This is a genomic window from Kribbella sp. NPDC058693 (assembly GCF_042715335.1).
In the GTDB taxonomy this organism is placed as follows: domain Bacteria; phylum Actinomycetota; class Actinomycetes; order Propionibacteriales; family Kribbellaceae; genus Kribbella; species Kribbella jiaozuonensis.
On the sequence record NZ_JBHXSQ010000004.1, the window covers coordinates 363,250 to 588,740 of the forward strand.

The following is a 225,491-nucleotide window of genomic DNA, read 5'->3' on the forward strand; positions in this document are numbered from 1 at the left end:
CTCCGACTTGTTAGCGTCACTCCCTCACACCAGAAGTCCCACACCCCGCGATTGGTAACCAACCTGCTCCTGCGGTCGTTCACAACTGTGGACAACCGTGTGGACAGTGCGGCCGCCGAAGTGCGGAGACAGCTACCGCGCTGAGCCGAGCACGAGGACTCGCCGGCCGCACGGTGTCGGGTCGAATGGTCGCGCACCCCGGGTCCGCCCGGAACGCGCCGGCCACCGCAGCGATGAATCGGGGAGCAACGCGTGGTCGAGGACCATTCCGCCAGTGCGGAAGTCACACCGGTGGAATACACAGCAGCCGAGTACCGGGCGGAGTACTCCGGCGACGGCCGCCAGGACCTACGCCCCGAACCAGACGCAGGCCTCCGCCCCGAACCAGAGGCGAACTTCCGGACCGAGGTCCCGCCCGCACCCGAGCCGCTGCCCCGGGCCGAGACACCGGCCCCCCGGGTCGAGGCCGACCAGACGCCTCCGGCCGAGACGCCGCAGCCCGCCCCGACGCCGCGGATGGATCCGGGCGACTACCTCAGCCCGTCCCTTCCGATCCCGATGCCGGAGCAGCCGATGCCCGGTTACCGGCCCGCGCCGCCACCAGGTCCGTACGGTTACCGCTCCGAGCTCGAGCGCGCGGCGACCGATCTCCCGGCCGGCCCGCTCCAGCCGCCGGCGCTCCAGCCACCGGTAGGTACTGCGTACTTCGGTGCGGCTCCGACCATCGGCAATGTTCGCTACCCGGGTGAGAACACCACCTGGGGCAGCGCTCCCGAATGGGGTACAGGCAGCGCAGACAGCGCGAGCTCGGCAGCGAACGAGGGTGATGGACGTGCGGACAACGCAACCACCAACCAATGGTCACCTCAACAGAACACCGACCCGACCGCCGGGCGGCCGGCAGAACCCCAGACCCCGGAACAGCAGCACGCTCCGCAGCAGCCGGCGCCGCAGCAGCAGATCCCTCAGCAGCTCGCGCCTCAGCAGCACGCACCTCTGCAGCACGCACCCCAGCAGCACGCACCTCAGCCTGCGCCTCAGCCGGTGCACCAGCCTGCGCCCCAGCAGGAGGTGGCAGCACCGGTGACGGATCTTGGTGATGCCTGGACCCGCGTCCTCGCCGGCCTCCCGCCGAACCAGCGCGCCTGGCTGACCAACTCACGTCCGGTGACGCTGCACGAGAGCACCGCGATCGTCGCAGTACCCGACGACTTCACCCGCGGTCAGCTCGAGACCCGGCTCCGTCCCGACCTCGAGCGGATCCTGACCGAGAGCTTCGGCCGGGACATCCGGATCGCCGTCACCGTCGACCCGTCGCTCGACCCCGAGCTCCGCGAGCAGCAGGCCGCGCAACAGGCCGCCGCGCAGCAGCCCCCGCAGTACGCACAGCAGCCGCCACCGCAACAGCACGCGCAACAGCACCCGCAGCCGCCCGCCGTGCGCGAGCCGATGCACACCGACGGCGCGTACCAGCCGACCATCCAGTCCGCGCTGACCGATCCCGACAACGGCCCGCAGTACAACCAGCCGCGTCCGGATGCAGCGCCGCAGCACTTCCAGCAGCCGGCACCGCAGCAGCAGTTCGGTCAGCCGATGGGCTCGGTCGCCCCGCCGCCGAACGGTTCGCCGACCCAGTCCGCCACCGAGGCGCAGGGCGAGGCCCGGCTCAACCCGAAGTACACCTTCGAGACCTTCGTCATCGGCAGCTCGAACCGGTTCGCCCATGCGGCCGCGGTCGCGGTCGCCGAGGCGCCGGGCAAGGCGTACAACCCGCAGCTGATCTACGGCGACTCCGGTCTGGGCAAGACCCACCTGCTGCACGCGATCGGGCACTACGTCCGCAGCCTCTACACCGGGGCCCGCGTCCGGTACGTCTCCAGCGAAGAGTTCACCAACGACTTCATCAACGCGATCCGCGACGACAAGGCGTCCCAGTTCCAGCGCCGGTACCGCGATGTCGACGTACTGCTGATCGACGACATCCAGTTCCTGGAAGGCAAGATCCAGACCCAGGAAGAGTTCTTCCACACCTTCAACACGCTGCACAACGCGAACAAGCAGATCGTGATCAGCTCCGACCGCGCGCCGAAACGCCTGGAGGCGTTGGAGGATCGGCTCCGGAACCGGTTCGAGTGGGGCCTGATCACCGACATCCAGCCGCCGGACCTCGAGACCCGGATCGCGATCCTGCGGAAGAAGGCCGCGACCGAGCGGCTGACCGCGCCGCCGGAGGTGCTGGAGTTCATCGCGTCGAAGGTGCAGACGAACATCCGTGAGCTCGAGGGCGCACTGATCCGTGTCACCGCGTTCGCCAGCCTGAACCGGCAGCCGGTCGATCTGAGCCTGGCCGAGATCGTGCTCAAGGACCTGATCCCCGAAGGCAGCAAGCCCGAAGTCACCGCCAGCATGATCATGGGCCAGACGGCGTCGTACTTCGGTCTGTCGATCGACGACCTGTGCGGGTCCAGCCGGAGCCGCGTCCTCGTGACCGCACGACAGATCGCCATGTATCTGTGTCGCGAGCTGACCGATCTGTCGCTACCGAAGATCGGCCAGCAGTTCGGCGGCCGCGACCACACCACAGTGATGCACGCGGAACGCAAGATCCGCCAGCTGATGTCCGAACGGCGCAGTGTTTTCAACCAGGTCACCGAGCTGACGAACCGGATCAAACACCAGGCGAAGCAGCAGTAGAAGAACCGCACAGGCTGGGGACACAGCTGTGGAAAACTGTGGGTATTGCCGTGGATACACCGCTCTGTCGTGTGGACGCCCTGTGGGGACAGAATCCGTCATCCGCAGCCGTCCCCAGCACGACCGAGAGTCGTCCACACGCCGTCCCCACCCAGAAATGCGGTCTGACCTGCGAAGTCGTCGCTTTTCCACAGTATCCACCGGTGCGAAGAACACTATGGAATCTGTAGAGAGGTCCCAGTCCACAAAACGAACGGCCGGCCCGATCTGGGGAAAACCCCGATCTCGCGCTGATTGGACCGACCTGTCAGGCTGTCTCCGTAAGCACCTGCAGCAACCTCAGTACGACGCCGACGCGACCCGCCCGAAGCGCCACGTCAGGCCCGATGGGCGCACAGCACCTTTGTCCGTGGCAGGATCTGCCTGGCACACAGCCGAATCAGGAGGCACCCAGCGGTGAAGTTTCGCGTCGAGCGCGACGTACTGGCCGAGTCGGTGGCCTGGGCCGCGCGCAGTTTGCCCAGTCGTCCCAGCGTTCCGATCCTTGCCGGCCTTCTGGTCGAGGCCGAGGACGGGCAGATCACCCTGTCCGGCTTCGACTACGAGACCTCGGTCCGCGTCACCGTGCCCGCGCAGGTGGCGGACTCCGGCAAGTGCCTGATCTCCGGCCGGCTCGTTGCCGACATCTCCAAGAGTCTTCCGAACCAGCCCGTGGACTTCGCCGTGGACGGAGCGAAGGCTCAGGTCACCTGTGGCAGTTCGCGGTTCACGCTCCAGACGCTTCCCACAGAGGAATATCCGGCTCTGCCGGAGCTTCCGGCCGCCAGCGGGACGGTCAAGGCCGACGTCTTCGCCCAGGCCGTCTCCCAGGTGGTGACCGCGGCCGGGCGTGAGGACACGCTGCCGGTGCTGACCGGTGTCCGGGTCGAGATCGAGGGCTCCACGATCTCGCTGCTCGCCACCGACCGCTACCGGCTCGCGATCCGTGAGCTCGAGTGGAACCCGCAGTCCCCCGACGCGTCCGCGGCCGCGCTGGTGCCGGCCCGGGTGCTGTCCGAGACCGCGAAGGCGATGACCGGCTCCGACGTGATCGTGTCGCTGGCCGCCCCTGGCAGCGGCGACGGCATCGTCGGCTTCGAGGGTGAGGTGTCCGGTGGCAACCGGCGTGCCACCACCCGGCTGCTCGACGGCGAGTTCCCGAAGGTCCGCGGCATCATCCCGACCGACGCCGCGATCGCGACCCGGGTGCGGATCGACACCGCGACCCTGGTCGAGGCGGTCAAGCGGGTCGCGCTGGTCGCCGAGCGGAACGCCCCCGTCCGGCTGACGTTCGAGGAAGACACCGTGACGCTCGACGCCGGCAGCGGCGACGAGGCGCAGGCGTCGGAGTCGCTCGAGGCCCGGGTCGTCGGCGAGCCGGTGACCGTAGGCTTCAATCCGACGTACCTGCTCGACGGCCTCGGCGCGATCGGTACCCCGGTCGCGCACCTGGCCTTCACGCAGGCGACGAAGCCGGCCGAACTGACCGGTGTGCGGGACTTCGACGGCGAACCGATCAGTGAGTTCCGGTACGTGCTGATGCCGGTCCGCCTGAACAGCTGAGAAAGCCAATAGAACAAGGGGATTCAGATGGAGCTCGGCCTTGTCGGTCTCGGCAAGATGGGCGGCAACATGCGCCAGCGGATCCGCAACGCGGGCCACACCGTGGTCGGGTTCGACCACAACCAGAACATCTCCGATGCCAAGGACCTGGCCGACATGGTCGGCAAGCTCACCGACAGCGGCCAGCCGAAGGTCGTCTGGGTGATGGTGCCGGTCCAGGCGATCGATCCGGTCGTCACCGAACTGGCCGAGCTGCTCTCCCCCGGCGACATCGTCATCGACGGCGGCAACAGCCGCTGGACCGACGACACCCGTCGTGCCGCGCAGCTCGCCGAGAAGAACATCCGCTTCGTCGACTGTGGTGTCTCCGGCGGCGTCTGGGGCCTGGAGAACGGCTACGCGCTGATGTGCGGCGGCGACAAGGACACCGTCGACGTCGTGATGCCGATCTTCGAGGCGCTGAAGCCCGAGGGCGAGTTCGGATTCGTGCACGCGGGCAAGGTCGGCGCGGGCCACTTCTCGAAGATGGTCCACAACGGCATCGAGTACGGCATCATGCAGGCGTACGCCGAGGGGTACGAGCTGCTCGAGGCGTCGGACATCGTCGAGAACGTGCCGGAGGCGTTCCAGTCCTGGCGCGAGGGCACCGTGATCCGCTCCTGGCTGCTCGACCTGCTGGTGAACGCGCTGGAGGACGACAACCACCTGGAGAAGATCCGCGGGTACGCCGATGACTCCGGCGAGGGCCGCTGGACCGTCGAGGCCGCGATCGACCTCGCCGTACCGGTGCCGGCCATCGCGGCTGCGCTGTTCGCGCGGTTCTCGTCGCGGCAGGACGACTCGCCGGCGATGAAGGCGATCGCCGCGATGCGGAACCAGTTCGGCGGTCACGCGGTGAAGGGCGCCGAGTCCGCGGATCCGTCGTACGCGACGCCCCCGATCAAGCACTGAGGTGTACGTCACCGCCCTGGGTCTGCTCGACTTCCGGTCCTACCAGCAGGCGGAGGTCGAGCTCACCCCGGGCGTGACGGCCTTCGTCGGGCCGAACGGCCACGGCAAGACCAACCTGGTCGAGGCGATCCACTACACCGCGACCCTCGGCTCGCACCGGGTGGCGAACGACGCACCGCTCGTACGGGCCGGCGCCACCCGCGCGATCGTGCGGACCGAGATCCGCAGCCAGTACGACCGGGACGTGGTCGTCGAGCTTGAAATCAATCCTGGGAAGGCAAATCGGGCCCGGATCAACCGGTCGCCCGTCCCCCGACCGCGGGAAGTGCTCGGACTGCTGCGGACGGTGCTCTTCGCGCCGGAGGATCTCGCGCTGGTGAAAGGCGATCCGTCCGAGCGGCGCCGGTTCCTGGACGAGTTGCTGACGCTGCGCTCGCCGCGGATGGCCGGCGTACGGCAGGACTACGACCGGGTGCTGAAGCAGCGGAACTCACTGCTGCGGAGCGCCTCGCAGGCCCGCCGGCAGAACCGGACGAGTGCCGCCGAAGGACAGCTGCGCACGCTCGAGGTGTGGGATTCGAACCTGGCCCGCGTCGGGTCCGAGCTGCTCGCGACGCGGTTGGAGCTGCTGGAATCCCTGCGCCCGTTGGTGTCCAGCGCGTACGACGCTGTTGCCCGAGGCAAGGGTGATGCGCGGTTGGAGTACAAGTCGTCGGTGCTGCTCGAGCCGGGTGTGACGTCGCGCGAGCAGTTGGCCGACGTACTGCTGGCGGCCGTGCAGGAGAAGCGGCGGGACGAGCTCGAGCGCGGGGTCTCGTTGGTGGGTCCGCATCGGGACGACGTCGTACTCGGGCTCGGGGACTTGCCTGCGAAGGGGTATGCGAGTCACGGTGAGTCGTGGTCGTTCGCGCTCGCGCTGCGGCTGGCGTCGTACGAACTGCTTCGCGCGGACGGGGGTGAACCGGTGCTGATCCTCGATGATGTGTTCGCCGAGCTGGACACCCAGCGCCGGGATCGGCTGGCCGAGTTGGTCGCGCCGGCCGAGCAGGTGCTGGTGACTGCTGCTGTCGGCGCTGACGTGCCCGCCGAGCTCAGTGGCGCGCGCTTCGAGGTTGGTGGCGGGGTCGTTCAGCGTGTCTGAACCCCCGGATTCCTCTGAGAGCGGCTCTGAGAGCGGTCCCGAGAGCGAGGAAGAGCACGACAAGCAGGGCCTCGAGCTGGCGAAGTCGCTGGCGGGACGGCTCAAGCAGCAGGCGGCCAAGGGCGGCATCATGCCGGTCAAGCGCCGCCGGCGACCGCGGATCGACGGCGCCCAGATCAGCAGCGCCCGTCCCGACGACCGCGACCCGCAGAAGCTGACCAACACCCTCGGCCGCCTGATGCGCGATCAGGGCTGGGAGGTCGACGTCGCCGTCCACGGCGTGATGGCCCGCTGGCCGTCCATCGTCGGCCCCGAGATGGCCGAACACTGCAAGCCCGAGTCGTACGAGGACACCGTTCTCACCGTCCGTACGTCGTCCACCGCGTGGGCAACCCAGCTCAAACTCCTCGCCCCGGACCTGGTCCGCCGCCTCAACACCGAACTGGGCGAAGGCACCGTCACCCGCGTCAACGTCCAAGGCCCGCACACTCCCTCCTGGCGAAAAGGCCCCCGAACCATCCGCGGCGGCCGAGGCCCCCGCGACACCTACGGCTGACGAGACTGGTTGTACCCGCGACCCGGCCAGCCCCTAGGATCGGGCGCGATGCGCACGCTCGTTGACGGCTTTCGCGAGATGGTCCACCTGATCGGAGACACCTTCCGGCTCTGGTGGAAGAACTTGCTGCCCATGACCACCTGGTGGGTGGCCGGCTTCGTCGGCTTCACGGTCTGTGTACAAGGCGCGATCTGGCTGGCCCAGCATGCGCACTCGAGTCTCGGGACAGGTCTGTTCGCCGTCGGCGTGCTGCTCCAGATCACCGCGGCCGTCGGCATGATCCGCACCTGCGCGATGTCGCTGTACCGCTGGCGCGACGCGGCGAGCAGCGACACCGAGGAGACCTCGGACCCGACCCAACGCGGTCTGCTGGAACTGCTGGCGATCACGCTGCTGCCCCTGGTCGCGGTGTGGTCGGCCTGGGGCTTCTTCGACGAACAGGTCAACTCGCTCAGCGCGACGTACCTGGTGCAGAACGGGACGCAGCCCGGCTCGGGGTTCTTCAAGCTCGGCATCCACACCTGGCACGGGTACCTGCCGGCACTGGTGATTCTGCTGGTGCTGCGTCGGCTGCTTCAGGCGGTCGACGACCGCTGGCCCAGCCGTCCGGTGAAGTTCGCCCAGGTCTGGGCCGAGGCCTTCTTCGTGCTGCTCACGTTCGTGATCACGCCGTTCGCGATCGCCGAGGGCAAGCTGTGGTTCCAGCGGCGAACCTTCTGGTACTGGTCGGTGGACTGGTGGGACGGCGTGAAGGACTTCTTCGCCGGCATCCACATCCCGTTGCCGGCAGGTATCGAGTTCCTGTGGGGCTTCTTCTGGGAGAGCCTCTGGCCGCTGTTCAAACTCGGCGTCGGTGAGCCGCTGACCTGGCTGGCGATCACGACGGTCGTCTTCGGTCACCGGGTTCTCTCCAGCGGCGGAGTCTTCCGTGGCACCCGGCTGGAGCGCCGGCTCGGCGGTAGGGCAGAGCAGGAAGGACCGCAGCGCGGCCGACTGGTCGAACTGACCTACAAGGCGCCGGATCTGGTGCTCGGTGGTCTGCGTGAGAAGTTCTACCCGACGATCAACGCGTTCCGTTTGCTGGTCCGGGTCGGCCCGGTGTTCCTCGGCGTGGTCTGCATGGTCTACACGCTCTGGGTGCTCGCCGACGACTGGGCCTTCGTCCTGATCCAGCGGACGATCGGCATCCACGGCGGCTATTGGGGCCTGATGAACCAGGAGATCTCGAGCATGATCGAGCGGCTCATCTTCGAGCCGCTGCGGATCGCGCTGCTGGCGGCGGCGTTCGACCTGTGCATCTCGGTCGGCATCCAGCGTCGCAACGAGGCCGCCGCGGCTGCGCAGCCCAAGGAGTCGGAAGCCAAAGAGCCGGCGCCCGTCACGGTCTGACCGCCGTCAGGGTGTGATCAGGACCCGACGGTGGTCGGTGAAGTCTTCGACGGTCACACCGGTGAGGTTCGGTACGGCGGACTTCGGCACCACGTAGACCTTCGCGATCTGTTGCGGCTTGTCCATGGTGAACGGGTGGTCGTCGTCGCCGCAGTACGTCGCCAGTGGGTAGTCGAACGGCTGCTCGGTGTCCCACGTGTTGCCGTGAGTGTCCCTCAGGGTCGCGTCGCAGGTGAAGCCCTTGTCCTTGAGGAACACCCCCTCGCGCGGAGTCACTGTCAGCGTGGCCACGACGATCGTGGATCCGGCCGGCCCGGCGAGGTCGATCGCTTCGCCGTCCTTGTCGAGAATCGAGGTGTAGGCCTTCAGCGAGTCGAGCTTCCATTCGACATGCGCGACCGTCACCGGCCCCTGGTCGATGACCTGGTCGATCCGGCCTTCTTCGTAGATCCGTTCCGTGTCGGTCAGATAGGGCCGCAGCAGGATGATCGTCGCGGCAGCCAGCAGGGCCACCAGCAGAGCGATCTGTACTGTCAGCCGGGACATCCGGCTCGCGAGCTTCACGACGCCACCCGGGTGACCGCGGTGCCGACGATGTACTGCGGTGCCGCGGTGTCGACCATCTGCTGGGCGATGGCATCGGTCGGGACCCCGAGATCGACCTCGATGTCGGAGTTGTAGTAATTGAAGATCATGGTCGGCTTCAGCCTCAGGGTGAGGTTGGTGATGTCTGCCGGGTTGAGCTCGAACACGACGGTGCCGGTCTTCGCGAAGCCGGCGTCGGGGAAGTCGATCCCGCTGTTGGACAGTCCTTCGACCGGCTCGTACACGCTGCCGCCGTCGGCCAGCAGAGTGGCGTTGATGTTGTCCGGCTTCTTCGCGCCGCGGACCGCGTCCCACTCGATCGCGAGGTAGATGCCGTTGGTCTCCAGCGCCTTCTTGTCGTCACTCTCGGAGCTGTCGATGACCGAGCGGGCGAACTTGATCCGGGTGACCTTCATCGTCGATCCGCTACCGGTGTAGTCGAGTGCCTGCCCGATCGTGCCGTGGATGACCTTGATGTTCTGCTCGTCGTACACCTGGTCGGGCGCCGCCAGCCGGGTCACCCCGCCGAGCAGCACGAAGAGAACGCCGACGAGGATCGTGGCGGGGCGGTAGAGCTTCACTTGCTGCCCCCGTTGTCGACGACCACTGTCGGGTCCAGCCGGACGACCCCGACCGGGGCCTCGTTCTGCCAGAACTCGTTGTCGTTGGCGCCGAACACGCCGCTGACGGCTTCGTACGACTCGCCGAGCACACCGATCTCTATGGTCTTCGCGGCGAAGTCGGGGTCCACCTTGAAGGTCGTGAAGCAGCTCTCCGGTGGAAGTCCGTAGACGAGCACCCAGCTGATCTCGCCGCGGCACGAGATGCCGTCGCTGTCGATGGTGTCGGCGCCGCCACCGGGAACCAGCACGAGCAGGCTGCCGCCAGGAGTCACGCTCTGGTGTTCCTCGCTGTCGATGTTCTTGGCGTCGAAGTAGATCTTGACCTTCGACGCGGCCTCGTCGTACTCCGTCTTCGGCGTCCGGACGATCTCGGCCTTCGTGAAGCTGAACTCGAACCGGCCTGCCGTCACTGTCGCCGGGGCGGTCAGGGTGGGGACGGTGCGGCCCTTCTTCTCCTTCCAGCCGCCGGTGGCGAGGATGATCAGGGCGGCCACTACGACGAGGGCGATCACCAGCAGCCAGATTCGCCGGTGCCGGTGAATCACCCGGTCGGCGATCATCGCATCGATGACCTCGTCGAGACTTTCCACGGCAGCGATCCTAAGGGGCGGTGGGTGCGCGCCGGGCACCGCTTGCCAACCCGACGCCAGGCCTCTGTCCGGAGCGGGTCAAGCGGTCTGGACCGGTCGGTGCCGGATCGGTCAGTCGCGAAACACCCGGAGGCCACTGAGCGGCCGTGAGCGCTTTTCTGACCCCCACCCGCGAGAGGGGACATGGAGATGAGGGAGAAAAGACGCCCTGATGCGAGTTTCGGGCGGCTGATGGCAGGTTCTGCTTCGGTCGACAGGTAGAATGGACGACGTAGGGCGAGCCGCGCCTCTACTACCACCGTAGAGGGCGGCTCTACTGTGCCGCGATGCCTCGCGAACGCGGGGTCCGAGGAGGACAACCACCGGTGACCGACGAGCCGATCGAGATCGACGCCAACCAGTCCGCCGACCCCATCGGCAACCCCGCACCCAGCGAGGCGCTCCCGGAGATGCTCGACCAGATCCCGTCGAACGTCGTCGAGCGTGAGTACGACGCGAGTGCGATCCAGGTCCTGGAGGGACTGGACGCGGTCCGCAAGCGCCCGGGTATGTACATCGGGTCCACCGGTGAGCGCGGCCTGCACCACCTCGTCACCGAGGTGGTCGACAACGCGGTCGATGAAGCGATGGCCGGGTTCGGCGACCGCATCGTCGTGACGCTGCTGGCCGACGGCGGTGTCCGCGTCGAGGACAACGGCCGCGGTATCCCCGTCGACATCGTCGAGTCCGAGGGCAAGCCGGCCGTCACCGTAGTACTGACCGTTCTGCACGCCGGTGGCAAGTTCGGCGGCGGCGGTTACAAGGTGTCCGGCGGTCTGCACGGCGTCGGCGTCTCCGTGGTCAACGCGCTGTCCACCAAGCTCCAGGTCGATGTGAAGCTGAAGGGCAAGCTGTACACCCAGACCTTCACCAACGGCGTCCCGGACGCCGACCTGGCCGAGATCGGTACGTCGACCTCGAACGGTACGACGATCACGTTCTGGGCGAGCGAGGACGTCTTCGAGACCACGACGTACTCCTACGAGACACTGGCCACCCGCTTCCGCGAGTACGCCTTCCTGAACAAGGGCCTCGAGTTGGTGATCCGGGACGAGCGTCCGGACCACTTCGACGAGGACGGCAAGCCGCTCGAGCAGTCCTTCCGGTACGAGGACGGCCTGGTCGACTACGTCAAGTACCTGACCGGGATCCGCGAGACCGTGCACCGCGACGTCATCTCGTTCGAGGCGGCCACCGCCGACGACACGATGAGCCTCGAGGTCGCGCTGCAGTGGAGCGGCTCGTTCCAGGAGTCGGTGCACACGTTCGCGAACGCGATCAACACCCACGAGGGCGGCACGCACGAGGAAGGCTTCCGGGCCGCGCTGACCTCGCTGGTCAACTCGTTCGGCGAGGACCAGGGCATGATCAAGAAGAAGGAGGACAGGCTCACCGGTGACGACATCCGGGAGGGCCTGACCGCCATCATCTCGGTCAAGCTCGCCGAGCCGCAGTTCGAGGGCCAGACCAAGACCAAGCTCGGTAACACCGAGGTGAAGGGCTTCGTCCAGCGCGTCGTCAACGACAAGCTCGGCGCGTGGTTCGAGCAGAACCCGGCGGAGGGTCGCGAGATCATCCGCAAGGCGTCCGCCGCGGCGAGCGCCCGGATCGCGGCCCGCAAGGCGCGCGACCTGGCCCGTAACCGCAAGGGTCTGCTCGGCGGTGGCGGTCTGCCGGGCAAGCTGGCCGACTGCCAGTCGACGAACCCGGAGGAGTGCGAGGTCTACATCGTCGAGGGTGACTCGGCGGGTGGCTCCGCGAAGGGCGGCCGCGACCCGAAGTTCCAGGCCATCCTGCCGATCCGCGGCAAGATCCTGAACGTCGAGAAGGCCCGGATCGACAAGGTCCTGCAGAACAACGAGGTCCAGGCGATCATCTCCGCGCTGGGCACCGGTATCCACGAGGACTTCGACGAAGAGAAGCTCCGGTACCACAAGATCGTGATCATGGCCGACGCCGACGTCGACGGCCAGCACATCCGGACCCTGCTGCTCACGCTGCTGTTCCGGTTCATGCGGCCGCTGATCGAGCGCGGTCACGTGTACGCCGCGCAGCCGCCGCTGTACAAGATCCGCTGGAGCAACCAGCCGGACGAGCTCGCCTACACCGACCGCGAGCGCGACGGCCTGCTCGAGGCCGGCTACGAGGCCGGCAAGAAGCTGCCCAAGGAGAACCCGATCCAGCGCTACAAGGGTCTGGGCGAGATGAACGCGAACGAGCTGTGGGACACCACGATGGACCCGGCCAACCGGGTGCTGCTGCAGATCACCCTCGACGACGCGATCCGCGCCGACGAGACGTTCCAGACGCTGATGGGCGACGACATCGAGGCGCGGCGCAGTTTCATCCAGCGCAACGCCAAGGACGTTCGCTTCCTCGATATCTGATCTCGCTGCTGCTTACCGACGTACTGATCTGAACGGGACTTTTTCATGACCGAGACCCCCACCTCGCCGGGCCACGACCGGGTCGAGCCGCTCGACCTGCAGACCGAGATGCAGCAGTCGTACCTCGACTACGCGATGGCCGTCATCGTCGGCCGCGCGCTGCCCGAGGTCCGCGACGGCCTCAAGCCGGTGCACCGCCGCATCCTCTACGCGATGTACGACGGCGGCTACCGGCCGGACCGCGGCTTCAACAAGTGCTCCCGCGTCGTCGGTGATGTCATGGGTCAGTACCACCCGCACGGCGACTCGGCGATCTACGACACCCTGGTCCGGCTCGCGCAGCCGTGGGTGATGCGCGCGCCGCTGATCCAGGGCCAGGGCAACTTCGGTTCCCCGGGCAACGACCCGGCGGCCGCGATGCGGTACACCGAGTGCCGGATGGCGCCGCTGGCGATGGAGATGGTCCGCGACATCGACCAGGACACGGTCGACTTCCGGCCGAACTACGACGGCAAGTCGCAGGAGCCGGTGATCCTGCCGGCCCGCTTCCCGAACCTGCTCGTCAACGGCTCGTCCGGGATCGCGGTCGGGATGGCGACCAACATCCCGCCGCACAACCTGCGTGAGGTCGCGGCCGCGGTCGACTGGGCGCTCGAGCACCCGGACGCGACCCGCGAGGAGCTGCTCGACGCCTGCCTGCAGAACATCAAGGGCCCCGACTTCCCGAACGGTGCGCTGATCGTCGGCTACAAGGGCATCGACGACGCGTACCGCACCGGCCGTGGTTCGGTCACGATGCGCGCGGTCGTGGACATCGAGGAAGACGCCAAGGGCCGGACCAGCCTGGTCGTCACCGAGCTGCCGTACATGGTGAACCCGGACAACCTGGCGCTGAAGATCGCCGAGCTGGTCAACACCGGCAAGATGAACGGCATCGCCGACATCCGCGACGACAGCTCGTCGCGGACCGGGCAGCGGCTGGTCGTCGTACTGAAGCGTGACGCGCAGCCGCGCGTCGTACTGAACAACCTCTACAAGCACACGCAGTTGCAGGACACCTTCGGCTGCAACATGCTCGCGCTCGTCGACGGCGTACCGCGGACGCTGAGTGTGGACCTGTTCATCAAGCACTGGATCGACCACCAGATCGAGGTCATCCAGCGGCGGACCCGCTTCCGTCTGCGCGAGGCCGAGAAGAACGCGCACATCTACCGCGGGTACGTGAAGGCGCTCGACGCCCTCGACGAGGTGATCGCGCTGATCCGGCGCAGCCCCGACGTCGAAGAGGCACGCACCGGCCTGATCCAGCTGCTCGACATCGACGAGATCCAGGCGCAGGCCATCCTCGACATGCAGCTGCGCCGGCTGGCCGCCCTGGAGCGGCAGAAGATCATCGAGCGGTTGCAGGAGCTCGAGGCGATCATCGCCGACCTCGAGGACATCCTGGCCAGCCCGGAGCGGCAGCGCACGATCGTCAAGGACGAGCTCAGCGAGATCGTCGAGCGGTACGGCGACGAGCGGCGTACCGAGATCATCGCGGCCGACGGCGACCTGTCCGTGCAGGACCTGGTGCCGGACGAGGACGTGGTCGTCACGATCACCCGCGGCGGGTACGCGAAGCGGACCAAGACCGACCTGTACCGGACGCAGAACCGCGGCGGCAAGGGTGTCCGGGGCGCGCAACTGCGGGCCGAGGACGAGATCAGCCACTTCTTCGCCACCACCAACCACCACTGGATGCTGTTCTTCACCACCAAGGGCCGGGTCTACCGGGCCAAGGTGTGGCAGCTGCCCGAGTCCGCCCGGGACGCGAAGGGCTCGCACGTCGCCGGCCTGCTCTCGTTCCAGCCGGACGAGGAGATCGCGCAGGTTCTGACGCTGCGCGACTACGACCAGTCGGAGTACCTGGTGCTCGCGACCAAGCGGGGTCTGGTCAAGAAGACCGCGCTGCGCGACTACGACTCGGCCCGGCAGAGCGGCATCATCGCGGTCAACTTCCGCGAGGAGGACGACGAGCTGATCGGCGCCGACCTGGCCACCGCCGAGGACGACCTGCTGCTCGTGTCCCGCAAGGGCCAGTCGATCCGCTTCACCGCGAACGACGAGCAGCTGCGGCCGATGGGCCGGGCGACCTCCGGTGTGACCGGCATGAAGTTCCGTTCCGGCGACGAGCTGCTGTCGATGTCGGTGATCCGGGCCGGTTCGGAGGAGGACACGCAGTTCGTCTTCACCGTGACCGACGCCGGGTACGCCAAGCGGTCGCGGGTTTCGGAGTACCGCCAGCAGGGTCGCGGCGGGCTCGGGATCAAGGCCGTGAAGCTGAACGACGAGCGCGGTTCGCTGGTCGGCGCGATCATCGTCGTCGACGAGGACCAGGTGCTGGCGATCAAGGCCAGCGGCCAGGTCGTCCGCAGCCGGGTCGACAGCGTGCCGGTCAAGGGCCGCGACACGATGGGCGTGCGGTTCGCCGGGGTCGGCGAGTCCGACGCGGTGGTCGCGATCGCCCGGAACACCGACCTGAGCCTGGCCCTGGAGGAGTCGGAGGGCGTCGAAGAGGGTACTGAGGCAATTGGTGCCCAGAATGTGGACGTTCCGACAACCGAATCCACCTCTGAGAGCGTCCAGAATGATGACGAACGTTCGACGGACGTGGACGGCGCGGCTACCGTCGAAGACGACGAAGCCGGCCAGGAGGGTGACTGATGACCAACCGCGCGAGGCCGACATGGCCTGAAGGTGCGGCCGACAGCTCCAAGTCCCAGCGCCCCGCGCCGGGTGGGAAGCCGTCTGCTGCCCCGGCCAACCCGGCCTCCAACGGTCGTTCCAATGGTGTGCCGGGCGGCCAGCCGAGGCCTGCGAACGGTCAGCGGCCGTCCTCGGAGTACCGGCCGCAGCCTCGGCCGGCTGCTCCCGGCTCAGGTGCACCGGTCCGTCCCCAGCCTTCTCCCAGCACACCGGGCCGGCCGGAGCCTTGGTCTCCCCCGGGTACGACGCCCCCCGCGGCGAGCTCGCCGTACGAAAGCCCGGTCGCGAAGACCGAGTCGTTCGGTGACCGGGTGAGCGCGGCGCGTCAGGCGGTGCTCGACAAGGCGGCTGCCGTGACCGCGGCGAAGCCGGACAAGACCGACCGGGAAGAGGCCAGGCAGGCGCGGCTCGCCGAGAAGGACGCCAAGACCTCGAGCCGGCCGCAGACCCGCAAGGCGCGGCTCCGGATGTCCCGGATCGATCCGTGGTCGGTGATGAAGACGGCGTTCCTGCTGTCGATCGCCTTCGGGATCGTGACCTGGGTCGCGGTCTTCATCATCTGGTCCGCGATCGGTGCGGCGGGTGTTTTCGACAACATCAACAGCACCGTGCAAGAGGTGCTGGGTACGCCGACGGCCGAGCCGTTCCGGGTCGAGAACTACATCAACACCGGCAAGGTGATGGGCTTCACGACGCTGCTGGCCTGCGCCGACGTACTCATCATCACGGCGCTCGCCACGCTCGGATCCTTCCTCTACAACATCGCCGCCACGCTGCTCGGCGGCCTCGAAGTCACGCTGGCGTCGGAGGACTGATTCTCGTGCCGGGCCCTGGTCGGGCCCGGCCGGAACCGGTTTGGGAGTAGGGCCCTTGGTGCGGTAATCTCTCCCGGGTTCGACACCGCAGTACGCGGGCCTATAGCTCAGACGGTTAGAGCGCTGCCCTGATAAGGCAGAGGTCACTGGTTCAAGTCCAGTTAGGCCCACCCTCACATTTGTGAAGCCCCCGATTCCGAGGAGTCCCAGTGCTGAAGAAGCTCCTGCTGGTGCTGCTGGCCGGCATCGGTGGATACTTCGCCTACAAGAAGACCCAGCAGTCCCGCGCCGACAAGGACCTCTGGGCCGAGGCCGTCGACTCGGTAACCCCGGGTCGCTGACCACCCTCACGGGGGCGTAGCTCAACTGGCAGAGCACTGCCTTTGCAAGGCAGGGGTTAGGGGTTCAAGTCCCCTCGTCTCCACCAGAGCCGGTTGCTGAAAAGCAACCGGCTTCTTGCGTACTGCGGCCAACCCCCGCACGCTACGCGGCCGCTTTCCTCGTCGCTCCGCTCCTCGGCGCAGCCGCTTCGCGCGCTCCCACCCACCCCCCGGCTTATCGCCGGTGCATCCCTTCCGGCTACCGCCGGACGTGGCGGGCTACCGCCCGCGGTTGCGCGCTTATCGCGCGGTGACTGCTAGGCCGGCGTGTTCGTACGGGCGGACCGTGCCGTCCTGGGCCGTGCTCAGCCCCCGCGTGCTGCGCGGCCGACGCCGGCGAATGAGTCCGCCGCGGTGGAGCCCGACGCCTGCACCCTGATCGGTGATCAACCCATCGACGTACAGGCCGCCCGCGCTTTCGGCGCCGCCAGCATCGGCTACGCCAACGCCGGCCCGTTCCCGACACAAGCCCGGCAAGGCTGACGACCTGACCGTCGCTGGAGCCGATGCCGTCATCGCCCACATCGACGAACTCACCGAGGCGATCCGCGCCAACTAGGCGGTCGCCGCCAGCTCGCCGCGGGCTGTGATCCACCGGTAGATCAGGCCAATGCACGGATCTGCCGATGTGCGGACGCTCTGGTCCCGACCCGGGGCGGGTCGCTTCGCCCGGAATGATGCTGCTGGTCGGAGCTCGTCCAGGTCACGCAGGCGACGTGGGAGGGTCAGGACGATGTGCGCCCTGGCCGGCGCCAGGCGACGGCTTGAGGACAGGGGTTCATTGCTCCGACGGCCAGGGCCAATCGTCGAGGCGCCCGACGAAGTCGTGGAACGGTGTCCCCTCGTAGCCGTCTTGGAGTGGCTCGACCTGGGCTTCATGTAAGACGACCAGTGTCTCGTGAACGCCACCGACGAACTCCTGCGCCAGCATCTGTGCGAGCACCTCTCGCTCGGCCGACGTCAGTCTCCGCAACAGTTGGTTTACGGCCGACGGTCCGGCAAGTCGGTGTTGGCGTTCCACAGCCCGGAGCGGACACGCTTGGCACTAATCTGCCCCTGCCCGGCCCTGCAGGCCAGAACAAGTCGGTCGATAAGTGCCCTGTAGTCAGTCCGGTCATCGGTCACGCCACGAATGATGCCCCAGCGCGCGACTTGGCCACAGCCGACGTCCCGGCCAACACGCGGCGAACGCACGCACATGCCGCAGACAATTAAGTCGCGTCACGCCGAGACTCCGGCCGCTGGCATCATGGGAGCATGAGGCTCGGTTTCAGGCTGGGCGCCGAGGTGGTCCTCGTCGCCGGTGCGGTCGGCGCGACATGGTTCCTGCTCGACGAGGGACTTGACCGGGCGCAGAAGTGGGTCTGCCAGGTCCTCGTACGCGCCGGTCGTGACTGTGCGGTCGAGGCGGTGTGAGCCGCCGGGACGTCAGGCTTGATCGCAACATAGCCGCACTGTTGGCTGCCTGGGCGTTCACCGAGATTCGTTATCTCGCCGGGGATGTCCGGCGCACCTCGGAGGACAGCTCTCCTGATGAGGATCTGGAGCGCATACGGTTTCTGGCCGATCTGTGCCACAACCTGCCGGGGATCACCCGGCCGCGTCGCTGGCAGCCGTCGCGCAGAGGCGCTTCCCTCAGTAGCTTTCAGCAGGCGATGGCGAAGCGGCCGATGAGTTGGGTTTGGCACACCGCCGGCGCGGAGGGGCGTGCATGGATGCTGCGCACCATCGAGCAGGACGGGATTCGGTGGACCCCACCGCCGCCGCTGCCGGTCCACGGCAAGAGTCCGTCGCCGATGACGCTGCGGCAGCGGGTGGGAGTCCTGCTGGGTCTGTGGCCGGTGAAGGCCCCGGCCGGACGTCGGTCGTTGCCTGCGGAAGCAACCGTTCTGAAGGCTCTCGACACCGCCGCGGTCTGTGCCCTGTACGAAGAGGCCGGACGGCTCCGGCTCGGCCTCGGTAAAGGCGGACCATGGCTGCAGGCCCACCTGGACCCCGGCGGCGTTCACTACCTAGTTCCGGATCCGGCGGACTACTACTGGCCCGGCAGCCCAGACGGTCAGGGCGGCACGATCCGCTGGTGGCAGTGCACCGCACTCCTGCGGATGTGCGACGGTGAGCAGGTCAGCGGCATGGTCGCCGTACTCCCAGAAACCTTCACAGCGTTGCCCTCGACCAGGCCCCGAAGGAAACAGGTGCGACTCGTTCACCTCGCTCGTGCCACAGAGCGAGACACCTACCTCTGGGGACGAGACCACGAGGCCGAATGCGACCCACAGCGCTGCGGCTACATCCCCGAAGCCGCGGACCCCCCTCCGTCGGACTGATCGACGAGAGCGGCACGCTTTGGCGGCTGCGAGGCGGCGAGTTGCGGTGGAGCCGCTTAGAGCGCTCGGCAGTGCCTGTGCTGCACGTCTACCTCGACGAGGTCAAGGAGGTAGCGACCGCAGAGCGGGAGAACCTCTTGGCGACGATCCAGCCCTACCTGAAGCCCTCGGGCGATGCACGCGCGCCTGAGGATCACACCGACTTCGTGGCCGCCGAGTTCAAAGCCGTCGACCACCGGTCAATGCTCGTTGTCGAGGAATACTGCTAGCGCGTGCCCTCCGCGTGCCCCAACGAGAACATGCCAGTGGGCTCGACCGGTCACTCAAGGGGCGGAACCGGTCGAGCCGAGACTCAGCGATCCCACGCCCAAGTCACCGGGACCGCCACAACCGCCTTTGCAAGGCAGGGGTTAGGGGTTCAAGTCCCCTCGTCTCCACCACAACCCGGTTGCCGGCTTCGTGCTGTACTGCGGCCAACCCCGCGCCGTGCGTACTGCGGTCAACCCCCGCGCGCTACGCGGACGCTTTCCTCGTCGCGCTGCTCCTCGGCGCGGCCGCCTCGCGCGCCCACCCGGCACGGATCTGCCGATGAGCAGTCGTCCGCCGCCCGCACCCTTGACATATATCCATATGGAGATATTTTCGAAGAGTGGCTCGAGCCTCGACAACGTCGGATGTCTTCAACGCTCTCGGCGACGTTCACCGCCGCGCAATCCTCGATGTGCTGCTCACGGGCGAGAAGGCGGTTGGGGCGATTGTCGGCGCCGTCTCGATGTCTCAGCCCCAGGTCTCGAGGCACCTGCGGGTGCTCGGTGAGGTGGGGCTCGTCAAGTGCCGCGCCGAGGGCCGGCGCCGGCTCTACCGCCTGGCACCGGAGCAGCTTCAGCCCGTGCAGGACTGGGTGGCCAAGTACGAGCGGGCGATCAACGACCGACTGGATCGGATCGAGGACTACCTCGAAGAGCTGCAACGACAAGGGGACGACAATGACACCTGATCGGCATGGTTCTGCAGTCATCACATTCCCGAACGAACTCGAGGTTGTCATCACTCGAGAGTTCGACGCTCCGATCGCTCTCGTCTTCGACGTGTTGACGAAGCCCGAGCACGTGAGCAAGTGGGGCGCGACGCCCCCGGACCGGATGACGGAGTGCTCGATCGACCTGCGGGTCGGCGGGAACTACCACTCGTCCTTCGTGACCGGAGACGGAACCGTCTTCTCGTTCAGCGGGACCTACCTGGAGGTCGAGCCGCCGGTCCGAACTGTGGAGACGTGGCGTTTCAACTGCTGGCCGGATGTCGAGGCAGTCGAAACGATGGAGCTGCAGGAACGTGACGGAGTGACGACGTTCACGTGGAGACTGGCGTTCCGCGACAAGGCAGGACGCGACCACATGACCGGCTTCGACGGCCGGCAAGACAGCCTCGACGAGATGGAAGCCATCCTCCGGTCACTCCTCAACCCCAGCCGAACCTAGCGAAGGAAACGCACGCTCAAGCCCCGATCCGCGCGCTGGACTGTCGCAGATATGAGTTGGCGGGTCACATCGGCTATCTGGTTGCGATCTGGATGGCGCTCAGGATGCTTGGCAGGGCTACCGGTTGGGCCAGCTTCAGATCCGCGAGGTCGCTGGGTCGGAACCAGCGGAGGTCGTCGTGCTCCTCGGGTTCGGCGTTGGTGGGTTCGCCGTCCCAGCGGGTGACGAGGAATGCGTGCATTTCGAGCGTCGGGTCACTGATCTTGATCGGGAAGGGCACGGGGTCGTGAACCCGCACCCCGAGTTCTTCGAGGCACTCCCGAACGACGGCCTGCTGAGGCAACTCTCCCGCCTCGACATGTCCGCCGACGAGGTCCCAACAGTCCGGATACCACCGACGCGACGGATGCCGATGCGCCAGCAGCACCAGCCCGTCCCGCACAAGCGCAGCAACTGCAATCGGAATCGGGGCAACCATGGCGGCACTCTAAGCCGAACGCGCTCTCATGACGCGATCAGCGACCGACCTGGGTTACAAGGTCGCGGAGGAAGGACCACGCCCTGGGGCTGAGCCTGAGCAGTCCTCCAGTCTCCGCGAACGCCCGGTACTCCGACTCCGTGAGTGGCACGTCGAAGTCGTACACGTTCTGGGCCAGGTTCTCGAAAGCAATTGCAGCTTCGCCGTGCGCCGCCAGATCGAGACAGTCCGCGACCCGCACGTCGAAGGAGGCACCCATAGCGGCCTCGCTGCCTTGAGCGGCCCGCCCAGACAGCGAGTCCACCAGCACCCCTAGCCGCTGCAGTGTGTCGCCATCCATGGTCGGAGGCTATCGCGGTCGCGTCCAACCTCCGGCTGGAATCGTGTGGATGGGGAAGCGGGGACTCTTCACAACCGCCGCACTGACTGTGGTGGCAGATTCCAGGAGGACTCAGGTGGTGGGGTCCCATTCGAAGTAGTCGGGGGCTGGGTCGGTTTTGAAGCGGACGGCGTTGATTGTTGGTTGGCCGTTGATCCAGGCCTTGGAGATTCTGTGGCCGCCGTCCATTAGGCGGCCGTCGGTGGAGAGGATTACTGGGTAGGTGAGGTCGGCTTTTGGATGAGGGCGGCGTGGTGGCGACCATTCGGCAGGTGACGGGGGCGCCGCCGAACCAGCAATCTTCGTCGAATGCCTTGATGGAGTCGATTGGTACCGACTCGACGGGGAGGCCGGCCGACAGCTCCCAGAGGCGTTCGGTCAGGTAGAACGCCCGGCCGCCAGGTACTGGGCGTGAGTGTTTTTCAGGCATCGCAGCATCATCACCTGATGAGTCTCTCGAGGCGCGCCCTTTTCTGCCCGGCGGCGGCCAGGGCGGCGGTGATTGCGGCGTGCTGGTGGTGGGTGATGCGGATGACGATTGAGTGGGCTTCGTCGGCGAGGGAGACGATGGCGTCGCCGGTGGAGTTCCAGACGGTTGCGTCGTACGCCCAAGCTGCGAACTCGACGAAGGCCGACCAAACCTCGTTGCTGGGGTTTTTGATGATTCCGGTTTGTGCGTAGTCGGCGCGGCTCTTCCGACGTGCAGCACCGCGGAGGACTTCGGCGGCGGAGGCGACGGTTGGGGGCCAGTCGGCGGAAGGTGCCGGGATGTCGGTCTCGAAGCTGGCGACGTTGTCTTGGAGCGCTCGCAGGATCAGGCGGGATGCGGTCGCTGCGTCGGCGTGCGGCCAACTGTTGGCGAGTGTGTAGGTCTCGAGGGGCTGCACTAGTGGACTACGCGGTAGTCGACGAGGAGGTGGCCGGCGGGGGTGGGGGTGGAGCGGATGGTTTCTAGGTGGGTGAGTGGGAGGTTGGTGAGGAGGCGTTGGCCGGTGGTGACGATGGTGGGGGCGATGACGAGGCGGAGTTCGTCGATGAGGTTGGCGGCTAGGAGGGATTGGGTGATTGAGATGCTGCCGTGGATGCCGATGTCGCCGCCGGGTTGGGATTTCAGGGTGCGGACGAAGTCGGCCAGGTCGCCTTCGATTGCGTGGGAGTTGGACCAGTCGGCGTCGAGTGGTTTCGAGGTGGCGACGTACTTGGGGGTGGTGTTGATGAAGGACGCGAAGGGCTCGATCTCGCTGGTGGGCCAGAAGCCGGACCATTCGTCGTACGTGCGGCGGCCGAGGATGACGACGTCCTGGGTCTCGATGAGCCTGGCGCCGCTGGCGTCGGTCTCGTCGTCCCAGCCGGTGAGGAACTTGTCCGGAGCCTCGGCTACTCCGTCCAGCGACAAGAAGTAGCCTGCGACAACCTTTCGCGGATCAGCCATGGTGATTCTCCTTCGTGGGATGCCTGAACTGTTTGATCACCACTAGGTCGAACGAGGCACTCGCGAATCGACACCGCTACGGGCAGAGGGATGCGAGGGCAGCGTCTATCGGGAACAGGTCGGGCAGAGGCTCGCCCGGGTTCCACCAGGTGGCGGCGGACATCTCTTTGTTCGGCGTGAAAGGTTGTGGAGCGGCGAGCTGACCGCGGTACGTCGCCAGGTACTCGAGGTGGTTGTCGGGTGCGATCCGGATCTTGGCCACGCCGGCGAAGTCGAGGGAGTCCGCGCGTTGGTCGCTCTCCTCTGCGAGTTCGCGTACTGCGGCTTCGCGCGGGGACTCACCTGGATCGATCATGCCGCCGGGCAGCTCCCAGGCGTTCCGGATCCGGTTGAAGACCATCAGGCACTCGTCACCGCACCAGAGCACCACGAGGGAAGCAGTCAACGGCACCGAGGGATCCAGACTGCCGAACTCGTCCTCGCGGATCCGCTCGAAGCTGAGCAGCACCGACCCGTCGGCGTTCTCTACCGGAAGCTCATACACGACCAGCAACTATTCCACGTCTCGCCGAGCCGTCCGCGATTCGTCGAGGCCGGCTGGGGTGAGTTCCTACGGCAAGGGCTTGTCCGGTGCGGATTCGACCTTGAATGAGCAGTTCGCGATCTGTTCGATGCGGTCGAGGACGCCTGGGGCCAGTTCGGCGGGGTCGTGGTCCGGGACTTCGATGACGGGGCCCGGGCCGCGGTGGATGGTGCAGCGAGTGGCGGGGATGAACTCGAGCAGGTGGTACCGGATCTTCAGTGCTTGGGAGTCGGTGAGAGTGAGGTCGTCGGCGGTCAGGCGGATCACGTGCTCAACCTATTCGCCGGTGGTGCCGTCGAGGGATTCTCGGAGGAGGTCGGCGTGGCCTGTGTGGCGGGCGTATTCCTCTATTACGTGGGTGAGGATGAAGTGGGGGTCGGTGTTGCCGAATTCGGGGTTGGGGATGGGGCGGGTCAGGTCGCGCGGTGGGAAGAGGGCTCTGGAGTCGGCGCAGGCGGATAGGTAGTCGGCGTACACGGCGGCCGCGGGGGTGGGGTCTGACTCGTCGAACCAGTCGGTGTTGGGGTTGGTTCGGTAAGTGGGGTACTGCGGGGTTGCGTCGGCGAGGCGGTACTGGAGCCAGTAGCGTTCGACGCCCTGTAGGTGGCGCATGAGGGAGAGCAGGGTCAGGTCTGTGGAGGGGATGGGGCGGTGGCGGAGTTGGGCGTCCGTCAGGCCCTCGCATTTCCACAGGAAGGTGGCTCGGTGGTAGTCGAGGTTCGAGGCGATCACTTCGAGCCAGGTGCCGAACAGGGTGCGCTCAGGGCGGATGATCTTCTCGATCACGATGTCGTTCATATCTGACCGATGCCTGACGTGGGCACAGATCGACAGGCGATCAGGGGCGGATGACGTCCGTGGTGGCGGATGGTTGGACGTGGCCGGTTGAGGGCTGGGACTGAGCGAGGGTGATGCCGGTGTCTACGAGGGCGGCGCGGGGCAAGCTCGCGACGGTGGTCAGCGGCGTCCAGACGGATTCGGCGGTTTCGCCGTTGGGTTCGGGGCGGGTGGTGCCGGCGGTGATGCGGACGGCGTAGAAGATGCCGATGTTCTGGTGGTCCTCGGGGCCGGGGCGGTGGCGTTCGGCGGCCGGGATGATGCGGGAGTCGACGCCGAGCAGACGTTCGACGACAGACGAGTAGCCGGTCTCCTCGGCGACCTCGCGGGTGACTGCGTCGAACGGGTCCTCGCACGGTTCGACGCCGCCACCGGGCAGCGTCCACCAGGTGCCCTCGCCGTACGGCGAGACGTAGCGCGCCAGCAGCACCCGTCCGTCCTCGATGCACACCGCGTACGCCGCCAGTCGTCTGCTCACCCACGGGACTCTAAATGCAGAAGGGATGACCGGCCGGATCCGCAAAGACGTGGTGATGCGGGCCCGTCTGCAGAGGCTCAGCGCCGACGGTCAGAGCGTGAGCACGGGCAGCCGGTACGTCGGTGGTCGACAGGTCGAGGTGCACTTGTTGCGGGTACGCCGGGTCCGGCCAGCGTGGCGCCGGCGACGTACTGCGCTGGAAGGCGAGCTCCGGCTCGCCGGCAAGTACCACGCGGGACGCGAGCGGCCGGTCGAGCAGCGCGCTGTAGAACAAGGCGAGCGCCTCCGGGTCGGGGCAGTCGATGACGATGCGGCGGATGTACGCGCGGTCCGACGGCACCAGGCAGAACGGATGCCCGATCGGATCGGCGTACACCTGCCACTCGCCATTGTCCTGCAGCAGTTGGGCTCCAAGCGTTGAAGGTGCGGCGATGTCGAGATGCATCTGCTGCCCGCCGCCGGGCCACCCAGGCGGCTGGTAGTCGATCGGCCCGTCACCGAAGGCAAGGCGCACCCCCGACTCGTTGCCGACGACGAGCCAGTCCTCCCGGAGGATCTCCATCCCGAGCAGCTCGGCGTAGAAGTTCGCGACCGGCCGCGCCCCGCGGTCGTAGCTCTCCGGTGTGTTCCCCGGGCAGGCGAACACGACGTTCTGGATCGTCAGGCTCACCTCACCACTTCACCCGACAAGGTCGCCGGGCGCAATCGGTGGGGCCTGGGGGTCAGGTCAGATCGGGGACGGAGTGGGCGCCGACGTAGTCGCGGAAGAGTTTGATCTTGCCGTCCTGGATCCGGAAGACCTGGATGCAGGTGGCTTGGAACGGTACGTCGGTGGTCGTGTGCCGCGCCTCGGTGACGAGTTCGAGGATCACGACCTCGGGGTCGATGGTCCGGTGCAGCTGGACCGTGCGGAGGTCTGTGATCTCGACGGCACGGGTGCCGGCCCGGAGCGAGAACTCGCGGATCGCCGCGCGGCCGACGAGGCGGTCGGGCACGCCTTGGAGGGCGAACGGCATCTCGATGACGCCGTCCTCCGCGAAGAGATCGGCGAACGACTCGAAGTCACGATCGATCAGGTACTGGCGGCGCAGTTCAAGTACTTCCTCAGGAGTCATTCAACGACCGTAGAACGAAATCGCGAGACATTCAACACCTGTAGAATGAATTTGGTGAACGAGACCACCCGCGACCGTCAGCGCATCGAGACGCAGCAGCGGATCCTGACCGAGGCACGCCGGCTGTTCGCCGAGACCGGGTACGACCGGACCACGATCCGCGCCGTGGCCGCCGCCGCGCAGGTCGATCCGGGCCTGGTGATGCACTACTTCGGCAACAAACAGCTGTTGTTCGCCCGCGCGGCCGAGACCGAGAGCCGGCCGATCGTCGAGGGCACCCCCGATCAGGTCGCCGAGCAGTTGCTGGAGCGGCTCCGGGAGTCGTTGATCGAGGAGCCGGTCGCCTCCCTCGCTGTACTTCGCTCGATGCTGACCCATCCCGAGGCCGCCGACGAGGTCCGCGGGAACGCACACGTCCGCGGCAGCAACATCAGCAAGGCGATCCACGGCACCGACGGCGAGCTCCGCGCCGACGTGCTGAGCGCCGTACTGATCGGGGTCGTGCTCGGTCGCCATCTGCTCAAGCTGGACCATCTGGCCGAGGCCGACCCGGACAAGATCGTCGAGCTGCTCGGGCCCGCGGTCCATTCGCTGACCAAGGAATAGGGTCGTCCGGGCCGGGGTTGGCCCGAGGTATGAGCCTTGAGATCGGAGTCATCCTTCCGACGTCGACGCCGGATCCCGAGCGCCCGATTCTCGGCGACGTTCGGGAGAGCGCGCGGTACGCCGAGAGCGTCGGGCTGGACTCGGTGTGGTCGACGGATCATCTGGTGGCGAGTGCGCCGCTGCTCGACAGCTCCGTCGTACTCGCGACTGCGGCCGCGGTGACCGAGCGGATCACGGTCGGGTACAACGTGATGCTGCTGGCGTTGCGGCCGGCGGCCTGGGCGGCCAAGCAGATCAACACGCTGCAGCTCGTGTCGAACAACCGGCTCGTCCTCGGTGTCGGTACGGGGAACCCGGCGCATGGTGACGTCGGCTGGCGGGCGGCCGGCGTGGAGTACTCCGAGCGCGGGCGGCTGACCGACGAGGCTCTCGCCGTACTGCGAGACCTGATCGCAGGGAAGCCCGCGACGGTCGGAGATCTCGAGGTCACCCTCTCCCCCGGCTCGCCCGTGCCGCCGATCTTTGTCGCAGGCAACGGTCCGCGCGCACATCGCCGTGCGGCCAAGTACGGCGACGGCTGGGCGACGATCGCCGCAACCCCGGACGAGGTCCGCACCAACCTCGACCGCATCAACGAACTTGCCGACGGCAAGCAACTGAAGGCGACCGTGGTCGCTCCCCAACTCGACGGCAACCCGGCCGAACAACTCGCCGCCTACGAGGCCGCGGGCGTCGAGCGCATCATCCTCCCGCCGACCGGCGACTGGCGCCGCGACTACGACCAGGCAGCCGAGCTCCGTTCAGCTGTTTAGCTCGAGCGCCGCATCCAGCAGACTCTGCGTGTACTGGTGCTGCGGTGAGCTCAGTACGTCGGTAGCCGCGCCCTCCTCGACGAGTACGCCGCGACGCATCACGGCGATCCGATCCGCGATCTGATGCACCACCCCGAGGTCGTGAGAGATGAACAACATCGACAGGTTGTGCCGCTGCCGAAGATCGTCGAGCAGGCGAAGAATCTGCGCCTGGACCGAGACGTCCAGCGCAGAAACCGCTTCATCGCAGACCAGCAACCGCGGCTTCACAGCCAGAGCACGGGCCAGGCTCACGCGCTGACACTGGCCGCCCGAGAGCTGACTCGCTCGCTGCCCAGCCACCGACGAATCAAGGCCGACGTCCGCGAGCAACTGGTCAAGATCCAGCGCCGCCGACGGATGGGTACGCCACGCCTCACCGATGATCGAGGCAACGGTCATCCGCGGATTGAGTGACGAGCGCGGATCCTGGAACACCATCTGGATCGCCCGCTGCAGTTCGGCCGGCCGCCGAGTGCCAGCCGGCACCACCCGTCCGTCGTACATGATCGAGCCGGATGACGGCCGGACCAGACCGACGATCGACCGCGCGACCGTGGTCTTGCCCGACCCGGACTCCCCCACCAGACCGACGGTCTCGTTGGCGCCGACGGTCAGGCTGACCCCGTCCACCGCGACGAACGGCTTCCGGCGCGGCCCGAACGTGACCCGCAGATCGCGGACCTCAAGCATCAAGCACCTCCTCAGCGAAGTGGCACGCGGTCCAACGCCCCGGTGCAACCTCACGCAGCGATGGCTGCTCACTCCGGCACCGCTCCCGCGCCAGCGGACACCGCGGATGGAACGCACACCCAGCCGGCCGATTCGCCGGTGTCGCAGGAGTACCCGGCAACGGATGCGCCAGAGCAGTCTTCGTCCGTACGGCGGGAACACTGTCGACCAGTGCCCGCGTATAAGGATGCGCGGGTCGGCGCAGTACGTCGGAGGTCGCGCCGCGCTCGGCCACGCGCCCGGCGTACATGACGACGACCTGGTGGGCGACGTGTGCCATCACTCGCAGATCGTGGCTGACCAGCAGCATCGACAGACCCGCGTCCTCCTGGATCGAGCGGAGCAGGCGCAGGATGCGCGCCTGTACCGTCACGTCCAGCGCAGTCGTCGGCTCGTCGGCGAGCAGAAGCGACGGGCTGCCGGCGAGCGCCATCGCGATGACGGCGCGCTGCCGCATCCCGCCGGAGAACTCGTGCGGAAAGCTGCCAAGCTTTTCGGCCGGCGAAGGGATCCCTGCGCGGTCGAGCAACTCGATCACGCGCTCGCGGACCGCCGACCGGGACTGGCCGGACCGGCGCAGGATCTCGCCGACCTGACGGCCGATGGTCTGGGTCGGGTTGAGCGCGGCCAGCGGGTCCTGGAAGATCATTGCGATCTCGTGTCCGCGCAGCTCCCGGCGCCGGGAAGAAGTTGCCGTCAGCAACTCCTCACCGCGCCAGGCGAGCGAGCCGGAGACGGTGGCGCCGTCGGGCAGCAGACCGATGAGAGCGTTCGCGGTCATGGTCTTACCCGAGCCGGACTCGCCGATCAGCCCGACGGTGGTCGCAGACGGGATGTCGAAGGAGACCTCGTCGACGACCCTCACCATGCCTGCCCGCCCCGGCAGATCGACGGCGAGCTTCGACGTCCGCAGCAGAGGCTGCGACGCCACAGCCTCGCTCCCCACCCTCCCCCGCAAGGGGGCCTTGGCCGGGCTCAAGAGTTGACCTGGAGTTTCGAGAAGTCGGGGAGCCCGTTGGGGTCGGGGGTGAAGCCGCTGAGGCGCTTGTTCCACGCATAGGCGTACTTGACCGCCATCGGGAACATGCCGACCGCGTCGTCCCAGATGATCTTCTCGGCCTCGCCGTACAGCTTGACCCGCTCCTGCTCGTCGGTGCTGGCCGCGGCCTGGTTGATCAGCTTGTCCAGCGCCGGGTTGCAGTAGCCGTTGCGCTTGGCCGCGCACGGGTAGAGCCGGCCGACGGTGTTCGCGGCGTCGAGCATCGGGTTCGACAGTTGCTGGAAGTTGATGTCCCAGTTCAGCGACAGCAGGTCCTTGGTGAAGACCGCCTGCTCCTTCTGCAGCAGGTCGACCTGGACGCCGATCTTCTGCAGATCCGAAACGACGGCCTGGTTGAACTGCTGGAACTCCGCGTTCGCGAACTGCAGCCGCAGCTTCGTGCCGAAGTCGAAGCCGGCCGCGGTCAGCGCGGCCTTCGCCGCCACCGGGTCGTACTTGACCGGGGTCTGCGCGACGTACCCAAGCGTCTGCTTCGACACCACCGAGTCCGACAGCGATCCGGTCTGCGGGTACAGCTTCTTGATGATCGTCGGGAAGTCGACCGCCTCCCACAAGGCCCGCCGGACGGCAGCGTCCTTCAAAGCCGGCGTCGACGAGTTGAACCACATCGTGTAGACGGCCGAGCTCTGCACGATCTCGACGTTCAGCGTCGAGTCCTTCTGCACCTCGGACAGCTGATCGTCCGGGATCCCCCAGACGACGTCCGCCTCGCCGGTGCGCAGTGCGGTCAGCCGGGCGGCGAGCTCAGGCATCTTCTTGATCGTCACCTTGGTGACCTTCGGCGCGCCACCGTAGTACTGCGCGTTCGGCACCAGGACGATCTCGTTCGGGCTGAACTTGTCCAGCTTGAACGGCCCGGTCCCGACCGGCTTGTCGAAGAACGCGGTGTCGTTCGCGCCGACACCCGAAGGCAGCACGAAGAACACCGCGAGCTTGCGCGGGATCGCGGCATCCGGCTTGGAGGCCGTGAGTACGACGGTGTCGTCGGACGGCGCCGTCATCGTGTAGCCGGGGAAGTTCGCCGCGTTCGTCCCCTTGAGGTCGGTGAACCGCTTGAAGGAGTCGACCACATCCGCAGCCTTCAACGCCGACCCGTCGCTGAACTTCACGCTCTTCCGCAAGGTAAAAGTCCAGGTGCGAGCGGTGGCGTCGGACTTCCAGGAGGTCGCCAGGTCCCCCTCGACCGAGCCGTCCGTCTTGGTCCGGACCAGCCGGCTGAAGATCTGCTGCTCGACCATCTGCGGTCCGGTGCCGCCGCCCTGCGGGCCGCCCGGGTCGATGCTGTCGACCGGATAGGTACCGGCGATCACGACCTCACCGCCGCCGGAGCTCGAACTGCCGCCGGTGGTGGCGCTGGAGCACGCCGTGAGGGCCATGGTGGCGGCGACCCCGAGTGTCAAAGCCGCCCGTCGTGTCAGAGGGATCATGAGGTTTCTCCTGCCTTCCGACGCGTCATCAGTTGAGATGTCCGCGTCCGTAACGGGCGGTGAGCTGGTCACCGAGGATGCCGATGTTGACGATCAGCAGCGACAGGGCGATCCCCGGCAGGGCCGAGATCCACCACGCGCTGTCGAGGTACTGCTTGCCGTTGGCAATGGTTTGTCCCCAGGACACCGCCGACGGCGGCAGCCCGATGCCGAGGAAGCTCAGTCCGGCCTCGGCGAGCACCACGAGCGCGAACTCGAGCGTGGCCAGTGCGACCACCGGACCGATCGTGAACGGTACGACGTGCCGCAGCAGGATCGACGTACGGCGGACGCCGAGCACGCGGGCCGCATCGACCCACGCCCGCTCCCGCAGCGAGAGCGAGACGCTGCGGGTCACCCGGGCGAACGAGATCCAGGCCGTCGCGGCCAGCGCGATCACGACCACCGGCACGCTCCGCTCGAACGCGCCGGCGATCACGATCGTGAGCAGGATCGCCGGGAACGCCAGCAGGATGTCAATGCCCCGGGCAAGGAACGTGTCGAGCCAGCCGCGGAAGTACCCGGCGACCGTGCCGATCGTGACGCCGACGACGCAGGACACCACGACGGTCGCGATACCGATCAGGATCGACGTGCGGGCGCCGTACACGACCTGGGCGAGGACGTCGCGACCGAGACCGTCCGTGCCGAGCCAGGCGGTGCCGCCGGTGGACAGGTGCGATCCGGGCTTGAGTAGCCGGTCGTCGAGCGAGGTGCGGATCGGGTTGTAGTCGATCACCAGCGGGCCGATCGCGGCGACCAGTGCGTAGATCGCGAGTACGACGTACGGGATCTTGCCGAGCCAGCCGCCGACCCGGCGTACGGCGAGCGGGCGGGTCACCGCGAGCGTGGCCATCAGCTGCCCTCCAAGCGGATGCGCGGATCGAGCTGGGAGTAGACGAGGTCGGCGGCCAGGTTGAACAGCATCACGATGCCGGCGATCACGAACGTCGCCGCCTGCACCACCTCGTAGTCGCGGTTCGTGACCGAGTCGACGACGAGCGAACCGAGGCCCGGCCAGGAGAAGACGTTCTCGACGATCACCGCGCCGCCCATCAGACCGCCCATGTGCAGCCCGACGATCGTGACGACCGGCAGCAGCGAGTTGCGCAGGGCGTGCCCGAGCAGCACCTGGCGATCGGTGAGGCCCTTGGACTTCGCGGTCTGGATGTAGGGCTCGCGCAGCGTCTCGGCCACGCTGGTCCGGGTCAGTCGCGCGACGATCGCCGTGAACGGAAGCGCCATCGTGATCGCCGGGAGGATCAGGTGCTGCGGAGTACCCGAGCCAGAACTCGGAAACAGCCGCAGCGCCAGCGCGAAGACCAGGATCAACATGATCCCGATCCAGAACGTCGGGAACGACTGCAGCGCGATCGCCGCCGCAGAGACCACTCGGTCGACCACGCTGCCCGGTCGACCACCCGCCAACAGTCCCAGCGTCAGACCGAGCACCACTGCGATCAGAGTGGACGCGAGCATCAGCTCCGCTGTGGCAGGCAGCCGCTCGAGTACTTCGGACATCGCGGGGTGCCCGAGCCGGTACGAGTCGCCGAAGTCGAGCCGTACGGCGTGACCGAGGTAATCGACGTACTGCACGGCCAGCGGGCGATGCAGACCGAGTGAGGCGCTCAGCTCGGTGATCTGGTCCTGTGTCGCGTCCGGGCCGAGCAGGATCGAGACGGGGTCGCCCGGTGCGACCCGGACGATGAGAAAGATCAGCGACGCCGCGCCCCACATCACCAGGACGCCGATCAGCAGCCGCTTGACCACAACGCGAATCATGGAAGCTCCTTGGGAGGTCCGACCGTCGCACCGGGCGCGAACCCGCACTGGACGCTTTCGCTGAGCGCACCGGAGTCAGGTGCCTCCAGCAACTGCACCAGCAAGCCCATCGCCTGACGGCCCATCTGCTCGCGTGGCACGATCAGTCCGGTCCACGGAGTGCCGTCGTGCCGCGCACCGGTCGAATCACCCAGCTCGACGACACTCAGGTCATCGGGGATGGCCAGACCGCGCCGAGTCGCACACACCAGCAGCTCTTCAGCCAGCAACTGCTGCTCCGCGAGTACGGCGGTGATGCCGCCGCGCTGGAGCTCCTCGACCAGACCGTCCACCTCCGCGACGGAGTCGAGCGTCCACACCGGTCCGGCGAGGTGCTGGGACGGCGTCGCCTGGCGGAACCCGACTTCGCGATCACGACTCGGCTGGGCGCCGCCGTTGCCGATCCGCGCGTACGCGACGCGCTGGTGACCGAGCTCGAAGAGCCGCTCGGTGAGCTGCTGGGTCGCACCGGCGTAGTCGGCCGCGACGTACGACACCGGGGGGCCGGAGACCTCGCGGTGGCCGACATACACGAACGGGTAGCCGGAGTCGCGCAGCCGCTCGATCTCCTCGACGTTGGGATCGCGGCCGAGCAGCAGCGCGCCGTCCGCGTGCCAGAGCCGGGTCGATCCGTCGCGGAAGATCTGCCGCTCGCCGCCGGCGCTGGTGAACAGCAGCAGGTCGTAGCCGAGGTCGGCCGCCTCCTGCTCCATGCCGAGCAGGAACGGGAAGTAGAAGTCCACGCCGCTGGTCGGGAACACCGGCTCGAACGTGTAGACGCCGATGATCTTGTTCCGGCCGCCGGCCAGGGAGCGGGCCGACGCGTTCGCGACGTACCCCCACTCGCGCATCACGGTCAGCACCCGCTCGCGGGTCGCCGGGCTGATCCGGATACTCGCGTCGCGCTCGTTGAGCACCAGCGAGACCGTCGCCTGGCTGACCCCGGCGAGCCGGGCGATATCGGCCTGCGTGGGTCTCTTCGCCGGTGTGCGGCTCAACTCGGTTGCCTTCCTGCTAATACGCCCTACCACTGCGGTTCCGGAAGTTTCGCCAGCGTTTCGAGCAGGTGTCAAGAGGTGGCATTGATTAGCTGGGTATTAGCAGCTAATCCCCATTAGCATCTGGTGTCCGGGCTCGGCGCGCGGTTAGCGTCCCGGCATGCAGCCATCCCCTGCGGTACCGACCGCGGCCGCGGTCGTGACGTTGCGCCCGGTGTCCGAGGCACAGGTGACGGCCGGCTTCTGGGCTGATCGGATGGCGGCCAACCGTGCCGCGATCCCGTTGGGTCGCGAGCGGCTCGAGGCGGCCGGGAACCTCGGCAACCTGCGGATCGCAGCCGGCGAGGCGAGCGGTGATGCGCAGGGTGCCAGCTTCCGCGACTCCGACGTCTACAAGTGGCTGGAGGCCGTGGCCTGGGACGGCTCGCAACCGTTGGCTGACGTGATCGGGACGATCAGCGCCGCCCAGCGGGACGACGGCTACCTGAACTCGGCCATCCAGGTCCGCGGCGAGGAGCCTTACACCCACCTGTGGAACAGCCACGAGCTCTACTGCGCCGGCCACCTCTTCCAAGCCGCTGTCGCAGCAACCCGAGCCACCGGTGACACCACACTCCTGCAGGTAGCCATGAAGTTTGCCGATCACCTCGCAGACACCTTCGGGCCGTCCGGACAGACCGAGCTCGAAGGCCATCCGGTCATCGAATCCGCACTGGTCGAGCTCTACCGCGAAACCGGCAACCGCCGGTACCTGGACCTGGCGAAGTACTTCGTCGACGCCCGCGGCCAGGGCAAGGCAACCAAGCCAGGCTTTGACCCCTCCCACTACGGCGACCCGGCGCACTACTCCGACCGCGTCCCTGTCCGCGACGCCGACACGCTGGAGGGCCACGCCGTACGCGCGGTGTACTTCGCCACCGGTGCGACCGACGTGGCGACCGAGACGAACGACGTCGAACTGTTGGACGCAGTACGCCGGTTGTACGACAACATGCGGCATCGCAAGCAGCACGTGACAGGTGCAGTCGGGTCGCGCTGGGACGGTGAAGCGTTCGGCGACGACTACGAGCTCCCACCGGACCGTGCGTACGCCGAGACGTGCGCCGCGATCGGCGTACTGCAGTGGGCCTGGCGACTGCTGCTGGCAACCGGTGACTCGTCGTACGCCGATCAGATCGAACTGCTGCTCTACAACGCGATCCTGCCGGCGGTGTCGCTCGAGGACGCGGACTACTTCTACGTGAACACGCTGCACCGACGGACCGGCGCGCGTGGCGACGTGCAGCGCGCACCGGCGTACGGGCGACGGCCCTGGTTCAACTGTGCGTGCTGTCCGCCCAATGTGATGCGCACCTTCGCCAGCCTCCCGGCGTACCTCGCCACTGGTACTGCGGACGCCCTGCAGATCCACCAGTACGCCGGGAGCACGCTCCGGGCCGGATCGTTCGCGGTCGACGTCGAGACCGACTACCCGTGGGACGGACGCGTCACGGTGACTGTCAGGGAAGCGCCGGCCGGTGAGGTCGAGTTGGCGCTGCGCATCCCCGAGTGGGCAGCCGATGCGACTGTCGACGACAAGCCAGTTGCTGCAAGCGACTACGCCCGCGTACGTCGGGTCTTCCAGCCTGGCGACCAGGTGGTCCTCCAGCTACCGATGCCGCCACGGTTGCTCATCTCTGACGAACGAGTCGACTCCACCCGCGGCTGCGTCGCCATAGCGCGCGGTCCGCTCGTCTACGCGCTCGAGCAACCGGACCAGCAGCCCGACGTTGTGCTGGAGGACCTGCGCCTGGACCCGACTGCAGAGATCACCGCGAAGCACACCGACCTACTCGGTGGCATCACATCGCTCCACTCAGCCGACCTGACTCTCATTCCGTACTACGCCTGGGCCAACCGAGGACTCCACCCCATGCGCGTCTGGATCCCGGCCGGCTAAGACGGTCCGCAGCACGGTGGCCTCGCGGATCTCGTCGACCGGACAGGTCAGGATGTCCCGATCCAGTACGACGAAGTCGGCGAGCTTCCCCGGCTCGATCGAACCGAGCCGATCTCCCACGCCCAGCACAATCGCCGCGTCCGCGGTCCAGCCACGGATCGCCTCCGCACGAGAGATCGTCTTCGCCGGAGTCAGCAGACTGCGCCTGCTGCGACCATCGGTGCGGGTCAACGCAGCCCACAGATGGAACAGCGGCGGATGGGCACCGTCGCTCGCCAGTGCAGTCGGTACGCCGGCGTCGAGCCACCACCGCACCGGCGTGACGTGCTCCCACTGATCGCTCGGAAGCCGGTTCACGTACGTCTCGCCGCGGCCGTAGTCCACGCCCGCACAGACTTGCGCGACAACGCCCATCGCCGCGAGCCGGGCGATCTGGTCCTGCGTCACATGGTGAAAGTGCTGCACAACCCAAGCCCGCGAAGTCAGCGGCGTCTCCCGATGCACGGTCTCCAGCGCGCTGACCGCGATCTCACACGCCGCGTCGCCCGTGGCCAGGACGTTCAACCGCAGGTCGTTCCGTACGGCGAGCCGCGCGAGCTCGGCCAACTCCGCTGTGGACAACACCGACGAACCGTTACCCAGCTCGCCGTGCGGATCTAGGAACGGCTCACTCATCATCGCGCCGCCGAAGTGCATCGGCGCGTCGAGGGAGACCGTGACGCCGCGGATCCGCAGGTGATCGTCGCCGGTGCCCTCACCGGCCGCATCGCCGACCGTCGTCAGCCAGTCCGTGACGTTGACCCGGCCGACCGGAACCTCGTAGGTGCCGACGACCCGGCAGGCCGGTCGGTCCGAGGCTTCGAGAACGGACGGGTTGTTGCCGTGACCCTCGTAGATCGTGGTGAGACCGTTGGCCAGGTTCCGCTCCAGCGCGGCCGCGATCGCGTCTCGCCGGTCTTCACGACTCGTTGCTGGAAGCAACGAGAACAGCCGCTGGACGAGCGGATTGCGGGCGTTGTAAAAGATCAGGCCGTGGATCACGCCCGTCGGTTCGCCGGACTCATCGCGTTCGATCCGAAGATCCGGCTGATCCGGGGTATCGCGGGTGACGCCGAGGAGCTCGAGGGCGCGGGTGTTCAGGATCGCCGGGTGCGGCCAGAACGGCGGCGTCGGGATGTGCACCGGATTGTCGGGCGCGACCGCGTCCAGGTCCGCGCGGGTCGGCCAACGTCCCTCGGCGAGTCCTTCCGGTAGTCCGAAGTAGTCCGGTGGCTCACCGATCGACGACGTGACGATCCAGGCTCCAGGCTCGGCGGCGGCCGCCACCGCACCGATCCGTTCGGTGATCGCGGCGACCGAGGTCAGGCCGGCCAGGTTCGGGTCGGCCAGGCCGTCCAGCGCGAGGTGCACGGTGTGCGCGTGTGCATCGATGAAGCCCGGGAGCACGGTCCGCCCGCCGAGATCCACGACCGGGCCGTCCAGCTGGGCGACCTCCTCGTTGGTGCCGACGGCAACGAAACGTCCGTCGGAAACCGCGAAGGCTTCGGCGATCGAGAAGTCGCCGTCGACGGTGACGACGTTCGCGTTGAGGTAGACGGTCATGGCAGGTCCAGAACGTGCAGGTCGGACGCCGGCCAGCCCGGATTCCCGTCGCGGACGAAGGCGATCCACGCCGTCTGCACGACGTCGACCATCGCGGTCAGCTCATCGTCACCGGCGCCAGTCAGCATCGCCGCGTCCCGGCAGGCGTCGAGATTGCCGAACACGAACGGCAGTTCGAGGTTGTGGCACGCCCCGAGCGGGTTGACCGGTGCGCTCCAGTCGAAGCGATAGACCCACGCCGATTCCAGTTGCTCGGCGTACGACGTGATCGGCGTACTGAACAACGACTCGGTCACCTCAGGCCCCGCGCCGTACGCCTTGGCCTCGTCGCGGCACCAACCGATGAGGACGTCCACGTCCGGCAAGACGGTGAGTTCGTCTCCGACGAGGTGGAACGGCGGGATCGGGCCCGGGTGCCGTACGGCGAGCTCGAGTTGGGCGGCGAGGATGTCGTCGACGGCCGCTGTGTACGGGTCCGATCCGAGGATCTCGACGAACTCCGCGGCCATCGCATCTGCCACGTCCTGAGTCTGCGGACGCAATCCGAGCGGCGGGCTCTCCAGGATCGCGCGCTGGAACAGCCCGTCAGGTTTGCGCATGGCGACGATCGAGAGCGCGCCGCCGGACTGGCCGGCGACTGTGACCGCGGCCGGGTCGCCACCGAAGGCAGCGATGTTCTCCTGCACCCAGCGCAGCGCCTGGAGCTGGTCGAGCAGGCCGAGGTTGTCGTGTTCCAGCCGGAGGTACCCGAGGGCGCCGAGGCGGTAGTTGATCGTGACCACGACGAAGTCACCGCGTCGCGCCAGCCGCGCACCGTCGTACCAGGCGAGGCCGCCGGAGCCGGTGCTGAAACCGCCGCCGTGCAGGAAGACGAGGACCGGGCGTGGCGTGCCGGCCGGCTCGCTCGGGGTCCAGACGTTGAGGTTGAGGCAGTCCTCGGACTGCTCGAGCGATCGGTCGCCGATCACGTCGGCGAGCCGGGATCTTGGTTGCGGTGCGGCCGGTCCGACCTGGGTCACGTCCCGAACGCCGGTCCACGGTGCCGCTGGTTGTGGTGGCTCCAACCTGTTCGCGGTCGCGTACGGGATCCCGAGGTACGCATCGATCCCGTCGATCCGGCGGCCGTGGAGTTGTCCTTGGCTGATGGTTGTGTTCACGCTCCGACAGTCGCAAGCGCAAGCTGCTGCGTCAGAAGGATCGCCAGATCTGGCGGATTCCGACATGATGATGAGGATCATGGTGGATTTCGATCAGCTGGACGAGCAGCTCGTGCACGCGTTGCAGGTGGACGGGCGGGCGTCGTTCAGCCGGATCGCGGCGGTGCTCGGCGTCTCCGACCGGACGATCGCGCGCCGCTATCACCGGCTGCGTGAGACGGGCGCGGTGCGCGTGGTCGCCGTACCGTCGAGTCCGCGGCTCGGTTGGGTCGACTGGCTGGTCCGGATCCAGTGCGCGCCCGACTCTGCGGTCGCGGTTGCCGCGGCGATGGCTCGCCGGGACGACACCTCGTGGGTGTACCTCACGTCCGGAGGCCTTGAGGTCACCTGCATCACGCACACCCAGAGCCAGCGCGCCCCGCTGTTGCAGAAGCTTCCGCGTGGCCCGCGGATCACCTCGGTCACCGCGCAGTGCATGCTCCGCGCGGTCGCCGGTACCGCAGGCTGGTCGGGACGTACGGCGGCCCTCACGGAGGAGCAGGTCGACCGGCTGCGGACGCCGGCCCTGGAGTACGACGTACCGCTCGAGCTGACTGCCCAGGATCAGCGGCTGATGGCCGAGCTGGCCAAGGACGCGCGCGCGGCGTACCCCGCGCTCGCCGCCGCGACCGGGATGCCCGAGTCGACCGTACGGCGTCGCCTGGGCGAGCTGCTCCGCGCCGGCGCGATGTACCTCGACGTCGAGGCCGACCCGATGCTGTTCGGCTACGCGACCGAGGCGATCCTGTGGATGTCGGTCGCGCCGTCGGCACTCACCACCGTCGCGGACGCGCTGACCCAGCATCCGGAGATCGCGTACGCCGCAGCCGTGACCGGGGCGACCAACCTGTTCGGATTTGTCGTCTGCGCGGATCCTGATGCGCTGTACGACTACCTCTCGGAGCGGATCGGCACGCTTCCCGGCATCACGCACATCGAGACCGTGCCGCTGACCACCACCGTGAAACGGGCGGGCACCCTCCTGCCACGTCGGTGACGCGTCACCTTTATCCTCGGTCGTATGGCTGGAGTCGTGGTGGTGGGGGTCGGACCCGGGATCGGTCTCGCGGTAGCGCGCCGGTTCGTGCGGGAGGGGATGAGTGCCGGGCTGGTCGCGCGGTCGGAGGCGACGGTGAAGGCGGCCGCGGAGCAGCTCGGGAGTGCCGACGTACTGCCGGTGACCGCTGACGTGACCGACGAGGTCGGCCTGCGGTCCGCTCTGGATCGGGTCATCGAGGCATACGGCGTACCTGAGGTCGTCGTCTACAACGCAGCGCTGATCCAGGCTGACCGGGTCGGCGACCTGACCGCGGAGCAGCATCGTCAGGCGTGGGCGGTGAATGTGGTCGGGGCGATCACCACTGCCGCGCACCTCGCGCCCGCGATGGCCGAGCGGGGTAGTGGGTCGTTCCTGATCACCGGCGGGATGCCGCTGTCGAAGCCTGACTACGCGAGCCTGTCGCTGGGCAAGGCGGGTATCCGCACGCTCGTCGCACTCCTGCACCAGCAGTACGGCGCAGCCGGCGTTCATGCGGCAAGCGTCACGGTCAGCGGCGGTGTCGGACCGGGCACGGGCTGGGATCCCGACGAGTCGCACAGCACTACTGGCGTCTCCACCAGCAGGCGCCGGCTGATTGGATCGATGAGATCGTCATCTGACGAGGCCTGATTGGCCCTGTCGTTCGGCCGGGGCGGTCGGGAGACTTGTGCTGTGTATGTTCCCAAGCACTTTGCCCCGGACGACGACGCAGTACAGGAACTGCTGGCCAACCACGGCGCCGCCGATCTGATCACGATGACGCCGGACGGCCTGGTCGCGACGATGCTGCCGTTCATCTACGACCGCTCGCGCAACCGGCTGCTCGGACACGTTGCCCGTAACAACGATCATTGGCAGCGCGAGACGATCGGTGACGCGCTGGTGATCATGCGCGGCCCGAACGCGTACGTCTCGCCGGCCTGGTACGCGTCGAAGCAGGAGCACGGTCGCGTCGTACCGACGTGGAACTACGTCACCGCACACGTGTACGGCGAGTTGACCGTCCACGACGACGCGGCGTGGGTCGAGAATGTCGTACGGCGGCTGTCGGATCGGCACGAGCTCGGTCGGGCCGAACCGTGGTCGGTCGACGATGCGCCGGAGAAGTACGTGCAGGGGCAACTGCGGGCGATCGTCGGCGTCGAGGTCGCCATCCACCGGATCGAGGCGAAGTTCAAACTCAGCCAGAACCGCCCGGCCGCGGACATCGACGGAGTGGTCGACGGCCTGCGCGCGAACGGAAACGACCTCAGCGCCGACGCGGTCGTCCGGTACCGGCCCTAGCTGTTCAGCAAGCCGCGTCGGAACGCCTCGGCAACAGCAGACGCCCGGTCCGGTACGCCGAGCTTGGCGTAGATGTTCAGCAGATGCGTCTTGACTGTCGCCTCGCTGATGAACAGGTGGGCAGCGATCTCGCGGTTCGTGTTGCCGGCGGCCACCAGCTCGATGACCTCGAGCTCACGCGGGCTGACGATGTCGGGCGTCGGCGGCGTACGGACGTGGTTCATCAACGTGTTCGCTACCGACGGCGCGAGCACGGACGTCCCGTCGGCCGCCGCACGCACCGCTCGCAACAATTCATCCCGCGGCGCGTCCTTCAACAAGTACCCGGTAGCCCCCGCCTCGATCGCGGGTACGACGTACCCGTCGGTGTCGTACGTCGTCAGCACGAGCACCCGCGCCGTCACCCCGCGCTCGGTGAGCTCGCTGATCGCCGCCAAACCGTTCACGCCGGGCATCTGCAGGTCCATCAGGATCACGTCCGGCCGCAGCGTCTCGGCCAGCTCGATCGCCTCCGCGCCGTCGCCTGCCTGACCGACCACCTCGAACCCGGGCTCGGCCGCGAACATCCCGCTCAGCCCGTCCCGCACCACCGGGTGGTCGTCCGCGATCAGCAGCCGGATCATGCCGACGCCCCCGGAACCGTCGCGGAGATCGCCGTACCCAGGCCCGGCTCCGACTCGACCGACAACGTCCCGTTCAACGCCTCGACCCGCTGCCTCATCGCCACCAACCCGAACCCACTGGTCTCGGACGGAGTACTACGGGCCGGATCGAACCCGACTCCGTCGTCGCGCACATCCAGCGCGACCTCCTTCTCCATGTACGACAGCGTCACCCCCACCCGGGTCGCCTGCGCGTACTTCGCCACGTTCACGAGGGCCTCCTGGGTCGCGCGGAGCAACGTCGACTCCGCCTCCGGTGTCATCACCCGAGGCGTGCCGGTGGTGGTCAGCTGTACGTCGATGCCGTGCAGCGCCGACCACCGCCGTACGACGTCCGCGATCGCCTCGCTCAGCGTCGCCGACTGCAGCGGCTGCGGACGCAGTGCGTGCACCGAACGCCGTGCCTCGGTCAGACTCTCGCGGGCCAGCCCGACCGCGCTCGTCACATGCCGCCGCCAGTCGTCGGAGTGCTCGGCCGCCTGGAGCTGGGTGACGATTCCGGTCAGCCCCTGCGCGAGCGTGTCATGAATCTCGCGGGCCATCCGCTGCCGCTCGTCGATGATCCCGGCCTCGCGGGCCTGGGTCAGGAGCTGCTCGTGCAGGTCCGCGTTCTCGGCGAGCGTGGCCTCGAGCCGGCGGTTGGTCTCGGTCAGCGCGTCGACCGCGTCCTGCCGCTGCTGGCTCAGTACTTCGCCGCGCCGGCCGAGCCACGCCGCGAAACACATCCCGGCCACGTTCACCCCGATGACAGCAGCGCAGCCGAGCAGGCCGAGCACGTCGGTCTTGGGGATGTCGTACGACTGCGCCCACCCCGCGATGACCGCGACGGCTCCGATCCCGATCAGCTCAACGGGCCACGACAGCAGGATGAAGGTGTAGAAGTACCCGGCCGGCGTGAGGAACCCGAACCACGGATCGCGGACCACGAGTACGGCGAGCAGCAGGATGAACCCGGCGATGAAGATCGCCATCGGACGGGTCCTGGTCCGCCAGGCCGGGCGGAGCGTGAACATCAACAGCGTCCACAGCCCGATCAGCGCGCACAGCACCAGGTCGACGGTCAGCGACCCGGGCTGTTCGCGCTTGATCAGGATGGTGACGGCGGTCATGCACGCGAGAAGCACGTACGGCACCACCGTCAACCGCACCGGCCAGGCTTGCTCGCTCATGTCAGTTAGTGAACACCGAGCGGAGGTGCTTGCCGTTCACCAGCAGCGCGACGCCGAGCAGCAGCAGTCCGCAGACGGCCTGCTCGCCCTTCATCCAGAGCGGGAAGACGCCCGGCAGCGAGATGATCACGACGATCGCGACCAGCATCACCGCCGACACGATCCGCAGCCGGAGGTATCCGCGCCGGGAGCCCCGCGCCGCGCTGCGGGCGAACAGGAAGGTCAGTACGGCGCTGGCGACCACGATCGTGCCGCGGGTCCAGACCGCGTCGTTCACCATCGACGTGTGGTTGCGCAGGGCAATGATGGCGATCAGCGTCAGCACGCTGACCGCGAGATAGGTCGCCACCAGCAGTTGCACGCTCCGCAACGCGGCCGCGCTCCGCGGGTGTTCGACGTTCACCGGGGTGGTCATCTTCGGTCTCCGTTTCGGGGGTCGATCTCGATACCCCGACTCTCCCGTTCCGGCCCCGGTGCACACATCGCCCAGCCGGCCCCAACCGACTCCACCGATCGGTTGATCAGGCTTCGCGGTTCCGCCAGCGGAAGTCACACACGACGGCCCGGTGGTCGGACGGGAACGTACCGTCCACGGCATCCCCCGCGATCACGGCCGACTCGACGTTCACGAGCTGGTCCTCGTGGCCCGGGCGGTAGAAGATGTGGTCGATCCGCTGATCGACCAGCTCCGGCCCGGCCTCGAGAGGCGCCGACGGATGGGTCGAAGGCAGCGTCACCGTGTCCGCCGCACCGCCGCCCGCCACCCAGGCGTCGATCAGGACCTCGCGGAGTGGACGCAGATGTTCCAGGTCATCGCGCGGAGCTGTGGGTCGGCCACGGCTGCTCGTTCCGGCTCGGGTGCGATCCCCAGGTACCCAGCCGGCCCCGGCAGGCACACGATCGTTGCCCCGAGCACCTTTCTTCCGTGACAGTTTGTGCACGGACTGTCACGGGTAGTTTGCGGCTGCGTGCAGATGTCCGGACACCTCTGGCGGCGGTGTGACCGGTCGGCAGATTGTCGAGTCAGGCAACGACATCGACGAGGAGAAGGTTCGAGGCAGGCCGTCGACCACGGGAGGGTCCGGACGCGTGCTCGAGACTTATCGCGGTATCCCGCACTTGTTGGACACCTGGCTCGTGCTCACCGGCATGACCCTGCCGATCGCCCTTTCCGCCTTGCGGCGTCCGGGCGACCTGCTGCCCAGGCTGGCCGCGTTCTGCATGCCGGCCGCGTTCGCGCTGATCATCGCGGCGACGCTCAGCCCGACTCCGCATCGCCTCAGCCAGATCGGCGAGTGCGGCACGCACCTGACCACCACCGGCGGACTGACCTCGCTCCAGGGGCTGCTGAACATCCTGCTGTTCGTCCCCGCCGCGGGCATGCTCACGCTGGCCAGCGGGCGCCCGGGCGACGGCATCGCCGCCGGGGTCGGAATGTCGGCCGCGGTCGAGGCGGTGCAGGCGCTGATCCCCCAGCTCGGCCGCTCGTGCCAGCTGCACGACCTGATCGCGAACTCGATCGGCGCCGTCTGCGGCGTCAGCCTCGCCGCGGGTCTGCGGAGCCTGACCCGGAGCCGCTACCTGGTCGTCACCCCGCCGTACGTCGTCGAGCACGCGGCGCTGCTCGTCGTACGACGACCTCGGCGGCCGGCGCGGCATCGGCGCGGGACCCTCGTCCCGGCGAACCGGCCGGGGGCGCCGGTCAGATATCACAGAACGAATACACAGTTATCCGGATAGTTATCCACAGGTTGTGGATAGGACGGGGGATGACCGCGTGATTACCTGGGGATATCCACAGGTCACGGCCGCACGTCCAACCCCAGGGAGGCGGCGACGACCATCGCCTGGGTCATGTCGATCCGCGCGTCCCGCAGCGTCACGGTCAGTGGATCGAGCGTCGACAGATCGGATCCGCGCAGGTCGGCTCCGGTCAGGTCGGCCCGCTGCAACGAAGCGCCGGACAGGTCGAGGTCCCGCAGCGACGCCTTCGCGGCCCGGATCCCGGTCAGCTCCGCCTCGCGGAACTTCGCCCCGGTGAACTCGGTCCCCTTCAGGTCCGCACCCGGCAGCGCGGTGAACGACCAGTCCCCGCCGTTCACCTTCAGCAGGTTGTACGTGCAGTCGTCGAAGAAGCTGCCGACCATCTTGCAGCGGGTGAACGTCGTGTCGAACAGCGAGCACCGGACGAACGTGCAGTTCACGAACGCGGCGTCGGTGTGCGTCGAGGCGTTGAACCGGACCCCGCGGAACGTGCACTCCTCGAACACCCCGCCGTGGTTGTCCACCTCGGTCAGGTCGGAGTCGATGAACAGCACCCGCTGGTAGGTCTGCCCGGACGGGTCCGCGTCGTCCCAGTCCCGGATCGTCGACTCGGTCGGCACACCCCGGCGTCGGTCAGCCATGACTCTCCCTCGCTCGATCAAGGCCCCAGCCTGTCACGCCGTACCGACACTGTGATGCTGACGACGGAGAACGGAGGGCGGACCGACAACTACGGACCGCACGATGGAGGAGTGACCGGAACAGAGCGGGTGATGGTGTTCGGCGCCGGGGGCTTCCTCGGTGCCAGGATCTGCGCGCTGCTCGATGACCGCGGAGTCGAGTACCGCGGCCTCAGTCGGACCCGGAGCGAGCCGTACCGGCGGTGCGACCTGACCTCGATGCATCCGTACGCGCTGGACACCCAGATCGGGATGTACAAGCCGACCGTGATCATCAACGCCGTCGGCGCGACCCTGGGCGAGCCGGCCGAGCTGGTCCGGGCGAACGTGATCGCGGTCGAGGCGCTTCTCGCCTCGGTCCGGGACCACGCCGGCCACGCCCGGTTCGTCCAGCTCGGCTCCGCGGCGGAGTACGGCGGTGCGCCGCACGGCACGAGCGTCGACGAGCAGACCCCGCCCCAGCCGCTCGGTCCGTACGGGCTGACCAAGCTGGCCGGCTCGGAGCTCGTCATGCGAGCCCAGCGCGGCGGCGCGGATGCCGTCGTACTGCGGATCTTCGACGTGATCGGTCCGGGAGCGCCGGAGAGCACGCTCACCGGCCGGGTGATCGAGGACCTCCGCTCACGGCACCTGATCGAGGTCGGGTCGCTCGACGTGTGGCGCGACTTCGTCGACGTACGGGATGTGGCCGAGGCGGTGCTGGCGGTCGCGCTCGCCGATGCGACCCTGCCGCCGGTGCTGAACGTCGGGACCGGCCGGGCGACGCTGGCCCGCGACGTTGCCGGACAGCTGTTCGAGCTGAGCGGCCAGCCGGCGACCATCGTCGACGACGCCGACCAGGAGACTGCGCTCGGCGCGCCGTGGCAGCAGGCCGACACCACGCTTATCGGCGAGCAGCTCGGGTGGTCGCCGAAGATCGCCCTGGACCAGTCCCTCGCGGACAGTTGGGCGTCTGGACAATAGGTCCGTGGAGATCCGCTCGATCAGTGAGGCCGCGCCGGATCGGCGACCACCTGCGGTCAACGAGGATCTCGTCCTCACCGGACCCGATTTCGCGGTCGTCCTCGACGGCGCCACCGCTCCGCGGGTGTACGTCGATTCCGGCTGCCGGCACACGGTCGCCTGGCTGGTCATGCAGCTGGCGACCCAGCTCGCGACTCCGCTCCTCACCCACTCAGCTGCGCCGCTCGCGGACCTCCTCGCCGACGCGATCACCGCGGTCCGTGCCTCACACGCAGACACCTGCGACGTCAGCAATCCCGACAGCCCGTCGTCCACAGTCGCGATGGTCCGGTTCGACGCCGACCGCATCGAGCATCTGGTCCTGGCCGACTCGCCCATCGTCACGCGATCACCCGAAGGCCGGATCACCGTCCACAGCGACGACCGCATCGACCTTCTCCCCGACCGGACCCTCGAGACGGTACGGCGGCTGCGGAACCAGCCCGGCGGCTTCTGGGTCGCGAGCACCGAGCCCAAAGCGGCGTACGAGGCGGTCACCGGGATCACGGATCGATCCGCCGTCGAGGCGATCGCGCTGCTGACCGACGGGGCGTCGCGCTACACCGAGCGGTACGGGCACTCGTGGGACGAGCTGCTCGACGTACTCATCGCCGAAGGGCCGCGGCGGTTGATCGAGCGGGTGCGGCAGCACGACAGCACATCCATGGCGAGCGGCAAGCGGTACGACGATGCGAGCGTCGTACTGCTTCAGGGGCCGTAGGTCGGGAAGTTCGGGCCCGGCCGGTGGTACCGCGGGGCGTACTGCGGAGGCTCGATCGGGCGTGGCAGATCCTGGATCGGGGGCGGTGTGACGCGGGTGTGCTGCCAGTCGGTGACCTGCAGCATCAGGAGTGACGCGGCGACGGCGGCGACGATCAGCAGGACGGTCGCGATCGTGAAGCCGATGTCGACGCCCAGTGCGACCCGGACCATGAAGTCCTGCATGTCGTAGATGTCGACGTACGGACTGCTCGCGTCGCTGCTCTCCGACACCTGGACCAGGCGGATGAACCAGACGATGAACCCGATCATCGCGACCAGGCCGCCGCCGACGAGGATCACCCAGAACGCCGTCCACGTCGCCCACCAGCTGTACAGCAACGTGCGCACCCGGCCGGACCGCGGCGCTTCCGGGGGTTCGCTGGCCCGGGTGATGTCCTGCACGATCTGGAACGGGTACCAGAACTGCACGATCGGGCAGAACCAGGCACCGACGACCCAGCCGCTCGCCCGCCGGTGCGGACCGCGCATCGGATCAGCGGGGATCGCAGGGCGTGGTGCGAACGGTGAGTGCAGGAAGTCGGTGTTCTCGCGCGCCTGCCACAGCCAGATCAGGAACGCTATCCCTGTCCCCATCAGCAGGTAGCTGACCAGGTTCAGCAGCGGGCCGGTGCCGGAGATCGACTCGACGCCGCGGTCGATCTCCTCCTCGGAGAGCAGCCCGTACACGAGACGCTTGACCTCGTCGTACGAACGCCAGAGCACGACCGACTGGATCACCGCAGCGAGCGAGGTCAGCCCCATCAGCACGATGCTGACGATCGCGACCTTCCGCAACGGCCGGTACCGCGGCGGCATGATCGGCGGCGGCTGGTAGGGCAGCGGCTGGTACGGGACCGGATACGGCCACGGTCCCTGCTGCGGCCCTGGATTCGGCTGTGTCACCCCTTGCACCTCCCCGCAGCCAAGTTAACCCACACCCGACTCAGACCGCGGCGAAAGTCTCCCGTACTGCGGGCAACGCCACCTCCCGGTCCGCGGCCGACAACCCGATCCGCGTCCGCCGGTCGAGTACGTCGTCCTCGGTCAGCGCACCCTCGTGCCGGACGGCGAACCGCAGCTCGGCGTACGTCGTCCGCAGCCCCGGCGCGATCGGCTGCTGGAACTCCGGCGGGCCGGCGATCACCTGCGGCGCCTCGACGCCGTACCGCTGGACGAACCGCGCCGGCGCCTTGACCGCGGCCAGACGCACCCGGTCGGCGGCACCTACCAGCGGGATCCGGTGCGTCTCGCAGGGCCGTCGTACGTCGAGTGACGACTGCTCGATCGCCTTGTCGAGGACGTCCTGCGCCATCCGGCGGTACGTCGTCAGCTTGCCGCCGACGATCGTGACCACACCGTCCGGGCTGGTGATCACCGCATGCCGGCGGGAGATGTCGGCGGTCTTTTCCTCGCCCTTGTGGTGGCCCGTGTCGAGCAGCGGGCGCAGTCCGGCGTACGTGCCGAGGAGGTCCGCTCGGGTCACCGGCTGCTGCACGGCGGAGCTGATCGTGTTCAGAAGGAAGTCGATCTCGGCCTCGGTCGCGTGGGGTACGTCGTTCACCGGGCCGGGCGCGTCCTCGTCGGTCAGGCCGACGTACACCCGGTCGTCGGGTGCGGGGATCGCCATCACCACGCGGCGGAGCTCGCCCGGGACGGGCACGGTGAGGACAGCGGACAGACCGCCGAAGACCGACTGCGGCAGCACCAGATGGGTCCCGCGGCTCGGTCGGAGTTTGATGCCGGAGGCAACTTGATCCGCCCAGATCCCGGCGGCGTTGATCACCATCCGGGCATCCACGGTCAGTTTCTCGCCGGTCAGCTGGTCGACCAGGACGGCGCCGCGCCCGGTGACCTCGGTGGCGGCGACCCTGGTCAGGATGCGAGCGCCGTACTGCGCTGCGGTCCGCGCGATCGCGACGACCAGCCGGGCGTCGTCGTACAGCTGGCCGTCCCAGGTCAGGAAGCCGCCGCGCATGCCCTCGGGTTTGAGCGTCGGCGCGTAGCGGAGGATCTCGGCCGAGCTGACCCGGCGGGAGTGCGGCAGGTAGTCGTCGCTGGTGCGCGCGAACGTACGGAGTACGTCGCCGCCGAGGAACGCCGACCGGAGCAGCGCGGCCTGGGCGAACTTTGCCTGCGGCAACCATGGCGCGATCTGCGGGATCGGGTGGACCAGGTGCGGCGCGGTCGTCTTCATCAGGATGCCGCGCTCGACGGCGCTCTCGTACGCGATGCCGACATGGCCGGACGCGAGGTACCGAAGGCCGCCGTGGACGAGCTTCGAGCTCCACCGGCTGGTGCCGAAGGCCAGGTCGTGCTTCTCCACCAGGGCAACGGTGAGACCGCGGGCGGCGGCGTCCAGTGCGACGCCGGCGCCGGTGACGCCGCCGCCGATGACGAGGACATCCACGGACTTCAGCGAAGCGAGCTCACGCGCACGGCGGACGCCGTTCAGACTCGCGTTGCCCACGGTGATCATGGCTGCAAATACCTGGTGAGCATCGCGCGCAGCTCCTCGTCGAGCTTCGTGTACTCGTCCTTCTCCGCCATCACCGGCCCGGACACCGCCGACGCGAGCGAGACGAGGATGATCTGCCGCGCCAGCCAGACCGGGTCGCCCTCGCGGATCGAGCCGTCGGCCTGACCCTGGCGGATGCCCTCCTCGACCAGCGCGAGATGCGCGACCGTGCTGCTGCCGCGCCGCTCCAGCAGGTACGGCGTGAGGAACTCGGGGTCGAGCTCGATGATCTTGCGCATCAACGGGTGGACCCGGGTCTTCGCGACCACCTCGACGACGCCCTCGACCAGGCGCGCGCGGCCGTCGGCGGCGTCGGGCTGGAACGCGGAGACGAGCGCGATGGTCCACTCGCGCGTCATCAGGGCGGCGACCACGGCCTGCACGTTCGGCCAGCGGCGGTAGAGGGTCGCGCGGGAGACCTCCGCGTGCCGGGCGATGTCGGCCATCGTCATCCGGCGCATCCCGATCGCCAGCAGCAACTCGTACGCCGCGTCCAGGATCCGCTCCTCGCCGATCGCGTTCGCGGGCGTGGGACGGGCGCTGGTCTCCTGCTCTGGTTCGCTGCTACGCTGAGACATCACATGTCAGAGTGTATCAGCGACTCGGGCATCCCGGAACTGTCCAGGGGAGGTGGGAGCCAGGGGGTTCCACCTCCCCTGGACGCTACCTCGCAAGACGGCGGAAAGGCAGCCACCGATGACCGAATCAGACCTCCCGGTGGCACAACTCACGCCCGGCCGCTGGGGCGACCCGGCGTACCGCGTGGAGGTCCCCGCCGCAGCCCTGGAGGCGCTGAAGCACCTAGGCGTCCACCGTCCCACGCCGCCGGCGTCGGACGGTGGTGGTGCGGAAGGTGAGCTGGCCACCGGGGGTGCGCCCGCCGGGGCGGCGGCCCGGCCTGAGCTGACCGGTGGGCAGCTCGCGTTCCTCGGCTCGGTGGTAGGAGCTGAGCACGTCGCCACCGACTTGGACACTCGGTGGGCACACACCAGGGGCTACTCGACGACGGACCTGCTGCGATTCCGCGCGGGCGACACCTCCGACATGCCGGACGCCGTCGTCTACCCGGCGTCCCACGACGAGGTGGCGGCCTTGCTCGCGGGCTGCGCCGAGCATGACTTGGCCGTCGTCCCGTACTCCGGCGGCACCTCCGTCGTCGGCGGCCTCGCCCCAACCCGCCGCTTCGTCACCGTCGACCTCCGCCGCCTCGACCAGCTACTCGACCTCGACGAGGTATCAAGGACAGCCACGCTGCAAGCCGGCGTACGCGGTCCCGCCGCCGAGCGCCTGCTCGCCGACCGCGGCTACACCCTCGGCCATTTCCCCCAGTCCTACGAGGGCGCCTCGATCGGCGGCTACGCAGCCGCCCGCTCCAGCGGCCAGTCCTCCGCCGGCTACGGCCGCTTCGACCAGATGGTCGTCGGCCTCACCCTCGCCACCCCCCGCGGCACCATCGAGCTCGGCCGGGCACCCATGTCCGCCGCAGGCCCGGACCTCCGTCAACTGATCCTCGGCTCCGAAGGCGCCTTCGGCATCATCACCTCGGTCGTCGTCCGCATCCGCCCGCGACCGACCGAGCGCCACTTCGAAGGCTGGCGGTTCGAGAGCTTCGACGCCGGCCTCACCGCCGTACGACGTCTCGCCCAGGACGGCCCGCTCCCGACAGTCCTCCGCTTGTCAGACGAGATAGAAACCGCGGTGAACCTCGCCGACCCCGACGTGCTCGGCGGCGGATCCGGCGGAGTGCTCGCGATCATCGGCTTCGACGGCCCGTACAACCAGACGACCGCAGACGTCCTGACCGCAGCCGGCGGCGAGAACCTCGGCGAGGGCCCCGGCGAGACCTGGCGAACCGGCCGCTACCGCGCGCCGTACCTCCGCGACCCACTCCTCGACGAAGGCGCCCTCGTAGAAACCCTCGAGACCGCCGCGTTCTGGTCCCGCATCCCCGCCCTGAAGGCCGCAGTCACCGAAGCTCTCGTCAGTGCGTTGAGCGCAACCCCGCCGCTCGTCCTCTGCCACATCTCCCACGTGTACGAGACCGGCGCCTCCCTCTACTTCACCGTCGTCTGCGCCCAGTCCGACGACGCAGTGGAGCAGTGGCGCACCGCGAAGTACGCCGCCAACCAGGCGATCGGCGACGCCGGCGCCACGATCTCCCACCATCACGGCGTCGGCACCGATCACCGGACGGCGTACCACGCGGAGATCGGATCGCTCGCGGTCGAAGCCCTGCGGGCCGTCAAGCACACGCTCGACCCGGACGGCGTCCTCAACCCGGGCATCCTCATCTGACACCACCCTTGACTTCAAGCTTCCTTGAGGTATGACGGTGTCGGCATGACTCCTGAATCCTCGAACCGTCCTGTCGCGCTGATCACCGGGGCATCCGCCGGGCTCGGGCTCGCGCTCGCACATGGGCTTGCCGACCGCGGCTGGACGCTGGTCATCGACGCCCGCGGCGCAGGTCCGCTGAAGGACGCGGCCGATGCCCTCGCCGACCGCACCGACGTCGTACCGCTGGCCGGCGACGTCACCGACCCCGAGCACCGCTTCGACCTGGTCGACGTGGCGAACCAGCTCGGCCGGCTGGACCTCCTCATCAACAACGCCAGCTACCTCGGCCCCAGCCCGCTGCAGGCAATCGCGGCAGCCGACCTCGACGAACTGCGTCGCGTGTACGAGGTCGACGTACTCGCACCGATCGCGCTGACACAGGCATTGCTGCCCGCACTCACCGCAGCGTCCGGAGTGCTGATCAACATCAGCTCCGACGCCGCAGTGGAGGCCTACGAGACCTGGGGCGGCTATGGCTCGGCCAAGGCCGCACTGGACCACGCGACGCGAGTACTGGCGGCCGAGCACCCCACGCTGTCCGTGTACGCCGTCGATCCGGGCGATCTGCGTACTGCGATGCACCAGGCCGCGTTCCCGGGTGAGGACATCTCAGATCGGCCGGAGCCGGCGACGGTCGTACCGGCGTTCCTGAAGCTGCTGGACACCCGGCCGGAGAGCGGGCGGTACCGAGCGGCTGAGTTCGCGCCGGCGGTGACGCCGTGAAAGTGCACCCACACACCAGGTTCGTCCTACCTGACGCGCTGAACGCCGGCGAACCACCGGAGGCCCGCGGCCTGCGGCGGGACCAGGTGAAGCTGCTGGTCGCGGCGGGGTCGACCATCACGCACACCCGCTTCGACCGGATCGGCGAGCACCTCCGGCCCGGGGACCTGTTGCTGGTCAACACTTCCGGCACGCTGCCCGCGGCCGTCGACGGTACGTCGGTCACCGTGCACTTCTCCACCGCGCTCGACGACGGCACCTGGGTGGTCGAGCTGCGCGACGGAGGCTCGCCCAAGTTCGACGGTGCTGCTGGACAGCGGGTGGAGTTGCCGGAGGGCGTGCTGACGCTGCTGGCGCCGTACCAGTCGGAGAGCAATCGGCTGTGGATCGCTCGGCCGCCGGTGCCCGACGTACTCGGCTATCTGCAACGGCGCGGGCGTCCGATCACCTATGACTACGTCGGCAAGCGGTGGCCGTTGGCGGCGTACCAGACTGTCTTCGCGCGCGAGCCGGGCAGTGCGGAGATGCCTAGCGCGGCCAGGCCGTTCAGCTTCGAGCTGGTGAGCCATCTGGCGTCGCAGGGCGTACTGATCGCGCCGATCCTCTTGCACTGCGGCGTTTCCTCGCTGGAGAGCCACGAACCGCCACAGCCCGAGCGGTACGACGTACCCGCGCACACGGCCCGTTTGGTGAACTGGGTCAAGGCGAACGGCGGACGGGTCATCGCCGTGGGCACAACTGCCGTCAGAGCGATCGAGTCGGCGGCGGATGGGGCAGTAGACGCGTCGCAGGGGTGGACCGACCTGGTCCTCAGCCCGGACCGGCCGCCGCGCGTCGTCGACGGGCTGATTACGGGCTGGCATGCGCCTGAGGCGTCGCATCTGCTTCTGCTGGAGTCAGTTGTCGGCACTGAGCTGGTGCAGCGCGCGTACGACGCCGCCGTACAGGAGAACTATCTGTGGCATGAGTTCGGCGACAGCTGTCTGTTGCTGAGGGGCTAGGCCTTCGTTCCGATGATCAGGCGCTCGCGATCGAAGAGGGCCGAGGCGGCGCGCCAGCCGACGCGGTTCAACACGATCAGAACTGCTGCGGCGATGACGGCTGTCAGCAGGGATACCTCGATGACGTTGAGCGCGATCAGGACCGCTACCGCTACGGACGGCAGGCTGGCGACGGTGGAGAGCTGCTGAGCCACGCGGATGTCGTTCGAGCGGGTCGAGATCACTATGGCGACCCAGATCGACCACCCGGCCAGCAGTGGTGTGAAGACCACTTGGGCGACCACGTCGGACGGATGGATCAGCGCCGCAGCTACACCGGGCTGAGCGAAGAGTTCGACGCAGATCAGGAACAGGGCGAAGACGGCGTACGCGACGATGCCCGCGGGGACGAACGTGGCGAGGGCCTTGCCGAGCAGCAGCTCCTCGCGGCGGATCGGGGTGGTGAGGAGGGGTTCGAGCGTGCCTTGCTCGCGCTCGCCGACCACGGAGTACGAGGCGACCAGGGATGGCACGAGGGCCGGGATGCCGAGCATGTAGAGCAGGACGTGTTCGTGGCGTATTGGTTCCGAGGCCGACGACGTCAGTGTGAAGACGGCGACCAGGGGCTGGATCGAGAAGACGATCGGAATGATGGCCATCCCAACGACCATGGATCGGTTCCGCCGGAACTCGCGGAGTTCCTTGGTGACGATCGCGCGGACCAGCCTCGTGTTGACGCTCATGCTGGTACGTCGTTCGCGACGAGCTCGAGGTAGACGTCTTCGAGCGAGTGGTGCGAGGGGCTGATCGACAGCACGTCCGCGTCGGCCTTGACCAGCGCGCGGGTGACGGCCGGCGCCGCCAGTTCCGGATCCGCCACGGTCAGCACGTACGTCGAGGGCGTGTCCTCGTGCCAGTTGGTGACGCCGGCGATGTCGAGGAAGACGCGGTCGGGTGCGGCGAGGCGGGACGCCGTACGGACGGTGAGGGTGCGGGCGAAAAGTTCGTCGCGTAGCTGGTCGGGGCGGCCGATGGTGCGGAGGGTTGTGTTGAGGATGGCTACGCGGTCGCAGAGGCGTTCGGCTTCGTCGAGTCGGTGGGTGGTGAGGAAGATCGTGACGCCGCGCTGACGGAGTTCGTCGATCAGGTCGTGTACGCCGCGGGCCGCGACCGGATCGAGTCCGGAGGTCGGTTCGTCGAGGAAGAGGACTTGCGGGTCGTTGAGCAGGGCGCGGGCCAGCGCGACCCGTTGCCGAAGTCCCTTCGAGAGGGCGCCGCAGGGATCGTTGGCCCGGTCGGTGAGGCGTACGGCGCCGAGCACCTGGTCGATGCGGTTGGTTGCCTCGGGCACCTGGTACAGGTCGGCGAAACAGCGCAGGTTCTCGAGGACGGTCAGGCGCAGGTACAGACCGGGTGACTCCGGCATGATCGAGATGCGCCGGCGAATCTCGACGCCGTTGTCCGGGGTGAGTGGGAGCCCGGCGAGAGTGGCCGTGCCGGACGTCGGCGTGAGGAGCGTACCCAGGGTCCGTACGGTCGTGGTTTTGCCGGCGCCGTTCGGTCCGAGGAAGCCGAACACCTCGCCGTACCCGATCTCGAACGAGACGTCCTCGAACGCCACCCGCTCGCCGAAGCGTTTACTCAGCCGATCGGCCGACAGCGCCGGTCCGGTCGACATGGCGTCCATACCGTCCATGATTCCACCGGCGGCGCGAAACCGTACCCGGCTCAGCGCGATCGGGTTACGGCAACCGCCTCGTTCGCCCGGCGTTCCGGGGATTTCCGGCCGGGCTCACGCTCGAGCGAACTGATCCAACTCTGCGACTCCGCCGGCCGCACGAACGGATGTCGTTCGTTACCGGGCCGCGCTCGCTTGTCCACCGCACGTGGGCTCATGAACTGTCCTAACCATTTCGGTCCCCCGTCGGGACGTCACCTGATTAGACGAGTACTTCCCCCCACCTGTCATCCCCTTTAACCCAACCGAACAGATTTTGTGGCCTAGGCCGCTTGTTTGTTGCGGCGTTTGTGGTTGGAGAGTTGGAGGAAGATCCACGCCAGCGCGGCGCCGACGATGAAGCCGCCGAGGTGGCCTTGCCAGGAGACGTTGGGGATGGCGAAGGACAGGACGGCGGTGATCGCGACGTACGCGATGATCCAGGTGATATCGAGCCCGCGGGCGCGGCTGATCACCAGCAGGGCGCCGACCAGGCCGAGGACCGCGCCGGATGCTCCGAGGGTCGCCGAACCGGGAGCCGCGAGGAGCCACACCGCGACGCTGCCGCCGAGCGCGGACAACAGGTACAGGACCGTGAAGCGGAGCCGGCCCAGCATGTGCTCGAGCGGCGGGCCCAGCTGCCAGAGCATGAACAGGTTCGAGAAGATGTGGAAGATCTGCACGTGGGTGAACGCCGACGTGAGCAGCCGCCACGGCTCGCTCTCCGTCAGCACCGGCACCATCACCAGGTCCTGCAGGATCCGCGGGCTGCCGACGTGTACGGCGATGAACACCAGCACGTTCAGCGCCATGATCGTGTACGTGACGATGCTCTGGTTGGCGCGCTGGATGCCGCCGAGTGAGGTCCTGGTCCGCGGGACCGAGCGGACTCCCTCGTTGAAGCAGGTCGGGCACTGGAAGCCGACGGCGGCGCTGTTCATGCAGGACGGGCAGATCGGCCGGTCGCAGCGCTGGCAGCGCACCCCGGCGGGCCGATCCGGGTGCCGGTAGCAGACGGTGTCGGTCACGCGGGTGCGTCCTCCCCAGGAAGCTGCGGGGCCGACGGCGTACCGGCCGGCCCCGCGGGAAAGTTGAGTGTCCAGCAAGCGCCCCAGCTCGGCGCTAGCGGCGCCTGCTGGACACTAGGCGTTCTTGCGCTCGATGACGACCTTGTTGATGACGATCGGCTCGAGCGGCCGGTCGCCGGGGGCGGTGTCGGCGGTGGCGATCGCGTCGACGACCTTCTTCGACTCGTCGTCGGCGACCTCACCGAAGATCGTGTGCTTGCGGTTCAGGTGCGGGGTCGGCACGACCGTGACGAAGAACTGCGAGCCGTTGGTGCCGTGACCGTACTGGATGCCGGCGTTGGCCATCGCGAGCAGGTACGGACGGTCGAACTGGAGCTCCGGGTGGATCTCGTCGTCGAACTGGTACCCCGGCGTGCCGGTGCCGGTGCCGAGCGGGCAGCCGCCCTGGATCATGAACCCGTCGATCACCCGGTGGAAGGTGAGGCCGTCGTAGAACGGCTTGTTGGTCGGCTGACCGGTCTGCGGGTCGGTCCACTCCTTGCTGCCGTCGGCCAGGCCGACGAAGTTGCTCACCGTCGCCGGCGCGTGGTTCGGGAACAACCTGATGACGACGTCGCCCTTGTTCGTCTGCAGGGTTGCGTAGAGCTCTTCGGCCACGGGAGTCACTCCTAGTCGGAAAATGCGGATTACACACTCGATCCTGTCATGCCGGTTCAAGAACAGGAGAAACAACCCGCCCCTCGCTCCCATCGGGCGGTTGATGTGTGGGAAAGGTGGGGTGGGGCACAGGGTTATCGGGTTGTGACGTCGTACGATGCAGATGCAGCCGGATTTGTCCAGAGCCGTAACCGGAAATTGCCCATGTCGCCGATGGGCGGGAGAGCTGTCCGCTGGGGCGGGTGGCACCGAGGAGGGAACCGTGGGTTTGAGGAAGTCCAAGGGCCGGGTCGAGGTCGCGAAGGACCGGGTCCGGCCACTCGCCGAGTCGGCGTCGGAGAAGCTCGGACCGGCCGTCGGCCAGGTCCGGGATCACCTCGGACCGGCTGTGGGCACCGCACGGGAGAAGGTGTCGCCGTACGCCGAGAAGGCCGTCGAGCGGGGCGCACACCTTGCCCACCAGGCGGTCGAGAAGGCCGGTCCGGTGCTCGACGACGCCCTCGCCAAGGTCGGCCCGGCCACCGAGCACGCGGCCGAGAAGGCCCGCGGCCGGCTGAACGACGACGTACTGCCGAAGGTCACCGCAGCGCTGGCGACCCTCGCGGCCGCCGCCGAGCCGGTCGTCGAGGAGACCGCCCGCCGGGGCAAGGCCACCAAGGCCGCACTCAAGGGCGAGCTCGAGGTGCCGAAGAAGAGCCACAAGCTCCGCAATGTGGTGCTGTTCCTGGGCCTCGGTGCGCTCGCGGCAGCAGCGGTCAAGAAGCTGCTGACCCCGCCGGAGCCGGCCTGGCAGTCCACGCCGACCAGCGGCCGCGACTACAGCTCCGCCCCGGCCGGTACGACGTCCCGCCCGGCCGACACGTCCACGTCGGCCACGTCGTCGAACGGCAAGACCGACTCCAACGGCAAGACCGACACCAAGCCGGAAGCCGCGAAGCCGGAAGCCCCGAAGGCCGAGACGAAGCCGGAGACCAAGCCGGACGCGAAGCCCGACGCCAAGGCCGACGAGGCCAAGGACGAGGTGAAGGCCGCGTCGAACGGCGCCGTGAAGAAGACCACCACCAGGAAGTCGACGGGCTCGAGCGAGTCCAAGCCCACCGAGTCCTGACTCCACCGCAACGGCGAAGGTCCCGCACCCGGCAGGGTGCGGGACCTTCGCCTGTCAGCAGTCAGTTCGGCTGCGGTTCCGCGTCGGTCTTCGCGATCGTGTAGCGGCCGGCGGACAGCAGCTGGGTGGCGTACCGATGAGTGATGCACGGGTACGTGCCGCCGCAGCTCAGGCAGACCGCGTCGTTGCGGTGCAGCCAGGGAACGACCTTGAAGCGCCTGATCCAGGTCATCGGCTCCCGGTCCGGAGCATGCATCTTCAGCGCCGCGCGAGCAGCGTCCTGGATCTCGGGGGCCGACCATTCCTCGGCGCTCTTGTCCATCAGGGCACTGAGGTCGGGGTGGAGGTGGTCAGTGGTGCGGTCTTTGTTCATTTGTATGTCTTCCAAGGCAGGTGGGAGGACGCCTTAAATCATTCGCTTCAAACGTTAGTGCCCCAGCACTCCCACCGCGCCCCGATCGGCCCCGAACGAGTGTCAGATCTTCGTCAGGTCTCAGGTCCAGAGCGTCTCGAGCGTGACCCGCGCCTCGAGCTCGAGCAGATGACGCTTGGTCGGGATCCCGCCGCCGAAGCCGACCATCTTGCCGCCGGCGCCGACGACCCGATGGCACGGCACGACGATTGCGATCGGGTTCCGGTTGCAGGCCGTCCCGACCGCGCGGGCCGCGCCGACATCGCCGACGATCTTCGCGACGTCGCCGTACGTCTGCATCTCGCCGTACGGGATCCGGGTCAGCTGGGTCCAGACCGCGCGCTCGAAGTCGGAGCCGCCGCGGACGGACAGCGGCAGCGTGAACTCCTGCAGCTCGCCGGCGAAGTACGCCTTCAGTTGCTCGGCGGCCTCGGTCAGCAGCGGGTCGCTGTCGACCGGACGGTCGGCCGCACCGAAGTGCAGCCGGCACAGCCCGGTGTCGTCGACCGCAAGGGTCAGCTCGCCGATGGGCGAATCGATCACGGACCAGCGCATGCCACCATCCTCCCGCCGGCCACCGACAGTTTCTGGCGGAAATGCGCCACCGACCGATGACGACGTGATGTTCTCGCCCGGTCACGCGGTGTTGTGCTATGTGTGATCCATGCCGAGCCAGGCGTCACAAGTACCGCTGGACCGGTGGTTCAGTTCGGAGCGGCCGATGGGCGTCAGCGCGTCGATCCTGATCGGACTGGTCACGGTCACCGCGTGGGCGACCGCATGGTCGGACTGGTACTCGTACCGCACGCTCAAGACGTACGGCGCCGACCCGGACAAACTGGACGAGGCCGACCTGATCTCCGGCTCTCTCGGCATCATCTCCGCACTCGCGCTGTTCGCGGCCGCGGCGGTGTTCATCATCTGGCTCTGGCGGGTCCGGTGGAACGCGGAGATGTTCTGCCGCGGCCAGCACCGCTTCACCCGCGGCTGGGTACTCGGCTGCTGGCTCGTCCCGGTGGTGAACCTCTGGTACCCCAAGCAGGTCGTCGACGACATCGTCGCGGCCAGCGACCCGCGGACCGACCCGCACACCCCGACGCTGAAGGAGATCCCGGGCACCCAGCTGGTCTGGGCCTGGTGGATCACCTGGGTGATCGGACTGGTCACCGGAAACATCGTGCAAAGAGGCGTTCTTGCCGGCGCGTCGCAGCTCGGAGACCTGCGGACGAACGTCATACTGTCCTCCGTCTCAGCGCTGTTCACCACCGGCGCGGCCGTGCTCGCGGTGATCCTGATCCAGCGGATCGACGAACTGCAGAGCATGCGGCCATGGGTGCCGTGGTGGGCGGTCGGGACACCGCACAACGGCTACCAACCTCCTGCGCGGTAAACCAAACCGTCACGCCCTGTCCAATGCCTCGTTACCAATGGTGATGGGCGTACGAAAAGAACACGTTAAGTCGACACCCTCCGTGCTGGGGCCGACTCCCTTGGCGTACCTACTTCGTGGTATCAATGTGGCTCGGTCATGCGGGGGCAGGACCTGGCCGAAGCGCCGAACAGACGACGGAGTTCCAGCGACGCGAGGGACGCGAGACGTGAGCCACCCGCAGGCATTATTGACTGCTGTCGACGATCAGGAAGAGTGGCAGCCGCACGCGGCTGAAGAGTTCCAGCAGGTCGGGACGGTCGGGAAGATCGCCATCGGACTGCTCGGCGCGTCGACGGTCACCCACCTGCTGTCCACCTGGTCGGACTGGAACACGTACTCCGTCGTCCACCGCTACCTCGGCGGGATGCCGAACGTCGACGACGCGGATCTCAACCGCGCCGACGCCATCGCCAAGGTCACCGCGATCCCGAACGTGGTCATCTCGGTCGCCGCCGCGGTCGTCTTCGTCATCTGGCTCTGGCGGGCCCGGGTCAACTCCGAGGTGTTCTGCCAGGCCGACCACCGCCGCAGTCACGGCTGGGTGCTGGCGAGCTGGTTCTGCCCCGGCCCGAACCTCTGGTATCCCAAGCAGATCGTCGACGACGTCTGGCTCGCCAGCGACCCGAAGACCCCTGTCTACGCCGACGACCTGCGCCGGTTCAGGACCCCTGGCCTCACCTCGGTGTGGTGGGTGGCCTGGATCGGCGCTCTCGCGTTCGACGTGGTGGTACGCCGGTTCCTGATGTGGATGGAAGCGACCGTCGGCTCGCTCCGCGGGATCGCCCTGGCCGGTACGGCGTCTCTCGTGCTGACCGCTGTCTCCGCGGTGGCCGCGACGATGGTGATCCGCAAGATCAACCACATGCAGACCACCCGCAGCTGGGTGCCGTGGTGGGACCAGGCGCCGAAGCTGAGCGCCGTCCCGTCGTACGAGGTGACCCAGGTTCCGTCGTACGCGAACGACGACACCGACGAGCAGCCCGCGATCTCCGAGCCGATCGCCGCGTCGCCGTCGATGGGTCTGGTCCGCGAGCCGCAGCCGCAGCTGCAGATGGCCGGCGGCCCGCAGGCCCCGGCCGGCAGCCCGTTCGCTCCGCAGGCGCCCGCGCCGAGTCCGTTCGCCCCGACCGCGCCGGCACAGCCCGCGCCGCAGGGCTTCCCGGGCGACGGTGCCGCCGCACCGGCCGCGTTCGCCGGTGACCCGGTGGTCGAGGAGTCGCCGAAGTGGAGCCCGTTCGCTCCGGTCGTCGAGAGCTGGCAGGACAACGACGCCGGTCCGGCGACCGAGCAGTTCAGCCCGATCGAGTCCTGGCGGGACGAGAAGCCGGCCGCGGAGACGACGTACGAGTCGCCGTCCTGGAGCGACTACCGCAGCAACGACGACGTGCTGGGTACGACGAGTACGACGAGCAGCTGGCTCGACGAGGCCGCGCCGATGACCGTCGTCCAGCCCGACCCGTACGCGTACCAGCCGCAGCAGCCCCAGCAGCCCGCCGCGGAGGAGCCGTGGGCCGCGCGCTACTCCGAGCCGTACTCGTACGAGACCGACTACACGTCCTCCCCCGTGGAGGCGCAGACCGCACCCGAGCCTGAGCCCGCGCCAGTTGCGCGCGCCGGACGCCGGGCCGCTCGGGTCGCGGTCGACAGCCCGTCGGCGATCCAGCCGGCCGTCGGGAGCCACTCCGCGCACCCTGTGGAGTCCGAGCACACCAGCTACTCGTCGTACTCCGATCACAGCGTCTACGGCCAGTCCGAGCACACGCAGCCGTCGTCGCACGTGTCGGCGTCCTCCGGGTACTACGAGCCGGCCCCGGCTCCCAGCTACCAGGAGGAGCAGGACGACTTCCTGACCCCGTCGAAGCCGCTCCCGCCGGTCCCGTCGTACGGTCCGGAGCCGACGTACTCGTCCAACAACGACGAGTACACGAGCTACGAGCCGTCGTCGTACAGCTCGGACTACTCGCCGTACAGCACGGAGTACAGCAGCAACAACTACAGCTCGAGCAACTACGAGTACGACGCCTACAACAGCAACACCGGGTCGGAGTACACGAGCACCGAGTCCTACGAGACCTACAGCCCGAACTACGCGTCGGAGTCGTACGGTTCGCAGTACTCGCCGGAGCCGGAGCAGACCGAGTACCAGCAGCAGACGCCGTACTCGTACGAGCAGCAGCAGCCGACTGAAGACCCCGAGCAGCCGACCCCGCCACGCACGCAGCCGCGCCGTGGCCGCTGGGTCTGATCTGATAGCTGTATGCGCTTAGGTTTCGCCACTCTCGGTTGTCCCGGAGCTCCGCTCGACGACGTCCTGAAGCTTGCCCAGGGCAACAAGTTCACCGGCCTCGAACTGCGGGCCGCGCCGGACGAGTTCACCCACACCGGCCTGACCGCGGCCGAGCGGCGTGAGCTGCGGACCCGGATCGAGGACGCCGGCCTGGAGATCTTCGCGGTCAGCAGCTACGTCAAGCTCTGCGCCGTCGAGGAACAACCCCTCGAAGCCCATCTCGAGCTGGCCGGAGATCTCGGCGCCCGCGGCGTCCGCGTCTTCCCCGGAGATGACCCCGGTACGACAGAATCCCCCAGCGCCGGCGAGATCCGCGCCCTCGACCGCGTCACGAGCGCACCGCGGGATGTCCCGATCCTGCTGGAGACGCACGACTCGCACTCGACCGCCCGCCAGGTCGCCGCGCTCTGCGCGCTGCTCGACGCCGACGCACCCGGCCACAACGTAAAGGTGATCTGGGACAGCTCGCACACCTGGTCGCACGGCGAGACGCTGGCCGAGTCGTTCGCGTTGCTGAAGCCGTGGCTCGACGTCGTGCAGTTCAAGCAGGCCGACTCGCAGCAGGACTACCGCCCGGTGGCGATCGACGCCGGCGACTTCCCGATCCAGGAGCTGCTGCAGGTCCTCGACGGGACCGACTACCCGCTCTCACTGGAGTGGGAGCTCAAGTGGCACCCGCAGTTGCCGTCGCTGGCGGAGACACTCCCCGCCGTTCACACCTGGCTGGGCGACGGCGAGGTCAAGTAGCGCGTGATGGTCGGGCCGAGCCAGGCCACCACCTCGTCGACGGACATGGCCACGACCGGTCGTAGTTCCAGGATGTAGCGGCAGAGCGCGAAGCCGAGTGCCTGCGTCGAGATCAACCCCGCCCGCACGGCCGGCTGGTCCACTGACGCCCGCTGGATCGCCGGCGCGAGCTGCGCGCTGAACACCTGCCGCATCCGCTCGGCCGCGGCCTCGTTGGTGACCGCGTTCCGCAGCAGGACCTTGAGCGTGTCGTCCTCTTCCCACCGCTCGACCAGGTGGCGGACGAGCACCTCACCGGCCTGCTCCAGCGGTACGTCGGTCAGATCCGGCAGCCGTACGTCGAACTCCGCTGCCGCCGCGAACAGCTTCTCCTTGCTGCCGTAGTACCGCATCACCATCGCCGGATCGATCGCCGCGTCGGCCGCGATCGCCCGGATCGTGGCCCGCTCGTACCCGTCCGCGCCGAACCGCTCCCGCGCCGCGGCCAGGATCGACGCCCGGGTCCGGTCCGACTTCTTCTCCGCCATACCCCCAGCATATGCCAACGGTTGTTGACTTTTGCCAATAGCCGTCCTACCGTAAAAGTCAACAAGCGTTGATAAAAGGTTGGAAGGAGCGACGATGACTCCGCGGAATGCAGAGGTCGTAGTGGTAGGAGCGGGCCCGGTCGGGCTCGCGGTGGCGGTCGGACTCCGGCTGCACGGGCACGACGTGGTGGTGATCGACAAGCAGGCCGAGGGCACCAACACCTCCCGGGCGTGCGTGATCCACCCGCGGACGCTGGAGGTGCTGGAGCCGCTCGGCGTGACCAAGCAGCTCGTGGACCGCGGGCTGGAGCTGGAAGACTTCTCGATCCGGGCGGGCGACCGCAAGCTGATCCCGGTCGGCTTCGAGGACCTGCCGACGCAGTACCCGTTCGTCACGATGATCCCGCAGCCGGTCACCGAGCAGGTGCTGCTCGATCGGCTCGAGGAGCTCGGCGGTTCGGTCCTCCGCCCGTACCCCGCGACCGGGCTGCTGCAGACCCCCGACGGTGCAGAGGTCACGCTCGACAACGGCGACGTGATCCAGGCGCAGTACGTCGTGGCCGCCGATGGCATGAACAGCACGATCCGCGAGCTGGCCGGACTGCGGATGCCGGGCAACACGCTGGAGCTGTCGCTGAGCCTGGTCGACATCCGCGTCGACGGCGGCCTACCGACCGACGAGGTCGGACTGTACTTCGCTGCGGCCGGACTACTCGTCGTTGCGCCGTTGCCGGACGGGAGCTTCCGTCTGGTCGCTGAGGTGCACGATGCGCCGGAGCACCCGGACATCGCGTTCGCGCAGGATCTGGTGGACGACCGCGGCCCGCGGGGCGGGCACCCGAAGGTTACCGAGCTGGTCTGGGGTTCACGCTTCCGGATCCACGAGCGGGTGGCAGACGAGTACCGGTCCGGTCGCGTGCTGCTCGCAGGCGACGCTGCGCACACGCACAGCCCGGCAGGCGGTCAGGGCATGAACCTCGGCCTCCGCGACGCCGTCGTACTCGCAGACGCACTGTCAACGGCACTGGCCGGTGACGACTCCGGCCTTGACACCTACGCCAAGAACAGCCGTGCGGAGGCGGTCCGGGTCATCGGCCTCGCGCACCGCCTGACTCGGCTGGCCAACGTCCCACGGGCGATCCGTCCGGTGCGGAACGCCGTACTCGGTCTGGCTGGTCGGGTCGGCAAGGCACAGACCGGACTGGCCAAGCAGCTCGCCGGCTTCCCGGAGCGCTAGCCGGCAGTCGATTCGCGGATCTGCAGGGTGTAAGGGACGGTGAGGTCGCGGTGGGCGGCCTCACCGTTTCCGGCGATCCGGTCCAGGAGCAGGGCGACCGCGTTGTCGGCCAGCCACTCCTTGTCCGGCGAGATCGTGGTCAGCGTCGGTGAGTGGTACCGGCCGTCCTCGATGTCGTCGAAGCCGACCACGGCGACGTCCTGCGGTACGCGCAGCCCGGCATCGGCCAGTGTCCGCAGTGCCCCGAGGGCGAGCAGGTCGTTGAAGCAGAAGACCGCGTCCGGCGGCTCCGGTAGCGCCAGTAGTTCGCGCATCGACGCGGCGCCGTCCTCCCGGTGGTAGCCGGTCCCGGCGAGCTCGAGCGCGGGGTCGTGCGGCAGACCGGCGGCCTTGAGCGCCTTCCGGTACCCCTTCCGTCGTACCGCTCCGGTGCTCGTCCCGCCGACGCCGATCGCCGCGATCCGCCGCCGTCCGATCGCGATCAGATGCGTGGTCGCGTCGCAGGACGCCTGGACCGAATCGACGGCGACCCGGTCGAACTGGCCGCCGGCCGGTCGCTCGCCGAGCAGGACGAGTGGCTTGCCGGTGTCGGCGACGGTCAGTTTGGCCGGCACGGTGGTGATCGGGGAGAAGATGATGCCGTCGATCAGCTGCCCGCGCATCCCGTCCAGCACGAACTTCTCGGCCGCTGCCTCGCCCTCGGTCTGGTCGATCAGCACGGTGATCCCGCGGCGCTTGGCGGCCCGGCTGATCTCCGCGCCGAGCTCGGCGAAGTACGGCGAGGCCATCTCCGGGATCGCCAGCGCGATGAAGTCCGAGCGGCCCTTGCGCAGGGAGCGAGCGCTGACGTTCGGCCGGTAGTCCAGGGCGGCGATCGCGGCCTCGACCTTGGCCCGGGTCCGTGCGGTGATGTGCGGGTAGTCGTTGATCACGTTCGAGACGGTCTTCACCGAAACGCCGGCCCGTGCGGCCACATCACTCAGCCTGGTCGCCATCCCGAGAACCTCCAGTCACCGGCCTGTCGCCCGAGTCTGCCACCGCGAACTCTTTACAGCGATTGTCAATCGTTGTAGACAACCACGTTAAACGTTGTAAACGACTCTGGGGAGGCCCTGTGGCTCGGCTCGTGGTGGACCCCGCCTTCGTCGTCGGCGCGCTTGACCGACGGCTGTTCGGTTCGTTCGTCGAGCACATGGGGCGGTGCGTCTACACCGGGATCTACGAGCCGGGGCATCCGCGGGCCGATGCGGACGGCTTCCGGGAGGACGTGCTGGAGTTGGTGCGGGAGCTGGGCGTGACCGCGATCCGCTACCCCGGCGGGAACTTCGTCTCGAACTACGACTGGGAGGACGGCGTCGGCCCGAAGGACCAGCGGCCGCGGCGGCTCGACCTGGCCTGGCGAGCGATCGAGCCGAACCAGTTCGGCACCGACGAGTTCGTCGCGTGGTCGCGCAAGGCCGACGTACAGCCGATCTGGGCGGTCAACCTCGGCACCCGCGGGATCCGCGAGGCCGTCGACCTGCTGCAGTACTGCAACCTCCCCGCCGGCACCGCGCTGAGCGACCAGCGCGTCGCGAACGGCAGCCCAGAGCCGCACGACATCCGGATCTGGTGCCTGGGCAACGAGATGGACGGCCCGTGGCAGATCGGCCACAAGACCGCGGACGAGTACGCGCGGCTCGCCGAGGAGACCGCGAACGCGATGCGCCGGGTCGAGCCCGGCCTCGAGTTGGTCGCCTGCGGTTCGAGCAACGCCGGCATGCCGACGTTCGGCGAGTGGGAACGCATCGTCCTCGAGCGGACGTACGACCTCGTCGACCACATCAGCCTGCACGCGTACTACGAACCTCGCGACGGCGACCAGGCGAGCTTCCTGGCCGCGGCCGAGGAGATGGACCGGATGATCTCGTCGGTGATCGCGACCGCCGACCACGTGAAGGGGCTCAAGCGCAGCGACAAGGAGCTGACGCTGTCGTTCGACGAGTGGAACGTCTGGTACCAGCAGCACTTCCCGGGCGAGCTCGGTCTCGGCATCCGTGAGGTCGGCCCGCTGATCGAGGACAGCTACACCGTCGACGCCGCGGTGGTGGTCGGCAGCCTGCTGATCACTCTGCTGCGGCACGCCGACCGGGTGAAGATTGCTTGCCTAGCGCAACTGGTCAACGTGATCGCGCCGATCCGCACCGAGCCCGGCGGTCGCGCCTGGCGGCAGACGATCTTCCACCCGTTCGCTCTGACCGCGCGGTACGCCGGTCCGACCGTGCTGCAGACCGCGATCACCGGCGGGCCGGAGATCGACACCGCCGCCTTCGGCAAGGTCCCGGCGCTGTGGAGCACAGCGACGTACGACGAGAACACCGGGGAGACCGCAATCTTCGTGGTGAACCGGAGCGAGACCGACAAGATCGACCTGGAGATCCCGGTGACCGGCCTCGAGGTCGCCGAGCATCTTGCGCTGTACGACGAGGACCGGTCCGCGGTGAACACCGCGGACCACCCGGACCGGGTCACGCCCCGGACCGTGGACGGCACCGAGATCGTCGACGGTGTCTGCACCGCCACGCTGCCACCGGCTTCGTGGCATTTGATCCGCTTGAGTTGAAGGGACCGCCCTGTGCCTTCGAAACGACTGCTCGCCACAGCACTTGCTGTCGTCGCAGTAGCGGCCGGTATGTCGCCTGCTACTGCGGCGCCGGTCGTGACCACCACCAACCCGATCACGTCCAGCTTCGCCGACTCCTTCGCCGACCCGTCGATCATCCAGGGCCGCGACGGCTACTGGTACGCGTACGCCACCTCCGACCCACTTGTTGCCAACGGCCCGTTCGGCCTGATGCACATAGCCCGGACCAAGGACTTCAGCTCGTGGGAGTACCTCGGCACGGTCTTCAACGACCAGACCAAGCCCGCCTGGGCCGCCCCCGGTTCGTTCTTCTGGGCGCCCGACATCCGGTACTTCGGCGGCCGGTACGTCATGTACTTCACCGTCACCGACACGCTGGCCAACCCCGGCGGCGATCCGGCCATCGGCGTCGCCACCGCGCCGACGCCCGCCGGACCCTGGACCGCTGGTGACGGTCCGGTGGTCGCACCACGCCCGGATGGCTCCGGAGGCTACCTCGGCACGATCGACCCGGCGATGCTGACCGCCGCGGACGGCAAGCGCTACCTCTACTACGGCGGCTTCTACGGCGGCATCTCCGTGACGGAGCTGAGCGCCGACGGCCTGCACGCGGTCGGCACCCCTACGCAGGTCACGATCGGCGACCGCTACGAAGGCTCGTACGTCGTTTACCGCGACGGCTGGTACTACTTCATGGGCTCGTCGATGAACTGCTGCGCCGGCCCGACCACCGGGTACTCCGTCTTCGCCGGCCGGTCCCGCTCCCCGCGCGGTCCGTTCGTGGACGCCGACGGCGCGAAGCTCACCGACTCGCGTGTCGGCGGCACGACGGTCATCACGCAGAACGGCAACAAGTGGATCGGTCCGGGACACCACGCATTCATCACGGACGCGGCCGGGCAGGACCACATCGTTTACCACGCGATCGACCGCGGCACGCCGTGGCTGACCGACCCGTTCGGTATCAACCGCCGGCCGATGCTGATCGACAACATCGACTGGATCAACGGCTGGCCGCGGACCAACGCCGGCGCCGGGCCGTCCGAAGGCCCGGTCCCTGCACCGACGACCGGGTCATCGTTGGGCATCGACTCCGCCAACCCCGCGGCTGGTCTTGCCGGCGCAACCGCCAACCCCGGCGACTCGGTCGGCGGGCCTACCGCGTCCATCCAAGGCGCCGCGCAAACCCGCGCCTCCGCACCGGGTGGGTCTCTCCGCGTCGAAGCGGACGTCAAGCTGGGCTCGTCTTTCACCACTGTCCTGGGCAATCAGGTGGTCGCGACTGTTGCGAACAACCGACTGACGCTCGCGGCGGGCCGCCGTACGACGTCCGTCAATCTGCCGGCCGACTTCGACCGCACGCAGTGGAACAATCTGTCGGTGCAGGTGAGCGGATCCGGCGTGACGGCACGACTGAATGACGCCGGCCTGGGCGATGTCTATGCGGAGGCGCGGCTGCCTGGGCTGACGTTGCGGCCTGCGCCGGTGCGGTGGCTCGGGACGGCCGAAGTGGACAACCTGACCGTGCGACCGGTTGCCAAGCCGGTGACGAAGCTGGCTTCTGTGCCGCGGACCGGGAAGTTGCTCGCCGGTGACGACTTCAACTGGGCGCTCGGGGCGGACTGGTCCTGGGTGCGTCGGGACGACAAGGCAACAGTTGCTGACGGCAACCTCAGCTGGCCGTTGGAGAACGCCGACATGGTGGGCAGCGGCAACAACGCCGGCCTCCTCCTGCACGCGACGCCGGCCGGGAAGAGCTGGATCGCCGAGACCAAGCTGCACCTCGACACCGGCATCGACGACGTACGCAACTATCAACAGGCCGGCATGATCGTCTACCTCAACGACGACGACTTCGCCCGGCTCGGCGACGTCGCGATCTGGAAGACCCGGCAGACGGAGTACGGGCGCGAGTTGGTGGCACGCCCGTCCGACGGCGCCACGTCGTACGGCGCTGCCGCGATCGGCCGGACCGCGCCGACGATGTGGATGCGGATCGCGTACCACGAGAACCCCGCCGGCGAACACGTCTACCAAGCCGCCACCTCGGTCGACGGCAAGAACTGGACCTGGGGCGCCTCCTGGGTCCTCCCGGCCGCCGCACGCGTAGGCCTCTACGCCCACGGCGAGTTCACCGGCGCCAACCCACCGCCGACCGCAACCTTCGACTACCTGAAGTTCTACGAGAGTAAATAGATGTTCTCCAATCCGGTGTACGACGGCAGCTTCGCGGATCCGCAGATTATTGCGGTGGGCAACGAGTACTTCGCCTTTGCGACGAATGGGCCGCTCGGGAACGTGCAGACGTTGACGTCGACGGATCTCGTGTCGTGGCAGCAGGTCGGTGATGCGCTGCCGTCGTTGGCGGATTGGACGGCGCCCGGGAAGGTGTGGGCGCCCGAGGTCGCCGTGCACGCGGCGGACCGGTACGTCATGTACTACACGACGCGCGACCTCGCATCCGGCCACCAGTGCATCGGCGTCGCGGTCGCATCCACGCCCCAAGGTCCATATGTCGACAAATCTCCACGACCGTTCATCAGTCAGGCCGACGAGGGCGGCTCGATCGACGCATCCCCGTTCCAGGACTCGACCGGCCGCCGCTGGCTGTACTGGAAGAACGACGGCAACGCGATCGACGTGGACACCTGGATCTACGTCTCCGAACTCACCGCCGACGGCCTCACGCTGACCGGCCCCACCCATCGCCTGATCAAGCAAGACCTCCCCTGGGAGGGCAATCTCGTCGAGGCCCCGTACATGGTCGAACGCAACGGCAAGTTCCACCTCTTCTACTCCGGCAACGCCTTCGACAAAGCCACGTACGCCGTCGGCCACGCCCTCTGCGAAACCCTCACCGGCCCCTGCACCAAGTCCGGCGACCCCATCCTCTCGACCTCCCCCGACGCCGCCGGCCCAGGCCACAACATGGTCCTCGGCAACTGGTTCGTCTACCACGCCTGGGACCCCACCCAACCCGGCACCGACCCCAAAGGCCGCACCATGTGGCTCTCCCAACTCACCTGGACCAACGACACCCCAACCGTCCAACCGCCGCTACGCAATAACCCCGCTGAGCTCTGACGCTCAGCAGCTCTCCTTCGTATCGTGCTTGGTGGGGAGAGAGGGGGAGGGCAAATGTCCCGACCACGCACGACACGTGCCGGCCTCGCAGCCGGCGCAGCACTTCTTCTCATGACGGCGCTACTGCCGCCCGCACAAGCCGCCACGACCACCGCGGCGGTGACCTGCACGATCGACATCGGCTCGGTGACCGCGACCGGAGACCACACCTACCGGGAGATCAGCGCCACCAACCCGCCAACCGTTCAAGCGCTCCCGAACCGAGCCGGGCTGGGGGTCTATCCGCCCGGCAGCGTGCGGCTCAGCTCGACGTTCGTCGACCAGCCCGAGTTCGGTCAATGGTTCGCGGTCGGTTGGGTGATCCAAGGTGATGTGCTGTCACGTAGCAGCTACGTGCTGCAGCCGCCGGCCGGATACCTCGATCCGCCGCAGCTGATCCGGATCGGTGGCGGATGGACCGCGTTCAGGTTCCTCGACGAGAATGCCTACGTTCCGGTGCAGCACGGGCAGACGCTGCGAACCTCGGCGTACGGGTTGAGGAGCGACGGCACGCTCTTCCGGTGGCGGGTGGACGGTCTCGTCTGGCGACGGTCGGGAGAAGCAGCGGGGTTCTCCGCCGTGAAGACGATGGCGCTGATCAGCAAGACCGCGACGTACGACACGTTCCTTGCGAACACGCGTGGCGGTGCGCTCTACACGATCCGCATCCCGGTGAGCTCGGCGATGAAGCCTGTCGTCACACGCGTGCGCACCACGACCTGGCAGGTGTTCGAGACGCTGGCTGCCGCCAAGTGTGGCAACACCGGCCGTCTCCTGCTCGGGATCGACAAGAACAGCGCCTCCGGATACCTGTACGCCGTGGGTCACGCCAACGGTCTGGCGACGGTCATCAAGGGACTCGGCAAGGTCCCGCTGACGTTCGGCGATCCGGTCGATTTCCGGTGGCGATTCGACTTCGATCCGATGAACGGCGACTGACACAACATTCCGCCCCGAACGCGCATCAAGGTCAACAAAGCTCCGAGACCGGGAGGGACCTTGAAGCGTCGGAGGATAGTCAGTGCACTGGCCGGCGCGGCGGCGTTGAGCGCCGCCGCGTTGGCGCCGCACGCGTACGCCGCGGATACCGCGACACGTGCTGCGGCTGAGGCTTGTTGGATGAATCCGGGGTCGGTTACGCCTGCGGGGGTGCAGACCGGGTTCAAGGTCACTGCTGGGACGCCGCCGGTGATGACGGTGCCCAATACCGACATTCCGCCGGTGTTTCCGGCGGGGAAGGTTCGGTTGAGTTCTTCGTTCGAGGTGGAGCCGAGTGTGGCGGGGGCGGATCACTCGGGGTATGTGGTGGAGGGGGACGCGCTCTACGCGCGGTACTACAACCTCAATGAAGGCACCGATGTCACCACGCGGATCGGTGGGGGGTGGACGAACTTCACGGCGCTCGAGGTTGCGCATTTCGAGCAGGGTAAGGCGTTTCACTCGAACGGGTACGGGCTGCGAAACGACGGGACGTTGTTCCGGTGGACGGTCGGTACCGGGTGGCGGAGTACGGGATCGGCGAGCGGGTTCGCGTCGGTCAAGACGATGGCGTTGATCAGCAAGACGGCGACGTACGACACCTTCCTCGCCAACACCCGCGGCGGGGCGCTCTACACGATCCGCATCCCGGTCAGCTCGCCGATGAAGCCGATCGTCACCAAGGTGCGCGCCGGCACCTGGCAGGGCTTCGAGACGATGGTCGCGCAGAAGTGCGGCAACTACGGCACGCTGCTGCTCGGGATCGACAAGGACACCGGCTCCGGCTACCTGTACGCCGTCGGGCACGCGAACGGCACGTCCACGGTGATCAACAGCCTCGGCAAGGTCAACGGCACTTTCCCGGACCCGGTGTACTTCCGCTGGGGTCCGGTCTTCTATCTCGACCCACTCAACGGAGACTGACGTGCTGCTGACAGCAATCCTCGCAACTGCGGCCTGCTCGCTCGCCCCCGGATCCGTGCTCGACAGCGGAACCCAGGACAACGGCGGCATCACGGTCGGCTACCCAGCCCGGACCGTCGGCCTGCCCGGGCCCATCTTCGGCGTCTTCGCGCCAGGAGCCGTCCGGTTCAGTACGACGTTCACCAGCGACGCGTCCAACCTGGGCGCCACGAACGAGGGCTGGGTCGTACAAGGCGACTCGTTGTACTACCGCACCTACTCGATCGACACGATGAACGAGTTCGTCCCCGGCCTGCCGAACCTGACGCAGCGGATCGGCGGCGGCTGGTCGAACTTCAGCTCGCTCGAGGTTTCCCAGACCACCGCCCGTACGACGGCGTACGGACTCCGCAACGACGGCACCCTGGTCCGCTGGTCGGTCATCGGCAACACCTGGCGCAGTACCGGATCGGCAACCGGGTTCGCGGCGGTGAAGTCGATGGCGTTGATCAGCAAGACCGCGACGTACGACACGTTCCTCGCGAACACCCGCGGCGGGGCGCTCTACACCATCCACATCCCGACCGCGGCATCGATGAAGCCGATCGTGAAGCCGGTCCGCACCAAGACCTGGCAGGGCTTCGAGAAGCTGCTCGCGAGCAAGTGCGGCAACTACGGCACGCTGCTCGTCGGCATCGACAAGGACACCAAGACCGCACACACGTACGCCGTTGGCCGCGCCAACGGTACTGCCACGGTGATCAGCCACGTCAGCTCGTCCGCCGGCAGCTACAAGGCACCGGTGTACTTCCGCTGGGGCAGCACACCGGACATCGACCCGCTCAACGGCGAGTAAGCACCTCGGTCAGGATCGTCAGGGCGCGGTGGAGGTCGGACGTCGACGGCGTCGCGTACCCAATCACCAGCCCTGGCGGTCCTGCCACGGAGCGTCGGTACTCCGACAGCGGCGCCACGACCACACCCGCCTCCCGAGCCGCGGCTGCGATCCGGAGATCGTCCGCGTCGTCGGGCAGCAGCAGCGTGATGTGCAGCCCGGCGTCCTGGCCGATGACCTGACCGTACGGCGACAACACCGCGACCGTGTGCGTACGGCGATCCGCGTACAGGCGGCGACCGCGGCGTACGGCCTGGTCGAGGTAGCCGTCGCGGAGCATGGCGAGCATAGCGGCCTGCATCGGCCACCCGGGCCAGTCTCCGGAGTCGGCGCGGAACGCGGCGAGGCGATCGACCGTCTCCTCGGACGCCACCAGCCAGCCCAGACGGAGCGCGGGGCTGATCGTCTTCGACAGCGTGCCGAGATGGACGACGCGCTCCAGGTCGAGTTGGGCCAGCGCGGGCAGCGGCGCGACGTCGTACCGGAACTCGCTGTCGTAGTCGTCCTCGATCAGCTGTGCACCGGTCCGGCGCGCCCAGCGGATCAGTTCGTTGCGTCGGGCAACGGGAAGCCGGCCGCCGAGCGGGTACTGGTGCGACGGCGTGACGTAGACCGCGGCTGCGTCGTCCGTCAACGCGCCGACCTGCAGACCGTCCTCGTCGACCGGGACGTCGACGATCTCGAGCCGGTGGTCGCGGGCGGCGACCACTGCGTTGAGATAGCCCGGATCCTCGATCGCGATCCGGTCGCCGGCCTGCCGGGTCACGGTGAGCAGCAGGCGCAGTCCGTGCACGGTGCCGTTGGTGACGAGCACGTTCTCCGGTCCGCAGGCGATCCCCCGGACCCTGCCGACGTGGTCCGCGAGTGCGGCGCGGAGTGCGGGGAGCCCGGCCGCGTCGTCGTACCCGCCGGGCGGGGACTGCGTGGACACCTCACGCCAGGCACGCCGCCAGCCCGCGTCGGGTGTCGGGGCGATGTACGGGATGCCGGGCCGGAGCGTCAGCAGCTTGGCGTCGGGATTCGCCGGGTGCGGCGTGTGCCGTCGTACGGCGGGCTGCAGCGGGACGACGTCCGTGACGAAGGTGCCGGCGCCGGTGCGGCCCTCGATCCAGCCCTCGGCGTGGAGCTGGTCGTACGCCGCCTGCGTCACGGACCGCGAGACCGAGAGGTCCCGGGCGAGGTCGCGGGTCGACGGGAGCCGGTGGCCTGCCTGGAGCCGGCCGTCCAGGACGGCGGCGCGGAACTGCTCCGCCAGCTGCAGGTGCAGCGGGAGCCCGGCGTTGCGGTCGATGGTCAGCGGGAGCGAGCTCTCCACGAATGGACTACCTGATTCGTGCGGGAATGGACCGTGCCAGCATGCCACTCCGGCGCCAACCTGGTGACATGACCAGTCCATTGCAGCCGACCGCCCGGACCCAACTCCGCCGCTCGAAGGAACGCGCCGGCACCGATCGCGAGGCGTTGTACGACGTACTGCTCGACGGCATGTTCTGCCATCTGGGCGTCGTGGTCGACGGCGATCCGCTCGTACTGCCGACGGCGTACGGCGTGGATCTGGATCGCGGGCCGGACGGGACGTTGTACCTGCACGGCTCGGTCGCCGCCCGCAGCATGGTCGCGGCGCCGGAGCAGACGATCTGCGTGACCATCACGCACACGGACGGCCTGGTGCTGGCGCGGTCCGCGTTCCACCACTCGGTGAACTACCGGTCCGCGGTCATCTTCGGCGTACCGCGGCTGATCACCGACCCTGACGAGAAGCTGCACGGGCTCAACCGGATCGTCGACCATCTCGTCCCCGGCCGGTCCACCGCCGTACGGCCGCCGAACCGCAAGGAGCTGGCCAAGACATCGGTCCTCGCCCTCTCGCTCACCGAAGCCTCGGTGAAGACCCGCAACGGACCCGCCAACGACGAGGAGCAGGACCTCGACCTGCCCTACTGGACAGGCGTGATCCCGCTCCACGTCGTCGCCGGCGAACCGGAGAACAACCCTGACTGCGACCTCCTGGTGCCCGCCCACGTCCGCACCCGCGCGAACCTGATGGGCGCACCGTCCTAGGCCACCGTCCCCTTGTTGTAGTTCTTCTGGGCCCAGAAGTAGCCGACGATCGCGATCGCGGCGCACCAGGCGACGGCGAGCCAGCCGTCGCCGCTGTCCATCGGCGTACCCAGCAGCAGGTGCCGCAGGGTGTTGATGATCGGGGTGAACGGCTGGTACTCCGCGAACCACCGGATGCCGCTCGGCATCGCGTCCAGCGGGATGAACGTGTTGCTGAGGAAGGGCAGCAGCAGGGCGATCGGCAGGACCACGTTGCTCGCGGCCTCCGGCGTCTTGCTGGTCAGGCCCAGGGCGATAGCGAACCAGGTCAGCCCGATGGTCACCGCGATCAGCAATGCGGCCGCGAGCAGCCAGTCAACCACCGACGCGTTCGGACGGAACCCGATCAGGACGGCGAAGCCGACCACCAGGGCCAGGCTCGCGATCGTCAGGATCACGTTGCCCAGCACGTGCCCGGTCAGCACGGCCGGCCGGAAGATCGCCATCGTCCGGAACCGGGCCACGATCCCCTCGGTCATGTCCATGCAGACCGCGACCGCCGGCGACATCGTCCCGGACGCGATCGACATCAGCAGGATTCCCGGGGTGAGGAAGTTGATGTAGTTGCCTCGTCCGCCCCCGCCGCCGAGACCGTTCGCGAACGTGTCGCCGAAGATCAGGCCGAACAGCAGGATCATGATCACCGGCATCCCGAGGGCGCCGAGGGACAGGCCCGGGTACCGCTGGGCGTGCCGTAGGTTGCGACGGAGCATGGTGCCGGTGTCTTGCAGTGCGTAGCTCATTTCGCGGCAACTTTCTCGGTGGGCTGACCGGTGACGGCGAAGAAGACGTCATCCAGGTCGGGCGTGTGGACGGTGAGTTCGTCGACCTCGAGCGAGGCGTCGTCGATCCGGCCCAGCAGGTCGCGCAGCGCGTGCACGCTGCCGTCGTTCGGCACCTGCAGGACCAGCGATTCGTGATTCGGTACGGCGGTCGGCAGCACCTGCCCCGCGAGCGCGAACGCGTCCGGCGAGGTGAACCGGAGCCGGATGTGCCCGCCGGGTGCGAGCCGCTTCAGCTCCTCCGGCGTACCTTGGGCGACCAGTCGTCCGTGGTCGAGGACCGCGATCCGGTCGGCCAGTTCGTCGGCCTCGTCCAGGTACTGCGTCGTGAGCAGGACCGTGACGCCGCTGGCGACCAGCTCGCGGATCATCGTCCACATGCTGTGCCGGCTGCGCGGGTCGAGACCGGTGGTCGGCTCGTCCAGGAAGATGATCTGCGGGCGGCCGACCAGCGTCATGGCGAGATCGAGCCGGCGCTTCATGCCGCCGGAGTACGTCATCGCCAGCTTCTTGCCGGCCTCGACCAGGTCGAACTGCTCCAGCAGCTCGTCGGCCCGGAGCCGGGCTTCCTGCTTGCCGAGGTGGTACAGGTCGGCCATCAGGATCAGGTTCTCCCGGCCGGTCATCAGGCCGTCGACCGCGGAGAACTGGCCGGTGACGCCGATCGCGGCGCGGACCGCCTCGGGGTTGCGGTGCAGGTCGTGGCCGGCCACCCGGATCTCGCCGGCGTCGGCGGTGGCAAGGGTGGACAGGATCTGTACCACCGTGGTCTTGCCGGCGCCGTTCGGGCCGAGCAGGGAAAAGATGGTGCCTTCGGCAACGTTCAGGTCGATGCCGTCGAGCACGAGTTTCTCGCCGTAGGACTTGCGCAGTCCGGTGACGTCGATCGCAGCTGACATGACTGTTCCTCGTCTGTTTCCGGGCAGGGGGAACCTGCCCCAGGTGGCCAAGGGGTTGTTCCGGGCGTGTTCGACCGCCCTGCGACCTGTCAGGTCGCCGGTATTGGGTTAGGTGTTGGGGGTGTTAGATGTCGAGGTCCTCGACTGCTGGCTGGTTCGCGGCTTCCTCGACCAGTTCGTAGAGGTCTTCCGGGATCAGCTCGCGGAGCTCTTCGACCGTCTCCACGATGTTCAGCGTGGCCTCACCCTGCGCCATGCTCCAGGACTGGTCGCTGCTCCAGTTGCCGATCCAGGAGCGCCAGCCGGTCAGGTAGCGCTCGTCGTCACCGCTGACCGTGTACTGACTGCGGCGATCGGCGTGCAGGACGAACTTGCCGGTCCGGCTCCGGTAGACCTTGAAGGCCTCGTACCCGGTGTTGCTCGACCGGCCGCCCTCGGCCAGCAGTACGCCGGAGAACCGCTGCTTGCGGCCGGCGCCCCGGCCCACCCGCACGGTGATCTCGTCGTACCCCTCGAACCGGCCCTCTTCCAGCTCGACGTACCTCCGCAGCGCGATCGAGATCGCCGAGGACAGGTTGCCGGCGAGCTCCTGCGCCTTCTTGTACAAGGGCAGGTCGTCGTCGGACACGTAGATCGTCTTGTTAGGCATCGCTCTCTCCTCCTACGTAGAACTATACGCAGACGGGTACGCAGATGTCTACATATATCTCTACGTAGAGGCAGGTGAGTACAGCCAGGGGGTCGACAGGTCGAAGTACTCCGGCGGCACGGCGTCCAGCGTGTTCAGCTCGTCGACCTCTGCCTTGAGGTCCTCCGGGGCCTCCTTGCGCTCGCCTTCGCGGGCCTCGGCCTCGGAGGTGAAGTAGAACGTCGAGGTGAAGCCGCCGTCGTCGGACAGCACGAAGACACTGCCGAGGAGGTCGGGCCGGAAACTCTCCCACCTCTCCGGGTGCTGGGCCATCAGGGCACGGACGCGATCCGGATCCGTGGCGCGGCCGCGAATGATCTGGACAAACCCGGCCGCGTCCGGATCGCCGACCAGGTCGAGCGTCACGTCCTCGGTGTCGCGGAACGTGGTGCCGCCGCTGAGCAGCGACGAGAACTCGTGCCACCACTTGTCCTGCGCCGGCGACTCGCTGTTGTGCCGGGCGGCCTCGGCGGACTCGAAGCGTGCCAGCGCGATGAACCTTCCGTCCGCGGTGACGCCGGCGGTGGTCCCCAACCAGCCGGACGCCTCGGGCGCCAACTCCGCCATCCACCGATCCATCGCGGCGTGTGCCTGCGCGACGTCGGTGAGCTGCCCCTCGATGACCTGTACGAACATGGTGCGACCCTCCCCGGTCTCCCCCAGGTCGCTCTCACTGTTTCGACAGTACGCCGCTGCCAACGTGAACAGTGTGGAAACTCATCCGCTCAAACCTGAGTTATCCACAGATTTGGAGCATTTTGGGGCGGATTTGGTGGAGAAGTAACGGTCAGCTTGGGGATAACTTGCCCGAATCGGTGTGCACAACTGGGGATACGGGTGTGGATAACTGTCGGACAGCTGTGGTCAGACCCACTGGGTCGAGACGACGAAGCCGACCGCGATCAGGCCCATGCCGATCAGCAGGTTCCAGTTGCCCAGGTCGTTCATCAACGGGATCTTGTCGCCGGCGATGTAGAAGACGACCAGCCAGGCGAGACCGACCAGCCAGCAGAAGAGCATCAGCGGGGCCACCCACACGCGACTGGTGGTGCGGGGCCGCTTCGGCGTCTTCTCGACCTTGACCTTCTCGGTCTTCTTCTTGTTGCGACTGCTCGACTCGGGCACGACTGAACTCCTTGTAAGGACGGACGCATAAGCTGACCGCTACGACCTGTGCGGGTCCGGTCCGGGTTAGCGTAGTGCAGACAGCAACATGGAGATCACTGGTGCGTAGGTTGAGGCGGATTTCGCTGTGGCGTGTGGGTGCGCCGCTGGCGCTGCTGTGCGCCGGTCTGCTGTTCGCGACCAGTGCCACCAACGCCCGTGGCACGGACCTGCGGCCCAGTCGCAACACTACGCTCGCGGGCCTCGTGGAGGAACAGAGTCGCCGCAGCGCCAGCCTGGTCCGGCAGCACGCGGCGCTGACGCATGACATCGAAGCGCTGCAGGCGCAGCAGGGCTCGATCGATCCGAAGCTGGCCAAGCAGTTCGAGGACCTGTCCGAGCAGGTCGGCACCCGCCCGGTCGTCGGCCCCGGCCTGACCGTCACCCTCCGGGACGCACCGCCCGAGGTGGTCAAGGAGAATCCGGACGTCGACGAGAACTGGCTGGTTATCCACCAGCAGGACATCCAGGCGGTCGTGAACGCGCTCTGGGCCGGCGGCGCCGAGGCGATGACGATCCAGAACCAGCGCGTCATCTCCACCACCGGGGTCAAGTGCGTCGGCAACTCCGTCGTCCTGCACGGCGTCCCGTACCTCCCGCCGTACACGATCAGTGCGATCGGCGACCGGCGGAAACTGCAGAAGGCGCTCGACGACTCGCAGTACATCGAGAACCTGCAGGACTACGTGGTGAAGTTCCAGCTCGGGTACGACGTGAAGAGCGAGTCGTCGATGCAGATGCCGGCGTACGAAGGCACCCTGGACCTGCAGAGCGCGACCGTCCCCGGCTACGAACGGACGCCGTCGGCGAGCCCGAGCGTCAGCGGGCGATAATGGTCCGCATGCCGCGGATCCTTGTCGTCGACAACTACGACTCCTTCGTCTACAACCTGGTGCAGTACCTGCAGCAACTGCAGGCTGACACCACCGTGCTGCGCAACGACGAAGTCACTCCCGACCAGGCCGGTGAGTACGACGGCGTCCTGCTCTCCCCCGGTCCCGGTACGCCGGAAGAAGCCGGCGCCTGCGTCGACATCGTGAAAGAGAAGGGCGGCGAGGTCCCGATCTTCGGGGTCTGCCTCGGTCTCCAGGCGATCGGCGTCGCGTACGGCGGTGTCGTCGGCCGCGCGGACGAGCTGCTGCACGGGAAGACCAGCCAGGTGTTCCACGAGGGCGCCGGCGTACTGTCCGGACTCCCGTCGCCGTTCACCGCGACCCGGTACCACTCGCTCGCGATCGAGCAGGACACCGTGCCGGACGAGCTGCAGGTGACCGCGCGTACCGAGGCCGGCGTGATCATGGCGGCCCGGCACCGCGACCTCCCGGTGGAGGGCGTGCAGTTCCACCCGGAGTCGGTGCTGACCGAGGGCGGTCACCGGATGCTCGCCAACTGGCTCGCGATCTGCGGCGACGAGGACGCGGTCGCCCGCTCGGTCGGGCTGGCCCCGGTCGTCAGCTAGAGATCAAACGAAAACCCCCGGGGCTGGATAAGCCCCGGGGGTTTCTTCTGTCTCAGCCGCCGATCGTGATGCCCGGCGTGGTGGGTGTGGACGGTGTGTCCGTCGGCTGGCTCGGCGGCGGGGAGCTCGGCTCCTGCTGCTTGTTGACGGTCAGCGTGATCAGCGAGCCCTTCGGCGCCTTGCTGCCGGCCTTCAGGGACTGCTGCAGAACCTGGCCGTCGGCCGCGTTCGGGTCGTTGCCGAACACGTACCCAACCCGGAAGCCGGCCTGCTCCAGCGTCAGCTTCGCGTCGTCGTACGACTGGGTGACGACGTTCGGTACGTCGACGTCGGTCTTACCGCTGGAGACCGTCAGCGTGAACTCCTGACCCGACGGGTACTGCCCGTTCGGGTCCGGGCTGACCGCGAGCACGATGCCCTTCTTCTCGTCGCTGTCCTGCTCGACGACCTTGTCCTTGACCTTGAAGTTCGCGGACGTGCCTTCGAGCGCCTTGCGGGCGGAGGACTCCGACTTGCCGATCACGTCCGGCACCGGGAACGCACTCCGCCCGGACGAGAACACCACGGTGACCGTCGAACCCTGCTCGGCCTCGGTCCCGGCCGTGGGGGTCTGCCGGATCGCCGAGCCGCGGCCGACCGTGTCGCTGGTCTCCGACGGTCCCTGCGCGAACTGCAGTCCCTTGTCCGCCAGCAGTGCGGTCGCGTCGGCGACCGACTTGCCGCTGACATCCGGTACGGCGACCTTGGCCGCCGGGGTGTTGGTCGCACCGCCGCCGGCGTTGTTGTCCTTGTTCATGTTGGTGAACAGGGCATACGCGCCGACCGCGATCGCGACGATCGCCAGGCCGAGCAGGAAGTACGCCAGGCCGCGGTTGCGTCGCGACCGCCCGTCGTCGTCCTCGTCCAGTTCGTCGCCACCCGGCGGGAGGATGTCGTTCCCCGCGGTCTGGCGGTAGGCCTGGGTCGCGGCCGGCGCGACGGCCGTCGGCGCCATCGCGCGCGTCTCGGCCACCGCTGCCATCGGCGCGGTCACCTGCTGACCGGCCAGCACCCGGTGGATGTCGGCCCGCATCTCGGCGGCGCTCTGGTACCGCTCCTCGCGGTTCTTCGCCAAAGCCTTCAGTACGACGGCGTCGACCTCCGGCGGGATGTCCGGGTCGAACGACGACGGCGGCAGCGGCTGCTCCCGGACGTGCTGGTAGGCCACCGACACCGGCGACTCACCGACGAACGGCGGCCGCCCGGTCAGCAGTTCGTACAACAGGCAGCCGGTCGAGTACAGGTCGGAGCGGGCGTCGACGGTCTCGCCGCGGGCCTGCTCCGGGGACAGGTACTGCGCGGTGCCGATCACGGCCGCGGTCTGGGTCATCGTGGAGGACGTGTCGGCGACCGCGCGGGCGATACCGAAGTCCATCACCTTGACCTGGCCCTGCGGGGTCAGCATCACGTTCCCGGGCTTGATGTCGCGGTGCACGATGCCGGCCCGGTGGCTGTAGTCGAGCGCCTCGAGCACACCCGAGGTGATCTCCAGGGCGCGCTCCGGCATGATCTTGCGGCCCTCGCGGATCAGGTCCCGCAGCGTCTTGCCGGTGACCAGCTCCATCACGATGTAGGGGATCGTGACGCCGGATCCGTTCGGATCGGGCTCCTCGCCGGTGTCGTACACCGACACGATGGTCGGGTGGTTGAGCGAGGCGGCCGACTGGGCCTCCCGGCGGAACCTGGCCTGGAAGGTGGCGTCACTGGCCAGATCGACCCGCAGCCGCTTGATGGCGACGGACCGGCCGAGCCGGTTGTCCACACCCCTGCGGACCTCGGCCATGCCGCCGCGGCCGAGCGGTTCGCCTTCTTCGTATCGGCCGCCGACGAGACGTGCCTGCGATGTCATGACCTCAGCCTTCCAACCTGTCTGTGAGACACAAAAACACACTCAACTTGCCCACGGTAGCGGCCGCCACACGTGGTTCCCCGTTGGAGAGACGCGCCGTGACGGAATCATTCCGTATGGTGCTCATTGGCCCAGCACCGCCTCCATCACCGACTTGGCGATCGGGGCGGCCAGCTTGCCGCCGGCGATGTCGTCCCGGGCGATGTCGGCCTTCTCGATCAGTACCGCGACCGCGATCTTCGGGTCGTCGGCCGGTGCGAACGCGGTGAACCAGGCGAACGGCGGGCGGTCCTTCGCGGTCTGCGCCGTACCGGTCTTGCCGGCCACCTGGACGCCGCTGATCTGACCGGGCTTGCCGGTGCCGTTGTTGACGACGTCGACCATCATCGCGGTCAGCTGGGAGGCGACCTGCGGGGTGACCGCCTGGTGCAGCGACTCCGGCTTGGTCTCCGAGACCGTCTTCAGGTCCGGGGTCCTGACGTTCTGCACCAGGTAGGGCTTCATCACCTCGCCCTTGTTCGCGATCCCGGCCGCGACCATCGCCATCTGCAGCGGCGTGGCCCGTACGTCGAACTGGCCGATCGCGGACTGCGCGGTCTGCGGCTCGTTCGGGTCACCCGGGAACTGGCTGGTGGCCACGCTCGGCAACTCGGCCAGCGGCCGCGCGCCGAAGCCGAACTTGGCGGCCTGCTCGCGCAGCGCGTCCGGCCCGAGCGCCAGACCGACGCTGCCGTACGCCGTGTTGCAGGAGTAGCGCAGCGCGATCGTCAGCGTCGCGTTGTTGCTGCCGCCGCAGTTCTTACCGTCCTCGTTCACCAGCGGCACGGTCGTCTGCGGCAACGGCAGCTCGGCCGGCGAGTTCACCTTGGTCTCCGGCGTGTACTTGCCGCTGGACAGTGCCGCGGCCGCGGTCACCAACTTGAACGTCGAGCCCGGCGGGTACAGCTCCTGGGCCGCGCGGTTCGACAGCGGCCGGTCTTTGTCCTCGGTCAGGCTCTTCCAGGCGGCGTCGACCTTCGTGCTGTCGTGCGAGGCGAGCCGGTTCGGGTCGTACGACGGCGTCGTCGCCATCGCCAGGATCTTGCCGGTCTTCGGCTCGATCGCCACCACCGCGCCGGTCTTCGAGCCCAGACCCTTGTACGCCGCCTGCTGTGCCGCCGCGTTGAGGGTCAGCGTGACGCTGCCGCCCTGCTGCGGCCGGTTGCTGATCACGTCGATGATCCGGCGGAACGCCATCGACGGGTCCGAGCCGTTCAGCTCGGAGTTCATCGTCAGCTCGATCCCGGCCCGGCCGAACCGGTACGAGTAGAAGCCGGTGACCGGTGCGTACACCGGGCCGGACGGGTAGGTCCGCTGGTACTTGAACCGGTCGTTGGACGGTTTGCTCTGCGCGACCGGCGTACTCCCGATCAGGATCGGGCCGCGGTTCACCGAGAACTGCGAGTCGCGGACCCGGTTGTTGTCGTTGCGGCCGTTGATCTCGTTCGCCCGGAAGGCCTGCAGGTACGTCGAGTTCGCCATCAGCGCGAGCATCAGGATGATCGCCGCGACAGCTAATCGTCGGATCGCCGAGTTCACTGTTTCTGCACCGCCATCGCGATCGTTTCGTCGGACACGGGAGCGGCCGGGGTCTGCGGTCGCCGGGCCTGGTCGCTGATCCGCAGCAGCAGCGCGATGATCGCCCAGTTCGCGACCAGCGACGTACCGCCGAGGGCCATGAACGGGGTGGCCAGACCGGTCAGCGGGATCAGCCCGGTCACGCCGCCGACGATGACGAACACCTGCAGCGCGAACGACATCGCCAGACCGGTCGCGATCAGCTTGCCGAAGATGTCCCGGCAGCCGAGCGCCGTCCGCAGGCCGCGCTCGATGATCAGCGTGTAGACCAGCAGGATCGCGATCAGCCCGGTCAGGCCGAGCTCCTCGGCGAACGACGAGATGATCATGTCGCTCTGCGCGTAGAGCGTGGCCTCCGGGTGGCCCTGGCCGAGGCCGCGGCCGAGGATGCCGCCCCAGGCCTGACCCATCAGCCCGAGCTTCACCTGGCCGCCGTCGATCGCCCACGGGTCGAGCCAGTCGGTGACCCGGCGGTGGACGTGGCCGAACGTCGCGTACGCGAAGTACGCGCCGCCGACGAACAGCAGACCACCGATGATCAGCCAGCCGGCCCGTTCGGTGGACACGTACAGCAGGAACAGGAACAGTCCGAAGAACAACAGCGACGAACCCAGGTCGCTCTCGAACACCAGCACGCCCAGGCTGACCGCCCAGGCGATGCCGATCGGCCCGAGGTCGCGGGCGCGCGGCAGGTCGAGCCCGAGGAACCGGTGCCCGGCCAGCGTCAGCACGTCGCGCTTCACCACCAGGTAGCCGGCGAAGAACACGACCAGACAGATCTTCGCGAACTCACCGGGCTGGAACGACATACCGGCCAGGCGGATCCAGATCCGGGCGCCGTTCAGGTTCACGCCGAGGCCGGGGATCAGCGGCAGGACCAGCAGCACCAGACCGGCCAGGCCGGCGGTGTAGGTCAGCGCCTGCAGCCGACGGTGATCTCTGATCACAATGATGACGACCAGGAACAGCACGATGCCGACTGCGGTCCAAGTGATCTGCTGCGGGGCCGCCGGAGACTTCGGGGTCGCGCCCCGCGCCTCCGCGACCAAGGCCAGGCCGAGGTCGATCCGGTGGATCATCGCGACGCCGAGCCCGTTCAGCAGTACGGCGCACGGCAGCAGCACGGGGTCGGCGTACGGCGCCCGGTAGCGGAGCGCGAAGTGAGCGATCAGGGCGAGCAGACTGATACCGGCCGCGTAGTACCCGGTGCTGGCCGGGACCTCGTTCTGCACGGTGATGCCGATGTTCACGTACGCCGCGACCGATACCCCGACCGCGATCACGAGCAGCAGCAACTCCACCCCGCGCCGGGTACGCGGAATGATCTGGATGACGGACGTGGAGGCGATGCTCATCGGACTCCGTCGCAGTCGTCCGGGCTGCCCGGTGTCGCCGTGCTGCTCGGGCTGGGCGGCGTCGACGACGGGTGCACGACCGGAGTCGTCACCGGCGGCTTGGAGACAGGCGGCTTCGACACCGGCGGCGTGCTCGGCTTCGGCGTCGGTGTGGGCGTCGGCTTGGTCTTGGCGGCGCACTCGGCAGCGGTCTGCTGCAACTCGGCGACGATCGACCGGGCGCCGGCCAGGTTGTCCGCCTGGATGTTGCCCTCCACCTGCTCCCGGCTGTACGTCGGGAGCTTGTCGACCTGCAGCGACTGCCGCTCGTAGACCTTCGACAGGTTCAGGCCCGGGAGATCAGCCTCGACACCCTTGAAGATCGCCACGTAGTCGCCGTCGGTGCCGACGTAGTACTGCTTCTGGGTCCAGCTGTACGCGAACCAGCCGCCGCCACCGATCAGCCCGAGGACGATCACGAGTAGGGCGATCCGCCGCAGCCACAGGAATCGCTTCGGTGGCCGCGGTGCGTACCGCAGCTCCTCCGGGTCGAGCGCCACGCCGTGGCCACCGCCACCGTGCCCGTCGCCACCGCCGGTGCGGAGCGCGACCGTCGGCTCGCCGCGGCCGGTGCTGCCCTGGGCCAGCTCGGCGGCCGCGCCGACCAGTTGGGGCTGTACGCCGCTCGCGGGCTCGGTCTCGACGACGTCGGCGACGACGCAGGTGACGTTGTCGTTCGAGCCTGCCTCGAGCGCGTGCGTGATCAGCTCGACGACGACGGAGTCCGGAGTACCGGAGGCCATCGACGCGGAGATCACCTCGTCGCTGACGTAGTCGGGCAAGCCGTCGCTGCACAGCATCAGCCGGTCGCCGGCCTGGACGTCGAGGATCTGCAGGTCCGGATCGGAGTCCGGGCGACCGTCCAGCACGCGCAGGATCAGGTTGCGGTGCGGGTGGGTGAAGGCCTCCTCCTGGGAGATCCGGCCCTCGTCGACCAGCGACTGCACGAAGGTGTGGTCGTGGCTCAGCTGGTACAGCACGCCGTCGCGCATCCGGTAGGCGCGGGAGTCGCCGAGGTGCGCCAGCCCGAGCTGCTTGCCGTCGAACATCAGCGCGGTCACGGTCGAGCCCATGCCCTCGCGCTCGGGGTCCTCCTCGACCAGCTCGGACAGCCGCTCGTTGGCCCGGTGGACGGCACCGGCCAGCGCCTCGATCATGTCCTCGCCGCTGATCTCGGCCGTGTCCAGCCGCCGGATCACCTGGACCGCCGCCGCGCTGGCCACCTCACCGGCCGCGGCGCCGCCCATTCCGTCGGCGAGCAGCAGCAGGTGCGGACCGGCGTACGCCGAGTCCTCGTTGTTGCGGCGCACCCGTCCGACGTCGGACAGTGTGGCGTAGTCGAGCGACAGGGTCATCGAGGCAGGCCTACTTCGCGATGTTCAGCGTCGTCCGGCCGATCCGGATCGAACCGCCGATCTCGGCCGGGACCGGGCGGGTGACCCGCTGGCCGTCAAGGTACGTGCCGTTGGTGGAGCCGAGATCCTCGACCCACCACTGGCCCTCGGACAGGAACAACCGGGCGTGCCGGGTGGAAGAGTAGTCGTCGTCGAGCCGGATCTGACAGTCCGAGCCGCGGCCGATGATCACCGGCTCCTCGGTCAGCGAGGCGCCGACACCGGCCTGCGGCCCGTCCGCGATCGTCACCGACGCGGGCAGGCCCTTGCGCTTCTTGGCCGGCTTGGCGGTCTTCGGCGTCCGGGTGTTCTGCGGTACGACGGCGGCCGCCGCCCGGCTGTCCACCTTCGCGCCGAACAGGTCGGACCTGATCACGGACAGCACCGCGAGGACGAACATCCACAACAGGGCCAGGAACCCCAGTTTGATCAGGGTCAGGGTCAGTTCCGACATGGACTTCCGGTCACCACCCGCTGCTCGGCGGCTGGGCCATCGGCTCGTCCGCGAGACGCAGCGTCATCGTCGTGTTGCCGATCCGCACCGTCGAACCGTCGACCAGCTCGGCCTCGGTGCTGCGGCGGCCGTTCACCAGCGTGCCGTTGGTGGAACCGAGATCGACCAGCACGACCCGGATCCCGTCCGGGCCTTCCGGCATCAGCCGGATCTCGGCGTGCCGCCGGGACACACCGGGGTCGTTGATCTGGATGTCCGCGTCGGTACCGCGGCCGAGCACGACGCCGGGCGGGTTGACCGGGCGGCGACGCCCGTTCACCTCGAGCATCACCTGGGGGTGACCGCGGCGGGGGGACGGCTGGTACGGGGGCGGGCTCTGCACGACCGGCTCGTTCGGCGGCACGTAGGGCTCCTGCTGGTAGGGCTGGGGCTCGGGCTGCTGATAGGCGGCCGGGCGACGCTGTGGCGTCCCGACCGTCTCGCTGACCACCCGGAACTTACCGGTCGGGAGGTCGTCCTGCTGAACCAGCTCGATGTCGATCGGCCCGGAGAACGTGTACCGCTGGATGTCGGCGTGGTCGCGGAGCTCGTTGGCGAGCTCGTGGTTCAGGGTCCGGCCGTAGGCGTTCAGCCGCTCGAAGTCGTCCGGACCGAGCTCGACGACGAAGTGGTTCGGCACCAGCCGGCGGTCCCGGGACAGGATCCGCGCGGTGTTGTCGATCTCACGCTTGAGTGCTGCCGCGAGTTCGATCGGCTCGACGTCTCCCTTGAAAGCGCGCGCGAAGACACCGCTCACAATGCCTTCCAGGCGTCGCTCGAAGCGCTGTAGCGGTCGCACGCCTCCTCCTCCACGGTCGGTACGCCAAAGATCGTCCACCGGTCGAGGCGGACACACCGGGTACGACGATCGATCGTATCGGGAGGTTCGACCGAACCCGCAATGTGAAGCACCCGGACAACCCGTGCTAATGTTCCTTCTCGTCGCCGGGAGCAGTATCCGGCGACTGCGCGCGGGTGGCGGAATAGGCAGACGCGCACGGTTCAGGTCCGTGTGCCCGAAAGGGCGTGGGGGTTCAACTCCCCCCTCGCGCACAGAGAAGGTCCCGGTCGATGCGACCGGGACTTCGTCTTTTCCGGGCCTGTGCGGATCCTCACGTCGGCGTTCCGGCATAGGCCGGACGGCGTCACGGCTGATGCCCGCGATCCGCCGATCGGCTGACCGGGCGGGTCGGCCGGTGGACTGACGACCTGGGACGCCCATGGGTGGGAGGCTTCAGGACATGGAGCAAGCACTCGAGCTGGACGGGCTCACGAAGGTGTTCGGGGACGAGCGGGCGGTCGACGACTTGAGTCTGAGCGTGCCCAGCGGGTCGTTCTTCGGGGTGCTGGGGCCGAACGGTGCCGGTAAGACGACGTCGTTGTCGATGGCGGTCGGGCTGTTGCGGCCCGACGGCGGTACGGCGCGGATCTTCGGGGTGGATGTCTGGCGCGAGCCGACGAAGGCCAAGGCCCTGGTCGGCGTACTGCCGGACGGGCTGGGGATGCCGGAGCGGCTGACAGGCCGGGAGGTTCTGACGTACTTGGGGCTGCTGCGCGGGCTGCCGGAGGACGAGGTGGCGCGGCGGGCCTCCGAGTTGCTGGAGGTGCTCGAGCTCGATCACGAGGACGACAAGCAGGTGATCGGGTACTCGACCGGCATGCGGAAGAAGCTCGGCCTGGCGGTCGCGCTGCTGCACGCGCCGCGGCTGCTGGTGCTGGACGAGCCGTTCGAGGCGGTCGATCCGGTGTCGGCGGCGACGATCCGGACGATCCTGCACCGGTTCATCGCCGGCGGCGGGTCGGTGGTGATGTCGAGTCACGTGATGGCGCTGGTCGAGCAGCTGTGCGATCGCGTCGCGGTGGTCGCGGACGGGAAAGTAGTTGCCGCAGGCACCGTTTCCGAGGTGCAGGCGGGCGGCACGCTGGAGGATGCGTTCGTGACGCTGGTCGGTGCGTCGACGCGTGGCGCGGAGGGTCTGACGTGGCTCTCGCACTGACGTACAGCACCTCGCACACGCTGGTCCGGATGCGGCTGGCCGCGTTCCGGCACGCGCTCAAGGACCAGTTCCGGTTGAGCTGGATCGTCACCGGCGGGTTCGTCGGCCTGGTGCTCGCGGGCGGCACGATCTGGGTCGCGGCGCGCGGCGACAACGACGTACTGGTCGTGGTGCTCGCGGTGTGGATGCTCGGCTGGGTGGTCGGCCCGCTGTTCGCGGGCGGTGGCGACGAGACGCTCAAGCCGGAGTACTTCACGATGATGCCGCTGCCGCCGCGGACGCTCTCGACCGGTCTGCTGGTGGCTGCGCTGGCCGGTGTCGCACCGGTCATCAGCCTGATCGCCCTGCTCAGTCTGGTGATCGCCGGCGGGAACGTCGTCGCCGCTCTGGTCGCAGTGCCGGCGCTGCTGCTCCAGCTGTTCTGCTTCATCCTCGCGTCCCGGCTCGCCGTCGCGGTGTACGGCGTACTCCTGCAGGTGCGCGCCGGTGCGGTGATCGCGGCGATCGTCAACGCGTTCATCCTGGCGTTCACGGCGCAGGGGTGGGCGCTGATCGTGGCGTTCGTGTCCACCGACGTACAGGGCACGCTGGCCAAGGGAGCGCGGATCGCACCGTCTGGCTGGGGTCTGGTGGCCGTAGAGGCGGCCGGACGTGGTGACTGGCTCAAGGTGCTTGCGGCACTGGCCGGACTGGTCGTCCTGGGTGTGCTGATGCTCCTCGCCTGGTCTGCACTGCTCGTACGCCGGACGACTGCGTCAAGGGCCGGCGGCAAGGTACGGCGGTCGCTGAGCGGGACCGATCCACGGAGTGGTGCTGCTGCCAAGGAACTGCGCTCGTGGACCCGCGACCTGCTCTATGGGCACAAGGCGATCTTCGCGATCAGCTACGGACTGTTCTTCTGCATGATGCCGCTGGCGCTCGGCTGGAAGGCGATGCTGCCGTGGGCCGGGCCAGCAGCCGTCGTCATGGCCGCAGCGATGTCCGCCAACCTCTATGGCGCGGATGGTACGGCGCTGTGGACCACGCTGATGACTCCTGGCGCGAACGGCCCGGACGTACGCGCCAGGCAGCGGGCGTTCCTGCTGGTCTTCGGTCCGATCACGCTGGCCATCACCCTGTTGCTGACCTGGTGGTCCGGCTACGCCAGTGCCTGGCCGCTCGTGCTGAGCGTGCTGCCCGCACTGCTCGGCGGAGCAGCCGGTCTGGTCGTGGCCAGCTCGGTGTACGCCGCCGTACCGACGACTGATGCGCACAAGCGGTCGGGTAACCCCCTGAACTCGGGTGAGAACGAGGGCGAGACGATGGGCATCGTCTACGTGATGCTCGTGCTCGTCGCGTCGACCTGCGCCCCGGCCCTGATCGTGGCGCTGAACGTCGGCTGGTGGGGCGTGCCGATCGGAGTCCTGTCCGGCGTGCTCGCTTGGTGGTACTTCGGTCGCCTCGCGATCCGGCGTCTCGACAAGAAAGGCCCCGAGCTGCTCACGCTGCTCAGGCATGGCCGATCGCCCGCGGAGCAGGCCAAGAAGACCGCAGGGCTCGACGCACTGCCCAAGTGGAAGCGGACCGCGGCCGGCCTGTGCCTCGGGTTCGCGGCGATCCCGCTGTTCCCGCAGGCCGTCGTACCGGCGATCTTCAAGCTGACCGGCAACGACGACACCCGGTCGTGGTTCCTGGCGCTCTACCAGACCGGACCGTGGCAGTGGGTCGTGATCGTGCTGATGGCCGCGTTGGGCCTGTCGATGTATGCGTTCGGCGGGCTTACCTACTACCGCGCGAAGAAGCGCGCTCCGGGTGCGTCGGTCGCGGCAGTCGCAGGCTAGGCGCCCCGCGGTGCCGGGCGGTCGGGGCGGTCGGGGTGACTGTGTTGTGGTTGCGCAGCATCCAGATGGCAACAGCAGCCGCGGCGATCAGGCCGGCGATCCCGGCGTAGTCGGTCAAGCTCATCATCGTTCTCTCTCCAGGGCGGTGGGCTCGGCGGCGGCGAGTTCCGCTGGCGTCTGACCGGAAAGTGACGGGCACTCAGCCCTTCCGTGATGGCATGGCAGTGTCGTGGCTGAACAGTGCCAATGGGAAAGCGGCGGATTCCTGAAAAGGTGGTGCCCGGAGGTGGGGCTGATGCAGGACGGCTCGTTGCTCGATGCGCGTGAGGAGCAGACCTACCGGCTGCTGGTCGGCCTGTCCGCCGCGAGGGCGGCCGAGCTGGCCGAGGTCGCCGAGTTACCGCAGCACGAGGCTGACGAAGTGCTCCAGCGGCTGCAGGCCAAGGGCCTCGTCACGGTCCAGGCGGCCGACGAGCCGGTCTTCAGCCCGCTGCCGCCGGACGTCGCCTTCGGTACGACGCTGCTGCGCCGGCAGGAGTCGCTCGAGGCCGCCCGGAAGACCGTGGCCGCGCTGAGCGAGGAGTTCCGGGCCAGCGCGAGCCGCCGCGATGCGCACCACCTGGTCGAGGTGATCGTCGGCGCCACCACGCTCCGCGAACGGCTGCGTGACCTGCAGAACGCAGCCCGGGAGGAGATCCTCTGGTTCTGCCGCGCGAACCCGCTGGCGATGCAGGGCGCCGACAACACCGAGGAGTACGGCGCTCTGTCCCGCGGCGTCCGCTACCGCGCCATCTACGAGCGCGCGCTGATCGAGACGCCTGGTGAGCTGGACTCGATCTCCGAGGGAGTCAGCTGGGGCGAGGAGGCCCGGGTACTGCCGACGCTGCCGGTGCGGCTCGCGATCGTGGACCGGTCGACCGCGATCTGCCCGCTGGTCCGCGACGACGAGAACCTTGGCGAGCCGTCTGCGGCGATCATCAATCGCGGCGAGCTCTTGGACGCGCTGCTCGCGCTCTTCGAGAGCTACTGGGAGCTGGCGACACCGGTCCGGCTCCAGGCCGACGAGGACCAACCGGTGGAAGGCCTGGACGACTCTGAGCGGTTGCTGCTGTCGCTGCTGGTCGCCGGGGTGCCGGACAAGTCCATCGCGACGCAGTTGGGGATCAGCCGGCGAACAGTGCAACGCCGCCTGGATCGCCTGATGGCTCTGGCAGGTGTAGATACCAGGACCGGTCTGGCGTTCCAGGCGGCGAAGCGCGACTGGCTCTGAGCGCTACTTCACGCCGTACGCCCGGATCACGGTCTGGGTGATCTTGGCACCGTTCGGGCCGGTGGCGGCGACCTTCAAGGAGACGGTGTCGTGAGCGTTCGGTACGACGGCCAGGTAGTGGCCGAGGGCACCGATCACGACGAGCCGCTGCCAGGTCTTGCCTTCGTCGTACGACGCCCAGGCCTGCAGCGAGGTCGCCCGCGGCGACTCGAAGCTGATGGCGTGCGTACGGGCTGCCACCCGACCGGTCAGGTCGACCGGGACCTTGTAGTTGACCTGCTGCAGCGGGAGCGCCACAGCCTTGTCGTCAGGCTGCTTCGCGGACCGGAACTCCCAGGAGGTCTCCGTGTGAGTACCCCAGTTCCACTCCCCCTCGCTGTCCTTGCGCTCGGTCGTCAGGTCCAGCTTGTACGCCGCGTCCTCGCTGGAGGTGATCACGTCCGCCCACGCGCTCGGCAGCTCAGCCACAACAGCGCCGTTGCGGGAAAGCGTCGCCGACGACGCAGTGGTCTCACCGACCGTGTAGTGCCCGGCCGCGTCCACGAATGACGGGATGCGGAGCGACAGCCGGTCCCCGGTGCGAGTGGACTGCACACCAGGCGCTGCAGCGGGCCGTACGACGGGACCGAACCACGTCTCGTCCGACGTACCGGTCCGGTACGAGCGCGGTACGGACGTCATCCCGCCGGCCAGCGGGTTCATGTCGTCCCAGGTGTAGAGGTGGTGCACCCGGTGCTGCCAGAGCGAGTCGCCGGACGTCACCCACTCCTCGCGCACCTTCGGGGTCTCGACGAACCGCTGCGAGTCGTTCCACGAGTACTCCTGCCACGGACGCCAGCCGAACCGCTGCTCCTTGGCCCAGTTGAACCCGCCGTTGTCCGCGTACCGCGTGGTGATGCGCGCACTGTTGGCCGGCGTCACCTTGTAGTCGATCTTGGCCGGGATCGACCCGGTCGAGACCTGCTGTACGTCGTACAGGTACGGGCTGGAGGTGGTGAGCGTGAGGTCGATGGTCGCCTTGCCACGACGGGCTCGGTCGATCAGCTTGCGACCGTCCTTGGACGTGGTGACCATCGCCGGGATCGGCTCCCGGTCGCCGACCGGACGCCAGACCGTCCAGGCGGACCAGTCCGGCGGCCGGACCAGGATCACCCCAGCGGCGCCCGCGTTCGCGGCCGCGACGATCTGGTCGTGCTCGCTGCCGTTGCCCCAGCCGTCCTCGCTCGAGTCCAGCACCGCGACCGCACCCTTCACGCCCTTGAGCGTGGGGTCCGCGTAGACGAGCGGGAACCGCTTCTTGCCTTCGTACGACGGCGACTGGTGGAGCAGGTTGATGTCCAGCGGGCCAGGGACGCCGGGGACCGACGCCTGGACCAGCGGGGCGACCAGCTGCCAGCGCGACGAGAACTCGAAGCTGCCGCTCTTGACCGGCTTCGTCGGGGTGACGTTGACCTGCTTGACCGTGCTGAAGTGCATCACGCCGTGGCTGATCGAGCGCCCGTTGGCGTACACGCGGTGCACGTAGTAGCTCAGTACCGCCTGCTGTTCCGACGGCTTCGGCGTCTCGATCGTGATCGGGACCGCCTTGCGTGCGTCGATGACGATCTCGGTGTCCTTGCTGACCACGATGTTCGGATCGGTGAACAGGCTCACCTGCTCGTCCTGTGGATCCGAGTTCTCCACCAGCGAGTGCAGCAGGTACGTACCTTCCTCGACCTCGGCCGTGAAGCTCTCACCGTTCGGGATCCACGCCAGTACGTCGGACCGCGAGTTGTCGCCGAACAACGAGATGACCGGTACGCCGGTCGGCTGTCCGTCCAGGCCGACCGCGCGCAGCGTCACCTTGTGCTTCGGACCGGACCGGAGCGCGCCGACCGCGGTGTGGGTGACGACGCCATCGGGGCCGGTGGCAACGATCCAGCCGCTGTACTGACCGCGGCCGACCTTGGCCGGGTCGAGGGTCACGGGGACGTCGGCGGTCCCGTTGGCGGGAACGGTGACGGTCGCCGGCACGGTGAAGCCGGTCGCCGGCTGCTTGTCGTCCAGGTTGGTGATCTGCGCGGCGAGGTTCAGCGTGATCGGTGCGCCGGAGTCGTTCCGGTAGGTGACAGTGCGGGTGCCGGACTCCAGGCCGAAGTCGGCGACGCCGCTCGCGGTCACCTTCTGCGCAACCGCCCTGGTCAGGTCGACCCGGCCCGCGCCTTGCTGGTACACGGTCTGCTCAGGCTGCGTCTTCGCCGTGCTGACCAGTGCGTTCTTGAGCTGGTCCGCCTTCCAGTCCGGGTGCTGCTGCGCGATCAGTGCGGCCGCACCGGCGACGTGCGGCGTCGCCATCGACGTACCGGAGGCCGACGTGTAGAGGTCGTCGACCGGGTCGCCCATGATCGTGCCGGCCGCGCGGGCCGCGATGATGCCGACGCCGGGCGCGGTGATCTCCGGCTTCAGGCCGGCGTCGCCGAGACGGGGTCCACGGCTGGAGAAGTCCGCGAGCTGGTCGTTGCGGTCGACCGCCCCGACGGTGAGCGCGGATGCGGCGGCGCCCGGCGTACCGACCGTCTCGTCCTGGCCTTCGTTGCCTGCGGCAACGACGAACAGGGTGCCGGTCTGGGCGGTGATGTCGTTGACAGCCTGGCTGAGCGGGTCGGTGCCATCTGTGGCCCCACCGCCGAGGCTCATGTTGACGACCTTCGCGCCTTCGTTCGCAGCCCACTCCATTCCGGCGATGATCCAGGAGTCGTACCCGTATCCGTCGTCACCGAGCACCTTGCCGACCAGCAGATCCGCCTTCGGCGCGACGCCCTTGCGAGTACCGCCCGCGCCCGCACCCGTGCCGGCGATGGTCGCGGCCACGTGCGTGCCGTGGCCGAACTGGTCCACGGTGCCGCTCGGGCTGCCGGAGAAGTCCACGCTCTCCTTGACCTTGCCGGTCAGGTCCGGGTGCGTTGCGTCCACGCCGGTGTCCAGTACGGCGACCTCGACGCCGGTGCCTTCGTACCCGGCCTTCCACGCGTCCGGTGCGCCGATCTGCGGGACGCTCTTGTCGAGCACCGGACGGACCTTGCCGTCGAGCCAGATCTTGGTGATGCCGCTGTTCAGCGACCGGGCACCGGCGGCGGGCCTGAGCGACTTCCACAGGGCCGGGAGCTGGTCCTTGGCCGCGTCCACAGCCCGGCCGCCGATCGACGGGAGCTGCCGGGTGGTCGTCGTACCGGCGAGGTTCTGCTCGGTCCGCAGGCCGGGAGTGTCCTTGACGATCAGCGGGAGGTTGGCGGCGGCGCCGTACCCGTCGGCGATCAGCTCGTCGACGTCGAACAGGTTCGCGTCGAGGACGCCGGTGGAGATGTACGGGACGGCGTCGCTCGGCAGGACCCGGAGCCCGCCGTCGACCTCGATCGTGTGGAACGAGACGCCTTCACGGCCGGGCGCCGGCGTGACGGTGGCGGCCTTCTTGCCGCCGCCGGCGTCGGTCAGCTGGACGACGTCGCCGGTGATCAGCGTGACGGTGGAGGACTTGATCGCGGTGGATCCGGTCGGCGGGGCGGCGGCGGCCGGGATCGCCGACAGCGCGCCGAGGGTCAGGATCGCCGCGAGGGTGGCGGCGGTGAGACGGGTGGGGGACATAGGCGGATTCTCCTTCGAGAGGTTCGGGGCAGGACCACCTCTTCTTCCGACAGAGTTTGCAATCAGGTCACAGCAATCGGCCCTGTCCATCACTGCCGTCCCTGCGACATGGCGCAACCACGCCATCACCCGGCACCATCAGGAGATGACCGGACAGCAGTTGGTACGTCGGTGGGCCTGGGTGGGGACGTTCCTGATCGGCGCCGGGCTCTACCTCGCCGTGCTGGCCGTGCTGACCGATACCGGGAACCCGAACCTGTTCCCGACGATGATCCTGCTCGGGGCGCTCGTCGTACCGCTCACGTTCGTGACGTTCGCGGCCGGGCGGTCCGGGCGGTGGCTGATCGACGGGCCGACGCTCGGCGGGTGCCTGCTGTTCGGCGGCGTGGTCGGCGTGGTGGTCGCCGGACTGCTCGAGTACGACGCGATGCGGCGGCTCGGGACGCTGCCGATGGTCGGGGTCGGGCTGATCGAGGAGGCGGCGAAGCTCGTCGTACCGGCGATCCTGGTGATCTTCTTCGGGCACCGGTACCGGACGTCGGTCGGCCGCGGGATCGTGATCGGCGTCGCGGTCGGCACCGGGTTCGCCGTACTCGAGACGATGGGGTACGCGTTCGTCGCGCTGCTGCAGTCGAACGGGAACGTCGGCGCCGCCGAGCAGACGCTGTTCATCCGCGGCCTGCTGTCACCGGCCGGGCACGCGGCCTGGACCGGGCTCGCCTGCTGGGGCCTGTGGCGGTTCGTGATCAAGCCGACCGGTGCGCATTTCGCGGGCTTCGTCGGGATGTACGCGCTGGCCGTCGCGCTGCACACCACCTGGGACGGGATCGGCGGCACGATCACGTACGCCGTCGTCGGCGCGATCTCGATCGGCCTGCTGCTGTACGGGCTGAAGCGGGCCCAGCGGACCGACACCGCCGTCGTGGTCGCCTGACGGGACAGTGACCTGTCAGTACGGTGAGATCGCGGTCGCGAGCCATGGACAACGAGTGCCGGAATGAGTACGGTCCGTAAACGGCGTCCGCCATCACGCCACCCTCGTCGGTGAGGTACTGCCCGCCAGTAGTACCTCGCTGGTGGGTGGGCAGAGCAGGCTGCGGCGGACAGTCGCGGCTTGATGGGGGCCCATCCACCCAGGTGGGGCGATGAACGGGCACTCACCCGTTCACCGCCCCACCGGCTCAAACCTTCATCCGGTGTTCGCGGCGCGGATGTTCGGAAGCCGGACAGGCTGGGCAGACTGACCTCCGTCCGGTCCCCACCCGCCCCTGGGAGTAGCCGTGCCCCGATTGTTCCGTCCGGCGCTGCTCGTCACCGCCGTCCTCGCACTACTCGGCTTCGGCATCACGCCGTCGAACGCCGCCACCACGATCACCGTCGCGACAGCGATCGGCCGCCAGGACAACTCCACGGCGTCCGTCAGCGGGTACGTGGTCGGTCAGCCGACCGCTACCAGCACCGTTGTCCGCAGCAACTTCCCGAACGACTTCGCGCTTGCCCTCGCCGACTCGGCGACCCAGACCAGTACGTCGGCCATGCTCTACGTCCAGATCCCGGCCGCGTTCCGCGCGTCGTACGGACTGCAGAGCAACCCGAGTCTGCTCGGCAAGCAGATCACCGTCACCGGCACGCTGGCGGCGTACTTCTCGCACCCCGGCCTGAAGAACGCGACCGCGTTCACCGGCGGTGGCGGTACGACGGACCCGCCGGGCGACCCGGGTGACTACTACGCCGGCGCCGAGGGCAAGACCGGTGCCGCGCTGAAGGCCGCGCTGCACACGATCATCTCGAACCAGACCAAGCTCACCTACGACCAGGTCTGGGACGCGCTCGAGGTCACCGACCAGGACCCGAACAACAGCAACAACGTCATCGAGATCTACTCCGGCCGCTCGATCGCGAAGAGCAGCGAGGGCGGCGGCGTCGACGACTGGAACCGCGAGCACGTCTGGGCCAAGTCCCACGGCGACTTCGGTACGGCGACCGGCCCGGGCACCGACGTCCACCACCTCCGCCCCGAGGACGTCTCGGTGAACTCGGCCCGCGGCAACCTCGACTTCGACAACGGCGGTACGGCGGTGGCCCAGTGCTCCGGCTGTACGGCGGACTCGGACTCGTTCGCCCCGCGGGCGGCGGCCCGTGGCGACGTCGCCCGGATGATCTTCTACATGGCCGTCCGGTACGAGGGCGGCGACGGGTTCCCGAACCTCGAGGTGAACAACTCGGTCGGCAACGGCACCGCGCCGTACATCGGCAAGCTCTCGGTGCTGAAGGCGTGGGCGGCGGCCGACCCGCCGGACGCGTTCGAGAAGAACCGCAACGAGGTCATCTACAGCCAGTTCCAGCACAACCGGAACCCGTTCATCGACCACCCGGAGTGGATCAGCTCGATCTGGCCGAACTAGGACTGCCGGTTGATCTGCACGTTCTCCCGCCTGGGCCCGCCCTGACCGAGGGCGGGCCGGGCCTCGGGTGAACCCGACTCGACCTGTCCGGTGATGACCTGCGGACGGGCGATGCCGGACTGTGCGGCGGCGAAGCCGAGGCGGGTCTGCACCCAGTCCTGGAAGCCGGGGTCGGCGACCCGGATGTAGTAGCCGGTGCGGGTCAGCAGTCCGCGCGAGATCAGCTTGTGGGACGCCTCGTCGAGGTTCCACCGCCCGGGACCGGGCGGCTCGGACCGCGACGGGATCATCATCCCGTTCGAGCCCTGCACGGAGGTCTTCGCCAGCAGTTCCTTCTCGTCGGGCGAGCAGTTGTACCAGGCGGCGTCGTACAGCGCGCGCGACTGGGCGTTCAGGCGTGCGGTCGCGGTGGCGGCGACGTCGGCGGTGATGCCCTGACCCTGGTCGGTGAGCTCGAGTGCCGCGGCGGCCAGGGTGCGCAGCCGGGTCGGGTTGCCGTTCGCGGCCGCGACCAGGCTGTCGACGGCCTCCGGCTGGTACCTGACCCCGGCCCGGTCGAGCGGCACGGTCAGCGCATCCCGCAACTCGTCCGAGTGGATCGGCTGCAGCCGGCGTACGTCGAACTTGCCGGCCTTCTTGGTCTCCGTGCCGGCGTGCCCACCCGATGCCTCGAGCAACCGGCTGGTCGCCTCCTCGCCGCCGGCGGCGATCAGGAACATCGGATGACGTACCTCCTTCAGGTGCGCCGACAGCGAGGTCAGGACGTACAGGTCCTCCTTCGACGCGGCGTCCAGGTTGTCGACCATCACCAGGATCGGCGTCCGCTTCGGATGCGCCATCTTGCCGAGGTGTTCGGCGACCTCGTTCAGCGTGGTGCCGACCGAGTCCTTCTTGACGCCTTCCACCGTGCTCTTGTGGATACCGACCTTCGGACCGGGCGCGAGCCCGAACCGGAGCTGATTGGTCTTCATCAGGTTCGCGGTCCGGACCGCCATCCGGTTCAGCAGCTGCTTCAGCTCCCGCACCTCGCCGGCCGGGTACTGCTTCTTGATCGCGTCCATCTCACCCTGGACGGCACGAATGAAGCGGGCCTCGAGCCCCTCCCGCCGGGAGGCGTCCAGCTGGATCGCGATCCAGCCCTCCGCGTCGGCCATCGCCTTGGTCCGGGTGAGCTCATGGCTGGTGCCGGTCCCGGGCGCGCCGGTGAACAGCAGCGACGTACCTGTCGGTCCCCGGTCCTCGAGCGAGATCGGCCGGCCCTGCGTGTCCATCCGCTTGACCTCGCGGACGAGCTGACCCGACGTACCGAAGACCTGGTTGACCAATGCCTTGTCACCGGTCACGTGCACCGGCGCGAGCGCCACGTCGCCGCGGGAGACCGCCGGTCCGCTGGTCAGCTCGGGGACCGGATCCGGTGTCTGCCCGACGTAGTCGTTGACCCAGTCCCGGAACCCCTCGTCGGGGATCGTGACGAGGCCGTCGCCGTGCTCGCGGAGCATGCCGCGGGCAACGAGTTGCTGGCGGGCCTGGTCGATCTCCTGCCACTTGCCGGGTCCGGCGGCCTGCGTCACGGCCGGCATGTACACGCTGTTCGGCCCCTGGGACGCGACCAGCACGAGCAGATCCTTCTGCGCGTGCGTGGTGCTCTTCTGGTTCCAGTGGTCCTGATACGTCTCGGCCGCGTCGGCGTTGACGTGGGCGATCGCCGTCTGGACGGAGTCGACGGTGATCCCGGCCTGCTGGTCCTGGTACGCGATCGCGGCCTGGCTCAGTGACCGCAGCCGGGACGGATCGCCGTTCGCCGACGCGACCAATCGGTCGATGGCGTCCGGCTCGTACGGGATCCGGTGGTCCTGCAGCGGCAGGGTCAGGGCCTTCCAGACCTCGTCGTCGGGCAGCGGTCCGAGCTCGCGGACGTCGAACTGGTTGCTGATCGTGGTGGCGATACCGGACATCCGCCGGGAGGCGTTCATCAGCGACCAGGTCGACCGCGCGCCGCCGGCCGCGACCAGCCAGACCGGGAGGTCCATGTCCTCGATGTGGATCGCCAGTTCGTTCAGCCCGGCCTGGTCGTTCTCCAGTGCCTGGTCGATCCCGTCCACCAGCAGCAGGATCGGCCGGCCGTTCTCACCGGTCAGCTTCCCGAGTTCGTCGGCGAAGTCGTTCAGCGTCGTACCGAGCTCGCTGTACGCCGTGGTGTCGCGCTCCATCTTCCCGACGTACTCCATCGGGAACGGGCCGCCGCCGAAGCGCAGTTCGAAGCCGAGCCGTTTGTTGCCGCCGCTGCGGGTCAGCTGGCCGACCGTGTTGTCCAGCTTGCGCACCGCGCGGCGGTTGAACCGTTTGCGCAGCTCGTCGATGCTCGACCGGATCGCGATCGTGAGCTGGTGCTCCAGCGGCGCGTTCGCGGAGGCGTTGATCCGGATCGTGGACCAGCCGTTCTCCTCGGCCAGGTCCTCCGCGCGGTACAGCTCGGAGGTCTTGCCCATGCCGGGCGGCCCGGTGAAGAGGATCGCCTGACTCTCCGGCAGGTCCTTGCTGAGCGAGATCGGATTGCCGACCTTGTCGGTTCGGATGACCGAGTACGCCGGGTACCGATCGCTGCCGAAGACCGAGCTCATTGGACCAGGGTGCGGACCGTAGCCGTACCCGACACAGTCTGTACATGACTGCGCGGTTAACAATCGCCTCCCGGCAGTTGAATCAGGCCACTATCTGACGGCCGGGCAACCGGTCTACACGCGGCGGCCCGATCGAGCAGTCCTGAGCCGCAGGGCTTGGAAGCGACCTGTACCGCTGTCACGCTCAGTTGCATGCGAATCAAACCGGTAATGGCCGCGCTCGCGACAGCGTCCCTGGGTGCGCTGTTGCTCGGTGCGGTTCCGACCGCGGCGCAGGCCGCCCCGGACCCGAACCTGACGATCACCCAGGTCACCCTCGACCGTACGTCGGTCGCGGTGTCCGGCCTGAACACGTACCCGATCAACGTGACCGTCAAGGGCGGCTTCAACTCGACCGAGCCCGGGGACCAGGGCCTCGTACTGAACGTGATCCTGAAGCGCACCGGCGGCACCGGGGGCCGCGGCGACATCGTCTCGGCCGCCCTGAAGCGGTCGGCCGGCACGCTTGCCAACGGCACCTGGACCGGGCGGCTCAACGTCGCGTCGACCGCGAACGGCACGTTCAAGGTCACCGGCGTGATGGTCGGTCCGTACGGCGGTCCTGTCTTCGGCGGCACGCCGTACGATCCGACGCCGTACGCGGGCCAGACGATCACCGTCAAGGGCACGAACCAGCCCCGGATCACCGCGGCGGTGAACCCGCGGATCGTGCCGTTCGGCAAGCCGTACACGATCACCTGGGCGGTCACGAACACCGCGACCGGGAAGCCGTACGGCTCCCGGATCCCGATCGGCCTCGGCGTCGACACTCCCTGTGCCGAGGGCGGCAGCCCGGTGTACAAGACCGGCACGAACGGCGTGATCACCAAGGCGTACGCCGCGAGCGACGCCGGCGCGCTGAACTGTGCGCACATCTACGCCGACCCGTACTACATCGTCGCCCAGGGCCTGTTCCCGGCGCGGCCGACGGTCATCGCCGCCGTCCCGTCGAAGACGAGCGCGAAGGTCGGCACGATCGTCCCGGTCAACGGTTCGGTCGCGAACTGGATCGGGTCCTGCCCGGTGCAGTTGCAACGGCTGTATGGCCGGACGCAGTGGCGGACGGTCAGCACCGGCACGGTCCGGCAGTCCGGCCGGTTCACGCTCAACGCGCAACCGCCGTACAAGGGTCTGATTCCGTACCGTGCGTACTTCCCTGCCTGCCAGCCGTACGTCGCGGCTGTCTCCAAGACGTTCACGATCAAGGGGCTCTAACCATGAAGGCTCGAATCCTTGCTGCGCTGGTCGTCCTGGGGCTCGGGGCGGTGCCGCTCAGCGCCCAGGCCAGCCCGGACCCGAACCTGAAGATCGACGCGGTGGCGATGAACCAGGCCATCGCCGCGGCCAGCGGCCTGAACACCGCCAAGGTCACGGTCACGGTGACCGGGAAGTTCACCGATGCGGAGGACTCGAAGACTCCGGTACTCGTCATCCTCCAACGCACCGGCGGCTCCGGCTCGGCGACCTCGCTGATCTCGACCAGCCTGCCGCGGCTCGCCAACGGGACCTGGAGCGGTCCGTTGTACGTGCCCTCGACGGCCAACGGCACCTTCAAGGTGACCGGCGTGATCCACGGCCCGTTCTTCCCCGGCAGCGGTGACATGACCGACCCGACGCCGTTCAGCGGCCCTTCGCTCGCGGTCACCGGGACGCACGTGCCGCGGATCAGCGCGTCGGTGATCCCGAAGGTGGTGCCGTTCGGCAAGCCGTACTCGATCAAGTGGGCGGTCATCGACTCGCAGACCGGCAGGCCGTACGGCAGTCGGTTGCGGGTGGTGCTCGGCAACGACAACACCTGCGCCGAGTACATCGGCCCGGGCTACTCGAACCTCACCGACACCGCCGGCACGGTCACCAAGTCGTACCCGGCCTCGCTCGCCGACTACGTCAACTGCCTGCTGCTGCCCGGCAACCCGTCGTCGAACGGCGGACTCGGGCTCGTCGTGGCGCGGCCGGGTGTCGTCTCCGCGACGCCGTCGAAGACCAGCGCGAAGGTCGGCACGATCGTCCCGGTGAACGGCGTGGTCGCCGGTGCGCCGTCGAGTTGCAAGGTGTACCTGCAGCGGCTGTACGGCGCGACGCAGTGGAAGACCGTCAGCCCGGCCGGCGCGATCCGCTCGTACAGCGGGAAGTTCGTGCTGAACGCGCAACCGGCGTACAAGGGCCTGATCCCGTACCGGGTCTACTTCCCGCTTTGCTACAACTACCAGGCCGGCGTCAGCAAGGTCTTCTACATCCGCGGGACCTGAGCGGTTCGGGCGGGTGGGTTAGGCTTACTTAGGTAGGCCTAACTTATCCGCCCGAGAGGACCGTGGTCGCGTGACCAGCCCCGCACCCCGCCGTAACCGCGTCTGCAAGCGCGCCGTCGTACTCCGGACCGAGCGGATCACTCCGCACATGATCCGGGTCGTGCTCACCTCCGACGACTTCGCCGACAACGGCTTCAGCGACCACTACGTGAAGCTGCTGTTCTGCAAGGACGGCGTCGAGTACCCCGAGCCGCTGGACCTCGGTGTGGTGCGCGAGACGTACCCGTCCGAGCACTGGCCGACGATGCGGACCTACACCGTCCGCAGCTGGGACGAGGCGTCCCGCGAACTCGCCATCGACTTCGTCCACCACGGCGACGAGGGTGTCGCGGGTCCGTGGGCCGCGGCCGCGCAGCCGGGTGACGTGGTCTGGTTCAACGGTCCGGGCGGTGCGTACTCGCCGGACGAGGCGGCCGACTGGCATCTGCTCGTCGGCGACGAGAGCGCGCTGCCGGCGATCGGCTCCGCGGTCGAGCAGTTGCCGGCCGGGGCGCGGGCGACGGTCCTGATCGAGGTGGGCGACGAGTCCGAGGAGCAGAAGTTCGGCGGCTCGGGTGACGTCGACGTCCGTTGGTTCCACCGGTCCACCGCATCCGGTGAGCGTGGTGACGGTCTGGTCGAGGCCGTCGAGGCGCTCGACTTCCCGGACGGTACGCCGCACATCTTCGTGCACGGCGAGGCCGGCTTCGTCCTCCGCATCCGCAAGAACCTGTACCAGGACCGCGGCCTGGCCCGCGACCGCGTCTCCCTGTCCGGCTACTGGCGCCTCGGCAAGAACGAGGACGGCTGGCAGGCCGAGAAGGCCGAGACCGCCAAGCAGGAACGGACCTAGTTCTCGCGGCGTTCGGTCAGTACGTCGATCAGCGTGCCGGCCCGGTTCGTCGGGAGGACCCAGTCCTCGCCGTTCGCCTGCAGGATGACGGCCGGGCCCTCGCTGGCGACCGCGTGCGTCACGGCGATGGGGAACTTGAGGCGTTCCGCACCTGACAGCGAGAACTCGTACGTGCCGGTGATCCCGGTCAGCGGGTAGGTGCGGAACTGGTGCTCCGAACGCGGGATCGGGTGCGACTGGATCGTGACCGAGTCCGCGCCGACCAGCACGGCCGCCAGCGGGATGCCACGGAGCCGGAACACGAGCTCGTACGGCGTATTCGCGAGCTCGGGCACGAACGGCACCAGCAGGGCGCGATCGGCCGCCCGGGCAAGCACCAGACCGGCGACGATCCCGACGATCAGACCCGGCAGCGCGAGGATCGCCGGCCACCACACCCCGACCGCGAGCGGGAACAGCGTCACCATCAGGCCCGCGAGACCGCCGTACAGGCCGGCGACTCCCAGCCACCAGCGCGGCTGGTAGCGATGCCGCCGCCGCAGTACGAACCCCACCACCAGCATCGCCAGCGGTACGACGCAGCCGATCCAGGCGAGCGCGGACCCGGTCGACGCGATCAACGCCACGACCACCAGCAGCAGCAGCGGGATACCCAGGTAGATGACTGCGACCAACCGCTGAACCCGCCGATGCCTGCTCTCCACAGGAAAACCCAAGCACATCCGGGCCGAACGACCTACTGTGCCGAGGGTGATCGAGATTCCTTGGAAGCTGATCCGGAATCACAGCGAGAAGTCGCCCGAGTGGCTGGCGAGTCTCCCGGCCGCCCTCGATCGGTACGTCGACGAGTGGCAGCTGACCGTGTCCGGCGAGCTGATGAGCGGCGAGGCGTCGCTGATCGCGCCCGTCGTACGCCGTGACGGCACCCCGGCGATGCTCAAGCTGCAGTCGGTGAACGACGAGAGCGAGAGCGAGGCGCTGGCGCTCCGGACCTGGAACCACGACGTCGTCGAGGTGTACGAGGACGACCCCGAGACGTCGACCCTGCTGCTCGAACGCCTCGAGCCGCACACCCTCGAAGAGCTGCCGGACCACGTCGAGGCGACCCGGATCCTGGCCGAGCTGCTGACCCATCTGATGGTCGTCCCCGCGCCGCCCGGCATCCGGCGACTGAGCGACATCGCCGGGCAGATGGTCGAGGACGCGCCGGCGATCATCCCGCTGCTGGTCGATCCGGCCGAGCGCGCGCTGACACAGCGCCTCGCCGACCGGGTACGCGAGGTTCTGCCCGAGTCCGGCGATCGCCTGCTGCACTGGGATCTGCACTACCTGAACGTGATGGCCTCGCAGCGGCAGCCGTGGCTGGTGATCGACCCGAAGCCGCTGGCCGGTGACCCGGCGTTCGAGCTGATGCCGGCGACGTGGAACCGCTGGGACGACCTGGTCGCGACCGGCAACCTGGCGCAGGCCATCCGCGACCGGCTCGACTTGATGCTCGACATCACCGGGATCGATCGCGACCGTGCGCTGGCCTGGACCGCGGGCCGGATCCTGCAGAACATCCTGTGGTTCACCGAGGACGGGGACACCCGGATCGAGGCCGAACTCAAAGCCGTCGCCGATGCCCTCTTTACATGATCACATGATTACGTGACTACTCCGACGCTGTACGAGTGGGCCGGCGGGCATGACGCGCTACGCCGGCTGACCGAGGTCTTCTACGACAAGGTGCTCGAGGACCCGATCCTCGCACCGGTCTTCGCGCACATGAGCGAGAACCACCGCGAGCACGTGGCGATCTGGCTGGGCGAGGTGTTCCGCGGCCCGAGCCGCTACACCGACGAGTTCGGCGGCTATCCGGCGATGCTCGCCCACCACCTCAACCTCGGGCTGACCGAGGAGCAGCGTTCCCGTTGGGCGGCCCTGATCGCTCAGAGCGCCGACCCGGCCGGTCTGCCCGCCGACCCGGAGTTCCGCTCGGCCTTCGTGGCGTACGTCGAGTGGGGCACCCGCATCGCGCTCGCCAACTCGCAGCCGGGCGCGACCCCGCCGCCCAAGGCGCCGGTGCCGCATTGGGGCTGGGGCGAGGCGCCGCCGTACCAGCCCTGACATGAGTCGGGGGCCTCCCCGTTGGGTAGAGTCCCGGTTCACGTTGTGTCTGCCTGCGGGGATGCGAGGGTTTACCTGTGACCGCTCAGCTCGAATACCCCGACATCCAGGATTCCGACGCCCTGCTGTCCGTCCAGGACCTGTGGAAAGTGTTCGGCCCGAAGGCGCAGCGCGTCCCCCGCCGGCCCGACCTCGCCGCCCTCGACCGGACCGCGCTGTACGCGAAGACCGGATGTACGGCGGCCGTCCGCGACCTGAGCTTCGACGTCGCGCCTGGTGAGGTCTTCGTCGTGATGGGCCTGTCGGGCTCGGGCAAGTCCACGCTGGTCCGCTGCCTCACGCGTTTGATCGAGCCGACCGCCGGCCGCCTGGTCTTCGAGGGTGAGGACCTGCGTGCGGCCGACGAGAAGCGGCTGCGGGCGTTGCGGCGGAGCAAGTTCTCGATGGTCTTCCAGCACTTCGGGTTGCTGCCGCACCGCAAGGTGATCGACAACGTCTCGTACGGCCTGGAGATCCGCGGCGAGAGCAAGCCCGACCGGCGCCGGCGTGCGCAGGAGGTCATCGACCTGGTCGGCCTGGCCGGTAACGAGCACCTGTACCCCGAGCAGCTGTCCGGCGGCATGCAGCAGCGGGTCGGTCTGGCACGGGCGCTCGCCAACGACCCCGACGTACTGCTGTTCGACGAGCCGTTCTCCGCGCTCGATCCGCTGATCCGGCGGGAGATGCAGACCGAGGTGGTGCGGCTGCACCGCGAGGTCGGCAAGACGATGGTGTTCATCACCCACGACCTGTCCGAGGCGCTCAAGCTGGGCGACCGGATCCTGCTGATGCGCGACGGCGCCGCCGTCCAGCTCGGTACCGGCGACGAGCTGGTCGGGGCGCCGGCCGACGACTACGTGCGCCAGTTCGTCCGCGACGTACAACGGGCCGACGTACTCACGCTGCGCTGGATCGTTCGCGAGCCTCGGCCGGACGAGCCGCTGGACGGGCCGGAGCTCGGACCGGACGTGCTGGTCCGGGAGGCGACCCGGCTCGTGCTCGAGTCCGATCGCCCGGTCAAGGTCGTCGACGGAGGTACGCTGCTCGGGGTGATCGGCGACGAGGAGATCCTCGCCGTCGTCGCGGACACGAACTGATGGCATCCATCACCGGCTCCGTCGAGATCGAGGTACGACGGCCCCGCCGCAGCGTGGTCGTCGGCGGACTGCTCGTCGCCTGGGTCGCGCTGTACTTCGTCCTGCGCGGTATCGACACGCTCGTCCTCGGCGGCCAGGAGACGACCGCGCTGCACCGCTGGCTGACCGAGCACCGCGACGACGTCGGCCAGGGCAACGTCCTGTTCGACGCGATCCGGATCGCCGTCGACCACTTCGTCGTACTGCTGCAGAACCTCATCTCGCAGCCGTCGTTCGACCGCCCGGTCCCGGTGATCGGGTGGCTCGGCGTGATCGCGATCTCGGCGTACTGCGCCTGGGCGTTCGGCAACTGGAAGGTCGCCGTACTGACCGCTGCTGGCCTCGGCTTCGTGGGGGTGCAGGGGTTGTGGCAGGAGAGCATGGACACGCTCTCGCTGACGATCGCGGCCGTGCTGCTGTCGCTGCTGGTCGCGATCCCGCTCGGGATCTGGGCCGGGTTGTCGGACCGCGCGTTCAAGGTCGCCACGTTGGTGCTCGACCTGATGCAGACGCTGCCGACGTTCGTGTACCTCGCGCCGCTGACATTGTTCTTCGCGATCGGGCCGGCCGCGGCGACGATCGCCACGCTGATCTACGCGGCGCCGCCCGCCGTACGGCTGACCGCGCACGCGATCCGCTCGGTGCCGCCGGAGAGCGTCGAGGCGGCCCGCTCGCTCGGCTCGACCCGTGGGCAGACGCTGACCAAGGTGCTGCTGCCGATGTCGCGGTCGACCGTTGTCGTCGGCATCAACCAGACGATCATGGCCGCGCTCTCGATGGTGACCGTGGCCGCGCTGATCGACGCGCCCGGTCTCGGTCAGACCGTGCTGAAGGCGCTGCAGACCCTCGACGTCGGCGTCGCGTTCAACGCCGGGCTCGCGATCGTCGTGATCGCGATCGTGCTCGACCGCGTGACCACCGCGGCCGGTGACCGGCCCTGGCGTACGGCGAACCGCCGCCGCCGGGTCCTCCTCGCCGTCGGAGCGGTGGGCGTGCTGGTCGCGGTGTGGTTCTCGCGGACCTACGTGTGGGCTGCTGAGTTCCCGACCGACGTGAGTGTCGGCAGCCGGATCGCGTCGGTGACCGCGGACGTGACGACGTGGATCCAGGACGTCTTCGGTGGGTTCACGTACGGCGTCCGCGACGCGGTCACGAACGGTCTGCTCAACCCGCTCGAAGGACTGCTGACGGGATCGCCGTGGTGGCTCGTCACCGTGGTCGTCGTCTTGTTGGCATTTATCCTCGGCGGCTGGCGAGGGGCCGTTCCGGCGGCGGTGTGCCTCGGCCTGCTGGTGGCGACCGGGGTGTGGCACGACAGCATGGTCACGCTGGCATCGACGTTGCTCGCCACCGTCGTGGTCGTCGCCGTCGGACTTGCGCTCGGAGTATGGGCCGGGCGCAACCGACGGGTCGACACCTGGATCCGGCCGGTGCTGGACGCGGGCCAGACGATGCCGCCGTTCGTGTACCTGGTGCCGTTCCTGGCGTTGTTCGGGACCAGCCGGTTCACCGCGATCGCGGCCGCGGTGGTGTTCGCCGTACCGGTGACCACCAAGATCGTTGCCGACGGCATCAAGGCGGTACCGGTCGCAACCGTGGAGGCGGCGAACTCGGTCGGGTCGAGCGGCTGGCAGGTGATCAGCAAGGTGCAGCTGCCGGTGGCGCGGCGGGCGATCACGCTCGCGGTCAACCAGGGTCTGATCTACGTGCTCTCGATGGTCGTCGTCGGCGGACTGGTCGGCGCCGGTGCCCTCGGGTACGACGTGGCGGCGGGCTTCGCGCAGAGCGAGTTGTACGGCAAGGGCCTGGCGGCAGGGCTGGCGATCGTCCTGCTGGGCGTGATGCTCGACCGGATCACCCAGGCGGCGGCTCGCCGTACCCAGAATTTCCAAAGTAGAGGAGACAAGCGGTGAAGAAGCTCCGGTACGCCGGTGTGCTGACGGCGGTCGCGCTCGCGCTGGCGGGGTGCGGTGGAGAGAAGGTCGGGGCGGACAAGCCGGCCGCCGCGGGGAAGGACTGCGGCACGTTCAACCTGACCGTGAGCCCGTGGGTCGGGTACGAGGCGAACGCCGCGGTGGTCTCCTACGTGGCGACCAAGGATCTCGGCTGCAAGGTGGTGGAGAAGAACCTCAAGGAGGAGATCGCCTGGCAGGGCTTCTCCACCGGCGAGGTCGACGTGAACCTGGAGAACTGGGGACACGAGGACCTGAAGAAGAAGTACATCACCGACGACAAGGTTGCGGTCGAGGCCGGATCCACCGGGGTCAAGGGCATCATCGGGTGGTACGTGCCGCCGTGGATGGCGGCGAAGTACCCCGACATCACCGACTACAAGAATCTGAACAAGTACGCGGCGCTTTTCAAGACGTCGGAGTCCGGCGGCAAGGGACAGCTGCTCGACGGCGACCCGTCGTACGTGACGAACGACGAGGCGCTGGTGAAGAACCTGTCGCTGAACTACAAGGTCGTGCAGAGCGGCAGCGAGACCGCGCTGATCCAGGCGTTCCGGGACGCGGAGAAGAACAAGAAGCCGCTGCTCGCGTACTTCTACGAGCCGCAGTGGTTCTTCAACGAGGTCAAGCTGGTGAAGATCAACCTGCCGGCGTACAAGACCGGCTGCGACGCCGATCCGGCCAAGGTCGCCTGCGACTACCCGCCGTACGACCTGGACAAGATCGTCTCGAAGAAGTTCGCCGACTCCGGCAGCCCGGCGTACGACCTGGTGAAGAACTTCAAGTGGACCAACGAGGACCAGAACGCGGTGGCCCGGATGATCGCCGTGGACAAGCTGACCCCGGACCAGGCGGCGCAGAAATGGGTGGACCAGAACAAGGCGACGGTGGACGGCTGGCTCGGCAAGTAGCTCTGAAGTGGGCTTGAGCTTGTTCACACGGGCCCGGGGCAACTATCACGATGTGACGGAGCAACGCCGATGACACGCCGGAAATCGGACAAAACCGGGTAAGTTCTGTTCATGATCATCGTGACAGCTGCACTGAAGGGCGGGGTCGGAAAGACAACCACGTCGGTGTACTTGGCCGCGCTGGCATCTTCCAACCGTCGTACATCCACTCTGATCGACGCCGATCCGCAGGGCAGCGCGGCGGACTGGATCGCGGAGTCCGAGGACGAACAACTCAACCGGATCGAGATCGCGGAGGCGCCGACCGAGCGTCTGCTGAACAAGGCGCTGGACAAGGTGCCGCCGGAAGGTATCGGCATCGTCGACATGCCGCCGTCGCACGAACGCCTGCTGAACAAGGCGCTCGAACGGGCCCGGATCGTGATCATTCCGACCCGCGTCGGCGGCGTCGAGACACCCCGGGTGAAGGCCGTGATGGAACTGGTCCCGGACGGCGTGCCGGCCGGCCTGGTGATCTGCTCGGCGCGCACCTACACCCGGTCGTACCAGGACGCGATGCAGCAGTACGCACAGGAAGGCATCCCGGTCTGGGGCACGATCCCGGAGCGGGTCTCCATCACCGCCGGACCTACCGGCCCGCTCGCGGCCGACGGCCTCGAGTCGTACAAGAAGGTCTGGCGCAAGATCCTCGCCGCCGCCCGTAGCTGAGCCCAGGGGCACGCTTCAACAGCGTGCCCCCACTCAGTCAGCGGTGCAGGGGTGGTTCGCCGCGGACGTACGAGCGGATCGCGGTGGCCGCGGCGCCCCGCGCCCAGTCGTCGAAGGTGTGCGAGCGCAGCATCAGCCGGCAGTCGCCCGCGGCGCCGAACGCGTGCTCGGCGAACGCGCGCCGCATCCGGTCCTCGTACAGGTCGTACTCCGCGACGCCCTCGCCGGCGATCACGACCAACTCCGGGCCGACCAGGTTCACCATCGCGGCCAGCGCGGAGCCGATCACCTCACCGGCCCGGTCGAACGCCTCCCGGGCCTGCTCGTTGCCCTCGTGCGCGAGCTTGATCGCACCCGCCAGATCGAGGTCCGCCCGGCCGGTCGTCTCGCGGGTCCGGGACAGGATCGCGTCCGACGACGCGACCGTCTCCACGCAACCCCGGCGGCCGCAGGTGCAGACCAGGTCGCCCGGCGCCAGCGGTAGATGGCCGAGCTCGCCGGAGACGCCGTACGCGCCGGACACCACCTCGCCGTTGATGTAGAGCCCACAGCCGATGCCGGAGCCGATCGTCACCACCGCGAACGAGTCCGCGTTCACCCCGACGCCGAACCAGTGCTCGGCGACGGTCAGCGCACGGACGTCGTTCGACACGACGATCGGTACGCGCACCCGCTCGCCGAGCAGCTCCGCGACCGGTACGCCGCGCCAGCCCATCAGCGGCGAGTCCCGCACCACGCCGTGCGCCGCGTCGACGTCACCCGATACTGCGATCCCGATCCCGGCCAGCGGGCCGGCCACCGCCGTACCGGACTTGAGCGAGCCGATCAGCGCCTTCACGTGCGCGGCGAGGCGGTCGATCACCACGTCCGGGTCGGTGTCGTCGAGCTCTTCGTGCCGGATGTTCAGGATGCCCGCGGTGAAGTCGGTGGTGACCCCGATCAGGCTCGTCGGTGTCACCTTGACCCCGATCACCGAGACGCTGCTCGGTACGACGGTCAGCGGGCTGACGGGCCGCCCGATGCCGAGCTGGCTGTCCGCCTCGACCGGAGCGGCCGCCTGGTCGGTGACGAACCCGGCGTCGATCAGCGGCGCCACCGCCTTCGTCACGGCCGCCTGCGACAGCCCGGTCCGGCGCGCGATCTCCACCCGCGGGATCGGACCCTGGGTCAGAATCTTGGTCAGCACCTCGACTCCCGCCGGCGTAGCCAGCGGGAGAGGACGATGAGCACGCAGCGGCACGAGAACAACTTACCGGCGCGTCACACCTCCGCGCCGCTTTCTGCCAGTGTTGGTGATGCGAGAGCCCAGCGGATGGTTCGGGTGAGGCCGTCGCCGGCCGCTCGTACGACGGTCCGCTCGGTCAGCGGGACGTACGGGAGCCGCAGCGGCAGCCTGGTCCACCACGGGAGCAGTCCGACCGCAGCGGCCGTGAGTACGCCGTACGCCGGCCGGACCGCCCACGGGACCGGCGGGTGCACCAGCATGAACCGGGCTGCCTGCCGCGCCTCCGTCGTACCGCGTAGCTCGGGCTGGTACTCCTTCAACAGCTCCCGCAGCTCGGCCACCGTCGTGGGCGGGTCGATCACCCCCAGCTTGCGGGCCACGAGCGCGGCGTCCTCGACGTACAGGTCCTGCTCCTCGGCATCGAGCGGGTGAGCGCCGTACCGCTGGTGGGCGGCTAGGAAGCTGTCCACCTCCGCCACGTGCACCCATTTGAGCAGGTGCGGGTCGGACGCCCGGTACTTCACCCCGTCCGGGCTGGTCCCGCGGACCCGCTCGTGCACCGACCGGACATGCTCGATCGCCTCCTCGGCGTCCGGGATCGCGCCGTACGTCGTGATCGCGAGGAAGTAGCTCGTACGACGCAGCCGGCCCCACGGGTCACCGCGGTACCCGGAGTGCGCCGCCACGGCAGCCATGGCGAGCGGATGGAGGGACTGCAGCAGGAGCGCTCGCAGTCCCCCGGCGAACATCGACGCGTCGCCGTGCACCCGCCGGATCGGCCGGTCCGGCGCGAACCAGCGTGGTCCGGGGGTGTTGTGCACCCGGTCGCGCTCAGCATGCGGATCCGGACCGGCGACCTTCGTCAGGATCATCCGTGCCAGACCGTCCCGCAGCGGGTCCAGAGGTGTGCCGGTCATACGACCAGTCTCCCCGCCGCTCCAAGCTCCCGCCTACTCGGCGGAGTACTCGTCTTCGAGGAGTGAGTAGAGCAGGGAGTCGCGCCAGTCGCCGTTGGTGAAGACGTGGTCGCGGAGGTGGCCCTCGTAGGTGAAGCCGAGGCGTTTGACGACCGCGATCGACGCCTCGTTCTCGGGGCCGATCGCGGCGGTGACCCGGTGCCGCCCGAGCTCGCCGAAGGCGAACCGCAGCAGCACCCGGGAGGCGTCCGTCGCGTAGCCGTGACCCCAGTGGTCCGCGCCGATCGCGTACCCGAGCTTGGCGCCCCAGGCGCCGCTCGGTGCGATCCGCGCGAACCCGATCACGTGGTCGTCGTCCGGCCGGGTGACGGCCAGCATGTAGTCGGGGCGGTCCTCCTGGCCGGACCGCTGGACGATGCCGGCCAGATTCTGCTCGGCCTTGGCCCGGTCGTAGCTGTCGAACGCCATCCACGTGGTGACACGGTCGTCACCCGCGATGGCCAGGTAATCGTCGAGGTCAGTGGTCCGGAATTCACGCAGTGTAGTCAGCTCGCCGCTAAGCGGGTCCATTCGCGCAGATTACCGGGGATACGACTGCATCGGAGTCCGGGTAAAGGTCTCGATCTCCTCCTGCAGCTCCCTGGCGTCGTCGGCGCGGCCGGACTGCCGCAGCGCCTGGTGGACCCGGCGGGCCGAGTGCACCACGCCGTTGATCCGGCGCTCGGTCGGCAGCGTCAGCACCGGGGCGAGCGCGTCGGCCGCGCCGTCCAGTTCGCCGCTCGAGATCCGGGTGATCGCCATCGCGGCGTGGCTGCCGGCGGCGTCGCCGAAGGCCCACTCCGGGTGGTTCTGGTCGGTGTACGCGTCGACTGCCTGGGTGGAGTACCGCTGCGCCTGCTCGACCTCACCAGGCAGCTGGGCGAGGGCGTCCGCGGCGTAGTACAGCTGGCGGTTGCGGCCGAACGTGCACAGGCCGCCCATCTCGTCGAGGTCGTCGTTGTGGACCGAGTTCCAGGCCTCTTCGGCCCGCTCGAGCGCGGCCCGGGTGGCCTCCGGGTTGCCGAGCGCGGCCCAGGCGCGGGCCTCGCTGACCGGCAGCCAGACGCTGGTGGTGCTGTTGGCCTGCTCGGCGTACCCGGCGCCGAGCTGCGCGTACCGCACCGAGTCGTGCGGGTTGCCGGCCCAGTAGGAGACCAGGGACTGCAGGCCGCGCACCCAGGCGCGCAGGCCGTGGTGGTCGGCGTTGTCCGCGCACATGAACGCGGTCCGCGCCTGGGTGAGGGCGGCGTGGGGGTTGCCGAGGTCGTGGGACGCCTTGGCGAGCAGGCCGCCGGTGACGCCGGCCAGGAAGTACAGCTGGCGGTGGTTCTCCGGGCGCTGGCGGCTCTCCAGCAGGCCGAAGACCAGGTCCTGGGTCTCGACCAGCTGGCCGAGGATCTCCGGCAGCGGGCGCTGTGGGTACGCCTGGGCGGCATGGCGCACGTCGTCGTACACCTGTTCCATGGCCTCGCTTCCGAGGCCGGACTGGGCCGCGAGGGCAAATGCCCTCGCGCGGCTGGCAGCCATGTCGAGAACCTCCATCTCGTTACCTGTCGTGATCCGTCCACTCGCGGCAGGTGCCGGCACCACCTGGGCGGCCTGTTCGGCGACGTACGGCGCGAGGAGCTCCTCGACCGGCTTGCCGAACATGCGTTGCAGGGTGCGCCGGGTCTGAGGAGTGGTCCCTGCGCGCTCGCCCGATGCGAGCCGACGCAGGTGCCGCTCGGTGATGGTTCCACCCAGCTCGACGAACTCGGCGACGATCTCGGAGTAGGTCTGGTTCCGGCGCTGGATCAGGTGCGCCAGGACCGTCTTTGGCGCGTACCTACCCGCCATCGTTCCTCCCGTTCACGTCAGTACAGACGTTGTCTCGACTCATGCCCCACGACAAGGTGCTGTCCCCCAGATGTCCGTCAGAGGACCGGAAGAGGTCCGGCAAAGGTCCGGTCCAGGTCCTAGAGCGGTCACGGTGGGCTCGTGCACCATTACTGCCATGACAACCAGTAAGTCCAACTGGTTGCAAGGCCTGAGAGTTACGGGGTGAGAAGTAGTGAGCATCGCGGAAGTGACGGCGAGACAGCACCGGCGCAGAGTTCGGGTCTGGTTCGGCGAGCACGTGATCGCGCAGTACGTCGCGGAGGCGCCCTTGGCGGCCCGCTACGAACAGGCAATGCGGCGCCGTTTTGCCGGCCTGAAGGTCACCAACGACCTGCTCGGGCCACTCGACTCCACCGACTGAAACACCTGTTGTAGCCGCACCACCTTGAGGCGTCCGGGTCCTCCTCAGACCCGGTCCGCTGCGCCCTGAGGTCTCCTCACGCTCAGGGGCAGCTCTTGGAAGGTCCGGGGCATTCCTCAGCTCCCGGACGAAACCCGAGGTGCGGTCCGGAGCACTCCTCAGCTCCGGACCGCACCGCCCTCCCGAACCCGGCTGGGCCTGGCGGTTGAGTTCCCTGTATCGCCGCCGCCCAGCCGTTCCAACCACCTCCTGGCCGACACCTCGGGCCAGGCAGGGACGAGTGTCCTGGGCGGTAGGACACCGGAGGCCCCCGTCACCTCACCGGGAGCCTCCCCCTGAGGTGGCCGGCTCCGAGTGTGACCGCCGCGCCTGGGCGGTCACACTCGGAGCCCCTTAGAGATCCGCCAGGGCGTGCGACCCGGTCGCCGTCAGCTCGTCACCGGTCGGCCACTCGCGCTCGACCAACGGATTCGTCACCGTAGCGAGCTCGACCGGGTCCCCCGCTCAGCGGTCCGCCTGTAGGTCGGCGAGGATGCCTTCCGGGTCGTAGAGGATTCGCATCCCGTCGCCGACTACTTGCCGGGTGCCCGGGTCGACCGGGTTTAGGTTTGCCCACGTGGTTGCGGTGACGCCGAGTTCGAGCTCGAGGCCGGAGGCGCGGGCGATCCGGATCTCGGTCAAGTACGGGCCCCACGGCTGGCGGCGTACTACGGCCACCGCACCGAAGGCCTCCAGCCAGGCGTCGTCGGCGAGGTACTTGTCCGGTACGTCGGTCAGTAGGACGAGGTCCACGTCCGACGTCATCCGGGCCGCGTCGCGCGCCCAGGAACCGACCATCGCCATGCCGCGGATCTCCGGCTGACTCTCTGCCCACCGGACCGCGGCGGTCAGTACGTCGTCCACCTCTTGCCGGCGGACCGACGGGTCGGCGACGTAGACCGCGAACGGCGCATCAGGCTGTACGTCGGGCGAGCCCTCGGCCCAGCCTTCCGCGCGGATCTCACCGGCGTACCGCATCCCGAGCCGCTGCATGACCGCCTGGGACGCGGTGTTGACCCGCTCGGTCAAGGCGATCACGGCCTGAGCGCCGAGGGTGCTGAACGCGAAGTCGAGTCCGGCGCGGCCGATCTCGCCGGCGAGCCCACGTCCGCGTGCCGACTCCTTCAGGGCCCAGCCGAGCTCAAGCCGGTCAGCACTCCACTCCGGTCCGACCAGCTCAGCGATGGCCGCAGCGGTCGGTGAGTCGGCCGGGATCCGCGAGAGGCCGCCCCGACCCGCCACCGCGCCGGTCCGCTCGTACGCGATCCACTTGCCGACAGAATCACGCTCCCAGCCCGCCTGGAGGTTCGCGACCTGCGCGGCGACCTCCTCTGGCGACCAGTGCGCGTCGTACCAGCGGGCCACCCATGGATCGGCGAATACCTCCGCCAGGTCCGCTGCATGTCCGGGCAGGACCCCATTTGGTCCGGTGACCGGCTCCAGCCGGAGGCGGTCGGTGAACCTGGTCCGGACCGCGTGCGCCACCAGGTCCCGCAGTCGACGGTCGCCATCGGTTCGGTTCACCATCAGCAGGTCAAGGTCGTCCGGTCCGGCCCAGGCGGACGCGTCGTGCTTGCCGGCTTCGAGACGCGGCTGGGTCAGGTCGCCGTCGACGGTGATGAGGTAGTCGACCTCCCGCCGTACCCGGCCCTCCCATTCCCACTCCCAGTCCGCGACGGTCCAGACGATGTCGCGGACCTTCCAGCCCGTCTCCTCCTCGACCTCACGCGCCAACGCCTGCTCCGGCGTCTCGCCCGGTTCGAGATGCCCGCCGACGATGTCCCAGATCCCGGGCAGCAACCGGCGCTCCGCCGTACGCCGCTGGAGGTAGACACGATGCTGCTCGTCCCGGATCAGTGCACCAACACAGTCGACCGCACGCATGCGACCAACCTAGTTGGTCACCGATAGCCGCTACCGCCGCACGATGAACAGGGCGTGTAACCGCCGCTGCACTGCCCGCAGTTCTTGTAGGACCCGTCGTAGTCCTGGTACGAACCACGGCCGTTGCACGACCAGCACATCTGTTTGCCGTTCGAGCACGCGGAGCACGGCTGCTTCGTCGGCCCGGCCGTCATCCAGTTGGACGCCGAGGTCGACTGCTGCGCCTGCAGACCGCCTACCTGCGGACGGTTCGCCGCACGTGTCCGACGGTTCGCCATACGTGCCGCGATGCAGTCGGCATCAGCCCTGGCGACCGGCGGCCGGATCCGGATGTAGTACCACAACGCCAACGGAATGCTCAGCAGCACCAGATAGGCGACCACGGGCAACAAAGCCCACAGCCACTTCCGTTTGCCGGCCTGCTTCCAGGCGTGACCGTGCAGTCGCAGCACGCTGACGAACATCACCAATGACGTGAACAGGCTCGCCAAAGCGATCAAATTGAGTGTTTTCATCCCCGCCCCCAGTTCGGAGTATGTGCTGCGCATCGCAGCCGCACAAGGGGGATCAGGCGTTCTGAAGCGGCCGTTCGACGACGCGGTTCGGCATGAAGACGACGGCGATCACGAGGAGTACGGCTGCGATCGCAGCGCCGTAATACACGTCGTGGATGGCAGGGGCGAGTACGTCGCTCGGCAGCTTCTCGAGGTCCTCGTGGTCACCGCCGAGACGTGCAGCGACCACACCGTTGGCCACGGCACCGAACACGGCCACACCGACCGCACTGCCGACCGAGCGGGAGAACATGTTGGCGCCGGTCACCACGCCGCGCGTCTGCCAGTCCACCGACGACTGTGCGGCGACGACCGACGGCGAGGCGGAGAAGCCGAGGCCGATACCGATCACGAAGCACGCCGCGGCCAGGTGCAGCACGGAGCTGTGAGCCCCGACCGTCAGCAGCAGGCCAGAGCCGAGTACGACGATGATCGCGCCCATCAGCATCGTGGTCCGGAAGCCGACCCGCAGATAGATGCGTCCGGCAAACGATGCGGCGATCGGCCAGCCCAGAGTCATTGCCGCCAAGGCGAATCCGGCGACGAGAGCCGACGTACCGAGCACACTCTGCGCGTACAGCGGGACGTACGTCGACAGCCCGATCATCAGCAGACCGATCAGCAGCGCGGCCGAGTTCGCCGAGTTCAGAACTCGTTGCCCCAGCACCCAGAGCGGCAGGATCGGCTCGGCGGCGCGGCGCTCGACCAGTACGAACGTGGTCAGCAGCACGATCGCCGCGGCCAGGATCACGATGCTCGCGGTCGAGTCCCAGTCCCACATCACGCCGCCCTCGAGCAGCCCGAGCAGCAGCAGCGAGCCGCCGACCGCGAGCAGGATCCCGCCGGCGTAGTCGATCTGGTGGCTGGTCTTGGTCGCGACCTTCTCCTCGAACCGGCGGACCAGCACCCAGGCGGCCGCCGCCCCGAGCGGGATGTTCACGAAGAAGATCCACCGCCAGGAGATGTAGTCCGAGAACACGCCGCCTAGCGTCGGCCCGACGAACGACGAGATGCCCCACACGCTGGCGATGTAACCCTGCACCTTGGCCCGCTCGGCGACCGTGTAGATGTCGCCGACGATCGTCATCCCGATCGGCTGGATCGCCCCCGCGCCGAGGCCCTGGACCAGCCGGAACGCGATCAGCGCCGGCATGCTCCAGGCGAACCCGCACAGCACCGACCCGAGGATGAACAGCCCGACGCCGAGCAGCATCATCGGCTTCCGCCCGCGCTGGTCGGCGAGCTTGCCGTAGATCGGCACCGACACGGCCTGCGCGAGCAGGTAGATCGAGAACAGCCAGGGGAACTGCGTCAACCCGCCGAGGTCGTCGACCACCGACGGTACGGCGGTGGCGAGGATCGTCGCGTCGATCGCGACCAGCCCGACGCTCAGCATCACCGCGAGCAGAATCGGACCCCGCTCCGACCGAAGCCCCACACTCGTCCGGTCGATCCGCTCAGTAGTCATATTACTGAATAATGTATGTGAATCGGCAACAATTCCCCACGCGCTGATCGCCCACTGGACGGCGGCGCGCGCGGCCAGGACGGTGGGCTCACGGACCGTTACGCTCCGGTGGGTGAGGATGCGGGACGGTCTGGTGCGTGCTGTCGTGCTCGTGGTGACCGTCTCGCTCACGCTGGTGCTGCTGCCGATCGCGATCAACGTAGGCACCGGCGGGACCGCCCCGGCCTTCCTCGAGCCGTACGTCGGTCTGGCGTGGCCGCTAATCGGAGTCCTCTGGGCGGCGACGATCGTCACTGCGTTCCTCGAAGTACGCAACCGCCGCCTGCCCGTCGTCTCCAGCCGCAGCGCCGACCAGCCGCGCAACCGGACGAACGCGCTCGCCCGCATCGACCGCTACCTGTCCGAACGCCGGGCCGGCTCGCTCGCCTCGCGGACGCGCATCGCGCTGGCCCTGGAGGAGCACCCGGACGCAGTGGTCCGTCCGTACGACCTGCTCGTCCAGCCGCTCGACCGCGAGCCCAGGCGGGTCCCGAACGAGGCGGACATCGCGAACGTCTTCGACGAGCTCCAGGACTCGATGCTCATCCTGGGCGCTCCTGGCGCCGGCAAGACCACACTGCTTCTGGAGCTTGCCAGAAACCTCGCCGAGCAGGCACAGGCCGACGACAGCCTGCCGATCCCGGTCCTGCTCGACCTGGCCGGCTGGACCACCCAGTCCGGCCGCCAGAGCGACGACGACCCCAACGACAGCGCACTGCTCGCCAGCTTCGTCCGCTGGCTGCTGTACGAGCTGAGCGACCGCTACGGGATCCCGGCACCGGTTGGACGTACCTGGTTGCGTGACGGCCGGCTGGCCCTGCTGCTCGACGGACTCGACGAGATCAACGAACCGGATCGCGCCAAGCTCGCACCGGTCCTGGAGGAGCTCCGCCACAACTACCTGATCGGTCCGATCGCGGTCACCTGCCGCACGGCCGACTACGAGCGTTTGCCCAACCAGCTCAGGCTGTACGGCGCAGTACACATCAGACCGCTCACGCGACAACAGGTCCTCGACTACTTCGCCGCTGTCGGCTCAGCACTTGACGGTGCTCGGACAGCGATCGAGCAGGACGACGAGCTCTGGGACCTGGTCAACTCGCCGCTGATGCTCAACGTGATGATCCTGGCGTACCAGGGCCGAGCGCCAGAGGACGTGCTTGCAGGTGGGGTCGCCGACCTGCGGCGTGAGCTCTTCGACACCTACATCTGCGAGGTGCTCGCCCGGAATCGCAAGACAGCAAGGCAGTACGACGCGAAGACCGCAGTACGACGGCTGTGGTGTCTGGCGTGGTGGACCCGCAGCCGGGCCGGCGACCGCACCGCCGTACCGCGGTGGATGACGCCGAACGGGTGGTTCGGACTGTCGTTGCCGGACGTGGACTACCTGACGCATGCGGTCTGTCTGCCGGCGCTGTTCGCTGCAGTGAGTGCGGGCGCGACGCTGGTGATGATCGCGCAGTACGGCGCGCTTGCCGGCCTGGCTGTTGCTGGTGCAGCGCTCCTGCTTGTGCACCTCAGGCCGCACTCGTGGCAGCGGCTGACCGGGCGCGCACCGGACCGCGGACTGTTGTTTGCCCTCGTGTTGCTCACGGGGATGGCGGCGACCGTCTTGGTGACTGTGGCTGCGTTGGGGCTGGTCGAGCTGCTGACCGCGAAGGTTGCGCTCGCTGTCGAGGCGGTGGTGATCGCTGGGTCGTACGCCGTCGAGTTCGTCATCTTCCACGACAACTCGCGCCGGTTGCTGCTCGGTCTGCGGCTGGCTGCGGTTGTGGCTGCTAGCTGGATCGCGTTGAGCCTCGGTGACGCGACGTCTTTCGCGTCCGGTGTGGCGATCGGGCTACTCGTTGCCCAGGGCATCCGAATGGTGAAGTCGCTGCCGACCGACCATCTACCCGCCACACCGGACAAGGGCTGGCGGATGGACCCGTGGGTCGGCGGTGGGGCCGTTCTCGCCTTCATCGTCGCCGTAGCTCTGGGTGCGGAGCTGGCGTCACCGCAACTGGAGGCGGTGGTCGGCGTGCTGGTCGGTACCGTCGCGGCGAAGCCCTGGCGGCGGCGACCGCCTGTCCTCGCTGGACCGCTGTCCCGGCTGCTCCACGACTCGCTGCTCCGCTGGACCGGGTACCTGCCGTGGCATCGCCGCGCTTTCCTGCGGTACGCCGCCGATCGCTACGTGCTCGCGCACACCGGGCGTGGCGAGTACGCGTTCATCCACCTGCTCGTTCGCGATCACCTGGCCGAATGCGCTCCGGATGAGCTTGCGGCGAAGGTCGATCGGCGGATCGCGGAGCGGGCCGCGGCTCGTTGATCGCGTAGCCGATCAGGCTGCAGCAGACGACCAACGCGATCAGGGTGCTCAGGGCGAGTCGCAATGAGGTGTGCTCGGCGATCGTGCCGAGGACCGGGGTGGCGACGCCGCCGATGCTGACGGCGAGGCCGAGTGTCATCCCGCCCGCCGTACCGACGCGTCCCGGGAGGAAGTCCTGCCCGAGCGTCACATGCAGCGAGAACGGGATCGACATCGCGATCGCGGTCAGAGCCAGGAAAGCGAAGAACGGCGGGCCGGGGATGAACACCAGGCAGGCGATCGCGGGTACTGCGACGGCGTACGACGTACGGAGTGTGGGGATCCTGCCGTAGCGAGTGGCGAGCCGGCCGCCGATCAGGGTGCCGAGCGCGCCGGCGGCGAAGAGGATGAAGAGGGCGATGCCGCCGGTCGTCGTACCCTCGCCGACGCGCTCGCCGGCGTACAGCGCGATGAAGGTACCGAGGCCGACGAACACGATCGAGCGGCAGATCAGGATCGCCGACAAACGCAGGAACGACGGCCAGTCGTCGGTGCCTGCCGCCTGGCGGCGGGTGACCGCGGCCGTGGCGCGCGAGCGGATCGCCCAGGAGGTGATCGCGGCGCCGACGAGCGCGGGTACGACGAGGACCGGGGTCAGCGAGAGGCCACCGGCGGCGATGATCGGGGTGACGAGGAGCGGTGCGAGGGCGAAGCCGACGTTCCCGCCGACGGAGAACCAGCTCATGCCGACGTGACTGCCGCCGCTCACGACCCGGGCCATCCGCGCGGCCTCCGGGTGGTACGCCGCGACGCCGAGGCCGGACAGCGCGGCCGCGAGCCAGCTCAGCAGGTAGGTGTGACCGACGCCGATGAGGGCGATGCCGAGTCCGGCGGTGGTCATCGCTACCGGGATCAGCCAGGTGAGCGGGCGGCGGTCGGTGAGTATGCCGAACACCGGCTGGACGACGGACGAGAGCAGGGTCGCGGCCAAGGTGATGCCGGACACCGCGACGTACCCGAGGCCGCGTTCGGCGACGAGGAAAGGGACGAGTGCGGGCACGCTGCCCTGGTAGACGTCCACGCAGGCGTGGCCGGTTGCCATCAGTCCGATCGGTCGAAGTCTTCTCACCACTCGATCGTTGTCGCCGGGCGGGGTGTCCGGCTTCCGATAAAATGCCAATCTATGTCGGAAACCCGCCAACGCCCCGCCACCACCGGCCACCGCCCGATCGAGGCCGGCGGCGGGATCGAGGCGCACTGGCACGACCGCCACCAGATCGTGTACGCCGGCCGCGGCGTCCTCTCCGTCACCACCGACGCCGGCAGCTGGGTAGCCCCCGCCACCAGAGCCATCTGGATCCCCGCCCAAACCCTCCACCAACACCGCGCCTACGGCGAAACCACCCTCCACACAGTCGGCCTGCAGGAGAACCCGCTCGGCCTGAAGGTCCCGTCAGCCCTCGTCGTCACCCCCCTCCTCCGAGAACTACTCCTCGCCTACACCACCTACGAAGAGAACGAGGGGTCGGCGGAGCGGGAGCGGTTGCGGGGAGTGTTGCTGGATCAGCTTCGGCGGTCGTCTCAGCGGCCTACGTACTTGCCGACTGCACGTGACCCCCGGCTTGCGGCGGTGTGTGACCTGCTGCGGGACAACCCGGCCGACAACAGCACGTTGACGGAGTTGGGTCGTGTGGTGGGTGCGAGTGAGCGGACGTTGAGCAGGTTGTGTAAGGCCGATCTCGGCATGAGTTTTCCGCAATGGCGGACTCAGTTGCGGTTGCATGAGGCGCTCAGGTTGCTGGCTGAAGGGGAGTCGGTGACGCGGGTGGCGCACCGGACCGGCTGGGCATCGGCCAGTGCGTTTATCGACACCTTCCGGCGCGCCTTCGGTCACACCCCCGGCTCGCGCAGAGCCTGATCCAGGATCCGGCTCCACTGCCGCACGATCCCGCGGCGCCGCGCACTGTCATCCGTCAGCAAGTCAGCCAGCCCCAGACCACGCGCCATGTCCAGCACCCCCTGCACCGTCTCCCGCACCCCCGGCGTCCGCTCGCTGACCTCCAAGACCTCCAGCAGCGCCCGATGCGCCTGCCGCCCCACATGCGACTCCAGCCGCACGATCTGCCGCCGCAGCGCATCCTCGGTCGAAGCCGCCACCCACAGATGCAGCGCAGCCCGGAACAACGGACCGGTGTACACATCCGCCAGCATCCCGACGATCGCCTCGGTCCGCCCCGCCCCGCTCGGCAACCCAGCCGCCTGCGCGCGGATCTCCGCCAGCCGCACCTCGGTCATGTACTCAACAGCCGCCGCGAACAGATCCGCCCGCGTCGGAAAATGATGCTGCGCCGCCCCCCGCGACACCCCGGCCCGGGTCGCCACGACGCTCACCGTCGTCGCGGCGTACCCGACCTCGGCCAGCGACTCGACCGCCGCCTCCAGCAACCGCTGCCGGGTTGCCCGCGACCGGTCCTGCTGCGGTGCCTTGAGCACCTCACTCACGCGCGGCCTCGCGAGCACGCAGTTCCCGCCGCAGGATCTTCCCCGACGCCGCCTTCGGCACCGCCTCGATGAACTCCACCTGCCGGATCTTCTTGTACGGCGCCACCCGCGCGGCGACGTACTCCATCACGTCCGCCTCGGTCAGCTCGGCACCGGGCATCGGCACCACGAATGCCTTCGGTACTTCGTTGCCGTCAGCACTGACCCCGATCACCGCCGCATCCGCGATCCGGTCGTCGGTCAGCAGCACCGCCTCGAGCTCGGCCGGCGGCACCTGGTACCCGTGGTACTTGATCAGTTCCTTCACCCGATCCACGACGTACAGATAGCCACGCGCGTCGACCCGCCCGATGTCCCCGGTGTGCAGCCACCCGTCCCGGTCGATCGTCGCGTCGGTGTCGGCCGGGCGCCCGAGGTACCCCTTCATCACCTGCGGTCCGCGGATCCAGATCTCGCCCTCGTCCGCATCGTTGCCATCGGCACCGACCAGCCGCATCTCGGTCGACGGGAACAGCTTGCCGACGGCACCGGGCGGCGGCTCCGGGTCGTCCTGCGGTACGGCGTGCGTCCCCGGCGACAACTCCGTCATTCCATAAGCCTGCAGTACGGCGTGCAGCCCGAGCCGCTTCGCACACGCCTCGGCCAGCTCCCCGTCCAACGGCGCCGCCGCGGACGTCACGTGCTTCAAGGCCGACAGATTCACACCGTCAACGGCCGGGTGCTTGGCCAGCGCCAACACCACCGGCGGCGCCACGAACGCCCGCGTGATCCGCTGCTCGTCCAACGTGGTCAGGAACTGCTGCAGGTCGAACTTCGGCAGCACGACGACGGTCGCGCCCAGCCGCAGCGGCAGGTTCATCAACACGGACAGCCCGTAGATGTGGAAGAACGGCAGGATCGCGATGATCCGCTCCTCCTCGGCGAGCGTGATCATCACCTCGGCCTGGGAGATGTTCGTCCCGATGTTGCGGTGCGTGAGCATCACGCCCTTGGCCGCGCCGGTCGTGCCGCTCGAGTACGGCAGCACCGCAACGTCCTCAGCGGGATCGATCGTCACCTCCGGCTCGGGGCCTGTGGACGCGAGCAGCTCCTGCACCGAGCGGTACCCCTCGGCCTGGTCGCAGACGAAGATCTCCGCGACGTCCGTCCCTTCGATCGCCGCGGTCGCGACCGGCAGGAACAGCGAAATCGTCACCAGCAACTTCGCCTTCGAGTCGACCAACTGCTTGTGCAGCTCGTCCGCCGTGTAGAGCGCGTTTACCGTGGTCACGGTCGCGCCGGCGCGCGTGGCGCCGTAGAACACCACCGGATAGAGGATCGTGTTCGGGCTGTAGAGCGCGATCACGTCACCGTGCCGGATCCCGAGCTCGGCGAGGCCGGCCGCGACCCGCCGCGTCATCTGGTCGAGCTGCGCGTAGCTGATCTCTTGGCCGGTGACTCCGTCGACCATCGCGGGCCGATCGCCGAACTCCTGGGCTCTGCCGAGGACCGCGTCGTGGATCGGTACGTCGAGCACCTCGACCGGCGGGAACTCGCTGGTGATGATCATTGGCCCCACTCCTTAGTACGACTTGGGCAGTCCCAGGCTGTGCTGTGCTACGAAATTCAGGATCATCTCCCGGCTGACCGGCGCGATCCGGGTCGCGCGGGCGGCCGAGACGAGCGACGCGACGCCGTACTCCATCGTCATGCCGTTGCCGCCGAGCGACTGGACGGCCTGGTCGGTGGCCCGTACGGCGACCTCGCCGGCGGCGTACTTCGCCATGTTCGCGGCCTCACCAGCACCCATGTCGTCGCCCGCGTCGTACAGCGCGGCGGCCTTCTGCATCATCAGGCGGGCCAGTTCGAGCTCGATCTTGATCTGCGCGAGCGGATGCGCGAGACCCTGATGAGCACCGATCGGGGTCTTCCAGACCTGCCGTTCCTTCACGTACGCCGTGGCCTTGTCGAGCGCATGCCGCGCGATCCCGATCGCGAACGCCGACGCCATGATCCGCTCGGGGTTGAGCCCCGCGAACAGCTGCATCAGCGCCGCGTCCTCGGAGCCGACGAGCGCTTCACGCGGGAGCTGTACGTCGTCCAGGAACAAGGCGTACTGCTTGTCCGGGCTGATCAGATCCATCTCGATCTGCTTGAACTCGACGCCCGGCGCATCGGTCGGCACGATGAACAACGCCGGCTTGAGCTTGCCCGTCCTCGCATCCTCGGTCCGGCCGACCACCAGGACTGCCTTCGCCACGTCGAGGCCGGAGATGAAGACCTTGCGCCCGGTCAGCGACCAGCCGTCGTCGGTCCGGCGGGCGGTCGTGGTGATCTGGTGCGAGTTCGAGCCGGCGTCGGGCTCGGTGATCGCGAACGCCATGATCGTCGTACCGTCGGCCAGCCCGGGCAGCCAGGTCTGCTTCTGCTCGTCGGTGCCGAAGCGGGAGATCACCGTGCCGCAGATCGACGGCGAGACGACCAGCATCAGTAGCGGGCAGCCGGCCGCGCCGAGCTCCTCGCCGACGATCGACAGGTCGGCCATGCCGCCGCCTCCGCCGCCGTACTGCTCCGGAAGGTTGACGCCCAGGTACCCGAGCTTGCCGGCCTCCAGCCACAGCTCGGTCGTGTGCCCGCCGGAGCGTGCCTGGCGGTTGAACCACTCGTAGCCGTACTTCCTGCCCAGGTCGCTGACGACCTTCCGCAGCTCCCGGCGTTCCTCGGACTCGACGAAGCTCATGCTTCCTCCCCAACCACCGCTAGTACGGCACCGACCTCGACCTGTTGTCCCGCTTCCACCTTGAGCTCACCGACCACACCGTCGACCGGAGCAGCGATCGTGTGTTCCATCTTCATCGCTTCCAGCCACAACAGCGGTTGCCCTTGGGTAACTTTGTCGCCGATCTGTACGCCGACGCGGATCACCGTCCCCGGCATTGGCGCCACCAACGACCCCGCCGCCACCTGCAGCGCCGGATCCGCGAACCGCTCCACCGGCGTGAGACTCACACTCCCCAGCGCCGAGTCCACACAAATCAGCCCTTCGTACGACGCCACGTCGAACACCCGCCGTACGCCGTCAACCCGCAACACCACCCGCGTCGGGCCGCTCTCCACCAGCTGCACGTTGCCCTCAGCAACCAACCCGTCGCGCGTCAGCCGGTACTCGACGTCATGCACGGTGTCACCCACGCGGAAACTCTTCCGCTGTGATTGCGACCGCAGATTCCGCCAGCCACTAGGTACCCGCACCGGCCCCACGCGCCCGGCCGCATCACCCAACGCGGCGGCGAGCGCCGAAACCCGCACCACGCCATCATCCAGCTTCTCCCCGACCCCGTGCTCGTCGAAGAACCCGGTGTCGGTATCACCAGCCAGAAACGCGGGATGCCGAAGAATCCACACCAGCAGATCTCGATTGGTCCCAGGCCCGTGAATCCTGGACCGCTCCAGAGCACCCGCAAGCTGCCTGGCAACGGCGGCGCGGTCAGCCCCGCAAGCGATCACCTTGGCGAGCATCGCGTCGTAGTAAGGCGTGACCTCAGACCCGTCCTCCACCCCCGAATCCACCCGCACCCGCGGCGCCTGCGCCGCCCCCCGCACCCCCGCCGCGAAGGCCGCTGCGCCTGGGCGCCCGCGCTCCACCCGCTCCAGCTGCTCCACCGCGAAGCGGTGGAGCGTTCCTGTTTGCGGGGCCCAGTCGTTCAGTGGGTCCTCGGCGTACAGCCGGACCTCGATTGCGTGGCCGACTGTTCGCGGTGGATCCGCCGGGAGTTGCTCGCCGGCTGCGACCGCGAACTGCAGCTCGACCAGATCCAGCCCGGTGGTCTCCTCGGTGACCGGGTGTTCGACTTGGAGGCGGGTGTTCATCTCGAGGAAGTAGAAGCGCCCGGCGTCGTCCGCGAGGAACTCGACCGTCCCGGCGCCGACGTAGTTGATCGCCGCGGCTGCTTTGCGTGCGGCTTCGTACAGCTCGGACCGCATCGAAGGGATCCGCTCGACCAGCGGACTAGGCGCCTCCTCGACGACCTTCTGGTGCCGGCGCTGGATCGAGCACTCCCGCTCGCCCACCGCCCAGATCGTCCCGTGCTGGTCCGCCACGATCTGCACCTCGACATGATGACCAGCAGCCAGGTACCGCTCGCAGAACACCGTCCCATCCCCGAAGGCAGACAACGCCTCCGCCGACGCCGCATCGATCTCCGCCGCCAGATCCTCGAGCCGCGACACCACGCGCATCCCCCGCCCACCACCGCCGGCCGACGCCTTCACCAACACAGGCAGGTCGTCCGCCGACACCTCCGCCGGCGTCAGCTCGGCCAGCACCGGGACCCCAGCCGCCGCCATCAGCTTCTTCGCCTCGATCTTCGACCCCATCGACGAGATCGCATCCACCGGCGGCCCGATCCACGTCAGCCCCGCGTCGATCACCGCCCGCGCGAACCCGGCGTTCTCCGACAAGAACCCATACCCCGGATGTACGGCGTCCGCCCCCGCCCGCATCGCCGCCTCGACAATCAGCTCGACCCGCAGATACGTCTCACCCGGCGTGTTCCCAGGCAGCTCGACCGCCGCATCTGCCTCGTCGACGAACGGCATCCGCGCATCAGCCGTCGAGTACACCGCGACCGTCGACAGCCCGGACGAGCGCGCCGTACGGAAGATCCGCCGCGCGATCTCGCCCCGGTTCGCCACCAACACAGTTGTGAACATGCGCCTCACATCCGGAAGACGCCGAAGGACGACGTGCCTTCGACCGGGGCTGAGTGGATGGCGGACAGGCAGATGCCGAGCACCGTTCGGGTATCGCGCGGATCGATCACGCCGTCGTCGTACAACCGGCCGGACAGGAACATCGGCAGCGATTCCGCCTCGATCTGCCCCTCGACGTACGCCCGCATCTGCGCGTCGGCCTTCTCGTCGTACGGCTGCCCCTTCGCCTCCGCCGCGGCCCGCGCGACGATCGACAGTACGCCGGCCAGCTGCTGCGGCCCCATCACGGCCGACTTCGCCGACGGCCACGCGAACAGGAACCGTGGATCGAACGCCCGCCCGCACATCCCGTAGTGCCCGGCGCCGTACGACGCGCCCATCAGGATCGAGATGTGCGGGACCTTCGAGTTCGAGACCGCGTTGATCATCTGGGCGCCGTGCTTGATGATCCCGCCCTGCTCGTACTCCTGCCCGACCATGTAGCCGGTGGTGTTGTGCAGGAAGATCAGCGGCGTGTTCGCGCGGTTCGCCAGCTGGATGAACTGCGCCGCCTTCTGCGACTCCTCGCTGAACAGCACGCCGCGTGCATTCGCGAGGATGCCGACCGGGTACCCGTGCACCGACGCCCACCCGGTCGCCAACGACGACCCGTACAGCGGCTTGAACTCGTCGAACACCGATCCGTCCACGACGCGAGCAATCACGTCCCGCGGATCGAACGGGATCTTCAGGTCACCCGGCACGATGTCCAGCAGGTCATCGGAGTCGAGCAGCGGTTCGTCGTACGACGGCTCGGGCGCCGGCCCCTGCTTGCGCCAGTTCAGCCGGGACACGATCTGTCGCCCGAGCCGGATCGCGTCCTGCTCGTCGACGGCGAAGTAATCCGCGAGCCCGGACTGCCGCGCGTGCATCGACGCGCCACCGAGCGACTCGTCGTCCGCGTCCTCACCGGTCGCCATCTTCACCAACGGCGGCCCGGCCAGGAACACCTTCGCCCCGCCGTCGACCATCACCACGTAGTCGCTCATGCCGGGGATGTACGCGCCGCCCGCGGTCGAGTTGCCGAACACCAGCGCGATCGTCGGGATCCCCTCGGCCGACAGCCGGGTCAGGTTGCGGAACATCGCGCCGCCCGGGATGAAGATCTCCTTCTGTGTCGGCAGGTCCGCGCCACCGGACTCGACCAGGCTGATCACCGGCAGCCGGTTCGCCCGTGCGATCTCGTCCGACCGCAGGGCCTTCTTCAGCGTCCACGGGTTGCTCGCGCCGCCCTTGACGGTCGGGTCGTTCGCGGTGATCAGGCACTCGACACCCTCGACGACGCCGATCCCGGTCACCAGGCTTGCGCCGACAGTGAAGTCCGAACCCCAGCCGGCCAGCGGGGACAGCTCGAGGAAGTACGAGTCGGGGTCGAGCAGCAGTTCGATCCGCTCCCGGGCGAGCAGTTTGCCGCGCTTGTGGTGGCGGTCGACGTACTTCTCGCCGCCGCCGGCCAGTGCCTTCGCGTGTTCGGCGTCGAGGGCGACGAGCTTCTCCAGCATCGCCTCGCGGTTACTCATGCGGTGAACCCCAGTCTCTTCGATGCCAGGCCGGTCAGGATCTCCGTGGTACCGCCGCCGATGGCGAGGATCTTCTGGTCGCGGTACTGGCGTTCGACCTCGGCCTCCCGCATGTAGCCGAGACCACCGTGCAACTGCAGCGCCTGATCGCAGACCCACTGCCCGGCCTCGACCGCGGTGTTCTTCGCGAAACAGGTCTCGGCGATGACGTCCTCACCCGCATCCGCACGCCGCGCCACTTCGCGCACATAAACCCGCGCGACCGAGATCCGCCGAGCCATCTCGGTCAACGTGTGCTGCACGGTCTGCCGCGAGATCAGCGGGCGCCCGAACGTCTCCCGCTGACGACACCACTCAACGGTCAGATCCAGCGCCCGCTGCGCACCGGCGTACGCCTGCACAGCCAGCGTCAGCCGCTCAGCCACGAAGTTCACCGCAAGCTGGACGAACCCCGAGCCCTGCGCCCCGACCAGGTTCTCCACCGGAACCCGCACATCGGTGAAGGACAGCTCGGCAGTGTCGGAGCAGAGCCAGCCCATCTTCTCGAGCTTCCGCGACACCTCGAACCCGAGATCTATCGCCAGCAGACTGATCCCGTGCGCACCGGGACCGTCCGTGCGCACCGCGGTCGTCACGAAATCCGCACGACACCCCGAGGTGATGAACGTCTTCGCGCCATTCACCACGAACACGTCACCCTCGCGCCGCGCCGTCGTCCGGATCGACGCGACATCCGATCCGCCGCCAGGCTCGGTGATCGCCAGCGCGCCGATCAGTTCACCGTCCAGCGTTGGTCGGACCCACCGCTCGATCTGCTCCTGATTGCCCGCAGCAACGATGTGCGGAAGTGCGATGCCGCAGGTGAGGAGCGAGGCGACCAACCCACCGGACCCACCCGCGTAATGCATCTCCTCGACCACATCGATTGCGTCGAGCAACGAACCCCCGCCGCCACCGACCGACTCCGGGAAGCCGACGCCGAGCAGGCCGATTGCGCCGGCCTTCTTGTGCAGCTCCCGTGGCAGCTCGCCGTCGCGTTCCCACTGGTCGAGGTGCGGCAGGACCTCGGTGCCCATGAAGCGCCGTACGGAGTCCCGGTAGTCGTTCACAACAAGACCTCCGGTACGTCGACGTACCGGGACCGCAACCACTCGCCGACCGCCTTCGCCTGCGGGTCGAACCGGGCCTGCGCCGCAACACCCTCGCCCAGCAGTCCCTCGACGACGAAGTTCACCGCCCACAGGTTGGGGAGAAGATAGCGAGTCACAGTCAGCGGCTGCGTCTCGGGCAAGAGTTGCTTGAAGAGCTCGACCGTGAGCGTGTGAGCGAGCCAGCGCCACGCCTTTTCGTCGCGCACCCACACGCCGACGTTCGCGTCGCCGCCCTTGTCGCCGGAACGCGCGCCGGCGATGCGGCCGAGCGGGACCTCTCGTGTCCGCGGCGGCCCGCTCGACAGCTGGAGCAGCGGCATCGGCTCCTCGATGTCGTCGACGGGAGCCAGCGGTTCGGTCTCGGCGGCCGGCTCGATCACCGTGCGGGTGCCGTCGGGGAGTACGACTACATGCTCCACCTCGTGGATGTCGACGTACCCGGCCTGGAACACGCCGTACGGCGAACCGTCGCCGGGCGGCGCGGTGACGTGGAAGCCGGGGTAGCTCGCCAGCGCCAGCTCGACCGCTGCGCTGCTGAACGCCCGGCCGACGACCTTCGGGTCCGGGTCCTTCACCGCGCACCGGAGGAAGACGCTCGCCTCCTCCTCGGTTTCGGCGTTCGGCTTCTCGGTCCAGGCCAGCGACCATTTCAGCTCGGTAGGCCGCTTCGGCAGCGCCTGCTCGAGCTGTCGCTGGACCAGCTCGGCCTTCTGCTCCAGCTGCAGCCCGGTGAGCACGAAGTCGACCTCGTTGCGGAACCCGCCGACGCTGTTCAGCGAGACCTTGTACGTCGGCGGCGGTGCCTCGCCCTGGACGCCGGTGATCCTGATGCGGTCGGGGCCGTCGGCGGAGAGCTCGATCGTGTCGAGGCGGGTCGTGACGTCCGGACCGGCGTACCGGGCGCCGGTGATCTCGTACAGCAGCTGCGCCTTGACCGTGTCGATCGTGACCGCGCCGCCGGTGTTGTCGTGCTTGGTGATCACGCTGCTGCCGTCCGCGTGAATCTCCGCGATCGGGAACCCCGGCCGCCCGAAGTCGCGGATCTCGCTGAAGAACGCGTAGTTCCCACCGGTCGCCTGGCAGCCGCACTCGATCACGTGCCCGGCGGCGACCGCGCCGGCGAGTTCGTCGTACTGCGTCCGCTTCCAGCCGTGATGCGCCGCCGCCGGCCCGACGATCACCGACGCATCGGTGACCCGCCCCGTCACCACGACGTCCGCACCAGCCTGCAACGCCTCGGCGATCCCCCAAGCACCCAGGTAGGCATTGGCGGTCAAGGGCTGCCCCAACCCCAGCTCCTCGGCCCTGGGGAGAAGGTCGTCGCCCTCGACGTACGCGATCTTCGGCTGCAAACCCAGCTTGTCCGCAAGCTCCGCGATCGCCTTCGCCAGCCCGGCCGGGTTGAGTCCACCCGCATTGCTGACGATCTTCACGCCCCGATCCAGCGCCTCGCCCAGCCCTGTCTCGAGCTGCTTGAGAAACGTCCGGGCATACCCCAGACCTGGATCCTTCAGCCGATCCCGGCCGAGGATGAGCATCGTCAACTCGGCCAGGTAATCGCCGGTCAGCACGTCCAACGGCCCACCGGTCAGCATCTCGTGTACGGCGCTGAACCGGTCTCCGTAGAACCCGGACGCGTTCCCGATGCGGATCGGTTCGGTCATGCGAACTGCCCCGGCCGCCGGCCCTTCCCGGGCAACCCGGCGAACGCCTGGATGATCCCCAGCCACTCCTCGGCCTGCGCCCCCTCGGCCTCCACAGCGAGGTCATCGCGATGCCGCCGCTGGGTCGCCAGCAGGCAGAAGTCCAGCGCCGGCGCACTCACCCGCTGTTCGGCGTCCTCGGGTCCCCACGACCATGCATCGCCATCCGGCCCGGTCAGCTCGACGCGGAACTGCTCGCTCGGCGGCGTGCGGTCGTTGAGCAGGTACGCGAAGTCCCGCGTGCGCACGGCGAGATGCGCGACGTGGCGCAGCCGGTTGCTCGGCAGGCGCCGTACGCCGAGTCCGTCGAACACGTCTTGCCCGTGCGCCCAGGTCTCCATCAGCCGCGCGGTCGCCATCGAGGTCGGGCTCATCGGCGGTCCGTACCAGAGCACCTTCTCCCCGGCAGGCACCTTCTTCAGTGCCTCGGCGACGTCCGCACGAGTCTCCCGCCAGTACGGCAGCAGCTGCTCCGGCGGCAGCGCCGCGGTCTCGGCCGCGCCGTCGTCGACGTACGTCGTGGGGCTGGCGGCCGCCGTACGCAACGAGGCCTTGAAGCCCTCCGGATCGGTCGCGGCCAGGTGCGCGGCCTCGTCGGTCCAGGCGAGGTGCGCGATCTGATGCGCGACCGTCCACCCCTCGGCCGGCGTCGGCGTGGACCACTCGTCCGCCGCCAGCCCACCGACCAACCGATCCAGCTCCGCACTCTCGGCCCACAAATCAGCCAGTACGACATCCAGTTGCACGCTGCACTCCCTCACCAGGAGACCGTGCGCCGAGCGTCCCACGCCCACCAGAAAGAATCAAGCGTGCTTGTTTTTGCTTCGGTGGTGATCGAAAGGGTGTCGAAGAGGTCTAGTCAGGTGTTACCCAGGACCCATGCATGGTTCGTTGCCGGGGAAGGCAGCTGAGATCCGGGCGTTGTTGCTGAGCCTGATCGACACGTTGCCGGAGGGGGCCGCGCTGCCGCCTGAGCGGGAGTTGGCGGTGCGGTGGAACGTCGCGCGGATGACTCTGCGACGAGCCGTGGACGAGTTGGTGATCGAGGAGTTGCTGGTACGGCGGCACGGGAGTGGCACGTATACGTCCCGGCCGAAGGTGGCGCGATGGCTCGGGATGATCGGGTTCTCCGAGGACATCCGCCGGCGCGGAATGCGGCCGGGCAGCACGATGCTCGAGTTCCGCCATCAGCGGGCCGAGCGGGCCGCGGCCCGGCGCCTGCGGATCCCGGTGGGTGATCCGATCATCGCGTTCACCCGGCTGCGGCTCGCCGACGATCACCCGATGGTGGTCGAGCGCACCACGCTGCCCGCGGCGTACGTACCCGGTCTGCGGGCCGACGACCTCAGCGGCTCCCTCTACGACCTGCTCACCAGCCGCTACGGCATCGACGTCGCCAGCGGTACGTCGCGACTCGAGCCGGTCATGCCCGACGCGAAGACGGCCGGCTGGCTCGACATCCCGATCACCCAGCCGTGCCTCGCCCTGCACGGCATCAGCTTCGACGGCCGCGACCGCGTCTTCGAGTACACCTCGGCCGTCTACCGCGGCGATCGCTACGCCTTCACCACCGAGCTCCGCACCGCCACCCCGAGCCCTCGCGCCAACGCCAAGGGTCTCTGACGCGTCACGGTGATTACTTGACCTGTCGGGGTGATCACTAGGGTGAGACGGGTTATGGATCTGAAGAGCCCGATCAGCACAGTGGTGCCGTCCCTCGACGGCCCGGTGCTGCTGGTCCTGGCGCGGGCCGAGGAAGGCCTGTCCGGGCGCCAGATCCACAAGCTGGCCGAGTCCGGAAGCGTCGCGGGCGTGCGGCTCGTGCTGCAACGGTTGGCCGCGACCGGGCTCGTACACGTCGACGATCTCGGCAATTCGTTGCTCTATCGCCTCAACCGCAAGCACCTCGTCGCGGCGATCGTCGAGCAGCTCGCGGACCTCCGCAGTACGTTGGTCAGCCGGCTGGCCGACGAGATCAACGGCTGGCGGATCCCGCCGGTCCACACGAGCGTGTACGGCGCGATCGCGCGTGGCGACGGTGATCTGGACAGCGACGTCGACCTGCTGCTGATCCGCCCGGACCGGCACGAGTTCGTCGACGTGCTCTGGGAGGAGCAGGTCGGCCGGCTGATGCAGACCGTCGTCGACCTCACCGGCAACCCCGCGCACGTCTTCGAACTGAGCCAGACCGAACTCTCCGGCCACCTCGCCACCGAGGACCCGATCCTCAACGACTGGGTCCAGCCCAGCATCCAGCTCACCGGCGTACCGCTGATGGAGGCCGGCCGCCTGCCGGTCTCAGCCGCCAAGTAGCGGAGCCATCAGCCGCGCGATCACGCTCTCCCGTCGAGTCACCCGCTCCTCGACGTCCGCGAGCGTCATCGCCCGCAATCCCGCGTTGATCCCCAGCCAGCGCAACGGCTCCGGCTCCCACGCCCGCGACCGGTGCCCGACCCACGGCAGGCGCGTCAACGCGGTGTCGCGCTCGAGGATCAGGTCGCGCAACGTGCGCCCGGCGAGGTTCGTCGTACTCACGCCGTCCCCGACGTAACCACCCGCCCAGGCGACGCCGCGCTCCAGGCCGACCGACGCGCACCAGTCCCGCGGCACACCCAACGGCCCGCCCCACGCATGCGTGAACTCCGGCGAGATGTCGAACAGGTCCCGCAGCGTCTTCTGCAACCCCTTGAACACCCGCGGTACGTCGTCGAACCCGGGTTCGATCCGCGACCGGAAGTGGTACGGCGCCCCGCGCCCGCCGAACGCCAGCCGCCCGTCAGCGGTCCGCTGTCCGTAGATGATCAGATGCCGCTGGTCACTGAACGTCGGCCGGTCCGCCAGCCCGATCCGGTCCCACACCTCGGCACTCAACGGCTCCGTTGCCACCATCAACGAGTACACCGGCGCGACGGCCCGTTCCTGCCCGGCCAGTCCGGGCGTGAACCCCTCGGTCGCCCGTACGACGACCTCCGCGCGCACCACGCCGTACGGCGTCACCGCTCGCCCGGGCAGGATCCGGGTCACCGGCGTCTGCTCGTGGATCGTGACCCCGAGCCGCTCGACCGCCGCGGCCAGCCCGCGCACCAGCTTCCCCGGATGGATCGCGGCGCAGTGCGGCGTGAACGTTGCGCCCAGCACCTTTGTCGCCCGGACCTTGGCCGCGACCTCGTCCGGTGTCAGGAACTGCAGGTCTCCCGGTCCCCACTCGGCCGCTGCGTCCACCTCGGCCCGGGCTCGCGCGAGCTGCACCCGGGTCCGCGCCAGTACGACGGTCCCGCCCTTGTGGTAGTCGCAATCGATCCCCTCGGCCGCGCTCACCAGGCCGACCTCGTTCACGCTCGCCTGCATCGCCCGATGCAACTCGATCGCCGCCTCCCGGCTCGACCCCGGCAACGCAGCCAACCGCTTCGACGAGACCGGGAACAGCGCCGAGCACCACCCGCCGTTACGCCCGGATGCCCCGAATCCGGCGGTCTGTGCCTCGAGTACGAAGATGCGCAGCGACGGATCCGCTTTCGCCAGGTAATAGGCCGTCCACAGCCCGGTGTACCCGGCGCCGACGATCACCACGTCGGCCTGCCGGTCGCCCGCGAGCCCAGGACGCTCCGGGAGCGGATCGGGAGCCGACCAGAGGTTCAGCGGACACCCCACGAATAGGTCTGTTTCACCAGCTTCAGGTAGACGAACGTCTCGGTCGCCTTCACGCCCTCGATGGCCCGGACCCGCTCGGACAGCACCTGCAGCAGGTGTTCGTCGCTCTCGCACAGCACCTCGGCCAGGATGTCGAACGAGCCGGCCGTCACCACGACGTACTCGACCTCGTCCATCTTGGCCAGCTCGTCGGCGATCGGCTCGAGCGCGCCCTCGGCCTTGATCCCGATCATCGCCTGCCGGTCGAACCCGAGCTCGAGCGGATCGGTGACCGCGACAACCTGCATCACCCCGGCCTCGGTCAGCCGTTGCACCCGCTGCCGGACCGCGGCCTCGGACAGGCCGACAGCCTTGCCGATCGCGGCGTACGAACGCCGTCCGTCGAGCTGCAACTGCTCGATGATCGCCTTCGCGGTGTCGTCCAGCAGGGTCTGGTTCTTGTCGGGGTTTCCCGTTCGCACTGCCACCTCAGGATCTTTTCACCCGGCCGGGGCGTCAGCAAGCTGCGGAAGCGGAATTCGTTGCGAGATGACCGTTTAGCTTCGGAATCCCTTGTTCAGATCGCCAAGGTTTGACAGTATCGCCCGCGACAGACGGTTCCTAGGGGGTTCCATGAGTCCTCGGCAACAGCGCGTCGTGGGGCGTCGCGCGGTCCTGAAGGGGATGTCGCTGTCCGCGCTCGGGGTCGGAGGGGTGCTGGCGGGCTGCGGGATCCCGCCGGCTCGGCAGAGCGCGGGCAGTTGCGTCAGCACAGACCTTTCGTCGTCGCAGAAGACGCTGAACTTCTCCAACTGGCCGAGCTACATGGACGAGTCCGACGAGAAGGTGAACGGCAAGACCGTCCTGCCGACGCTGGAGGACTTCCAGAAGCAGTCCGGGATCACGGTCACCTACACCGCCGACGTCAACGACAACGCCGAGTTCTACGCCAAGGTCCGCGACCAGCTCGGCAGCTGCCAGTCCTGTGGCCGGGACATCTTCGTACTGACCGACTGGATGGCGGCCCGGATGGTCGGGCTGGGCTGGATCCAGAAGCTCGACCACAGCAAGATCCCGAACGTCGACAAGCAGTTGCTCAAACAGCTCAAGGCACCGGCCTGGGACCCGAACCGCGACTACAGCGTGCCGTGGCAGAGCGGACTGACCGGGATCGCGTACAACGCGAAGGTCACCAAGGAGGTCGGCAGCTTCACCGACCTGCTCACCCGCGGCGATCTGAAGGGCCGGGTCACCCTGCTCTCGGAGATGCCGGACACGATGTCGTTCATGCTCAAGCTGGTCGGCGCCGACCCGGGCAAGTTCAACGACGCCGAGTGGAGCAAGGCGCTGGACAAACTGCAGGAGTACGTCGGCTCCGGGCAGGTCCGCCGGTTCACCGGCAACGACTACGTCCAGGACCTGAACGCCGGCAACATCGCCGCCTGCGAGGCCTGGTCCGGTGACGTGATCGCGATGCAGGCCGACAACCCCGACATCAAGTTCGTGGTGCCGGAAGAGGGCCTGATGCTGTGGTCGGACAACATGCTGATTCCGAACAAGGCGACCCACAAGACCAACGCCGAGGCGTTGATGAACTACTACTACGAACCCGAGGTCGCCGCCACGCTGGCCGACTGGGTCAACTACATCTGCCCCGTGACGGGTGCGAAGAAGGCGATGGAGACCGTCGATCCCGATGTGGTCGACGACCCGCTGATCTTCCCCGACCAGGCCACCCTGGCGAAGACGGCGTCGTTCATGCCGCTCGACACTGCCAAGGCAGCCCTCTACGAAACCGACTTCAACCTCGCGATCGGGGGCTGATAGATGACCAGTGACCTAGTTCTCCACGGAATCAGTAAGCAGTTCAGTGGACACCGAGCGGTCGACAACCTCGACCTGACGGTCCCGTCCGGCTCGTTCTTCGCGCTGCTCGGCCCGTCCGGGTGCGGCAAGACGACGACGCTGCGGATGATCGCCGGTCTGGAGGAGCCGACCGCCGGCAGCATCCGCCTCGGCGAGCAGGAGATCACCGGCCTGCGCCCGTACAAGCGCCCGGTCAACACGGTCTTCCAGAACTACGCGTTGTTCCCGCACCTCGACATCTTCGAGAACGTCGCGTTCGGGCTGAAGCGGCGCGGGGTCAAGGACTTCAAGCCGAAGGTCGAGGAGATGCTCAGCCTGGTCGAGCTCTCGACGTACGGCAAGCGGCGGCCGTCGCAGCTGTCCGGCGGGCAGCAGCAGCGGGTCGCGCTGGCCCGCGCGCTGATCAACCGGCCGCAGGTGCTGTTGCTGGACGAGCCGCTCGGCGCGCTCGACCTGAAGCTGCGGCGGCAGATGCAGCTGGAGCTGAAACGGATCCAGACCGAGGTCGGCATCACGTTCGTCCACGTCACCCACGACCAGGAAGAGGCCATGACGATGGCCGACACCATCGCGGTGATGAACGGCGGCGTGATCGAGCAGATGGGTTCCCCGGCCGAGCTGTACGACCTGCCCGCGACGACGTTCGTGGCGAACTTCCTCGGCCAGTCGAACCTGATCCGGGCCTCGATCATCGGACAGTCCGACGACGACCTGACCGTCGACGTGCACGGCCGCAAGGTGACCGTGCCGCTGCCGCGGTGCCGGGTCACCGAGGGCGATGTCTGGATGGGGATCCGTCCGGAGAAGGTGTTCATCGCCGCGGCCGGGACCGAGCAGAGCAACGGGTCGAACCAGTTGCGCGGCGCGGTCGTGACGGATGTGAGTTACGTCGGCGTGAGTACGCAGTACCTGGTGAAGCTGCCGTGGGACCAGGAGCTGACGATCTTCGAGCAGAACACCGGTGCGCGGGGGACGTTCGGGGTCGGTGAGACCGTTGATCTGCATTGGTTGCCGATGCACACGTTCGTGCTGGATGCGGAACAGGATGCCCGGGCCGGGGTCGGCGACATCGATGATCCGGATGGCGCCTGATGAGCGCGGTCGGCCAGCTCGGGGCGGCCGCGGCGGCTCCGCCGGCGAAGGTGGAGCGGTCCGGCCGGCGGTTCACGGGGTACTTGCTGCTGTTGCCGGGCGGGTTGTGGTTGCTGCTGTTCTTCGTCGTACCGCTGGTCTCGTTGCTAGCGGCAAGTTTGTACGACCCGAACGGGTCGATCGAGTCCGGGTTCAAGATGACCTGGCACTTCCAGAACTTCGTCGACACGATGGCCGACTACGCGCGGCCGTTCGGACGGTCGTTGTGGTACTCGCTGCTGACGACGGTGTTCTGCCTGCTGCTCGGATATCCGCTGGCTTACGCGATCGCGATGAAGGCCGGCCGGTGGAAGAACCTGATGCTCGCGCTGGTGATCGCGCCGTTCTTCACCAGCTTCCTGATCCGTACGCTGTCGTGGAAGCTGCTGCTGTCGGACAACGGGTTCGTCGTCGACGCGTTGAAGTGGCTGCACATCCTCGGCCCGGACGGACGGTTGCTGGCGACAACGACCGCGGTGGTGACCGGGCTGACGTACAACTTCCTGCCGTTCATGGTGCTACCGCTGTACGCCTCGCTCGAGCGCATCGATCCACGGCTGATCGAGGCGGGCGGTGACCTGTTCGCCAATCCGTTCACGACGTTCCGGACGGTGACCTTGCCGCTGTCGATGCCGGGGGTGGTGGCGGGGACGCTGCTGACCTTCATCCCGGCGGCGGGCGACTACATCAATGCGCAGCTCCTGGGTACGCCGAAGCAGCGGATGATCGGCAACGACATCCAACGGCTCTTCTCCGCCGGCGCGTATCCGACCGCGGCCGCGTTGTCGGTGACGTTGATGGCGGCGATCGTGGTGCTGGTCCTCCTGTACGTCTGGCGGGCGGGGACGGAGGACCTGGTATGAGGTGGATCAGGCAGCGATTGGTCGTCTTCGTCGCGTTGCTCGTTCTGCTCTATCTGTTCGCGCCGATCGTCGTCGTGATGCTGATGTCGTTCAACGCGCCGAAGAGCAAGCTGTCGTACACGTTCGACGGGTTCACCTGGCAGAACTGGCAGCACCCGTGCCGTCCGTACGGGTTGTGCGACGCGGTGTCGACCTCGCTGCGGATCGGGTTGCTGGCGACGGTGATCGCGACGGCGCTGGGAACGTTGATGGCGTTCGCGATGGTGCGGCACCGCTTCCGCGGCCGCGCCGGCGCGAACCTGTTCATCTTCCTGCCGATGGCCTCGCCGGAGATCGTGCTCGGCTCGTCGCTGCTCGCCCTGTTCGTGTCGAGCGGGTTCGGCGGCCGGCTCGGCTTCTGGACGGTGCTGATCGCGCACGTGATGTTCTGCCTGTCGTTCGTGGTCGTGACCGTGAAGGCGCGGTTGACCGGCATGGATTCACGGCTGGAACAGGCGGCGATGGACCTGTATGCCAACGAGTGGCAGACGTTCTGGCGGGTCACGTTCCCGCTGGTGTTCCCGGGCATCCTGGCCGCGGCGCTGCTGAGCTTCTCGTTGTCGTTCGACGACTTCATCATCACGAACCTGAACGCGGGTACGACGGTGACGTTCCCGATGTTCGTCTGGGGATCGGCGCAGCGCGACATCCCGCCGCAGATCAACGTCGTCGGTACGGCGATGTTCCTGCTGGCGCTCGTCCTCGTCCTGGGAGGTGAGCTGGCGCGACGCCGGCGTACCCGATGAAACTGGCAGCGCTTGCCGAGGCCGAACCGCGAGTCTTCTGGCTCGAGGACAAGTCGGCCCCGGAGCCGCTGCCCGCACTGCTCGGTCCGACCACGGCCGACCTGGCCGTGGTCGGCGGCGGTTACACCGGCCTGTGGACGGCGTTGCGCGCGAAGGAGCGGTATCCGTCGCTGGACGTCGTACTGCTGGAAGGCGATGTCTGCGGCTCGGCCGCCAGCGGGCGGAACGGTGGTTTCTGCGACGCGAGCCTGACGCACGGGTACGCGAACGGGGTGGCTCGGTGGCCGTCCGAGATCGAGGAACTCGAACGTCTCGGGCTCGAGAACCATCGTGCCCTCGGTGAGACCATCAGGCGGTACCGGATCGACTGCGATTGGCAACTCACCGGCGAACTCACGGTTGCCACCGAACCTCACCATCTCGAGGAACTCGCGGCCGAGGCCGCCGATCGTCCCGACGCACGGCTGCTCGACCAGGACGCGGCGCGGGCGGAGATCCATTCCCCCACCTACCTGGGCGCCTTGTTCGACCCGTTCCGCACCTCTCTGGTCGAGCCCGCCCGGCTGGCCTGGGGATTGCGGCAGGCCTGCCTCGACCACGGCGTACGCATCCACGAACACAGCGCCGTCACCCGCTTGCACTCGCGCTCGTTGCACACGGCAACGGGAGCGGTCCGTGCCGACCGGATTGCGCTGGCGACGAACGCCTTTCCCTCGCTGCTGCGTCGATTGCGCCTCTACACGGTCCCCGTCTACGACCTGGTGCTGGTCACCGAGCCGTTGTCCCACGCCCAACTGGCATCCGTCGGCTGGCGTGGTCGGCAGGGGGTCGGCGACGCGTCCAACCTCTTCCACTACTACCGCCTCACTCGGGACAACCGCATCCTGTGGGGCGGCTACCTGCCGCTGTACTACTTCGGGAGCCGCATCGACCCGGCCCTGGAGCAACGAAACTCCATCCACACGATGCTGGCCCGCCACTTCTTCCAGACCTTCCCCCAACTGGAAGGCCTCCATTTCACCCATCGCTGGGGCGGCGTGATCGACACCAGCACTCGCTTCTGCGCTTTCTACGGCACCGCCCACGCCGGCCACACGGCCTACGCCCTCGGCTACACGGGCCTCGGCGTAGCCGCCACCCGCTTCGGCGCCGACGTCATCCTCGACCTCCTGTACGCCGAATCAACCGACCGAACCCACCTGCAAATGGTCCGCGACCGCCCCCTCCCCTTCCCACCCGAACCCCTCCGCACCGCCGGCATCCGCCTCACCCGCTGGTCCATGCACCAAGCCGACAAACACGCCGGCCACCGAAACCTCTGGCTCCGCACACTGGACGCGATGGGCCTGGGCTTCGACTTCTAGGTACTCCGGGGGAAGAGCCCCCGCGCACGGTATGCAGGTTGGGAAGGGAAAGGCCCCCGCGCGCTACGCAGGCGCTTTCTTCGTCGCTCCGCTCCTCAGCGCACCTGCTCCGCGCGCACCCACCCACCCCCCGCTCATCGCGGTGCATCCCTTCCGGCTATCGCCGGGACTTTCCGGCTGCCGCCGGGACCTTCCGGCTATCGCCGGACTTGGCGGCTGCCGCCGCCGTCAGCGGGCTGCCGCCCGCGGTGCGCGCTTATCGCGCCTCGACTACCCGGCCCAGCCGCTCCTGACAGCCGACCGCCCGCACCGGGACTCGTGTCGCCCAGCCTGGCATCCGCCCCGGGCAGGACGCCGGCTCTCCTGCGCACGGGCATCCGTGGCTGCCGGCTCCGTCGGGCCGGCTCGCCTCCGGCGAATGCGTGGGGCGCGCCGTCGGCCTGCCGGTGTCCAAGGCGCGGGTGCCAACTCGCGAGCGAACCTGGGCGGTGGACACCCGTCGGGCCGTGCGGCGGGATGCTGAGCAAACAGGCGGGAGCCGGTCCGGGCGGTCCCAGCACCGGTTGTTCAGATGAGCGCGCCGGCCTAGTACTCGCCGCGCGGCAGCGCGCACGGTCCGGCGATAGCCGGAAAGGATGCACGGCGATGAGCCGGGGGTGGGTGGGAGTGTGTGGAGCGGTGCGCTGAGGAGCGGAGCGACGAAGGAAGCGCCGCGTAGCACGCGCGGGCTGGACTCACCTTCCTCGCGGGCTCGACCTACAGCTGGGATTCGGCTTGCTTGAGGACGGATCTGAGGATGGATTCTATTTCGTCGAAGTGGGGTTGGTCGCAGATCAGGGGTGGGGAGAGTTGGATGACGGGGTCGCCGCGGTCGTCGGCTCGGCAGTAGAGGCCGGCGTCGAAGAGGGCTTTGGAGAGGAAGCCTCGGAGGAGGCGTTCGGACTCCTCGTCGTTGAAGGTTTCCTTGGTGGTCTTGTCCTTGACGAGTTCGATTCCGTAGAAGTAGCCCGCGCCGCGGACGTCGCCGACCATGGGCAGGTCGAGCAGCTTCTCGAGTGTCGCCCGGAAATCCCCCTCCCGGCTCCGGACGTGCTCGTTGATGCCTTCGCGCTCGAAGATGTCCAGGTTGGCGACGGCGACCGCGGCTGAAACGGGATGGCCACCGAAGGTGTAGCCATGGGCGAACATGGTGTCTCCGTGCAGGAACGGCTCGATCAGCCGGTCCGTCGTGATCATCGCGCCGAGCGGCGAGTAGCCCGACGTGATGCCCTTCGCACAGGTGATGATGTCCGGCTGGTATCCGAACCGCTCGGCTCCGAACATGTGGCCCAGCCGGCCGAAGGCGCAGATCACCTCGTCGCTGACGAGCAGTACGTCGTACTCGTCGCAGATCTCGCGGACGCGTTCGAAGTACCCCGGTGGTGGCGGGAAGCAACCACCGGCGTTCTGCACCGGTTCCAGGAAGACGGCGGCGACTGTCGACGCGCCTTCGTTCTCGATCGCGATCGCGATCTGGTCGGCGGCCCAGCGGCCGAACGCGGCCGGGTCGTCTCCGTGGATCGGGGCGCGGTAGATGTTCGTGTTCGGCACCCGGAAGGTGCTCGGCACGAGAGGCTCGAACGGCTCCTTGAGCTCCGGCAGTCCGGTGATCGACAGCGCCCCCTGCGTCGTACCGTGGTACGCGATCGCGCGGCTGATCACCTTGTGCTTGCCCGGTTTGCCGGTGAGCTTGAAGTACTGCTTGGCCAGCTTCCACGCCGACTCGACCGCTTCGCCGCCGCCGCTGGTGAAGAACACCCGGTTCAGATCGCCGGGTGCGTACGCCGCGACCCGCTCGGCCAGCTCGATCGACTTGGGATGTGCGTACGACCAGAGCGGGAAGAACGCCAGCTCCGACGCCTGCTTGGCCGCCGCCTCGGCGAGTTCCGTCCGCCCGTGGCCGAGCTGGTTGACGAACAGACCCGCGAGACCGTCCAGGTACCGCTTGCCACGGGCGTCGTAGATGTAGACGCCGTCGCCGCGCACGATCACCGGGACTTCGCCGGTCTGATAGCTCGACAACCGGGTGAAGTGCATCCACAGGTGGTCGCGCGCCGACTGCTGCAGGTGGGCGAAGTCGGTTTCGGACGGCATAGGGCTTCCCCTCTTCTCCAGGCTGGCCAGTAGCCGACATCGTGCCCGGAAAATCGCATCCAAGCAAGTGATTTCGTGCCAGGAGAGCCGGTAGTCTGTCGATGTCAGCACTGCATGCCCATATCCGTTGCGGAATCCGTAGGGGAGCTGCGTGGACCTCCTGTTCGTGAACGGCGCGGTCTTCGACGGGACGTCGTACCGCCCGGGGACGGACGTCGGGGTCCGGGACGGCCGGATCGTCGCGGCCGGGGACCGCGCGAGCACGACCGAGGTCGTCGATCTCGACGGCGGTCTGGTGCTGCCCGGGTTCGTCGACGCGCATGTGCATCCGGTGCAGGGCGGCCTCGAGCGCGGTCGGTGCGATCTCGCGCCGGCGCACGGCCTTCCGGCGTACCGGGAGGTCATCCAGCGGTACGTCGACCAGCACCCGGACGTCCCGTGGATCCTCGGCGGCGGCTGGCACCAGCCAGACTTCCCCGGCGGTGCGCCGCGGGCGGCCGATCTCGACGCGGTCACCGGCGACCGCCCCGCGTTCCTGGTGAACGCCGACCACCACGGCGCCTGGGTCAACTCGAAAGCGCTGGCCCTGGCCGGCATCGACAGGAGTACGCCGGACCCGCCCGACGGCCGGATCGAACGCGACCCCGACGGCGCACCGACCGGCACCCTGCACGAAGGCGCGATGGATCTCGTCAGCCGACACGTCCCGCCGACCACCCACGAAGAGCTCGTCGCGGCCCTCGAAGACGCCCAGTCGTACCTGCACTCGCTCGGCATCACCGGCTGGCAGGACGCGATCCTCGGCGACTACGCCAACATGCCCGACGCAACGGACGCGTACCTCGAAGTCGCTCGGGCCGGCCGTCTCACCGCCCGCGTCAACGGTGCGCTGTGGTGGCAACGCGATCGCGGCGCCGAGCAGATCCCGGACCTCGTCGTACGGCGGAAAGCCGCCGACCACGGGCGGTTCCGCGCCGGCACGGTGAAGATCATGCAGGACGGCGTCGCGGAGAACTTCACCGCCGGGATGCTCGAGCCGTACTTCGACGGCTGCGGCTGCCGCACCACGAACGCCGGCCTGTCGTTCGTCGACCCGATCGAGCTGCGCGAGAACATCACCCGGCTCGACGCGGCCGGGTTCCAGGTCCACGTCCACGCGATCGGCGACCGCGCGGTCCGCGAGGCCCTCGACGCGTTCGAACACGCCCGACAGCAGAACGGCGACACGGACCGCCGCCACCACCTCGCGCACCTGCAGGTAGTCCACCCCGACGACATCGCCCGCTTCGCCCAGCTGAACGTGACCGCGAACATCCAGGCGCTGTGGGCGATGTACGACCAGCAGATGGTCGACCTCACCCTCCCGTACCTCGGCCCCGAGCGCGCCAGGACGCAGTACCCGTTCGGCGCGCTGGCCGGATCAGGCGCGCGACTCGCAGCCGGGTCGGACTGGCCGGTCTCGAGCCCGGATCCGCTCGCGGCGATCCACGTCGCGGTCAACCGGCGCGACGAGTCCACGGCCGAGCCGTTCTTCCCCGAGCAGGCGCTCGACCTCGCGACCGCGCTCACGGCGTACACGAGTGGGAGCGCGTGGGTGAACCACGCGGACGACACCGGCCGGATCGAGACGGGTGCGCTCGCGGATCTGGTGGTGCTGGACCGCGATCCGTTCAGAGCACCGCCCGACGAGATCGCAGCGGCACGGGTTCGGGAGACGTACGTGCAAGGAGAGCGTGTCTACGCATCGACCAGATAGGAACCGTCATGGACACCATCAGCAACATCGTGGACGGCAAGCCGTCGAGTGCGCTGAGCGGCGCGACGTACGACGTGATCGCGCCGGCCATCGGTACGGCGTACGCGCGGGCGCCGTTGTCGGGCCCGGAGGACGTCGACCAGGCGATGACCGCGGCGGCGCGGGCGTTCGAGAGCTGGCGGGACACGACGCCGGCCGAGCGGCAGCTGGCGTTGCTGCGGATCGCGGACGCGATGGAGCGGCGGGCGGACGAGTTCGTCGCGGTCGAGAGCCGGAACACGGGCAAGCCGCTGGCCGTCACGGTGACCGACGAGATCCCGCCGTGCGTCGACCAGCTGCGGTTCTTCGCGGGCGCTGCGCGGTTGCTCGAGGGGCGGTCGGCGGGTGAGTACCTGGCCGGGCACACGTCGTGGGTACGGCGGGAGCCGATCGGCGTCGTGGGTCAGGTCACGCCCTGGAACTACCCGTTGATGATGGCGGTCTGGAAGATCGCGCCGGCGCTGGCGGCCGGGAACACCGTCGTACTCAAACCGAGCGACACGACGCCGATGTCGACCGTACTGCTGGCCGAGGTGGCGCAGGAGTTCCTGCCGCCGGGCGTGCTGAACGTCGTCTGCGGCGATCGCAGCACCGGCCGGGCGCTGGTGGATCACGACATACCGCAGCTGGTCGCGATCACCGGGTCGGTACGGGCCGGGATGGAGGTCGCGTCGTCGGCGGCGCGGAAGCTGAAGCGGACCCATCTCGAGCTCGGCGGCAAGGCGCCGGTCGTGGTCTTCGACGACGCCGACCTGGACAAGGCGGCGGAGGCGATCGCGATCGCCGGGTACTTCAACGCCGGCCAGGACTGTACGGCGGCGACCCGCGTGCTGGCCGGTCCGCGGATCCATGACGACTTCGTCGACGCGCTGACCGAGCAGGCCAACCAGACCCGCACCGGTGCGCCGGACGACGAGCAGGCGACGTACGGCGCGCTGAACAGCGAGGCGCAGCTGCACCGGGTGGACGGATTCGTCCGCAATCTGCCCGACCACGCCAGCGTCCGCACCGGTGGCGCCATCGTCGGCGAGCGCGGCTACTTCTACGCGCCGACCGTCGTTTCGGGCCTGCAGCAGAACGACGACGCGATCCAGCAGGAGATCTTCGGTCCGGTCATCACCGTCCAGCGCTTCACCGACGAGGACGAAGCGCTGCGATGGGCGAACGGCGTCGAGTACGGCCTGGCGTCGTCCGTGTTCACCCGCGACCATGCGCGCGCGATGCGGATGAGCCGCCGCCTCGACTTCGGCTGCGTGTGGATCAACACGCACATCCCGATCGTCGCCGAGATGCCGCACGGCGGCTTCAAACACTCCGGCTACGGCAAGGACCTGTCCATGTACGGCCTCGAGGACTACACCCGCATCAAGCACGTGATGTCGAACATCGAGGACTAGATCACCTCGAGGTAGTCCTTCCCGGGTAGCTGCGGGAACGGCGCGTGCGGCTCGGTCTGGTACCAGTACGACGTCGACGCCAGGTCGTCCTGGAGCTGGAGGAACCGGCCGTCGCGCCGCCAGCCGAGCGCCTGGACGGTGACCCGCAGGTCCTCGGTGAACCGGATCGTGTCCTGGATGTGCCAGCGGTAGAGCCCGAAGCGCTGCTGGTTGTCGGAGAACCCGCTCGGCTCGATGACCTGCGGCATCCCGAGGTACGGCGTGGTGAACGTCGCGTACTGCCCTTGCGGATGCTCGAACGCCCACGCGCCGCCGAAGTAGTCCTCGGTGCCGGTGCCGCAGATCGTCGGGTACTCGTCGTCGCCGTCGAGGTAGAACTTGAACTCGCCCTCACCCCACCACCCGGAGTTGTTGCAGCCCCACGCGAGGTACGTCCCGACGTACTGCCCCTGGCCGCGGACGCCGTCGAGCAGCGTGTGTACCTCGCCGTACGGGACCGGGTTGCTGCGACGGAACTGCGCGTGGAAGTACGCCATGTCGTCCGGTACGTCGGTGCGGAGGAAGTCGACCTGATAGAAGAAGTTCTCGATCTCGGTCTCGAGCAGGTTCTCGATCGTGATCCGGGCCCCGGCGCGGAACGGCATCTGCCAATAGCTGTTGAACCCGCCCTTCGGGTTCACCGCGATCGGCACCGAGCTGACCTGGCAGTGCCGGCCCCAACCGTTGCAGAAGAAGTCGCCCAGCGGTACCTCGACCGACGGCGTCTCCTCGTCGTCCCAATACGCCCGCAGTACGAGCGACCGCCAGGTCTCCGAGTCGACCGTGATCCAGATGTGCGTGATCGCGCCGGATCCCTCGATCTCCGCGAGTGTCGTGGTCGACCCGGGAGCGAGGTTGATGCACGGCTGGATCTTCCAGCCCGGGCCGAGGTCGCGCGCGTGCTTGGACAGGATCCCCTCGGTCGCCCGTGCGCCGCCGGCCTTCGTGCCGTCCGGGTTCTCCGCGCTGATCGAGTAGGACCGCGCGGACGAGAGTCGCGCCACGTTACCGAGATGAACGTCGAGCCCGTTGAAGTCACCCATAGGCCACGACTCTATGGGCGCAGTAACCTGCACGCATCATGACCCGCATTGCCATCGACGGCGGTCAGTCCGCCCTTCGACTCCGCGTTCTTCCGTCCGGCCGGACCGGTGAGGGACCTGGTTACACGCACGGACCGGACGCTCTGCACCGGATGCTCGACGCGATCCGGACCGCCGCGACCGCGGCAGACGTGACCGGTCCGGTCGAGCTCGTCGCTCTCGGTCTCACCGGATATCCGCAGGCATCCGCGGAAGCCTTCGCCGCCGACGTCGGCGAGTTGCTGGACGCCGACGAGGTCCGGCTGACCCAGGACATGGTCACCGCGCACGCCGGAGCGTTACCTGATGGGTACGGCGTGGTGGTTGCTGCTGGCACCGGACTGGTCTGTCTCGCGGTCGACCGTGACGGCACCTGGCGCAAGCTCGACGGGCACGGGTACCTGTTCGGGGACGCGGGCAGTGCGTTCGCGATCGGGCGCGCCGGGCTGGTCGCCGTACAGCGTGCACGCGACGGTCGCGGGCCGGTTACCAAGCTCGCCGACACCGCGCTCGATCCGGTCACGCTCTACCGTTCTTCGACGCTGGTCGACGACGTCGCCCGGTTCGCTCCCGAGGTACTGCGTTGTGCGGCCGAGGGCGATCCGGTCGCGCACGAGGTCGTCGTACGCGCGGCCGAGGACATCGCCGAGACGATCGGGGCCGCGGTCGCTCAACTGGCCGGCGAGGGACCTGTCCCGGTCGCGTGCGTCGGCGGTTTGTTCGCAGGCGCCGGCGAACAATTGCTGGCCCCGGTCCGGGACGCCCTTCCGTCGCGCGCACGCCTCACGCCCGCGGCCGGCAACTCGCTCGACGGTGCCGAACGGCTCGCCACCGGTCCAGCCGGGACGTACGCCGACCTGATCGTGACGCACCGGCGATGAGAACTCTCGCCCGCGGCAGCCTCGTCGTGTCCTGCCAGGCGGGCCCTGAGAACCCCATCCACGGACCCGCTGCGATGGCGTTGATGGCGCAGGCCGCGGAGGCCGGCGGCGCGGGCGCCATCCGGGCGAACGGGCCGGACGATATCGCCGCGATCCGCGCGGTGACCGACCTGCCGATCGTCGGGCTGCACAAGCTCGGTGATCCGGCCGGCGTCTTCATCACCCCGACGTACGGGTGCGCCGCCGGTGTAGTCGCCGCAGGTGCGGACCTGGTCGCGCTCGACGCGACCCTCCGACCTCGGCCCGAGCGCTTGGACGAACAGATCACGCGGATCCACGACGAACTCGGCGTACCCGTCATGGGTGACGTGGACAGCCTCGACGCCGGTCTCGCGGCCCGGGAAGCAGGCGCCGACTTCGTCGCGACGACGCTGTCCGGATACACCGACGGGCGTACGCCGACCGGACCTGACATCGAACTGGTCCGGCAACTCGCGACGCGGCTGGACTGCCCGATCATCGCCGAAGGCAGGATCTGGACGGCCGAAGATGTCATGAGCGTCCGCGATGCCGGGGCGTACGCCGTCGTGGTCGGCACCGCTATCACGAACCCGAGGGACATCACTGCCCGTCTCGTGGGCGCCCTTGCGGTCCGATAGAGACTGTCATCATGCTCGCCGCTGAGACGACCTCGATAATTCCGGTGTTGGCCGTTTATCTTGGCTTTCATCGTCAGATCAGTGCCGGTATGACCGTTGGAGCCCCCACGTGACCGAACTCCTCCTGGCTGCGACGTCCCTGGACGTCACTCCGCCGCCCGGCCATCGGCTCGACGGGTACGCCGCTCGCGCCGGTGTCGCAACCGGTACTGCGGACCCGCTGCGAGCCACGATGATCTGGCTGTCGAGTGCGGACGACCCGGGTGTGCTCTGGCTCACGCTCGACGCGATCGCAGTCGGCGCGGCGCTCTGTGATGAACTCGCCGCGGCCGCCGGCGCCGCGGCCGGTATCCCGCCGTCGCATGTCGTCGTCTCCGCGTCGCACACGCACTCCGGGCCGTCCGGGTGGACCGGCGAGATCCACCCGATCATCCCGGCATCGCGAGAGCGGGATCTGGTCGACTCGCTGATCTGCGCCGTGCGGAGTGCTCGGCTCGACCGGCAGCCGGTGACGGCGTCGTGGCGTTCGATCGAGGTGATCGGCGTCGGCACCAACCGGCATCGTCGCAACGGTCCGCACGACAACACGGCCGGCATCCTCGCGATGCACTCGCTGTCCGGTTCGCTCGAGGCGGTGCTGTTCGACTTCGCGTGCCACCCGACGACGTACGGCCCCGAGAACATGAAGTACTCCGCCGACTGGCCGGGCGCCACCCGCGCGGCCCTCGCGCCGGCCGTCGTCGGCTTCCTCCAAGGCGCTGCTGGCGATGTCAGCCCCCGCTTCACCCGCCAGGGCCGCGGCGCCGCCGAGGTCATCCGCCTGGGCAGCCTGATGGCAGGCCGCGTCCGCGAGGCATTGGCCGGGCCCGGGCTGGAACTACCCCAGTCGCCGCCCAGGATCCGCCGTACGACGCTGACTCTGCCGGTGCGCAACATCCCGTCCGCCGAGGACTCCGAGAGACTCGTCACCGCCGCCGAATCCCGCGCCACCGGCACCGACGACCCCTCCGGCCGCATCTCCCAAACCCGCCTCGACGGAGCCCGCGGCCAGGCCCTGATGGCCGCCACCGTCCTCCCCCCGGCCCTGGACCTCTCCGTCAGCGCCATCACCATGGGCGACGTCTGCTGGATCAACCTCCCGGTAGAACTCTTCGCCGTCCACGGCGCCTGCCTCCAAGCCGACAGCACCCACCCCATAACCCGCGTAATCGGCTACACCGACGGCTACTACGGCTACGTAGTAGACCCCTCCGCCGCCGAAGCCGGCACCTACGAAGCCCTCATAACCTTCTTCGACCAACCCACCACCAACACCCTCCTCACCACCACCGCCACCTTCGTCAACAGCTAGGCGCCGGTGGTTCCGTCGAGTTGTTCTCGGAGGATGTCGGCGTGGCCGTTGTGGCGGGCGTGTTCTCGGATGAGGTGGACGCCGGCTGATTCGCCGGGGATGTCGGCTCGGGGGCGGCCGGCGAGGATGTGCTGGAACCAGTTGCGTTCGACGCCGGTCAGGTGTTTGACCAGACCGATCGGTGTGGTCGCCGAGGGGACGAGCCTTCGTCGGGCGTCTGCTTCCGACAGGCCACGGAGTTTGTCCACCGTGACCTGCCGGTGCGAGTCCAGGAACGCTTCCAGGGTTTCGCGTTCTCCCGCCGTACGGACCAAATCCTCCACGTGAGGACGCTATAGCACCAGTTCCGGCTGGAGCTTCTTGGCCGGCCAGACGCGCTGCTTGCGCGCGGCCAACGTCGACGCCGCCAGCGCGACGGCCAGCCATGCGCCCAGAACGAGCAGGTCCCGGCCCAACGAAGTCCCAGGCCCGCCGTACATCAGGTGCCGTACGCCGTCGATCGCGTAGCTCATCGGGAGTACGTGGTGGAAGAAGTACAACGGCGCCGGAATCGTCTGCCACGGGAACGTACCGCCGGCGCTGACCAACTGGACAACCATCAGCACCAGGCCAAGGAACTTGCCCACAGCACCGAACCAGGCCGACAGAGCATGCAGGATCGCGACGAAGGTGAACGACGTCAGGATCAGGAAGCCGACCGTCAGCCAGGGATGGGCAGCGTGGATGCCGAGACCGAGCACGACGGCAACAAACACGAGCGTCGCCTGGATCGCACCGAAGAGGGCCGGAGGCAACCAGCCGCCGAGCGCGACGCGGAACGGCGACTGCAGTGCAGCGAGCGCCCGCGGTGACAGCGGCCGGACGAGCAGGAACAACACGTACGCACCGATCCAGCACGCCAGGCTGAGGAAGAACGGCGCCAGACCAGCGCCATAGCTGTCAGCCGTCGCCTGCGAGACGTTCTGCAACGTGACAGGTGCCCCCAGCGTCTCGGCGACGGCCTTGCGCTGGTCGGCGGACGGGTTGGGGATCTGCTTCACGCCGTTCGCCAACCCGGTGTTGAGCTGCGTCGCACCGGTCTTCAGCTGACCAACTCCAGTGGCCAGACTGTTCACCCCGGTCAGCAACTGCCCCTGCCCCACAACAGCCTGCTTCTCCCCGGCCGCGAGCTTCTGCGCACCGGTCTGCAGACTGCCCAACCCGGTCTTCAGCTGACCAGCACCCCTATCGAGCTGATCCGCCCCATCGGCCGCCGAGCTGATCCCGTTCGTCAGCGCCGGCGTCGCATCCGCCAGCGCAGCCGCGCCGTTCGACACCTTCCGCGCCCCGACCGCGAGCTGGTTGAGCTGCTTGGACGTCGACTGAATCTTCGTGTTCGCCTGTACGACGGGAGCCCGCAGCTTCGCCGTCTCCAGCAGAACCTCGCGGATCTGGTGCTGACTGAACCCCTGCGCCTTCAACCGTGCGGCGAGCTGGCTGTCGAACGTCGAGAGGTCCTTCACCAACGTGCTGGACGCCGTGGCGACCTGCTTGCCCGCGCCGGCGATCTTCTCGTTGCCATCGGCAACCTGATCCGCACCGGCGGCCAACGACTTGGTCTGCTTCGGCAACGTCGACGTCTTCCGCTTCAACGTACCCAGACCGTCGTCCAGCTTGGACGCGCCGGAAGCCAGCGAGGTCGCACCCTGCGACGCCTGCGCAGTACCCGTCGCCAGCTGCGTCGCACCAGCAGACAACTGCTTCTGCGCAGTGTTTAGCTGAGCGGCACCCGTCTGCAGCTTCCCAACCCCGGCCGCCGCCGAGGCCAGCCCGTTCTCCAGCTTCGCAGCACCCGCCGCCGCGGAGCCCACCTGCTTGTGAATGGTGTTGTACCCCGCCAGCAGCTGCGAGGCCGCTGTCTCACTCACCTGCGATGCAACAGTCTTCGTCACCTGCGCCACGACCTGGTTGGCGATCGTGTGCGCGATGTAGTTATTGGCATCGTTGGTCAGCAGCTCGAGCTGCGCCTGCCGCGGCGTGAACTCCGCACTCGACGCCAGATCGGACGAGAACGACTTCGGCAGCACCAGCGCGAACTCGTACTTCCCGTCCGACACACCAGCCGTCGCGTCCGCACGGTCGACCTGATGCCAGTCGAAGCTCTTGGACTTCACCAGCTCCGTTGCGACCTCCGGTCCGACGTTCAGCTTCTCGCCGGTGGCCAGCGTCGTACCGGCGTCCTCGACGACAACCGCGGTCGGGATCTTGTCGAGCCGGCCGTACGGATCGTGGTTCGCGTACAGGTACAGCCCGCCGTACAAGACCGGCACCAGCAGCAGCGCGACGACGGCCAGTTTGGGCAACCGCCCGGCCGTCAGACGCCGTAGCTCACTCAGAGCCATCCGCAGCGCGGTCACTCGGCCGCCTCCTCAACTGCCTCGATCGGGGCAACGGGAGCCACCGGAAGGACCTGCACCGGGTCGGGCTGATCCGTCTCGCCCATCTGCGCTGCCTTCACATCCAGCAACCTGGCGGAGGCGTCAGCGCACGTGATGATCACGCCGTACCCCTGAGCCGCCAGATCGCGCCCGAGCGCGAACCAGCCGTGCGGATCACCACCATGGCGATCCGGCATGGTCAGAATGACCACCTGTACGTCGGGGCGCGCCACAGTCAGCTCCGCGAGCAGTCTGGTCCGTACTGCGACTGGCAGGTGCTCGAACCGCTTGCCTGCATGCTCCGCGGCGTCATGCTCCTCCAGCCACTCCAGCACGGACTTCCGCCCCGCCTTGCGACCGGCGATCGCCAGCTCCTCGCCCACAACCGTCTGGACCGGCAGAGCGTCGTCCGGCTCGGTGATGCCCGGTGCGTCGACCACTGCGACCCGTCGCCGCAGCAGAGCCGGGTCAGCCTGACCGTCGAGCCGCACCGTCCCGGTGTCCGGCTTGAGCCGCCCAGAGAGACCCAGCGCCGCCGCAACGTGCCCAGCGCCGGGGTATCCGGTCAGCAACACCACCTGATGATCTGCGACCGACACCGACGTGGCGTGCAGCATCGTCGCGTGCGGACCCTGCACGCTGATCCTGGTGGCCTCGAGCTCCATCCTGCCTCTCCCGATTCAATACGGTTGTGTATTCAATACAGAACTGTATCCTACTCGTATGGAAACGCCCAAGCGCCGCCGCTCCAACACCCGGGCCCGCCTGCTCGAAGGTGCGTCGGAGGTGTTCGCCGAGCGCGGCTTCCACGGCGCCTCGGTCGAGGACATCTGCGAACGCGCCGGCTTCACCCGCGGCGCCTTCTACTCGAACTTCGCGTCCAAGGACGAGCTCGTCCTCGCGCTGTTCCAGGCCACGACCGACCGGCTGCTCGAGCAGATCGAGGCGCTGCTCCCCGAGTTGGCGAACCAGCCCGGCACGCTGCTGGACGCCGTACTAGGGCTGCTCGACGAGACCGCGCCTGATCAGCGGCAGTGGCATCTGATCTCCACCGAGTTCACGCTGCACGCGCTCCGCGACCCGGAGGCGGCGCGGGCGCTCAACAAGCAGCGAGCAATGTTCCGCGAAAGCCTGACCAAGCTGGTCGAGCAGATCACCGAGACCAGCGGGCTCACCCTCACCGTGCCCGCGGAGCAGTTCGTCCGCCTCGTCATCGCCCTCCACGAAGGCGCCCGCTCCCAGAGCCTCCTCGAGCCCCGCAAACTCCCGGCCGGCCAGCTCGAGCACACCTTCCTGCCGATGGTCCTGGAAGCGGTCAGCCGACCTTCACGTTGACGGTGTGCAGGCCGGTCGAGCCGTTCGGCGCCGGCGGCGCGGAGGACTCGATCTGGGCGTTGCCCTTGTCGTCGGTCGCCCGTACCTGCAGGACGTGCGAGCCGCGTGGCGCGTCCCAGGTCCAGTGCCACTGGCGCCAGGTGTCGATCGACGCGTCCGTCGCCAGCGTCGCTTGTTGCCATGGGCCACCATCGACACGGACCTCGACCTTCGACACCCCGACATGCTGGTCCCACGCCACCCCGGCCACGGTCACCGGACCCGGGTCGAGCTTCTTGCCCCCGGGTACGTCGATCCGCGACGACAGCTTGATCGGTCCGAGCTCCGACCACCCGCGCGGCGTCCAGTACCCCTCGAACTGGTCGAACCGCGTCACCTCGATATCCACCAGCCACTTCGTCGCCGACACGTAGCCGTACAGCCCGGGTACGACGATGCGCACCGGGAACCCGTGCTCGACCGGCAACGGCTGCCCATTCATCGCGAACGCGAGCATCGCCTGCCGGTCGTCGAGCAGCGTCGGCAGCGGCGTACCAGCGGTGAATCCGTCCTTCGACGTCGACTGGATCGCGTCCGCGTCCTTGGACGGACCGACCTCTTCGAGCAGGTCCTTCAGCAGTACGCCGGACCACAGCGCGTTCCCGATCAGATCGCCGCCGACCTCGTTGCTGACACAGGTGAGCGTGACCCACTTGTGGACGACCGGGCGCTTCATCAGGTCGTCGAAGCCCAAGGTGAGCTCGCGGTCGACCATCCCGTGGATGCGCAGCTTCCAGTCCGCCGGCACGATCTGCGGTACGGAGAGCGCGGTGTCGATGCGGTAGAAGTCGTCGTTCGGAGTGACCCACGGTACGGCGCCGTCCGCCTGAACGCCGGCCGGTGGAGTGAGACTCGGCGGCTGCGGAAGCCGGAGCTGCTTGCGCGCGCTGGCGACCGCGGCGCGGTTCCCGCCGACGACCTTGCCGAGCAGAGCGAATGCGGCGGAGCCGAGCGCGACGCCGCCCGAGAGCTGCAGGAAGCCGCGGCGGCTGACGCCGTCGTCGGGATGATCGATGAGCGGTTCGAGCCGTCGGCTGAACAGGCGCAGGACCAGGAGCGCCGTACCGCCGGCGAGTGCTGACGGGAGGAAGCCGGTCTGCCCGGAGTCCGCGCGGGTGAAGGCGGCGACGATCGCGACCGCGCTCAGCCCGATCGTGATCAGCGCGCCGGCCCAGTACCGCCGTACGGCGAGAATTCCGCCGACCGCGGCGAGGATGACGACAACGATCAGGATGCCGGCCCGGAGCGCGGTCTTGTCGTGGGTGCCGAACCACGAGATCGCGAGGTCCTTGAGCCACGGTGGAACGCGGTCGATGAATGCCGACCCGATCGCCACGACCGGCGTCTGCGGGGTGCCGAGGAAGCCGGCCGCCACGCTGCCGACCGCGAGTCCTGCGAGTGCCGCGAGTATGCCGCCGACGGCTCCGCGCCACCTGGTTCCGCCGGGGGCCTTCGGGTCAGCTTGTTGCTTCACTTCTCAACCATTGCGCGACGAGGCGCCCGACACCAGCCGGGCGCCTCATTCGTTAGTCGCGGGTAATGCTTGATCTCAGATTCGATCAGGGGTGATGGGTCCGAGCCCCGGACGGCCGTTCGGCCAGCGGCGGGCGTTGTCCCGGACCCGGCGGAGCCGGCCGAGGACGAGATCCCGCTCGTCGGCCAACTGGGACATCCAGAGGCTGTCGATCTCGAGCAGGTGGTCCGGCAGTGCTTCGCGCAACCGCCGCTTCCCCTCCTCGGTCAGGACTGCGAACGAGCCGCGGGCGTCGTCGGGACAGGGCTCCCGGCGTACCAGCCCGAGGTTCTCGGCTCGGTCGACCAGCCGGGTGATGCCGCCGGTGGTGACGGTCAACTCCCGGGCAAGCGAGGTCAAACGCTGCTTCTCACCGTGGCTGCGGGCAAGCCGCAGCAACAGTTCGAACATTGCCATTTGCAGTCCACTGCGCTTCAGAGAATGGCGCATCAGGTGATCCAGCTCGGCTGCTGCTTCTCGCAGCAGCCCGTAGGCCGTCAGCACGTCGCTTTCCCAGGGTTCGGCGGCGCGAGTGGGTTCTGCATCGGCGAGCGCTAGGGGCGAGCAAAGCGAAGGCGCGATGGTCATGCGCGGACTCTATTAGCTGACTAGGTCACTTCGCTACACGGGGTGACCCTTCGGCTACAGATCGACCCGCCATCGCAAGACCTCTGAGCGTAACGGAGCATCTGGTCTAGCGCGGAGTGAGGGTGCCTGTGGATAACTTCCGCGGCGGTCCCGCGATTTTTGCCAGGCTTCTGCCGTGAGGTTGTCCACCGGCGGATCGGGGAGTCAGATGAGCGACACCAGCGAAGAACAGTCACCGTTCGGCCGCGGGTTCATCGCGGCGAGCATCGTCATCGGCGCGGTGGTGCTCTGCGGCGCGGTCCTGCTGATCGGGAATCTGACGTCCTCCGGCGCCGCCCCGGCTCAGGCCCAGCAGCAAGCCGTTGTGCCGACGGTCCCGGCGACCGAGCCTGGCGGCGGGGAGCCGGCCGTGCCTGCGACCCCGGCCGGCGCGCGGCCGGCCAAGTCCGGCGGCTGCAACCGCGCAGCCGGCGATCAGTCGGTGCCGCAGCAGCCGCCCGCCGTGGACGGTTGGGAGGTGAGCAGCCGCATCGTCGTACCGCGTTCGTCCGGGTTCGGCCCGGCGAAGACCGACGCCGACGGGTTCCGCCGCTGCTTCGCGCACTCACCGACCGGGGCTGTGTACGCCGCCTACAGCGCGTACGCCGCGATGGCCGACCAGGACAAGGTGGTCGCCACGGCGCGCAAGCTGATGGTGCCCGGCCCGGGGACGGACGCGCTGATCCGCGAGCTGCAGACCGACCAGTCGGCCAGCGGGTACACCGTGCCGCAGCTCGCCGGGTACCGCGTGATCGACGCCGGCCCGGACCGCGTCAGCTTGATGCTCGCCACGTCGGTCAACACGGCGTACATGAGCCTCACGCTGACGCTCGTCTGGCATGACGGCGACTGGCTCCTGCAACCACCGGCGGCGGGCGAGCCGGTGGGCGCGCCGTTCTCCCAGCACCGTGACCTGTCCGACTTCGTTGCCTGGAGTGGTGTCTGATGTGCGGAAAAATGGACCTCGGTTGTTACATCCAGGACGGCTTCCAGTCCGTCGCCACCAGCGCGATGGACCAGCTCGAGCAGGCGGTCACGGATGGCGCGCTGAACACGCTGAACGCGATGACCTTCTGGCTGAAGCCCGACACCACGGACCTGCTCGCCAAGGAGCACGGCGACTCCTGGACGAACAGCGGCACGGTCGACTTCCTGCAGAGCAACCTGCTCAGTGTCACGGCGGCCGTGTTCGTCGTCGCCGTGCTCGTGGCCGGCATGCGGATCGCCTGGGAGCAGCGGGCGCGACCACTGCAGGAGCTGCTGAAGGCTGTCGTGACCTTCGTGGTGGTGGGAGCGGCCGGGACGGCCACTCTGCAGGTGCTGGCGTCGTGGTCGGACGCGTTCTCGGTCGGCATCATCAATCACGTCGCCGGCGGCATCAAGCTGCAGACGGCGTTCGGCGGCAGCTCGCCCCATGAGTTGTTCGCCACTTCGATGCCCGGGTTCGTCGCCATCATGACCGGCCTGGCGGTGATCGTCGCCTCGGCGGTCCAGATCGTGCTGATGCTGATCCGCTCCGCGATGCTGGTGCTGCTCGCAGGCGCGTTCCCGTTGGCCGCCGCCGCGACCAACACCGAGATCGGGCGAACGTGGTTCAAGAAGTTCTGTGGCTGGTCGCTGGCGTTCGTCGCCTACAAGCCGGCGGCGGCGCTGGTCTACGCGGCGGCGATGAAGATGGGGCACGACAGCGCCTCGAGCTCGAGCGACGCCGTGATGCAGGCGATGGCCGGGATGATGATGCTGGTGCTGGCGATCTTCGCGCTGCCGGCGCTGATGCGGTTCATGGTTCCGGTCACCGCGGCGGCGGCCGGCGGAAGCGCGGGGATGGGCAGTTCGGTCGCCGACCCCGGTGGGATGGCGACCGGTGCGGTCAACGTCGGCAGCTCCGGCGCAGGGTTCGGCGGACGGGGGAGCTCTGCCGGAAGCGCTGCCGCAGCTGGTGCCGGTGCGGGTGCGACCGGCGCGACCGGTGCGACGGCCGTCGGAGCCAAGGCGGCCGGAGCCGTCGCCGGCCCTGCGGGTATCGGCCTCGCGGCCGCTCGGAAGGTCGGAGGCTCCGTCGCCGGAGCAGCGGCGCACTCGGCCGGCGAGTCCGGAGGCGGCGCGATCACCCCGGCCTCCGCCCACGGCCCGATGTCCGGCCGCTCACGCTCGCACTCACCGGCACAACAACGCACCCCCGAACCCGTAGGCCCAACCGGCGCCAGGTGATCCCACCCCCGGCCCAGCCCGTGGGCCCGGCTCAGCCGTTGCGCCTGGCCCAGCCCGTCGGGCCGGCGCCGGTCGGTCGGCCCGGCGGGTGAAAGCATGATGCGATGGACCGGATTGCGCTGATCTCCGACGTGCACGGGAACCTGACGGCGTTGGAGGCGGTCCTGGCGGACATCTCGGCGCGAGGGATCACCCGGATCTTCAACCTCGGCGACTACGTCGGCAAGGGACCGCGGGGCCAGGCGGTGGTGGACCGGTGCCGCGAGGTCTGCGAGGTGAACCTCCTCGGGAACTGGGACGACCTCCTCCCCGATCCCGACCGCGTCGACGACCGCGAAGCGCTGAGGTGGTGGAAGAACGAACTGCGCGAGGACCAGTGGACCTGGCTCCGAGCGCTGCCGTTCTCCCACGACTTCCTGATGAGCGGCCGCCAGGTCCGCCTGTTCCACGCCTCCTCGAAGAGCGTTCACCACCGCATCTCGTTCGATCACGACGAACCGCAGCACCTGAGCTTCTTCGAGAACACGCCGGCCACCGGCGACGGGCCCGTGCCGTCGGTCGTGGGGTACGCCGACATCCACGACGCGTACTACGAGGAGGACCGCGGCCGCACCCTCTTCAACACCGGCTCGGTCGGCAACAACCTCGGCGACCCGACCCCGCTCTACGTGATCCTCGAAGGCTTCATCGACTCACCCGATCCTGCGCCGTTCTCGGTCCAGTTCCTCCGGGTCCCGTACGACGCCCACGCCGAGCTGGCTGTCGCCCGCGAGCTCGGAATGCCGGAACTGGACGGCTACGAAGCCGAAATCATCCACGGCATCTACCGCACCGACCTCTACAACAACACGGACTTCGGCTACCACCGACGGCCCTGACCCCAGCTATCCCCAGGTTTGTCCACAGCTGTGAATTCGGTGCTGCAAGCAACAATCTGCTGCCTGTTCACCTGATGGTCACTTGACCAACAATGCCTCGGACCCGACCGGCTTGTAGCCCGCGGCCAGGAAGGCTCGGAGGGAGGCGGCGTTGCCGGGGGTTATCTGGGCCCAGATCGAGCTGTTCGGCGGGATCAGGGCTCGGGCGGCGCGGGCCAGATGGCGGCCGAGGCCCTGATTGTGGTGGGCGTCGGGGAGTTCGATGGCGCATTCGATCCGGCCGGCCAGGCCGTGGCCGGTGATGACGAGCCCGCCGTGTACGTCGCCGTACACATACACGTCGGTTCGATACTCCAGCGCCCGCTGGACGCGGGGGTGATCGTGGTCGGTGAGGACGGTGAGGTCCTTGATGGCGGCGGCGCGTTTCGCCGGGTCGGTGATGGCGGGGGCGACGAGCATCGCGTCGTTGGAGCTGACGTGTCGGCCCGTCAGCTCGGCCAGGGCGGTGAGGAACGGCGGGTTCGTCGGTGCGGCCAGGTCGCCGGCCGGTAGGCGTTCGGCGACCCACGAAGCGCTGACATCGGCGGCGATGACGATGTGGCCGGTGAACGCGACCACGGCGGACTCGCGCTCCGACGGCGCCGGTACGACGCTGACGCCGAGGTCCGGGGCCGGGAAGACGCCGTTTTCGACGCCGCGCAGAATGTCAGCAAGAGTTGTCATCACGAGCATTGTCGCGGAGATCCCGTGTCACGCTCAGACGCCACGGAGGCAGCACGATGCGGAAACCGCAGCTGGTGAAGGCCGAGGGGTTGCCGGACCGGGTCACGATCTACGAGGTCGGGCCGCGGGACGGACTGCAGAACGAGTCGGCGATCGTCGACGTCGCGGTCAAGGCCGAGTTCATCAACCGACTGGTCGAGGCCGGGCTGACAACTGTCGAGACGACGAGTTTCGTGCACCCGAAGTGGGTCCCCCAGCTGGCCGACGCCGCCGAACTGCTCGAGCAGCTCGACCTGCCCGACAGCGTCCGCGCCCCGGTGCTGGTCCCGAACGAGCGCGGCCTGGACCGGGCGCTCGCGGCCGGCGTACGCGAGATCGCGATCTTCGCCAGCGCGACCGAGACGTTCGCGGCGAAGAACCTCAACTCCACGCTCGACGACCAGTTCGCGATGTTCACCCCGACCGTCCAGCGGGCGCTGGCCGAAGGCTTGACGGTCCGCGGCTACGTCTCGATGTGCTACGGCGACCCGTGGGAGGGTGACGTACCGATCGACCAGGTGGTGAAGGTCGGCGCGCGTCTGGTCGATCTCGGCTGCCACGAGCTGTCCCTCGGCGACACGATCGGCGTCGCAACCCCCGGCCAGGTCACCGCGCTGCTCACAGCGTTCGGTCAGACCGGGGTGGGCGTGGACAAGCTGGCGGTGCACTTCCACGACACCTACGGCCAGGCTCTCGCCAACACCCTCACTGCCTTCCGCGAGGGTGTCACCACGGTCGACAGCTCCGCCGGCGGTCTCGGCGGCTGCCCGTACGCCGAAAGCGCGACCGGCAACCTCGCCACCGAAGACCTCCTCTGGCAGCTCGACGGCCTGGGCATCCAGACCGGCGTCGACCTGGAGAAGCTGGTGACCACGAGCGCGTGGATGGCCAAACAGCTGGGCAAGCCGTCGCCCAGCCGCGTCGTACAGGCGCTCGCCGGCTGAAAACTGTCGGTGGCGCATCTCAGACTGGTGGGGTGAGTGCGCAGCGGGCTGAGCTCGGAGAGTTCTTGAAGGCGCGTCGGGCGCGGGTAGCTCCTGAGGATGTCGGGCTGCCCGGCGGCGGGCGCCGACGTACGCCTGGATTGCGGCGTGAGGAGTTGGCGCAGCTCGCCGGCGTAGGCGTGACTTGGTACACGTGGCTCGAGCAGGGCCGGCCGATCAACGCGAGCGGTCAGGTGCTCGACGCCGTTGCAACGACGCTCAAACTCAGCCCGGTCGAGCGCGAACACCTCTACCGGCTGGCCGAGGCGACCCCGATGCGGTTGCCGCGTACGACGGATTGCGCCAGCGAGGCCGTGTTCGTCGAGATCGTGGAGGCGCTCGACCCGTTGCCCGCGGTGATCACCAACACCCGGTTCGACATCATCCGGGCGAACCGTGCGTACAACGACCTGTTCCACGACTGGCACCAGCTGCCCTGCATCCACAAGAACGTGCTCTGGTGCATCATCACCGAGCCCGCCGCCCGCGCCCAGCTGCTCAACTACGACACCGAGGTCCCGTACATCGTCGGTCGCCTGCGCTCGGCGTACGCCGAACACATCGGCGACCCGGACTGGGAGACCGACCTCGAGCGACTGCAGGCGATCAGCCCCGAGTTCACCCAACTCTGGTCCCGCCACGAGGTCGCCGCCTGTACGCCGCGACACCGCCGTATCGTGAACCCCGCCGTCGGCGAACTGCAGTTCACCGTCACCGAGCTGGCCATCCCGGCCCACCCGGACCTCGTCCTCTTCGTCGAGACGCCGGCCGACGAGGACACCCGTGCCAAACTCCCGCTCACGCGCCGCGAGCGGGTCGACCAATCGGCCTAGATCAGGGCTCGATCGACGGACGGATCCGGCGGATCAAGCTCTTGTCGGCGAACTGACCGACGCGGTACGTCGACCAGCCGTCCACGCCGGCGCCGACCGCACCGCCGAGCAGCGGGATCCGGCGGGTGATCGTGAGCGCCATCTTCTTGCCGCTGATCCGTGCGATCAGCTCGGCGACGACCTCGTTCGACACGTGACGATCCAGCTCGGGATCGAACACCGGGGCGGTCGCGATCGCGAGCGGCGATGTCGGCAGGCTCGACTTCTTCAGCCGGTCGGCCACGCCCTCCTCGCCCAGCAGGCAGGTGATGACCGCGGTCCGGACCCGGGGATCGTCCAGGTCGTACCCGCGCAAGTGGGCGATCGCAGCCACCATCCGGGCCTGCACGATCGCGATACCGGTCAGGTTTGCAGGCAACGAGACTGGGAGCGTGACGAGACCGCCGAGGCCGGTGGCGAAGCCCTGTACCCCGGCCAGCCGGATGTGCTGGTCGATCACAGCCTCGATGGCGACGTCCGTGCTACCGCCGCATCGCTCGAGCTTGTTCTCCGCGACCCGCTCCGCGCCGGGGAACCGCTGGTACCCGTCGATCGCGATCTCGAGAATCTGACGCAGCACACCACCCGCGGCCGCCGGCGCGAACCTCTGGGCGGCGGGCGCGAGACTACTGGCGACAAACCTGGCTACTCCGGCCACGGTGCTCCTTCCCGCCCGGCCCCACGTGGAGAACCCGGACGTGCTTCAACTGTACGTGCCTCCCCGATCCCCGCCACTCGGGAGAAACCCTTGGTGTCCCCTAGGTGAGACGTAGTCCAGGATGGTCTCGTGCCAGTTGAACCTGTCCCGACCCAATGGGAGTTCCCGCCCGTGGGGGTCGCGGGGGCGAGCGACGTGGTTGCGGGCGGTGCGGACCTGGCGCCGGGCACCGTGCTGGCGGCGTACCGGCGGGGGTTGTTCCCGATGCCGGACCACCGCGGCTCGATCCTGTGGTGGTCGCCGGTCGACCGTGGTGTGATCGACATCGCGGGCTATCAACGGTCTCGCTCGTTGCGGCGGGCCCGGGCGAAGTTCGAGATCCGGGTGAACACGGCGTTCGACCAGGTGATCCGCGCGTGTGCGGATCCGCGCCGGCCCGGTTCGTGGATCGATCGCGACATCATCGCGTCGTACACCGAGCTGCATCGGCTCGGCTGGGTGCACTCGGTGGAGGCCTGGGACGGCGACGAGCTGGCCGGCGGGTTGTACGGCGTCGCGATCGGCGGGCTGTTCGCGGGCGAGTCGATGTTTCACCACAAGACCGACGGCTCGAAGGCGGCCGTCGCCGGGACGATCGAGCTGCTGGACGACGAGTACGCCGCCGACCGCGTCTTCGACATCCAGTGGGTCACCGACCACCTCGCCACCCTCGGCGCGGTGTCGATCCCGCGGGAGACCTACGTACGCCGGGTCGCGCGCGCCATCGACGTACCGCTGCCGAAGGCGTTCATGTAAGTCCGACGAACGCGGCCATCTGGCGCGACGCCGACTCGAAGAACTCGTCGGCCGGGTCCATCGAGCCGACGAGCTGACCGAACAGTTCGAAGCTGATCATGCCGAACAGCTGCGTCCACACGATCACCGTCCGCACCAGCACCGCCGGCGGCACATCCGGCGCCAACGCCACCAGGACCTCAGCCTGCTGCGCCAGCAACCCTGAAGGTGATGGCGCATCGGCCGGCGGCACCAGCCGGCCTGAGGCCTGAGCCCGCTGCAGCAGCCCGAGCAGCAGTAGCGGCACTCGGATCGCAGGCTCGACCGTGGTCTGCGGAGCCTTGTAGCCGCTGATCGGCGAGCCGTAGATCAACGCGTACTCCTGTGGATGAGCGCGCGCCCAATCCCGGACGGCGCCGTAGATCGAGACCCACTCCGAGAGCAGGTCGTCACCGCCGGCAGCGGCCTCGGCGGCTGACCCGAGCGCGTCGTACGCGTCGATGATCAACGCGGTCAGCAGCTCGTCGCGGCTCGGGAAGTACCGGTACAGCGCCGACGAGACCATGCCGAGCTCGCGGGAGACCGCGCGCAGCGACAGCGCCTCCGCCCCGACGGTCGCGAGCTGCCGGCGTGCGGCGCCCTTGATCTCCTCGGTCAGCTCGGCCCGGGCACGTTCACGGGCAGTACGTCCGGCGTTCATGCAGCCAGTGTGCCACAGAATCGAGAGCAGTGCTCTTGACAGTGAGCAGCGATCTGATGTTCACTGATCACAACAGAGAGCACCGCTCTCGCAAAGCAGAAAGAGTTCACCGCCATGACTGAGTACAAGCAGACCTACGACAACAAGCGCGTCATCACCGCCTCCGAGGGCAGCATGCGGGTGTTCAACAAGATCGTCGCCCGGATGACGAAGCTGGGTCTGAGCCTGATGGGCAGCCGGGTGCTGTCGGTGCAGGGCCGCAAGTCCGGCGAGTGGCGCAGTACGCCGGTGAACCTGCTCGTCGTCGACGGCCAGCGCTACCTGGTCGCACCGCGCGGCCACACCCAGTGGGTGAAGAACCTGCGCGCCAGCGGCACCGGCCGCCTTCAGCTCGGCGGCAAGGTTGAGACGTTCCGCGCCGAGGAGCTCGCCGACGCCGACAAGATCCCGGCGCTCCGGCTGTACCTGAAGAAGTGGGCCTGGGAGGTCGGCACGTTCTTCAGCGGCGACGTCACCAAGAACTCCCCCGACGAGGTCCTCCACCACATCGCCCCCGGCGTCCCGGTCTTCAAGATCAGCTAGTGGTACGACGCGGCCTGGATCCGGTACAGCTCGGCGTACTGCCCGTCGAGGGCGATCAGCTCGTCGTGCGTACCGGTCTCGACCACCCGGGCGCCGTCGAGGACCACGATCTGATCGGCCATCCGTACCGTCGAGAACCGGTGCGAGACCAGGATCGTGATCCGGCCGTCCGCGCTGTCCTTGGCTGCCGCCGCGTACCGCTCGAAGAGCGCGTGCTCGGTCTCCGCGTCGAGCGCAGCGGTCGGCTCGTCGAGGACGAGCAGCAGCGGCCGGTCCCGCATGAAGCCGCGCGCCAGCGCCAGCTTCTGCCACTGACCGAAACTGATCTCCGCCCCGTCCGGCCAGGTAGAACCGAGCTGGGTGTCCAACCCCGACTCGAGCCGCTCCAGCACATCCTCAGCGCCGGCCCGTCCGACAGCAGTCGTCACAGCCGGTACGTCGTCCAGCCGCGGCAGGTCACCTAGTCCGACGCTGTGCGCCGCGCGGAACTCGAACCGGAAGAAGTCCTGGAACGCGCCCGCGATCTTCTCCCGCCACGCCTCGGTCGATATCCGGTCCAGCGGCTGATCGTCGAGCAGCACGTGTCCGTCGGTCGGCTCGTACAGCTTGCAGATGAGTTTCACCAGCGTGGACTTGCCCGCACCGTTCTCACCGACGACCGCAATCACCTTGCCTGCGGGCAGTTTCAGGTTGACGTCCTCCAACGCCGGCCGCTCGGATCCGGCGTACGTGAACGAGACGTGGTCCAGCTGGATGCCGTCGGTGAGGCGCTCAGGTGCAGGAAGGTCGGCAGTGCGATCGAGCGAGGCCGCGTAGTTCTCCAGCCACACCAGCCGCCGCGATCCGTCCAGCCAGATCCCGCGCAGGAAGCCGATCTCGCCGACCGTCGCTCCGATGTACGACGACAACCGCGCGCCGGCCGCGAGGATCAGCAACACGTTGCCGACCGAGCCGTGCAGCCCGGTCGCGACGAACAACACCGCACCGACATACGCCGCGCCGAAGATCGCCCAGGCAACGGCATGCCACGCGGCACTGACCCAACGCGCGGAAGCGATCGGCCCGTACCACTGCTCCCACTCGCGGCGACGGTTCTCCACCAGGTCACGCCCGATGCCGATGACGCGAACCTCCTTGCCCGGCGCGGGTGTCGTCGCGGTCTTGAACAAGTGATCGGCCAGGCGGCTGTGAGTGGCGTACTGCTCCTCGACCTGACGCTCGACGCCGGGCCGCCAGCTCGAGCTGACGACTGTCGGCAGCGCGAACACCAGCAGGAGCGCGAGGACCGGACTGATCGACATCAGCAGGACGACGGTGACGCCGAGGCGCAGGATCCAGCCACAGGTCGAGAACAGCGACATGTACATGTGGTCGAGCACGAACACCTGTTTGCGCAGTACGGACAGGCGGTCGAGGTAGTCGCGGCGTTCGTGATGCTCGACGGTGGCGACGGACGCCTGCAATCGCGCGACGTGCGCTTCGAGCATGATCGTGACGCGGTCGCGGAAGCGCCGGGAGATCCGGGTCGACAGGGTCCGCAGCAACCAGGTCGCCGTCACCGACACCGCGAGGCCGGTCGCGGCGAGCAGGGTCGCGCGCCGGTCGTCGGCCAGTACGCCGTCGGCGAGGATCTTGAGCCACAACGCGAGCAGGGCATCGGGGAGTGCGGCCAGCAGCGTCATCAGGAAGGCAGCGACCAACAGCCAGGGCTCGTGCTGGTAGCCCAGCTTGCAGAGCCGCCACATCGCGGCGAGGGCCTTCGGCTCGTCGACTTCAGAGCGTGTCATAGCTGAGCCCTTCCTCGTCGACCTCGGCCGTGAAGCGCTTGGCCTGCAACTCGAACATCGTCCGGTACCGCCCGCCGAGCAGCATCAGCTCGTCGTGGCTGCCGAGCTCGACGACCCGGCCGTGCTCGAGGACGCAGATCCGGTCGGCATGCCGGACCGTCGAGAACCGGTGCGAGATGAGGATCGTGGTGACATCGCGGGTCGCGGTCAGGATCCGGTCGAATATCGCCGCCTCGCCGCGAACGTCCAGCTGGGCGGTCGGTTCGTCGAGCAGTACGAGACCAGCGCCCTGCCGTACTGCGCACAGCGCCCGCGCCAACGCGACCCGCTGCCATTGGCCGCCGGACAGATCGGTGCCATCGCCGTACCCCGTGGCCAGCCGGGTATCCAGGTCGGCCAGGTCGTCGGCGCCGGCGTCGACCAGCGCAGCGCGAATGTCTGCCTCGGGAGCGCCGCCGGGCGCGACGTTGTCCCGCAGCGGCAGCTCGAGCTTGAGGAAGTCCTGGAAGACCGCGGCGACCCGGGTGCGCCAGGCGTCGACGTCGAGGTCGCGCAGGTCGGTTCCGTCCACGCGGATGGTCCCGGAATCGGGGTCGTACAACCTGCAGAGCAGTTTGGCCAGCGTGGTCTTGCCCGCGCCGTTCTGCCCGACGACGGCCAGCGACGACCCGGCCGGGATGGTCAGATCCAGCCCGTCGAAGACCGGCCGATCCGCATGTGGATAACGGAAGCTCAGCCCTCGGAGATCGAGCTCGACAGCGCCCCGCGGAACTGTCAGCCTCCCGGGGGTCAGCGCACCGGCCGGCGCCATCGCAGGCTCGAGACGGTGTACGGCGGCAACCGGCGCGGCCGCTCCGTCGAGCGCCCAGTTGAGTCCGCCGAACGCGATCATGCCGACGCCGATCGCGACCTGGGCGAACACGACCAGCCGGTCGAGCTCCAGCCGGCCGCCGATCGCCGCCGCGCCGAGCGCCCAGAAGACGACGCCGTTGGCGACGGCGATGATCAGCAAGCTCCAGATCATTGGCCGCTCCCGCAAACGAGTTGCGGCGTACTGCAACTCGAACAGCCGGCGGCGCCGATCGGTGAAGCGCTGCACGGTCCAGTCCGCGAGGCCGAACAGCCGCAGCTCCTTCGCCGGATCCGGCTCGACCGCCAACTGGTACGCGTAGTTGGCATGCCGCTGCGCCGATCGGACCTCGGCCGTGTTCCGGTCCTTCCAGACCCCGCTCTCGCGCAGCAACCAGTGCGTCGACGCCCACGCGGCAACCAGCAGCAGCGGCGCCCACCAGCTGAACCCGAACAACACCACCGCGGAGGCGATCCCGCCGACCAGCTCCACCAGACTGCCCGCGACGAAGTCGACGTTCAGATACATCGGCGGCCCGGTCTGCCCGTGATCGAACTCCCGCGCAACCGTCAGGTCCTCACTCAGACCCGGGTCCTCGAGGTGGCCGATCCCCGGCGGCCCGACACAAGCCTCCGCCAGCCTGTCGTTCAGGTACGCCGACACCCGGCTGCCGAGGTTGGCGCTGACCGCCTGATGCACCGGCGTCAGAACCTGCAGGAGGATGAACGTCACGCCCATCAAACTCAACGGCCCCGCCAACGCATCCCCATGCTGCACCGCCCCAACCACCAACCCCATGGCGATCGCAAACACCGCAGGCAAAGCGCCCCGCGTCAGCAGCAACCCCCACCAGGCCAAGGCCAGCTTCGGATCAGCGCGCGGCAGGACACCGAAGAACTCCCACTCAGGTCGCCGACGCAGCCGCTTCACCATCCCCTCACCATGCCACCGCCCGCCGACGAATTCTTGAACGTTTGCCGGATGGCACTATGGCTGGATGATCACTCCGGAGCAGCTGAACGCGGCGCCCAAGGTCCTCCTGCACGACCACCTTGACGGGGGCCTGAGGCCAGAGACGGTGCTGGAGCTGGCGCGGGAGATCGGGCATCCGCTGCCGCGGACCGATGCGCCGGCGCTGGGGGCGTGGTTCGTCGAGTCGGCGGACTCCGGGTCGCTGGAGCGGTATCTGGAGACGTTCGACCACACGGTCGCCGTGATGCAGACGGCCGAGGCGATCACGCGGGTGGCGAGCGAGTGTGTGCAGGATCTTGCCGCGGACGGCGTGGTGTACGCCGAGGTTCGGTACGCGCCCGAGCAGCATCTGACCCGCGGGCTGACGCTCGAGCAGGTCGTGGATGCGGTCCGGGAAGGGTTCGAGCACGGTACGGCGGTCGCGGACCGGCCGATCGTCGCGCGGCAGCTGCTGACCGCGATGCGGCACAAGGCGCGGTCGATGGAGATCGCCGAGCTCGCGGTCAGGTACCGGGATGCCGGCGTGGTCGGGTTCGACATCGCCGGCGCCGAAGCGGGTTACCCTCCCACCCGGCACCTGGACGCGTTCGAGTACCTGCAGCGCGAGAACGCGCACTTCACCATCCACGCCGGCGAGGCGTTCGGTCTCCCGTCGATCTGGCAGGCGATCCAGTGGTGCGGTGCCGACCGGCTCGGTCACGGCGTACGCATCATCGACGACATCACGTACGACGAGGCAGGCGAGAAGGCCGAGCTCGGGCTGCTCGCGGCGTACGTCCGGGACCGGCGGATCCCGCTGGAGATGTGCCCGAGCTCGAACCTGCAGACCGGCGCGGCCGCGTCGATCGCCGAACACCCGATCGGCCTGCTCGCCAAGCTGCGTTTCCGGGTCACGGTCAACACCGACAACCGCCTGATGAGCGGTACGTCGATGAGCCGCGAGCTCGCCCTGCTCGCCGAGGCCTTCGGCTACGACCTCGCCGACCTCCGCTGGTTCGCGATCAACGCGATGAAGTCCGCCTTCATCCCGTTCGACGAACGCCTCGCGCTGATCGACAACGTGATCAAGCCTTGGTACGCCTCGAACTGAAGGAAGGAGGGGGAGGAGAGGTTCGGTACGCCTCACACTGACCGTTGGTAGGTCCTGAAGGCCCGCGTCGACAGCCAGCCGACTACCAAGGTGAAAGCCAGCAGATAGGCGCTGTGCCGCCAGACCGATGACCAGTCCGGTGAAGCGGCCAGGGACTCGCGGGCGGCGATCGTGGCCCAGTCGACCGGGTTGTAGCGGGCCGCGACGTTGACCCAGTGCGGTGCCACCGAGGGGTCGATCATGATCGACGACATGAAGGTCAGCGGCAGCGAGACGAACTGCGAGATCCCGATCAGCGCCTCCTGCTGCCGGGTCAGCAACGCGACCGCGTTCGACAGCGACCCGAAGGCCGTCCCGATCAGCATCGACGCGACGATCGTGATCAGGTAGCCGCCGACGCCACCGTCGTACCGAGCTCCCGCGGCGAAGCCGATCGCGAACACCAGGATCGTCTGGATCAACGTCGTCGAGGCGTTGCTGAGCAGCTGCCCCGCCATCAACCCGCCGCGGCTCACCGGTGACGCCAGCAGCCGGTCCATCACGCCGCGCTCCATGTCCTGGATGAACGCCGTACCGCTCCAGCCGCTGGTCATCAACGCGGTCATCATCGCGATCCCCGGCGTCAGGAACGCGATGTACGACGAGTCACCGAAGCCCGGGATGCGTACGACGCCCTGGAACAACTGCCCGAACAGCAGCAACCAGATCGCCGGCTGGATCAACGTGAACGCGATCAACGCCGGCTGCCGGTACGACGCCCGCGTCCACCGACCGAAGACCAGAGCTGTATGTGTCGACATCACGCCGCCTCCTCAGCAACCCGGAACGAACGGCCGGTGTGCTGCAGGTACACGTCGTCCAGCGAAGGACGCGACACCGTGACCGCAACCACCGGAATCGCCTTGTCCTCAAGGACTCCCAGTACGGCGGGAACCGCAGTCGCTCCGCGATCCACCCGCGCGCGCAGAGTGTTGCCCTCGACAACAATCTCGCCGACACCGGGCAACTGCTTCAGCAACGTGCCCACAGAACCATCAGTATCCGGATCCACCAGCTCGACCTGCACCGAGTCACCTCGCAGAGCCGACTTCAACGCCTCAGGGGTGCCCTCGGCAACTATCTTGCCGTGGTCGACGATCGCGAGCTGACCGGCCAGCCGGTCGGCTTCCTCCAGGTAGTGCGTGGTGAGCAGCACGGTCAGCCCTTCCTGACCGGACAACCGGAGTACTTCGTTCCACAGGTCGGCGCGCGCCTCCGGGTCGAGACCGGTGGTCGGCTCATCCAAGAACAGCACGCGCGGCTGGTGGACCAGACCGAGCGCGACATCCAGCTTGCGCTGCATGCCACCGGAGTACGTCTTCACCGGTCGGCTTCCGTGCTCAGCGAGGCCGAATCGCTCCAGCAGTTCAGTCGCCCGGCGAGCGGCGTCCTGCCGGGACAGGCCGAAGATCCGCCCGCTCAGCACCAGGTTCTCGAGACCGGTCGCCATCGGGTCCGAGCTGGACTTCTGCGGTACGTACCCGATCGAGCGCCGGACGCGATCCTGGTCGCGGACGACGTCGTACCCGGCGACCCGCGCCGTACCCGAGTCTGCCCGGGACAGCGTGGTGAGGATCTTGACCGTGGTGGACTTGCCGGCGCCGTTCGGCCCGAGCAGGCCGAGGACGACGCCCTCCGGGACGCTGACGGTCAGACCGTCGAGTGCGCGCAGGGGTGGTTTCTTCCGGCCGGCCGGGTACGTCTTGACCAGGTCGACCGCTTCCAGGGCATGCGTAGCCATCAGGTGACTCCCTTGTGAGCTGGGAGCCGGTCCGGGCTGGCTATCCTGATGGATGCGCCTTGGGTGCCAGGTCTTCGGACCGACTCGAGGAACCGCGGCCCTTGACCCTGGTGTTGCCGCACCGTCGGGTCGAGGGCCGCATCTTTTATTGGGCTTCCGGCGGGACCGCCTTCATCCAGGCGAACTCCTGACCGAAGTACTTGACCGGATCCTTCAACTGCTCGGCCGGACTGATGCCGTCCTCCAGGAAGTGCTTCCACGCCTGGCGCCAGAACACCCCGCCGCCGAGCTTGTCGGTGCGGATCTCCTCCGCGAGTTGGTGAACGTACGCAGACTCCGCCTTCAGCAGCGCCAGCCGGAACTCCGACTCGACCCAGAAGATCCGAGGAAAGTCCATCGACGTCATGTGTTCGTGCAGGGCGGTGGTTTCCTCGATCTCCGCATCGACCGCCGCGAGCCGCTGCTCGAGCAGCTCGACGGCACGGTCCGGCGGCAGACCGGGGAGATACGCGAGGCCGGCCTCCAACGGGTGGAACTCGCGCGACGGCGTGCCGACCAGTTCGGTCAGCCAGTCGTTGAACTCGGCCTGGCCGGCCGCGGTGATCTGGTACACGGTCCGCTCCGGCCGGTTGCCCTCCCGGACCGTCTCCAGCGCCTCGATGAAGCCGTGCTTCTCCAGCGCCGACACGACCGAGTAGAGCGAGCCGTAGTTGACCTTGATGCTCTGGTCCTTACCGCGGGCCCTGAGCATCGTGGAGATCTCGTACGGGTGCATCGGCCGCTCGTTCAGACTCCCGAGCACCGCGAACGCCAGCGGATTGCCGACCTTGCGCCTGGCCATGCGGCCTCCCCGATCTCGATTACTCGAAATCGAGTATTAGGTCACGAGTATCCGATGTCAAGTATTGAGCCACGCGAACGCCCGGGCCCCGATCCCGCGGACCCGGAGCGCGGCGAGAGCGCGGTACGCCGGTTCCTCGACGTACTTCGTCAGCAGCCAGGCCAGCGCGATCACACCGATCACGGCGCCGGCGATCTGGGTCAGCCGGCCCGCCCCGAGTTCCATCAGCCGGTACGCGATCAGGTAGCCGACCACCTGGTTGAGCAGGTACAGCCCGAACGAGATCCGGGCCAGGAACTGGATCGGCCGCTTGAATCTGGTGAAAGCAGTCCAGTCCGGACCTCGCGCGGCGAGCGCGACGAACACGAGCAGCAACCCGATACCCAGCGACGACGGCAGGTCCGCCGTGTGCGCGTGCTGGGCGAAGACGGTCGCGACCAGCAGCGCGCTGAGGTGCAGTACGCCGATCCGCCGCTGCGACCAGAGCCAGATCGCGATGCCGATCGCGAACAGTTGCAGGCGATGCAGGCCGAGACCGTTCCAGGTCTGCTGGACCCAGAGCGGGCTGTGGCCGATCCGGTCGTTCCACTGCAGGATCACCGGCGCGATGATCATGATCCACAACAGCGTGGTGATCCGCGGTCCCAGTCCCCGCGGCCAGAGCAGGGCGGCCGCGCCGAACGCCATGAGCTGGAGCGGCAGCGTCCAGTACGAGCCGTCGATGAGCTGGATGCTCGAGTCGAACGAGGCTGCCAGCGTCAGGTTGCCCCACAGATCGCGCCCCGTCGGCAGGATCCAGTTGCTCGGCCCGAACAGCACCACCACCGTGTAGGTGAACAGCACGGCGACCAGGTACGGCGGGAGCACCCGGCAGACCCGGCGCCACAGCCACCGTGACGTGGAGCCCTTCCGGATCGTCACGCAGACGAAGTACGCGCTGATCACCAGCAGGATGCTCGCGCCGACCTGGAACGGGTACCGACCGAGCGGTGCACCGAGCTCAGGATGCAGGAACGGGCCTTGATACGTGACGTGCGTGAAAATCACCGCGAGCACCGCCACGACGCGAACCACGTCCCAGCTCAACCTGCGTGCGGTCCTGCCCGGGGGGCGGTCCGGCGTCGACAAACTCACTCCAGTTACACATCGCTGACCGTTACCCCCCTGTGACCTTAGCCAGACCAGGGGGTGTCAACGCAAATCGACCGAGCAGTCAGCTGGCGGTCTGGAAGGTACGGCGGTAGTCCTGGGGCGGGACGCCGACGACCCTGCGGAAGTGGTGTCGCAGGAGGGCCGCTGTGCCGAAGCCTGACTCGGAGGCGATCTGCTCGATGCCCATCCGGGTCTGCTCCAGCAGGGTGCGGGCGCGCAGGACACGCTGGGTGGTGACCCACTTCAACGGCGTCGTCCCGGTCTCGGCGACGAAGCGGCGGGCGAAGGTGCGCTCGGACATCTGGGCGCGCCGGGCCAACGCCGGCACGGTGTGATCGATGCTGATGTTGTCGACCATCCAGTCGAGCACCGGCTGCAGGCTCTCCCCGGACGACTCGGGCACCGGCACCTCGACGTACTGCCGCTGGCCCCCGTCGCGCTGCGGCGGGACGACCATCCGGCGGGCGATCCGGGTCGCGACCGCGCTGCCGAGCTCGCGCCGGACCAGGTGCAGGCAGGCGTCGATGCCGGCCGCCGTACCGGCGCTGGTGATGATGTTGCCGTCGTCGACGAACAGCACGTCCGGGTCCAGCTTCGCGGTCGGGAACTGCTCGGTGAACTTCTTCGCGTACCGCCAGTGCGTGGTGCAGGCGCGGCCGTCGAGCAGCCCGGCGGTGCCGAGCACGAACGCGCCCGAGCACACCGTCAGCAGGATCGCGCCCCGCGCCTCGGCCCGGCGGAGCGCGTCGAGTACCCGCTCGTCGTACTCGTGCCGCCAGGTGGTCGCCGGGATGCCGATCAGGTCCGCGTCCTCGAGCTCCTCCAGCCCGTACGGCGCGATCACCTGCGAGTGTGTGCTCGTCTCCATCGGTACGCCGGGCGTGGTCGAACACACCTTGAAGTCGAACGGCGGCACACCGTCGTCAGTGCGGTCGAGCCCGAAGACCTCCGCGAGTACGCCGAACTCGAACAGCGCGACGTCCTCCATGAGCACGACGGCGACTTTTTGCAGCATGCCGCCAGTATGGCAGGAATTTGTCGGAGTATGTCAATAGTGCCACTGGTGGCAGGATCTAAGTGGTAGCATGATTACTGCCATGACCGGATACGTAGTTTTCGCAGTACTCGTGCTGGCTGTCATCGCAGCGCTGGAGATCAGCAACAGGCGCCACTCGACCGGTCCGGCGGCCGGCCCGAAGGGCACCTGGGTCGCCGACGACCGCGACACGGCCCGAACCAAGCTCGACCTGCTCGCGCTCGGCGCAGCGGCCAAGCCCTTTGCCCACAAGCCCGCATCGACCACCGGGACCGTGCACTCGATCCGCACCGCCCGGCTGCACCACGGCCGTCACGCGGCCTGATCGATTCTTCGCCAGCTGGGGGCGGTCGCGTTCGTGACCGCCCGCAGTGCTCCTTCGACGGGGCCGTAGCGGAAGTTCCTGAGCCACAGGTGGCTCAGGATCAGTTGCAGGACGAAGATCCCGACCGCGAAGCCGACCGTCTCCAGTGGCGACACCTGGCCCACCAGGCCGAAGCCGACGCCGGTGAAGAGCAGCAGGGTCGCCACAGATTGCCCCAGGTAGTTCGACAGGGCCATTCGGCCGGCCGGGGCCAGCAGACGGCGGATGTCCTCGCCGCGATCGGTGTGCATGAAGCGCAGCAGTGAGGCGGCGTACGCGGCCGACAGGAACGGCGCGGTGAGCACGCTGATCAGTACGGCGCGGGTGTTGCCGTTGCCGCCGAGCGACGCGTAGTACACGCCACCGGTGATGCCGACGGTGAAGCCGATGAGCTGGATGAGCCGTAGTACCGCCTCGTTGCCGTTGAGGTTCTTGAGCAGCCGGCGCCGTCCGACCACCATGCCGACGAGGAAGGCGGCCAGGGTTGTCGGGCCTTGCACAGTCAGCAGCGACAGCCCGTACGTTGGCAGGGCGCGGACGTGCTCGCCGATGACGTCGCTGAACGAGCCGGCGAGGTTCGCAGTGGTCTGCTGTGCGGCGGCGACTGCGGTGGTCGGGTCGAGGATTGCTGAGGTGTCGAGGAACATCGAGGCGATGCTCAGGGTGACGAAGAGGTACGCGTAGATGGCGCCCGCGACGATGAGCGCCGTACGGTCCTTGACTCGACGCATGCCCAGCAGGACGAGGCCGATGATCGCGTACACGCTGAGGATGTCGCCGGTGATCAGGAAGACCCCGTGCAGTACGCCGATCACGAACAGCCCACCCAGCCGCCGCAGCATCCGCGGCCTGAACGCCGCGCCTGCCCGCTGCGCCGCCTCCATCTGCAACTGGAAGCTGTACCCGAACAGGAACGAGAACAGCAGGTAGAACTTCATGTCCACAAAGGCAGACGAGAGCCACCGCACCACTTCGTCGAGCCAGGAGCCGTACGCCGGATCCTCCGCGACATGAATCGGGAACCCGGAAGCAGCAAAGGTGATGTTCACAACCAAGATGCCCAACAGGGCAAAACCACGCAACGCGTCAATATCCTGAATACGCGCCCGATCCAGTACCTGGCTCATACCCTCCAGCACACAGCACAGCACCCCCGCACACAGTCACGCTGAATCCTCTTCGAGGGTGGAGTTACCTCTACCCTCAAATACCCTCGGACCCGTGACCGACTACAGGGATGTGAACCGGGCCAACTGGGACGAGCGGGTGCCGGCGCACGTGGCATCGCCGGGCTACCACGTGCGGCAGTTCCTCTCGGACTCGTCGTACCTGAGTGAGGTGGTTCGGTTCGACCGGTCGCGGCTCGGTCAGGTGAGCGGGCTGCGCGGCGTACATCTGCAGTGCCACATCGGCACCGACACCGTGTCACTGGCGCGTCTGGGGGCGCGGATGACCGGACTGGACTTCTCCGAGCCGGCGATCGAGCACGCCCGGTCGCTCGCGGAGCGGCTCGGGTTGTCGATGGAGTTCCAGGTCGCCGATGCGTACGACGCTGTTGAGGTGCTCGGCGCAGCGGCGTACGACTTCGTCTACACCGGGATCGGGGCATTGTGCTGGCTGCCCGACATTCGGCGGTGGGCCGAGGTCGTTTCCGGCTTGCTGAAGCCGGGTGGGCGGCTGTTCATCCGTGAGGGCCATCCGATGCTGTGGACGCTCGGCGCCGGTGCGGAGGTCCCCGAGGTGCGCTATCCGTACTTCGAGACCGCGGAGCCGCTCGTCTGGGACGAGGGTGGGACCTACGTCCAGACCGAGGTCGAATTCAGCACCACTGTCACCCACGAGTGGAACCACGGTCTCGGCGAGATCATCACCGCCGTACAGCAGGCCGGGATGGTGTTCGACTCACTCACCGAGCACGACAGTGCGCCCTGGGACGCCCTGCCTGGTCTGATGACCGAGGACGCCGATGGTGAGTGGCGCCTGACGGTGAATCCACACCATCTGGCCGCCACCTACACCCTCCAGGCGCACAAACCGGGTCACTGAGCGCGGCGCTGCTGGACCTTCTGGAATGCTTGCTTGATCTTTTGCTGGTTTTCTGGCTTGCTCAGCTCGCGCTGGGCGACCTGGACCAGCTTGGCGACCACGGCGCCCTTCACCAATGTCTTAACGAACCCCATCAGGGCCTCCCTACTCTGTTGTCCACGACGTTACCGTCCGCCACAACCCCCATCCATGGGTGATCCGCCGGAACTGTCCCTGGCGTCAGGCACACTAGGAGCGTGCCTGAGTTGCCGGAGGTGGAGTCGCTCGCCACGTTCCTGCGGGAGCGTGCGGTCGGGCATGCGTTCGTGCGGGCGGACATCACGGCGATCAGTGCGCTGAAGACGTACGACCCGCCGGTGTCCGCCATGGTCGGGCTGCTGATCGACGACGTTCAGCGGCACGGCAAGTTCCTGGACATCTCCGCGCAGGGCGTGCACCTGGTGATCCACCTGGCCCGCGCCGGCTGGCTGCGGTGGAAAGAGGAGCAGAACACCGGGCTGGTCCGGCCGGGCAAGGGGCCGATCGCGCTCCGGACGGTGCTGGACGACGGCTCAGGGTTCGACCTGACCGAGGCCGGGACCCAGAAGAAGCTCGCGGTGTACGTCGTCCGCGACGTCAACGAGGTCCCCGGGATCGCGCGGCTAGGGCCGGATCCGTTCACGCTGTCGCTCGAGGACTTCAGCGACATCCTCAAGCGCCAGGGCCGGGTCCAGCTCAAGGGCGTACTGCGGAGTCAGTCGGTGATCGCCGGCATCGGCAACGCGTACTCCGACGAGATCCTGCACGTCGCGAAGATGAGCCCGTTCAAACCCGCGTCGAACCTGTCCGAGGACGAGCTCAAGACGCTGTACGAGGCGATGCGCGAAACCCTCCAGGACGCGGTCAACCGCTCCGCGGGTCTCGCCGTACAGGACCTGAAGTCGGAGAAGAAGTCCGGCCTGCGCGTCCACGGCCGCAAGGGCGAGAAGTGCCCGATCTGCGGCGACATCGTCCGCGAGGTCAGCTTCGCCGACTCCTCCCTCCAGTACTGCGCCACCTGCCAAACCGGCGGCAAGCCCCTGGCCGACCGAAGGCTGTCCAAGCTCCTCAAGTAGTAGGTTCCCGCCCATGCGGAAGATCTACGTGGCAGCACCCACATCCTTGCCCTGGGCATGCTTTTCTTCCTGATCGTGCTCGTGCTGGAGAAGCAGCTCACGCTGACGGCGGGCACGATGACCGTGTTCGGGCGCCAGCCCGGGGCCGCGCTGGACGGTATCTCCGGCCTGGGGCACATCGTCATTACCCTCGGGCTGATCTTCTTCTTCGTGAACCTTGGCAAGCGGCTGCCTGCGAAGGAGAAGGCGGAAGCGGTCAGGTCGTCATAGCGTCGAACATCGTCTTCACGTCGGGTGTGTTCGGGGTCGACAGGAGGGTCGGGGTGCCGCTCGTTGTCCGGCGTGAAGTCACCGCGAAGACGTAGCCGAGGTTCGTGTCGATGCGGTCCTTGAGCCACGGGCCGCCGCTGGCGCCGCCGTTCATCGAGCAGGTCAGGGCCGCGTCCGAACCCCAGGCGTACGTGTCGCCGTCGCAGTAGTACGGCACCTCGCCGTTGTACGGCGGTTCGGCCGGCCAGCCCCAGATCCGCGTGCCCGGCTGGTTCTGGCTGTTACCCCAGACCAGGCCGTTCCCGCCGACCGTGTCGATCAGGTTGGCGCCGTTGCGCTGTTGCAGCGTGACGAACGCCTGGTCGTGGGTGAAGTCGCTGCTGTTGATCCAGGAGTTGAACGTGCGCGCCTGGCTCCAGTTCCACAGGCCGTACCCGGACTCGCCGTTGTAGTACGCCGGCGCGAACACGATGTTCGAGTGCCACGCACCGCCGGCGCCGCTGTGTACGCAGTGGCCGGCGGTGATGATCAGGTTCTTGTAGTTGTTGTTGATCGTCGACGCCGAGCAGACGTAGTTCAGCCCGTTGTCGGTGAAGAAGAGCTTGCCCGCCGTGCTCGGTACGGCGTCGTTGGCGAGCCTGTGGCCTTTCGGTGCGACCGGGGTGGACGCGATACCACTCGACGTGGAAGTCCCTTGTTTTGAAGGGATTCCGGCCGGAAGGTCGGCGGGGATGGCGTTCCGCAGTTTCTCGGCGGTCCAGTAGCCGGTCGCATCGATCGCACCGGCGGGTACCTTGGACGGCAGCGCCGGAGCACGGACAGCGGTCGTCGGGGCGATGACTTCAGAGGTGGCCGCGGCCGGAGCGACGGCGGCGCCGGTGACGAGCAGGATTCCGGCGGTGAGCAGGCGGACAGTATTTCTGCGCATGCGCGTGACTCCTCGATCGGGGCGGTAGATCGATTCATTGCCAGTACAGGGGAAGCGCTCTCAGAATGCAAGCGGTCACAGAGTGACGACATACGGTGAGGAGGCCGAGCGCCGGCCCGCCTCCAACCGGACCCGCATTTCATGCTTGCCGGTGGGACCGGCGACGCGGGTCGCCCAGCCGACGGAGCGGCCAGGCTCGAGCCCGTCGAAGGTCCAGAACTGTTCCGTCGCGGTCCATCCGGCCGGCAACGGGAGCTCGACCTCGCCGCGCGCCACGGTCCGGCCGAAGTTCGTCACGACCACGGTGACCTCGTCGCGGCCCGGGTGGATCGACGCCAGCACCGTGCCGACCTGCGCGACGAGCACCCGCCGTACGCCGATCGGGATCGCCAGCGGCACGACCCGAAGCGCAGGCATCGGGAACGGGCCGATCGTGGTCCGGGTGAGTTGCTGCCCGGTCACGCCGTACCGCCGGCCGGCCAGGCGGATGTGGTGCTGGCTGTCCGGCTCGACCATGCCGACGAACCGTACGGCGACATCCATCGCGCGACGGGCGACGAGGTGGGCCGTCGTACCGGTCGGAGTGAGGTCCCAGACGCCGTCCGCGTTCGCGGTGACCGTGTCCTGCGGGACGATCCGCAGCTTGCCCTGCAACGCGACGCGGACCACAGGTGACTCACCCGAATCGGGTAGCCGGACGACCAGGTCGTCACCGTCCTGACGCCAGGTCAGCGCTCGACCGGTGTGGTCCTCGACGACGTGCAGCGGAGTGGTGGCAAGACCGGGGAGGCGTACTTCGTGGTCCGGTGGACGGCGGGCGATCCGGAGCAGTAGCAGTTCACGACTCCGCAGGATTGCCTCACCCCAGGGTTGCGGCTCGAACTCTCCCGGGATCCCCTGAATCAGCGCCACCGCAGCCTCCTTCGAGCCACGGTCCGAAATCCGCCGCCGCCTGTCAATCCCATATCCGGACTCCGGGCAACCGCCTTCCGGAACCGGCCAGGTGCCGGGCCCGCGGGTCTGACATGCTTGGGGCATGTTCCGGAACCAGGAGATCCCCTCGGTCGTCGTGGCCGAGCTCGACGACGACCTGCTCGCGGAGGCGTTCGTGCTCGACGTGCGCGAGCCGGACGAGTGGGATCGCGGGCACATCGACGGCGCCGTACACATCCCGCTCGGCCAGCTGCAGGACCGGGTCGGCGAGGTGCCGCTCGACCAGAAGGTGCTGTGCGTCTGCGCCGTCGGCGGCCGCTCCAGCATGGCCACCCAGTTCCTGAACCAGCTCGGCCGCGAGGCGATCAACCTCGACGGCGGCATGCACGCCTGGCAGACCTCCGGCCGCCCGGTCAGCACCAACTGACTTCAGCTGCGACGACCGACTCCGGCCCGCCAGGTACGCCGGCGGTCGCCGCCGGGCATCGTCGCCTCGACCAGCCAGCCGCCGGCGACCGGTCCCGCGACCAGCTGACCGCCCAACTCCTGCACGCGTTCCCGTAGGCCGGCCAGCCCACGCCCCGTGCCCGACAGCAGCGGTTGCCGCTGGACCGCATCGCCGTTCTCCACCCGAACGGTGAGATCCCGCCCGGCGCCGTTCACGACAACCCGAACGGCAGCACCCGGTGCGTACCGCAGTGCGTTCGTCAGGCTCTCCTGCACCACCCGGAACGCCGCATGCGCAACCGGCGCCGACACCCCGTCCCGCGAACCCTCGAACCGGCACGACACGTCCAGCCCGCTCCGCGCCGCCCGCGTGACGATCTCCTCGATCAGCGACAGATCCGGTCCACCGACCTCCACCCCACCGAGCAGCTCGACCAGCCGCCGCAGGTCCTCGTGCCCTTGCCGCGCCGACTCCGCCAGCCCGGCGAACACCTCCGACGTACCGACTGGGTCCCGATCCACCAGCCGCTGCCCGGCCGCCGCCTGGATCACCATCACGCTGATCGCGTGCCCGACGATGTCGTGCAGCTCCGACGCGATCCGCGCCCGCTCATGCCGTACGGCGAGCTCCGCGAACAGCTCGCGCTCCTCCTCCAGCTCACGCCCACGCCGCGCAAGCGCCTCGGCCGCCTCGCGGTGCAACCGCAGTACGGTCCCGGCCAGGAAACTCGGCACGCTGAACATCACCAACGGAACCTCGATGTCCCCGCCGAGGACAAACCAAAGCACGGCCAGGTACGCCGCCAGCACGCCCGCGACCACCCACGACGCCCGCCCGGACCAGCCGAGCGCGGCGACCAGCGTGAGCAGCGCCAGGATCGCGAACGCGGTATCCGGGAACCAGCCGTACGCATTGAGCGCGACCGGCACCAGCAACAGCGCACCGCCCAGTATCGCGACCAGCCGCGGATGGCTCCGCCACCACATCAGCGTGAGCCCGCTGGCCATGAGTCCCGCGGTGAACACGTTCCCGCCGACCGACGTAGGCCAGCCGTGGATCGCAGTCGGTACGGCGATGACCGCGATGACCAGCACCACGATCCCCACCTGTTCGAGCCTGCGTCCGGTCTTCATGTCGCTCAACCGACCACCGGCAGCTGGGCGACTGCGCCCGCCCGCCCCTTGGTGACCTTCACGTCGACCGAACCGCCCAGCAGCTTCGCCCGCTCCTTGGCGCGGGCAATCGCCGCCTTCAGATCGGCCGCCTCGCCCACCTGACCGTTCACACGGATCTCGAGCGCATCGGCCTCGAACCGCACCGACACCACGATCGGCGCATCGGCCTGATCGGCCAGCGCGGTCACGAGATGCTCGACGATCCGGTACGCCGAAAGCTCAACAGTTGCAGGCAATGCGCGCGGATCGCCCGTCACGACCAGCTGCGAATGCGCCGTACGAAGTCGCGCGAGCAACGTGTCGAGATGAGCCACCGTCGGCGTCGGCGCGAACGCGACATCATCTCCGCGCAGCAGCCCGACGATCTCCCGCATGTCGTCCAACGTCTGCCGGCTACCGGATTCGATCGACTCGAGCACCGCCCTCGCTTCCGCGGGCGGCAACCCGTCCGCGGACTCGGCCGCCGTGGTCAGGTCGGCGAGCCGCTCCTGCAGCAGCCCGTCGAGCTGCCGCGAGAGTCGCGCCCGGTCGTCCGCGACATCCAGCGCCGCTCGTTCGTCGCGCAGCTGCCGCAGTTCGGCTTCGCGATCCGCGAGCTCCCGGTTCAGCGCCGTACGACGACGAGCCGCCAGCCCGACGCCGAACACGATGCACACGATCGGCAGCGCCAGGATGATCGCGCCCGGGCCGGTCGTCGCGTCGATCACCAGCACGAATACGGTCAGTACGACGCTGAGCCCGCACACGATCCACGCCGTCGTCCGCTTGCTCGCCTGCGCCCCGAGGAACGCGATCACGAACGCGAGCGGGAGACCCGCACCGCAGCGGGTCACCCAGCCGAACAACAGGACGTGCGCGGCCATCGCCAGTACGGAGACCGTGGCGACGGCGAGGATGCCTCGCCGCCACCACAGCACCGGAATCGTCGCCGCCGCGAACACCGGAATCATCCAGAACGAGTGCGAGCTCAGTGCGTGCACCATCGATCCCTCCGCGATGGCGTTGCGCACCTGGGCCTCGGACGTCTGGGTGTTCTCCAGCATCAGCAGGACGCCGAGCAGTGTGAGACCACCCGCGATCCCCCAATCGCGGAGCTTGATCCCGGTGAAGATCATGGCCCGCTCCCTACTCCAGCGATCCGCTCAGGCAGCCGTGTGCTCGTGCACCGGCGCGATCCCCCCGGACCGCTTGGTGACTCGATTCTGCACGAGTACGCCGATCCCGTAGAAGAGCGCGATACCCGGCAGTGCGATCGCCAGCGCGCCGGCCACCGTGTCGATCGACGCGTCCCGCCACAGCATCACGAGCTCGAGTACGACGATGCCGCCGAGACCGATCAGTTGGTTCAGCCAGGATCCGGCGTACCGCGCAACGGCGTACGCGAGCGCGAAGCCCAGTGGAATGACGACGCCGCATCGGGTCACCCAGCCGAACGCGAGTACGTGGGCCAGCGTGGTGACGGCGGTGACACCGACCACGGCGAGGATGTTGCGGCGGCGCCAGAGGATCGGCAGCGTCACCAGCAGGAAGACCGGCAGCATCACCCACGTGGTCGTCGACATCGCGTGCGGCAGATCGGAGTCGGTGGCCGTGATGTTCTCGACCATCAGCAGCCCACCGGCAGCAGTCATGAGGCCGGCCAGTACGTAGTCGAGGGGCCTGATCCCCTTCAAGAGCTCGTTCATCGATTTGTCCCTTCGTCCCCGGGGCGTTTGACCCCATGCAGCGAAGGTAGATTTCGGCGTCCGTCGTCCACGTCTGGCGCAAGGACGATCATCCGGACCCGGCGTCGTCCACAGGGATGACGGCATCGGCCCTGCGGATGACGCACAATCAGCGTGTGCCCGACAAGATCCGCGTGCTGGTGGCCGACGACCAGACCCTGGTGCGTACCGGCTTCCGGGTGATCCTGGAGGCCGAGGGCGATATCGAGGTGGTCGCCGAGGCCGACACGGGTACGGCGGCCATCCGGCAGGCCCAGCTCGCCGCCCCGGACGTGATCCTGATGGACATCCGGATGCCTGAGCTCGACGGGCTGTCCGCGACCGAGGAGATCCGCCGGCAACCGAACCCGCCGACGATCATCGTGCTCACGACGTTCGACCAGAACGAGTACGTCTACCGCGCGCTCCAGGCCGGGGCAGCCGGGTTCCTGCTCAAGGATTCGCCGTCGACCCGCCTGATCGCAGCCGTCCGCGCCGCCGCCACCGGGGACTCACTGATCGAGCCGGCCATCACCCGCCGGCTGGTCGAGCGCTTCGTCGAACCGGTCGTCGCTCAAGGCCTGCCGGCCGAGCTCGCCAGCCTCACCGATCGAGAGCTCGACGTACTGCGGCTGATCGCGCGCGGACTGTCCAACGCGGAGATCGCGGCCGAACTCGTGGTGGCCGAGACGACCGTGAAGACGCACGTCGCCCGGCTGCTCACCAAGCTCGGAGTCCGCGACCGGGTCCAGGCCGTTGTGGTGGCGTACGAGACCGGATTCGCCAACCGGCACTGAACAATTGGTGAAGGACCTTCCGCTTCTCGCGTAGAGAAGTTAGTTTGTCACAGCTGTCCGTCCGCTGGGGAGGCTCCTGTGTCGCTCGTCCGTGCTCTGACCACAGCCGTAGGCGTTGGCGGCCTACTCGCCGGCGTACTCGTCGATCCAGCCCTCGGGCAGACCACCAGAGGCATCACCGACGCCCAGATCGCCCAGGACGGCGTACTGACGTCGCGCGTCGACAGCCCGGTCGCGCCGGGGGTGAACTACACGTCGTTCGACCGCCTTGACCCGAAGGGGTGGCAGCGCGGCGACATCCTCGACACCGACCTGGACAAGCACGGCGTGACGGTCGACCTGGTCAACAACGGCGGCAAGGTGTCCGGCGGCCAGCCGCTCAGCCAGCAGCTCGCTCGCAAGGGCGCGATCGCTGGTGTCAACGGTGACTTCTTCGACATCAACGACACCACCGCGCCGCTCGGCGTCGGCGTCGAGCAGAGCGGCAAGCTGCTGAACGCCCCGGCCTCCGGCCACAACGACACCGCGGTGATCGGCAAGGACGGCCTCGGCAAGATCGCCCAGCTCTTCCTGCAAGGGACGGCTGTCGACGGTCCGACCAAGCTCGAACTGACCAACCTGAACTCGCCGGCCGTCAACTCAGGCGGTATCGGCCTCTACACCCCGGAGTGGGGCGACGCGGCCCGGACCAGGACCGTTGACGGCTTGCCGACCGTCCGCGAGGTGATCCTTCGCGACGGTGTCGTCGTCTCGTCGGCCACCACTCCGGCAACCACCCCGTTGGCAGCCAACGAGCAGGCGCTGATCGGCCGCGAAGCCGGCGCCGACGCGCTGGCCGCGCTCCAGGTCGGCGACAAGGTCGACGTCCAGTACGGCCTGCGCCCGGACGCGGCCGATGTCGCGGTCGGCATCAGCGGCAACTCCCAGCTCGCGAAGGACGGCAAGGTCCCCGACGACGTACCGGACGCGGATCTCGCGCCGCGGACCGCGATCGGGTTCGACGCCGACGGCAGCCGGATGATCCTGCTGACCGTCGACGGCCGGGCGACCGGATCGCGCGGGCTGTCGCTGAAGGAGATGGGTCAGCTGATGATCAGCCTCGGGGCTGACGACGCGCTGAACCTCGACGGCGGCGGTTCCTCGACGATGCTCGCCCGTACGCCGGGCAAGGCCGCGCCGGACGTCGTGAACGACCCGTCCGACGGCGGCGAGCGGCTGATCCCGAACGGTCTCGGGCTGCTGCCGGTCAAGGGCTCCGGCAGGCTGAAGGGCTTCCGCGTCGAGTCCGTCGGTACCTCCCAGAAAAGCCCCGACGCCGACATCTCCCGTAGCTCGCGCGTCCTCACCGGGCTCAGCCGAGTCCTCAGCGCCACGGGGTACGACGAGACCTACGCACCCGCTTCCGGTACGCCGTCGTGGTACGCGGGCAGCAACGTCCGCGTCGACCAGCACGGTGTCGTCACCGGCCGTCGCGCGGGCGACGTGATCGTCACCGCGACCCGCGGCGCGGCGAACGGAAGGTTCCCGATGACAGTCCTCGGTATGCCGACCCGCCTCGCACCCTCGACCCGCCAGGTGTCCCTCGCCGACTCCACCGCCAAGGGCTTCTTCGAGGTCGACGGGTACGACGCCGACGGGTTCTCGACCTGGATCGAGCCGCGCGATGTCAAGCTCAGCTACGACCCGGCCGTCGTCAAGGTTGTTGCCGCGCGCAACGGCTTCGAGGTGAACGCGCTGACCGACGACGCGGTCTCGACCGTGATCACCGCGAAGGTCGGTGCCCTGAGCACCCAGTTGAGCGTGACCTCGGGTCTGACCAGCACGGTGGTCGACAAGCTGGACGACCTGACCAAGTGGGCGGCGAACGCCGTACCGGTCGGTGCGGCGACGGCGTCGCGGTCCGCCGCGGAAGGACATGACGGCGGGCAGGCGATCGCGCTGGACTACTCGCTGACGGGCAGCACGGCCACGCGGGCGGCGTACCTCTCGCAGACTCCGCAGCAGACCCTGCCCGGCCAGCCGCAGAAGCTCGGCGCCTGGATCTACGGCGACGGCAAGGGCGCCTGGCTGCGGGCCAATGCTTATGACGCGGCCGGCGGCACCGCGCAGACGCTGAACCTCGCGGCCGCCGTCGACTGGACCGGATGGAAGTACGTCGAGGCGGACATCCCGCCGGGGCTGACGTACCCGCTGCGGTTCTGGCGGATCTACGTCGTGGAGACCTCGCCAACCCGGCAGTACTCGGGCCGGATCATCGTCGACGACCTGACCCTCCGGAGCGCGCCGCCGGTCACTATGGCTCCGCCTGCGAAGGTGGTCGACCCGATGGTCGTCACTGACGGGACAGTGGAGACGAGTGGCCGCTGGCGGTTCGCGGTGATGTCGGACGCGCAGTTCACCTCCGACGACCCGAACTCCGACTACGTGAAGCAGGCCCGGCGGACGATCCGCGAGGCGCTCGCGCAGAAGCCCGACTTCCTGGTGATCAACGGCGACTTCGTCGACCGGGCGTTCGGGCCGGACATCGCGCTGGCCAAGCAGATCATCGACGAAGAGGTGGCCGGCAAGGTGCCGGTGCACTACGTGCCGGGCAACCACGAGACCTACGGGCCGGGTGACCTGTCCGAGTGGAAGAAGGTCTTCGGGGCGGCGACCAGCACGTTCGACCACAAGGGCACGCGGTTCATCCTGCGCGACTCGTCGCTCGGGTCGCTGCGGGCCGGCGGGTTCGACCAGATCCTCGACCTCCGCAAGCAGCTCGACGACGCGGCCACGAACAAGACGATCAAGAACGTCGTCGTGATGGCTCATCACCCGATCGACGACCCGTCGCCGACGCAGAATTCGCAGCTCGGTGACCGCAAGGAAGCCGCGATGATCGTCCAGTGGCTGGCCGACTTCCGGGCCTCGACCGGCAAGGGCGCCGCGTACATGGCGGCCCACGCCGGGACCTTCGCCGCGACTCGGACCGACGGTGTGTTGCTGGCGCTGACCGGCAACTCGGGCAAGAGCCCGGCCGCAGCACCTGACGCGGGCGGCTTTACCGGTTGGGCGCTGGTCGGGATCGACCTCAAGGCGACTGCGGCTCCGGCCGGTGAGCGGAACTGGTCGGCGCCCGAGCGCTCGTGGTTCCAGGTCGAGCTACGGCCGCACGTCGACTCTCTCGAGCTGGCCGCGCCGACGTCCCTCCGCCGAGGTCAGTCGGCTGCCGCGTCCGCCACGGTTGTCCAGGACGACCGGAGGGTGCCGGTCAGCTTCCCGGTGTCCGCGGACTGGTGGGGCTCGACGTTCCTGTACATCGGTCCGGAGAAGACCGCGCCGTTCTGGGCGGTCGCGTCGTACGACCCGGCAACCGGCCAGCTGACCGCCCTGCGCCCCGGCACCGCGCAGCTGGGTGTGACGGTGAACGGCGTCTCCAAGAGCACGACGCTGCGGGTCGATTGGTAGCGTCCTCGGCGTGACTGACGTGGTGGTGCCGCAGCGACTGCGGAGTGGTGACCGGGTTGCTGTGGTGGCGCCGTCGGGGCGTGTGGACAGCGCACGGCTCCAGATCGGCCTGGAGTACCTGAGGTCGTGGGGACTCGAGGTCGACGTGATGCCGTCGGTGCTGGCCGGGCATGAGCGGTTCCAGTACCTGGCTGCCGACGACAAGGCGCGTGCGGAGGACCTGCGCAACGCGTGGCTCGATCCGCAGTACGCCGCGGTGTTGTGCGCGCGTGGTGGGTACGGCGTGCAGCGGATGCTCGAGTACGTCGACTTCGACGAGCTGGTCGCCGTACCGAAGTGGTTTCTCGGGTTCAGCGATATCACCGCGCTGCACGAGCCGCTCAATGCACGTGGTCTGGTGACGTTGCACGGTCCGATGGCTGCTGCTGTGGAGCAGTTGGAGAACGAGGTGGGCCGGGAGCGGCTGCGGGCGCTGCTGTTCGAGCCGGAGAGTGTGACCGACCTGCTGGCGCCGGGTGGCGCGCGCACGGTGGTCGGCGGGGTCGCTTCCGGGAGGCTGTGTGGCGGCAACTTGGCGCTGCTTGCATCTAGCCTCGGTACGCCGACCTATGCGCCGCCGGTCGGCGTCGTTGTGTTGGAGGAGGTCGACGAGGCCGGGTACCGAGTGGACCGGATGCTCACGCAGCTGCTGCGCGCTGGGTGGTTCGATCAGGTGACGGGGTTGGTGATCGGCGACTTCAGCGGCGTGCAGGATCCGCTGGATGTCGTCCGCGAGCGGCTCGAGCCTCTCGGCGTACCGATGGTCGAGGGCGCGGCGATCGGTCACGAGGCGCTGAACCTAGCCGTACCGCTGGGGTTGCCGGTACGGCTGGACGCGACCGCCGCGACGCTCAGCCCAGGTGCACTCGCAGGAAGGTGAAGGCCTGCGGGTACGCGTCGAGGCGGTTCTTGAGCTTGGCGAGGCCGTGGCCCTCATCGGGGTACACGAGGAGCTGGCACGGGACGCCGCGCTTCGTCAGGGCGTCGGTGATCTGCTCAGCCTCCGACAACGGCACGCGCGGGTCGTTGGCGCCGTGGATCACGAACAGCGGCGCTCGGATGTCGTCGACCCGGCTGAGCGGGCTGGCTGACTCCAGGAACTCGCGGTCCGTGGCCAGGTAGCCGTACTCGCGCTCGCGCATCGACCGCCGGTAGTCCGAGGTGTTCTCCAGGAACGTGACCAGCGAAGCGATTCCGACGATGTCCACACCGGCCGCCCACAGGTCCGGCTGGAACGCGACGCCGGCCAGCACCATGTACCCGCCGTACGAACCGCCCCAAAGCGCCGCCTTCTTCGGGTCGCCGCCGATCGTCGGCAGCCAGGTGTTGATCGCGGCCAGGTCCTTCACCGAGTCCAGCCGCAGCTGCCGGTCGTCGAGCGTGTACCAGCGCTTGCCGTACCCGGCCGAGCCTCGGACGTTCGGTACGACGACTGTGTGCCCCTCGCCGGCCAGCGCCGAGATGATCGGGCTCCACATCCGCAGCGCCGCACCTTCCGGGCCGCCGTGCACGTGGACCACGGTGGAGCCCAGATCCTCGGCGGTCGGCCGGAACACGAACACCGGCACCTGCTCGCCGTCGAACGACGGCACCCGCAGACTCTCCGGATGCTCCAGCTTGACGGGCACCTCGACCGGTCGAACAGCAGTCAGCTCGCCGCCCGGGACAAACCGGTACACAGTCGGCGGGGTGACCGGCGAGTTGTAGGTGATCGCCGCGAACGAACCGTCCGACGACCAGATCGGATCCGGTGTCGCCATCGACAACGCCGCGACACCGCCGGCAGGCAGGTCGAGCGGTGCGATGAGCGACCCGTCCTCCAACCGATGCAGCGCCAGCGCCACCTCGCCGTCTTCCAGTACGGCGACCAACAGGTGCTCGCCATCCGGCGACGGCCAGCCGGCCAGGTCGCGAGCGTCATCCACGAGTACGTCGCTCCACGCCGCGTCGACCACGTCGTACCGGCGCAGGGCCAGGCGGTCGCGGTCCGCGTTCGTCGACACGAGGAACGCCGACGAGTCCGGGAGCCAGGCGACGGCGCCCTGGTCGTTGTGCGCGTCCTCCGGGGTGAGCTCGGTGATGGTCCGGCCCGACGTCTCGACCAGCAGCAGCTGCATCGAGTTCGCCGGGGTGCTCGCCTTCGCGAGGACGACCCACTTGTCGTCAGGGGACGGATTGACGCCCATCACCCAGCCGCCCTCGTCGTACAGGACGGTCTCGCGACCGGTGGCGAGATCACGCGCGACCAGGTCGAAGTCGACGCCGTTGCGGCGGTTGGTTGTGTAGAGCACCCGCCCGGCCCGCGCGTCGACCAGGTGATGGATGTACTCCGAGTCGTGCACCAGCGGGGTCAGCGTGGGCAGCCCGGGCTCGTCGAGATCGAGCAGGGAGAGCTGACCGCGCTCGTCCCCGCCGGTGTCGTGCTCGATGACGACGTGGCTGCTGCCCGGCACGAACCGGGCGCCGCGGCACGTGTCGCCGAGGTCGGTGAGCGCTCGCCAGGTCCCGTCCGGGGCGACTTCGTTGACCTGGCGGGTGCCGGTGCCGTCATACAGCACGAGCGTCCGGCCCTCGTCGTCCACATCGAGGGCCATGGTGGTGGGCAAGGAGAAGAGCGTCGTCAGCAGCACGCGTCAATCCTCACACGGGGATGGGTGGATCCGCCGGGATCGCGGTTGCGCCTGTGGATAACCGCGGATCCACCCATCTTTGCGTCAGCGTTCGCCGTGCCAGGAGTTCCAGAGCGCGGCGTACGCACCCTGGGCGTCGACCAGTTCGTCGTGGCCGCCCAGCTCGACGATCTTGCCGTCCTCGACGACCGCGATCACATCCGCATCGTGCGCGGTGTGCAGGCGGTGCGCGATCGCCACCACGGTCCGGCCCTCCAGAACGGTCGCCAAGGACCGCTCCAGGTGCCGGGCCGCGCGCGGGTCCATCAACGAGGTCGCCTCGTCCAGGACCAGCGTGTGCGGGTCTGCGAGCACCAATCGGGCCAGTGCGACCTGCTGCGCCTGGGCCGGCGTCAGCGAGACCCCACCGGAACCCACCTCGGTGTCGAGCCCGTCGTCGAAGCCGGCCACCCAGCCGTCGGCGTCGACAGAGCGCAGCGCCGCCCACAGGTCGGCGTCGGTCGCGTCCTGCTTGGCCAGCCGCAGGTTGTCGCGGACGCTGCCCACGAACACGTGGTGCTCCTGGTTGACCAGCGCCACGTGGCTGCGGACCTGCTCGGCAGACATCTTGTCGAGCGCCGCACCACCCAGGGTGATGTCTCCGACGCGCGGCGAATAGATGCCGGCCAGCAGCCGACCGAGTGTCGATTTCCCTGCACCAGAAGGCCCTACGAGCGCCACCCGGGCACCCGGCTCGACCGTCAGCGTCACGCCGTGCAGTACGTCGCGGCCCTCGAGGTACCCGAACCGCACGTCGTCCGCCAGCACGGTCCGGCCGTCCGGCTCGGCATCGCCGACTGCCGCATCGGTCTCCACCTCGCGGACGCCGACCAGTCGGGCCAGCGACACCTGGGCCACCTGCAGCTCGTCGTACCAGCGGATCATCATGTTGACCGGCTCGACCAGCATCTGGATGTACAGCGCACCAGTGGTGAGCGCGCCGACAGTGATCCAGCCCTGGATGGCGAAACCGCCACCGATCACCAGAACGGCGGCCAGCGCGACCGTGTGGGTCATGTTGATCACCGGGAACAGGATCATCCGCAGGTACAGCGTGTATCGCTCCCACGCGACCCACTGACCGATCCGGGTGTCACCCAGCTTGATCCGGCGGTCGCCGAGCCGGTGCGACTCCACGGTCCGGCCGGCGTCGACGGTCTCGGCCAGCGCGGACGCGACCGCGGCGTACCCGGCTGCCTCCGACCTGTACCCGGATGGTGCGCGGCGGAAGTACCAGCGGCCGCCGACGATCAGGATCGGCGCAGCGATCACCACTGCGACGGCCAGCGGCGGTGCGGTGACGACGAGCGCGCCGATGAGCAGTCCGGCCCAGATCACCGCGATCGTCAGCTGCGGTACGGCGTCGCGCATGGCATGCGACAGCCGGTCGATGTCCGTGGTGATCCGGGACAGCAGGTCACCGGTACCGGCGCGCTCCAGCACGCCAGGCGGCAGCCCGACCGAGCGGACCAGGAAGTCCTCGCGCAGGTCGGCGAGCATCTCCTCGCCCATCACCGCACCGCGCAGTCGCGTGAGCCGGACGAAGATCGTCTGCACCACCAGGGCGATGACGAAGCCCGTCACGACGTACGGCAGCTTCACGTCGGTCTGTCCCTGCGAGAGCTTCTCGACCACGTTGCCGAGCAGCCACGGGCCGACCATGCCGCTCAGCGCCGCCACTGCGTTGACCAGCGTCAGCCAGCCGAACGCACGGCGGTGCCGGCGGAACAGTGACTTCAGGTAGGCGCGCACAGTCGCGCTGCCTGCCACCGGGAGCCGCACTACTTCCTGTGGGGCTGCCGGGTCGTACAGAGGGCGCTTCACGCCAACTCCTCAACGGTCTGTTCGTCTTCACGGGTCACAACCGCGCGGTACCGCGGGTTGGTGTGCAGCAGCTCGTGGTGCGTGCCGACCGCGTCGACGCGGCCGTCCGGCACGAACACCACGCGCTCCGCCCGGTCCAGCATCAGCGGGCTGGACGTGAACACCACTGTGGTCCGGCCGGCGCGCAGCAGCTGCAGTCCGTCGGCGATACGCGCCTCGGTGTGCGCATCCACCGCACTGGTCGGCTCGTCGAGCACGAGCACCTGCGGGTCGACGTACAGCGAGCGAGCCAACGCCACGCGCTGACGCTGACCACCGGACAGGGAGCGTCCGCGCTCGGTCAGCACTGCGTTCATCGCATCGGACTCGCCAGCAGGCAGCGTCTGCCGCAGTACGTCGAGAATGTCGGCGCACTGCGCAGCCTCCAGCGCCGTCTCCGGAGAGACCGCACCACTCGCCGGTACGTCGAACAGCTCGCGCACCGTCCCTGACAACAGCACCGGGTCCTTGTCCTGCACGAGTACGACGGTCCGCGCGGACTGCAGCGGGATGTCGTCCAGTCCGACGCCGCCGAGCAGCACCGACGCCTCGCCGTCAGCTGTCGGGCTGTGACCGCCCAGCCGGTCGGCCAGCAGACCACCAGCATCCGGGTCGCCGGCGACGACCGCGGTGAAGCTGCCGACCGGCACGTGCAGGCCGGTGACCGGGTCGAACAGGTCGCCCTGCGGCAGCTGCGCATCGGCGGTGCCCATGGTCTCGTCGGTCCGCTGCAGCGACAGCACCCGCGCGGCGCGACGAGCCGACACCTTCGAGAAGATGAACGCGCTCGCCGTCTCCTCGAACGTGTGCAGCGGCACCAGCATGAACGTGATGAACCCGTACGTCGTGACGAGCTCGCCGACCGAGATCCGGCCGGACGTCACCATCCGGACGCCCATCCAGACCACGACCACCAGGAACAGCCCGAACAGCAGCACCTGCAGCGCGGCGATCAGCGACCACATGCGGGCACTGCGGACCGCGCTGCTCCGGTACTGCTGCGAGGCCTCGCGGTAGCGGTCCAGGAACAGCTGCTCGCCGCCGATGCCACGCAGTACGCGCAGACCGGCGACCGTGTCGGCAGCCAGCTCGGTGGCACGGCCGCCCTTGGCCCGCTGCTCGTCGGCGCGACGCTCAGCAGGACCCATCAGCGGCACGATCGAGAACGCCAGCACCGGCACGGCGATGGCGACGACCAGGCCGAGCTGCGGCTCGTAGAACAGCAGACCGATCACGACCGCGAAGCAGGTCAGCAGGGCGGCGGCGAACCGGCCCAGCACCTCGACGAACCAGCCGATCTTCTCGACGTCGCCGCTGCTCACGGCCACGACCTCGCCGGCAGCGATCCGGCGGGTCAGCAGGGAGCCCAGCTCCGCGGCCTTGCGCATCAGCAGCTGCTGCAGGCGGGACGCAGTACTGATCCAGTTCGTCACCACGGCGCGGTGGAAGAACGAGTCGGCGCCGGCCTTGGCCGCGCCGAACGCGAGCAGCAGCCCGCCGGCCAGCATCAGCTTGGGCCAGGACAGGTCGATCGCGGCCTGGACAGCCAGACCGACGGCAACCGGAGCGGCGGCGATACCGCCGAAGTAGACCAGCCCCCAGAACACTGCGAGGGCCTGCCCGCGGAGCTGCTGGTGCTCCAGCCAGACGATGAGTCGGAGGCCGGATCGGGTGTCCGGCACACCCGGGTCGGCGAAGGGGATGAGGCGCAAAGACATGACGTCTCACAAACAAGGCATAGAGGGATGAAAGAGGCACCTGACCAGGCGAATAGATCAAGCCTAGGCGGCTCCGCCGACAGTCCGTCAAACCGTTTTCCCACCCGGTAGTAAAGTCTTCAAGGATGAAAGGAGCCGGGTGGAGGAGCTGACGCGGGGGCGGCGGCTGCTGGTGCTGGGGATCTGCTGTTCCAGCCTGTTCATCGTCGGGCTCGACTCGACGATCGTGAACCTGGCGCTCCCGGCGATCCGGTCCGAGTTCGGGGCCTCGGTGTCGAAGCTGCAGTGGACCATCGACGCCTACACGCTGGTGCTGGCGAGCCTGCTGATGGTGTCCGGGTCGACCGCGGACCGGGTCGGGCGGCGGCGTACGTTCCAGGCCGGCCTGGTGCTGTTCGGGATCGGGTCGTTGCTGTGCGGGGTCGCGTCGAGTATCGACCTGCTGATCGCGTTCCGGGTGCTGCAGGCGGTCGGCGGATCGATGCTGAACCCGGTGGCGATGTCGATCATCACGAACACCTTCACCAATCCGCGCGAGCGGGCGCAGGCGATCGGCGTCTGGGGCGGCGTGGTCGGGCTGAGCATGGCTGTCGGCCCGGTGGTCGGCGGTGCGCTGGTCGACGCGGCCGGGTGGCGGTTCATCTTCTGGATCAACGTGCCGGTGACGGTGGCCGCCGTGCTGATGACAGCGTTCTTCGTACCGGAGTCACGCGCCGCCGTGCCGCGACGGATGGATCCGGTCGGGCAGGTGCTCGTCGTACTGCTGCTCGGCGGTCTGACGTACGGGATCATCGAGGGCCGTACGGCGGGGTGGGGTTCGCCGCTCATCATCGGGTGCTTCGCGGTGTGCGTGACGGCCGCGGTCACGCTGGTGTACTACGAACGCCGCCGGGACCAGCCGCTGTTGGAGCCACGCTTCTTCCGGAGCGCGCCGTTCTCAGGGGCCACGTTGATCGCGGTGTGCGGGTTCGCGGCGCTGTCGGGGTTCCTGTTCCTCAACTCGCTCTATCTGCAGTCGGCACGCGGTTTCACCGCTTTGCATGCCGGATTGCTGACCTTGCCGATGGCGGCGATGACAGTGGTGTTCGCACCGATCTCGGGCTGGCTGGTCGGTCACCGTGGTCCGCGCATACCGCTGGTGGTCGCCGGGACCATGCTGACGGCGTCCGGCCTGATCCTGTCCCGGTTGGGTACAACTACGTCCACGGCGCAGTTGCTGATCGGCTATCTGGTCTTCGGACTCGGCTTCGGCATGCTGAACGCGCCCATCACCAATGCGGCGGTCTCCGGCATGCCCCGCTCCCAGGCTGGTGTCGCAGCCGCCATCGCGTCGACCAGTCGGCAGGTGGGCGCCTCGCTGGGTGTCGCGATCGCCGGCACCGTGTTGACCGCCCGCCTGGTCGGCCCGCTCGAGACCGGCTTCGTCGACGCCGCCCGGCTCTGCTGGTACATCATTGCGGGCTGCGGCGCGCTGGTCCTGATCCTCGGGCTCATCACAACCAGTGCGTGGGCCCGACGTACTGCGGACGCCCTCGTCAAGGCTGGATGATGCCGGCGCGGGTCAGGGCCTTGAGGCGGCCGCGGAGGATCTTCTGGCGGCGCTCCTCGTCGGGGAACAGTGTCAGGTAGGCAGGGCCGTTGGCTGCGAGCAGGTCGTCGTCCAGGCGACGTACGGTGCCGGCCGGGGCCCTGTGGGTCATGGCGGCCTGGACTGCTTCGCTGTCGATGCCTCTGAGGTGGTCGGTGAGCTGCTCCTCGGTGGTGACGCCGAGGCGATGCAGGACGCCGAGGATCCACGCGTAGTGAGTGGTCTTGGCGTGCGGCGCGTCCGGATACCGCCGGGTCAGGTACGTCGTGAGCGTGCCGGTCGTCAGGTCCAGCGGGGCCTTGTCCGACGCGGTCGCCGCCAGCTCGCGGTACAGCCGGTCGATCTCGGTGAACTCGTTGTCGGCCAGCTCCATCAACGCTGCGGCGAGCAGGAACCGCCGGTCGAACTCCGGCTTGCGGGCCGGCGGGATGTCCAGCTTGTACCGGATGTCGTGCTCGAACTCGGCCCACGCGTGCTGGACCGCCGTACGGACCTGGATCTCCATCACGAGGTTCTTCAGTACGGCGTACTCCGGCAGCTCGCGCCGGTGCGCGTTCAACCGGACCAGGTAGTGCTTGCTCGCGTACCCGAACACGCCCTGCGCCCGGGTGTGCGCGCCCATGTCGGTGTGCTCGACGATCTCGAACTCTTCCTCGATCACCTCACACACCCGGTCCACGGCCTCGACCAGGAACGTGATCACCCGCGCCGCCACCAGGTCGGTGATCTGGTTCAGCGGGTCGTCGTACTTCGGTCGGCCGGGGTCGTCCGGATGCGATTTCGCCGCCTTCGCGAGGAACGACTCCGGGTCCTTGGCGCGGGCGGTCGCGGTCAGGTAGTTGATGCCCTCTTCTTCACCGATCAGCTCGTTGATGAGCGCCTCGAGCTTGCGCGCGCCACCGACGTACTGCTGGTGCACCCGCTCGTACAACGTCCCCGCCTGGCGAGCCCACTCCAGCTGCATGCCGGAACGATAGTGCTCTTCGGCTCGCTCGTGGTGTCTATCGTTTTCTAGTCATTTCGCTAGAAAGCTGTAGAGATCGGTCGCGACACGCTCTGGTCCTTGATTGGTCAATCTACGGAAAACGCTAGACGGGCTCATAGAGTGAAAGCATGGATCCGATCCGGAATCCCTATGCGCCCGGCGCCGGTCAGCGGCCGCCTGAGCTGGCCGGACGCGACATCGAGGTGCGGCAGTTCGAGGTGGTCCTCGAGCGGGTCGCGGCAGGCAGGCCGGAGCGGAGCCTGGTGCTCAGCGGACTCCGGGGTGTTGGCAAGACGGTGCTGCTCAACACGTTGCGGTCGCAGGCGATCAAGCGTGCCTGGGGTACCGGGAAGATCGAGGCGCGGCCGGAGCAGAGCATCCGGTTGCCGATCGCGCAGGCGCTGCATACCGCGATGCGGGAGCTGGGGCATCGGCATCGCGACGATGAGCGGGTCGACCAGTTCAGCGCAGTACTGAAGGCTTTTGCGTTGCGGACGGGGGCGGAGGACCGGAAAGGGATCCGGTGGCATCCGCCGGTGGATGTGGCGGCGGCGAAGGGGCGGGCCGACTCCGGTGATCTGGAGATGGACCTGATCGAGCTGTTCACCGACGCTGCTGATCTGGCTGGTGACCTGTCTGTTGGGGTCGGGCTGTTCATCGACGAGATGCAGGACATCAGTCCGGACGACCTGTCTGCGCTGTGCGCGGCTTGTCATGAGATCTCGCAGCAGAGTGCGCCGTTGGTTGTCGTGGGTGCCGGGCTGCCGCATCTGCCGGCCGTGCTGTCGGCCAGCAAGTCGTACTCCGAGCGGTTGTTCCGGTATGTGCGCGTTGATCGGTTGGCGCGTGATGCGTGCGACCGGGCGCTGATGGTGCCGGCGGAGAGCGAAGGCGTGCAGTACGACGAAGAGGCGCTCGACGAGCTGTATGCGCAGACGGATGGCTATCCGTACTTCGTGCAGGCGTTCGCGCACTCGACCTGGGACCACGCGCCCACGTCTCCCATCACCATCAAGGACGTCGCCGTCGCGGCTCCCGAGGCTTCTGCTGAGTTGACAGTCGGCTTCTTCGGCTCCCGCTACGAACGGGCTACTCCCGCCGAGCGCGAGTACATGCGAGCCATGGCTGAGCTGGGCATCGGCGTCGACGACGGCTCCGTCCCCACCGCCGAGGTAGCCAGCACCCTCAACCGCAAACCCCAGTCCCTCTCCCCAGCCCGAGACGGCCTCATCAAAAAAGGCCTCGTCTTCTCCGCCGAACGCGGCACGGTCGCCTTCACCGTCCCCCACTTCGGAAAGTTCCTCCGCACCCGCACAGCTTGACTGCAGGCGGTCAGCCCCCGCGCGCTCCGCGGCCGCCTCTCGTCGCTCCGCTCCTCGGCGCGGCCACTACGCACGCTGCCCACCCACCCCCCGGCTTATCGCCGGTGCATCCTTTCCGGCTATCGCCGGGTTCTGCGGCTGCCGCCGCCCTAACCGGCTGCCGCCGGACGCGGCGGGCTGCCGCCCGTGTGCGCGCTGCCGCGCGGTCGACTACCTAGGCCGGCGTCTACCCGTCCGCGGCTGGTGATCGCGCGCAACCGGCTCGAGCACGGGCCATCCCCGAGCAGCGCAGCTCAATCCGACATGGTCGGGGAGGTGGACGCCGGGGCATCGGAGTACGCCTCGGCGATCTCGAAGCAGAACGTCATCAACTGTGGAACCCGGTCGGGCTCGAGCCATCCGGGCGCGGTCCGTGCCTGTTGCTCCGAACCGTTGAAGCCGAACAGGGCGTCGGCACGTCGGCGGAATTCCACAGTCGTCAAAGGCTCGACGGCGATGCCGCTGTTCCATCCCGCGTACGACAGGAACGGGACGAACACTCGGCCGTCGGTGTAGAGCGTCACCACCGTGCGAAGACCGCGCTTCGACGGTCCGCGTGCTTCCAGCACCAAGTGGTTCGGACCGAGTCGCCGCTTGTGGCCGGCGGCATCCCATTCCTTCACGACCTCGGTGACGGTCTCCCGGATCTCCGGTGTGTCGCAGGCCGTCAAGAACTCGGTCAGAGACGTCAGGTTGGTCTTCGTCTCAGTCTCGATGACAGCCATCACGAATTCGTTGGGTTCAACCACCGTGGTGAAGAGCGGCGCCCATGGGCTCTCGCCGATCCGCACCGCCTTGACCTCGACCAGCCAAACGCTGATGCCTCGCTCGCTGTCCTTGGCGGCGAGGTCGTTCAGGTACTCGGCCAGCGCGCGGAACTCGTCGCGGTGCTGCTCCGCGATCACCACCAGCCCACGTGCTCGCCGCGCGACGGCGTACGCCAGGCCTCGGGTCAGATGATCGTGATCCGCTCTGCCGTACTGGTTCTCGATCACGAACTCTGTGCCGTCCTCGACCTGAGCGACGATGTCGATGCGACGTCCGCCCGTTGTCTTAACTTCCGATTGCCCTGCGGCTGCCAGGTCTACACCGATCGCGCTCCCGAGTTGGTCCAGACGTTCCACCAGCAGCGGCGTGAAGTCCGTCGCCTCTCCTCGCCAGGCTTCGGTCAGTCGGCCGAAGACCAGCGTCCCCATGCTCGTCATCTGCACTCTCTAGCACCGGACTGCTGTCCAGTCATCACCGAGTGGGCCGCAGTTGCCAGCTGGCCGGCGGAAGTTTTCTGCCCACCTCACCAGGGCTTAACGAAACTGCTCTTTCGTGGCGTGGTGGGGAGTCGGTAGGGTCGAGTGTCATGACCACCCGGCGGAGCGGCCAGCGTGCGGGCGCGCGTGGGCGGCATAGTCGGCGGAAGTCTTATAAGGGGCAGTGGTTGACTGTCACCGCGCTTGCGGTGCTCGGGACTGTGGTGGTTGCGCATCCGGATGTGGCGCATCGGGCCAGTCTTGCGGCCGAGGCGGTTGCGGGGGCTGAGGAACCGGTGAGTGTGGCGCCGGTGGTGGAGACGCCTAGCGTGACGCCTAAGCCGGTGGCTACGCCGACGCAGAAGTTCACCACTCCGTTGCGGCCGGCACCGACTCTGACGCGGAAGCCGAAGAACGCCAAGCCGAACGTGCTGGTGTCGACCGGGAAGCTTGCGGTCGTGCCTGGGTTCAACAAGGCGAGTGGGGTGCGCGACAAGCTCACGTACCGCGTGGAGATCGAGCAAGGGCTGTCGATCAACGGAGCCGCGGTCGCCGCGGCTATTCACAAGACGCTGACGGATCCGCGCGGCTGGCAGGCGCTGCATCCGGTGAGCTTCGAGCGGACCGACAAGGTGGACGCCGACCTCCGGATCATCCTCGCGACGCCGACGCTGACCGACAAGCTGTGTCTGCCGCTCGATACCGGTGGTGAGGTGTCCTGCCGGGTCGAGGACCGGGTGGTACTGAACGCGAAGCGCTGGATGTACGGGATCCCGGCGTACAACGGGAACGTCGACCTCTACCGCAGCTATCTGGTCAACCATGAGGTCGGTCACGCGCTCGGGCACGGGCACTCGACCTGCACCAAGCCGAAGACCCCCGCGCCGGTGATGATGCAGCAGACCAAGGGCCTGGCCGGCTGTCTGCCCAACGCCTGGCCGACCATCAAGGCAACCTGAGAAACTAGGTACGACGGGAGGGAGCAGAGCGAATGTCGTCACAGGACTTCCCGACGTACGGCCGGGGCGAGCAGCCCGAGCAGCAGCAGGAGCCGCAACAGCAACCGGACCACCACTACGCCCCGCCCACGCCGTACGGCGGTGGCACGTACGGCACCGGCCGCGGCACCCCGCCGGCCGAAGGCCCGTACGCGCCGCCCCAGCCCTACGGCACCCCACCCGGTCAGTACGGCGTCCCGCCGCACCCGCAGCCCGGTCCGCAGCACGCCCAGCCGCCCAGCTACCGCCCCGGCATGCCGTACGGCGCTCCGTCGGCTCCCGAGCCACACGACCTCCCGGCGTACGGCCGAGACCAACAGGTCGCCCCACGCGACCCACGTGCTGCCCGGGTCGTCGGCCTGGCCACCGTGATCGCCGGCTTCTACGGCCTGCTCGTCATCTCCGTCCAGCGCGTCTCGCTGCGCGACATCTCGCAGGCGCCGGGCTCACCGCTCAACCATCCGCTCCGCACCGATGTGATCGACGCGATCGGCCAGCTGCTGCTCGTGGTCATCGGCGCGGCCGCACTGTTCATGTGGATCCGCGACGTGCTCGCGCGTCGCAAGGCCGGTCGCCAACCCGAGCCGGCCGAGCTGGTCGGGCTCGGCCTGGTCGCGATCTCCGCCGTACCGATTCTGGTCTGGCTGATCATGGTCCTGTCCACCGGCCTCGGCTCCATCGACGGCTCGGTCGACCGGCTGCCCACGGCGTACGGCTGGGGTGGCGCCGGTCTGCTGATCCTCGCGGCCGGCCTGTTCCTCGGGTACCGCGAACTGAAGCCCGACGTACCGAACCCGGTCGTCAAGGGTCCACCGGTCAAGGCCCCCTGGGAGTGAGCGCACCTGTCGTCCTGGTGCCCGGCCTGGGCCTCGGCCCCGAGTCGTACACCCAGACCGTGGAACACCTCATCACGCCGTACCACGTGGTCACTCTCCCCGGGTACGGCGAACCCGCCGGCGCCCGCGAGGACCTGCACCCGCGCGCACTGGCGGTCGCCCTCGCCGAGAAGATCCGCGAGCGGTCCGTCATCGTCGGCCACTCGGCCAGTTGCCAGATCGTCGTCGAAACAGCAGTCCGGTTCGCCGACCTCGCCCACGCCGTCGTACTGGTCGCACCGGCAGGCGACGGCCGTATGACGAGCTGGGTCGACCGGACCGTGCGCTGGCTCGGATCCGCCGTACCGGATTCGCCCAAGCTGATCCGGACCGTCACTCCGCAGTACGCGCGGACCACGCTGCCGACGATCGCCCGCGCCGTCGAGGCATCCCGGCACCACGACCTGGCCGAGGTGATCTCGCAGGTCAAGGCGCCGGTGTTCATCGTCCGCGGCAAGCACGACCTGCTCTCGACGGCGGAGTGGGTCCAGCGCCTCGCCGAGCTCAGCCACGGTGAGGCCCGGACCTTCGACACCGGCGCGCATATGCCGGTCGTCACCAACGGCCCGGAGCTCGCCGCTCTCATAGAACGAGCGGCCGCCCTCCCCGAAACTAGCTGACGAGTTAGACTCAGCAGCACAAACCTATGCGGGAGCTCGCACCGAACACGCGCGGGCTGAGAGGGCGACAGCTTGGGTCGCCGACCGCCTGAACCTGACCGGGTAATGCCGGCGTAGGGATTGGGGTCACTCATGACCGATACCGCTGTTCGTCCTGCCAGCAGCACCGAGGCGCCGCTCGTTCTCACCACCGATGCGCCGCGGACGCTCGGCTTCTTCGACCAGTTCACGCTGTGGGGCAACTTCGGCATCTCACTGTTCGGTCCGGTGACCGGTGCGCTCGTTGCGGCGTACACGGGTTCGCTGTGGCAGGGCTTGCTGGCAGTTGTCGTCGGCTGCGGGATGGGGGCGCTCGTGCTGGGCGGCGCGGCTGTGTTCGGCTCGCACACCGGTGCGCCGGCGATGGCGAGTCTGCGTGGGCTGTTCGGCCGGCGCGGCTCGATCGCGCCGACCGTGCTGAACATCGCGCAGAACGTCGGCTGGGCGACGATGGAGATCATCGTGATCTCACAGGCCGCGGTCGCGGTGACGAGTGAACGCTGGCGCTGGCTGTTCGTCGTACTGGCCGGGATCATCGCGACGACGATGGCGGTCCGGCCGCTGGGCAGTGTGCGGATCCTGCGGAAGTTCATGGTGTGGCTGGTGCTGATCGCGTCGGTCTACCTGTTCGTGCAGGTGCTCAGCAAGCCGGTGCACGCGTTGCCGCAGGACAGCGTGTTCGGCTTCTGGCCGGCCGTCGACCTCGCCGCCGCGGGTGTCGTGTCGTTCGCGCCGCTCGCCGCCGATTACACGCGGCACTCGCGCACGAACAAGGCTGCATTCGGTGGCTCTGCACTCGGCTACGGCCTGGCAGCGATCGGGTACTACGCCCTCGGCGTCGTCGCGGTGGCAACCTTGCAGACCAACAGCGACGACGTGATCACCGCACTGGTCACACTGCCGGCCGGCGCGATCGCACTGTTCGTACTGCTGGTGGACGAGGTCGACGAGGCGTACGCGAACGTCTACTCGACCACGATGGCCGCGCACAACCTGATCGGCCACATCGACCGCCGGTGGATCTCGGTCGCGATCGGCGTGCTCGCCACCGGGCTCGCGCTATTGGTTGACCTAGGCAACTACACGCAGTTCCTGTATCTGATCGGCTCGGTCTTCATCCCGTTGTTCGCGGTCGCGATCGCCGACTTCTTCGTGGTCAGCAAGATGAAGTGGGACGTTTCGGGTACGGCGAAGTTCCGCTGGCAGCCGACGCTCGCGTGGCTGATCGGATTCGTCGCGTACCAGTTGGTGAACCCGGGCACTGTGGCCGGCTGGTCGCCGTTCTGGACCGACGTACAGCAGGCGCTCTTCAACAACCACCCGGTCCCGACGTGGCTCGGTGCGACGTACACGTCGATCGTCGTCTCCATGGTTGCAGCGGTAGCGCTAGGTAGTCTCAAGCCCCGGGCGCTGGACAACTGACCCGGAGTAACCGGAATACTTGCGGCATGCTGAATTCCGCACTGCGCAGCCGGGCCGAGTACGCGGAGCTCGGGGCCGACGGGTTGGCCGCTCGTACGACGCCTGAGCGGGACGCGCTGATCGTCAAGGCCGTCGAGGAGCTGCTGGACGGCAAGGAGTCGGTGCTCGACCTGTGCTGCGGGTACGGGCGGGTCGCGCTGCCGCTGCGCAAGGCCGGGAAGGTCGTCCGCGGGCTGGACATCTCGCCGAACCTGATCGAGGCCGGAAAGGCGAAGGCGGCCGAGGAGGAGCTCGCGATCGACTGGGCGATCGGCTCGATGACCGACCTGCCCTACAAGTGGGACTCGTTCGACGCGGTGATCTGCCTGTGGACGGCGTTCCACGAACTCTTCGCCGAGGACGAGCAGATCTCGACGATCTGCGAGATCTCCCGGGTGCTGAAGCCGGGCGGGATCGCGATCATCGAGGGCCCCGCTTGGGGACCGGCGACCGCGGCCGAGATCGCGAACGGGATGCGGCAAGGCCCTGAGCACCGGATCGTCACGACCGAGTTCAGCGACAACCGCAGCGGCGTGCACTTCATCCACGACGAGATCAGCTACGGGCGTCTCTGCGCGGCCGCCGGAATCGACGACTACAAGGTCTACAAACGCGACTGGGGCGGCCGTCGCCGACTGATCCTCGAGATCCACCAGCCGACAACTTCCTGACACGTCAGGAGGAGCAGATCCCCACTCCACATTGGGGATCTGCTCCTTGTTTTGCCGAGTCTAAAACCATTCCGGGGAATTCCGGAAAACTCAGCTTTTTGCTTCGAGATTCAGCAAGAATCGTTTTGCGTCGAGCCCGCCGGCGTATCCGGTGAGGGCTCCGTTCGCGCCGACGACCCGGTGGCACGGCAGCACGACGCAGACCGGGTTCGCGCCCAGCGCCGTACCGACCGCACGCGCCGCCTTGGGCTTGTCGATGTCGGCGGCAACAGTTCCGTACGTCGTCGTCGCGCCGTACGACGTGTGCGTCGGCAGGTCCGTGAGGACGAGCCGCTGGAACGGCGTTGCCAGCGCGAGGTCCACCTCGAGGTCGAAGGTATGACGAGTGCCGGCGAGGTACTCGTCGAGCTGTCGCCGTACGTCGTCCAGCGGGCGGGCCTGCCGGAGTACGCGCGGGGACACGGCCCGGGCGAGGCGGGTGGTCATGGTCTCCTCGTCGCCGAACGAGCTGGCGACAACGCGGCCGTGCGCGATCGCGAGCAGCATCGTCCCGATCGGGGTGTCGTGCAGCGTGTAGGCCACGTCGGCGTCGGGAAGGACAGGTGGTTTCAGGTCGGGCATGGCGAGCCGGGTCAGCCGGCTCTCGAGATCAGTCATTGTCTACTCCGAGTTTGCTGCGCAGGGTCGCGAGCGCGTCGCTGACGAGCCGGCGCGATGCGGCGGGCGTGGTGTCCAGAGCGGCGGCCACGCCGTGGTGGTCCAGGTCGCCGACGTACTTGAGCGTGATCGCGAAGCGTTGCCGCTCCGGGAGCTCGTTGACCGCCCGCCAGAGGTCGGGGTCCGGCCAGGCGGCGGCGTCCGGGCCCTCGACTGCCACCGGTGGCGCCTCGTCCAGCGGGCGCTGCGGTTTCCGCGCCCGGTGTACGTCGGTCGCGCACCGGGCCGTGATGGTGAGGAGCCAGCTGCGCAGGTTCTTCGCCGACGTCAGTGCCGGGTACGCGGCGTACGCCTTCTCCCAGGCGCGTTGTGCCGCGTCGTCGCCGTCCACCGGCCCGGCCATCGCCCGCGCCAGCCTGGCCACGTCCCGCCAGTGCGCGTCGATCAGCGCCTGGAACGGCGGCAGCTCGACCTTCTCCCGAGTCATCACGACAGTAGAACGCACGGCGCTCGCCCGATGTGAGGGTGGCCGGTCCAGATCACGAGATTGTCTAGTTAGCCGATAGACAATGATGCGAAGATAGCTGACATGACGACGACACTCCTCACCCGCCGTCGCGTCATCGATCTGCTGCGGACGGCGAGCGCCACCTGTCGGTGACCGCGCTTCCCCTGTCTCATCTCTGGCGAACTCTCGCCGCTCACCTTCCTTCCCAAGGGAGAGACATGTCTGTTCCCGCCTTGCATCGTCCTGCCCTCTCCGTCGTACCCGACTGTTCTGAAGAGCGGGTGGTGGACGCCGACGTCTACCGCTCCGTCTTCCGTCGCCACGCCGCCGGTGTCGTGGTGATCACCGCTGACGCCGGTCACGGGCCGGCCGGCTTCACCGCAACCTCGCTGGTCTCCGTCAGCCTGCTGCCACCGCTCGTCTCGTTCGCGATCGCCACCAGCGCATCCAGTTGGCCGACCGTCAGTACGGCGAACAGCCTGGTGATCAACTTCCTGTCCGCCGACCAGCACGCGATCGCGGGCCGGTTCGCGACCAGCGGGATCGACCGGTTCGCCGAGCCGACCCGTTGGTCCCGGCTGGCCTCCGGCGAGCCCGTACTCGACGAGGCCCCGAGCTACCTGCGCGCGCAGGTCGAGCACCGATTCGCGGTCGGCGACCACTACCTGGTCGTCGCCCGCCTTGCCACCCACACCGAACGACGTGAGCACGAGCCGTTGCTGTACCACGACGGCCGCTACGCCACCGCCACCCCGAAAGCACATCATGCCTAGAACCCGCCTGTACGCCGTACTGTCCGCCGCGCTCGCCACCGTCGCCCTCGCGGCCGGTTGCGGCGCCGACAAGGCCGGCGGTGATGCCGCCGGGAAGCTCTCGCTCGACGCGCCGCTGCCGACCACCGTCCCGGACGGCGCCAAGATCGTCGTCGGTGACCCGGCCACCGAGGTCGCACTGAAGCTCTCGGGCCAGTACGACAAGGTCTCGAAGTACGTGAAGTTCGCGAACCTGAGCGGTGGGCCGCAGACCACCGAGGCGTTCCGGGCGCACGCGCTCGACCTCGGCTCGGTCGCCGAGATCCCGTCGATCAACGCGACCTGGACCGGTCTGCACGTGAAGATCGTCGCCTCCAAGTTCCGCCAGGACCCGATCGGTCACCCGATCTACAAGCTCGGCATCGCCCCCGGAGTGTCGGTGAAGACCCTCGGCGACCTGCGCGGCAAGAAGATCGCGTACAGCCCGGGACAGGCGCAGGGCGCGCTGATCCTGAAGGCGCTGAAGAAGGCGGGGCTGACCAAGGAGGACGTGAAGCTGGTCGAGCTGCCTTCGACCGGTGACGTCTACTCGAACGCGCTCTCGTCGAAGCAGGTCGACGTCGCGCCGATCGGTGGTGTCCAGATCAAGCGGTACCTGGCCAAGTACGGCAAGGACGGCGCCAGTGTGATCGACCACGGACTGCGTGACGACGCCGGCCACCTCTACGGGCCGGTCGAGTCGCTCGAGGATCCGGCGAAGGCCGCGGCCATCCACGCGTACGTCGCAGCCTGGGCTGTCGCGCAGGAGTGGATCGACAAGCACCCCAAGGAATGGATCGCGGGGTACTACGTGAAGGACCAGGGGCTCAACGAGGCCGACGGGCAGTGGTTGGTCGACAACGCCGGCCACCCGGACATCCCGGCGGACTGGAGCGACGCGATCAAGCGGCAGCAGGAGACCATCGAGCTGCTCGCCAAGGAGACCGGCAATCCGGTGATCCAGGCGAAGGATCTCTATGACCTGCGCTTCCAGACGGTCGCGTCGGACGCGATCAAGGCGGCGGACGGAGCGGCGAAATGAGCGCGACAACACTGCCCGGACTACGTTCCCGTGCGGGGGCCGCGCGTCCCGTCGTACGACGGCGGCGGCTCGGTCCGGGCAAGCGGATCCGGTTCGGGGCCGCGATCGGACCGATGCTGCTGCTGGCGATCTGGAGTATCGGATCGGCCGCTGGTTGGATCGACCAACGAATCCTGTCTGCGCCGTGGACCGTGGTGTCCACGGCGGGTGAGCTGATCGCGGACGGCCGGCTGCAGTCGAACCTGTGGACGTCGGCCCAACGGGCACTGATCGGACTGGCTCTCGGCATCGTGCTGGGCGTCGTACTGGCGTTGATCTCCGGCCTGTCCCGCCTCGGCGAGGCCGTCCTCGACGGACCGATCCAGATCAAGCGCGCGATCCCGTCGCTGGCCCTGCTGCCGCTGCTGATCCTCTGGCTGGGTATCGGCGAGTCGATGAAGGTCGTCACGATCCTGCTCGGGGTGTTCATCCCGATCTACATCCACACCCACAATGGCCTGCGCACGATCGACAGCCGGTACGTCGAACTCGCGCAGACCGTCGGGCTGTCCCAATGGGAGTTCATCCGGCGCGTGGTCCTGCCGGGCGCGCTGCCCGGGTTCCTGCTCGGACTGCGGTTCGCGGTCACCGGCGCGTGGCTGTCGCTGGTCGTCGTCGAGCAGATCAACTCCACCAGCGGTATCGGCTACATGATGGAACTGGCCCGCACGTACGGACAGACCGACATCATCATCGTCGGCCTGGTCGTGTACGGCGCCCTCGGCCTGATCTCCGACGCCGTCGTCCGCCTGATCCAGAGGAGGGCCCTGTCATGGCGCCGAACGCTGGCCTCGTAAGCACGACGGTCCAGGTCCGCAACCTGATCCGGCGGTACGACGATCGCGCCGTACTCGACGGGTTGGATCTGGATATCGAGCCGGGCGAATTCGTTGCCCTGCTGGGGAAGAGCGGGTCCGGGAAGAGCACGTTGTTGCGGGCACTGGCCGGGCTGGACTACGACGTCGACGGGTCGGGTGAGCTCGCCGTACCGGAGAACGTGTCGGTCGTCTTCCAGGACTCGCGGTTGTTGCCGTGGGCAAGGGTGCTCGACAATGTCGTACTCGGCCTGAGCGGTGCGTTCGATCGTGGGCGTCGCAGTTTGGAGGAGGTCGGGCTCGCGGGTCGTGAAAAGGCCTGGCCGAACGAGCTGTCCGGCGGTGAGCAGCAGCGGGTCGCGCTGGCCAGGTCGCTCGTCCGGGAGCCGGAGCTGCTGCTCGCGGACGAGCCGTTCGGGGCGCTGGATGCGCTGACCCGGTTGAAGATGCACGTGCTGCTGCGGAAGTTGTGCGCGGCGCATCAGCCCGCCGTACTGCTCGTCACGCACGACGTTGACGAGGCGATCGTGCTGGCCGATCGGGTGATCGTGCTCGACCAGGGCCGGATCGTCGCGGAGGAAGTGGTCGAGCTGGCCGCTCCGCGGAGTTCGGCCGATCCAGGATTCGCCGCGATCCGGTCGCGGCTTCTCGATGCTTTGGGAGTTTCGCTGTGACCAGACAGCTGCATTTGAACGCGTTCCTGATGAGCACCGGGCACCACGAGGCGTCGTGGCGGCTGCCGGAGAGCGATCCGTTCGCGAATACGTCGGTAGCGCATTACCAGGCCTTGGCGCAGTTGGCGGAGCGCGGGAAGTTCGACTCGATCTTCTTCGCGGATTCGCCGGTGCTGATCGGGACGGTGGGGCGGCGGCCGGCTGGTTCGCTCGAGCCGACGGTGTTGCTGACTGCGATTGCGGCGGTGACCTCGCGGATCGGGCTGATCGCTACGGCGTCGACGACGTACAACGAGCCGTACAACCTGGCGCGGCGGTTCGCGAGTGTGGATCACGTGAGTGGTGGGCGCGCGGGCTGGAACGTGGTGACGACGGCCGGGCCGGATGCGGCGCTCAACTTCAACCTCGCGGATCAGCCGGCGCACGCGGAGCGGTACGAGCGGGCGGCGGAGTTCCTCGAGGTCGCGTACAAGCTGTGGGACTCGTGGCAGGACGACGCGGCCATCGCCGACAAGGCCGAGGGCGTGTGGGCGGTGCAGGATCGCGTCCAGCCGATCGACCATGTGGGGCGGCACTTCCAGGTGCGCGGGCCGCTGAACCTGCCCCGGTCGCCGCAAGGGCATCCGTTGATCGTGCAGGCTGGGTCGTCGGAGGACGGGAAAGGGCTGGCGGCGCGGTACGCCGAGGCGGTGTTCACCGCGCAGCAGACGCTAGAGGATGCGCAGGAGTTCTACCGGGACCTGAAGGCGCGCACGGTGGCGCTTGGGCGGGATCCGTCGTCGGTGAAGATCCTGCCGGGGATCGTGCCGGTGATCGGGTCGACTGTCGCTGAGGCCGAGCGGCTGGAGCATCAGCTGGATTCGTTGATCCGGCCCGAGTACGCGCGGCTGCAGCTGGCGAAGACGCTGAAGGTGGCGCCCGAGGACCTGCCGTTCGACCAGCAGTTGCCCGCGGACCTGCCCGACGAGGACGAGATCGAGGGCGCCAAGAGCCGCTACACGCTGATCGTGACGCTGGCCCGCCGCGAGAAGCTAACCGTCCGCGAACTGATCGGCCGCCTAGGCGGCGGCCGCGGCCACCGCACGTTCACCGGCACCCCCGAACAGGTCGCAGACGCAATCCAACACTGGTTCGAAGCAGGCGCAGCAGACGGCTTCAACATCATGCCTCCCGTCCTGCCCTCCGGCCTCAAGGTGTTCGTCGACGAGGTAATCCCCATCCTCCAAGCACGTGGCCTGTTCCGCACGGAGTACACCGGCACGACCCTGCGAGACCACTACGGCCTCCCTCGCCCCGCCGGTCGTTCGGCGACCTTGGCGGAGGCAACCGCCTGAACCAGCTGGGTGCTGGGCCAGCTCAGGTGGCCGACCCAGCACCCAGCAGTCCCACGCACCCGGGGGCTGCGTCAGACTCGTACGACGAGCTTTCCGACGGCTTGGCCGTCTTGCATGATGCGGTGGGCTTGGCCGATTTCGTTCATGGTGAAGACTTGGTCGATGCGGATCGGGAGTTGGCCGGCGGCGACCAGGTCGACGTAGTGCTGGAAGGCTTCGGCTGGTAGGTCTGAGCTCTCGCCGCCGTATGCCGTGAGGCGGACGCCGTTCGGGATGTAGTCCATCGGGTAGAAGTCCGGGATCGTCCAGTTGTCGCTGAGCATTCCGGTAAAGCACACGGTGCCATGGACCGCGACGGCTTTCAGGGTGTCCGGCAGGACATTCGTGACGACGAGTTCGAGCGCCGCATCAACGCCGCCCGGAACAATCTCCCGCACCTTTTCCGCAACGTTGCCGTCGTCAACGATCGGATGGTCGACACCCAACTCGCGAAGAACGTCCAGCCGCTCCGGATTCCGCGTCGTCGACAACACTGTCAGCCCGTGCTCCTTCGCCAGCACAGCAGCCGCGACGCCCACCGACGACGTACCGCCACGCACCAGCAGCGACTGCCCCGGCTCGATCGCCAGCCCCGTGTAGAGCGAGCCGTACGCCGTCTGCAGCATCTCCGGCAGCGCCCCGAGCGTCGCCCAGTCGAGGTCGGTCGTCACCGGGATGACCGAGGACGCCGGTACGACGGTGTACTCGGCGTACCCGCCGTCGTACTCGCGCCCCATCCCACCCATCATCGCCACCGCCTGCTGCCCCGCCACGAACTCCCCACCCGGCGCTGCGTCGACCGTCCCGGCCGCCTCGATCCCCGGGATGACCGGGAACCGCGCGTTGGTCGCGAGACCGGCGCGGAGGTGGTACTCCGACCGGTTCAGCCCGAACGCCTCCACCTTGATCCGCACCCACCCCGGCCGCGGCTCCGGCACGGCGACCCGCCGTACCCGCAGCTCCTCCGGCGCCACCGGACCGTCCAGCACGATCGCCCGCATGTCCATGTCGACAATCCTGACTCACCGTGTGAAAGAGTTTCTTCATGCGGAAGGTCCCGCGCGTCGTAGCCCACCGCGGCGCCAGTGAAGTCAATCCGGAACACACTCTCGCGGCGTACCGCCGGGCCATCGAAGTCGGCGCGGACGGACTCGAGTGCGACGTCCGGCTCACCGCGGACGGTCATCTCGTCTGCGTGCACGACCGCCGGATCGATCGCACCTCGAACGGCCGCGGCGTGCTCTCGACGATGAGCCTCGCGGAGCTCGAGGCCTACGACTGGGGCTCGTGGAAGCGCCCGTGGGCCGATCTCGACGACGAGGCCGACCTGCCCGATCTCGACGAGCTGAAGGTGCTCACGCTCGACACCCTGCTCGCGACCGTCCGGGACGCCGGCCGCCCGGTCGAGCTGGCCATCGAGACCAAACACCCGACCCGGTACGCCGGACTCGTCGAACGCCGCCTGATCGAGGCCCTGGACCGCTACGGCTGGGCACGTCCGAAACTCGGTTCGGAGTCACCGGTCCGGGTGATGAGCTTCTCCTGGCTCTCCCTGCGCCGGATGCGTACGGCGGCGCCCGCCCTCCGCACCGTCCTGCTGATGGACCGCATCCCGCTCCGTTTCCGCGACGGCTCGCTCCCGACCGGCGTCTCGTACGCCGGCCCGAGCCTGGAGATCGTCACCGCCCACCCGGAGTACGTCGACCGCGCGCAGAAGCACGGCCACCAGGTCCACGTCTGGACGGTGAACGCCGAGGAAGACCTCCGGCGCTGCCGCGAGCTCGGCGTCGACGTGGTGATCAGCGACCGCCCGGACGTCGCGCTGCGGGTTCTGGCGGAACCGCCGGAAGAGGTAGGACGTCGTACCTAGGCTCTTGGTTTGTGACACTTGGGAACGATTTTGTGTGGCATGTGTCACGTGGTCTGGATACGTAGTGGGGCGAATGCGGGCGGTTATTGCAACGTTCAATTCCGTCGATTTCGTTACGGTTTCCCGGCTTTCGGGCGGGTTCTCCGGCGCGCTTTGTAACGGAATACCCGCGGGTGTTTTCCGGACCCGGATCGTGGGCAGATGTTCCTGTGGCTGTACACCTATTGAGGAGACCCTGCTTGTCCTCAGCTACCCTGCCCGCCGACGTAAGCGTTGTGGACGTCGTCCTGCCGCACGAAGTGTCCGCGGTAGCGGATGCCCGCCGCCGTCTGGCCGCCTACCTGAAGCGCTATCGGGTCACCGCTTCGGCGTGTGACGATGCGCAGTTGGTGCTCTCCGAGCTGCTGTCGAACGCAATCCGGTACGCACCGCCGTTGCCGGCCGGTGAGGTCCGCGCGGCCTGGTGGATCGACCGGGCAGGGATTCATGTCGAGGTCACCGACGGTCGCGGGGACACCGAGCCGCAGCGGATCAACGACACCCATCCGGAGTCGGTCGGTGGCCGCGGGCTGGCGATCGTCGACATGCTGACGTCCGGCTGGGACGTCCGTACCGCCGCCCACCACCGCACGGTGCACGCAATCGTTCCGAGCTAGTTCGCACTCCGGTGCTTCCCCCTGCAAGACTGCGCTGTTATGGGAAAGAAGTCGCGGCAGCGCGCTAAGAACACGACGACCGTCACCCTCGATCCGGCCGACCTGGTGGACGTCGGTCCGCGCGAGCCTTGCCCGTGCGGTTCGGGCAAGCGGTTCAAGCAGTGCCACGGCAAGGACCGGGCGCAGGCCGCCGACGCGTTCGTGATGCGGCCGTTCGAGGGCCTGCCGGCCGAGTGTGACCTGATCGCGTTCCGCGAGATCGTCCCGTCCGGCACGGTCGAGGTCGAGCTGACGGGTGACAACGCGGGCACGAAGATCAACCTCGTCACGCTGCTCCCGATGGCGATGCCGGGCCTGGTGCGCGACGACGAGACGATCTGGATCGGCCTGCAGACGCACGCGTCCTCGGGCGACCCGAGCCGCGACCTCGGGCACGCGATCACCGCCGCGCTGCACACCGAGCCGGGCAACCCGATCCAGCTCGGCGACCTGATGAAGGACGGTCCGCGGCTGCAGGACCTGATCGACACGTCGAAGCCGCTCGAGGTCAAGGTGCACGAGGGCTTCGACTACTGGGTCGGCGAGAACGTCGAGGACCCGACCGGCGAGGTCGCGGCCGGCCTGGAGCGCGCGAACGCCGCAGCGGCTCCGACGGTACGGCTGGAGTCGGTCGACGCGGCGTACTGGACGCAGATCGGCGACCGCATCTACCTGCGCTGGGTGATGCCGCACACCGAGGACACCCTGCTCGACGCGCTCGCCCGCCTGCACGCGGCCGGTTCGTCCGCGCTGATCGACGGCAGCCGGTTGATCGGCTCCTTCCGCGCCCTCGGCGTACTCGCACCGGTCTGGGAGCTCCCGGCCGGCACCGACGCCGCCGACGTCGAGAAGCCCGCCGCCGACTTCGCCACCGCCCTCGAGAAGGCGCTGGCCACCGAGGCGCCGCTCACCACCGAGGAGCGAGCCGCGCGAGCCGGCCTCGCCAGCCGTCAGCTCACCATCCGCTGACTCCGGTACGACGAACGCCCGGCTGGAACTCCAGCCGGGCGTTTCGTTGACTCAATGTGGTCTAGGCATGATCGATAAATCTGCCCAGAAACGTGGACGGCCCAAGTCCTGCTGACGGGGGAGCAACAGGGCCTGGGCCTAGACAGGAAGAGTACTCACGAAGGTCGTCCGCCACAAGCCCCGTTCTCACTCCGCGTGTCGTCGGGCTCACATGACGGCCGGAGCAAGCGCTCAGCTGGCCCCTCAGCTGCTCGCAGGAGCGCGCAGTACCGGGCAGGACATGCACCGCGGCCCGCCGCGGCCGGAGCCGAGTTCGGAGCCGGAGATCCGGATGACCTCGATGCCGGACTCCTCCAGCCGCGCGTTGGTCTCGACGGTCCGCTCGTACGCGATGCACACCCGCGGCGCGAGAGCGAGGGTGTTGTTCCCGTCGTCCCACTGCTCCCGCTCGGCCGTCACCGGGTCCAGGCCGGTGTCGATCCGCCGGAGCGTGTCGATGCCCAGCGCCTTCGCGGCCGCGACCAGGAACGGCTCGGGCTCCTCGATGTGCAGCTGGTCGCCGTCGGTGGTGACCGCCAGCGCCCGCATCTCCTCCGCCATGTTCGGATACATCAGCACCGCGTCGGTGTCGACCATCGTGCACACGGTGTCCAGATGCATCGTGGCTCGCTGCTGAGCGATCGGTACGGCGAGAACCGTATGCGCGAGCCCCTTCGAGAACACCCGCCGCGCGAGCCGCTCCACCCCGGCCGGCGTGGTCCGCTCGCCGACCCCGACAGCGAGTACGCCGGGACCGAGCGCGAGCACGTCGCCGCCTTCGACATGCTCCAGCTGGTGGTCGTACACCTTGTCCGCGCCGGCGAACCGTGGGTGGAACGTGTAGATCAGCTCGGTCAGCTGCGTCTCGCGCATCCGGGCCGGCATCGCCAGCGACGTGACCGCCACCGTGTCCCGGATCCAGACGCTCGAGTCGCGGGTGAAGAGCAGGTTCGGCAGGGGGTCGATCAGGAAGTCCTCGTGGGCGAGCAGCGACGTCACGAGCCCACCCGCCCGGACCTCGTCGTTGCGTACGCCGGCCATCAGCGCCTCGGCCAGCCCGGCCGGATCCAGCTCGCCGAGGGACGCCTGCAGGTACTCGCGCAAGGTGTCGCCGAGCCGCAGGTCCTCGGTCGCACCGGCGACCGCCTGCGCCCGGGCCGCCGGATCCGCGAGCGACTCGGTCAGCAGCTCGCCGAGGTACAGCACCTCGACATCGCGGTCCCGGAGCGCCTGGGCGAACGCGTCGTGCTCGTCCTGGGCGCGGCCGACCCACGGGATGCCGTCGAACAGCAGCTTGTCGTTGTTGCGCGGGGTGAGCCGGCGGAGCTCATTCCCGGGGCGGTGCAGCATCACGGTCCGGAGCGGACCGACCTCACTGTCGACGCCGTATGCCTTGCCGCTGTGCTGCTGCGCCTCGGTCATAGCCCGCCCCTTCGCTCTGTTTGTGCCCACCACGCTACGGCAGCCCGGTCAATCTGTCTGATTGTCCGACAATATCCCAGAAGTTGCTCAGGAGCGAACCCGGTCGTAGAGCAGGCAGAGGGCGCCGGACTCGGTCTGGGTGGAGTCGGTCAGCTTCCAGGACGTGGCCGGCAGACCGTCCTCGAACAGTCGCGCCCCGCCACCGACCAGCTCGGGGTCGAGGGTGATGCTCAGCCGGTCCACCTCGTCGGCGGCCAGCAGCGCCTGGATCACGCTCGTGCTGGCCAGCACGATGATGTCGCCGCCCTCCTGGTCGCGCAGTTCCTTGACCACATCCGCGGGCTCGCCGTCGGCGATCCGGGAGTTCTGCCATGGCGTCTCGGTCATCGTCGCGGAGAAGACCACCTTGTCGGTCTCGTTCAGCCAGCGGGAGAAGGCCCGGTCCTGCGGCGCCGCGTTCTCGTCGTCGGCCACCGCCGGCCAGAAGCCGCCGAAGCCCTGGTAGTTCTTGCGGCCGAGCAGTGCCGTGGTGGCGGGCTCGGTCACCCGGATCATGTGGTCCCGCGCGCCCTCGGTGATCGCGTGCGGGACGATCCAGCTCATGTCGTAATCGCCACCTGTGCCGTTCACCCGTCCGTCGAGCGAGAGCGAGATGTTGGCGGTCACTGTGCGGGTCATTTCGCGTACCTCTTCCGGTTGGTGTTCGTTCTGACACCTCAAATCCTGCTGCCGGCGGCGCCCCGGAACATCTGCCACCTGGCTGATATCCGTAGCCGCCCGGCTGACCGGCATGTCGTACGAAAGGACGAATATCCACAGCCGACCGGCGCTGACGAGGTCGATCGGCTGGAGAGGAACTAGGCTGCGGTGCTGTGTCCGGTCATGCTGTGCCCACCAACGATGTGTCCCCCGAGCCGTTCGAGCGCGCCGTCGCCTGTGTGATCCCGGCGAAGGACGAGGCCGATCGGATCGCGGCGACCGTCGATGCTGTGCACAAGATCATCGGAGTGGACCTGGTCGTGGTCGTCGACGACGGCTCCACGGACGGTACGGCGGAAGCCGCCGAGCGCGCCGGTGCCGTCGTGGTCCGGCACGAGCGCAACCGGGGCAAGGCCGCCGCGATGGAGACCGGCGCGGCCGCGGTCGCTGAGCGCGACGGAGCCCGCGCGCGGCACCTGCTGTTCCTCGACGCCGACCTGACCGACACCGCGTCCGGCGCCGGCCCGCTGATCGAGCCGGTGCAGACCGGCCGCGCGGACATGACCATCGGCACCCTGCCCGCGCAGGTGCGTGCCGACGGGTCCAAGGCCGGCGGCCACGGCTTCGTCGTACGGCTCTCGCGGGCCGGGATCGAGGAGGCGATCGGCTGGGCGCCGGAGCAGCCGTTGTCCGGGCAGCGCTGCCTGACCCGCGCCGCGTTCGACTCCGCCGTACCACTGGCTGCCGGGTTCGGGGTCGAGACCGCGCTGACGATCGATCTCGGCCGGAAGGGTTTCCGCATCCTCGAGGTGCCGATCGACGTCCGGCACCGGGCGACCGGGACTGATCTGCGCGGTCAGCTGCACCGCGCGAAGCAGTACCTGCACGTCCGGCGCGCACTCGCCGCACGCAGTGCGCTCCCCGCGGACGGTGGTGGCCCGTCGCTCCGCAGTCTCTTCCCGCGGAAGTCCGCGCAATGAGCGCTGATCTCGAGCTCGGACGGAAGTACGGTCGCCGGGCCGTCGCCCTCTACCTGGTGAGTACGGTGCTGATCGTCGCGGTCGGCCTGCTCGGACCGTCCGTGGTCGTGCTGACGTTGACCGGCCGGCACCCGTGGCTCCCGTCGTACTGGTTCGACGCGCATGCCAACGACTGGCTCGTGTCGGTGACGATCTACGTCGCGATCGCGCTCGGCGGGTACGGCGTTTTCCTTGCCACCAAGGCGCTTCGGCACGGCTGGGCGCCGCGCGTCGACCGGTTGATTGCCTTAGGCATCGGTACGACGGCGGCCATCACGTTGGTGCCACCCATGGCTTCTGGCGACGTGCTTATCTACGCGGCGTACGGGCGGATCATGGCGCTCGGCGGCGACCCGTACACGGCCTCGCCGGCGGACACGATCCGGCTCGGGTACGACCCGGTGATCGCCGCGACCGAGCGGCCGTGGCAGGGCGCGCGCAGTGTGTACGGTCCGATCGCGACCTGGATCCAGTGGCTCTCGTCGCTGATCGGCGGGGACTCCGCGCAGCTCACCGTGTGGATGCTGCAGTTGTCGATCGCGATCAGCCTGGTGGTCACCGGTCTGTTACTGGTGAAGCTGGTCGGCAAGGACCTGCCGGCCCGGCGGCGGGTGATCATGCTCGGCCTCGCGAATCCGCTGATCCTGTGGTCGGTGCTGGCGGGCGCTCACAACGACGCGATCGCGGTGATGTTCGCGGTGATCGCGCTGGTGGCGTTCCGGCGGCACGTGTTCCTGGCCGGCCTCCTGATCGGCGTCGCGGGGTGCACCAAGCTGTCGATCGGCCTGGTCGGCATCGCCATGCTCTGGGCGCTGCGCGCCGATCGACGGAAGGCCGCGTTCTTCTGCGGCGGCGGTGCGATCGCGATGGGCGGTCTGTACGCGATCGTCGGACTGCAGGCGTTCCAGCAGGCGCGGTCGCAGACGTCGTTCATCTCGACCGGGACGCCGCACAAGGTGCTGCTGAGCTTCTTCACGCTGTTCCTGCCGAACGGGCTGGTCCGGACGTTCCTGGCGATCCTCGCGTGGGTCGGCCTGATCGTGGTCGCGATCCTGCTCACGCAGGTGTTCCCGAAGTCGCTGGTCCCGCAGACACATCCGGACGACCCGACGCCGGCCGCGATCCGGTACACGGCGATCTACGCGATCGCCTGGGTCCTGACCGCGATGTACTCACTGCCCTGGTACGACGTCATCGCCTGGGTCGCCCTGGCAGCGGTCGCCGCGTCGAAGGTGGACGGGCTGATGGTCGTTCGTACGACGATGCTCGCGATCGCCTACGTACCGGGCCGCGACCCGAACGCGCGGCAGGTCGCGGCGAGCCTGTCCGACTCGTTGGAGTTCTTCAGCGCACGACTGCGGGACACGCTCTGCCCCGCAGTCGAGCTGGCCGTCCTGATCGGGTTGATCGTCTGGGCGCGACGCAGTGGTGCGCAGTGGTGGCCGTACGACTGGCCGCGCCGCAAACAGAAGGCCGTCCCGCAGAAGGCCGAAGCGCACTAGCCCCAGAGGTCGTGGCCGGCCGCGACCGCCTTGGCCAGGATGGACTTCACCGGCTTCTTCAGGGCGGACGCCGCGGCGGCCACGTCGTCGTACTCCGGCTGGACGTTGACCACCTGACCGCCGTACCGCGCGATCTTGACGTGGATCCGCTGACCTTCGACGTCGACCGTGGCGAACTCGCGGTCCGCGGCGTGCTTACGGATGCCGAACTCGCGCAGGCCGATCGCGGACGTCTCGGACAGGATCACCGCCCGGACCATCTCGGCGTTCGCACTGCCGACGAGGACCGACAGGGTGTGCGCCGGGCGACCCTTCTTCATCAGGATCGGCGTCAGCCACGCGTCGGCGGCACCGGCCTCCATCAGCCGCGCGAGGACCTGGGGCCAGATCCGCGGGTCGAGGTCGTCGACGTTGGTCTCGTAGACGAGCTCGGTCGCCGAACTCTCGGTCGATTCGCCGAGCACGACCCGCAGAATGTTCGGCACCTCGACCGGATCGCGGCCGCCGGCGCCGACGCCGGTCTGCTGGATCCGCATCGGCGGGAGCGTTCCGTACTCGTCCGCCAGGCTGGCCAGCAGAGCCGCGCCGGTCGGCGTCGTCATCTCGTACGGCGCTGCGCCGCCGGTGACCGGTGCTTGGGCCTCGGACAGGATCGCCAGGACCGCCGGCCCGGGGATCGGGATTCCGCCATGCTGCCCACGAACCTGTCCGCCGCCGCCCAGCACGACGGTCGACACCACAATCCGGTCGATATCCAGCGAGACCGATGCCGCGGCCACGCCGACGATGTCCGCGATCGCATCCAGCGCGCCGACCTCGTGGAAGTGCACGGTGTCCGGCTCAACGCCGTGAGCTGCAGCCTCAGCCCTCGCGAGCCGCGCGAAGGTGTCGAGGGCGCGCCGCCGTACGGCATCGTTCAGCGCCGCCTCCTCGAGCAGCCGCCGAACGTCGGCCCACGCGCGCGTGGGCCCGGAGTGCTCATGGTCCGCCCCATGCCCGGCGTCGTCGTGCCCATGCCCGTGGCCATGACCCGCCACGTCGGCGTGCTCGGCCGCTTCGTCAGCGGCGTGGGTGTGGCCGTGGCCTGCTGCGTGGCCGTGGCCGGCATCGGGGGTGTTCTCCGGGTGGGGTTCGCCGTTGACTTCCACGGTGGCCTTGGTCGCGGCGATCTGGTGGCGGGCGGTTTGGGAGACCGTGACCGAAAGGGACGGGTCTACGGCAGCCACCGCGGCGTTGATGGCTGTGACGTCGGCCCCGGCCGCGATGAACGCACCCAGGAGCATGTCACCGGACGCACCGGCGGAGCAGTCGAGCCAAGCGATGCGCATCAGGCTTCCTTCGTTTCGCGCGGTATGGACTGCCGGGCGACGCGAGCGGCGAAGACGCCGGCCCCGAACCCGTTGTCGATGTTCACAACCGAGACCCCGGGCGCACACGAGTTCAGCATCCCGAGCAGCGCAGCCAGTCCGCCGAAGGAAGCGCCGTACCCGACCGATGTCGGCACGGCCACCAGCGGTACGCCGACCAGCCCGCCGACGACGCTCGGCAGCGCACCCTCCATCCCCGCCACGACGATCAAGCAGTCCGCAGCATCGAGCCGCTCCCGTACGCCGAGCACCCGGTGCAGCCCCGCCACGCCGACGTCCGTGATCACGTCCACGTTGGCCCCGAACACGCGAGCCGTCGTCGCCGCCTCCGCCGCCACGGGCGCATCCGACGTACCAGCAGCAACCACCGCGACCGTTCCACGCAGTACGCCGGGCTCGCCGAGCACCGCCGTACGCCCGACCGGATCTACAACTGCATCCGGCAGCGCGGCGATCACCGCCTCCTGCGCCTCTTCGGTCAGCCGGGTCGCGAGGACGGCGTGTCCGGGGTGCGTGGCGTGCAGTGTGCGCAGCAGTTCCACCACCTGAGACGGCGTCTTACCGGCTCCGTAAACGACTTCGGCGTCGCCGGTACGCTCCAACCGGTCGGTGTCGAGGCGGGCATATCCGAGGTCGTGGACGCCCGGTTGTGGGCCCTGATCAGGCAAATGTGTCACGCCGCGAATCTACGTTGCCACGGCCCGAGGTACCGCATCCGTCCCGGGTCGCACACACTGTGCGATCGCCTGAATACTCAGGCATAACACCGGATGCCTTAGGCTCTCGTGCGTGTCTTCGACGTTAGCCGGTGCCTTCGGGGTCGCCGCCCTGTTCGTGGCGGTGCTTGCCCTGGTCTTCGCCATCCAGGCCCTCCGGGCCCGGACCGTCACGTCAGACAAGTCCACACCCACAGCCCTCCCGGAACCGGAACCGCAGTCCGAACCCGAGCCGAAACCCGGCACGGTGAAGTCCGAACTGCGCAAACTCGGCAAGGAGCTGGCCGTCACCCGCGGCGAACTGAAGGAGACGCTGCAGCATCTCGCGGTCGTCCGGTACGACGCCTTCGGCGAGACGGGCGGGAAGCTGTCGTGGTCGATGGCGATCCTGGACAACAACGGCGATGGGGTCGTGCTGACCTCGATCAACAGCCGGGCGGATGCGCGCACGTACGCGAAGGAAGTCAAGGCCTTCGCCAGCGAATCCAAACTCTCGCCGGAAGAGGAAGAAGCCATCGACACCCTCCGCAAGGAAGCCGGCCCCACGGTCGACTGAGCTCCGCCCGGCGTACTGCGGTCAGCCCTCGACGTACTGCGGTCAGCCCCCGCGTGCTCCGCAGCCGCCTCTCGTCGCTGCGCTCCTCGGCGCGACTGCTTCGCGCGCTGCCCACCCACCCCCGGGCTTATCGCCCGGAGCATCCTTTCCGGCTATCGCCGGGGTGTGCCGGCCATCGCCAGGGTGTGCCGGCTATCGCCGGTGTTTGCGGCTGCCGCCGCGGTTTGCTCGCTGCCGCTCGCAGGTGACTGCGCTTGGCCGGCGTCTGCTCGCCGTGCGACTGTCACGCGGGGGAGCTGGTCCGTCGCCCGCGGCTGCGCTGCCTGTGACTGCTTGGCTGGCCGTCTGCCTCGCCGGACGGTAGTGATGGGCGCTGCGGTCAGCCCGCGTGCGAAGCAGCCGCCTCTCGTCGCTGCGCTCCTCGGTGGCTGCTTCGCGTGCTGCCCGCTCGGCCGCCGGGCTTCCGGCTCATCATCCGCAGCCCGCCCGGCCACGGGGGTGGTCGCTCGCGCGGCAGCGCGCACGGGTCCGGGCGGTAGCCCGCAGGTCCCGGCGACAGCCGGAAGAACCCGGCGACAGCCGGAAGGGATGCGCCGGGCGATAAGCCCCGGGGTGGGTGGGGTGCGGGCGGAGTGGCCGCGCCGAGGAGCGGAGCGACGAGAGGCGGTTGCGTAGCACGCGGGGGACGGCGACGTCCCGCGATGGGCTGACCCCACACACATCCTCGCGCAGGCTCGCCTACCGTCGCTTAGGCACCCTTGCTGTCAGTGCCCCAGGTTCGATCTCGCACGAGAGGAACTGACCCGGGCCGATCGGGTCGCCGTCCAGCTGGCGCTGCACGTCCACGGCCGCGTGGATCTCGACCTTTCGACCCGTGAACCGTTCGAGATACATATCCGTCCGGTTCGTCCGAGTCATCAGGCGCCACAGTACGATCGGCCACTGGGTCACCCGGCGCGGTGCGATCACGACCACATCCAGCAACCCATCGTCCGGCCGCGCGTCAGGCAGCAGCGGGATGTTTGCCTGCAGCATCCCCACATTCCCCACCACCACCGTCCGCACCCGTCGTTCGATCGGCTCCGCATCGTCCAACGCGAGCGACACCCGCACGGAGGGGTGGTTGATGTTCTTGGCTGCCGACACCAGATACGCCGTCCACCCGATCTGCTTCTTCAAATGCGGTGGTGCGTCCGAGATGATCGCGGCGTCCAACCCGAGCCCGGCCATGACCGCGAAGTGGTCCGTGTCCAGGCCATCGCCGTGCACCCGGACGAGATCGATCCGCCGGTCGCGGCCTTCCAGCGTCCGCTCCAGCGCATCGTCCAGGTCGAGCGGGATGTGCAGGTTGCGGGCCAGCAGATTTCCAGTGCCGGCCGGGATCACCCCGACCGGGATTCCGGTGTGCGCCAGCGCCGAGCAGACCACCCGGACCGTGCCGTCGCCGCCCGCCACCAGCACGAGATCGGACTCGTTCTCGATCGCCTGCTTGGCCATCGCGTTGCCGGCGTCGTCCTCGCGGGTCTCCAGCCACAGCGGCTCGTCGTACCCGCGGATCTCGAGCGCTCGCGTGACCTTCCGGCGGAACGCCACCCCGTCGCCGACCTTGATCGGGTTCACGATCACGGCCGCCCGCGGCGGGGCCGCCGTACCGTCACCATCGGACGGCGTACGACGGCGTCGGCGCCGCAGCCCTGGCCGGAGACCGAACCCGATCGAGGTCGCGGTCAGGATGCCCAGCCCGAGTGCCCAGCCGCCGAGCACGTCCGACACGTAGTTGACGTTCAGCGCGATCCGGTCGCCGGACGCGATCCACACCACACCGACCACCGGCAGCAGCACCAGCAGCCGGAACCGCCGCCGCCAGCCCCGCACCGACGGCAGGACGACGCCGAGCGCGCCGGCCATCACGAACGCGGCCGTCGCGTGACCGGATACGTACGAGAAGCCATCGGTCTCGACCAGCATCTGGGCCGGCCGCTCCCGCTCGAAGATCTGCTCGACCACCTGGACCAGCACGAGCTCGGCCACCGCCGACGTGAGCAGCCAGAACGTCAGCAGCCGGGCGCGGCGGTGCCAGAGGTACGCCGCGACGATCACGATCACCGCCCGGGACGTCCACGGCAGCACGACCGCACCGACGACCTGCCAGAAGTCGACGACGCCCTCGTGCCCGACGCCGTACGACGCGGCTCGGTCGGCGACCGACTGGTCCCAGCGCGCCAGCGGCGACCAGTGCTCGAAGACCAGCAGCGTAATCACCGCGAACGGGACCGCACCCAGCACGACCGTGAGCGCACGGCCTACTTGACTGGGTGGGTGGTGGTTCATCGCCCGCTCAGATCCCCCTCTGTGGTCACCTGACGCCACCCCATCATCCCGAATAGACTTCGCCGGTTCTGACACGCCCCGATACCCTCAGGGTGTGATTGACGCGAAACTGCTCCGTGAGAACCCCGATGTCGTCCGCGCGGCCCTGACCAAGCGCGGTGAGAGTACGGACCTGGTCGACCAGATCCTGGTCGCCGACAGTGAGCGTCGATCGTCCATCTCCGCCTTCGAGGCGCTCCGGGCCGAGCAGAAGTCGCTCGGCAAGCAGGTCGCCCAGGCGAAGGGCGACGACCGGACCGCCCTGCTGGAGCGGACCAAGACCGTGGCCGCGGACGTGAAGGCCAACGATGCTGCCGCCAAGGAGGCTGAGCAGCGCTTCGACGAGCTCGCCAAGGCCCTGCCGAACCTGGTCTCCGACGAGGCCCCGGTCGGCGGCGAGGACGATTTCGTCGTGGTGGAGGAGGTCGGCAAGCCGCGCGACTTCGCCGCCGAGGGCTTCGAGCCCCGCGACCACCTCGAGCTGGGCGAGCTGCTGGGCGCGATCGACATGGAGCGCGGCGCGAAGATCAGCGGCTCGCGGTTCTACTTCCTCAAGGGCGCCGGGATGCTGCTGCAGCTCGGCATGCTGCAGCTGGCGATCCAGCAGGCGGTGGAGAACGGCTTCACCCCGATGATCACGCCGACGCTGGTCAAGCCCGAGGTGATGGGCGGCACCGGGTACCTGTCGGCGCACGACGACGTGTACCGGCTCGAGGACCCCGAGCTGTACCTGACCGGTACGTCGGAGGTCGCCCTCGCCGGGTACCACATGGACGAGATCCTCGACCTGAGCGACGGCCCGATCCGGTACGCCGGCTGGTCGTCGTGCTACCGCAAGGAAGCCGGGTCGCACGGGAAGGACACCCGCGGGATCATCCGCGTCCACCAGTTCGACAAGGTCGAGATGTTCTCCTACTGCAGGCTCGAGGACGCCGCCGACGAGCACCTGCGGCTGCTGGCCTGGGAGAAGGAGATGCTCGACAAGATGGAGCTGAGCTACCGGGTGATCGACACCGCGACAGGTGACCTCGGCGTCTCGGCGTACCGGAAGTTCGACTGTGAGGCGTGGGTGCCGACGCAGGGCCGGTACCGCGAGCTGACCTCGACGTCGAACTGCACGGACTTCCAGGCGCGCCGGCTGAACATCCGGCACCGCGACGCCGACGGCAAGACGCAGCCGGTCGCGACGCTGAACGGGACGCTGGCCACCACCCGCTGGATCGTCGCGATCCTGGAGACCCACCAGCTCAAAGACGGCTCGGTCCGCGTGCCGACCGCCCTGCAGCCGTACGTCGGCGGCCGCGAAGTCCTCGAACCGGTCGGTAAATGAGGGCAAAGCCGACGGCAGTTGCCCTGGACATCGATGGCACGCTGATCGATCACGACGAGGGGATGTCGCCCGCGGTCCTCGACGCGGTCCGGCGTACCGCGGCGCAGGTGCCGGTGATCCTGGCCACGGGCCGGGCCTGGTCGACCACCAGACCGGTGGCCGAGCGGCTCGGCCTGCCGACCGGCGGGTTCGTTGTCTGTAGCAACGGTGCGCGGACGATGCGGTTCCCCGACGGTGAGGTCGTCGACGAGCGGACCTTCGATCCGTCGACGGTGATCACGTCGGTCCGCAAGTACGCACCGAACGCGCGGATGGCGGTCGAGGAGTCCGACGGCACCTACTTGGTGACCGCGCCGTTCCCGGACGGCGACCTCGGTCGGGAGGCCAGGATCCGCGTGGTCGGCGACGACGAGCTCGCGCCGCAGCCGGTGACCCGGTTGATCATCCGCGACC

216 protein-coding genes, 3 tRNA genes and 1 riboswitch (1 of these 220 running past the window's edge) are annotated in these 225,491 nt (G+C 68.4%); of the genes, 111 read left to right on the plus strand and 108 right to left on the minus strand.

The genetic code is table 11. The features are described from left to right. Positions 1 to 291: 291 nt before the first annotated feature. The 6 genes from dnaA to ACFWUU_RS28040 all read left to right on the plus strand — a co-directional run bounded on the left by dnaA (position 292) and on the right by ACFWUU_RS28040 (position 8,333). Positions 292 to 2,694, plus strand: coding sequence for a chromosomal replication initiator protein DnaA (dnaA, locus tag ACFWUU_RS28015; protein WP_380179675.1), 2,403 nt, complete (start codon positions 292 to 294; stop codon positions 2,692 to 2,694). Positions 2,695 to 3,150: 456 nt separating this feature from the next. Then, on the plus strand, positions 3,151 to 4,296 hold the full coding sequence (gene dnaN, locus ACFWUU_RS28020) for a DNA polymerase III subunit beta (RefSeq protein WP_137255905.1): 1,146 nt from the start codon (positions 3,151 to 3,153) through the stop codon (positions 4,294 to 4,296). A gap of 27 nt (positions 4,297 to 4,323) precedes the next feature. Continuing rightward, positions 4,324 to 5,247: a phosphogluconate dehydrogenase (NAD(+)-dependent, decarboxylating) gene (gnd, locus tag ACFWUU_RS28025; protein WP_137255904.1), complete on the plus strand. Its 924-nt coding sequence runs from the start codon at positions 4,324 to 4,326 to the stop codon at positions 5,245 to 5,247. A 1-nt stretch (position 5,248) separates the two neighbouring features. Further along, positions 5,249 to 6,388 carry a DNA replication/repair protein RecF gene (gene recF / locus ACFWUU_RS28030; RefSeq protein WP_380179677.1) on the plus strand — a complete coding sequence of 380 codons (1,140 nt, stop codon included), beginning with the start codon at positions 5,249 to 5,251 and terminating at the stop codon, positions 6,386 to 6,388. Continuing rightward, positions 6,381 to 6,944 (plus strand): DUF721 domain-containing protein, encoded by a 564-nt coding sequence (locus ACFWUU_RS28035; protein WP_380179679.1) that lies wholly within the window; start codon positions 6,381 to 6,383, stop codon positions 6,942 to 6,944. The genes recF and ACFWUU_RS28035 overlap by 8 nt, the downstream gene beginning before the upstream one ends. A 48-nt stretch (positions 6,945 to 6,992) precedes the next feature. Next, positions 6,993 to 8,333: a hypothetical protein gene (locus tag ACFWUU_RS28040; RefSeq protein ID WP_380179681.1), complete on the plus strand. Its 1,341-nt coding sequence runs from the start codon at positions 6,993 to 6,995 to the stop codon at positions 8,331 to 8,333. 6 nt (positions 8,334 to 8,339) lie between these two features. On the opposite strand, the gene ACFWUU_RS28045 is transcribed toward ACFWUU_RS28040, so the two are convergent. From ACFWUU_RS28045 to ACFWUU_RS28055, 3 genes are read right to left on the minus strand one after another with little or no spacing between them, the layout of a single operon-like run. Beyond that, a complete protein-coding gene (locus ACFWUU_RS28045; RefSeq protein ID WP_380179683.1) occupies positions 8,340 to 8,897 on the minus strand; it encodes a hypothetical protein in 558 nt (185 codons plus the stop codon). Next, positions 8,894 to 9,499: a hypothetical protein gene (locus ACFWUU_RS28050; RefSeq protein ID WP_380179685.1), complete on the minus strand. Its 606-nt coding sequence runs from the start codon at positions 9,497 to 9,499 to the stop codon at positions 8,894 to 8,896. Before ACFWUU_RS28050 ends, ACFWUU_RS28045 begins: the two co-directional genes overlap by 4 nt. Next, entirely contained in the window at positions 9,496 to 10,131 is a 636-nt protein-coding gene (locus ACFWUU_RS28055) for a hypothetical protein (protein ID WP_380179687.1), read from the minus strand. Before ACFWUU_RS28055 ends, ACFWUU_RS28050 begins: the two co-directional genes overlap by 4 nt. A 365-nt stretch (positions 10,132 to 10,496) precedes the next feature. Here ACFWUU_RS28055 and gyrB point away from each other — a divergent pair, with 365 nt between their 5' ends. The 7 genes from gyrB to ACFWUU_RS28090 all read left to right on the plus strand — a co-directional run bounded on the left by gyrB (position 10,497) and on the right by ACFWUU_RS28090 (position 16,980). Then, positions 10,497 to 12,557 (plus strand): DNA topoisomerase (ATP-hydrolyzing) subunit B, encoded by a 2,061-nt coding sequence (gyrB, locus tag ACFWUU_RS28060; RefSeq protein ID WP_137255898.1) that lies wholly within the window; start codon positions 10,497 to 10,499, stop codon positions 12,555 to 12,557. 108 nt (positions 12,558 to 12,665) lie between these two features. After that, positions 12,666 to 15,260, plus strand: coding sequence for a DNA gyrase subunit A (gene gyrA / locus ACFWUU_RS28065; protein WP_380181768.1), 2,595 nt, complete (start codon positions 12,666 to 12,668; stop codon positions 15,258 to 15,260). Positions 15,261 to 15,613: 353 nt separating this feature from the next. Beyond that, positions 15,614 to 16,117, plus strand: a complete 504-nt coding sequence (locus ACFWUU_RS28070) for a DUF3566 domain-containing protein (RefSeq protein ID WP_170989825.1) — start codon at positions 15,614 to 15,616, stop codon at positions 16,115 to 16,117. A gap of 96 nt (positions 16,118 to 16,213) precedes the next feature. After that, positions 16,214 to 16,287, plus strand: a tRNA-Ile gene (locus ACFWUU_RS28075). Positions 16,288 to 16,326: 39 nt separating this feature from the next. Further along, positions 16,327 to 16,458 (plus strand): DLW-39 family protein, encoded by a 132-nt coding sequence (locus tag ACFWUU_RS28080; protein ID WP_233714837.1) that lies wholly within the window; start codon positions 16,327 to 16,329, stop codon positions 16,456 to 16,458. A gap of 10 nt (positions 16,459 to 16,468) precedes the next feature. Continuing rightward, positions 16,469 to 16,544: transfer RNA gene (locus ACFWUU_RS28085), tRNA-Ala, on the plus strand. 307 nt (positions 16,545 to 16,851) lie between these two features. Beyond that, the gene (locus ACFWUU_RS28090) at positions 16,852 to 16,980 is read left to right on the plus strand and encodes a hypothetical protein (protein ID WP_380179689.1); all 129 of its coding nucleotides are present in this window, start codon (positions 16,852 to 16,854) and stop codon (positions 16,978 to 16,980) included. A 295-nt stretch (positions 16,981 to 17,275) separates the two neighbouring features. Here ACFWUU_RS28090 and ACFWUU_RS28095 read toward each other — a convergent pair whose 3' ends face one another. Further along, entirely contained in the window at positions 17,276 to 17,518 is a 243-nt protein-coding gene (locus tag ACFWUU_RS28095; RefSeq protein ID WP_380179691.1) for a DUF6547 family protein, read from the minus strand. 236 nt (positions 17,519 to 17,754) lie between these two features. On the opposite strand from ACFWUU_RS28095, the gene ACFWUU_RS28100 reads away from it, so the two are divergent. The 5 genes from ACFWUU_RS28100 (at position 17,755) to ACFWUU_RS28120 (ending at position 20,302) form a co-directional block, all read left to right on the plus strand. Further along, entirely contained in the window at positions 17,755 to 17,913 is a 159-nt protein-coding gene (locus ACFWUU_RS28100; protein WP_380179692.1) for a hypothetical protein, read from the plus strand. Positions 17,914 to 18,167: 254 nt separating this feature from the next. Next, positions 18,168 to 18,824: a hypothetical protein gene (locus tag ACFWUU_RS28105; RefSeq protein ID WP_380179693.1), complete on the plus strand. Its 657-nt coding sequence runs from the start codon at positions 18,168 to 18,170 to the stop codon at positions 18,822 to 18,824. 77 nt (positions 18,825 to 18,901) lie between these two features. Then, positions 18,902 to 19,093 carry a hypothetical protein gene (locus ACFWUU_RS28110; RefSeq protein ID WP_380179694.1) on the plus strand — a complete coding sequence of 64 codons (192 nt, stop codon included), beginning with the start codon at positions 18,902 to 18,904 and terminating at the stop codon, positions 19,091 to 19,093. Positions 19,094 to 19,473: 380 nt separating this feature from the next. Further along, complete coding sequence (locus ACFWUU_RS28115; protein ID WP_380179695.1) at positions 19,474 to 19,821, plus strand: ArsR/SmtB family transcription factor; 348 nt, start codon at positions 19,474 to 19,476, stop codon at positions 19,819 to 19,821. Continuing rightward, positions 19,811 to 20,302: an SRPBCC domain-containing protein gene (locus ACFWUU_RS28120; RefSeq protein WP_380179696.1), complete on the plus strand. Its 492-nt coding sequence runs from the start codon at positions 19,811 to 19,813 to the stop codon at positions 20,300 to 20,302. Before ACFWUU_RS28115 ends, ACFWUU_RS28120 begins: the two co-directional genes overlap by 11 nt. A 73-nt stretch (positions 20,303 to 20,375) precedes the next feature. Here the strand turns inward: ACFWUU_RS28120 and ACFWUU_RS28125 are convergent, their stop codons facing one another. The 10 genes from ACFWUU_RS28125 to ACFWUU_RS28170 all read right to left on the minus strand — a co-directional run bounded on the left by ACFWUU_RS28125 (position 20,376) and on the right by ACFWUU_RS28170 (position 25,604). After that, positions 20,376 to 20,780, minus strand: coding sequence for an NUDIX domain-containing protein (locus ACFWUU_RS28125; protein WP_380179697.1), 405 nt, complete (start codon positions 20,778 to 20,780; stop codon positions 20,376 to 20,378). Between the two features lie 37 nt (positions 20,781 to 20,817). Then, positions 20,818 to 21,120, minus strand: coding sequence for a MafI family immunity protein (locus ACFWUU_RS28130; protein ID WP_380179698.1), 303 nt, complete (start codon positions 21,118 to 21,120; stop codon positions 20,818 to 20,820). A 479-nt stretch (positions 21,121 to 21,599) separates the two neighbouring features. After that, positions 21,600 to 22,046: a hypothetical protein gene (locus ACFWUU_RS28135; protein WP_380179699.1), complete on the minus strand. Its 447-nt coding sequence runs from the start codon at positions 22,044 to 22,046 to the stop codon at positions 21,600 to 21,602. Continuing rightward, positions 22,046 to 22,591 (minus strand): dihydrofolate reductase family protein, encoded by a 546-nt coding sequence (locus tag ACFWUU_RS28140; RefSeq protein ID WP_380179700.1) that lies wholly within the window; start codon positions 22,589 to 22,591, stop codon positions 22,046 to 22,048. The genes ACFWUU_RS28135 and ACFWUU_RS28140 overlap by 1 nt, the downstream gene beginning before the upstream one ends. Positions 22,592 to 22,667: 76 nt before the next feature. Then, on the minus strand, positions 22,668 to 23,135 hold the full coding sequence (locus ACFWUU_RS28145) for an NUDIX hydrolase (RefSeq protein WP_380179702.1): 468 nt from the start codon (positions 23,133 to 23,135) through the stop codon (positions 22,668 to 22,670). Positions 23,136 to 23,201: 66 nt separating this feature from the next. Next, positions 23,202 to 23,441 (minus strand): hypothetical protein, encoded by a 240-nt coding sequence (locus tag ACFWUU_RS28150; RefSeq protein ID WP_380179703.1) that lies wholly within the window; start codon positions 23,439 to 23,441, stop codon positions 23,202 to 23,204. A gap of 9 nt (positions 23,442 to 23,450) precedes the next feature. Then, the gene (locus ACFWUU_RS28155; protein WP_380179705.1) at positions 23,451 to 23,972 is read right to left on the minus strand and encodes a DinB family protein; all 522 of its coding nucleotides are present in this window, start codon (positions 23,970 to 23,972) and stop codon (positions 23,451 to 23,453) included. 40 nt (positions 23,973 to 24,012) lie between these two features. Next, positions 24,013 to 24,489, minus strand: a complete 477-nt coding sequence (locus tag ACFWUU_RS28160) for an NUDIX domain-containing protein (protein ID WP_380179707.1) — start codon at positions 24,487 to 24,489, stop codon at positions 24,013 to 24,015. Positions 24,490 to 24,499: 10 nt separating this feature from the next. Continuing rightward, positions 24,500 to 25,159 carry a VOC family protein gene (locus ACFWUU_RS28165; protein WP_380179709.1) on the minus strand — a complete coding sequence of 220 codons (660 nt, stop codon included), beginning with the start codon at positions 25,157 to 25,159 and terminating at the stop codon, positions 24,500 to 24,502. A 52-nt stretch (positions 25,160 to 25,211) separates the two neighbouring features. After that, positions 25,212 to 25,604 carry a nuclear transport factor 2 family protein gene (locus ACFWUU_RS28170; protein ID WP_380179711.1) on the minus strand — a complete coding sequence of 131 codons (393 nt, stop codon included), beginning with the start codon at positions 25,602 to 25,604 and terminating at the stop codon, positions 25,212 to 25,214. Between the two features lie 54 nt (positions 25,605 to 25,658). Here ACFWUU_RS28170 and ACFWUU_RS28175 point away from each other — a divergent pair, with 54 nt between their 5' ends. Both ACFWUU_RS28175 and ACFWUU_RS28180 read left to right on the plus strand, forming a co-directional pair. Then, positions 25,659 to 26,210, plus strand: a complete 552-nt coding sequence (locus tag ACFWUU_RS28175) for a TetR/AcrR family transcriptional regulator (protein WP_380179712.1) — start codon at positions 25,659 to 25,661, stop codon at positions 26,208 to 26,210. A gap of 29 nt (positions 26,211 to 26,239) precedes the next feature. Continuing rightward, entirely contained in the window at positions 26,240 to 27,022 is a 783-nt protein-coding gene (locus ACFWUU_RS28180) for an LLM class flavin-dependent oxidoreductase (RefSeq protein ID WP_380179713.1), read from the plus strand. On the opposite strand, the gene ACFWUU_RS28185 is transcribed toward ACFWUU_RS28180, so the two are convergent. The 6 genes from ACFWUU_RS28185 to ACFWUU_RS28210 are packed head-to-tail and all read right to left on the minus strand — an operon-like array spanning position 27,011 to position 33,138. Beyond that, a complete protein-coding gene (locus ACFWUU_RS28185) occupies positions 27,011 to 27,754 on the minus strand; it encodes an ABC transporter ATP-binding protein (protein ID WP_380179714.1) in 744 nt (247 codons plus the stop codon). The genes ACFWUU_RS28180 and ACFWUU_RS28185 overlap by 12 nt on opposite strands. Beyond that, positions 27,747 to 28,724 (minus strand): ABC transporter ATP-binding protein, encoded by a 978-nt coding sequence (locus tag ACFWUU_RS28190; RefSeq protein WP_380179715.1) that lies wholly within the window; start codon positions 28,722 to 28,724, stop codon positions 27,747 to 27,749. Before ACFWUU_RS28190 ends, ACFWUU_RS28185 begins: the two co-directional genes overlap by 8 nt. A gap of 44 nt (positions 28,725 to 28,768) precedes the next feature. After that, positions 28,769 to 30,280 carry an ABC transporter substrate-binding protein gene (locus ACFWUU_RS28195; RefSeq protein WP_380179716.1) on the minus strand — a complete coding sequence of 504 codons (1,512 nt, stop codon included), beginning with the start codon at positions 30,278 to 30,280 and terminating at the stop codon, positions 28,769 to 28,771. A gap of 28 nt (positions 30,281 to 30,308) precedes the next feature. Then, a complete protein-coding gene (locus ACFWUU_RS28200) occupies positions 30,309 to 31,175 on the minus strand; it encodes an ABC transporter permease (RefSeq protein WP_380179717.1) in 867 nt (288 codons plus the stop codon). Then, complete coding sequence (locus tag ACFWUU_RS28205; RefSeq protein ID WP_380179718.1) at positions 31,175 to 32,101, minus strand: ABC transporter permease; 927 nt, start codon at positions 32,099 to 32,101, stop codon at positions 31,175 to 31,177. Before ACFWUU_RS28205 ends, ACFWUU_RS28200 begins: the two co-directional genes overlap by 1 nt. Next, positions 32,098 to 33,138 carry a LacI family DNA-binding transcriptional regulator gene (locus ACFWUU_RS28210; protein WP_380179719.1) on the minus strand — a complete coding sequence of 347 codons (1,041 nt, stop codon included), beginning with the start codon at positions 33,136 to 33,138 and terminating at the stop codon, positions 32,098 to 32,100. Before ACFWUU_RS28210 ends, ACFWUU_RS28205 begins: the two co-directional genes overlap by 4 nt. Positions 33,139 to 33,298: 160 nt before the next feature. Between ACFWUU_RS28210 and ACFWUU_RS28215 the strand changes: the two genes are divergently transcribed. Next, positions 33,299 to 35,077 (plus strand): glycoside hydrolase family 127 protein, encoded by a 1,779-nt coding sequence (locus ACFWUU_RS28215; RefSeq protein WP_380179720.1) that lies wholly within the window; start codon positions 33,299 to 33,301, stop codon positions 35,075 to 35,077. Here ACFWUU_RS28215 and ACFWUU_RS28220 read toward each other — a convergent pair. After that, on the minus strand, positions 34,994 to 36,679 hold the full coding sequence (locus ACFWUU_RS28220; RefSeq protein ID WP_380179721.1) for an amidohydrolase: 1,686 nt from the start codon (positions 36,677 to 36,679) through the stop codon (positions 34,994 to 34,996). The genes ACFWUU_RS28215 and ACFWUU_RS28220 overlap by 84 nt on opposite strands. Beyond that, positions 36,676 to 37,836: a carboxylesterase/lipase family protein gene (locus ACFWUU_RS28225; RefSeq protein WP_380179722.1), complete on the minus strand. Its 1,161-nt coding sequence runs from the start codon at positions 37,834 to 37,836 to the stop codon at positions 36,676 to 36,678. The genes ACFWUU_RS28220 and ACFWUU_RS28225 overlap by 4 nt, the downstream gene beginning before the upstream one ends. A gap of 79 nt (positions 37,837 to 37,915) precedes the next feature. Here ACFWUU_RS28225 and ACFWUU_RS28230 point away from each other — a divergent pair, with 79 nt between their 5' ends. From ACFWUU_RS28230 to ACFWUU_RS28240, 3 genes are read left to right on the plus strand one after another with little or no spacing between them, the layout of a single operon-like run. Next, complete coding sequence (locus ACFWUU_RS28230; protein ID WP_380179723.1) at positions 37,916 to 38,872, plus strand: Lrp/AsnC family transcriptional regulator; 957 nt, start codon at positions 37,916 to 37,918, stop codon at positions 38,870 to 38,872. Positions 38,873 to 38,896: 24 nt separating this feature from the next. Beyond that, on the plus strand, positions 38,897 to 39,544 hold the full coding sequence (locus ACFWUU_RS28235; RefSeq protein ID WP_380179724.1) for an SDR family oxidoreductase: 648 nt from the start codon (positions 38,897 to 38,899) through the stop codon (positions 39,542 to 39,544). A 42-nt stretch (positions 39,545 to 39,586) separates the two neighbouring features. Further along, positions 39,587 to 40,198: an FMN-binding negative transcriptional regulator gene (locus ACFWUU_RS28240; RefSeq protein WP_380179725.1), complete on the plus strand. Its 612-nt coding sequence runs from the start codon at positions 39,587 to 39,589 to the stop codon at positions 40,196 to 40,198. Here the strand turns inward: ACFWUU_RS28240 and ACFWUU_RS28245 are convergent. The 4 genes from ACFWUU_RS28245 to ACFWUU_RS28260 all read right to left on the minus strand — a co-directional run bounded on the left by ACFWUU_RS28245 (position 40,195) and on the right by ACFWUU_RS28260 (position 42,766). After that, complete coding sequence (locus tag ACFWUU_RS28245) at positions 40,195 to 40,821, minus strand: response regulator transcription factor (protein WP_137255870.1); 627 nt, start codon at positions 40,819 to 40,821, stop codon at positions 40,195 to 40,197. The two genes, ACFWUU_RS28240 and ACFWUU_RS28245, sit on opposite strands and share 4 nt — an antisense overlap. Continuing rightward, on the minus strand, positions 40,818 to 42,029 hold the full coding sequence (locus ACFWUU_RS28250; RefSeq protein WP_380179726.1) for a sensor histidine kinase: 1,212 nt from the start codon (positions 42,027 to 42,029) through the stop codon (positions 40,818 to 40,820). Before ACFWUU_RS28250 ends, ACFWUU_RS28245 begins: the two co-directional genes overlap by 4 nt. A gap of 1 nt (position 42,030) precedes the next feature. Beyond that, positions 42,031 to 42,444, minus strand: coding sequence for a hypothetical protein (locus tag ACFWUU_RS28255; protein ID WP_380179727.1), 414 nt, complete (start codon positions 42,442 to 42,444; stop codon positions 42,031 to 42,033). Positions 42,445 to 42,550: 106 nt separating this feature from the next. After that, positions 42,551 to 42,766: a hypothetical protein gene (locus tag ACFWUU_RS28260; RefSeq protein WP_380179728.1), complete on the minus strand. Its 216-nt coding sequence runs from the start codon at positions 42,764 to 42,766 to the stop codon at positions 42,551 to 42,553. 352 nt (positions 42,767 to 43,118) lie between these two features. Here ACFWUU_RS28260 and ACFWUU_RS28265 point away from each other — a divergent pair, with 352 nt between their 5' ends. Further along, positions 43,119 to 43,769, plus strand: a complete 651-nt coding sequence (locus ACFWUU_RS28265; protein ID WP_380179729.1) for a VanZ family protein — start codon at positions 43,119 to 43,121, stop codon at positions 43,767 to 43,769. 62 nt (positions 43,770 to 43,831) lie between these two features. Here the strand turns inward: ACFWUU_RS28265 and ACFWUU_RS28270 are convergent, their stop codons facing one another. Continuing rightward, positions 43,832 to 44,434, minus strand: coding sequence for a pentapeptide repeat-containing protein (locus tag ACFWUU_RS28270; protein ID WP_137255865.1), 603 nt, complete (start codon positions 44,432 to 44,434; stop codon positions 43,832 to 43,834). A gap of 111 nt (positions 44,435 to 44,545) precedes the next feature. Here ACFWUU_RS28270 and ACFWUU_RS28275 point away from each other — a divergent pair, with 111 nt between their 5' ends. Both ACFWUU_RS28275 and ACFWUU_RS28280 read left to right on the plus strand, forming a co-directional pair. Further along, complete coding sequence (locus ACFWUU_RS28275; RefSeq protein WP_380179730.1) at positions 44,546 to 45,436, plus strand: NAD-dependent epimerase/dehydratase family protein; 891 nt, start codon at positions 44,546 to 44,548, stop codon at positions 45,434 to 45,436. Positions 45,437 to 45,440: 4 nt separating this feature from the next. Further along, positions 45,441 to 46,196: a protein phosphatase 2C domain-containing protein gene (locus tag ACFWUU_RS28280; protein WP_380179731.1), complete on the plus strand. Its 756-nt coding sequence runs from the start codon at positions 45,441 to 45,443 to the stop codon at positions 46,194 to 46,196. Here the strand turns inward: ACFWUU_RS28280 and ACFWUU_RS28285 are convergent. Genes ACFWUU_RS28285 through ACFWUU_RS28295 form a run of 3 tightly spaced genes read right to left on the minus strand, consistent with a single transcriptional unit; the run spans position 46,184 to position 49,330 of the window. After that, positions 46,184 to 47,140: a DUF4328 domain-containing protein gene (locus tag ACFWUU_RS28285; protein ID WP_380179732.1), complete on the minus strand. Its 957-nt coding sequence runs from the start codon at positions 47,138 to 47,140 to the stop codon at positions 46,184 to 46,186. The genes ACFWUU_RS28280 and ACFWUU_RS28285 overlap by 13 nt on opposite strands. Before the next feature lie 40 nt (positions 47,141 to 47,180). Then, the gene (locus ACFWUU_RS28290) at positions 47,181 to 48,713 is read right to left on the minus strand and encodes a glycerol-3-phosphate dehydrogenase/oxidase (protein ID WP_380179733.1); all 1,533 of its coding nucleotides are present in this window, start codon (positions 48,711 to 48,713) and stop codon (positions 47,181 to 47,183) included. Beyond that, entirely contained in the window at positions 48,710 to 49,330 is a 621-nt protein-coding gene (locus ACFWUU_RS28295; RefSeq protein ID WP_137255862.1) for a TetR/AcrR family transcriptional regulator, read from the minus strand. The genes ACFWUU_RS28290 and ACFWUU_RS28295 overlap by 4 nt, the downstream gene beginning before the upstream one ends. 118 nt (positions 49,331 to 49,448) lie before the next feature. Between ACFWUU_RS28295 and ACFWUU_RS28300 the strand changes: the two genes are divergently transcribed. The 3 genes from ACFWUU_RS28300 to ACFWUU_RS28310 are packed head-to-tail and all read left to right on the plus strand — an operon-like array spanning position 49,449 to position 52,813. Beyond that, positions 49,449 to 51,047 (plus strand): FAD-binding oxidoreductase, encoded by a 1,599-nt coding sequence (locus ACFWUU_RS28300; protein ID WP_380179735.1) that lies wholly within the window; start codon positions 49,449 to 49,451, stop codon positions 51,045 to 51,047. A 45-nt stretch (positions 51,048 to 51,092) separates the two neighbouring features. Next, a complete protein-coding gene (locus ACFWUU_RS28305; RefSeq protein ID WP_380179737.1) occupies positions 51,093 to 51,812 on the plus strand; it encodes an SDR family NAD(P)-dependent oxidoreductase in 720 nt (239 codons plus the stop codon). Next, on the plus strand, positions 51,809 to 52,813 hold the full coding sequence (locus ACFWUU_RS28310) for an S-adenosylmethionine:tRNA ribosyltransferase-isomerase (protein ID WP_380179739.1): 1,005 nt from the start codon (positions 51,809 to 51,811) through the stop codon (positions 52,811 to 52,813). Before ACFWUU_RS28305 ends, ACFWUU_RS28310 begins: the two co-directional genes overlap by 4 nt. On the opposite strand, the gene ACFWUU_RS28315 is transcribed toward ACFWUU_RS28310, so the two are convergent. The 4 genes from ACFWUU_RS28315 to ACFWUU_RS28330 all read right to left on the minus strand — a co-directional run bounded on the left by ACFWUU_RS28315 (position 52,810) and on the right by ACFWUU_RS28330 (position 56,194). After that, on the minus strand, positions 52,810 to 53,535 hold the full coding sequence (locus ACFWUU_RS28315) for an ABC transporter permease (protein WP_380179741.1): 726 nt from the start codon (positions 53,533 to 53,535) through the stop codon (positions 52,810 to 52,812). The genes ACFWUU_RS28310 and ACFWUU_RS28315 overlap by 4 nt on opposite strands. Next, the gene (locus ACFWUU_RS28320) at positions 53,532 to 54,479 is read right to left on the minus strand and encodes an ABC transporter ATP-binding protein (protein WP_380179743.1); all 948 of its coding nucleotides are present in this window, start codon (positions 54,477 to 54,479) and stop codon (positions 53,532 to 53,534) included. Before ACFWUU_RS28320 ends, ACFWUU_RS28315 begins: the two co-directional genes overlap by 4 nt. A 314-nt stretch (positions 54,480 to 54,793) precedes the next feature. Beyond that, positions 54,794 to 55,537, minus strand: coding sequence for a rhomboid family intramembrane serine protease (locus ACFWUU_RS28325; RefSeq protein ID WP_380179745.1), 744 nt, complete (start codon positions 55,535 to 55,537; stop codon positions 54,794 to 54,796). A 114-nt stretch (positions 55,538 to 55,651) separates the two neighbouring features. Continuing rightward, positions 55,652 to 56,194, minus strand: a complete 543-nt coding sequence (locus ACFWUU_RS28330; RefSeq protein WP_134106408.1) for a peptidylprolyl isomerase — start codon at positions 56,192 to 56,194, stop codon at positions 55,652 to 55,654. A gap of 262 nt (positions 56,195 to 56,456) precedes the next feature. On the opposite strand from ACFWUU_RS28330, the gene ACFWUU_RS28335 reads away from it, so the two are divergent. Beyond that, positions 56,457 to 57,302: a hypothetical protein gene (locus ACFWUU_RS28335; RefSeq protein WP_380179747.1), complete on the plus strand. Its 846-nt coding sequence runs from the start codon at positions 56,457 to 56,459 to the stop codon at positions 57,300 to 57,302. 61 nt (positions 57,303 to 57,363) lie between these two features. Here ACFWUU_RS28335 and ACFWUU_RS28340 read toward each other — a convergent pair whose 3' ends face one another. Together ACFWUU_RS28340 and ACFWUU_RS28345 are read right to left on the minus strand one after the other, a co-directional pair. Then, entirely contained in the window at positions 57,364 to 57,675 is a 312-nt protein-coding gene (locus tag ACFWUU_RS28340) for a hypothetical protein (protein WP_380179749.1), read from the minus strand. 120 nt (positions 57,676 to 57,795) lie between these two features. Then, positions 57,796 to 58,269, minus strand: a complete 474-nt coding sequence (locus ACFWUU_RS28345; protein ID WP_380179751.1) for a methylated-DNA--[protein]-cysteine S-methyltransferase — start codon at positions 58,267 to 58,269, stop codon at positions 57,796 to 57,798. Between the two features lie 109 nt (positions 58,270 to 58,378). Between ACFWUU_RS28345 and ACFWUU_RS28350 the strand changes: the two genes are divergently transcribed. The 3 genes from ACFWUU_RS28350 (at position 58,379) to ACFWUU_RS28360 (ending at position 62,180) form a co-directional block, all read left to right on the plus strand. Continuing rightward, positions 58,379 to 59,104 carry a DUF4328 domain-containing protein gene (locus tag ACFWUU_RS28350; RefSeq protein ID WP_380179753.1) on the plus strand — a complete coding sequence of 242 codons (726 nt, stop codon included), beginning with the start codon at positions 58,379 to 58,381 and terminating at the stop codon, positions 59,102 to 59,104. 208 nt (positions 59,105 to 59,312) lie between these two features. Further along, positions 59,313 to 61,391, plus strand: a complete 2,079-nt coding sequence (locus ACFWUU_RS28355) for a DUF4328 domain-containing protein (RefSeq protein WP_380179755.1) — start codon at positions 59,313 to 59,315, stop codon at positions 61,389 to 61,391. 12 nt (positions 61,392 to 61,403) lie between these two features. Continuing rightward, positions 61,404 to 62,180 (plus strand): sugar phosphate isomerase/epimerase family protein, encoded by a 777-nt coding sequence (locus tag ACFWUU_RS28360; protein ID WP_380179757.1) that lies wholly within the window; start codon positions 61,404 to 61,406, stop codon positions 62,178 to 62,180. Here ACFWUU_RS28360 and ACFWUU_RS28365 read toward each other — a convergent pair. Continuing rightward, positions 62,147 to 62,707 carry a TetR family transcriptional regulator gene (locus tag ACFWUU_RS28365; protein ID WP_380179758.1) on the minus strand — a complete coding sequence of 187 codons (561 nt, stop codon included), beginning with the start codon at positions 62,705 to 62,707 and terminating at the stop codon, positions 62,147 to 62,149. The two genes, ACFWUU_RS28360 and ACFWUU_RS28365, sit on opposite strands and share 34 nt — an antisense overlap. A gap of 94 nt (positions 62,708 to 62,801) precedes the next feature. Here ACFWUU_RS28365 and ACFWUU_RS28370 point away from each other — a divergent pair, with 94 nt between their 5' ends. Beyond that, a complete protein-coding gene (locus tag ACFWUU_RS28370; protein WP_380179761.1) occupies positions 62,802 to 63,944 on the plus strand; it encodes an FAD-dependent oxidoreductase in 1,143 nt (380 codons plus the stop codon). On the opposite strand, the gene ACFWUU_RS28375 is transcribed toward ACFWUU_RS28370, so the two are convergent. Next, the gene (locus ACFWUU_RS28375) at positions 63,941 to 64,939 is read right to left on the minus strand and encodes a LacI family DNA-binding transcriptional regulator (protein ID WP_380179764.1); all 999 of its coding nucleotides are present in this window, start codon (positions 64,937 to 64,939) and stop codon (positions 63,941 to 63,943) included. The two genes, ACFWUU_RS28370 and ACFWUU_RS28375, sit on opposite strands and share 4 nt — an antisense overlap. A gap of 119 nt (positions 64,940 to 65,058) precedes the next feature. Here ACFWUU_RS28375 and ACFWUU_RS28380 point away from each other — a divergent pair, with 119 nt between their 5' ends. Genes ACFWUU_RS28380 through ACFWUU_RS28405 form a run of 6 tightly spaced genes read left to right on the plus strand, consistent with a single transcriptional unit; the run spans position 65,059 to position 72,427 of the window. Beyond that, positions 65,059 to 66,546 carry an alpha-N-arabinofuranosidase gene (locus tag ACFWUU_RS28380; RefSeq protein WP_380179766.1) on the plus strand — a complete coding sequence of 496 codons (1,488 nt, stop codon included), beginning with the start codon at positions 65,059 to 65,061 and terminating at the stop codon, positions 66,544 to 66,546. 12 nt (positions 66,547 to 66,558) lie between these two features. Next, the gene (locus ACFWUU_RS28385; protein ID WP_380179768.1) at positions 66,559 to 68,763 is read left to right on the plus strand and encodes a family 43 glycosylhydrolase; all 2,205 of its coding nucleotides are present in this window, start codon (positions 66,559 to 66,561) and stop codon (positions 68,761 to 68,763) included. Further along, positions 68,764 to 69,651 (plus strand): glycoside hydrolase family 43 protein, encoded by an 888-nt coding sequence (locus tag ACFWUU_RS28390; protein WP_380179771.1) that lies wholly within the window; start codon positions 68,764 to 68,766, stop codon positions 69,649 to 69,651. It abuts the gene before it with no gap. A 54-nt stretch (positions 69,652 to 69,705) separates the two neighbouring features. After that, the gene (locus ACFWUU_RS28395) at positions 69,706 to 70,629 is read left to right on the plus strand and encodes a hypothetical protein (RefSeq protein ID WP_380179773.1); all 924 of its coding nucleotides are present in this window, start codon (positions 69,706 to 69,708) and stop codon (positions 70,627 to 70,629) included. Between the two features lie 60 nt (positions 70,630 to 70,689). Further along, complete coding sequence (locus tag ACFWUU_RS28400; RefSeq protein WP_380179775.1) at positions 70,690 to 71,592, plus strand: hypothetical protein; 903 nt, start codon at positions 70,690 to 70,692, stop codon at positions 71,590 to 71,592. 1 nt (position 71,593) lies between these two features. Further along, positions 71,594 to 72,427, plus strand: a complete 834-nt coding sequence (locus ACFWUU_RS28405; protein ID WP_380179777.1) for a hypothetical protein — start codon at positions 71,594 to 71,596, stop codon at positions 72,425 to 72,427. On the opposite strand, the gene ACFWUU_RS28410 is transcribed toward ACFWUU_RS28405, so the two are convergent. Beyond that, a complete protein-coding gene (locus ACFWUU_RS28410) occupies positions 72,414 to 73,781 on the minus strand; it encodes a PLP-dependent aminotransferase family protein (protein ID WP_380179779.1) in 1,368 nt (455 codons plus the stop codon). The two genes, ACFWUU_RS28405 and ACFWUU_RS28410, sit on opposite strands and share 14 nt — an antisense overlap. Positions 73,782 to 73,849: 68 nt before the next feature. Between ACFWUU_RS28410 and ACFWUU_RS28415 the strand changes: the two genes are divergently transcribed. After that, a complete protein-coding gene (locus ACFWUU_RS28415; RefSeq protein WP_380179781.1) occupies positions 73,850 to 74,527 on the plus strand; it encodes a pyridoxamine 5'-phosphate oxidase family protein in 678 nt (225 codons plus the stop codon). Here ACFWUU_RS28415 and ACFWUU_RS28420 read toward each other — a convergent pair. From ACFWUU_RS28420 to ACFWUU_RS28440, 5 genes are all read right to left on the minus strand, one after another. Continuing rightward, positions 74,524 to 75,309, minus strand: a complete 786-nt coding sequence (locus ACFWUU_RS28420) for an ABC transporter permease (protein WP_137255841.1) — start codon at positions 75,307 to 75,309, stop codon at positions 74,524 to 74,526. The genes ACFWUU_RS28415 and ACFWUU_RS28420 overlap by 4 nt on opposite strands. Continuing rightward, entirely contained in the window at positions 75,306 to 76,247 is a 942-nt protein-coding gene (locus ACFWUU_RS28425) for an ATP-binding cassette domain-containing protein (RefSeq protein ID WP_380179783.1), read from the minus strand. Before ACFWUU_RS28425 ends, ACFWUU_RS28420 begins: the two co-directional genes overlap by 4 nt. 124 nt (positions 76,248 to 76,371) lie before the next feature. Beyond that, the gene (locus tag ACFWUU_RS28430) at positions 76,372 to 76,896 is read right to left on the minus strand and encodes an EXLDI protein (protein ID WP_137255839.1); all 525 of its coding nucleotides are present in this window, start codon (positions 76,894 to 76,896) and stop codon (positions 76,372 to 76,374) included. A 60-nt stretch (positions 76,897 to 76,956) separates the two neighbouring features. After that, positions 76,957 to 77,571, minus strand: a complete 615-nt coding sequence (locus ACFWUU_RS28435; protein ID WP_137255838.1) for a hypothetical protein — start codon at positions 77,569 to 77,571, stop codon at positions 76,957 to 76,959. A 228-nt stretch (positions 77,572 to 77,799) separates the two neighbouring features. Beyond that, positions 77,800 to 78,060: a cell division protein CrgA gene (locus ACFWUU_RS28440; protein WP_137255837.1), complete on the minus strand. Its 261-nt coding sequence runs from the start codon at positions 78,058 to 78,060 to the stop codon at positions 77,800 to 77,802. A 101-nt stretch (positions 78,061 to 78,161) separates the two neighbouring features. Here ACFWUU_RS28440 and ACFWUU_RS28445 point away from each other — a divergent pair, with 101 nt between their 5' ends. Then, positions 78,162 to 78,932 (plus strand): DUF881 domain-containing protein, encoded by a 771-nt coding sequence (locus tag ACFWUU_RS28445; RefSeq protein WP_137255836.1) that lies wholly within the window; start codon positions 78,162 to 78,164, stop codon positions 78,930 to 78,932. Between the two features lie 8 nt (positions 78,933 to 78,940). Next, on the plus strand, positions 78,941 to 79,558 hold the full coding sequence (locus ACFWUU_RS28450) for an aminodeoxychorismate/anthranilate synthase component II (protein ID WP_137255835.1): 618 nt from the start codon (positions 78,941 to 78,943) through the stop codon (positions 79,556 to 79,558). A 52-nt stretch (positions 79,559 to 79,610) separates the two neighbouring features. On the opposite strand, the gene pknB is transcribed toward ACFWUU_RS28450, so the two are convergent. The 6 genes from pknB to ACFWUU_RS28480 form a co-directional block, all read right to left on the minus strand. Then, positions 79,611 to 81,446, minus strand: a complete 1,836-nt coding sequence (pknB, locus tag ACFWUU_RS28455) for a Stk1 family PASTA domain-containing Ser/Thr kinase (RefSeq protein WP_137255834.1) — start codon at positions 81,444 to 81,446, stop codon at positions 79,611 to 79,613. 123 nt (positions 81,447 to 81,569) lie between these two features. Then, positions 81,570 to 83,024, minus strand: coding sequence for a penicillin-binding protein 2 (locus ACFWUU_RS28460; protein WP_137255833.1), 1,455 nt, complete (start codon positions 83,022 to 83,024; stop codon positions 81,570 to 81,572). Further along, entirely contained in the window at positions 83,021 to 84,418 is a 1,398-nt protein-coding gene (locus tag ACFWUU_RS28465) for an FtsW/RodA/SpoVE family cell cycle protein (RefSeq protein ID WP_380179785.1), read from the minus strand. The genes ACFWUU_RS28460 and ACFWUU_RS28465 overlap by 4 nt, the downstream gene beginning before the upstream one ends. Further along, a complete protein-coding gene (locus ACFWUU_RS28470; protein ID WP_380179787.1) occupies positions 84,415 to 85,812 on the minus strand; it encodes a PP2C family protein-serine/threonine phosphatase in 1,398 nt (465 codons plus the stop codon). Before ACFWUU_RS28470 ends, ACFWUU_RS28465 begins: the two co-directional genes overlap by 4 nt. A gap of 10 nt (positions 85,813 to 85,822) precedes the next feature. Further along, positions 85,823 to 86,305, minus strand: a complete 483-nt coding sequence (locus tag ACFWUU_RS28475; protein WP_137255830.1) for an FHA domain-containing protein — start codon at positions 86,303 to 86,305, stop codon at positions 85,823 to 85,825. 10 nt (positions 86,306 to 86,315) lie between these two features. Beyond that, entirely contained in the window at positions 86,316 to 87,143 is an 828-nt protein-coding gene (locus ACFWUU_RS28480; protein WP_137255829.1) for a DUF3662 and FHA domain-containing protein, read from the minus strand. Positions 87,144 to 87,313: 170 nt separating this feature from the next. Between ACFWUU_RS28480 and ACFWUU_RS28485 the strand changes: the two genes are divergently transcribed. The 4 genes from ACFWUU_RS28485 to ACFWUU_RS28500 all read left to right on the plus strand — a co-directional run bounded on the left by ACFWUU_RS28485 (position 87,314) and on the right by ACFWUU_RS28500 (position 91,431). Then, positions 87,314 to 87,397: transfer RNA gene (locus ACFWUU_RS28485), tRNA-Leu, on the plus strand. A gap of 188 nt (positions 87,398 to 87,585) precedes the next feature. Then, positions 87,586 to 88,341 (plus strand): ABC transporter ATP-binding protein, encoded by a 756-nt coding sequence (locus ACFWUU_RS28490; protein WP_380179789.1) that lies wholly within the window; start codon positions 87,586 to 87,588, stop codon positions 88,339 to 88,341. After that, a complete protein-coding gene (locus ACFWUU_RS28495) occupies positions 88,326 to 90,161 on the plus strand; it encodes a hypothetical protein (RefSeq protein ID WP_380179791.1) in 1,836 nt (611 codons plus the stop codon). Before ACFWUU_RS28490 ends, ACFWUU_RS28495 begins: the two co-directional genes overlap by 16 nt. A gap of 295 nt (positions 90,162 to 90,456) precedes the next feature. Further along, positions 90,457 to 91,431: a helix-turn-helix domain-containing protein gene (locus ACFWUU_RS28500; RefSeq protein WP_380181770.1), complete on the plus strand. Its 975-nt coding sequence runs from the start codon at positions 90,457 to 90,459 to the stop codon at positions 91,429 to 91,431. Between the two features lie 3 nt (positions 91,432 to 91,434). On the opposite strand, the gene ACFWUU_RS28505 is transcribed toward ACFWUU_RS28500, so the two are convergent. Further along, a complete protein-coding gene (locus ACFWUU_RS28505) occupies positions 91,435 to 95,052 on the minus strand; it encodes a S8 family serine peptidase (RefSeq protein WP_380179793.1) in 3,618 nt (1,205 codons plus the stop codon). A 145-nt stretch (positions 95,053 to 95,197) separates the two neighbouring features. Between ACFWUU_RS28505 and ACFWUU_RS28510 the strand changes: the two genes are divergently transcribed. Continuing rightward, positions 95,198 to 95,986 carry a PrsW family intramembrane metalloprotease gene (locus ACFWUU_RS28510; RefSeq protein ID WP_137255825.1) on the plus strand — a complete coding sequence of 263 codons (789 nt, stop codon included), beginning with the start codon at positions 95,198 to 95,200 and terminating at the stop codon, positions 95,984 to 95,986. A 346-nt stretch (positions 95,987 to 96,332) separates the two neighbouring features. After that, positions 96,333 to 97,457, plus strand: coding sequence for an endonuclease (locus ACFWUU_RS28515; RefSeq protein WP_380179794.1), 1,125 nt, complete (start codon positions 96,333 to 96,335; stop codon positions 97,455 to 97,457). Here ACFWUU_RS28515 and ACFWUU_RS28520 read toward each other — a convergent pair. Beyond that, positions 97,454 to 100,078, minus strand: a complete 2,625-nt coding sequence (locus ACFWUU_RS28520) for a hypothetical protein (RefSeq protein ID WP_380179796.1) — start codon at positions 100,076 to 100,078, stop codon at positions 97,454 to 97,456. The genes ACFWUU_RS28515 and ACFWUU_RS28520 overlap by 4 nt on opposite strands. 192 nt (positions 100,079 to 100,270) lie before the next feature. Here ACFWUU_RS28520 and ACFWUU_RS28525 point away from each other — a divergent pair, with 192 nt between their 5' ends. The 3 genes from ACFWUU_RS28525 to ACFWUU_RS28535 all read left to right on the plus strand — a co-directional run bounded on the left by ACFWUU_RS28525 (position 100,271) and on the right by ACFWUU_RS28535 (position 103,258). Then, on the plus strand, positions 100,271 to 101,332 hold the full coding sequence (locus ACFWUU_RS28525) for a hypothetical protein (RefSeq protein WP_380179797.1): 1,062 nt from the start codon (positions 100,271 to 100,273) through the stop codon (positions 101,330 to 101,332). Between the two features lie 2 nt (positions 101,333 to 101,334). Then, complete coding sequence (locus tag ACFWUU_RS28530) at positions 101,335 to 102,366, plus strand: hypothetical protein (RefSeq protein ID WP_380179799.1); 1,032 nt, start codon at positions 101,335 to 101,337, stop codon at positions 102,364 to 102,366. A 70-nt stretch (positions 102,367 to 102,436) separates the two neighbouring features. Continuing rightward, complete coding sequence (locus ACFWUU_RS28535; protein WP_380179801.1) at positions 102,437 to 103,258, plus strand: siderophore-interacting protein; 822 nt, start codon at positions 102,437 to 102,439, stop codon at positions 103,256 to 103,258. On the opposite strand, the gene ACFWUU_RS28540 is transcribed toward ACFWUU_RS28535, so the two are convergent. Next, positions 103,255 to 103,962 carry a hypothetical protein gene (locus ACFWUU_RS28540; protein WP_380179803.1) on the minus strand — a complete coding sequence of 236 codons (708 nt, stop codon included), beginning with the start codon at positions 103,960 to 103,962 and terminating at the stop codon, positions 103,255 to 103,257. The genes ACFWUU_RS28535 and ACFWUU_RS28540 overlap by 4 nt on opposite strands. 46 nt (positions 103,963 to 104,008) lie before the next feature. Between ACFWUU_RS28540 and ACFWUU_RS28545 the strand changes: the two genes are divergently transcribed. From ACFWUU_RS28545 to ACFWUU_RS28570, 6 genes are all read left to right on the plus strand, one after another. Further along, on the plus strand, positions 104,009 to 104,896 hold the full coding sequence (locus tag ACFWUU_RS28545; protein WP_380179805.1) for an aminoglycoside phosphotransferase family protein: 888 nt from the start codon (positions 104,009 to 104,011) through the stop codon (positions 104,894 to 104,896). A gap of 12 nt (positions 104,897 to 104,908) precedes the next feature. Beyond that, positions 104,909 to 105,367 (plus strand): group II truncated hemoglobin, encoded by a 459-nt coding sequence (locus ACFWUU_RS28550; protein ID WP_380179807.1) that lies wholly within the window; start codon positions 104,909 to 104,911, stop codon positions 105,365 to 105,367. Between the two features lie 77 nt (positions 105,368 to 105,444). After that, positions 105,445 to 106,503, plus strand: coding sequence for a glycine betaine/L-proline ABC transporter ATP-binding protein (locus ACFWUU_RS28555; RefSeq protein ID WP_137255817.1), 1,059 nt, complete (start codon positions 105,445 to 105,447; stop codon positions 106,501 to 106,503). Next, positions 106,503 to 108,455 carry an ABC transporter permease subunit gene (locus tag ACFWUU_RS28560; protein ID WP_380179809.1) on the plus strand — a complete coding sequence of 651 codons (1,953 nt, stop codon included), beginning with the start codon at positions 106,503 to 106,505 and terminating at the stop codon, positions 108,453 to 108,455. Before ACFWUU_RS28555 ends, ACFWUU_RS28560 begins: the two co-directional genes overlap by 1 nt. Further along, entirely contained in the window at positions 108,452 to 109,405 is a 954-nt protein-coding gene (locus ACFWUU_RS28565) for an ABC transporter substrate-binding protein (RefSeq protein WP_137255815.1), read from the plus strand. The genes ACFWUU_RS28560 and ACFWUU_RS28565 overlap by 4 nt, the downstream gene beginning before the upstream one ends. A gap of 111 nt (positions 109,406 to 109,516) precedes the next feature. Continuing rightward, complete coding sequence (locus ACFWUU_RS28570) at positions 109,517 to 110,113, plus strand: ParA family protein (RefSeq protein WP_137255814.1); 597 nt, start codon at positions 109,517 to 109,519, stop codon at positions 110,111 to 110,113. 37 nt (positions 110,114 to 110,150) lie between these two features. Here the strand turns inward: ACFWUU_RS28570 and ACFWUU_RS28575 are convergent, their stop codons facing one another. The 4 genes from ACFWUU_RS28575 to ACFWUU_RS28590 form a co-directional block, all read right to left on the minus strand. After that, positions 110,151 to 111,299 carry an ROK family protein gene (locus ACFWUU_RS28575; protein ID WP_380179811.1) on the minus strand — a complete coding sequence of 383 codons (1,149 nt, stop codon included), beginning with the start codon at positions 111,297 to 111,299 and terminating at the stop codon, positions 110,151 to 110,153. Between the two features lie 74 nt (positions 111,300 to 111,373). Then, positions 111,374 to 112,255 (minus strand): oxygenase MpaB family protein, encoded by an 882-nt coding sequence (locus ACFWUU_RS28580; protein ID WP_380179812.1) that lies wholly within the window; start codon positions 112,253 to 112,255, stop codon positions 111,374 to 111,376. A 33-nt stretch (positions 112,256 to 112,288) separates the two neighbouring features. Continuing rightward, positions 112,289 to 112,825 (minus strand): GNAT family N-acetyltransferase, encoded by a 537-nt coding sequence (locus ACFWUU_RS28585; protein WP_380179814.1) that lies wholly within the window; start codon positions 112,823 to 112,825, stop codon positions 112,289 to 112,291. Between the two features lie 9 nt (positions 112,826 to 112,834). Further along, a complete protein-coding gene (locus tag ACFWUU_RS28590; protein WP_137255810.1) occupies positions 112,835 to 114,130 on the minus strand; it encodes an XRE family transcriptional regulator in 1,296 nt (431 codons plus the stop codon). A 214-nt stretch (positions 114,131 to 114,344) separates the two neighbouring features. Between ACFWUU_RS28590 and ACFWUU_RS28595 the strand changes: the two genes are divergently transcribed. Beyond that, the gene (locus tag ACFWUU_RS28595) at positions 114,345 to 114,533 is read left to right on the plus strand and encodes a hypothetical protein (RefSeq protein WP_137255809.1); all 189 of its coding nucleotides are present in this window, start codon (positions 114,345 to 114,347) and stop codon (positions 114,531 to 114,533) included. A 504-nt stretch (positions 114,534 to 115,037) separates the two neighbouring features. Here the strand turns inward: ACFWUU_RS28595 and ACFWUU_RS28600 are convergent. The 3 genes from ACFWUU_RS28600 to ACFWUU_RS28610 are packed head-to-tail and all read right to left on the minus strand — an operon-like array spanning position 115,038 to position 118,478. Beyond that, positions 115,038 to 116,456, minus strand: a complete 1,419-nt coding sequence (locus tag ACFWUU_RS28600; protein ID WP_380179816.1) for a GNAT family N-acetyltransferase — start codon at positions 116,454 to 116,456, stop codon at positions 115,038 to 115,040. A gap of 17 nt (positions 116,457 to 116,473) precedes the next feature. Further along, the gene (locus tag ACFWUU_RS28605; RefSeq protein WP_380179818.1) at positions 116,474 to 116,971 is read right to left on the minus strand and encodes a hypothetical protein; all 498 of its coding nucleotides are present in this window, start codon (positions 116,969 to 116,971) and stop codon (positions 116,474 to 116,476) included. A 52-nt stretch (positions 116,972 to 117,023) separates the two neighbouring features. Next, entirely contained in the window at positions 117,024 to 118,478 is a 1,455-nt protein-coding gene (locus ACFWUU_RS28610; protein ID WP_380179820.1) for an MDR family MFS transporter, read from the minus strand. A gap of 118 nt (positions 118,479 to 118,596) precedes the next feature. Here ACFWUU_RS28610 and ACFWUU_RS28615 point away from each other — a divergent pair, with 118 nt between their 5' ends. Next, positions 118,597 to 120,828, plus strand: coding sequence for an NACHT domain-containing protein (locus ACFWUU_RS28615; RefSeq protein ID WP_380181771.1), 2,232 nt, complete (start codon positions 118,597 to 118,599; stop codon positions 120,826 to 120,828). Here the strand turns inward: ACFWUU_RS28615 and ACFWUU_RS28620 are convergent. Beyond that, a complete protein-coding gene (locus tag ACFWUU_RS28620) occupies positions 120,728 to 121,936 on the minus strand; it encodes an MFS transporter (RefSeq protein ID WP_380179822.1) in 1,209 nt (402 codons plus the stop codon). The genes ACFWUU_RS28615 and ACFWUU_RS28620 overlap by 101 nt on opposite strands. A gap of 54 nt (positions 121,937 to 121,990) precedes the next feature. On the opposite strand from ACFWUU_RS28620, the gene ACFWUU_RS28625 reads away from it, so the two are divergent. After that, positions 121,991 to 122,725 carry an AraC family transcriptional regulator gene (locus tag ACFWUU_RS28625; protein ID WP_380179824.1) on the plus strand — a complete coding sequence of 245 codons (735 nt, stop codon included), beginning with the start codon at positions 121,991 to 121,993 and terminating at the stop codon, positions 122,723 to 122,725. Here ACFWUU_RS28625 and ACFWUU_RS28630 read toward each other — a convergent pair. From ACFWUU_RS28630 to ACFWUU_RS28665, 8 genes are read right to left on the minus strand one after another with little or no spacing between them, the layout of a single operon-like run. Next, positions 122,698 to 123,309, minus strand: a complete 612-nt coding sequence (locus tag ACFWUU_RS28630; protein WP_380179826.1) for a TetR/AcrR family transcriptional regulator — start codon at positions 123,307 to 123,309, stop codon at positions 122,698 to 122,700. The two genes, ACFWUU_RS28625 and ACFWUU_RS28630, sit on opposite strands and share 28 nt — an antisense overlap. Then, positions 123,302 to 124,858 carry an AMP-binding protein gene (locus ACFWUU_RS28635; RefSeq protein WP_380179828.1) on the minus strand — a complete coding sequence of 519 codons (1,557 nt, stop codon included), beginning with the start codon at positions 124,856 to 124,858 and terminating at the stop codon, positions 123,302 to 123,304. Before ACFWUU_RS28635 ends, ACFWUU_RS28630 begins: the two co-directional genes overlap by 8 nt. Before the next feature lie 12 nt (positions 124,859 to 124,870). Then, positions 124,871 to 126,028 carry an acyl-CoA dehydrogenase family protein gene (locus tag ACFWUU_RS28640; RefSeq protein WP_380179830.1) on the minus strand — a complete coding sequence of 386 codons (1,158 nt, stop codon included), beginning with the start codon at positions 126,026 to 126,028 and terminating at the stop codon, positions 124,871 to 124,873. Next, a complete protein-coding gene (locus tag ACFWUU_RS28645) occupies positions 126,025 to 128,001 on the minus strand; it encodes a biotin carboxylase N-terminal domain-containing protein (RefSeq protein ID WP_380179832.1) in 1,977 nt (658 codons plus the stop codon). Before ACFWUU_RS28645 ends, ACFWUU_RS28640 begins: the two co-directional genes overlap by 4 nt. Positions 128,002 to 128,006: 5 nt before the next feature. Further along, positions 128,007 to 129,560: an acyl-CoA carboxylase subunit beta gene (locus ACFWUU_RS28650; protein ID WP_380179834.1), complete on the minus strand. Its 1,554-nt coding sequence runs from the start codon at positions 129,558 to 129,560 to the stop codon at positions 128,007 to 128,009. After that, positions 129,557 to 130,669, minus strand: a complete 1,113-nt coding sequence (locus ACFWUU_RS28655) for an acyl-CoA dehydrogenase family protein (RefSeq protein ID WP_380179836.1) — start codon at positions 130,667 to 130,669, stop codon at positions 129,557 to 129,559. The genes ACFWUU_RS28650 and ACFWUU_RS28655 overlap by 4 nt, the downstream gene beginning before the upstream one ends. Then, positions 130,666 to 132,375 (minus strand): acyclic terpene utilization AtuA family protein, encoded by a 1,710-nt coding sequence (locus ACFWUU_RS28660; RefSeq protein ID WP_380179838.1) that lies wholly within the window; start codon positions 132,373 to 132,375, stop codon positions 130,666 to 130,668. The genes ACFWUU_RS28655 and ACFWUU_RS28660 overlap by 4 nt, the downstream gene beginning before the upstream one ends. Further along, positions 132,372 to 133,160 (minus strand): TIGR03084 family metal-binding protein, encoded by a 789-nt coding sequence (locus tag ACFWUU_RS28665; protein ID WP_380179840.1) that lies wholly within the window; start codon positions 133,158 to 133,160, stop codon positions 132,372 to 132,374. The genes ACFWUU_RS28660 and ACFWUU_RS28665 overlap by 4 nt, the downstream gene beginning before the upstream one ends. A gap of 133 nt (positions 133,161 to 133,293) precedes the next feature. On the opposite strand from ACFWUU_RS28665, the gene ACFWUU_RS28670 reads away from it, so the two are divergent. Together ACFWUU_RS28670 and ACFWUU_RS28675 are read left to right on the plus strand one after the other, a co-directional pair. Beyond that, positions 133,294 to 134,037, plus strand: a complete 744-nt coding sequence (locus ACFWUU_RS28670; protein WP_380179842.1) for a GntR family transcriptional regulator — start codon at positions 133,294 to 133,296, stop codon at positions 134,035 to 134,037. 54 nt (positions 134,038 to 134,091) lie between these two features. Next, positions 134,092 to 134,727 (plus strand): hypothetical protein, encoded by a 636-nt coding sequence (locus ACFWUU_RS28675; protein ID WP_380179844.1) that lies wholly within the window; start codon positions 134,092 to 134,094, stop codon positions 134,725 to 134,727. Here ACFWUU_RS28675 and ACFWUU_RS28680 read toward each other — a convergent pair. Together ACFWUU_RS28680 and ACFWUU_RS28685 are read right to left on the minus strand one after the other, a co-directional pair. Next, positions 134,713 to 136,065 carry an NAD(P)/FAD-dependent oxidoreductase gene (locus ACFWUU_RS28680; RefSeq protein WP_380179845.1) on the minus strand — a complete coding sequence of 451 codons (1,353 nt, stop codon included), beginning with the start codon at positions 136,063 to 136,065 and terminating at the stop codon, positions 134,713 to 134,715. The genes ACFWUU_RS28675 and ACFWUU_RS28680 overlap by 15 nt on opposite strands. After that, positions 136,050 to 136,532, minus strand: coding sequence for an Lrp/AsnC family transcriptional regulator (locus tag ACFWUU_RS28685; RefSeq protein WP_137255795.1), 483 nt, complete (start codon positions 136,530 to 136,532; stop codon positions 136,050 to 136,052). Before ACFWUU_RS28685 ends, ACFWUU_RS28680 begins: the two co-directional genes overlap by 16 nt. A 145-nt stretch (positions 136,533 to 136,677) precedes the next feature. Between ACFWUU_RS28685 and ACFWUU_RS28690 the strand changes: the two genes are divergently transcribed. Genes ACFWUU_RS28690 through ACFWUU_RS28710 form a run of 5 tightly spaced genes read left to right on the plus strand, consistent with a single transcriptional unit; the run spans position 136,678 to position 142,053 of the window. Continuing rightward, a complete protein-coding gene (locus tag ACFWUU_RS28690) occupies positions 136,678 to 137,868 on the plus strand; it encodes a spermidine/putrescine ABC transporter substrate-binding protein (protein ID WP_380179847.1) in 1,191 nt (396 codons plus the stop codon). 3 nt (positions 137,869 to 137,871) lie between these two features. Next, a complete protein-coding gene (locus ACFWUU_RS28695) occupies positions 137,872 to 139,002 on the plus strand; it encodes an ABC transporter ATP-binding protein (protein ID WP_380179849.1) in 1,131 nt (376 codons plus the stop codon). Then, a complete protein-coding gene (locus tag ACFWUU_RS28700; protein WP_137255792.1) occupies positions 139,002 to 139,904 on the plus strand; it encodes an ABC transporter permease in 903 nt (300 codons plus the stop codon). The genes ACFWUU_RS28695 and ACFWUU_RS28700 overlap by 1 nt, the downstream gene beginning before the upstream one ends. Further along, a complete protein-coding gene (locus ACFWUU_RS28705; protein ID WP_380179851.1) occupies positions 139,901 to 140,689 on the plus strand; it encodes an ABC transporter permease in 789 nt (262 codons plus the stop codon). The genes ACFWUU_RS28700 and ACFWUU_RS28705 overlap by 4 nt, the downstream gene beginning before the upstream one ends. Further along, entirely contained in the window at positions 140,686 to 142,053 is a 1,368-nt protein-coding gene (locus ACFWUU_RS28710; protein ID WP_380179853.1) for an NAD(P)/FAD-dependent oxidoreductase, read from the plus strand. Before ACFWUU_RS28705 ends, ACFWUU_RS28710 begins: the two co-directional genes overlap by 4 nt. A gap of 756 nt (positions 142,054 to 142,809) precedes the next feature. Here the strand turns inward: ACFWUU_RS28710 and ACFWUU_RS28715 are convergent. After that, on the minus strand, positions 142,810 to 144,186 hold the full coding sequence (locus ACFWUU_RS28715; RefSeq protein ID WP_380179855.1) for an aspartate aminotransferase family protein: 1,377 nt from the start codon (positions 144,184 to 144,186) through the stop codon (positions 142,810 to 142,812). 151 nt (positions 144,187 to 144,337) lie between these two features. On the opposite strand from ACFWUU_RS28715, the gene ACFWUU_RS28720 reads away from it, so the two are divergent. Beyond that, positions 144,338 to 145,942 carry an amidohydrolase gene (locus ACFWUU_RS28720; protein WP_380179857.1) on the plus strand — a complete coding sequence of 535 codons (1,605 nt, stop codon included), beginning with the start codon at positions 144,338 to 144,340 and terminating at the stop codon, positions 145,940 to 145,942. 8 nt (positions 145,943 to 145,950) lie between these two features. Continuing rightward, the gene (locus ACFWUU_RS28725) at positions 145,951 to 147,378 is read left to right on the plus strand and encodes a gamma-aminobutyraldehyde dehydrogenase (protein ID WP_380179859.1); all 1,428 of its coding nucleotides are present in this window, start codon (positions 145,951 to 145,953) and stop codon (positions 147,376 to 147,378) included. On the opposite strand, the gene ACFWUU_RS28730 is transcribed toward ACFWUU_RS28725, so the two are convergent. Then, entirely contained in the window at positions 147,375 to 148,460 is a 1,086-nt protein-coding gene (locus ACFWUU_RS28730; RefSeq protein ID WP_380179861.1) for a glycoside hydrolase family 172 protein, read from the minus strand. The two genes, ACFWUU_RS28725 and ACFWUU_RS28730, sit on opposite strands and share 4 nt — an antisense overlap. 38 nt (positions 148,461 to 148,498) lie before the next feature. Here ACFWUU_RS28730 and ACFWUU_RS28735 point away from each other — a divergent pair, with 38 nt between their 5' ends. From ACFWUU_RS28735 to ACFWUU_RS28745, 3 genes are all read left to right on the plus strand, one after another. After that, positions 148,499 to 149,380 carry an N-acetylglucosamine kinase gene (locus ACFWUU_RS28735; RefSeq protein WP_380179863.1) on the plus strand — a complete coding sequence of 294 codons (882 nt, stop codon included), beginning with the start codon at positions 148,499 to 148,501 and terminating at the stop codon, positions 149,378 to 149,380. After that, on the plus strand, positions 149,377 to 150,039 hold the full coding sequence (locus tag ACFWUU_RS28740) for an N-acetylmannosamine-6-phosphate 2-epimerase (protein WP_380179865.1): 663 nt from the start codon (positions 149,377 to 149,379) through the stop codon (positions 150,037 to 150,039). The genes ACFWUU_RS28735 and ACFWUU_RS28740 overlap by 4 nt, the downstream gene beginning before the upstream one ends. Positions 150,040 to 150,148: 109 nt before the next feature. Then, positions 150,149 to 151,390: a hypothetical protein gene (locus ACFWUU_RS28745; RefSeq protein WP_380179867.1), complete on the plus strand. Its 1,242-nt coding sequence runs from the start codon at positions 150,149 to 150,151 to the stop codon at positions 151,388 to 151,390. Here ACFWUU_RS28745 and ACFWUU_RS28750 read toward each other — a convergent pair. The 3 genes from ACFWUU_RS28750 to ACFWUU_RS28760 are packed head-to-tail and all read right to left on the minus strand — an operon-like array spanning position 151,387 to position 154,472. Continuing rightward, positions 151,387 to 151,713: a DUF664 domain-containing protein gene (locus ACFWUU_RS28750; RefSeq protein WP_137255781.1), complete on the minus strand. Its 327-nt coding sequence runs from the start codon at positions 151,711 to 151,713 to the stop codon at positions 151,387 to 151,389. The two genes, ACFWUU_RS28745 and ACFWUU_RS28750, sit on opposite strands and share 4 nt — an antisense overlap. A gap of 9 nt (positions 151,714 to 151,722) precedes the next feature. Continuing rightward, positions 151,723 to 153,786, minus strand: a complete 2,064-nt coding sequence (locus tag ACFWUU_RS28755; protein WP_380179869.1) for a YhgE/Pip family protein — start codon at positions 153,784 to 153,786, stop codon at positions 151,723 to 151,725. Further along, positions 153,783 to 154,472 carry a hypothetical protein gene (locus tag ACFWUU_RS28760; protein ID WP_380179871.1) on the minus strand — a complete coding sequence of 230 codons (690 nt, stop codon included), beginning with the start codon at positions 154,470 to 154,472 and terminating at the stop codon, positions 153,783 to 153,785. The genes ACFWUU_RS28755 and ACFWUU_RS28760 overlap by 4 nt, the downstream gene beginning before the upstream one ends. Positions 154,473 to 154,530: 58 nt before the next feature. Between ACFWUU_RS28760 and ACFWUU_RS28765 the strand changes: the two genes are divergently transcribed. Continuing rightward, a complete protein-coding gene (locus ACFWUU_RS28765; RefSeq protein ID WP_380179873.1) occupies positions 154,531 to 155,142 on the plus strand; it encodes a TetR/AcrR family transcriptional regulator in 612 nt (203 codons plus the stop codon). On the opposite strand, the gene ACFWUU_RS28770 is transcribed toward ACFWUU_RS28765, so the two are convergent. Both ACFWUU_RS28770 and ACFWUU_RS28775 read right to left on the minus strand, forming a co-directional pair. Then, positions 155,123 to 156,655, minus strand: a complete 1,533-nt coding sequence (locus ACFWUU_RS28770) for a molybdopterin-dependent oxidoreductase (protein WP_380179874.1) — start codon at positions 156,653 to 156,655, stop codon at positions 155,123 to 155,125. The two genes, ACFWUU_RS28765 and ACFWUU_RS28770, sit on opposite strands and share 20 nt — an antisense overlap. Before the next feature lie 75 nt (positions 156,656 to 156,730). Further along, entirely contained in the window at positions 156,731 to 157,282 is a 552-nt protein-coding gene (locus ACFWUU_RS28775; RefSeq protein WP_233714825.1) for a MarR family winged helix-turn-helix transcriptional regulator, read from the minus strand. A 208-nt stretch (positions 157,283 to 157,490) separates the two neighbouring features. Between ACFWUU_RS28775 and ACFWUU_RS28780 the strand changes: the two genes are divergently transcribed. The 3 genes from ACFWUU_RS28780 to ACFWUU_RS28790 all read left to right on the plus strand — a co-directional run bounded on the left by ACFWUU_RS28780 (position 157,491) and on the right by ACFWUU_RS28790 (position 160,410). Further along, positions 157,491 to 158,267, plus strand: a complete 777-nt coding sequence (locus ACFWUU_RS28780) for a hypothetical protein (protein ID WP_380179876.1) — start codon at positions 157,491 to 157,493, stop codon at positions 158,265 to 158,267. A gap of 11 nt (positions 158,268 to 158,278) precedes the next feature. Then, entirely contained in the window at positions 158,279 to 159,532 is a 1,254-nt protein-coding gene (locus ACFWUU_RS28785) for a hypothetical protein (protein ID WP_380179878.1), read from the plus strand. 104 nt (positions 159,533 to 159,636) lie between these two features. Beyond that, positions 159,637 to 160,410: a metallophosphoesterase family protein gene (locus ACFWUU_RS28790; RefSeq protein WP_380179880.1), complete on the plus strand. Its 774-nt coding sequence runs from the start codon at positions 159,637 to 159,639 to the stop codon at positions 160,408 to 160,410. Between the two features lie 78 nt (positions 160,411 to 160,488). Here ACFWUU_RS28790 and ACFWUU_RS28795 read toward each other — a convergent pair whose 3' ends face one another. Beyond that, entirely contained in the window at positions 160,489 to 161,133 is a 645-nt protein-coding gene (locus ACFWUU_RS28795) for a GNAT family N-acetyltransferase (RefSeq protein WP_380179882.1), read from the minus strand. Between the two features lie 56 nt (positions 161,134 to 161,189). Here ACFWUU_RS28795 and ACFWUU_RS28800 point away from each other — a divergent pair, with 56 nt between their 5' ends. Next, positions 161,190 to 162,116 carry a hydroxymethylglutaryl-CoA lyase gene (locus ACFWUU_RS28800; RefSeq protein ID WP_380179884.1) on the plus strand — a complete coding sequence of 309 codons (927 nt, stop codon included), beginning with the start codon at positions 161,190 to 161,192 and terminating at the stop codon, positions 162,114 to 162,116. A 32-nt stretch (positions 162,117 to 162,148) separates the two neighbouring features. Then, positions 162,149 to 162,988 (plus strand): helix-turn-helix transcriptional regulator, encoded by an 840-nt coding sequence (locus tag ACFWUU_RS28805; protein ID WP_380179887.1) that lies wholly within the window; start codon positions 162,149 to 162,151, stop codon positions 162,986 to 162,988. A 1-nt stretch (position 162,989) separates the two neighbouring features. On the opposite strand, the gene ACFWUU_RS28810 is transcribed toward ACFWUU_RS28805, so the two are convergent. Further along, positions 162,990 to 163,607, minus strand: coding sequence for an EcsC family protein (locus ACFWUU_RS28810; protein ID WP_380179890.1), 618 nt, complete (start codon positions 163,605 to 163,607; stop codon positions 162,990 to 162,992). Positions 163,608 to 163,814: 207 nt separating this feature from the next. Between ACFWUU_RS28810 and aat the strand changes: the two genes are divergently transcribed. Next, complete coding sequence (gene aat / locus ACFWUU_RS28815) at positions 163,815 to 164,480, plus strand: leucyl/phenylalanyl-tRNA--protein transferase (RefSeq protein ID WP_380179892.1); 666 nt, start codon at positions 163,815 to 163,817, stop codon at positions 164,478 to 164,480. Here aat and ACFWUU_RS28820 read toward each other — a convergent pair. Then, entirely contained in the window at positions 164,473 to 165,159 is a 687-nt protein-coding gene (locus ACFWUU_RS28820; protein WP_137255768.1) for a TetR/AcrR family transcriptional regulator, read from the minus strand. The two genes, aat and ACFWUU_RS28820, sit on opposite strands and share 8 nt — an antisense overlap. A 114-nt stretch (positions 165,160 to 165,273) precedes the next feature. Here ACFWUU_RS28820 and ACFWUU_RS28825 point away from each other — a divergent pair, with 114 nt between their 5' ends. After that, complete coding sequence (locus ACFWUU_RS28825; RefSeq protein WP_380179894.1) at positions 165,274 to 165,741, plus strand: nitroreductase family deazaflavin-dependent oxidoreductase; 468 nt, start codon at positions 165,274 to 165,276, stop codon at positions 165,739 to 165,741. Here the strand turns inward: ACFWUU_RS28825 and ACFWUU_RS28830 are convergent. Both ACFWUU_RS28830 and ACFWUU_RS28835 read right to left on the minus strand, forming a co-directional pair. After that, complete coding sequence (locus ACFWUU_RS28830) at positions 165,738 to 167,528, minus strand: ABC transporter ATP-binding protein (RefSeq protein WP_380179896.1); 1,791 nt, start codon at positions 167,526 to 167,528, stop codon at positions 165,738 to 165,740. The two genes, ACFWUU_RS28825 and ACFWUU_RS28830, sit on opposite strands and share 4 nt — an antisense overlap. Continuing rightward, positions 167,515 to 169,311 (minus strand): ABC transporter ATP-binding protein, encoded by a 1,797-nt coding sequence (locus ACFWUU_RS28835; RefSeq protein ID WP_380179898.1) that lies wholly within the window; start codon positions 169,309 to 169,311, stop codon positions 167,515 to 167,517. Before ACFWUU_RS28835 ends, ACFWUU_RS28830 begins: the two co-directional genes overlap by 14 nt. A 64-nt stretch (positions 169,312 to 169,375) precedes the next feature. Between ACFWUU_RS28835 and ACFWUU_RS28840 the strand changes: the two genes are divergently transcribed. After that, positions 169,376 to 170,440 carry an adenosine deaminase gene (locus tag ACFWUU_RS28840; RefSeq protein WP_380179900.1) on the plus strand — a complete coding sequence of 355 codons (1,065 nt, stop codon included), beginning with the start codon at positions 169,376 to 169,378 and terminating at the stop codon, positions 170,438 to 170,440. A gap of 32 nt (positions 170,441 to 170,472) precedes the next feature. Here the strand turns inward: ACFWUU_RS28840 and ACFWUU_RS28845 are convergent, their stop codons facing one another. The 5 genes from ACFWUU_RS28845 to ACFWUU_RS28865 all read right to left on the minus strand — a co-directional run bounded on the left by ACFWUU_RS28845 (position 170,473) and on the right by ACFWUU_RS28865 (position 175,228). Beyond that, a complete protein-coding gene (locus tag ACFWUU_RS28845; protein ID WP_380179902.1) occupies positions 170,473 to 171,240 on the minus strand; it encodes an ABC transporter permease in 768 nt (255 codons plus the stop codon). After that, positions 171,240 to 172,220, minus strand: coding sequence for an ATP-binding cassette domain-containing protein (locus tag ACFWUU_RS28850; RefSeq protein WP_380179904.1), 981 nt, complete (start codon positions 172,218 to 172,220; stop codon positions 171,240 to 171,242). Before ACFWUU_RS28850 ends, ACFWUU_RS28845 begins: the two co-directional genes overlap by 1 nt. 145 nt (positions 172,221 to 172,365) lie before the next feature. Further along, a complete protein-coding gene (locus ACFWUU_RS28855; RefSeq protein WP_380179906.1) occupies positions 172,366 to 173,061 on the minus strand; it encodes a PadR family transcriptional regulator in 696 nt (231 codons plus the stop codon). A gap of 57 nt (positions 173,062 to 173,118) precedes the next feature. Continuing rightward, positions 173,119 to 174,135 (minus strand): acyltransferase family protein, encoded by a 1,017-nt coding sequence (locus ACFWUU_RS28860; protein WP_380179908.1) that lies wholly within the window; start codon positions 174,133 to 174,135, stop codon positions 173,119 to 173,121. Between the two features lie 139 nt (positions 174,136 to 174,274). Further along, positions 174,275 to 175,228 (minus strand): helix-turn-helix domain-containing protein, encoded by a 954-nt coding sequence (locus tag ACFWUU_RS28865; protein WP_137255759.1) that lies wholly within the window; start codon positions 175,226 to 175,228, stop codon positions 174,275 to 174,277. Positions 175,229 to 175,310: 82 nt separating this feature from the next. Here ACFWUU_RS28865 and ACFWUU_RS28870 point away from each other — a divergent pair, with 82 nt between their 5' ends. Next, positions 175,311 to 175,574, plus strand: a complete 264-nt coding sequence (locus ACFWUU_RS28870; protein ID WP_380179911.1) for a hypothetical protein — start codon at positions 175,311 to 175,313, stop codon at positions 175,572 to 175,574. Here the strand turns inward: ACFWUU_RS28870 and ACFWUU_RS28875 are convergent. Continuing rightward, positions 175,562 to 176,677 carry a DUF418 domain-containing protein gene (locus ACFWUU_RS28875; protein ID WP_380179913.1) on the minus strand — a complete coding sequence of 372 codons (1,116 nt, stop codon included), beginning with the start codon at positions 176,675 to 176,677 and terminating at the stop codon, positions 175,562 to 175,564. The genes ACFWUU_RS28870 and ACFWUU_RS28875 overlap by 13 nt on opposite strands. Before the next feature lie 157 nt (positions 176,678 to 176,834). Here ACFWUU_RS28875 and ACFWUU_RS28880 point away from each other — a divergent pair, with 157 nt between their 5' ends. Beyond that, the gene (locus tag ACFWUU_RS28880) at positions 176,835 to 177,659 is read left to right on the plus strand and encodes a class I SAM-dependent methyltransferase (protein WP_380179915.1); all 825 of its coding nucleotides are present in this window, start codon (positions 176,835 to 176,837) and stop codon (positions 177,657 to 177,659) included. Here ACFWUU_RS28880 and ACFWUU_RS28885 read toward each other — a convergent pair. Beyond that, positions 177,653 to 177,793: a hypothetical protein gene (locus ACFWUU_RS28885; protein ID WP_170989816.1), complete on the minus strand. Its 141-nt coding sequence runs from the start codon at positions 177,791 to 177,793 to the stop codon at positions 177,653 to 177,655. The two genes, ACFWUU_RS28880 and ACFWUU_RS28885, sit on opposite strands and share 7 nt — an antisense overlap. Positions 177,794 to 177,895: 102 nt before the next feature. Here ACFWUU_RS28885 and ACFWUU_RS28890 point away from each other — a divergent pair, with 102 nt between their 5' ends. Beyond that, complete coding sequence (locus ACFWUU_RS28890) at positions 177,896 to 178,753, plus strand: DNA-formamidopyrimidine glycosylase family protein (protein ID WP_137255756.1); 858 nt, start codon at positions 177,896 to 177,898, stop codon at positions 178,751 to 178,753. A gap of 57 nt (positions 178,754 to 178,810) precedes the next feature. Beyond that, complete coding sequence (locus ACFWUU_RS28895) at positions 178,811 to 179,023, plus strand: DUF2871 family protein (protein WP_380179917.1); 213 nt, start codon at positions 178,811 to 178,813, stop codon at positions 179,021 to 179,023. Here ACFWUU_RS28895 and ACFWUU_RS28900 read toward each other — a convergent pair. Beyond that, on the minus strand, positions 179,010 to 179,951 hold the full coding sequence (locus tag ACFWUU_RS28900; RefSeq protein WP_380179919.1) for a trypsin-like serine peptidase: 942 nt from the start codon (positions 179,949 to 179,951) through the stop codon (positions 179,010 to 179,012). The genes ACFWUU_RS28895 and ACFWUU_RS28900 overlap by 14 nt on opposite strands. Positions 179,952 to 180,026: 75 nt before the next feature. After that, positions 180,027 to 180,863, minus strand: coding sequence for a hypothetical protein (locus tag ACFWUU_RS28905; protein ID WP_380179921.1), 837 nt, complete (start codon positions 180,861 to 180,863; stop codon positions 180,027 to 180,029). 124 nt (positions 180,864 to 180,987) lie between these two features. On the opposite strand from ACFWUU_RS28905, the gene ACFWUU_RS28910 reads away from it, so the two are divergent. After that, on the plus strand, positions 180,988 to 181,311 hold the full coding sequence (locus ACFWUU_RS28910) for a rhodanese-like domain-containing protein (protein ID WP_137255752.1): 324 nt from the start codon (positions 180,988 to 180,990) through the stop codon (positions 181,309 to 181,311). A 2-nt stretch (positions 181,312 to 181,313) separates the two neighbouring features. Here ACFWUU_RS28910 and ACFWUU_RS28915 read toward each other — a convergent pair whose 3' ends face one another. From ACFWUU_RS28915 to ACFWUU_RS28925, 3 genes are read right to left on the minus strand one after another with little or no spacing between them, the layout of a single operon-like run. Continuing rightward, positions 181,314 to 182,465, minus strand: coding sequence for a sensor histidine kinase (locus ACFWUU_RS28915; RefSeq protein WP_380179923.1), 1,152 nt, complete (start codon positions 182,463 to 182,465; stop codon positions 181,314 to 181,316). Positions 182,466 to 182,470: 5 nt separating this feature from the next. Then, entirely contained in the window at positions 182,471 to 183,622 is a 1,152-nt protein-coding gene (locus ACFWUU_RS28920) for a sensor histidine kinase (protein WP_380179925.1), read from the minus strand. Positions 183,623 to 183,649: 27 nt separating this feature from the next. Beyond that, positions 183,650 to 184,192: a hypothetical protein gene (locus ACFWUU_RS28925; protein ID WP_380179927.1), complete on the minus strand. Its 543-nt coding sequence runs from the start codon at positions 184,190 to 184,192 to the stop codon at positions 183,650 to 183,652. A 155-nt stretch (positions 184,193 to 184,347) separates the two neighbouring features. On the opposite strand from ACFWUU_RS28925, the gene ACFWUU_RS28930 reads away from it, so the two are divergent. From ACFWUU_RS28930 to ACFWUU_RS28940, 3 genes are all read left to right on the plus strand, one after another. Beyond that, positions 184,348 to 185,007, plus strand: coding sequence for a response regulator (locus tag ACFWUU_RS28930; RefSeq protein ID WP_380179929.1), 660 nt, complete (start codon positions 184,348 to 184,350; stop codon positions 185,005 to 185,007). A gap of 78 nt (positions 185,008 to 185,085) precedes the next feature. Then, entirely contained in the window at positions 185,086 to 188,454 is a 3,369-nt protein-coding gene (locus tag ACFWUU_RS28935; protein ID WP_380179931.1) for a phosphodiester glycosidase family protein, read from the plus strand. A 10-nt stretch (positions 188,455 to 188,464) separates the two neighbouring features. Further along, positions 188,465 to 189,373 (plus strand): LD-carboxypeptidase, encoded by a 909-nt coding sequence (locus tag ACFWUU_RS28940; protein WP_380179933.1) that lies wholly within the window; start codon positions 188,465 to 188,467, stop codon positions 189,371 to 189,373. On the opposite strand, the gene ACFWUU_RS28945 is transcribed toward ACFWUU_RS28940, so the two are convergent. The 3 genes from ACFWUU_RS28945 to ACFWUU_RS28955 form a co-directional block, all read right to left on the minus strand. Continuing rightward, the gene (locus tag ACFWUU_RS28945) at positions 189,345 to 191,123 is read right to left on the minus strand and encodes an alpha/beta fold hydrolase (protein ID WP_380179935.1); all 1,779 of its coding nucleotides are present in this window, start codon (positions 191,121 to 191,123) and stop codon (positions 189,345 to 189,347) included. The two genes, ACFWUU_RS28940 and ACFWUU_RS28945, sit on opposite strands and share 29 nt — an antisense overlap. An 84-nt stretch (positions 191,124 to 191,207) precedes the next feature. Beyond that, positions 191,208 to 192,986 carry an ABC transporter ATP-binding protein gene (locus ACFWUU_RS28950; RefSeq protein WP_380179937.1) on the minus strand — a complete coding sequence of 593 codons (1,779 nt, stop codon included), beginning with the start codon at positions 192,984 to 192,986 and terminating at the stop codon, positions 191,208 to 191,210. Continuing rightward, positions 192,983 to 194,743 carry an ABC transporter transmembrane domain-containing protein gene (locus ACFWUU_RS28955; RefSeq protein ID WP_380179939.1) on the minus strand — a complete coding sequence of 587 codons (1,761 nt, stop codon included), beginning with the start codon at positions 194,741 to 194,743 and terminating at the stop codon, positions 192,983 to 192,985. Before ACFWUU_RS28955 ends, ACFWUU_RS28950 begins: the two co-directional genes overlap by 4 nt. 139 nt (positions 194,744 to 194,882) lie before the next feature. Between ACFWUU_RS28955 and ACFWUU_RS28960 the strand changes: the two genes are divergently transcribed. Continuing rightward, positions 194,883 to 196,292 carry an MFS transporter gene (locus ACFWUU_RS28960; protein ID WP_380179941.1) on the plus strand — a complete coding sequence of 470 codons (1,410 nt, stop codon included), beginning with the start codon at positions 194,883 to 194,885 and terminating at the stop codon, positions 196,290 to 196,292. On the opposite strand, the gene ACFWUU_RS28965 is transcribed toward ACFWUU_RS28960, so the two are convergent. After that, a complete protein-coding gene (locus tag ACFWUU_RS28965; protein ID WP_380179943.1) occupies positions 196,279 to 197,295 on the minus strand; it encodes a GTP pyrophosphokinase family protein in 1,017 nt (338 codons plus the stop codon). The two genes, ACFWUU_RS28960 and ACFWUU_RS28965, sit on opposite strands and share 14 nt — an antisense overlap. 149 nt (positions 197,296 to 197,444) lie before the next feature. Here ACFWUU_RS28965 and ACFWUU_RS28970 point away from each other — a divergent pair, with 149 nt between their 5' ends. After that, positions 197,445 to 198,638 (plus strand): ATP-binding protein, encoded by a 1,194-nt coding sequence (locus tag ACFWUU_RS28970; protein ID WP_130445616.1) that lies wholly within the window; start codon positions 197,445 to 197,447, stop codon positions 198,636 to 198,638. Between the two features lie 293 nt (positions 198,639 to 198,931). Here ACFWUU_RS28970 and ACFWUU_RS28975 read toward each other — a convergent pair whose 3' ends face one another. Then, a complete protein-coding gene (locus ACFWUU_RS28975) occupies positions 198,932 to 199,882 on the minus strand; it encodes a hypothetical protein (protein WP_380179945.1) in 951 nt (316 codons plus the stop codon). A gap of 149 nt (positions 199,883 to 200,031) precedes the next feature. Here ACFWUU_RS28975 and ACFWUU_RS28980 point away from each other — a divergent pair, with 149 nt between their 5' ends. The 5 genes from ACFWUU_RS28980 to ACFWUU_RS29000 all read left to right on the plus strand — a co-directional run bounded on the left by ACFWUU_RS28980 (position 200,032) and on the right by ACFWUU_RS29000 (position 204,585). Further along, on the plus strand, positions 200,032 to 200,880 hold the full coding sequence (locus ACFWUU_RS28980) for a DUF3152 domain-containing protein (protein ID WP_137255742.1): 849 nt from the start codon (positions 200,032 to 200,034) through the stop codon (positions 200,878 to 200,880). Positions 200,881 to 200,912: 32 nt separating this feature from the next. Next, positions 200,913 to 201,755 (plus strand): hypothetical protein, encoded by an 843-nt coding sequence (locus ACFWUU_RS28985; RefSeq protein ID WP_380179947.1) that lies wholly within the window; start codon positions 200,913 to 200,915, stop codon positions 201,753 to 201,755. Next, entirely contained in the window at positions 201,752 to 202,414 is a 663-nt protein-coding gene (locus ACFWUU_RS28990) for an alpha/beta fold hydrolase (protein WP_380179949.1), read from the plus strand. The genes ACFWUU_RS28985 and ACFWUU_RS28990 overlap by 4 nt, the downstream gene beginning before the upstream one ends. A gap of 18 nt (positions 202,415 to 202,432) precedes the next feature. Next, positions 202,433 to 202,551, plus strand: a riboswitch (TPP riboswitch). Further along, on the plus strand, positions 202,547 to 203,875 hold the full coding sequence (locus ACFWUU_RS28995; protein WP_380179951.1) for a purine-cytosine permease family protein: 1,329 nt from the start codon (positions 202,547 to 202,549) through the stop codon (positions 203,873 to 203,875). It overlaps the preceding riboswitch by 5 nt. A gap of 26 nt (positions 203,876 to 203,901) precedes the next feature. After that, complete coding sequence (locus ACFWUU_RS29000; protein ID WP_380179953.1) at positions 203,902 to 204,585, plus strand: class I SAM-dependent methyltransferase; 684 nt, start codon at positions 203,902 to 203,904, stop codon at positions 204,583 to 204,585. 90 nt (positions 204,586 to 204,675) lie between these two features. On the opposite strand, the gene ACFWUU_RS29005 is transcribed toward ACFWUU_RS29000, so the two are convergent. After that, on the minus strand, positions 204,676 to 205,242 hold the full coding sequence (locus ACFWUU_RS29005) for a methylated-DNA--[protein]-cysteine S-methyltransferase (protein WP_137255737.1): 567 nt from the start codon (positions 205,240 to 205,242) through the stop codon (positions 204,676 to 204,678). Continuing rightward, the gene (locus tag ACFWUU_RS29010) at positions 205,235 to 205,729 is read right to left on the minus strand and encodes an RNA polymerase sigma factor (RefSeq protein ID WP_137255736.1); all 495 of its coding nucleotides are present in this window, start codon (positions 205,727 to 205,729) and stop codon (positions 205,235 to 205,237) included. The genes ACFWUU_RS29005 and ACFWUU_RS29010 overlap by 8 nt, the downstream gene beginning before the upstream one ends. Positions 205,730 to 205,968: 239 nt before the next feature. Here ACFWUU_RS29010 and ACFWUU_RS29015 point away from each other — a divergent pair, with 239 nt between their 5' ends. The 5 genes from ACFWUU_RS29015 to ACFWUU_RS29035 are packed head-to-tail and all read left to right on the plus strand — an operon-like array spanning position 205,969 to position 210,445. Beyond that, a complete protein-coding gene (locus tag ACFWUU_RS29015; protein WP_380179955.1) occupies positions 205,969 to 206,523 on the plus strand; it encodes a flavin reductase family protein in 555 nt (184 codons plus the stop codon). Then, a complete protein-coding gene (locus ACFWUU_RS29020) occupies positions 206,516 to 207,583 on the plus strand; it encodes an ABC transporter substrate-binding protein (protein ID WP_380179957.1) in 1,068 nt (355 codons plus the stop codon). Before ACFWUU_RS29015 ends, ACFWUU_RS29020 begins: the two co-directional genes overlap by 8 nt. Next, positions 207,580 to 208,419, plus strand: a complete 840-nt coding sequence (locus ACFWUU_RS29025; protein WP_380179959.1) for an ABC transporter permease — start codon at positions 207,580 to 207,582, stop codon at positions 208,417 to 208,419. The genes ACFWUU_RS29020 and ACFWUU_RS29025 overlap by 4 nt, the downstream gene beginning before the upstream one ends. Next, on the plus strand, positions 208,395 to 209,111 hold the full coding sequence (locus ACFWUU_RS29030) for an ABC transporter ATP-binding protein (RefSeq protein WP_380179964.1): 717 nt from the start codon (positions 208,395 to 208,397) through the stop codon (positions 209,109 to 209,111). Before ACFWUU_RS29025 ends, ACFWUU_RS29030 begins: the two co-directional genes overlap by 25 nt. Next, positions 209,108 to 210,445 (plus strand): LLM class flavin-dependent oxidoreductase, encoded by a 1,338-nt coding sequence (locus ACFWUU_RS29035; protein WP_380179966.1) that lies wholly within the window; start codon positions 209,108 to 209,110, stop codon positions 210,443 to 210,445. Before ACFWUU_RS29030 ends, ACFWUU_RS29035 begins: the two co-directional genes overlap by 4 nt. Positions 210,446 to 210,516: 71 nt before the next feature. Here the strand turns inward: ACFWUU_RS29035 and ACFWUU_RS29040 are convergent, their stop codons facing one another. After that, the gene (locus ACFWUU_RS29040; RefSeq protein WP_380179968.1) at positions 210,517 to 211,491 is read right to left on the minus strand and encodes a zinc-binding alcohol dehydrogenase family protein; all 975 of its coding nucleotides are present in this window, start codon (positions 211,489 to 211,491) and stop codon (positions 210,517 to 210,519) included. Between the two features lie 38 nt (positions 211,492 to 211,529). On the opposite strand from ACFWUU_RS29040, the gene ACFWUU_RS29045 reads away from it, so the two are divergent. The 3 genes from ACFWUU_RS29045 to ACFWUU_RS29055 all read left to right on the plus strand — a co-directional run bounded on the left by ACFWUU_RS29045 (position 211,530) and on the right by ACFWUU_RS29055 (position 214,018). Beyond that, the gene (locus tag ACFWUU_RS29045; RefSeq protein ID WP_137255730.1) at positions 211,530 to 212,354 is read left to right on the plus strand and encodes a glycerophosphodiester phosphodiesterase family protein; all 825 of its coding nucleotides are present in this window, start codon (positions 211,530 to 211,532) and stop codon (positions 212,352 to 212,354) included. Between the two features lie 239 nt (positions 212,355 to 212,593). Next, complete coding sequence (locus ACFWUU_RS29050; protein ID WP_137255729.1) at positions 212,594 to 213,010, plus strand: ATP-binding protein; 417 nt, start codon at positions 212,594 to 212,596, stop codon at positions 213,008 to 213,010. Between the two features lie 39 nt (positions 213,011 to 213,049). Continuing rightward, positions 213,050 to 214,018 (plus strand): DUF5926 family protein, encoded by a 969-nt coding sequence (locus ACFWUU_RS29055; RefSeq protein ID WP_380179970.1) that lies wholly within the window; start codon positions 213,050 to 213,052, stop codon positions 214,016 to 214,018. A gap of 243 nt (positions 214,019 to 214,261) precedes the next feature. Here ACFWUU_RS29055 and ACFWUU_RS29060 read toward each other — a convergent pair whose 3' ends face one another. Together ACFWUU_RS29060 and ACFWUU_RS29065 are read right to left on the minus strand one after the other, a co-directional pair. Continuing rightward, on the minus strand, positions 214,262 to 215,479 hold the full coding sequence (locus ACFWUU_RS29060) for an arginine deiminase (RefSeq protein WP_380179972.1): 1,218 nt from the start codon (positions 215,477 to 215,479) through the stop codon (positions 214,262 to 214,264). Positions 215,480 to 215,566: 87 nt separating this feature from the next. After that, on the minus strand, positions 215,567 to 216,157 hold the full coding sequence (locus ACFWUU_RS29065; RefSeq protein WP_380179974.1) for a dihydrofolate reductase family protein: 591 nt from the start codon (positions 216,155 to 216,157) through the stop codon (positions 215,567 to 215,569). Between the two features lie 209 nt (positions 216,158 to 216,366). Between ACFWUU_RS29065 and ACFWUU_RS29070 the strand changes: the two genes are divergently transcribed. Both ACFWUU_RS29070 and ACFWUU_RS29075 read left to right on the plus strand, forming a co-directional pair. Then, complete coding sequence (locus ACFWUU_RS29070; RefSeq protein WP_202877772.1) at positions 216,367 to 217,158, plus strand: glycosyltransferase; 792 nt, start codon at positions 216,367 to 216,369, stop codon at positions 217,156 to 217,158. Further along, positions 217,155 to 218,699, plus strand: coding sequence for a DUF2029 domain-containing protein (locus tag ACFWUU_RS29075; protein ID WP_380179976.1), 1,545 nt, complete (start codon positions 217,155 to 217,157; stop codon positions 218,697 to 218,699). Before ACFWUU_RS29070 ends, ACFWUU_RS29075 begins: the two co-directional genes overlap by 4 nt. Here the strand turns inward: ACFWUU_RS29075 and larC are convergent. Both larC and larB read right to left on the minus strand, forming a co-directional pair. Next, on the minus strand, positions 218,696 to 220,027 hold the full coding sequence (gene larC / locus ACFWUU_RS29080; protein WP_380179978.1) for a nickel pincer cofactor biosynthesis protein LarC: 1,332 nt from the start codon (positions 220,025 to 220,027) through the stop codon (positions 218,696 to 218,698). The genes ACFWUU_RS29075 and larC overlap by 4 nt on opposite strands. After that, positions 220,027 to 220,743, minus strand: coding sequence for a nickel pincer cofactor biosynthesis protein LarB (gene larB / locus ACFWUU_RS29085; protein WP_380179980.1), 717 nt, complete (start codon positions 220,741 to 220,743; stop codon positions 220,027 to 220,029). The genes larC and larB overlap by 1 nt, the downstream gene beginning before the upstream one ends. Before the next feature lie 112 nt (positions 220,744 to 220,855). Between larB and ACFWUU_RS29090 the strand changes: the two genes are divergently transcribed. After that, positions 220,856 to 221,338 (plus strand): DUF4446 family protein, encoded by a 483-nt coding sequence (locus ACFWUU_RS29090; RefSeq protein WP_380179982.1) that lies wholly within the window; start codon positions 220,856 to 220,858, stop codon positions 221,336 to 221,338. Positions 221,339 to 222,076: 738 nt separating this feature from the next. On the opposite strand, the gene ACFWUU_RS29095 is transcribed toward ACFWUU_RS29090, so the two are convergent. Further along, a complete protein-coding gene (locus ACFWUU_RS29095; protein ID WP_380179984.1) occupies positions 222,077 to 223,624 on the minus strand; it encodes a diacylglycerol kinase family protein in 1,548 nt (515 codons plus the stop codon). Positions 223,625 to 223,763: 139 nt separating this feature from the next. On the opposite strand from ACFWUU_RS29095, the gene serS reads away from it, so the two are divergent. Next, positions 223,764 to 225,038, plus strand: a complete 1,275-nt coding sequence (gene serS, locus ACFWUU_RS29100; protein WP_137255719.1) for a serine--tRNA ligase — start codon at positions 223,764 to 223,766, stop codon at positions 225,036 to 225,038. Next, positions 225,035 to 225,491, plus strand: partial view of an HAD family hydrolase gene (locus tag ACFWUU_RS29105; protein ID WP_380179986.1) — the 5' portion only. 332 nt of this gene lie beyond the right edge of the window; 457 of the gene's 789 nt are visible here — the first part of the coding sequence; it begins with the start codon at positions 225,035 to 225,037; its stop codon lies beyond the right edge, outside the window. Before serS ends, ACFWUU_RS29105 begins: the two co-directional genes overlap by 4 nt.

Excerpts from the sequence above, each read along its gene's own strand:
- gnd (WP_137255904.1), top strand. The coding sequence starts at position 4,324 with ATGGAGCTCGGCCTTGTCGGTCTCGGCAAGATGGGCGGCAACATGCGC.
- ACFWUU_RS28040 (WP_380179681.1), top strand. The coding sequence starts at position 6,993 with ATGCGCACGCTCGTTGACGGCTTTCGCGAGATGGTCCACCTGATCGGA.
- gyrA (WP_380181768.1), top strand. The coding sequence starts at position 12,666 with ATGCAGCAGTCGTACCTCGACTACGCGATGGCCGTCATCGTCGGCCGC.
- ACFWUU_RS28100 (WP_380179692.1), top strand. The coding sequence starts at position 17,755 with ATGAGGCTCGGTTTCAGGCTGGGCGCCGAGGTGGTCCTCGTCGCCGGT.
- ACFWUU_RS28105 (WP_380179693.1), top strand. The coding sequence starts at position 18,168 with ATGAGTTGGGTTTGGCACACCGCCGGCGCGGAGGGGCGTGCATGGATG.
- ACFWUU_RS28120 (WP_380179696.1), top strand. The coding sequence starts at position 19,811 with ATGACACCTGATCGGCATGGTTCTGCAGTCATCACATTCCCGAACGAA.
- ACFWUU_RS28125 (WP_380179697.1), bottom strand. The coding sequence starts at position 20,780 with ATGGTTGCCCCGATTCCGATTGCAGTTGCTGCGCTTGTGCGGGACGGG.
- ACFWUU_RS28130 (WP_380179698.1), bottom strand. The coding sequence starts at position 21,120 with ATGGATGGCGACACACTGCAGCGGCTAGGGGTGCTGGTGGACTCGCTG.
- ACFWUU_RS28140 (WP_380179700.1), bottom strand. The coding sequence starts at position 22,591 with ATGGCTGATCCGCGAAAGGTTGTCGCAGGCTACTTCTTGTCGCTGGAC.
- ACFWUU_RS28155 (WP_380179705.1), bottom strand. The coding sequence starts at position 23,972 with ATGAACGACATCGTGATCGAGAAGATCATCCGCCCTGAGCGCACCCTG.
- ACFWUU_RS28170 (WP_380179711.1), bottom strand. The coding sequence starts at position 25,604 with ATGACTCCTGAGGAAGTACTTGAACTGCGCCGCCAGTACCTGATCGAT.
- ACFWUU_RS28180 (WP_380179713.1), top strand. The coding sequence starts at position 26,240 with ATGAGCCTTGAGATCGGAGTCATCCTTCCGACGTCGACGCCGGATCCC.
- ACFWUU_RS28185 (WP_380179714.1), bottom strand. The coding sequence starts at position 27,754 with ATGCTTGAGGTCCGCGATCTGCGGGTCACGTTCGGGCCGCGCCGGAAG.
- ACFWUU_RS28195 (WP_380179716.1), bottom strand. The coding sequence starts at position 30,280 with ATGATCCCTCTGACACGACGGGCGGCTTTGACACTCGGGGTCGCCGCC.
- ACFWUU_RS28200 (WP_380179717.1), bottom strand. The coding sequence starts at position 31,175 with ATGGCCACGCTCGCGGTGACCCGCCCGCTCGCCGTACGCCGGGTCGGC.
- ACFWUU_RS28205 (WP_380179718.1), bottom strand. The coding sequence starts at position 32,101 with ATGATTCGCGTTGTGGTCAAGCGGCTGCTGATCGGCGTCCTGGTGATG.
- ACFWUU_RS28215 (WP_380179720.1), top strand. The coding sequence starts at position 33,299 with ATGCAGCCATCCCCTGCGGTACCGACCGCGGCCGCGGTCGTGACGTTG.
- ACFWUU_RS28220 (WP_380179721.1), bottom strand. The coding sequence starts at position 36,679 with ATGACCGTCTACCTCAACGCGAACGTCGTCACCGTCGACGGCGACTTC.
- ACFWUU_RS28230 (WP_380179723.1), top strand. The coding sequence starts at position 37,916 with ATGGTGGATTTCGATCAGCTGGACGAGCAGCTCGTGCACGCGTTGCAG.
- ACFWUU_RS28235 (WP_380179724.1), top strand. The coding sequence starts at position 38,897 with ATGGCTGGAGTCGTGGTGGTGGGGGTCGGACCCGGGATCGGTCTCGCG.
- ACFWUU_RS28245 (WP_137255870.1), bottom strand. The coding sequence starts at position 40,821 with ATGATCCGGCTGCTGATCGCGGACGACCACCCGGTGGTGCGGGACGGG.
- ACFWUU_RS28250 (WP_380179726.1), bottom strand. The coding sequence starts at position 42,029 with ATGAGCGAGCAAGCCTGGCCGGTGCGGTTGACGGTGGTGCCGTACGTG.
- ACFWUU_RS28255 (WP_380179727.1), bottom strand. The coding sequence starts at position 42,444 with ATGACCACCCCGGTGAACGTCGAACACCCGCGGAGCGCGGCCGCGTTG.
- ACFWUU_RS28270 (WP_137255865.1), bottom strand. The coding sequence starts at position 44,434 with ATGGCTGACCGACGCCGGGGTGTGCCGACCGAGTCGACGATCCGGGAC.
- ACFWUU_RS28290 (WP_380179733.1), bottom strand. The coding sequence starts at position 48,713 with ATGATCACCGTGGGCAACGCGAGTCTGAACGGCGTCCGCCGTGCGCGT.
- ACFWUU_RS28295 (WP_137255862.1), bottom strand. The coding sequence starts at position 49,330 with ATGTCTCAGCGTAGCAGCGAACCAGAGCAGGAGACCAGCGCCCGTCCC.
- ACFWUU_RS28300 (WP_380179735.1), top strand. The coding sequence starts at position 49,449 with ATGACCGAATCAGACCTCCCGGTGGCACAACTCACGCCCGGCCGCTGG.
- ACFWUU_RS28305 (WP_380179737.1), top strand. The coding sequence starts at position 51,093 with ATGACTCCTGAATCCTCGAACCGTCCTGTCGCGCTGATCACCGGGGCA.
- ACFWUU_RS28315 (WP_380179741.1), bottom strand. The coding sequence starts at position 53,535 with ATGAGCGTCAACACGAGGCTGGTCCGCGCGATCGTCACCAAGGAACTC.
- ACFWUU_RS28320 (WP_380179743.1), bottom strand. The coding sequence starts at position 54,479 with ATGGACGCCATGTCGACCGGACCGGCGCTGTCGGCCGATCGGCTGAGT.
- ACFWUU_RS28340 (WP_380179749.1), bottom strand. The coding sequence starts at position 57,675 with ATGAACAAAGACCGCACCACTGACCACCTCCACCCCGACCTCAGTGCC.
- ACFWUU_RS28345 (WP_380179751.1), bottom strand. The coding sequence starts at position 58,269 with ATGCGCTGGTCCGTGATCGATTCGCCCATCGGCGAGCTGACCCTTGCG.
- ACFWUU_RS28350 (WP_380179753.1), top strand. The coding sequence starts at position 58,379 with ATGCCGAGCCAGGCGTCACAAGTACCGCTGGACCGGTGGTTCAGTTCG.
- ACFWUU_RS28360 (WP_380179757.1), top strand. The coding sequence starts at position 61,404 with ATGCGCTTAGGTTTCGCCACTCTCGGTTGTCCCGGAGCTCCGCTCGAC.
- ACFWUU_RS28365 (WP_380179758.1), bottom strand. The coding sequence starts at position 62,707 with ATGGCGGAGAAGAAGTCGGACCGGACCCGGGCGTCGATCCTGGCCGCG.
- ACFWUU_RS28370 (WP_380179761.1), top strand. The coding sequence starts at position 62,802 with ATGACTCCGCGGAATGCAGAGGTCGTAGTGGTAGGAGCGGGCCCGGTC.
- ACFWUU_RS28375 (WP_380179764.1), bottom strand. The coding sequence starts at position 64,939 with ATGGCGACCAGGCTGAGTGATGTGGCCGCACGGGCCGGCGTTTCGGTG.
- ACFWUU_RS28390 (WP_380179771.1), top strand. The coding sequence starts at position 68,764 with ATGTTCTCCAATCCGGTGTACGACGGCAGCTTCGCGGATCCGCAGATT.
- ACFWUU_RS28395 (WP_380179773.1), top strand. The coding sequence starts at position 69,706 with ATGTCCCGACCACGCACGACACGTGCCGGCCTCGCAGCCGGCGCAGCA.
- ACFWUU_RS28415 (WP_380179781.1), top strand. The coding sequence starts at position 73,850 with ATGACCAGTCCATTGCAGCCGACCGCCCGGACCCAACTCCGCCGCTCG.
- ACFWUU_RS28420 (WP_137255841.1), bottom strand. The coding sequence starts at position 75,309 with ATGAGCTACGCACTGCAAGACACCGGCACCATGCTCCGTCGCAACCTA.
- ACFWUU_RS28425 (WP_380179783.1), bottom strand. The coding sequence starts at position 76,247 with ATGTCAGCTGCGATCGACGTCACCGGACTGCGCAAGTCCTACGGCGAG.
- ACFWUU_RS28430 (WP_137255839.1), bottom strand. The coding sequence starts at position 76,896 with ATGCCTAACAAGACGATCTACGTGTCCGACGACGACCTGCCCTTGTAC.
- ACFWUU_RS28435 (WP_137255838.1), bottom strand. The coding sequence starts at position 77,571 with ATGTTCGTACAGGTCATCGAGGGGCAGCTCACCGACGTCGCGCAGGCA.
- ACFWUU_RS28450 (WP_137255835.1), top strand. The coding sequence starts at position 78,941 with ATGCCGCGGATCCTTGTCGTCGACAACTACGACTCCTTCGTCTACAAC.
- pknB (WP_137255834.1), bottom strand. The coding sequence starts at position 81,446 with ATGACATCGCAGGCACGTCTCGTCGGCGGCCGATACGAAGAAGGCGAA.
- ACFWUU_RS28465 (WP_380179785.1), bottom strand. The coding sequence starts at position 84,418 with ATGAGCATCGCCTCCACGTCCGTCATCCAGATCATTCCGCGTACCCGG.
- ACFWUU_RS28470 (WP_380179787.1), bottom strand. The coding sequence starts at position 85,812 with ATGACCCTGTCGCTCGACTACGCCACACTGTCCGACGTCGGACGGGTG.
- ACFWUU_RS28475 (WP_137255830.1), bottom strand. The coding sequence starts at position 86,305 with ATGTCGGAACTGACCCTGACCCTGATCAAACTGGGGTTCCTGGCCCTG.
- ACFWUU_RS28490 (WP_380179789.1), top strand. The coding sequence starts at position 87,586 with ATGGAGCAAGCACTCGAGCTGGACGGGCTCACGAAGGTGTTCGGGGAC.
- ACFWUU_RS28500 (WP_380181770.1), top strand. The coding sequence starts at position 90,457 with ATGCAGGACGGCTCGTTGCTCGATGCGCGTGAGGAGCAGACCTACCGG.
- ACFWUU_RS28505 (WP_380179793.1), bottom strand. The coding sequence starts at position 95,052 with ATGTCCCCCACCCGTCTCACCGCCGCCACCCTCGCGGCGATCCTGACC.
- ACFWUU_RS28510 (WP_137255825.1), top strand. The coding sequence starts at position 95,198 with ATGACCGGACAGCAGTTGGTACGTCGGTGGGCCTGGGTGGGGACGTTC.
- ACFWUU_RS28520 (WP_380179796.1), bottom strand. The coding sequence starts at position 100,078 with ATGAGCTCGGTCTTCGGCAGCGATCGGTACCCGGCGTACTCGGTCATC.
- ACFWUU_RS28525 (WP_380179797.1), top strand. The coding sequence starts at position 100,271 with ATGCGAATCAAACCGGTAATGGCCGCGCTCGCGACAGCGTCCCTGGGT.
- ACFWUU_RS28530 (WP_380179799.1), top strand. The coding sequence starts at position 101,335 with ATGAAGGCTCGAATCCTTGCTGCGCTGGTCGTCCTGGGGCTCGGGGCG.
- ACFWUU_RS28560 (WP_380179809.1), top strand. The coding sequence starts at position 106,503 with ATGGCATCCATCACCGGCTCCGTCGAGATCGAGGTACGACGGCCCCGC.
- ACFWUU_RS28570 (WP_137255814.1), top strand. The coding sequence starts at position 109,517 with ATGATCATCGTGACAGCTGCACTGAAGGGCGGGGTCGGAAAGACAACC.
- ACFWUU_RS28580 (WP_380179812.1), bottom strand. The coding sequence starts at position 112,255 with ATGACCGGCACACCTCTGGACCCGCTGCGGGACGGTCTGGCACGGATG.
- ACFWUU_RS28585 (WP_380179814.1), bottom strand. The coding sequence starts at position 112,825 with ATGGACCCGCTTAGCGGCGAGCTGACTACACTGCGTGAATTCCGGACC.
- ACFWUU_RS28590 (WP_137255810.1), bottom strand. The coding sequence starts at position 114,130 with ATGGCGGGTAGGTACGCGCCAAAGACGGTCCTGGCGCACCTGATCCAG.
- ACFWUU_RS28600 (WP_380179816.1), bottom strand. The coding sequence starts at position 116,456 with ATGCGTGCGGTCGACTGTGTTGGTGCACTGATCCGGGACGAGCAGCAT.
- ACFWUU_RS28605 (WP_380179818.1), bottom strand. The coding sequence starts at position 116,971 with ATGAAAACACTCAATTTGATCGCTTTGGCGAGCCTGTTCACGTCATTG.
- ACFWUU_RS28610 (WP_380179820.1), bottom strand. The coding sequence starts at position 118,478 with ATGACTACTGAGCGGATCGACCGGACGAGTGTGGGGCTTCGGTCGGAG.
- ACFWUU_RS28615 (WP_380181771.1), top strand. The coding sequence starts at position 118,597 with ATGCGGGACGGTCTGGTGCGTGCTGTCGTGCTCGTGGTGACCGTCTCG.
- ACFWUU_RS28625 (WP_380179824.1), top strand. The coding sequence starts at position 121,991 with ATGTCGGAAACCCGCCAACGCCCCGCCACCACCGGCCACCGCCCGATC.
- ACFWUU_RS28635 (WP_380179828.1), bottom strand. The coding sequence starts at position 124,858 with ATGATCATCACCAGCGAGTTCCCGCCGGTCGAGGTGCTCGACGTACCG.
- ACFWUU_RS28640 (WP_380179830.1), bottom strand. The coding sequence starts at position 126,028 with ATGAGCTTCGTCGAGTCCGAGGAACGCCGGGAGCTGCGGAAGGTCGTC.
- ACFWUU_RS28645 (WP_380179832.1), bottom strand. The coding sequence starts at position 128,001 with ATGTTCACAACTGTGTTGGTGGCGAACCGGGGCGAGATCGCGCGGCGG.
- ACFWUU_RS28650 (WP_380179834.1), bottom strand. The coding sequence starts at position 129,560 with ATGAGTAACCGCGAGGCGATGCTGGAGAAGCTCGTCGCCCTCGACGCC.
- ACFWUU_RS28660 (WP_380179838.1), bottom strand. The coding sequence starts at position 132,375 with ATGACCGAACCGATCCGCATCGGGAACGCGTCCGGGTTCTACGGAGAC.
- ACFWUU_RS28670 (WP_380179842.1), top strand. The coding sequence starts at position 133,294 with ATGCATGGTTCGTTGCCGGGGAAGGCAGCTGAGATCCGGGCGTTGTTG.
- ACFWUU_RS28675 (WP_380179844.1), top strand. The coding sequence starts at position 134,092 with ATGGATCTGAAGAGCCCGATCAGCACAGTGGTGCCGTCCCTCGACGGC.
- ACFWUU_RS28690 (WP_380179847.1), top strand. The coding sequence starts at position 136,678 with ATGAGTCCTCGGCAACAGCGCGTCGTGGGGCGTCGCGCGGTCCTGAAG.
- ACFWUU_RS28695 (WP_380179849.1), top strand. The coding sequence starts at position 137,872 with ATGACCAGTGACCTAGTTCTCCACGGAATCAGTAAGCAGTTCAGTGGA.
- ACFWUU_RS28700 (WP_137255792.1), top strand. The coding sequence starts at position 139,002 with ATGAGCGCGGTCGGCCAGCTCGGGGCGGCCGCGGCGGCTCCGCCGGCG.
- ACFWUU_RS28705 (WP_380179851.1), top strand. The coding sequence starts at position 139,901 with ATGAGGTGGATCAGGCAGCGATTGGTCGTCTTCGTCGCGTTGCTCGTT.
- ACFWUU_RS28710 (WP_380179853.1), top strand. The coding sequence starts at position 140,686 with ATGAAACTGGCAGCGCTTGCCGAGGCCGAACCGCGAGTCTTCTGGCTC.
- ACFWUU_RS28715 (WP_380179855.1), bottom strand. The coding sequence starts at position 144,186 with ATGCCGTCCGAAACCGACTTCGCCCACCTGCAGCAGTCGGCGCGCGAC.
- ACFWUU_RS28725 (WP_380179859.1), top strand. The coding sequence starts at position 145,951 with ATGGACACCATCAGCAACATCGTGGACGGCAAGCCGTCGAGTGCGCTG.
- ACFWUU_RS28730 (WP_380179861.1), bottom strand. The coding sequence starts at position 148,460 with ATGGGTGACTTCAACGGGCTCGACGTTCATCTCGGTAACGTGGCGCGA.
- ACFWUU_RS28735 (WP_380179863.1), top strand. The coding sequence starts at position 148,499 with ATGACCCGCATTGCCATCGACGGCGGTCAGTCCGCCCTTCGACTCCGC.
- ACFWUU_RS28740 (WP_380179865.1), top strand. The coding sequence starts at position 149,377 with ATGAGAACTCTCGCCCGCGGCAGCCTCGTCGTGTCCTGCCAGGCGGGC.
- ACFWUU_RS28760 (WP_380179871.1), bottom strand. The coding sequence starts at position 154,472 with ATGGAGCTCGAGGCCACCAGGATCAGCGTGCAGGGTCCGCACGCGACG.
- ACFWUU_RS28765 (WP_380179873.1), top strand. The coding sequence starts at position 154,531 with ATGGAAACGCCCAAGCGCCGCCGCTCCAACACCCGGGCCCGCCTGCTC.
- ACFWUU_RS28775 (WP_233714825.1), bottom strand. The coding sequence starts at position 157,282 with ATGACCATCGCGCCTTCGCTTTGCTCGCCCCTAGCGCTCGCCGATGCA.
- ACFWUU_RS28780 (WP_380179876.1), top strand. The coding sequence starts at position 157,491 with ATGAGCGACACCAGCGAAGAACAGTCACCGTTCGGCCGCGGGTTCATC.
- ACFWUU_RS28785 (WP_380179878.1), top strand. The coding sequence starts at position 158,279 with ATGGACCTCGGTTGTTACATCCAGGACGGCTTCCAGTCCGTCGCCACC.
- ACFWUU_RS28790 (WP_380179880.1), top strand. The coding sequence starts at position 159,637 with ATGGACCGGATTGCGCTGATCTCCGACGTGCACGGGAACCTGACGGCG.
- ACFWUU_RS28795 (WP_380179882.1), bottom strand. The coding sequence starts at position 161,133 with ATGACAACTCTTGCTGACATTCTGCGCGGCGTCGAAAACGGCGTCTTC.
- ACFWUU_RS28800 (WP_380179884.1), top strand. The coding sequence starts at position 161,190 with ATGCGGAAACCGCAGCTGGTGAAGGCCGAGGGGTTGCCGGACCGGGTC.
- ACFWUU_RS28820 (WP_137255768.1), bottom strand. The coding sequence starts at position 165,159 with ATGAACGCCGGACGTACTGCCCGTGAACGTGCCCGGGCCGAGCTGACC.
- ACFWUU_RS28825 (WP_380179894.1), top strand. The coding sequence starts at position 165,274 with ATGACTGAGTACAAGCAGACCTACGACAACAAGCGCGTCATCACCGCC.
- ACFWUU_RS28830 (WP_380179896.1), bottom strand. The coding sequence starts at position 167,528 with ATGACACGCTCTGAAGTCGACGAGCCGAAGGCCCTCGCCGCGATGTGG.
- ACFWUU_RS28835 (WP_380179898.1), bottom strand. The coding sequence starts at position 169,311 with ATGGTGAAGCGGCTGCGTCGGCGACCTGAGTGGGAGTTCTTCGGTGTC.
- ACFWUU_RS28840 (WP_380179900.1), top strand. The coding sequence starts at position 169,376 with ATGATCACTCCGGAGCAGCTGAACGCGGCGCCCAAGGTCCTCCTGCAC.
- ACFWUU_RS28845 (WP_380179902.1), bottom strand. The coding sequence starts at position 171,240 with ATGTCGACACATACAGCTCTGGTCTTCGGTCGGTGGACGCGGGCGTCG.
- ACFWUU_RS28850 (WP_380179904.1), bottom strand. The coding sequence starts at position 172,220 with ATGGCTACGCATGCCCTGGAAGCGGTCGACCTGGTCAAGACGTACCCG.
- ACFWUU_RS28855 (WP_380179906.1), bottom strand. The coding sequence starts at position 173,061 with ATGGCCAGGCGCAAGGTCGGCAATCCGCTGGCGTTCGCGGTGCTCGGG.
- ACFWUU_RS28865 (WP_137255759.1), bottom strand. The coding sequence starts at position 175,228 with ATGCTGCAAAAAGTCGCCGTCGTGCTCATGGAGGACGTCGCGCTGTTC.
- ACFWUU_RS28870 (WP_380179911.1), top strand. The coding sequence starts at position 175,311 with ATGACCGGATACGTAGTTTTCGCAGTACTCGTGCTGGCTGTCATCGCA.
- ACFWUU_RS28885 (WP_170989816.1), bottom strand. The coding sequence starts at position 177,793 with ATGGGGTTCGTTAAGACATTGGTGAAGGGCGCCGTGGTCGCCAAGCTG.
- ACFWUU_RS28895 (WP_380179917.1), top strand. The coding sequence starts at position 178,811 with ATGCTTTTCTTCCTGATCGTGCTCGTGCTGGAGAAGCAGCTCACGCTG.
- ACFWUU_RS28900 (WP_380179919.1), bottom strand. The coding sequence starts at position 179,951 with ATGCGCAGAAATACTGTCCGCCTGCTCACCGCCGGAATCCTGCTCGTC.
- ACFWUU_RS28910 (WP_137255752.1), top strand. The coding sequence starts at position 180,988 with ATGTTCCGGAACCAGGAGATCCCCTCGGTCGTCGTGGCCGAGCTCGAC.
- ACFWUU_RS28915 (WP_380179923.1), bottom strand. The coding sequence starts at position 182,465 with ATGAAGACCGGACGCAGGCTCGAACAGGTGGGGATCGTGGTGCTGGTC.
- ACFWUU_RS28920 (WP_380179925.1), bottom strand. The coding sequence starts at position 183,622 with ATGATCTTCACCGGGATCAAGCTCCGCGATTGGGGGATCGCGGGTGGT.
- ACFWUU_RS28925 (WP_380179927.1), bottom strand. The coding sequence starts at position 184,192 with ATGAACGAGCTCTTGAAGGGGATCAGGCCCCTCGACTACGTACTGGCC.
- ACFWUU_RS28955 (WP_380179939.1), bottom strand. The coding sequence starts at position 194,743 with ATGTCTTTGCGCCTCATCCCCTTCGCCGACCCGGGTGTGCCGGACACC.
- ACFWUU_RS28965 (WP_380179943.1), bottom strand. The coding sequence starts at position 197,295 with ATGCAGCTGGAGTGGGCTCGCCAGGCGGGGACGTTGTACGAGCGGGTG.
- ACFWUU_RS28970 (WP_130445616.1), top strand. The coding sequence starts at position 197,445 with ATGGATCCGATCCGGAATCCCTATGCGCCCGGCGCCGGTCAGCGGCCG.
- ACFWUU_RS28975 (WP_380179945.1), bottom strand. The coding sequence starts at position 199,882 with ATGACGAGCATGGGGACGCTGGTCTTCGGCCGACTGACCGAAGCCTGG.
- ACFWUU_RS28980 (WP_137255742.1), top strand. The coding sequence starts at position 200,032 with ATGACCACCCGGCGGAGCGGCCAGCGTGCGGGCGCGCGTGGGCGGCAT.
- ACFWUU_RS28985 (WP_380179947.1), top strand. The coding sequence starts at position 200,913 with ATGTCGTCACAGGACTTCCCGACGTACGGCCGGGGCGAGCAGCCCGAG.
- ACFWUU_RS28995 (WP_380179951.1), top strand. The coding sequence starts at position 202,547 with ATGACCGATACCGCTGTTCGTCCTGCCAGCAGCACCGAGGCGCCGCTC.
- ACFWUU_RS29000 (WP_380179953.1), top strand. The coding sequence starts at position 203,902 with ATGCTGAATTCCGCACTGCGCAGCCGGGCCGAGTACGCGGAGCTCGGG.
- ACFWUU_RS29005 (WP_137255737.1), bottom strand. The coding sequence starts at position 205,242 with ATGACTGATCTCGAGAGCCGGCTGACCCGGCTCGCCATGCCCGACCTG.
- ACFWUU_RS29010 (WP_137255736.1), bottom strand. The coding sequence starts at position 205,729 with ATGACTCGGGAGAAGGTCGAGCTGCCGCCGTTCCAGGCGCTGATCGAC.
- ACFWUU_RS29015 (WP_380179955.1), top strand. The coding sequence starts at position 205,969 with ATGTCTGTTCCCGCCTTGCATCGTCCTGCCCTCTCCGTCGTACCCGAC.
- ACFWUU_RS29020 (WP_380179957.1), top strand. The coding sequence starts at position 206,516 with ATGCCTAGAACCCGCCTGTACGCCGTACTGTCCGCCGCGCTCGCCACC.
- ACFWUU_RS29025 (WP_380179959.1), top strand. The coding sequence starts at position 207,580 with ATGAGCGCGACAACACTGCCCGGACTACGTTCCCGTGCGGGGGCCGCG.
- ACFWUU_RS29030 (WP_380179964.1), top strand. The coding sequence starts at position 208,395 with ATGGCGCCGAACGCTGGCCTCGTAAGCACGACGGTCCAGGTCCGCAAC.
- ACFWUU_RS29040 (WP_380179968.1), bottom strand. The coding sequence starts at position 211,491 with ATGGACATGCGGGCGATCGTGCTGGACGGTCCGGTGGCGCCGGAGGAG.
- ACFWUU_RS29045 (WP_137255730.1), top strand. The coding sequence starts at position 211,530 with ATGCGGAAGGTCCCGCGCGTCGTAGCCCACCGCGGCGCCAGTGAAGTC.
- ACFWUU_RS29055 (WP_380179970.1), top strand. The coding sequence starts at position 213,050 with ATGGGAAAGAAGTCGCGGCAGCGCGCTAAGAACACGACGACCGTCACC.
- ACFWUU_RS29060 (WP_380179972.1), bottom strand. The coding sequence starts at position 215,479 with ATGACCGAGGCGCAGCAGCACAGCGGCAAGGCATACGGCGTCGACAGT.
- ACFWUU_RS29065 (WP_380179974.1), bottom strand. The coding sequence starts at position 216,157 with ATGACCCGCACAGTGACCGCCAACATCTCGCTCTCGCTCGACGGACGG.
- ACFWUU_RS29075 (WP_380179976.1), top strand. The coding sequence starts at position 217,155 with ATGAGCGCTGATCTCGAGCTCGGACGGAAGTACGGTCGCCGGGCCGTC.
- larC (WP_380179978.1), bottom strand. The coding sequence starts at position 220,027 with ATGCGCATCGCTTGGCTCGACTGCTCCGCCGGTGCGTCCGGTGACATG.